This window comes from Flavobacterium sp. N2270 (genome assembly GCF_025947225.1).
GTDB lineage: Bacteria > Bacteroidota > Bacteroidia > Flavobacteriales > Flavobacteriaceae > Flavobacterium.
Genome location: NZ_CP110005.1, coordinates 230,687 through 461,372, shown reverse-complemented (window position 1 = coordinate 461,372; position 230,686 = coordinate 230,687). Strand labels below are relative to the sequence as shown.

Genomic DNA, 230,686 nt, shown 5'->3' with positions numbered 1-230,686 from the left:
GAGCTATTTTTGGTGGAGAAGTATTACAAGTTCAAGTTATTTCTGCTAACAACAAAGCTGTTTATGTTCAGCATGGAGATTTTATTACAGTTTATTTAAACTTAAGTTCTGTAAACGTAAGTAAAGGGGATAAAGTTTCAGTAAAACAAATTTTAGGAAAAATTCATACTGATTCATCTGGTAATGCAGTAATTAAGTTTTTGGTTTTGCAAAACACAACTTATTTAAATCCAGAACAGTGGATGTCTAATATGTAATTTAACAAAAAATACATATTTTCCATAAATACAAATTACTTACTTGGCTTATCTTTACGATGGTTAATAGTAGTAATTTTTTCTAATCAAAAAATTTACACAAAAATCCGGAGTGGGGACTTCGGATTTTTTATTTTAACAAAATATACATAAAAAATATAAACAGTAAATTTATTGTTTAAGTATTTTTATAACGGTTAATAGTGGTAATTTTTTCTAATCAAATAGAAAATGTAAACATCCTAAGTACTTCACTTAGGATGTTTTTTATATTTTATTGAAAAGCTCTAAAGCTTTAGTAATACTTTTTACATTGTCAAATGTGATTAATAAACGTAATCCATTTTTGGTTTGCTTCTCTTTAATTTTGCAAAGATTTCCATTTTGTTGTGCAAATTGCATTACTTTCATGAACTTGTTAGATTGATAATATTTGCTTTGTTGATCGCTTATGAAATAACCAATAAGTTTGCCTTGTTTCATTAATAATTTTTCAATTCCTATAGAAGTTGCTTTCCATTTTATTCGTAAACTATTTAATAATGCAATTGCAGGTTTTGGAAGCGCACCAAATCGATCAATTAATTTTTGTTCGAAAAGCAATAAATCTTCCTCTTTTTTAATTAAGCCTAACTCGTTATATAAACTTAATCGTTCAGTAACACTGTTTATATATTCATCAGGAAACAATAATTCGAAGTCTGTGTCAATTAAAATATCTTTTACGTATTCTTTAGTCTCAATATTATTTTCTTCTTCGTAAAGGTCTTTAAATTCGTTTTCTTTCAATTCGTCAATTGCCTCGTTCATTATTTTTTGGTAGGTATCAAAACCAATTTCATTAATGAAACCACTTTGTTCACCGCCTAATAAATCTCCAGCACCACGAATTTCTAAATCTTTCATGGCAATATTAAATCCGCTTCCCAATTCGCTAAATTGTTCCAATGCATTGATGCGTTTTCGTGCATCTTCAGTCATTACAGTATCTGGTGGAGTAATAAAGTAACAAAATGCTTTTTTATTGCTTCGCCCTACACGACCACGCATTTGATGTAAATCAGATAATCCGAAATTATTGGCATTATTAATAAAAATAGTATTCGCATTTGGAACATCTAATCCACTTTCAATAATCGTTGTTGCTACTAAAACATCAAATTCACCTTCAATAAAAGCAAGCATTAATTCTTCTAGTTTTTTACCGTCCATTTGTCCGTGACCAATTCCCACTTTTGCATCGGGAACTAATCGTTGAATCATTCCAGCAACTTCTTTGATGTTTTCAATGCGATTATTAATAAAAAATACTTGTCCGCCACGTTCAATTTCATATGAAATAGCATCTCTAATTACTTCTTCGTTAAAACGCACCACATTTGTTTCAATAGGATGTCTATTAGGCGGTGGAGTAGTAATTACCGATAAATCTCTAGCTGCCATCAGCGAAAATTGTAACGTTCTTGGAATTGGAGTTGCAGTAAGTGTAAGCGTATCTACATTTGCAGCAATAGTTTTTAATTTATCTTTTACGTTTACTCCAAATTTTTGCTCTTCATCAACAATCAACAACCCTAAATCTTTAAATTGTACATTTTTGTTTACCAATTGATGTGTTCCAATGATAATGTCAACTTTTCCTTCACCAAGTGCTTTTAAAGTTTCTGCTTTTTGCTTGGCTGTTCTAAATCTATTCAAATAATTTATGGTAACCGGCATGTCTTTTAAACGCTCGGAAAATGTTCTGTAATGTTGATAAGCAAGAATGGTGGTGGGAACTAAAACGGCAACTTGCTTTCCATTGTCAACCGCTTTAAATGCTGCACGAATGGCAATTTCTGTTTTTCCAAAACCAACATCTCCGCAAACCAATCGATCCATTGGCCTGTCGTTTTCCATATCCATTTTTACATCATTTGTCGATGTAATTTGATCTGGTGTATCTTCATAAATAAACGAACTTTCTAGTTCTTTTTGCAAATAACTATCGGGCGCGCAAGCAAAACCTTTGTCTAACCTTCTTTTTGCATACAATTGAATTAAATTGAAAGCTATATGCTTAACTCGTGCTTTTGTTTTTTGTTTTAACGCTTTCCAAGCGTTGCTTCCTAATTTGTATATTTTAGGAGGTGCACCATCTTTACCGTTGTATTTTGAAATTTTATGTAACGAATGAATACTTACATAAACAATGTCATTATCAGCATAGGCCAACTTAATGGCTTCTTGTGTTTTTCCTTCGACCTGAATTTTTTGTAAACCTCCAAATTTTCCAATTCCGTGGTCAATATGCGTAACATAATCCCCAACAGATAAAGAGGTAAGCTCTTTTAAGGTGATGGTTTGTTTTTTAGAAGAGCTGTTTTTAATGGTGAATTTATGATAGCGCTCAAAAATTTGATGATCTGTATAACAAGCAATTTGATTTTCTATATCTATAAATCCTTGATATAATGGAAAAACTAATGTTTTGTATTGTTTGCGAATGCTTTCGTGGTTTTCTTCGTCTATGCTTTGAAAAATATCATGAAAACGTTTAGACTGACTTTCGTTTGAACATAAAATATAATTTGAAATACCATTGTCATGGTTCTCACTTAAATTGGCTAGTAATAAATCAAATTGTTTATTGAAAGAAGGTTGAGGTTGAATATGAAATTCAAAACTTTTATCTACTTTAAAAATCGACTTGTTGTTTAATTCCACAATTGGAAAGTCGATTACTTTTTTTAAAAACGTTTTTTCGTTTACAAATAATTCTTCCGGATTGGCTTGTTTTATTTCGCCAGTTAATTTTGAGTAAGCTTCATCTGCTTTACCAAATAAAGTGTTTAATTTTTGACCAATTTGCTCGGTATTTTGAATAAAAACAGCGGTTTTTTCGTTGATGTAGTTTAAAAAGCTTTCGCGATTTTCTTGAAGCATTTTATTTTCTACATTCGGAATAATTGAAATTTTCTTGAGCTTTTCTTTTGAAAGTTGGGTTTCAACATCAAAACTTCTAATGCTGTCTACTTCGTTGCCAAAAAACTCAATTCTATACGGTTCGTCATTTGAAAATGAAAACACATCAATAATTCCACCACGAACAGAAAATTCGCCGGGTTCAACAACAAAGTCAACACGTTTAAAATTGTATTCAAATAGTGTTTCGTTGATAAAATCAATTGATAAGTTATCGTTTACGGCAAGTTTTAAAGTGTTTTTATCTAATTCTTTTCGAGTAACTACTTTTTCAAATAAAGCTTCTGGATATGAAACAATAATAGCTGGTTTTTTACGAGAATTAATTCGGTTTAAAACTTCAGCTCTTAATAAAACATTTGCATTGTCTGTTTCTTCAATTTGATAAGGTCTTCTGTAAGAACCAGGATAAAATAAAACATCTTCACCGTTAAGAAGTTGCTCTAAGTCGTTTAAATAATAAGCAGCTTCTTCTTTATCATTTAAAATCAATAAAAAAGGGATTTCTGCTTTTTTAAAAAGCGATTGAATGATAATTGATAATGATGATCCTATTAAACCAGAAACAGAAGCTTTTTTTCGTTCAATTAGTAATTGACTAATTTGCTCAATTTTAGGATTTTGTTCGTATTTTTTTAAAATATCTGAAACGTTCAAGGTTGTAAATTTAATTTGTTGTAAAATTAAAAAAACCACTACAATTCCAATTGGTTTATAGTGGTTTTATTTTGTGTTTTCGTTAAATTATAAAATAAGTTTTCTTCTTATTTTTTGAAAATTTTCAAGTGTAACTGTAATGAATATGGTTTGATTAGTTTGAAAAACATTTTTTTCAAAAGTTAAGCTATTAATGTTTTTTTCTTCAAAAAGTAATCTTCCTGAAATGTCAAACGCTTCAATAGATTTGATATTTAAATTATTCGAAACAAATTTAGTAGCTTCATCTGTAGAAAAAACTATTAAAGAAGAATCATTAACCAAATTATCATCAGTTGATAATGATAAATCTTGGTAATGTAATTTAAACCTATTATTAAATGTTCCAGTTGTTGTTGTAAAAGTAAAAGTACTGGTTTTTAAATTATGAAATGTTCCGTTACTTGTATCTTCTAGGAAAATGCCCTTGTCATCAAAAAAAGTATCTGTATGATCAATTGCAATATCGTAACTTCCGGCTTGTGTTGTGTTTATTCCTAACGGAATCTGATCTGTTATTGTCCAAGGATATGCCCTTCCTTGTATTCCAAATCCAAGTGTAGATGGAGGAATTAATGAATAGAACTGTATAACTCCAGCTGTTGATGCTAGCGCGTCAGTTCCGAAATCATAGTTGTTTGTCGCATCTTCTTGATATCCTACAGCAATTTGTTTAAATGCTCCAAGTGAATTCGTTAGATTTAAGTGAATATAATAGTTTAGTGTTGTTGATTGGGTTTCTCTATAAAACTGATTATTATTTCCACTAACTCGCATTGCGTTTGTAAAGTTAATTGTTGTTGTTGTTCCAGCTGAAGCAAAAAATCCTTGACCAGCTGCTATGTATTGATCTGGAACTGCTCCACCCGAAATTGCTTGCGTACCTGTAGTTCTTGTTCTTACTGCGTAATCATCTGTAGTAAAAACATTTCCTGAAATGGCAGTATTATGTGTCCAGAAATATAAAGTACCAAGATTTGTATTGTCCATCATAGTTACAACATCAATAGCAGAAGGATAAGGGTTTGAAATGAAATTGTAATTTAATAGCACAGGATTAAATGCTTCAACATTAACAGGAATGTTTCCGTTATTAGGTGTTCCAATAAATTCTCCATTATAGATAGTTGGCGTCACAGTGTAATTATCTGGTGCTTGAATAGCATATCCCTTTCCTGGGACCATTGCATTTGTTCCTGTTTCATTTACCCAATTGTTTACAGCTGAATTAGCATTAAAACTATGAAATCTAGTTGGACTGGTTAGGGGCGAGAATACATTTAAAATTTGCCCAAAAACAGGGGTTCCCCAATAAGTGTATTGATTTTCAATCATTGGAGCAGTATCTCTCCTGTAAGTTATATTTCCAGTATTAACTGCAGCTGCATTAACTTGTAATAAGCTCGCATTATTTTCAAAAATTAAACTTGCAGTAGCATTAATTGTAATGTCATTTTCAACAGTTAATGTGTGAGAAGAATTAAATGTAACAATTGAAGTCCCATTTACCGTTATTGATTTAGTAGTTAAATTTCCTGAAGAAGAATAATTTCCAGTAAAAATTGCATCTGTTGAGCTATTTGGCGTACCGTTATCCCAAGCTGCTCCATCCCAAGTGGTTGTTTGTGAAAATGCTATTTGTGCAAAAAAGCATAATACAATTAGTGTTGATTTGTAAAAGTAATTGTTTTTCATATTCTATTTTTTTTGCATTTTCTCTTTTTCTTTAAGAGTGTTTGACTTTGTTACACTTTCTTCAAAAGCCTTTGAGTTAGCCATTCTTGAAGTGTCTAAGGCTTTAATCATATCATCTTCGCCAATTTCTTTCGGAATAGCTTGTTTAATTATAATTTCATCCATTTGGATGTAGACTCCTCTTATTTCAGAGTTGATTTCGTCAATTAATGTAAATACTTTTTTTTGTGGTATTTCCTGTAAATGTAAAAAAGTATCTAATGAATTTATTTTTGTATTTAAAGTCACTAATCTACTTCTAACTTGAGGATTGTTAAATTTATCAGGTACAGTTAAACTCAAACTATCAGATTTTTGAGCGACATTTTCAATTTTCATTTGAAAAGCAAGTAATGTTGCTTTAGGCTTTTGCTCTAATTCTTTTTTAAACTGAATCCAATCATTCCATTCATTGAGAGTAGTTTGAATTTCTGTTCTAGCATTTGGGAAATTGAATGACCATTTTTTAGAAATTGCTAAAAAAACTTCTGTATTTTTTTGCTGTACTTTTGAAGAATTTGCATTTCGATTACTGTCGTCTGCGCAACTAATAAAAAGTACTGAACTTAAAAATAAAATTAAATATGTTTTCATTAAGTATAAATATAAGCAAAAATACAATTGTTTACCAGATTTTAATATGATTTCTTTAAAGTTAACATATTATAAATTTTGTTTAGTTTTTTTTTAAAATAATAACCCATACAAATTCTTATATTTGTACTTTAAATTTACTGAAAACAATGAATACAAAAATATTAATTATTGGTGCTTGTGGTCAAATAGGGACCGAATTAACAGCAAAGCTTAGATCTACATATGGTGTTGAAAATGTTGTAGCTTCAGATATCCGTAAATTAGAAAATGATGTTGTTAATAATGGTATTTTTGAAGTTATTAATGCGTTAGATTATAATCAAATTGAACATTTAATTGAACAATATGAAATTACGGATGTTTATTTAATGGCAGCACTACTTTCAGCAACTGCAGAGAAAAACCCTGCTTTTGCTTGGGATTTAAATATGAATTCTTTGTTTCATGTTTTAAATTTAGCTAAAGCGGGAAAAATTAAAAAGATTTTTTGGCCATCAAGTATTGCGGTTTTTGGGCCTACAACTCCTAGAGAAAATACTCCGCAATATACTGTTATGGAGCCTTCAACTGTTTATGGGATTTCTAAACAAGCCGGAGAGAGATGGTGCGAATATTATAATAAACAATACGGTGTTGATGTAAGAAGTATTCGTTACCCAGGTTTGATTAGTTGGGCAACAGAACCAGGAGGGGGAACTACAGATTATGCCGTAGATATTTATCATAAAGCAATTACTGAAGGAAGTTTTACTAGTTTTCTTTCTGAAAAAACGGCTTTGCCTATGATGTACATGGATGATGCAATTAAGGCAACTATTGGAATTATGAAAGCTTCTTCTGAGCAAATAAAAATACGCTCTTCATATAACTTGTCAGCAATGAGTTTTACTCCTGAGCAAATTACTGAAGAAATTAAAAAGTATTATCCTGATTTTACAATTGGTTATGCGCCAGACTTTCGTCAGAAAATTGCCGATAGTTGGCCTGCAAGTATTGATGATACTCTTGCAAGAGAAGATTGGAATTGGTCAAATGATTTTGATATTAAATCAATGACAGCAGAAATGTTTAAAAATTTAAAAGAACATATTTACAATTAAAATTATTTTTTTTGTAATTGATTTATAAAAGCATCTTCTATAGGTGCTTTTATTTTTATAATTTCATTTGTGTTTTCATTTGGGATTGTCATTGAAAGAACATAATGTTTTATTTTCCAAATTCCGTTTACTTGAACTAAAACTCCACTTCCTCTGCAAATTTTCATTTGTGTGTTTAATAGCTCGTCAAACCAGGCTGTTTTTTTGTCTTTTGAAAAATAGATATTTCTTTCAATTGCTTTGAAACTCCAAGCTTTTCCTTTATCGAAATATGGTTTAGCATAAATCATGAATTCTTGTTTGTTCCAATTTTCAGTTGCATCTGTTCCTATGAAGACTGATTCATCTGCCATTGCATTAAAGTAATTATCAAAATTTGCTTCAGCAGCAGCTTTGTGCCAATTGTTTAATAGAATTTCAATTTTTTGATATGTATTGTTGTCTTTTTTTTGAGAAAAGCTTTTGAATGATAATATTGTAATAAATAATAGAATTACTTTTTTCATAAATTGATTTTTCATAAATGTAATAAAATGAGTTAAATAAAAAAAGACCTTACATTGCTGTAAAGTCTTTTTGTGTATTAGCTCCCTCTCTTGGGCTCGAACCAAGGACCCTCTGATTAACAGTCAGATGCTCTAACCAACTGAGCTAAGAAGGAATAACCAATATTTTGCATTTTGAGATATAAAAAGCCACTTGAAAAGCGGCTTTTTTTAGCTCCCTCTCTTGGGCTCGAACCAAGGACCCTCTGATTAACAGTCAGATGCTCTAACCAACTGAGCTAAGAAGGAAGGTGTGTTACCTTTAATGCGGTGCAAATATAAGCTGATAATTTATTTTTACAAACAAAAAGTAAAAAAATATTAGAAAAATTTATCTGCAACTAGTTGATAGATGTCTTTTCCGAAAGTTAAAGCCATTAAAGTCAGTAAGATAATCATTCCGAAAGTCTGTACTCTTTCTGCTGCTTTTATGCTTAATGTCTTTCCGGTAATCATTTCAACAATGGTAAATAATGCATGTCCGCCATCTAAACCAGGTATTGGTAATAAATTCATGAAAGCTAAACCAATTGAAAATAAAGCTGTAAAGTTCCAAATAAATTCCCAATTCCACGTGTCTGGTAGACGACGTGCTATTCCAACTGGACTTTGAACTTGCTTGTATGCTTCTGTTTTAGGACTTAAAATTAATTTAAACTGTTTTACGTTATAAGCTAATAATTGCCATGATTCTTTAACTGCTGCAGGAATAGCTTCTCCAATGCTTAGTTTATTGATAACTTGATAATCATCTTTATTGATACTGCCTTGAATAAATCCTAATTTGCCATCTTCTCCAACTAAAGTTTTAATTTCAACAATTGCATTATTTCTGTTTACGTCTAATGAAACAGAATCATTTTTATGCTTAGATAATTCAGTTCCTAATTCATCGAAATATGTAATTTTAGCTCCGTTAATTCCTACGATATTATCTCCTTTTTGTAATCCAGCTTTTTCTGCTAAACTATTTTTAGTTATAGAATCTATAGAAACATTAGTTAATCTTGCATGAACAAAGTCTTTCCCTTCGGTAGAGATAATTTTTCCTTTTTGTTCATCAGTTAATGAAATATTTATTTTTTCTCCGTTTCTTTCTAGCTCAATTTTTTCACTTAAAAGAATATCAATAATCAACCAATTAAATTTTGGTTGAAATTTTCCGTCAACTGAAATGATTTTATCTCCGTCTTTAAAACCTACACTTTTACCAACTTCTCCAAAAGCTAATCCGTTTTTTTGAACTACTTCTGATGAAATATATTTTTGCCCTACTGTTGCAAACATTGTGGTGTAAATAAACCAAGCTAGTAATATATTTACAATAATTCCACCAAGCATAATAATTAAACGTTGCCATGCTGGTTTAGAACGAAATTCCCAAGGCTGAGGTTCTGTGTTCATTTGATCGGTATCCATGCTTTCATCAATCATCCCTGAAAGTTTCACATAACCACCTAAAGGTAACCATCCAATTCCCCATTCTGTTTCTCCTATTTTTTTCTTTATTAATGAAAACCCAGCATCCATAAAAAGATAGAATTTTTCAACTCTAACTTTAAACATTTTTGCGGTAATGTAGTGGCCAAATTCATGAAGAATAACTAATACTGAAAGTATAAATAATATTTGTGCTAATTGAATCATTTTATATGTCTGCTTTTATTTAAAAAGCAAAAGTAAGGTTTTCACCTTACTTTTTACTATTATTTTATATAGGAACTATTTTTTTATAAAATTTTTATGAATTACCCCTTGGTTGGTTGTGATTTTTACGAAATGTACTCCGTTATTTAGTTGGCTAACAGAAAAGTCAGTTGTGTTCTTTGTGAGCGTTAATTGGCCTATTGCGTTGTAGAATTCTACTTCTTTTAATTCAATAGAGTTTGGTAGTTTTATGTGTAATTCGTTATCGCTTGGGTTAGGATAAAGTACTACTGAGTTTTCTAATTCAAATTGTTCGTTTGATAAAGTTGCTGTATTGTTTCTTGAAATAATATCCTTATTTGGGTCAAATTCTACGTTTGTAACTTGAAAAGGAACGTTAACGATAAATTCTTGATTATTTGTTGTGTTGTCTAATATGAAATCTTGTGTTTGACCGCCAGAGCCAGATAAACGAACTGTAATTGGCATTTCAAAATAACTTACAGATGCATGAGATTGTGTTTGATTTACTAAAATTCGTGCTTGGCCCGCACCCCAATTTTGGCCTGTAATTGTATAAGTTGGGTAACCTTCATTATATACCCAATCATTAAAAAATTCTGTAAAATCTAATCCAGAAGCCATTTCTAAATGGTTCTGAAATTGAGGTGTTACAGCATATTGATAGGCTAAAGCTGGATCAGCTAAGTAATTTTTTAAAGCTTGGAAAAAATTAGTATCTCCCATTTTATATCGAATCATGTTCGTTACCATAGACCCTTTGTTATATGTTATTCTACTGCTAAAAATAGTGTTAATGTTTTGTATTTGGGCATCTGTTAGATATAGATTTCCACCAGTTTGAGATGTAATACTGTTTATTTTACTGTTTTTCCAACTTACAAAAGAAGTTGCTCCGTCTAGGTTTTCTACAACTATACCCGCCATGTACTCTGTAATTCCTTCATTTAGCCAAATGTCTTTCCATGTGCCACATGTAATTTGGTCTCCAAACCATTGATGTGCTAGTTCATGAGCAATTAAACTTCTAGACCAGCCTCCCATAAAAGAAACCGTTGTATGTTCCATTCCCCCTCCCCAGCCAAACTGAGCATGGCCATATTTTTCATTTCTAAAAGGATAATCTCCAATTAAACTTTCAAATAGATTCATGATGGTTGGTGTTACCGCTAAACTTGCTTGAGTTGATGTTGCGGTTTCTGGGTAAATATAATTTACAATTGGAAAAAATGGGCTTGCTACGGTTCCAAGGCCAGCTTGTTGATTATATATTTGATAGTTTGTAGATGCAATTGCTATCAAGTAGGCAGGAATTGGATATCCATGATGAAAATGAGTTGTTTTTGTTCCGTCTCCATTATCTACTATGGATTGTTCTATTCCATTTGAAACACTAACATATGCTGATGGAGAAGTAATATAAACATCAATACTTGCTATTTTATCACTCAAGTCTTGTTTGCAAGGCCACCAATCTCTTGCTCCATAAGGTTCCGAAAGTGTCCACATAACGGGTACTCCATTGTGGTATTCGTTTGCAGCAAAAGCGCTAAACCCGCTTTGAGGAGGAGCTCCAGAATATATTATTTTAACTGTTTGACTACTATTGGTTGTTAACGTAGCTGGAAGAGTAATAATAATTTCATTATTAACGCTTCTTGAGTAACTTACTGGGATTGAGTTTATGGTAACACTACTAGCTGTTAGTTCATTAGCCATGTCAAATGTAACAGTATTCATATCTGTTAAGGCAGTAAATGTAGTTGTAACTTCTCCATTTATAAAATATACAGCAGGGTCAACAGTGAATCTTAATTCATGATAAGTCACATCATAATCTTGAGTATTTGTATTTGCTCTAAAGTTAATTGTTGAAGAAGCAGATTTCATTTCGGCTTCAATCATTCTATTGAAATCTTCATTTTCAGTTTGTGAATAACTAAATAAAGTACTGATTAACAATAGGTTTAAGAGTAGGTTTTTCATTGGGTAAATAAATTTTAGCTAATGTAATAAAAATAAATTTATTTTTAAATTTTAGTTTTTCTAATCGTTGGCTGTAATATTATACAAATTGTTTAAATTTGTTCCTTAAATTTTATATCATGTTACAAATAGCTTACATTAGAGAAAACAAGGAAGATGTAATTAAACGTTTAGAAAAAAGAAACATGAACGCTCAAGGACAAGTTGAGTTAGTAATAAACTTAGATGAAAAAAGACGTTCGCTTCAAGCAGAATTAGATAATACACTTGCAGAATCTAATAAGCTGTCCAAAGATATTGGTGCTTTAATGAAAAGTGGAGAGAAAGCTAAAGCTGAAATTTTAAAAGAAAAATCAACTCAATTTAGGGAGAAAGGAAGAGAGTTGACAGATGCTTTAAATGAAGTTGCAGCCGAATTACAAGAGGAGTTGTATAAATTACCAAACTTGCCAGCTGATATTGTTCCTGAAGGAAAAACTCCAGAAGAAAATTTAAATGTTTATGAAGAAGGTGAAGTGCCTAAGTTGCACGAAGGAGCTCTACCTCATTGGGATTTAATTAAAAAATACGACATCATTGATTTTGAATTAGGGACAAAAATTACTGCGCCTGGTTTTCCAGTTTATAAAGGGAAGGGTGCTAAATTGCAACGTGCTTTAATTTCTTATTTTTTGGATAAAAACACAGATGCTGGTTATACAGAAATGCAAGTGCCTCATTTAGTTAATGAAGCTTCAGCATATGGAACAGGACAATTACCAGATAAAGAAGGGCAAATGTATCATGATGCTAAAGATGATTTGTATTTAATCCCAACAGCCGAAGTTCCGGTAACGAATATTTTTAGAGATGTTCTTTTGCAAGAAAATGAATTACCAATAATTTATACAGGTTATACACCATGTTTTAGAAGAGAAGCGGGTTCTTGGGGAGCACATGTTCGTGGTTTAAATCGTTTACACCAATTTGATAAAGTTGAAATTGTACGTGTTGAACATCCAGATAAGTCTTATGATGCTCTAGATGGAATGGTAGGGCATGTAAAGAAAATTTTACAGGAATTAAAGTTGCCATTTAGAATTTTGCGTTTATGTGGAGGAGATATGGGCTTTACGTCTTCATTAACGTATGATTTTGAAGTATATTCTACAGCGCAAGATCGTTGGTTGGAAATCAGTTCGGTTTCAAATTTTGAAACTTTTCAAGCTAATAGATTGAAATTGCGTTTCAAAGATAAAGATGGTAAAAACCAATTGGCTCATACATTAAACGGTAGTTCATTGGCTTTACCAAGAGTTTTAGCTGGAATTTTAGAAAATTATCAAACACCAGATGGAATTGTTATTCCAGAGGTATTACGTAAGTACACTGGTTTTGATATCATAAATTAATCACGCGCAAATAGCAATAATGTACTAAATTGACACAAAATGTGTTACTTTAGTACATTGTTTGTTTTTAATAAGTATGAAATTTAATCTCATTAAAATATTTTTTTTGTTTTCGTTTTTTGCTTTTGCTCAAAACGAACAATTGGCATTAGATTATTTTGAGAAAGGTGAATTTGAAAAGGCGGTTACAATGCTTGAAAGTATTTCTAGTAAGCAACCTGCAAATACCTATTATTTTGAGCGATTAATAACGTGTTACCAACAGTTGCAACAGTATGAAAAAGCTGAAAATGCAATAGGTGATAGAAATAAAAAATACCGTCAGCCGGTTTTATATGTCGAGCTAGGCTATAATTTTCAATTGCAAAAAAACACTTCAAAAGCAGAAAAACAATACAATCTAGCTTTAGACGAAGTTAAAAAAGAGCCTAACTACGCTTATCAAATTGGAAACTCTTTTGAAAAAAAAGTGCTATTAGACTGGGCTTTAAAAGTATATGAAATTGCTCAAAAAGGTAATCCAAACTTAAATTTTGATTACCAAATTGCCTTAATTGAAGGACAAAAAGGAAATGTAGAAGGAATGACTGATAAGTTATTGCAATTTTCATTTGAGAAACCAGACAATACAAGTTTAGTTCAAAATTATTTATCTCGTTTTATATCAGAAGATGCAAACGGAACCTTTACAGCTTATTTAAAAAAAGCATTACTCACAAAAACACAAAAAACTCCAGATAATTATTGGAATCAGTTTTTGAGTTGGTTGTATGTTCAGCAAAAAGAATTTGGAAAAGCATTTATTCAAGAAAGAGCAATATATAAACGTAATCCAGAAAGTTTTTACAATATTGTTGCGCTTGCTCAATTGGCAATTGGTGATAAGCAAAATGAAGATGCAGCTATTATTTTGCAATTTGTTTTAGAAAATACTCAAAATGTTGGTTTGCAAATGCAAGCACATCATTTTTTAATGCAAATGAAAATTGAATCTGTAAATCCTGCTGAATATGAAGTTATTCAAAACGAGTTAAATTTATTACTAAAAAAATATGGCATAAGTCCTTATAGCTTAAACTTGCAAGTTTTAACAGCTCACTTTGATGCTTTTTATAGAAAGCAACCTAAAGAAGCAATTCAACTATTAAACACAGCATTAAAGTTGCCTTTAAATGCTAGAGAAGAAGCTCTTGTTAAAATGGAATTGGCGGATATTATGGTTTTTGACGAGAAATTCAATCAAGCGATACTGTATTATGCTCAAGTGGAAGAAAACTTAAAAAATGATGAGTTAGCGCACGAAGCAAGTATGAAAATGGCTAAAGCAAATTACTATAAAAATGATTTTGATTGGACATTTCAACAAGTTAAAGTCTTGAAACAATCATCAAGTTTATTAATTGCAAATGATGCTATTGCTTTGTTTTTGCTTATTTCTGATAATTCCAAAGACAGTACAAGAACGGCTTTAACCGCTTATGCTAAAGCCGATTTGCTTTTGTATCAAAAGAAAAAGGAGGAAGCCTTAAGCGGATTTTTAAATATATTAGAAAAATTTAAAGGCGATTCTATTGAAGATGAAACGCTTTTGAAAATCGGACAAATTTTTGAAGAGAAGAAAGACTATTTACAAGCATTAAAGTATTATAAAAACATAATTGAGAATCACAAAGAAAGTGTTTTCATAGATGAAGCTTTGTTTTATACTGCAGAAATTTTCAACAAAAAGTTAAACGATACATTACAAGCAAAACCTTTATACGAAAAAGTAATTTTTGAACATCCTGATAGCGTTTTTTATACCGAAGCGCAATTAGAATACCGAAAAATTAGAGGAGATAATGCTTTATAAATTAATTTGATAACAAAAAATAAAAATGATAATATATAACGTTACAATAAATATCGACGAAAGTATTCACGAAAAATGGTTGTTGTGGATGCAACAAAAACATATTAACGATGTTTTAAAAACAGGTTTGTTTACCAAAGCAAAGCTGGTAAAGGTTTTAGTTGAAGAAGAAATGGGCGGTACAACTTACGCGGTTCAATATTTTACAGATTCTAAAGAAAACCTTGAAAATTATTATAAAAATCATGCACCAAGACTTAGAGAAGAAGGACTATCTTTGTTTGGAGATAAAATGTTAGCTTTTAGAACAGAATTGGAAGTTTTTAGCGAACATTTTCATTCAGATAATTAATTTCAAAAAGACAAACAATGTCAGTAAAAGCAAAAAAACACTTAGGCCAACATTTTCTAACAGATGAAAGTATTGCCGAAAAAATTGCCGATTCAATTTCACTTGAAAATTATTCTAAAGTTTTAGAAATTGGACCTGGAATGGGTGTGCTTACTAAATATTTATTAGAAAAACCTACAGATACTTTTGTAATTGAAATTGATACCGAATCTGTTGAATATTTAGAACAAAATTATCCAAAATTAAAGGGTAAAATTATATCTAAAGATTTTTTAAAGTACAATTTAAATGAAGTTTTTAATGGAGAATCATTTGCAATCATTGGAAACTTCCCATATAATATTTCTACACAAATTGTTTTTAAAGCTTTGGAAATGAGAAATCAAGTGCCAGAATTTGCTGGAATGTTTCAAAAAGAAGTAGCGCAACGTATTTGTGAGAAAAAAGGAAGTAAAGTCTACGGAATTTTATCTGTTTTGACACAAGCGTTTTACGAAGCAGAATATTTATTTACGGTTCCACCAGATGTTTTTGATCCACCACCAAAAGTAGATTCGGGAGTTTTACGATTAAAAAGAAAAGAAGATTTTAGTTTGTCTTGCGACGAAAAATTATTTTTTAGGGTGGTAAAAACAGCTTTTCAACAAAGACGAAAAACATTAAGAAATAGTTTAAAAACCTTTGATTTTTCGGATAGTTTAAAAGAAGACATTATCTTTGATCTTCGACCAGAGCAACTTTCTGTTGAAAGTTTTATTGAATTAACACAAAAAATAGAAGCCGATGGAGTTTAAAATCAGCAAAGAATTTATTGCTCAAATAGAGCAACTTATTAGTGAAAATAAAGAACAAGAACTACAAAGTTTACTTCTTGACGTTCACTTTGCTGATATTGCCGAAATTATGGACGAGCTTGATAGTCATGAAGCGAGTTATATTTTCAATGCGTTAGATTCTGAAATAACTGCTGAAATTCTATTAGAATTAGACGAAGATGTTCGTGAAAAAATTCTTAAAAAACTTTCACCAAAAGAAATTGCTGAAGAGCTTGACGAATTAAGTACTGATGATGCTGCCGATATTATTGCCGAACTTCCTCAAGAAAGAAAGCAACAAGTAATTTCTGAATTAGAAGATGTAGAACATGCCAAAGATATTGTTGATCTTCTTCGTTATGATGAAGATTCTGCGGGTGGTTTAATGGCAAAAGAGTTAGTTAGAGTTAATGAAAACTGGAACGTGCTTACTTGTGTTAAAGAAATGCGCGCTCAAGCTGAAAATGTAACCAGAGTTCATTCTATTTATGTGGTTGATGATGAAAATAGACTAAAAGGAAGACTTTCTCTTAAAGATTTATTGACGACTTCTACAAAAACCATGATTAGTGATGTTTATATTCCTAAAGTAGATTATGTAAGAGTTGATACAGAAAATGTTGAAGTTGCCCGAATTATGCAAAAATATGATTTGGAAGCCATTCCTGTTGTAGATGAATTAGGAAGATTAGTAGGTAGAATTACAATTGATGATATTGTTGATGTAATTAAAGAAGAAGCAGACAAAGATTATCAATTAGCCGCTGGTATTTCGCATGATGTTGAAGCAGATGATAGTATTCTCGAATTAACAAAAGCGCGTTTGCCATGGTTAGTTTTGGCTCTTTTTGGAGGCTTTATATCTGTAAAATTACTTGGACTATTTGATGGAGCAATGAAAGAACATGCAGAACTATTCTTTTTTACGCCACTCATTGCTGCAATGGCAGGTAATGTTGGAGTGCAATCTTCTGCAATTATAGTTCAAGGTTTAGCTAATGATACACTTTCGGGTTCTTTATGGGCTCGATTATTAAAAGAGTTTTCATTAAGTTTGTTTAACGGATTAATATTAAGTTTCATTTTGTTTTTAGGATGTTACTTTTTGTTAGACGAAGCTCTTCCATTAGCATTAACCGTTACTGCTGCATTATTGTCGGTAATTGTTACTGCATCTTTTCTAGGTACTTTCATTCCAATAACTTTAAATAAATATGGTATTGACCCTGCACTTGCAACTGGGCCATTTATAACTACAAGTAACGATATTTGCGGAATTCTAATTTATTTTTCAATAGCTAAGGCTATTTTAGGATTTTAAATAAAAAAAACCGAAACATAAGTTCCGGTTTTATATTTTTTCGATTAGAAAAAATTACTGCTATTAACCTAGGTAAAGATACGTTGAACAAGTAGTTTTTAGGTGTATTAAAAATGTAATTTTTGTTAAAGTTAATTTCGTTTTTATTTATCAATAATTGAATAATCACAATTTTTAGGAATTGTAAAATATTTATCAATAGAAATGTGATTTTTCAAAGTCATTTTTGTGGTTATATTGCCTTCAATGTCTTCAAAATATATTATATATGCAACCCCATTGGGTATGTTTTTTTCTTTTTTCCATTCCTCATATGAAGTAGAACTTAACAAGAAAGGTAAGAAATTAGAATTGTCTTTTTCAACAATATAATGGTAGGTTTTTATATTTTTTCTTTTTATATAACTAATACTTTTGTTAGACTTGATTGCATAATGAAAATAAGATTTAGTATTTATAACAGTATCTTTTAAATTTACATAATAATAATTTTCAACTTGCTTTTTATATGGATTAGTAAATGGTCTTACAATATTACAGTCATTATTTATAGTTTCTGCTTTAAAAAAATCTTTAGAGTTTAATTCGCCAATAACAGAATTCCCGTTTTGATCTATAAATAAAAATTTTGTAATTAAACTATCATTATTTACATGTAAAACATAACTATTATTTTTTGAATTAATTAAAAAATAATCAATGGTGTCTTTTTTATTATTAAATGTAAATTGTTTAATATCGTATTCTAAAACAGTATCAAAATGATAATTTTTTTGTGAATAATTTGAAGATGTAATGCATAGAAAAGTAAGAATAAATATGAATCTCATTATAATTAATTAAATTTGAATATAAAATTACAAAAAATTGAAAAAGAATTCTATAAAAATCCTTCACATAGACAGCAATAGTCCATTGTTGTTAGATCAATTGCAAAAACTTGGCTTTCATAACGAAGAAGACTTTACTTCTTCAAAAGAAGAAATTGAAAATAAAATTCATAAGTATAACGGAATAGTTATTCGAAGTCGATTTAAAATAGATAAAACGTTTATTGATAAAGCAATGAAGCTTCAGTTTATTGCTAGAGTAGGAGCTGGTTTAGAAAGTATTGATTGTGAATATGCTGAAAGTAAAAATATTCAACTTATTGCTGCTCCAGAAGGAAACAGAAATGCTGTTGGTGAACATGCTTTAGGAATGATTTTGTCACTATTTAATAATCTAAACAAAGCAAATACCGAAGTTAAAAACGGGCAATGGAATCGAGAAACTAATCGTGGACATGAATTAGATGGTAAAACGGTTGGTATCATCGGTTACGGAAATATGGGAAAAGCTTTTGCGAAAAAACTGCGCGGTTTTGATGTAAATGTTTTGTGTTATGATATTAAAAACGCTGTTGGTGATGCTAATGCAAAGCAAGTTTCTCTAGAAGAATTACAAGAAAAAACAGATGTTTTAAGTTTACATATTCCATGGACGCCTGAAACGGATAAATTAATCAATTCTAATTTTATTTCGGCTTTCAAAAAACCTATTTGGTTGATTAATACTGCAAGAGGTAAAAGTGTTGTCACTTCTGATTTAGTAAAAGCTTTAAAATCAGGTAAAATACTTGGAGCTGGATTAGATGTTTTGGAATATGAAAAACTTTCATTTGAAAATTTATTTGATGAAGAAAGTAAAAACGAAAGTTTTGAATATTTGCGTAAAGCGGAAAATGTTTTGTTAACACCACATATTGGCGGTTGGACATATGAAAGCCATGAAAAATTAGCGCAAACAATTGTAGATAAAATAAAAGCTTTTTATGTAAAAGAGGAAGTTTTAGATGTTGTTGAAAAACGCGTAACTGGCTTAGGAGGATTCTTCTTTAAAACCGAAAATCCAACAGAATTAAGAAATTGGTACAAAAAGCACTTGGGTTTAAATACCGATGATTATGGTTGTACTTTTTGGTGGAAAAATGAAAATGGAGACGATTGTTCTACGCAATGGAGTCCTTTTAAAGAGGATACGAATTACTTCGAACCATCAAAAAAAGAGTTTATGCAAAATTTTAGAGTCGCTGATTTAGAAGGGCTTTTAAAAAAATTATCTGAAGAAAATGTAACAATTATAGGTGAAATGGAGACTTATGATTATGGTAAGTTTGGTTGGATTTTAGATGTAGAAGGAAATAAAATTGAACTTTGGGAACCAATAGACAGTATATTTAAAAACTAAAAATAATATAGTATGGAAATGACAAAACCTAGTGAAGATTGGAACAGGCCTCAAAATAACATTCCTTATTTTAAAGTAGATCCGCTAGTTGTGTTAATACTTGGAATAATTACTTGTGGACTGTATTTAATTTATTGGAACCTTAAAATGGCTGAAGTTTTAAATGCGGTTAATGAGAAAGAAGTTATTTCACCAACTATTGCAATTGTAACAGGTTGTTGTGGTTTAAGTATGTTTTTTTATTGGCTTGTAGGTAGAGACGGACTTCCAAAAGTATATCAATTAACAGGTCAGCCAAATAAGGATGATTCTATGATGCTTTTAATTTTAGGATTCTTTTTTCCTATGATTACAGCTATGATTGTTCAATCGGAAGTTAATAAATTATACAATTAATACGTTTCAAAAAAATAGAATTATAGGAATAATTAGTGCAATTTGCGTGCTGATTATTCCTTTTTTAATTTATTATAATGATTCAAGTAATTTAGAAAACGAACAGTCTTTTTGCCCTTTTAAAATGGCTACTGGCTTTCCTTGTCCTGGTTGTGGAATTACAAAATCTATGGTCTTTTTTTATGATGGTAATATTTATAAAAGTTTATATTATCATTTGTTTGGACCTTTTGTAGTTATAGTTTGTTTTTTTTTATTGGTAAAATTTTCAATCGAATTTTTCAAGAACAAAGAACTTTTTACTATTTCTTATCAAAACAAAAAAAATATGGCTTACATTATTGCAGCCATACTTATTTTATATCATTTTGTTAGATTGATTTATTTTGTTTCAACAAATGAATATGCTGATATTTTAAAAGAATCGATTTGGATGTAACTATCCTTTATCTTTTTTCTCTAATTCAGCCTGAAATTCTTCCATAACAGGTTTCATGGTGCTTTCTGGGATGTCAGATATTTTAATATACATTAATCCATCTACGGCATTATTAAATAAAGGATCTACATTAAAAGCAACAACTCTTGCATTTTGCTTAATATACTTTTTAATTAAAACAGGAAGTCTTAGGTTTCCAGGTTCAACTTCATCAATTATTTTATCAAATTTATTTAAGTCAGATTCAGTTTCATTGAATACGAAATCTTTATCCGCATCTTTTAATTGAACTTTAAACTCTTTTTTAGGATGAACATATTGCGCTATATAAGGGTCGTAATAATGAGATTTCATAAATTCAATCATAAGTGATTTTGAAAACTCAGAAAACTGATTACTAATGCTTACACCGCCAATTAAAAATTTATGTTCTGGGTAACGCAATGTGGTATGAACAATACCTTTCCATAAGAGGAATAATGGCATTGGTTTTTGTTGGTATTCACTAATGATAAAAGCTCTCCCCATTTCAATAGATTTGCTCATCATGTCAAAAAGTTCAGGCTCAAACCTAAACAATTCTTGTAAATAAAACCCGTTAATTCCATGAGATGCATATATATGAGAACCAAGTCCCATTCTATAAGCTCCAGCTATTTGCTGCGCATCTTCATCCCATAAAAACATGTGATGGTAATATTTGTCAAATTTATCTAAGTCTAAAGATTCATTAGTACCTTCTCCAACTTCTCTAAACGTAATTTCGCGTAAACGCCCAATCTCGTGTAAAATATTTGGAATTTTATCTGCAGTAACTAAGTACACTTCATAGTTTTTACTTTGTAATAAGCGACAATCCGTTTCTTTAAGTAATGCAACTTCTTCTAAAATATTTTCATGATTAGCAGATTTTGCAATTTGCTTTGGAGTCTTAGTTGTTTTTAATAACGAAAAAGTTCTAAATTTTGACTCTTCTTCATATGCATTTGAAAGCATGTAGGTTTTTTTACGAAGAAAATCGCCATATTCAGTAATATTTTCTATTTCGTTTTGTTCATTTACCGATATAGGCTTTCCTATTCGAACTTTAATTACTCTGTCTTTTTGTGTGAGTAATTCACTAGGTAATTTAGCTGTTCTTAAAGTTTCATTCAAATTGGATAAAAAGTAAAAAAGTTTACTGTTTTTTGCATGAAAATAAATTGGAACAACTGGTACTTTTGCTTTTTTAATGATTTTAATTGCGCCTTCTTCCCACGGTTTGTCAACTACTAACTTTCCGTCTTTATAGGTAGAAACTTCTCCAGCAGGAAACATTCCTAATGGTTTTCCGTCGCTTAAATGTCTTAGTGTTTCTTTAATTCCTACAACGCTAGATTTTGCGTCCTTATGATTTTCAAAAGGATTTACGGGCATAATGTAGGGCTTCATAGGCTCTATTCTATGTAATAAGAAATTGGCAATGATTTTAAAATCAGGCTCTTGTTCTAACATTAATTTTAAAAGCAAAATACCATCAATACCACCTAGCGGATGATTTGAAACGGTAATGTATGCTCCGTCTTTAGGCAATCTTTTTAAATCCTCTTCTGGAATTTCAAATTTTATTTGAAACTCATCAAGTATAGCATTTAAAAACTCAATGTCTTTTAAATGCTTATTTCTATTGTATATTTTATTAAGAGTAGAAATCTTTAAAACCTTCATCAGTAGCCAACCCGAAAAAGTTCCAAAAATCCCATATTTATCTGTATTTATAGCTTTTGCTACTTCTTTGGCAGTAACTAATCCCATTTAATTTAGTTTAATCAAAACAAAGATAATAATTAAAGTAAAAAAATAGTTTTAAAATTGATATTTAAGAGATAAGAGATAATATTTTGGAACTAAATTTATTGTTTTTTGATAAAAAGTAAAGTTGTCTACAGTTTGAATGATAAAAACATTTTCATCATTTAAATTATTTGCTATAACTTTTAACGTTAAATTAGAATTATTTGGATTAAATGATGCAATTAAGTTTAAAAAGTGATATTTTTCGTTATTAATAACATATAAACTATTCTTTATTTCAAATACAAAATTTTTGATTTCATCATAATTTAAGTTAATAAAATATTCTTTAAAATTATTCTTATTTGAAGTGTTTTGAAATGAAGATTTATTCAACATATAACTAAACCCAAAGTCAAAATTTGGAAATTTTTCAAATATTGTAGAATTACTTATTTTAAAACTTGAAGAATAATTTTTGTAATTAATAGGCGATTCATTGGAAAGTTGTAAAGGAACTGTAGACCAATTATTATAGTTTTCAATTTTTGAAACTAAATTTATTGGTTTGATATATTTAGTTAATATAAAAGATAAATTATATGAATTGTATTTACCCAATATAATATTTTCATTAAATAACAAATCATTATTTATGGTTGTTTTGTAGCTATATAATTTGTTTGTTCTTTTTAGTTCAGTGTTAATGTCTATCGAAAAATTTCTTTTGTCAAGGTCTAAATGATAATTTAGTAAGAGAGTGTTACTTGTTATGGCTTCAATGTTTTTTGAACCTTTGTTAAAACTTCTATAATCTATTAAATTATTTTGTTGATTTATTAAGTAGTTTTCGGGTAATTTTTTATTTATGATATAACTTAAATTAAAACTACCTTTTTTAGGTGTTTTATAATGTAAATTATTCTGAAAACTATACAGGAAAAAATTTGAAGAATTCAAATTTGTAAAATTTGAATTTAAATTTGAATTGAATTTCAAGTTTTTTAATAATTTTATTTTAGTGACTTGATTAAAAGAGATGATTGTTTTATTAAATTCTGCTATATTACTTTGTAAACTTTCATTTTCTAAGGTATTTATTTTAGAATTACTAATTTCTTCTTCAAAATGAAATTGTATAGTAGATGAACTTTCAAATATGGTTTTTTTGTATAAATAGCTAGATTTTATTCCGCTATAAAATAAATTGTTTTTTACTCTTTGAATAATGGTTTTGTTACTATCTACTATGAAATATTCATTAAGTTTTTCTGAAAACACTTTATTTTTCTCATTTAACGAATTTAGACCAATATAGATATAATTTTGAAGCAGTTTGTTAAAGCCAATTTTGTAAGTATTTTCTAAATGATTAACTATGAAATTATCAGTTTGATTAATATTCTCTATGTTTTCATTAGTGTTAAAAGTAACACTGTTTTTTAATTCAGTAGGAGAAAAATTAAATTTTAGATAATTTGTAAAATAACTATTATCACTAGATAAATATTTTACTTCAATTTCTCCAAAGCTGTTTTTGTAATCCTTGTTGAATGAAGATTGCTCGGAGTTTTCAATAGTTTCATTAGGTAAAGTGTAATTTAAAATTTGATTCTGATTTTGCAATTGAGAATCATTAAAATAATTAATACTTGTTCTTATTATAGTTTTATTGCTAATTTTTGAAGTGAAACTTAATGAATTTAATAAACCTTTATTAAAATTAATTTGTGAGGTTTGAAAAAATGAATTTTCAAACAAATTTGTATTCAATACTTTATTAGATTTTAATTCAATTTTTTCATTCATACTAAAATCCATTTGACCAAAATTACCATCTAATAAATCACTAGTATTTGAGCCTAAATTGCTGTAATCTAAAAAATAAAAACCTTTTATTTTCTTTCTTAACAAGCCTATATTGACATTTTCTTTAAATCTCTTTTCAGTTCCATAACCTGCATTGATATTTCCAAACCACACATTTTCCAAACCTTTTTTAAGTTTTAAATTAATGGCTACTTTATTGCTGTTTGATAAAGATTTGAGAATTGGGTTGTCTTCAAAATTGTCTAAAATTTGAACTTCTTCAAGTGTGTTGGCGTCTAAATTTCGAGATAATATTTTATAATTCTGATTAAAAATATCTTCGCCTTCAACTAATAGTTTGTCAATTGTTTTTCCATGCGCTTTTATGGTGCCATCTTTTTGTACTGTAATTCCAGGTAATTTTTTTAGAATATCTTCTACAGTTTGCTCTGTGTTGTTAGAGAACGATTTTACTTTTATAAATGTTGTGTCTTGTTGTATTGTTACTTTTTGATGTTCTTCAACAAGTACTTCTTTTAGAGCTACGAAATCCTCTACCAAAGAATAATTTTTTATAAATGTACTCTTGTCAATTAAAATAGTTTCTTTTTCGGTTTTAAAACCTAAGAATGAAATTTCTAAAATGTATTTATTAGTAGCGTTATTTATTTCAATTAAATAATTTCCGTTTTCATCAGTTAAAGAATAGTTTATGAAATTATCTTCTGTATCTTTTAAAAGAACGGTAGCTCCAATTATGGGGTTGTTAATAGAATCAGTAATTATTCCTTTAAGTTCTTTTTTTTGAGAAAAAACAATAGAAGAAAGTAGAAAACTTAAAATTAGAAATTTGTATTTCATGTATTATTTTATTTCTTCTATAAAAAGTTCCAAAATGGTAGGCATTTCACTTCTTTTTGGTATATAAGTGTTATATTTTTTTGCAGTTAATACACTATCTTCATATACTTTGTCAATATATTTCACCAATTTTTTTCCAAATTCTTCAATAGTTATAAAATGAGTGTATTTATCTTTTAAAGGAACTCTTAAATTATTTACTTTCTGTTTATTGTTTGTAGGGTATTCAATACTTTTAAAATACCAATATAAATTTTTATTTGTATCATAAGCTTCTAAAATTAAACCAGGCAAACCATTTAGTTTCCATGGCCCATAGCTAACAGGAATAGCAAACGTAAACCAAGCTGTATAATCCCTGCCTCTAAAATGCATAGTAGCTTTTGTACAAGTATATTTTCCAATTTTTTTCGTTTCTTTATGAATTTTCCAATTATGTTTTGTGGCATTTTCTTTTACATAATATACCTCGCCATATTCAAAACTTGAGTAAATGAGATTACTTTTTTTATAAAACACAACCTGATCGCCTAAGGGGCTGCTTTTTAGCCCATTATAAATAATGTTTTCATCATTTTTTTCAGTGTTTTTTTGTACATTTAGGTTTTCTGTTTTTTCTAAACTATCTTTTGCAGTAACATAATACGATTGCTCTTTATTAAAAGTCATATAAGCATTGTAGTCTAATCCATTTCCATTACCGGTAGCCATGGCGTCTACAAACCCATAATAAACAATTCCTTTATTTTCTTGTGAAAATAAATAAACAGGAACTAGTAAAAACAAAATAAAATATTTTTTCATAATGATTATTTCTGGTGTTAAAACTTTTTGCTGATTGTTTTATTTATCCGTTACAAACGTTATATGCTATTGAATCAGCAATTTCTTGTGAAGAGGCATAAATTCTTTTCTTCCATACGCCATTACAATATACATCATAAGGTTTCATCGTAAGAACTTCTTTTAATTCAGTTTTTTTATTTGTAAATAATTTGTTGTTGTTCATCGTGTTTGCGTTTAAACTTAAACCAAACATAGTTACACTTAAGAAAGTGAATAAGATTTGTTTTTTCATATGATTTTTTAATTAATTTTTTGTAAAATTTTTTTTAACCAGCAAAAAGTGCGCAAATGAAAAAAAAAAAAAATGAATTATAATGGAATTCTTTTACGTTTAACTTTAGCGATATTTTTTCTGTAATGATTAATAAATTATAATGTTTGTGTCGGCCATTTAAATTACTCATAAACTAGTTTTGTTTTCAATAGTATTTTATTACATTTGAACGAAAACCAAATCTATAAAATGAAGATTATTTCTTATAATGTAAATGGAATTAGAGCTGCAATTTCTAAAGACTTTATTTCATGGTTACAACACGCAAGTCCTGATGTAATTTGCCTTCAAGAAATTAAAGCAATGGAAGAACAAGTCCCTAAACTTGAAATTGAAGCAGCAGGTTATCCTTATCAATATTATTTCTCAGCTCAAAAAAAAGGATACAGTGGTGTAGCTATTTTCTCTAAAATTGAACCAAAAAATGTTGTTTTTGGCACAGGAATTGAGCATATGGACTTTGAGGGACGAAATTTACGTATCGATTTTGATAAGTTTTCTATAATGAGTTTGTATCTTCCTTCTGGAACTAATTCAGAGCGATTAAGTTACAAGTTTCAATACATGGATGAATTTCAGGAATATATTAATGATTTAAAGAAATCGGTTCCAAACTTAGTTATTTGTGGCGATTATAACATTTGTCATGAAGCTATTGATATTCATAATCCTGTTGGAAATAAAAATACTTCTGGATTTTTGCCTGAAGAAAGAGCTTGGTTAGATGCGTTTATGAAAAGTGGATTCATTGATACTTTCAGGCATTTAAACAAAGAGCCACACCATTACAGTTGGTGGAGTTATAGAGCAAATGCTCGAAATAATAATAAAGGTTGGAGAATTGATTATTGTTTAGTTGATAAAGCATTAGAAAGCAATATTGAGCGTGCTTATATTTTGCCCGAAGCCAAACATTCCGATCATTGCCCAGTTGTAGTAGAATTAAAATAACCAATAAATTAAATAATAAAAGATGATAAAAAAAGTTGCCCTTGCTGTTGTAGTTCTAGGATTAACTACTTCTTGTGTTTCTAAAAAAATATATAATGATTTAGAAAACAAATATGCCGATTTAAAGAAAGAGCGTAATGCTTTAGCAGATGAAAACGGAGCTTTGTCTAAAAGCAAAAATCAGTTAGAACAAGAAAAAACAAGTTTACAAACAGAATTAGATAAAGCAAAAGCGGAAAGAGATAAGTTAGCAAATGACTATGCAGCTACAAAGAAAAGTTTAGATAACTTAAAGGCTTCTTATGCGGCTTTAGAAAAAAACAGTAATGATGCTTTAGATAGCAACATGAAGAAAAACAGAGAATTATTAGCTGAATTAGAAGCAAAACAAAGCAAACTGACTGCTGAGCAAGAGCGTTTAGATAAATTAAAAGCCGATTTAGCATCGTCAACTTCTCGATTAGCGGAATTAGAAAAAATGATGGCTGATAAAGAAGCTGGAATGAACAAATTAAAAGAAACGTTATCTAAAGCTTTAAATGCATTTGAAGGAAAAGGGTTAACAGTAGAGCACAGAAATGGAAAAGTTTATGTTTCTATGGAAAATAAATTACTTTTCGAATCAGGAAGTTGGACTGTTGGTTCAGAAGGGAAAAAAGCAGTTACTGCTGTTGGAAAAGTATTAGGTGATAATCCTGAAATTTCTGTACTAATTGAAGGTCACACTGATAACGATAAAATCACAGGAACAATTGGTGGTGGAGTAGAAAACAACTGGGATTTATCTACAAAACGTGCCACTGCAATTGTAAATATTTTATCTGAAAATAAAAAAGTAGATAAAAAGAATTTAACAGCTGCGGGTAGAGGAGAATATGCGCCTTTAATGGCAAATGAAACGGCTGAAGGAAAAGCTAAAAACCGTAGAATTGAAATTATTTTAACGCCAAAATTAGATGAGATTTCTAAATTAATGAGCGAATTATAATATTAAGCATGAAAGATTCTAAAAAAGACTCAAAGTATTTACTTTGAGTCTTTTTTTTTTGAATTTATAAAAATATTTTTTTCAACATCTTACTTTTTAATATGAAAATAATTAACTTTAGTTCAACTATTAATTAAAAGTAAGCATGGCAATTATAAACCCACATATTAATTTTAATGGAAATGCAGAAGAAGCATTTAATTTTTACAAATCTGTATTTGGCGGAGAATTTACAGTCCTTATGCGCTTCAAAGATATTTCTAATTCAGACTTTCAAGTTTCAGATGAAGAAGCGAATAAAATTATGCACATAGCTTTACCTATTGGCAATAATGTTTTAATGGCTAACGATGTTCCAGAAATTTTAGGTAAAGTAGATGAAAATGAGAATAGATCAAAAATTTCTATAAGTGCAGAAAGCCGAGAAGAAGCTGACAAATTGTTTAACAGACTTTCGTCTGGCGGCATTGTGGAAATGCCAATTGGGGATAGTCCTTGGGGTTCTTATTTTGGAATGTTTAGAGATAAATATGGTATCGAATGGATGGTAGATTTTGATTCCAAAAGATAAAAAAATAAGTCTACAGAAACCTGTTAGTAGAAATACGATACAGGTTTTTCTTTTATGTAAGGTTACAACTTTGTAACTTTGCTGTTCAGCAACTTAAAAAAAAATGAACTACACTACTTTACCCAATACTTCTTTAAAAATCAGTAAAATTTGCCTTGGTACCATGACTTTTGGAAATCAAAATTCAGAGGCAGAAGCGCATTCACAATTAGATTACGCTTTAGAAAGAGGAGTTAATTTTATTGATACAGCCGAAATGTATCCAATAGGCGGAAATGCAGAAATTTTCGGGAGTACCGAAAGACATATTGGTTCTTGGATTAAAAAATCGGGGAAGCGAGATGAAATTGTTTTGGCAACAAAAATTGCCGGACCAAATCGTGGAATGACCTACATAAGAAATCCGTTAGATTTTTCTAAAAAAAGCATTACGGAAGCGGTGGAGCTAAGTTTGAAAAACCTGCAAACCGATTATATTGATTTGTACCAAATGCATTGGCCAGAACGTGTAATGAATATGTTTCAAAAGCGTGGTGTGCAAGAATTAGATCCTAATTGGCAAGATAATATTTTTGATGTTTTAACCGTTTATGAAGGTCTGATTAAAGAAGGTAAAATTAAACATATTGGTGTTTCTAATGAAAATCCATATGGAGTGATGAAGTTTCTTAGAGAAAGTGAAAAACATAATTTGCCAAGAATTGCTACAATACAAAATCCGTATTCTTTATTGAATAGATTATATGAAGTTGGGTTGAGCGAAATGTGCATGCGTGAAAATGTTGGCTTATTGGCTTATTCTCCTTTAGGTTTTGGTTTTTTATCAGGTAAATATTTAAATGGTTTTCCTGAAAATTCTAGAATGAAATTGTTTCCAAACTTTAAAAGATACATTAACGAAAATTGTTTTAAAGCAACCAAATTATATAAGGATTTAGCAGAAGCAAACAATCTTACGTTAACCCAAATGGCTTTAGCTTTTGTAAATCAACAACAATGTGTAACTTCAACTATAATTGGAGCTACAACTTTAGGGCAGCTAAAGGAAAATATTGATGCTTTTGATGTTGTTTTATCAAAAGAGGTTTTAGCCGAAATTGAAATTATCCAAGAATTAATTCCAAATCCGGCTCCTTAATTAAAAAATAATTTTCTTAGTAACTTCATTACCATTTTCAAGTTTTATTAGTAGTAATAAAGCTTGATTTTGTTTTGTGAAAGAGTTAAACGTTATTAAAGAACTATTAAAGTCTCGTTCAGCTATTTTCTTTCCAGTAATATCGTATATAGTTACACGATTAATTTTGTTTTCAAAAGCATTAATCTCTAATTGATTATTGCTTGTATAGACAACAACATCATTGTTTAATGAGTAATCATTAGTGTTAACCTTATATAACACTTCAAATCTACTGTTGTAAACTCCTTCTTCTGAATGAAATGAATAAGGATTTTCTTTTATATCAGTAATGTTTCCGTTAAAATTATCTTTCAAATAAATAGTTTGAGTATTGAAAATTCCTTCCGTATTTTCTAATGATATGCTATAGTTTCCACTTTGTAATGCTTTAAACCCTAATGCTACTTTTTCATTTTCATTAAATTCAGGCAAACCATTTATTGCATATTCTTCTTCGTCAATTACAGTATAAATTATCGATTTTGAAGTGTCAAATATTTTTCCATCAATCCCAATATCAAAACCATTTGTCGCTTTTGTATCATGACCAATTAATATTTGGTTGTAACTGTTTTCGGAATCGGTTAAATTTAATCTGTAGATGTCTTTTTCAACAATAGAATTAGAATCTCTAAAAAACTGCGTATTTTTTACATCATAGCGAAGTGCATTGTGAAACAAAACAGTTTCGTCTTCAATAGAATTGACATAAAAACCTTGTCCTGGTTTAATCGTTCCATCTGGAATTTGTCCTCCAGCTGCCGATGCAACTCCTCCTAGAGTAGTGTAAGAAGCAAAGTTATTTTGTGGGTATAAACCGCCAGAAGCCGCAACAGTATGTGTCCAAAAATAAAGTGTTTCAATTGTTCTATTCGTTGCAATAAAATGACTTGCCTCAATTGTTGCAGGATATGGATTTCCAAGCATATTAAATCCTGTTACAACTGGTATGTTAAACTCTCCGTTATTTGGTGTGCCTGTAAATTGACCCGAATATGCTGAAGCTGATGATGCAGACCAATTGTTTGGCGCTCTAATAATGTAAGCTTTCGTTGGTAAAAAGTCATTTACAGTTGGGTCAATACTAGCGTAAGCTGTTGTTGGTGTATTTCCCGAAGGAACATATTCATAAAAACGATTACTTTGCGTAGATGGTGAAAAAGTCAATAAATTTTGACCGCTTACTGGAGAAGACCATGATGTGTAATCTAATCTAATTATTGGAGCGCTTTCTTTTAATACGGTAATGTTGCCTGTATTTGCTATATTATTTATTTGAACCAAATTGGCATTGTTTTGCACCGTAAAATTAGCTGTTGGGGCAACATTTACATCTCTAACTACTGTGAAAGTATGATTGCTTTGTAATGTAACTTGAGCAGTTCCTGTAATTTCTAACGAACAAAATTCTAAATTACCAGTTGAGGTATAGTTGCCATTGATTGTAGCTCTTGTTGTTTTATTAGGTGCTCCATTGTCCCAGGCCAATCCGTTCCAAGTTGTTGTAGTTGGGCATGATAATAAATTCCATGAGTCAGGAGCTTGAGGTCCTCCCCAAATTTGGGTTGCTAAATACGGATTATCTATAAACGGATTTCTATTTCCTTGTAATCCTTCTAAAATATCATTTCTATTTCGTTCATAAAAATTAACCGGGTCTTCTTCGTTCCATTCTAAAAAAATATCCGGCATTTCTGCGCTATATGTTGTTGAACCAGCACCAACAGCTGTTGCCAAACATTGGTTTTGATATCTAACATACATATACATCATCATTCTAGCAATGTCACCTTTCCATTCATCACCAGGGTACCAATAGATTCCCACATTTCCTGCGTCACCCTCACTGTCTGCATATAGTCTATTTCCTCTACTGTTGTTAAATTGAACATCGGATGCTCTTAAATGATGCGCATCTGCCCCTGGACCTGATGTTCCTAAATCAGGATTTCCTAAAGATTTAGGGTAACAATGTTCTCTGTTCCAATCTCCAACATTTCCACCATTATTGTTTTTACCTCTATTCCTGTCGTCAATAACTGAAGCGTTGAAATCATTATATCCATATACCAAAAAAACATTATTAGAATTATTCGGATTTAAATCGGTTAGTTTTAAAGCTTCCCAAACTCCTGGAGTATAGGATAAATTTGTTGTGTGTGTTGTCGTTATTAAATTGGTTAATTGGCTTTTCAAGGTGTTTCCAGTTTGAGTAAAATCTATAGAACTATAGTATGCTGGAATTTGAGCTTGTAAAACACTACATATAAGTAACGAAAAAAGTAATTTTATCTTCATGTTAAAAAATTTGGGGCTCGAATTTAATAATTATTTTTAAAAAAAAGAGTTCAAAAATTTTTTAAATCTTCGAACTCTTTAAGTTTACGTTAATTTTAACAAATGTTTTACAAGTTGTCAATCACTTTATCTTTTGGATAACGAACCTTATAACTGATTCTTATTTTCTTGGTTTCATTTGCACCAAGTTTTAAATCCCAGGTTAAAATTCCGGTTTCTTCATTTACTTTCGCTCTGTCTTTTTCTAAAAGCTCAACTGTAATTTCTTTGTCGGTACTTATAGGATATTGATCTTTCAGCAACAGTTCAACACTTTCTTTTTTGTTGTTACGAATGGTAATATCATAAGTAAACGTTTGCTCTTTATAAGCTGATAAGAATTTAGTTCCCGATTTATCTGCAATTTTTTCACGTTTAATAGAGATTTTCTTATCTCTTCCCATACTTAAATTCAACGTGTCTGCCGTTTGATTTGGATTAATCATTGTTTTACCAACATACATTCCTTCAAAAATAATATTTGCTTCTCCAGGTAATAAATTAAATTTTGAATAATCTGATATTTCAGCCAATAAGAATGCTTCTTTTTCAATTCTTGGAACTGCATAATATCTATAAGTAGCGGGTAATTTTATTTCTTTTAAAGCTACGCTATGCGCTTTTCCATTCGATAAAATATCATAAGGAATATCAATGTCAAATGAAACGTTTAATTGATTTTCATTGATGCTTGTGTAATTTGAAACTGAAGATTCTTCTAATTCATCAGCACTTACTTTAATTCCAGAAACTTTTCCTTGTATAGTATTCATTTTCGCATTAGAATTATCGTATTGTACAAATCCTCTATTATAACCAAAACGTAAAAACCAAGCTTGTAAAATAGGTGCGTTATTGTTTTGGGTTGGGTTTCCACTAGATAAAGTAAGTTTTACTTTTTTCCAGTCAATTCCAGTGTTTTGCGTTACTTGCCCTTTATACATCATATTAATTGGTGTACTGATGCTTTCTGCTCTTAAATCATAGAAAGGTTTCCAAGTTGCTCCACCTGTAAGGTAATTGATATCTAAATTTACTATTCCTGCAGATTCGTTCATCACTTGTAAAATCAGTTTTCCTTTCGAAGATTTTTCTTCATTTTTAGTATTGATTTCCAGTTTAGAATTTAGTTTTTTCAACTTCTCATTCAATTTATTTTCTTTTTCTTGAAAAGAAGTAATTGCATTGCTTAGTTGAGTTCGTTTCGAATTATAATAATCAACTAATTTCATTAATTCGGCTACATTTAAACCTGTATTAGTTCCAGAAACTTGTTGGTTTTTATCCAATAACTCAATAGTTTTAGCATGCGAATTTTTCTCCGTTTGCACTTTTATTATTTCTTTTTGAACCCAATTGATGCTGTCTCTTACTTTTTTAATTGCAGGATTACTTTCGTCAATTTCATATTCTGAAATGTAATTTTGGGTAAACTGAACCGATAAAACCGTTAAGGAGTTTGGCGCGCCAATTTGAACCGTATTTTCGTTTAAATAATCGGCAACGTTTTTAATTACAATTTCGCTTGTTCCTTTGGGTAAGTTTACCGAAGTAGTTTGAATAAGTTCAGCACTGTTGCTGTAAACAGTAGCTCCTTTTACAGTTGCGGTTGTAAAGATTGGCTTTTGTGCAAACAAGGTTGCCGAAACCAATAAAGTGAATAAGAAAATTATTTTTTTCATGTTTATGAATTTTATGTCTTTCTATTATAGAGTGACATTTTCATTAAAAGGTTGGGAAGGGAATTATTTTATTTACTTATTGAGAAAGTGCGTACCAAAAAATTGTATGGTCAAATCGTAAAAATATTTTTTCTTCAAAATAGAAGTATTCTTTTAAAAAGGTTGAGTTAATAGTATCGTTATTAAAAAATTGGAAATTGTAATAAATTAGAATTTCTGTTTTCTCTTCTTTTAAATTTTTAATTTGAAATTGCCATTTACCTAATTCAAAAATAAAATCTTCTTTATCTATTTGAATTTCATAGTTTATAAATCTTTTTTGCAGATTTAAATCAAATTCTGTTTTAGTAAAAGAAATTTTATTAAAATTTTCAAATAGAGTATCGCTTTTTTTTAAATAATCACCATAAAATGTAGGGTTAAAAAAATTGTCCTTAGATAATAAGTAATATTTTTGTTTATAATCTGTTTTTTTATCCGAGTTATTTCCTAAATAGGCTTCCGAACTATCTTTTATATATATTGAATCTGTATCAATATCGATTTTTTTTAACTCACCTTCAAAGATGAAATCTGTATAAATAATTTCTTTAGATACAACATAATCGTTAGAGATGAATACTTCAATGTCTTTTGTTGAGCCAATTGTTCCGTGTTTTATTCCTTTGTTTTGTGAACTTACACTGTTTGAAATTAAAATTAGAATAAATATGATTTTTTTCATTTTTTCATTTTATAATTTACCCAAACAACTCACCTACAACATCTTCAATTTTCGAAACCAAAACCACTTTTATTTTCGTGTTTTTTAAGGAAATTTTATTGTGTTTTGAAACCAAAATAGAAGTAAATCCAAGTTTTTCAGCTTCTTGTATGCGTTGGTCAATTCTGTTAACTGGGCGTATTTCGCCCGAAAGTCCAACTTCACCTGCAAAACAAAATCCGTCTTCAATGGCAATGTCTTCATTAGACGATAAAATAGCAGCTACAACGGCTAAATCAATTGCTGTGTCTTCCACAGAAATTCCACCAGTAATGTTTAAAAATACATCTTTTGTACCTAAACGAAAACCAGCTCTTTTTTCTAAAACGGCCAATATCATGTTTAACCGTTTGGCATTATAACCTGTTGTGCTTCGTTGAGGTGTTCCATAAACTGCAGAGCTTACTAATGCTTGAATTTCGATCATTAACGGACGCATTCCTTCCAATGTACAAGCAATTGCGGTTCCTGATAAAGCTTCTTCTTTGTGGGAAATTAAAATTTCAGAAGGGTTTTCAACTTCGCGTAAACCACTTCCTAGCATTTCATAAATTCCTAGTTCTGCAGTTGAACCAAATCGGTTTTTTAACGAACGTAAAATTCTATACACGTGATTTCTGTCGCCTTCAAACTGTAAAACGGTATCGACCATGTGTTCCAAAATTTTCGGACCTGCAATGGTTCCATCTTTGGTAATGTGACCAATTAATAGAACCGGAGTATTGGTTTCTTTTGCAAATTTTATCAGTTCGGCCGTACATTCTCTAATTTGAGAAATACTTCCAGCTGAAGATTCAATATAATCGGTATGTAGGGTTTGTATAGAATCAATAATGACAATTTCAGGTTGCATTTCCTGAATTTGTTTAAATATGTTTTGCGTTTTGGTTTCGGTAAGAATGTAACAATTGTCGCCATTTGGCGTAATTCTTTCCGCACGCATTTTTATTTGTTTCTGACTTTCTTCGCCCGAAACATATAAGGTTTTATAAGGTAATTTTAGAGAAATTTGAAGTAATAAGGTGCTTTTTCCAATTCCCGGTTCTCCGCCTAATAATATAAGAGAACCAGGCACAATTCCGCCACCAAGAACTCTGTTTAATTCGTTATCATTAGTGTTTAAACGTATTTCTTGAGACGAATCTATTTCTTTAACTAAAAGCGGTTTTGAAGCTCTTGAGGTTGAACCCGAATCACTTTTCCATGCTTTTTTTTCTTCTTTTTGAACTATTTCTTCAACAATGGTGTTCCATTCTTTACAATTATGACATTGTCCTTGCCATTTTGAAAACGGTGTACCACAATTTTGACAAAAAAACGAAGTTTTAACTTTAGCCATAATTATTATTCGCCTTCTTTTTTCTCACCTTCTTCAACAGGTGCTGGTTCTGCATATTCTTCAACTTTAGATTTGTCTTGCTTGTTTTTTAAATCTTCAGAACGAGAAATCATAAAGTCCTTTGTTAATTCGCGTATTTCTTCTTTAGTAAATGCACTTTTATATTCTTTTGTAGCTTTTTTGTATTCACCCATTTTTTCATAGTACAATGCTTGGTGATAAACACTTAATGTTGTTTTTGGGTAATTTTTTTCAGCATATTTTGATAATTCTTGTAATTCTGGGTACGCTTTGTTTTTTAAGATAGCGGCTTCAATTGCTTTAAAGTCAGTTAATCTTGGTTTAATATCAATTCCTAGTTTTTCTTGTAAAGTTGTGTATTTGTCAATTAAATACTGCGCATAACCTTTGTCTAATGTTACAATTTTAGTTTGAAATTCGGTCATAGAAATTGGTGCATAACCATCGAACATAAAATATAGAGCACTAGGAATAGCATTTGCAACTACTGAATAGTGAGTTGTTCCAATAATTTCTTCAGAGGCAAACTTGAATTTTGCATTAGGAATTGCTTTTACATTTTGGGTTAAAGTTAATGCTCTTTCCTTTAATTCGTCTTTATCTCCTTCAGCCATTGCTTGGTAATAAAAAATTGGTTTTGAAATTAAAGCCAATCTTTCTGGAACTCTTTTTTCCATATCGAATGCAAATTCTGGAGAAAGCGAAATGTAACCATTAAAAACAGGATTGTCTTTGTATAAATATGAATTCATAAAACCTGCAGTAGTATCGTGACCTGCGATTACTCTAAAAGGTTGTGTTCTGTATTTTTTTTCAACGTAAGGCAATAATTCAATACCAATAAATTCAAAAAAACTAGCTCCAGTAGCAGTAGGAAAACCTGCTTCATCAAATTCACTGTCTAAATATCTTGTTTCTCCATAATTTTGAGGAATTGAAACGATAATCATTTCAGGTAAATCATCCCAATAATTACCGTATTTAAGAATTCCTTCAAACGGACTTAATAAATATTCACCATCTAATAATACTAATACCGGATATTTTTTATCGGGAGAACTTTCGTAAGTTGTAGGTAGAACGACAGTAAATTCTCTTGTTCCATTTAATTTTTTAGAGTCAATTGATTCTGGAATACGTTGAGCAAAAGTGGTAATAGCACTTAAGAAAAGGATTAAAAACAATTTTGATTTCATAAAAAAGATATATTGAATTATTAGAAGACCAATATACTAATTTATTTCTTTTTTGTTAGTGATGGGAGTATTAAAAAAGCAATTCCACCTAAAAGAATGGTAATTATTAATTGTGAAGTCCAAACAATCCATCCAAAAGCATTTCCCGCTTCTATTGGAATGTTGTATAAAAATAATATTTTAGCAATTAAAACAGGGAAAAAACCAAATCCACCATTGGTAAAGGCTATTGTTAAACTTCCAATTACAAATGCGACTAATACTGCTCCAAATGAAATTACTTGAGTCTCTTCTAATGCAAAAATAATGGAGTAGAACATTAATACATAAGTAAGCCAAATTAATAATGTTATTACAATGAAAGGTAGTTTATTTGGCATTTTAAAAACACTTAACGCACCGTCTGTAAGTCCAGAGATTTTCTGTTTTATCCATAAAACCCATTTCAATTTAGAGTAAATCATTAAATAAATTCCAATTAATGTAGAGATGACTCCGAGAATTAATAAAATGATTAATTTTTTTAATGGAATGTATTCTAATAAAAAACTTTTAAGGGTGTTGAATTCTAAAACTACAGCTGTAAGTATAAAAATAATTAAAACAATGAAATCTATAATTCGTTCAGAAATAATAGTTCCAAAAGCTTTGTCGAAAGGAACTCCATCATATTTTGTTAGTAATGCGGCTCTAGAAAATTCACCAGACCTAGGAATGGTTAAATTTAAAAAATAACCTATACTTACAGCAATTAGGTTTAATTTGAAATTAGACTTATATCCTACGTATTCAAGAGTGTACTTCCATCGATAAGCTCTTAAAACATATCCAGAGAAAGCTAAAAACCCAGAAATTATTACATATTTATAATTTGCACCTAATATTGAGTTTTTAAGTTTTTCTATTTGATCAGGTGTAAACGATTTATAAGTATATATAATTAAAAAAACTCCCAATAACAATGGGAGCGCTATACTCAGAGTATTGTTTATTTTTTTTTTCAAACTAGGTTAAAGAATTGTCTTTCTCGTTAGGAAAAACTAAACAAGGTTTGAATTTTTTTGCTTCTTCAAACTCTAAAGTTGCGTAAGAAATGATAATTATGATATCACCTCTATGAACTTTTCTTGCGGCCGGACCATTAAGTGTTATTTCTCCTGTGTTTCGAGGTCCTTTTATTGCGTAAGTTTCTAATCGTTCACCATTATTTATGTTTACGATTTGTACTTTTTCTCCTTCAATAATGTTGGATGCTTCCAATAACGCTTCGTCAATTGTAATGCTTCCGATGTAATTCAAATCAGCACCGGTAACGGTTACTCTATGAATTTTTGATTTTACTACTTGAATATGCATGGTGCAAAGTTAATTATTTCGAATAAATTAATTATTAATTTTTAATTAAATATAATTTTTTTAAATTGGACTGTTATTCTGTTAGAGATATGTTGTCGATTAGTCTTATTCCTTCAACATAAACTGCTATAAATGCTCTGTATTTTTTTGATTTATTTTTCCTTAAACAAGGTAGTAATTTTTCTTCGTCACTTATTTCAAAGTATTCAAGCTCAAAATAAGGATTTGTTTGGAAAGTTTTCTTAGCTAAGTTTAAAATCTCTTGTGCCGATTTTGTTTTAAATAAAACTTTAGCTTTCTGTAAAAAGCTATAAATTATTGCTGCGTTTTGTCTTGTTTCTTTTGAAAGTCTTTCGTTTCTAGAACTCATTGCTAATCCGTTTGGTTCTCTTAGAATTTCACAACCTATAATTTTCACAGGTAGTTTTTCTTTAGAAACCATTTTTTTAACTATTTGAAGCTGCTGAAAGTCTTTTTCTCCAAAATAAGCCCTTGTTGGTTGTATGATTTCGAATAATTTTTTTACTATTGTTCCAACTCCATCAAAATGTCCTGGTCTATGTTTGCCTTCCATTTGATTTTCTATTCCATCAAAGTTAAAGGCTGTAGATTCAATTTTTTTTTCGTAAATATCTTCTACCGAAGGTGCATATAAAATTATTTTATCGCTTAATGTATTTATTTTTTCAATATCTTTTTCTAAGGTTCTTGGGTATTTCTTTAAGTCTTCACTATTGTTAAATTGTGTTGGGTTTACAAAAATACTTACAACAGTTAATGCGTTGTTTTTTAAGGAGTTTTGTATTAAAGACAGGTGTCCAGAATGCAAAGCTCCCATTGTAGGAACAAAGCCAATTGTTTTAAAATCAGTAATTTGCGAGTTTAAAAAATTTGTTAATTCTGATTTTCTATGGAAAACTTGCATGAAAATTTGAGTTTATTTAAAGTGCAAACTTACTATTTTAGTGGATAAATCCATAAATTTTTGTAATTTTGCGTGTTTTTTGAACTTAATACACAATTCAATATAATTATGGAAGATAAGAGGATATTGTATGTATCATCTGAGGTGGTGCCTTATTTAGCGGAAAATGAAGTTTCTCTACAATCGTATGAATTTCCAAAAATGATTAACGATTTAGGAGGTCAAATTAGAATTTTTATGCCTAGATATGGGAATATTAATGAAAGAAGACATCAATTACATGAAGTAATCCGTTTATCAGGTATGAATCTTGTGGTTAATGATATGGATATGCCTTTAATTATTAAAGTTGCTTCTATACCTAAAGAAAGAATTCAAGTTTACTTTATTGATAATGACGAATATTTTAAACGAAAAGCAACTTTTACAGATGAGGAAGGGAATTTATTTTCTGATAATGACGAAAGAGCAATATTTTTTGCAAAGGGAGTTGTTGAAACAGTGAAAAAATTAAATTGGGTTCCAGATGTAATTCATGTTCACGGATGGATGGCGTCTTTATTACCTTTGTATCTAAAGCATTTCTATAAAAACGAAGGTATATTTGCTGAAACAAAAATTGTTACTTCGGTTTATGGTACTGGTTTTGAGGGGGAGTTAGATGGTGATTTAATAGATAAGGTTTGTTTTGATAATGTGTCAAAAGAAGATGCTAAATTGTTGGAAAGGCCGTCTTACGATAACTTAATGAAGTTAACGGTTGATTATTCAGATGCTGTTATTGTTGGTTCAGAGGAGCTTTCTTCAGATTTAACAAAATATATAGAAAGTTCAGGTAAACCTTTTTTACCTTTCGCCAATAAAGAAGAAGTTCAAGAAAAATATACTAGTTTTTTAAAAAATCAAGTACTATAATTATTTAGTTACGTTATGAAAAAGATTATTTTAGGTTTAACTGTTTTGCTATCAGTTACTTCATTAACATCATGTGATAAGGATTTTAATACAATTGGGTCTGATATTGTTGGTGGAAATCATTTTGATTTAGATAAAATTGATGTGCAGGTTTCTGTAGAAACAAAAATAACCGGCCCTGTCCAGTCAAATAATTTGCCAATTAATCATTTGGGTATTTATAGTGATCCAGCCTTCGGAATTACAAAAGCTCATTTTGTTAGTCAGTTAGAGTTAACTAGTGAAAATCCTATTATTGGAAATGCAGGTACTCAGGTTATTGATTCCGTTTACATTTATATACCTTATTTTGTTGATTCAGATGAAACTGTTACCGACACTGATGGATCAAGTACCTTTGTTTTAGATTCTGTATACGGGTACAATGAAGACGCTAAGTTTAAATTACATGTTTATGAAAACGGTTATTTTATAAGAAATTTTGATCCTACAGACAATTTTTTATCTGCTCAAAAATATTATACAAACGATAAAAATTCTAAAATTGATCCATTTAAAGGGTCTGTTCTTTTAAATAATAGTTCTGATTTGTCTCAAAACGAAGAATTTTTTGTTAGTAATAAAGAAATTGTTATTTATGAAACTGATGGGAATGGTAATTATGTTGATGAAGATGGAGTGTTGGTTGGTCAAAATGATAGAGTTGTAAAAGAAAGAAAGGATCCTGGTATTTGGTTGGATTTGAATAAGAGTTTTTTTGAACAAAAATTGTTTGGAACATCTGCCTCTGGTAAGTTATATAGCAATACAGTATTTAAGGACTTTTTTAGAGGATTACTTTTTGAGGTTGAAGAAATAACTCCTGGCGTTGGAACCCTTGCTACACTTGATTTTTCTAAAGCAGAGTTGAAGGTGTTGTATAAATCTGAGAATACAATTACTAATACAGATGGTTCAACTAGTACTACAACTACAAGTAAAAATTTAACTTTGGGGCTTGGTTATAATGGAACTACTAGAACTGCTAATTGTATTAACTTAATTGATTATGAATTTAGTAGTACGTATAATGCCGGATTAGCCGATACTAGCGGTGAAAATTTATACATAAAAGGTGGTAGTGGATCTGTGGTTTATATTGATATTCCCTTGTCGGATATTAATGCCTTAAGGGACAGAGATTTGTTGATAAATGAAGCTAACTTGGTTTTTTATATTAATACAACACAAATGGGCGCCGCAACTCAATTTGAGCCTGAAAGAATTTATCTTTTTGATGCAACAAATAATACTCCTCTATTGGATTATTATTCAGATACCTCTACAAATTCAGATACTAAAAGAAATAAAAGTTCTTTTGGCGGTATTATAGAGAAAGATGATCAAGTCAATCCAAAAGGAATTAAATATAAAGTAAAAATAACAAATCATATAAATAGAGTTTTAAATGGAGACTCTGATGAAAATGAAAACATAAGAATAGGTCTTGTTGTTACTGAGAATATAAATTTATATTCTAATGCTTTTGTAGCGGCTAATACCACTGATAGGGTGCCTTTTGGGCAAGTTATGAGTCCATTAGGAACTGTTTTATATGGTCCAAATAGTCCTGTTATATATACTGATCCTGATACTGGAGTCGATACTCCTTTAAAATTAAAACTTGAAATTTATTATACAGAACCTACAAACTAAATTTATTATTTATGTGTGGAATTGTTGGATATATTGGACATAGGGATGCTTACCCTGTAATTATTAAAGGGTTGCATAGACTAGAGTATAGGGGTTATGATAGTGCAGGACTCGTTTTGTTTGATGGTGAAAAATTAAAACTATCTAAAACAAAAGGTAAAGTCTCTGACCTGGAGTTGATATGTGAAAAAGAAAACACTAAAATAGGTAAAGTAGGAATGGGGCATACACGTTGGGCTACTCATGGTGTTCCAAATGATGTAAATTCTCACCCTCATTTTTCAAATTCAGGTAAATTGGTAATTATTCATAATGGAATTATTGAAAATTATGAGCCAATAAAAAAGGAATTAATAAAAAGAGGTTATACTTTTAAATCTGATACTGATACTGAAGTCTTAATTAATCTTATTGAAGATGTTAAGAAAAAAGATAATATCGGTCTAGGTAAGGCTGTTCAGATAGCTCTTAATCAGGTAGTTGGCGCTTATGCGATTGCTGTTATAGATGTAGAAAAACCAAATGAAATTATCGCAGCTCGATTAGGTAGTCCATTAGCTATTGGTGTTGGTGAAGATGAATTTTTTGTTGCTTCAGACGCTTCTCCATTTATTGAATATACTTCAAATGCTATTTATTTAGAAGATGAAGAAATGGCAATTATTAGACTTCATAAACCTATGAAGGTTCGAAAAATAAAAGATGATACTTTGGTTGATCCTTATATTCAAGAGCTGCAAATGAATTTGGAGCAAATTGAAAAAGGAGGTTATGACCATTTCATGATGAAAGAAATTTATGAACAACCGAGTGTAATTAAAGATACATATAGAGGTAGGCTTCTTGCAAATAAAGGAATTATTCGTATGGCTGGAGTTGAAGATAATCTTGAAAAATTCCTAAATGCCGATAGAATTATAATAATAGCTTGTGGTACTTCATGGCACGCAGGTTTAGTTGCGGAATATGTAATTGAAGAGTTTGCTAGAATACCTGTTGAAGTTGAATATGCTTCAGAATTTAGGTATAGAAATCCTATTATAAACAAAAATGATGTTGTAATTGCAATTTCTCAATCAGGGGAAACGGCAGATACTTTAGCTGCAATTAAGTTGGCTAAACAAAACGGAGCCTTTGTTTTTGGGGTTTGTAATGTAGTTGGTTCGTCAATTTCAAGAGAAACTCATGCAGGTGCTTATACACATGCTGGTCCTGAAATTGGTGTAGCGTCAACAAAAGCGTTTACAACTCAAATTACAGTATTAACTTTAATAGCATTACGATTAGCAAAAGCAAATGGTAAAATGTCTAATTCAAATTATCAAAGATATTTGTTAGAATTAGAAATGATGCCAGAAAAAGTTACTGAAGCGTTAAAATCAAATGATGTAGCTAAAGAAATTGCGTCTATTTATAAAGATTCGTCGAATTGTTTATATTTAGGAAGAGGATATAACTTTCCTGTTGCATTAGAAGGAGCTTTAAAATTAAAAGAAATTTCTTACATTCATGCTGAAGGTTATCCTGCTGCTGAAATGAAACATGGTCCAATTGCTTTAATTGATGAGTCAATGCCTGTAGTTGTAATTGCTCCTAATCAAGGGCATTATGATAAGGTGGTTAGTAATATTCAGGAAATTAAATCAAGAAGCGGAAAAATTATTGCTGTTGTTACCAAAGGTGATACACAAGTTAGAGCGTTAGCAGATCATGTAATAGAAATTCCTGAAGCAACAGAAGCTTTAACACCGTTGCTTACAACAATTCCATTACAATTATTATCATATCATATAGCAGTAATGCGAGAATGTAATGTAGATCAACCTCGTAATTTAGCTAAATCTGTTACAGTAGAATAAGAATAAAAAAGCGAAATTTAAACATTTCGCTTTTTTATTAGAAAAAATTCAAAGAAATTATTGCAAAATTGTTTTATAAAAAACTATCTTTGCACACGGAAAAATATATGTTTTTTCCAACACTAAATAGCTATTAAATAAATACATAAGCAATGTCTAAAGTTACAGGAAAAGTTGCAAAAATTATTGGACCAGTTGTAGATGTGGTTTTTAACTCTGAAAACACTGAACTTCCAAAAATTTATGATTCATTAGAAATTACTAAAACTGACGGTTCAAAATTAGTATTAGAAGTTCAATCTCACATTGGTGAAGATACAGTTCGTACTATTTCGATGGATTCAACAGATGGTTTGTCTAGAGGTACTGAAGTTGTTTCAACTGGTGCTCCAATCCAAATGCCTATCGGTTCAGAAGTTTTTGGTCGTTTATTTAACGTAATCGGAGATGCAATTGATGGTTTAGGTGATTTACCTAAAGATGGTTCGAATGGTTTGTCTATCCATAGACCTGCGCCAAAATTCGAAGATTTATCAACTGCTACTGAAGTTTTATTTACAGGTATTAAAGTAATTGACTTAATTGAACCTTATGCAAAAGGAGGTAAAATTGGTTTATTCGGTGGTGCTGGGGTAGGTAAAACTGTATTAATTCAAGAATTAATTAATAATATAGCTAAAGGTCACGGTGGACTTTCTGTATTCGCAGGAGTTGGAGAAAGAACACGTGAAGGAAATGACCTTTTAAGAGAAATGTTAGAATCTGGTATTATTAAATACGGTGATGATTTCATGCACTCAATGGAAGATGGAGGATGGGATTTATCTAAAGTAGATAAAAACATCATGAAAGATTCTAAAGCGACTTTCGTATTCGGACAAATGAACGAGCCACCTGGAGCGCGTGCACGTGTTGCTTTGTCTGGTTTAACAATTGCTGAATATTTCCGTGATGGAGCAGGAGATGGGCAAGGAAAAGACGTTCTTTTCTTCGTAGATAATATCTTCCGTTTTACACAAGCTGGTTCTGAGGTTTCAGCTCTTTTAGGTCGTATGCCATCTGCGGTAGGTTATCAACCAACATTAGCAACTGAAATGGGTGTAATGCAAGAACGTATTACTTCTACAAAAACAGGGTCTATTACATCTGTACAAGCGGTTTACGTACCTGCGGATGACTTAACTGATCCGGCGCCAGCAACAACATTTGCTCACTTAGATGCAACAACAGTATTGTCTCGTAAAATTGCTGAGTTAGGGATTTATCCAGCGGTTGATCCTTTAGATTCTACTTCAAGAATCTTAACTCCAGAAATTTTAGGAAAAGATCATTATGCTTGTGCTCAAAGAGTAAAAGAAATATTACAACGTTACAAAGAATTACAAGATATTATTGCAATTTTAGGTATGGAAGAGTTGTCTGAAGATGATAAATTAGTAGTTTCTAGAGCACGTCGTGTACAACGTTTCTTGTCTCAACCATTCCATGTAGCTGAGCAATTTACTGGTATTCCTGGGGTATTAGTAGATATCAAAGAAACTATAAAAGGATTTAATATGATTATGGATGGTGAATTAGATCACTTGCCAGAAGCAGCGTTTAACCTTAAAGGTTCTATTGAAGAAGCTATCGAAGCTGGAGAGAAAATGTTAGCAGAAGCATAATAAATTTGCAATTAACAGTTGATGATTGACAATTAATTATGATTGTCAATTATTAATTATCAATTATATTAATATGATTTTAGAAATAGTATCACCAGAAGCTACATTATTTAAAGGAGAAGTTACTTCGGTAGCGGTTCCTGGAGTAAACGGTGAATTCCAAATGTTAAATAATCACGCATCTATTGTGTCGTTATTGATTAAAGGGAATGTTAAAATAAACGCTCAGAATATTAAAATTCAAAAAGAATTTGTTTCTAAATTCACTAAAATTAACGAGCAAACATTTTGGTTGCCTATTAATTCAGGTACTATTGAAATGAATGAGAATAAAGTAATTGTTTTAGCTGACTAAAATAATGCTTATTTAAATATAAAAAAAGTCCTGCAACTGCAGGACTTTTTTTATATTTGAACATTAACATATTGTAATAAAGAGTTTTATGAAAAAAATTTTACTAGTAATTGTGGTTTTTTTTATGTCGCTTCTTGGTTTTTCACAAAACCAATGGCAAAATAAAATGTCAGATAGAAATGAAAATTTTTATTCAATTGAAAGAGATTTTGAAATATATAAAAGTATAAATATTGGGGAATCAAAAGTAATCCCAAAAGGCTTAGGTATTAAGCAGTTTGAAAGATGGCGTTATTATTGGAAAAATCGTGTTGATGTTAATGGGAATTTTCCTGTTGATGGTAATACATTAAATGAGATTGAGAACTATAAAAGCCGTCAATTGAATGCTAGATATGCTTCTGGAACAGGTAATTGGACTATTTTAGGGCCTACACCAGTCCCTTCAAATGGTACTGGGCAATTAAATGGTAGTGGAAGACTTAATTGTATAGCTTTTCATCCTACCGACCCTAATGTAATTTATGTTGGTGCTCCAGCCGGTGGTTTTTGGAAGTCTTCAGATAATGGAGTAACATGGACTGAATATTCAAATGGTTTAGTTCGTTTGGGAGTTTCAAGTATTGTTGTTAATCCGTCAAACCCTGATATTATTTATATAGGAACAGGTGACAGGGACGCCGGAGATGCACCTGGTTATGGGGTTTGGAGAAGTACTGATGGTGGGGTTACATGGATTTCTCATAATTCAGGAATGGGAAATAGAACGGTCAATGAAATTGTAATGGATCCTTTAGATTCAAATAAAATGTATGCTGCTTGTAGTAATGGTTATATTTACAAAACTACTGATGGAGGGTCTAATTGGACAAATTCTTCTTTTTTAGGCGATAATCCTAAAGATATTGCTTTACATCCTACAAATTCAAATATTATTTATGTTGGTACATATAACGGAGGTGAATTTCATCGTTCTACAGATGGAGGAGTAAACTTTACTCAAATAACAAGTGGTTTAGGCACAACAGGTAACCGCTTGGCTTTAGCTGTATCTCCAAATCAACCTAATTGGGTTTATGCTTTAGTTGGAGGTTCTTCTGGATTGATTGGTATTTATCGTTCAGAAGACAGTGGCCTTAACTTTGCGACCAGAACTACAACTCCTAATGTTTTAGGATATGATACAACAGGAGGAACAGGTAGTCAATCGTTTTATGATTTAGTTATCGCTGCTGACCCTACAAATGCTGATATAATTTATACTGGAGGTGTAAATATATGGAAGTCCATTAATGGAGGGTCTACTATGAGTTGTGTTTCTTATTGGGTTGGAACAAGTGGAAGTATTGATGGTGTACATGCTGATCAACATGCTTTAGAATTTTCTCCATATACAAATGCCGTCTATTCAGGTAATGACGGTGGTTTATATGTTACTTCAGATGGCGCAGTAAATTGGGACGACCTAAGTAGTGGACTTGCAATTGCACAATTATATAAAATTGGAGTATCACAAACAGTTGCTGATTTAGTAATTAATGGACATCAAGATAATGGTACTTCAATAAGTAGAGGTACAAATTTTATAACAGAAATTGGTGGTGACGGTATGGAATGTATAATAGATCCAACAGATGACAACTATATGTATGGTGCTTTGTACTATGGTGATATTCGTAGATCTACAAATGGAGGAACTTCTTTTGGAGGTATGTCATATCCAATTACAGAACAAGGCGGATGGGTAACACCTTATAAATTAGATCCAAATAATGCAAATACAATGTTTGCAGGTTATGATAATGTTTGGAAGAATACAGCAGTGCGTACAGGGACAACTTGGACTCAAATATCAAGTTTTGGTGGCACAAGTAACATAACTGATTTAGCTTTTGCACCTTCAAATAGTAATGTAATGTATGTTTCTAGAGAAGGAACAGATAAGTTTTACAGTACAAATAATGCATTGGCAGGTTCTCCTACATGGACAAACTTAACCGGAAGCCTGCCTGTAGCTTTAACACCTAAGGATATTGAAATTGATCCTGCAGATCCAACTCATTTATTTATTGCTTTAGGTAATGATATTTATGAATCTACAAATAGTGGTAGTAGTTGGACTAATTTTTCTGGAACTTTACCAAACATCTCTTTAAATACAATTGTTATTGATAAAGATAGTTCTGTTAAAGCAATGTATGTAGGTATGGATGTTGGTGTATACTATAGAGATAATACAATGTCAGATTGGTCGCCATATTCAACTGGTTTAGCAAATGTTGAAATTACAGAATTAGAAATTCATTACAATAATGTAGAATGTAAAAGCACAATTTATGCTGGAACATATGGGCAGGGTTTGTGGAAAGGAGATTTAAAAGACCCCGGAAACCTTGCTCCTAAGGCTTGTTTTTATGCTAGTTCTACAAATGGATGTGTTGGAAATACTTTTATATTAATTGATAATTCTGACTTTACGCCGACATCTTGGGCTTGGACAATTACACCAGCTACTTTTGTTTATGTAAATAGTACTTCATCAACTTCTCAAAATCCAGAAATTCAATTTACAGCACCTGGAAACTATACAATTGCATTAACTGCAACAAATGGAATAGGTAATGATGTTAAAACTAATACATCTTATATTCAGGTAGCTGCCGGAAGTGTTGCTACTAGTTTTAATGATGATTTTGAATCAACGGCATTGTGTGGTACAGCTTCTGATTGTGCTACAACTGTTTGTTCTTTAGGTGGGCTTTGGTCAAATTTAACAAATGGATCTCAAGATAATATTGACTGGAGAATAGATGAAAATGGCACGCCTTCTACAGGAACAGGTCCTTCTGTTGATTTTAATCCTGGAACAGCTACTGGCAATTATGCTTATATAGAAGCATCTTCGTGTTCTTCTCAAACTGCAATTTTAGAAAGTCAATGTGTATTATTAGATGACAAATATGATTTTGTTTTTGCATATCACATGTATGGAACTAGTATTGGAAGTTTACATATAGATTTATTTGTTAATGGAGCTTGGGTTGAAGATTTTGTTCCTGCTTTATCAGGAGATAAAGGAAATACATGGTTTGTATCAACAACTGAGTTATATGAATACGAAGGTCAAACAATTAAATTAAGAATTAGAGGAATTACAGGAACTGGTTTTGCCTCTGATATTGCTATTGATGATTTAAAATTTGTACCAAAATGTTCTGAGTCTACAACTTGGAATGGAACAACCTGGTCAAATGGAACTGCATCAGCTACAAAAAGTGTAATTTTTACAGGAAATTATACTTCTTCAACTGATTTAGAAGCATGTTCTATAGTCATAACAAATAATGCTCAAGTTACTTTTAATTCTGGAAACACTTTAATTGTTGATGGAGATGTTACTGTTGATGCTGGTGCAGTTCTAACAATTGAAAACAACTCTGCATTACGTCAAATAGATGATACAGCAATTAATACGGGCGCTGTTATTATAAAAAGAAATGCAACGGCAATGAACAGACAAGATTATACCGCATGGTCATCTCCAGTAAACGGACAACAGTTACAGTCATTTTCACCTAATACAGTTTCAACACGTTTTTATGAGTATTTATATACTGGAACAACAACGCCTACAGCATATCAGTCAGTTAATGCAACAACTAATTTTATGCCTGGAAAAGGATATATGATTCGTGCAGATAATACTTATACCGTTTCTACAGTATTTAACGGAGAGTTTTCGGGTGTGCTATTAAATGGAGTCATTAATCAGTCAATTGGTTCAGGGTATAACCTTATAGGAAATCCATACGCATCACCAATAAGTGCAAATGTTTTTCTTAGTGATAATTCTAATATTGAAACATTATATTTTTGGACCAATACAACTGCAGCAACTGGCGGTGCATATCCTCAAAATAATTTTGCTGCATATAATTCTGGTACTGGTGGAGTTGGGGCTTATGCAAGTGCTAAAATTCCTAATGGTACAATTCAAACAGGGCAAGGTTTTTATATCCAAACTTCTTCTGCTTCAACAGCAGTTTTTAATAATAACCAAAGAGTAAACGCATCTACTAGCACACAATTTTTTAGAAATTCAAATGATATTAGTTCTATAGAACGTAATAGAATTTGGTTAAACCTGAACGATTCTAACGTGTCTTATAATCAAATATTAGTTGGTTATATTGAAGGAGCTACAAATGGAGTAGACTCTCAAATGGATGGAAAAACATTAGATAATTCTAAGTCAATGATTTATAATTTATTAAATAATGAAGCTTATGTTATTCAAGGGAAAATGTTACCATTTGATATTGATGATGTTGTTGTGTTAGGTTTAAAAACTTTAACACAAGGAAATTATTCAATATCATTAGAAGAAGTTGATGGATTATTTACAAGCCAAGATGTATTTTTAAAAGATAACTATACAAATATTATTCACGATATAAAGCAATCTGATTATTCGTTTTTTACGCAAGTAGGAACATTTGAAGATAGATTTGAATTGGTTTATAAAAGCGGAGCTTTAAGTAGTGAAGACTTTGAGTTGAATGGTTCGATACTCGTTTATTCTGATGTAAATAATGTAAATCTAAATGCTTCTGAAGAAATAAAAAGTGTAGAAGTGTTTGATTTATTAGGGAGATTATTGTTCCAAAATAATAATGTTGGCCAAAGACTATTCACGATTTCAAGTTTGCAAACAAACAAACAAGCACTTTTTGTAAAAATAAAATTAATGAGCGGTCAAGAAATGACTAAAAAAATTATTCATTAAAAAGATATTATTAAACAGAAAAGTCCTGCAACTGCAGGACTTTTTTTATTTTTGAAGAATGGATCTAGATAATAATAAGCCTATTGTAATTTTTGATAACACATTAAGTGTTGTACGGTCTATATTTGCTGCAATACTATATACAATCACTTTTGGAATAGCATTTTACTATTTCAACTTTTTATATGTAACTGAGTTGAGCGAAGATTCTTTTAAATCATTTCCTCGTTTTATTTTTATTTTTTGTTTTTCTTTTGCGGCATCTGTTAAATTTTCAAAAGTTAGTATTGTTGAAGTTGATGTGCTAAATAAATTAATATTCATAACAACTAAGATTGTCTTTTATAAAAAAGTAAAAACTATTGATGCTGTCGAATTTGAATATGTTGTTTTAGCAAATAAAAACTTTTCCTATGAAATTACTTTGTGGTATGACGGTAATAGACACTTTGTTATATTAAGTTTTAATAAAAAAAGTAAAGCTGTTTTATATGCAAAAAGCCTTTGTAAGCAATTAAAAATTGATTTACTAGATAGAACTTCAGGAAAACCAGTATGGATAGAAAACGCTGAATTATGAAATTTCCACAATCATTACAAAATAAAATCAGCAATCGTAAAGAAAATAACGCTTTACGAGTACTAAAGCCACAAAGTCAACTTGTTGATTTTGCTTCAAACGATTATTTAGGTTTTTCAAAGTGTGAATCTATTTTTAATAAATCGCACCAATTTTTAGTAGATAAACAAATAATTCAAAATGGCGCAACTGGTTCTCGATTACTTTCGGGTAATCATGAATTATTTGAGCTGACCGAAAACTTTATTGCTAATTTTCATCAAGCGGAAACAGCATTATTGTTTAATTCGGGTTATGATGCTAATGTTGGTTTCTTCAGTACAGTTCCAGAGCGTAATGATATAATTCTTTATGACGAACTTTGTCACGCTTCTATTCGTGATGGAATTCAACTAAGTTTAGCTAAATCATATAAATTTAAGCACAATAACTTAGAAAATTTAGAGGAACTAATTCTCCGTTTTCAGTCTGAAACTATTGAAATTTATATTGTTACCGAATCTGTTTTTTCTATGGATGGTGATTCTCCAGATATTAAAAAAATCGCATTACTTTCAAAAAAACACAAAGCGCTCTTAGTTGTTGACGAAGCGCATGCGTTAGGTGCTTTGGGTGAAAAAGGTGAAGGTTTAGTTCAAAGTCTTGAAGTCCAAGATGACATTTTTGCTAGAATTATGACTTTTGGAAAAGGTTTAGGCTGTCATGGTTCTGCTATTTTAGGAAGCAATCAATTAAGAGAATATTTAATTAATTTTTGCAGAAGTTTTATTTATACAACAGCGCTTTCACCTCATGCTGTGGCTACAATATTAGTTGCTTATCAAGAGTTGAATTTATCCCAAGATAAAATTCAAAAACTAAAGGAAAATTCTCTATATTTTGATAATTTATGTATTAATTGGGATGGATATAAACCTAATAATTCAAGTATAAAGTCAATTGTAATTTCTGGAAATAGTAAAGTAAAAGAGACTGCACATTTTCTTCAAAAAAACGGTTTTGGTGTGAAGCCTATTTTATCACCAACTGTTCCTGAAGGACAAGAAAGATTACGATTTTGTTTGCATTCGTACAATTCTAAAGATGAAATAAAGCAAGTTTTAGATTTGTTAGCTAATTTATAAAAATAAAAAAATGAAATATTTTATTACAGGAATAGGAACAGATGTTGGTAAAACAATTGCATCAGCCATTATAACCGAAGCATTAGAAGCAGATTATTGGAAACCAATACAAGCTGGTGATTTAGATAATTCCGATAGTCATAAGGTTAAAAAATATATTTCCAATGCTAAAACTACTTTTCATAATAATAGTTATGCTTTAAACACGCCTGCAAGTCCGCATTTAGCAGCAAATATAGATAATGTTGTTATTAATGTAGAAAACATTAAAGTTCCTAAAACGAAGAATAAATTGATTATTGAAGGTGCAGGAGGTTTGTTTGTTCCTTTGAACGAAAAAGATACTATTGTAGATTTAATTCAACCTGATTATAAAGTTATTGTTGTTTCTCGTCATTACTTAGGGAGCATAAATCATACTTTATTGACAATTGAAGCTTTAAAAAATAGAAATATTTCTATTGCCGGAATTATATTTAATGGTGACGAAAATTCAGCTACTGAAGAAATTATCTTATCAAAAACCAATTGTAAATTTTTAGGTCGCATTGAAAACGAACCTTATTTCGATCAAAATGTGGTAAAATATTATGCAGATTTGTTTAGAGAAAGTCTTTTAGCAATTAAATAAAAGCTCAAAAATGTAAAGATATAAGTGATTAGACTTTTATCTTTGCATTAAATCTTGAACAAAACAATCTATTTTCTTTATTTTATTTATAAATCATGACGCTTTCAGAAAAAGACAATTTATACAATTGGCATCCTTATACACAACACAAAAATGCATTTAATCATCCTGTTATTGTAAAAGGAAGTGGCGCTTTACTTTGGGATGATTCGGGTAAAGAATATGTTGATGCAATTGCAAGTTGGTGGGTTAATCCATTCGGGCATAGTAATGTATTTATTGCTCAAGCTATTTTTAAGCAGTTAACACAATTAGAACATGTTCTATTTGGTGGCTTTACACATGAACCCGCTATTTTGCTCTCTGAAAAATTAGCTCAAATTTTACCTAACAATCAAAAACGTTTTTTTTATTCCGATAATGGATCGTCTGCTGTTGAAGTAGCTTTAAAAGTTGCATTACAATATTTTTACAACAAAGGTGAAAAACGTACAAAAATTATCGCTTTTGAAGATGCTTTCCATGGCGATACATTCGGGGCTATGGCAACAAGTGGTATCTCTTTTTTTACAGAAGCTTTCAAAGGCTCAATGTTAGAAGTGGTTCGTATTCCGGTTCCAACCAAAGGGAATGAAGTAAAAAGTGCAAATGCTTTAAAAAAATTAGTTGCTACAAATGACTATGCTGCTTTTATTTTCGAACCATTAGTTCAAGGAGCGGCAGGAATGGTTATGTATTCGTCTTCGGCTTTAGACGAATTAATTTCCATTGCAAAAAAAGGTAATGTTTTTACTATTGCCGATGAAGTAATGACAGGTTTTGGTAAAACAGGTAAAAACTTTGCTTGCGATTATTTAATTGAAAAACCTGACATGATGTGTCTTTCTAAAGCACTTACTGGCGGTACAATTCCTATGGCTGTAACCAGTTTTACGCAAGAAATATTTGATGGTTTTTATGATGATGATGTAAATAAAGCTTTGTTTCATGGTCACACTTTTACGGCTAATCCAACAGGTTGTGCTGCAGCTTTAGCAAGTATTGAATTATTAGAAACAAAAGAAATTCAAAATAACATTCAACTAGTAAATCAAAGTCATTTAGCTTTTGAGCAACATATTAAAAACCATCCTAAAGTTTCCTCTACGCGAGTTTTAGGAGTCATTTTTGCATTGGAAATTAAAGTCAATGGTAAGCAAGATTATTACGGAGAAATGCGAAATAAATTATATTCTTTCTTCATTGAAAAAGGTGTTATACTTCGTCCTGTTGGAAATATTATTTACGTTTTGCCTCCATATATAATTTCAAAAGAACATTTAAAAAAAATATACCAAACCATTGAAGAAGCATTAGATTATATCTAATTTTGTTTGGAGCGTATCTCTTGGTATCTTTGCAATCCATTTTCCTGCTGTTTGTTACAATCTTTTTAATTTTAAAAAAAAATAAAAAGGATTTTCACTTCCATCAGGGCTAATTTTTAATCTTATTACCTTTTTGAAAACATCAATTTCTATAATTTCACAATCCAGTATTTCTGCATTAGGTTCTCAATTTAATGAAATATGGGATTCTTATTTAAATGATTCAAGTTGTATTTCGAAAGAAATTATCAATAATGAGCTTGTTAATGTAGCGAGCTTATCTAAAGAAATTAAAAATGAAATTGAAGATTTAAGAGTTTCAGATTCAAAATATAAATCTTTAGACAATTCTGTGCTCTTTGCAATTTTAGTCGCTAGAAATGCGGTTAAAAACGCTGGTTGGGACAAAAATGATGTATTTGGAATAAACATTGGTTCTTCTCGTGGAGCAACGGCTTTATTTGAAGAATATCACGAAGAATTTTTAAAAACAAAAAGAGTCTCTTTATTAGCTTCTCCAACCACAACCCTCGGTAACATTTCGAGTTGGGTGGCCAATGATTTAAGAAGTCAAGGTCCAGATATTTCTCATTCAATTACATGTTCTACTGCTTTTCACGCTATTTTAAATGGAATTGCATGGATTAATGCTGGTTTTGTAAATAAGTTTTTAGTTGGAGGTAGTGAAGCGCCAATTACGCCGTTTACTATTGCCCAAATGAAAGCGCTTAAAATTTATTCTCGAATAACGGATTCTAATTACCCTTGTTTGGCTTTAGATTTAAATAAAAGGGAAAACACAATGGTTATTGGTGAAGCAGCTAGTGTCGTTTGTTTAGAAAACGGAATTAAAGAAAATGCAATTGCTGTTATCGAAGGAATAGGTTATGCTACCGAAATTCTAGAACATAATATTTCAATTTCTACTGAGGCAGATTGCTTTCAAAAATCAATGAAAATGGCATTAGAGAATGTTTCGCTTAATGATGTTGATGTAATTGTTATGCATGCGCCAGGAACTATAAAAGGAGATTTGTCTGAGTTTAAAGCTATCCAAAAAGTTTTCGGTTCAAAAACTCCATTATTAACTTCTAATAAGTGGAAAGTTGGTCACACATTTGCAACATCTGGAATGTTGAGTTTAGAGTTGGCCATTCTTATGCTTCAAAAACAAGAATTTATTGGAATACCTTATGTTAATAGTATATCTAAAAAAACTAAAATAAATAAAGTTTTAATTAATGCCGTAGGTTTTGGAGGAAATGCAGTAAGCATTTTAATTTCTAAGTAATAAAAAAGCCTTACTAATTAGTAAGGCTTTTTTATTATGTTAGAGTTTTATTTAAAATTTTGCTCTATTATCTTTAATGTCTGCTTTTTCTTTTATTGCTTGATAAGCTCTTGTTTGTGCAGAATTTAATTGTTGTGTTTTTTCTTGCGAAATAAATGAGTTGTAATTTGTTACAGCTGGAGCATTTGCAACAGTTTTTAATTTAACCATATAAACACCTGAATTTCCGACAATTAATTTTGAAGTTGCATTTGGTTTTAAGCTAAAAGCAGTACCTACAACTTTTGGTTCAGAACCAATATTTGGTAAAACCGGACTTCCAACTGAAACTCCAGTTGCATTTGAAATAGTTGCTTTAGAACTTTGTGCAACAGCTTCTAAAGTGCTACCAGACATTTTTTTCTTAATTAATTCAGCTTTCTTTTCATTTTTTAAAATTGGAAGCACAACTTCTTTAGCAGTTGCAATGCTCATTAAACCAGTTTCATTTTTTGATTTAATTTTAGCGATTACATATCCTTGTGGAATATCAAATCTACTAATTGTGCCTACTGAGTTATCGCTATTAAAAGCCCATCTGATAATTTCTCTTTGTGCACCTAATCCTTGAATGTACTCATCAAATGCTCTAATGTTGTTAGATGGTGTTACTGTAGATTTATTAGTAGTTGCTACAGTTTCAAAACCTTTTTCGTTTGCATCTGCTTCAAATTTACTAGCTTTTGTGTAAATTTCATCAATTGTTGCTTCAGAAGGTTCTATTTTTTGAGCAATAGTTCCTAATAATACCGCGTTATATTTGTCAGAAATTTTAATAACGTGGAATCCAAAGTCAGTTTCTACAACTCCAATTGATCCTATTGGATTATTGAATACGAAATCGTTAAAAGTTGGAACCATTTGTCCTGGTGTAATGTTGTCATATTCTCCACCATTTCCTTTTGATCCTGGATCGTCAGAATTTGCAGTTGCTAATGCAGCAAAATTTGCAGGGTTAGCTTTTGCTTGAGCTAATAAGTCATTCGCTAATGCTTGAGCTTCTTCTTTAGTTCTTGTTGATGTAGATTGAGAAGCGCCTGCAAATGAAATTAAAATATGACTTGCTTTTGCGCTTGCATTTGGCTTGCGACCAATCATTCTTGATAAACACTGATGTCCATTGAAAACATATGGTCCAAAAACCTCACCATTATTTAAATTAAATAATTGTTCTTGAAAATCTAACGGTAAGTCTTTTTTAGCTAAATAAGTTGAGTCGAATTTAATATCAGAATTTGCATTTACATATTCACCTATATTTGCAACAGTTTTTAATCCTGGTAATGTGTCATTTTTTCCAGTTGCTTCATTGTAAGCGATTTTTCCATATAAGGCATCGTTTATTGAAACAATCATTGCATCTTCGTCTTGTTTTGAAGGTTTGTTCTCAAATAAAACATAATCAATATCAACTGTGTTGTCTGATTTATATTTTTTTGGATATTTTTTAATGTAAGCCATGATTTCATCATCAGAAACTTTAACTTCATCATCATTGATGTTTGAAAAAGGAAGAGTTACAAAATCGAAATCAACTTTTTTATTGTCTATCTCATATTTAAATTGTCCTTCAACTTTAGTTACATACATACCGCCTTTAAGCATATTGTTGTACATTAATTCTTTAGCATACTTTTCAACACTATTTTCATAGCTTTTCCATTGATTCCATGTTTCTGGATTTGGATCATTTCTTTTCGACTTAACAAATTCTTTGAATTTATTTTCGTCAAATTGACCTGCTTCGTTTAAAAATTGTGGATTCTGAGCAATATTTGGATCAGTTTTAATAATGTTTATTAATTGATCATTACCAATTCTTATTCCAAGTTTTTCAAACTCATCATTAAGTAAAAGACCTCTAACTTCTTGTTCCCAAACACTATTGACAGCTTGAGTATTTGTTGTGCCTTGTCCTTGTTTTTCAGCTTGTGCAACTTTTTGCATAAAATCTTGTACTGCTATTTCTTGACCATTTACAGATCCAACATCATTTGATCCACCGCCAAATCCACCGCCTTTAATAACATCTGCTAATACAAATGAAAACAATGCTAACGCAATGATTACAATTAGAAAGAATGAACGTTGTCTAATTTTAGATAATACTGCCATTTTTATTTAATTTATTTTATATAGAGGGCGAAAATACAATTATCTATTCAATTATAAAATAGTAATTTTATATTTTCAGTTATTTTTTTAAAGTTTTTTACTGTTTCTCATCCAAGATTGAAAGTCGGACTAATTCTATCTTTTTATTTGAAGCGGAATGAATCGTTATTTCGAAATTGTCGATTTTGATTTTTTCTTTGTTTTGTGGTATTTCTTTCGTGTTATTAACTATAAAGCCTCCAAGAGTAATGTATGAATCAGATTCAGGTATGTTTAAGTTGTATTTTTGATTAATAAATTCAACATCTAACCTTCCTGAAAATAAATAAGTATTTTCTTCGATAATTTCATCTATTAACTCTTCTTCTAAATCATGTTCGTCTTCAATTTCGCCAAAAAGTTCTTCAATAATATCTTCAACTGTTATAATTCCGGATGTTCCACCATACTCATCTAAAATAACAGCAACACTTTTCCTTTTCTTTGTTAAAATATCTAATAAATCTTTAATTAGAATTGTCTCAGGAACAAATTCAATAGAAATCATTACTGATTTAATTGTTTTTGGTTTTTTGAATAACTCAAATGAATGAACGTAACCCAAAATATCATCAACTGAATTTTGATACACTAAAATTTTTGAATAACCTGTTTTTACAAATAATTCTTTTAATTCTTCAACAGAGTCTAGAACATCTACTGCTGATATTTCAGTTCTAGGCGTCATAATGTCTCTTGCTTTCAATTCTGAAAATTCAAGTGCATTTTGAAACATTTGTATTTCCGAATCTATTTCATCATCATCAGAAACGCTACTCATTTGCTCGTTTATATAATTGCCTAGTTCTACTTTACTAAAGTAATCCTGTATTTGATCGCCTTCTGTTTTAAAAAATTTCTTTAGAATAAAATCTGAAATCCATAAAACAAACTTTGTGATCCAAAAAAATAAAATGTAAAATAAGTAAGCTGGTACTGCAAATAATTTAATGAAAGAGTTGGCGTAAATTTGAAAAAATACTTTAGGTAAAAACTCTGCAGTCATTAAAATAATGATTGTAGATAATATGGTTTGAAGTAAGAGACTTATGAAAGGTGAAAATGTATAACTTAAAGACTCAATCCAATTCATAAGTAAATCTCCCGAATAAATACCATAAATTACCAAAACAACATTGTTGCCAATAAGCATGGAGGTTATGAATTGTGATGGTTTTTCGGTAAGTTTTGAAAGAATTTTTGAGTTAAAATTATTTTGTTTTTTTTCAATTGATAAAAATACTTTGTTTGAAGAAACATAAGCAATTTCCATTCCTGAAAAAAAAGCAGAAAGTAATAAGCAAATAACAATAATAGCTATCTCCATTATTTGTTGTTTCTGTTTTGGTATTTATTATGGAAGTTCCTTCTAAAGAAAAACATTCCAATAGCTGCTGCTCCAAATGCTAAATAAAGAATTGGATTTTTTTCATTTGTGTATTCTTCATATGCTTTATAAAGAAATAAGAAGCCACATACCAAATATGCGTATTGAATGAATTTAAGATACTTCATGATTTATTGTTTTAGCAAAAGTAATGAAAATATAAATATAAGGAATAAGACAATTAATTTAAGTTGTTTACTTCTCCACTGCTTTTTTGCATGTTAAACACTTTAAAGTCTTTGCTAAAGTCTACACCAGGGCCTTGAAGAAATCCTCCAGCTTCATCGGTGTATTTAAATATTTTTTCGGTAAAAAACCATTCGTTTTTTTGGTCAAAGTAAAGTTGACTCGTTTCTAGTTTTTTGCCATCGTGCGAGTTGATGACCACATTACCTTGAAGATCTATTATGTCTGTTTTTTTATATGATATTGCGTAATCTGCAACAATTGTAGTTGTTTTACCATTGTCATCAAACATGGTAACAGTTATTCCATTTGGAAATTCAGTAAAAGCGTTTTTAATGTTACTGTAATCTAACATTTTTTTACTGACTAAAATAGACTTTATTTTTCCTGAATCGGTGTACTTTGCGACAAAATCTTCTGCTTCACCTGCAGGTATAAAAGAAGATTGATTAAATTTTTGTACGTCTTTTAAACTGGTTTCACATGAAAAACACATAGTCGCGATAGGTATCGTGACTATGGTTTTAAATATATTTTTAAATGATTTTTTCATTTATAGTTTTGGTACAGTTATGCTTCCGCCAACCCAGCAATTAAATGCTATTCTTTGCCCTGCTTTACCAGATTCGAAAATCTCAGTTCTTGATGGTGCAGCAGCTCTATAACTAGCAGCTAATTTTGATGCAGTTCCTTTTAAAGAACTGTCTGCTTTTCCGGCTTTGTCTGCTTCATCAGCCGCTAGCCAGTACATTGCTCTTTTTTCAAAAGGATTGCTTCCGCAGTCGTTAATGCTGCTTCCATATAATTGAGCAATTAATAAATATGCTTTACCATAAGAAGGTTTTACAGCTAAAGCTTTTCTAGCATAAGCTCTTGATTGAGATTTGTTAGATTTGCTATACATTGTTGCCATACGATAATAAACAAATGCTTTTTTAGAATTGTCAGTAAACATTTCTGCAGCTTTGTTAAAATAGTCAACAGCTTTTGAAGTGTTTTTTCTTTGTAATTCAACAATTCCTAACTTATACGCAGCGTCTGCACTTGGGTTTAGTTTGTAAAGTGCTTCAGATATTTTAGAGAAAAGTGGATCTCCATCGCACTCTTTAGCTTCTAATCTGTCGGCAGCTCTCTTTAGCCAAAGTTCGTTGTTTTTATTTTCCTCAAAACCTTTTTGGTAGAAAGGAATAAGTTTTTCACAAGTAGATAATTCAACAATTTTAGAATCCATACTTCCCATAACAGTTGAAAAAGCTTCTAAATTAATTTCATATTTATTTTTAGCTCTTTCTTCTCTACTGTCTAATACTTCTCCAGCTTCTTCTTTAGCTAATAAAATATCTTTAGCGTCAGATAGCTCTTTTTCTTCTTCCGTTAACTTTTCAGAAATATCATCGTATTTATCAAAAACTTGTTGTAAAGTAATTCCTTTAGTATTTGCTTCATAGTCGTTTACAAATAATTCAAAATAAGTATATAAAGCTTTAGGTGAATCAAAATTTGCAATATCTGTTTTAAAGGCATTATCTAATAACTTGTATGCTTCATCTTTTGTTCCAATATTGTTTTCGAACAAAGCCATTGCTTTTTTCATTCCATTTCCTGCGCCATTATTTGGAAAATTTTTGTCGTGTTCATCATATAATTTAATTAAATCACGAACATATTTTTCCTTGTCAGCAGGAGTTGCTGCTTTATCTATAGCTTGGTTAATAACAAATTCACCATAAGTATATATTCCATTATGAAAAGAAGGGCAGTCTTTTCTTAAAGTGTTTAAGTATTCGTAAGCAGATGGATCTTTAGCTTTTGCAGAAGAAGCCATTAAGCTTAAAGTTTCTGTACAAACTTCTGGGCTTTGAGCTTGTGCAAAAAAACCAGTTGCTATAGCAAATAATAATGTTAATTTCGTTTTCATCTTTAATCTGTTCAAAATTTATTAATCTATTTTTCTTTTTCTAAACCACTTATCACTTAATGACAAACCAATACTTAAGTTAAAGTAATTTTCTTCTATTAAGCCGTTTGAAGTAGTTCCTTTTTTACCAAATTCAACACCTATGTTGATTTTTGAATAACCTATAGGTAGTCCTAGTCCAAAATTCATGCCATAATCGTTTATACTTTCATTTTGTATTATTAATCCTGTTTTTTCATATCTAAAACCAGCCCTATATACTATTTTGTTAAAATAGTTTGAGTAAGAGTCGAATTTTGGGATATAATATCCACCAATGATATATTTTTGAGAATTTTCGTAGCTAGACGATACAGATGTAGATGTGAAATCAGTAAATCTATTGTTTTGATTACTACTGTTTTGGAAGGTAATTTCTGTTCCAATAAGCCATTTGTTTGTCTCACCTATACCGGCTCCGATCGAAAGTTTAGAAGGGATTACTAATTTAGAATCAGGAACTTCAATGTCTCTAGGATTGATTACATATTCGGTTCCTGTAATTGAACTGTAAGTTACTGTGGCAATATTTCTTTCGTTGGCAGAATTTAGTTTTACTTCAGGATTATAAGTTATACTTGAATATAATTTTAACTTTTCAGTTATTTTTTTATTATATAAAGCTCCAAAACTTACTGATATTCCACTTATTGTTGAAGTGTTTTTTTCTCTTGTTCCATATTGTACATTACTTATTGATTCTATAGCAATGTTTTCAATACTTCCAAAATTATAATGTATGTCTGCTCCAACACTAATGTTCTCGTTAAACGAATAAGCTGTTCCTATGAATAATCTGTTGATGTTTCCAATTCCTTTAAAGGTGTTGTTTCTTTCGGCATCGTCTGATTCAGTTATACTGCTACTTATTTTGTAACCAATTGAACTATATGGCATAAGCCCAAAAGCTGCTCCAAATTTTCCCATAGGTACACCTACAGATATATAGTCTAAAGTTGTTCTTTTAGCATTTTCTTCAGATTCAGTATTACTTAATTTACTAAATGTTGATGTTCCTCCAACTCCAAAAGTTGTAAGTCTTAAGTTAGAATATGATGCAGGGTTTAATAAGTTAAGACTTATACTGTCTCCAGCGAAACTTAAGCCACCCATTGCTTTAGCGTCTTCAGTACCTCTAAATTTAACATCTCCAAGACCATAAAATGAATAAGGTGAAGAAGTGTTTTCTTGCGCGAAGCCTATAAACGATGTTAATAAGCCGATAATAACGATTATTTTTTTAGTCATTTTTATTGTTACAATAGGTGTATAAATTGTTCAAACTTTCCAATAAGAAATTTGAATTCGCAAATATGGTGTTTTTTAAACTTTTAGCCAAAAAAACTGCGTCTCCACCTGTTAAAATTATTGTTAAATCTTTATTTAGTTCTTTATATTGAGTTATAAAGCCATCAATTTCATTTATAACACCATTAATTACTCCAGAATAAATAGATTCTGAAGTGCTTTTTCCAATTAAAAAATCAATTTCTTTATTTTCTAATAACGGTAATTTTGCTGTATAAGTATTCAAACTATTATATCTAAGCGATAAACCTGGTGAAATTGCCCCTCCTTGATACACATTATTTGAATCTACATAATCATATGTAATGCATGTTCCGGCATCAATTATAAGTCGGTTTTGATTTTTAAAGCTTAAAACGGCTCCGGCACTTAAAACTAGTCTGTCAATGCCTAAAGTTTCTTTTGTTTTGTAATTGTTTGAAAACGGGAAAGGAGTTTTATTTGAGATTTCAAGTAAATTGATATTTTTTTTTAGATAAGAAATAGTGTTTTCATCTAGGTTAGCCACAGAAGAAATGACTCCATTTGAAACTTTCTCATATTTTTTTAAAATTTTTTTAAAATTTTTTTGTGCTTCATCTTGTTTAAAAATAAACTTGTTTAAAAGTGTATTTTGTTCAAAAACAGCACATTTAATATATGAATTTCCAATATCTATTGCTAATAACATTATCTTGTAATTTGAAAAGCAAATATACAAATTGATTTTTTTTAAAAATTGTTTTGGATAATATAAAAATGGTTCTATATTTGCACTCGCAATAAGGAAGGTACCTTAGCTCAGATGGTAGAGCAACGGACTGAAAATCCGTGTGTCCCTGGTTCGATCCCTGGAGGTACCACTTTATAAACCCGAATAGAAATATTCGGGTTTTTTGTTTTTAACACTTATAACATGTGTACATTAGAACACCATATCATCATAAGTTAAAATCGTAGTGTAGCCTTTTGTTCTAAAATAATCAGTAGGGTCGTTTTTAGAAAGCACCATTACAAAATCGCCGCCCCAAGCGCCAAGACTTTTTACAACTCCTTTAAAATCGTGAAAAAGCTGTTCTTTTACGGTTAACATTTCAAGTACATCGTTCATTATAGCTTGGTGTTTTTCCATAAGAAGAGCAAAATCTCTTCCTTCATTAACCAGTAAAGTTTCTTCGGTTATAGTGTTTATTTTAGTAATTATTTTGTCAACTTTATGTTGTTTGCTTATATAATTGCTAATGGCGTTGCTGCTGCTTTGTTTTTTGTTCAGGTAAACAAAATGTATGTTTTCTTTGAATGTTGGGTTGAAATTAACCGTTTCAAAATGAGGTTTGCCGTTCTCTAAAGTATAAATTATAGGTTCGTTGGTTTGCGCGCAAGCAATATCATAACCGCTTCCGCCAAAGCTTTTTTGCAATAATTCAAAAGCATCAATATTTAACCATTGTGCAATGTTGTTTAATAGTGTAGAAGATGTTCCTAAGCCCCAAAGGCGAGGAAAGGTAAGTTTGGTTTCTATGATATATCCTTTAGCTTTTGAAATGAATGTAGGATTTTGAATATAAGCTTGATGTAAAATAGCAATTAGTTTTGTTTTTACATCGGAAAAAGCATCTGATTTTGTTTTCGAAATAATTTCATCAAAACGAATTGTGTCTTCGAACCAAATGGTGTGGTCTGAATCAAAGCTTTTCCATTGGATAAGATTGTTGCTTCCTTTTTCGATAGTTAAACTTTGCCCAAACTTTGTAGGAACTGCTAATGCTTTCGCACCATTAAGGACTACATATTCGCCAGTGAGTAATAATTTTCCGTTGCTGTAATAGGTTTGTTTCAATTTTTGTGTTTTTAGCCCCGATTGTAGCGGCATCCTGTCATTGTGTGGTTTTGATGAGATTGCTTCGTGCCTCGCAATGACAGATATAGCGAAAAGCGGGAATAGCTTCTTATTACTTTCTTAATTGTTCTAAATAATCAACCACTAAACTATGAGAAATGGTGTTGTTTTTAAAATAATCTAACACTTTTGCTTTTTCTTCTTTTGTTGCTTGGTGTTGATTTAAAATATTCATGATGTGCATTTTCATGTGTCCTTGTTGAATTCCTGTTGTAGTTAAAGAACGAACAGCAGCGAAGTTTTGTGCTAAACCTGTAACGGCAACAATTTTCATTAACTCTTCTGCGCTTGGTTTGCCTAACATTTCTAAAGAAAATTTAACTAATGGATGCAAAGTGGTTAACCCGCCAATGGTTCCAATAGCAAGTGGAATATCTATCCAAAAGGTGAAAACGTCATTTTCTATTTTTGCATGTGATAAGCTTGAATAACTTCCGTTTCTGCTTGCGTAAGCGTGAACTCCGGCTGCAACTGCTCTAAAATCGTTTCCGGTTGCTACAATAACAGCGTCAATTCCGTTCATAATTCCTTTGTTGTGCGTTACGGCTCTATACGGTTCAATTTCGGCAATTTTAATAGCGTTAACGAACTTTTCGGCAAACTCTTTTGAGTCGATTGAAGGATCATCACTTAATTGGTCTATTGGGCAAGAAACTTCGGCTCTTACAATGCAATTTGGCACATAATTACTCAAGATGCTCATGATAACTTGAATGTTTTTTTCTTCTTCATTAAAGTTATTATATTCTCTTGCTTCGTTTTCTAATGTTTTGGCGAATTGCTCCAAACAGGTATTGATGAAGTTAGCTCCCATGCTGTCTTTTGTGTTAAAAGTAGCGTGAAGTTGGAAATAATTTTCAATATCAGATGTTTTGTCTCTTAATTCAATATCTAAAATTCCACCGCCACGTTTTTGCATGTTTTTGGTGAAATTTTCAGTATCAGAAAAGAATTTTGGTTTTATAACTGAAAAGAAATTCTGCAGTTTTTCAAATGAACCTTTGAATAAAAAATGCACTTGACCAATTTTTTCGGTATTGATTACGGTTGCTTTAAATCCGCCTCTTTGTTCCCAAAATTTAGCTGCTTTTGAAGCTGCTGCTACCACTGAACTTTCTTCGATTGCCATAGGAATAGTGTAATTTTTTCCGTTGATGACAAAATTTGGCGCAACTCCGTATGGTAAATAAAAGTTGGTTAAAGTATTTTCGATAAATTCATCATGAAGTTTTTGTAAATCTTCATTTGAATTCCAATATTGTTTAACAGTTTCAGTTGCTTTGGCAGGATTACTAAAATAAGTGTTTGAAATCCATTCGATTTTTTCTTGTTTGGAAAGCTTAGAAAAGCCTTTTATATTTTGATTCATGTTTATTGATAATTGATATGCAAAGATATAAAACGGATTATTTTTTAATGGTATTTATCCATTTTAATAAAGTGTTCTCAAATTGTACTTTGTCTATCGGTTTTATAATAAAATCATTCATACCAATGTCCATACATTTTTCTTTTTCTCCAGTAATAATTCCTGCAGTTAAAGCTATTATTATAGTAGAAGTTTTTTCTTTTTTATTTTTTTAGTAGCTTCATAGCCATTCATAACCGGCATTTGTATGTCCATTAAGATTACTTCGTGTTTTAGTTTACTAAACATTTCTAAAGCTTCGAGTCCGTTTGTCGCTTCTGTTATATGAATATTTGGGAACTTTTTAGAAATAAGCGTTTTAGTAAGCAACATGTTTATTTTGTTGTCTTCGACAATTAATAAATTAATTTTAGATTTGTTTGCTGTTTGCTGTTCTGTAATTACTTTTTCCACGTTTTGATTTGGATTATTTATTTTGTTTAAAATATTTTGTAAGACATTTGCTTTTAAAGGTTTAATAAGCGAAAATATGTTTTTTGAGATATTAAAGTTGTTAAAATCGGAAGTTGAATTTTGCATAATTAAATAGGTTGCCTTTGGGTTAGATTTTGCGGCATCTAGAACTTCATTGAAATTTTCTTTAGATAAAAATTCATAATCTATTAATATTAAATCAAATTCTGAATTTGAGTTAATTAATTTTTTAGAGAAATTGACTTCATGTACATTGTTTATGCTAAAGCCATTTAACATATTTGAAATAATTTTCCCTAAAAGTTTATTATTATCAATTATGACTGCCTTTTTAAAGTTGTTATTGAGTAGATTGAAATGTTTTTTACAAGATTCGCTTTTTAATACAACTTCAAAGCTAAAAACACTTCCTTTTTTAACCTCACTTTCTATTATAAGTTTACTATTCATCATTTTAAGTAAACTATTAGTTATGGAAAGTCCTAAGCCTGTTCCTCCAAAATTTCTTGTTGTAGAAGTATCTTCTTGGGAGAATGCTTCTAAAATTAATTCTTTATTTTCATTTTTAATTCCAATTCCGGTATCTCTTACACTAAAGAAGTATTTTGAAGTTGTATCGGTAATTTTTTTGGAAGTTACTTTTATTTCTATTTCGCCATTAAGTGTAAATTTTATGGCGTTACTTATTAGGTTTTGGAGGATTTGTTTTAATCTTATTTCATCTGTCCAAATTGCGCAATCTACATCTTTGTCTATGTTTACAATTAGAGCTAAATTTTTTTGATGAGCTGCGTATTTCATCATGTCTATAGAATCATTAACGATAAAATTTAAATTGGTTTTTGAATTTTCGAGTGTTAGTTTACCAGCTTCTATTTTTGAGATATCTAAAATATCATTTACTACATTTAAAAGTGTTTCTGCAGATTGGTTAACAGTTGCTAAATATTGTTTTTGAATGTCATCTACATTAGTGTTTTGTAATAATTTGCTAAAGCCAATAATTCCATTTAAAGGAGTTCTAATTTCATGACTCATATTGGCTAAAAACTCTGTTTTTGCTTTATTTGAAGTTATTGCTAATTCTTTTTCAAGAATTGCTTTTTCTGTTTCTTTTCTTTCGGTAATATCAAGAATAACCCCTTCAATATATTCAACATTTCCATCAATTAAAATTGCTTCACCGTGTTCTTCTACCCAAACAATACTTTTGTCTTTTCGTATCAATCGACAAGTAATTACAAATGATTCTTTGTTTTTTACAGCATTTGAAATTTCTACTAAAGCTTTTTGTTTGTCTTCAGGGTGATATAAATCGAAAAGTTTAATTTTATTTTCAAAAAAGTCAGATTTACTATAGCCTGTTAGTTTCTCAATTTCATCGTTTAAATATACTTTTGATCGTTCTTCGTCAAATTTTACTAAATAAACACCAGCCGGAATATTATTTGCTAGTAATTTAAACTTCTCTTCACTTTCTTCTATTGCTTTTTCGTTTTTTATTCTAATTATTGTAGTTGAGATATTATGAGCTAAGGTTTCTAAAATATTTATTTCTTCATCTCTCCAGTTTCTTTCATTCTCACAATCATCAAAGCCTATAAAGCCTAGAAAAATATTTTGATAGAAAAGTGGAATAATCAAAATTGATTTAATTTTTTGTTCTTGTAATACTTCTTTTAATTTTTCTTCTTTAATTTCATGAACAATCTTTTTATATACTTTCTTGTTTAGCAATTTGCTCATAAAATGTGGGTAGGTTTCATGAGATATGTCTATAAGTTTTTGATTGTTAAAGTTATATAAATCAGGGTTTGAAGTCCAAACGAATCTTTGGTTCATTAGATTTGTATTGGTGTTGTTTTCAAAAAAGTAAAGTCTATTTGCATTAACCGCTTTTGCAATTAAACTTAATGATTGGTCAAAAATTTGATTTGGATCTTTTTTGCGAATTAAATTTGAAGTTACTTTTGCAATCGCAGTTAAAATTTGGTTTTTATAAATAATTTGATCTTCAGCTTCTTTTCTTTTTATGGTTTCTATTGCTAGTGCAATTATCTCTGTAACTGTTTTGGCGAAGTTAATATCTTCGTGCGACCATTCTTTTATGTTATCCGTGGCTTCAAAGCAACATATTCCAATTAATTTACCTGAACTATGAATAGGTACATTAATAATTGATTTTATATTTTGACTTATAAAATAATCAGAATTAAATTCATTATATAGTTTGTTTTTTTTAACATTTGAAGCAACTATTATAGGTTCATTCTCTACACTTTTTAAAAAAAACGGGTAATCTTTCTTGTTTAAAATAATCCCAGAATGATTTTCGTTATTATTGAGAGAATAACAGTTGTATAACAACATTTGGTTGTTTTTGTTTTCCCATAAACAAACCCTATTAATGTTTAAGCCTATTGCTGCTTCTTTAGTAATATGTTGAATTAGCGATTCTAGGTTTTTAAAAGTAAGGAAGTTTAATGTTGAAAGCTTGTTTGAAATTGAATTTAGGTATGTTGCGCGTTCTGTTTTTTCATGTTCTTCTTGTTCAATTTTTTTAGTTTGAGTGATATCTCTAACAATAGATGAATATCCAACGATTTTATTTTTTTCATCTCTTTTAATAGTTACTTTTTGAGAAACCCAAATTTCGCTTCCATCTTTCTTTAAAATAGGAAACTCTAGTACATCAAAGTCAATTGAATTAGGACTAATTTCTTTATAAAAATCGACAACAGTTGTTAAGTATTCTTTTTTTATCAAAAATGTAAAATGATTTCCTAAAATTTCTTCAAATGTATATCCTAAATGCTCAATAGTAAAATTGTTTGCATAAGTTACATACCCTTTATCATCAATTTCATAAATTATATCTCTAGCACTTTGAATTAATGAGCTATATTTCTTTTCTAAATTTAGTAAATGAGTAATGTCTTGGCCATTAGATACAAACAAGTTGTTCGTGTATTTAAAATCACTCCATTGAATGGTTTTGTAATCTCCTTTTTTTGTTTTTAAAACACGGGTATAAACCGTATTAGGTTTGAAAATGGTATTGTAATCTACTTGTTTAAATTCAATGTCTTCGGTTAATTTCCAAAACTCCATTCCTAAAACTTCTTTAGAAGTATAGCCTAATATCTTTTCAATAGAATCATTACAATAGACAAGTTTTCCTGTTTTATCAGCAGCTATAATTATTGAATTTGTGTTGTTTATAATTTCATTGGTAAAAAGTAGTTTTTCATTTGATTTTATAATATTTATTCGCCTTGCAAAGTTTATTATTAATATTATAAAACAAGCATTTATAAGAGCGAGGATTATTTCCTTGTCTGAAGATTTGTATGATAAAAGATAAAAGAGAAGTAAAAAAGTAGCTATTATAAATGAAAGGTAAATAGCAAAACGTTTAAAGATATTAAATGAAAAGAATAATAATAACAGAAATTCAGAAAATAAAATAAACGTTATTTCATAAAAAACAATTTGATATAATGTACAACAAAAATAAGTTACATAGCTTAATAAAAAAATGGTAGAGGTATGTTTTTGTATGCTTTTTAAAGATGTAACAGAATAGGCTAAAAGACAATATAGACCTATGAATAAGCTATTTTTTAAATCCGATAATTGATGAGAATCAACAATAATATAAAATATCTCTGTGACAGGAAAAATTATTCCTAGATATAAAAAATAGTATCTGTGCTCACTTTCGGTATGATATTCAAATAAGTTCTTTAATGTATTAACATTAAATTTTGACGATTTTTTTTGAAACAAATAAAACAATAAAAAAAGTGCTGCAATTAATCCAATATAAATGAAGACATAACTATTTAAAAAACCATTATCGGTAACGAGCTTAACTCTTTGATTTAAATAGTTTTGAAAAATAATGTGTAATGAGCTATTATAATATATTGTAATTTCATTCATGTATTTACATAAGATATAAGAACTTTAAAGTTAAATAAAAAAAGGACTACTTTAATATTTTAAGAATAAAAATTGTGCTAAATTCATAAATTTTCACTAAAATTGGGGGTTAAAAACTATAAAATGAAAAAACTTAGTATTGTTGCAATTGTTGTTTTCTTAAATGTATTTTCAATAAATGCTCAGCAAAAAATTTCACTTGAAGAAATTTGGACAGGAAAATTTAGAACAGAAGGAATGGATGAGCTTCATTCTATGACGAATACAAATCAGTATACGGTTTTAAATTACGATAGAACTTCAAGATCAATGCAAATTGATTTGTATGATTTTGCAACTTTAAATAAAGTTTCTACTTTAATTGATACAAAAAATCATTCAGAACTTAACGGAATTGATTCTTATACTTTCAATAAGGCAGAAAATAAATTGTTAATTGCTTCAAATTCATCTCCAATATTTAGACATTCTTTTACGGCAACCTATCATATTTACGATATAAATTCTAAAAAATTGAGTTTAGTGACCGATAAAGCAATTCAAGAACCTTCTTTTTCTACAGATGGAACCAAAATTGCTTATGCTTATGAAAACAATTTATATGTATTGGATTTAATTTCAAATGTTACCGTTCAAATTACTTCTGACGGTAAGAAAAATGAAGTTATTAATGGTATTACAGACTGGGTTTACGAAGAAGAATTTGCTTTTGTAAAAGCTTATGAATGGAACTCAACTGGTGATAAAATTGCTTTTATTCGTTTCAACGAAAAGGATGTTCCAGAATTCTCTATGGATATGTACAACCAAGGTTTGTATCCTACACAAGAAGTTTTTAAATATCCTAAAGCTGGTGAAAAAAACGCATTAGTTTCTTTGCATATTTATGATTTAAAAACAAATAAAAAAGCAGATATCAATCTAGGAAATTATACTGATTTTTATATTCCAAGAATTAAATGGACAAACGATAGTAATACATTAAGTGCTCAAATTTTAAATAGACATCAAAATTTATTGAATTTGCATTTTATAAATGCAACAAATGGTGTTTCAAATATTGTTTTAAAAGAACAAGATGCGGCTTATGTTGATGTTACAGATAACCTTACTTTTCTAGCTGATAATAGTTTTATTTGGACATCTGAAAAAGACGGATTTAATCATATTTATCACTACGATAAAAATGGAAAATTAAAAAATCAAATTACTAAAGGTGATTGGGAAGTAACTGCTTATTATGGTTACGATGCAAAATCTAATAAAGTTTTTTATCAATCTGTTGAAAATGGTTCGATTAATAGAGATGTTTATTCAATTGACTTAAAAGGGAAAAATAAAAAACGATTAACAAAACAAACAGGAACTAATGACGCTACTTTTAGTCCTAATTTTGATTATTTTATTAACTCATTTTCAAGTGTTACAAAAGCACCAACTTATACATTAAATGAGTCAATTTTAGGAAATGAAGTAAAAAAGATTGTTTCAAACGAAAGTTTAGAAAACAAACTAGCAGCATACAATATTACACCAAAAGAGTTTTTCCCTTTAATTACAGAAAAAGGAAATAAATTAAATGCTTGGATCATTAAACCAACTGATTTTGATACTAAGAAAAAATATCCGGTTTTAATGTATCAATATTCAGGACCGGGTTCGCAGTCGGTTGCAAATCAATGGAATAGTTCAAACGACTATTGGTATTATATGTTAGCACAAAAAGACTATATTGTAATTTGTGTTGACGGAAGAGGAACTGGTTTTAAAGGTGCCGACTTTAAAAAATGTACGTATAAAGAATTAGGTAAATATGAAGTTGAAGATCAAATTGATGCGGCAAAAGTTATTGCGGGTTATGAGTTTGTAGATGCTTCTAGAATTGGTATTTGGGGTTGGTCTTACGGAGGCTTTATGTCGAGTAACTGTATCTTAAAAGGAAACGATGTCTTTAAAACTGCCATTGCTGTAGCGCCAGTAACAAGCTGGAGATATTATGACAGCATTTATACCGAAAGATACATGCGTACGCCACAAGAAAACGCTAGCGGTTACGATGAAAATTCGCCAATTAATCATGTAGATAAGTTAAAAGGGAACTATCTTTTAATTCACGGTACAGCCGATGACAATGTACATGTTCAAAATACAATGAAAATGATTGAAGCTTTGGTGCAAGCAAATAAACAATTTGATTGGGCTATTTATCCGGATAAAAACCACGGAATTTATGGCGGTAAAACACGCCTTCAATTATATACAAAAATGACTAATTTCATCATAGAAAAATTATAATATGAGCAATATGAATATTGAAGAGAAAACGTTTTTCGGACATCCAAGAGCATTATTTATATTGTTCTTTACAGAAATGTGGGAGCGATTTTCATTCTACGGAATGAAAGCTTTATTAATATTTTATCTTACAAAATATCATTTGTTTTCAGATGATTCAGGGAACTTATTAATTGGTAGTTATGCAGCATTAGTATATGCTGTTCCGGTTATTGGTGGATTTATTGCCGATAAATATTTAGGATTTAGAAAAGCAATTGTTTTTGGAGGAATTATGCTGGTTTTAGGGCATTTAGGAATGGCTTATGAAGGTAATGCAGCTACAGAATCTATAACTGGAGAGATTACCCGAGATAATTTGGCTTTACAAGTTTTTTATTTTTCACTTTCATTAATTATAGTAGGTGTTGGATTTTTAAAAGCCAATATTTCGTCATTAGTAGGAGAATTGTATGAAGTAGGTGATAAGCGTCGTGATTCTGGATTCACATTATTCTATATGGGAATTAATCTTGGATCGTTCTTAGCAACACTTATTTGTGTTTGGTTAGGAGAAACGTATGGTTGGAGCTACGGTTTTGGAGCTGCAGGTGTTGGAATGTTTTTTGGATTGTTGACATTTATTTCTGGAAAAAAATTGTTAATGGGTAAAGGAGAATCTAATGCTCCTGAATTTTTAGAGAAAAAATCATTTGGTCTTAAAAATGAATGGTTGATTTATATTGGTAGTACACTTTCAGCATTATTGTTTTGGCAAATGGTACAAAACCACGATGCGGTTTCATTGGCATTACAAGTTGCAGGTGGCGTTTCATTCTTATATATAGTTTACTATGCAATGACACAGTTAGATGGTAAAGCACGTGAGCAATTAATTGCTTTAACAATATTAATTGTTTTCACAATTGTATTTTGGGCTTTATTTGAACAAGCGTATACTTCTATGAATTTATTTGCAGATAGAATTTTAGATAGACATATTTTTGGAATTGAATTATCAGCAGGACAATTTTTAAGTTTCAATGCTTTATTCATTATTTTATTAGCTCCAGTTTTTGCTTGGTTATGGGTAAAATTAGGAAAATACAATCCAAATACCGCTGTTAAGTTTGCTTTAGCACTTGCTTTAGTTGGGTTAGGTTTTGGAGCGTTAGTAATGGGAATAAATGTTTCTGGAGCTGGAAAAGTTGCGGCTATTTGGTTAATATTAGCTTATTTTTTACACACTTGTGGTGAATTAAGTTTATCACCAGTTGGTCTTTCAGCAGTAACTAAATTATCGCCAGTTAAAATTGTCGGGTTTATGATGGGAGTTTGGTTCTTAGCAACTGCAAGTTCAGAATTTATTGCTTCTGTATTGGCTAATATTGCCTCGGTAGATACTTCAAACGGATTAGCGCCAGATTTAAACATTGCAAAACAGAGTTATTTAAAATTATTTGAGTATTTATTCTATACAGGAATTGGGTTTGGAGCACTACTTTTAGTACTTTCGCCTATCATTAAAAAATTAATGCACGGAGTAGATAAAGAGTTAAACAACTAAAAAAACCAATATAAAACTATAATAATTAACTTATGAGTCAAAATTCAACTGATCAATTTTTTAAAAGCACAGTTCTAGGACATCCTTCTGGGTTATTTGTGTTGTTCTTTACAGAAATGTGGGAACGTTTTTCATTCTACGGAATGCGTTCATTATTAATATTATTTTTAACTTCTTCTTTTGTAGACGGTGGTTGGGAATGGACTAGAGAAAATGCATCTGCACTTTTTGGTTCGTATGTTGGTTTAGTATATTTATCTACAATGTTAGGTGGATACTTTGCCGATAAAATCATCGGTTTTAGATGGGCGGTTGTGGTAGGAGCCGTATTAATGACATTAGGGCACGCTTCTATGGCTATCGAAACTGAATTTTCAATTTATTTAGGACTTATATTATTAGTTTTTGGAAATGGATTTTTCAAACCTAATATGACTTCTATTATTTCTGAAATGTATAAAGACAGGCCAGAGAAAAAAGATGGTGCGTATACATTATTTTACATGGGTGTAAATGCTGGTGCTTTCTTCGGAATATTACTTTGTGGTTATTTAGGTGAAAAAGTGGGATGGAGTTACGGATTTGGATTAGCTGGAATTTTTATGTTCTTCGGAATGCTACAGTTTTGGTTATCACAAAATATTTTTGGTGATATTGGTTTAAAACCAACTGCTGAAAGTAAAGCAAAATCAGAAGCAGCTGATACAGATACTAGAAATCCGTTTACTAAACTAGAGTTAGGTATTATTGCTGTTTGTTCAACTTTAGGTTTATTATGGATTATTAATGATCCAGCATCTAAAATTTCAGGTGGAAAAGTTAATATTTTTGGTTTCTTAGGGGAAAACGGAAATACAATTGCAATTTCTACAGCTTTAATTTTATTCATTTATTTGTTAGTGACTCGTTTAATGAAGTATTCTCAAATAACAAGAGAGAAATTAATCGCTGTAACTTTTTTCGCATTCTTAACGATTTTCTTTTGGGCTATTTTCGAGCAATCGCCTAACTCGTTAACTATTTTTGCAAGTGATTATACTGATAGAGTTTTAGAAGGAAATTGGAGTACTTTTTTCTTAATTATGAATTCATTAATTACAATTGTTCCTTTAGCAATTATTACTTGGGTATTGTATTTATTATTTAAACAAACATTTAAAAATTACGCTGTTGCAAATATTATTTTATCAATGAGTTTTGTAATTATTTGGGGTATTGCAATTTGGATGCTTATGAAAGATTTTTATACTGCAGGATATTTATCTTTATCTGATAGTACTTTAGAAATGTTGAAAATCGAAAAGGTTACAACTGCAATTACTGAGGTTCCTGCAACATGGTTCTCTACATTAAACTCTTTATTTATTATATCATTAGCGCCATTGTTTTCTAAATGGTGGGAAAGTAAATACAATCCTTCTGCAAATATGAAATATGGAATCGGAATGGGATTGTTAGCTCTTGGTATGGCTTGTGTAGCTATTGGAGCAACAGGTATTGAGCCAGGTGCAAAAACAGCTTCTGTAAGTATGATTTGGTTAATTTTAGTCTATCTTTTCCATACAATGGGAGAATTATGTATCTCACCAGTTGGATTGTCTTATGTAAGTAAATTAGTTCCAGCTCGAATGATTGCATTTATGTTTGGTGTTTGGTACTTAGCAGTTGCAATTGGTATGAAAGGAGCAGGTATGTTTGGAGAAAAAATTGATGCAATTGCAAACGAATCAGGTTTAAGTTCATTCTTCTGGATGCTTACAATTGTTTCTCTTGTTATGGCTGCTTTCTCAATATTAATGACACCAGTTATCAAAAAATTAATGCACGGTGTTAGATAACAAACAAAGTTTGGCACCTTTATTGCCTAATTTTGTTTAATAAATTATATAAATTATGAAAAAGATATTTTTTACACTTTTATTTGTAGTTAGTTCATTTGTAGTAAATGCTCAAGAAAATTTAACTTGGCATACCGATATGGCTAAAGCTTCAGAATTATCAATAAAAGAAAAAAAACCATTATTATTGTTTTTTACAGGTTCTGACTGGTGCGGATGGTGCATTCGTTTACAAAAAGAAGTTTTAAAAACAGATGATTTTGCTAAATGGGCTAAGGATAATGTAATTCTTGTTGAATTAGATTTCCCAAGAAGAACTCCACAAGATGAAGCGATTAAGAAGCAAAATTTTGAATTGCAAAACATGTTTCAAGTAAGAGGATATCCTACAATTTGGTTTGTGAACCCAGAGAAAAAAGATGGGAAGATAAACCTTGTTGGTCAAGGAAGTACTGGTTATGTTGCTGGTGGTCCTGAAAAATGGTTAGTAGAAGCAAATAAAATTATTTTTAAATAATTTACTTTCTAATAATATAAAGTCCCTTTTCATACGTGCTATGAAAAGGGATTTTTTCTTTTAAACAAGTTGCTCTCCAGTTTTCAACTTTATATTTTGAATTGCTATTGTCTGCAATAATAATTTTTGGAGTATTAATTTTAATAAGTCTCTCAAGATTAACTCTTGTACCTTGTGTAAGCACAATAACATCTGGTTTTTGAGATATTTTATACGTAGCTAAACTATCTACTATTAATACTTTAGTGTTTTTAAATAAGAGAACATTTTCTAACGGAAGAACAGAAACATCTTCAGAAAAAGTATTTCTTTTGTATTGCGATATACTTTCAGTATTTTCTTCGGGACTATTAGTAAAAGCCGAGATTTTATCTTTTTGTTTAATCGTAATTAAACTGTTTTTACTTCCAAAAACAATCAATTCTTCAGTGTTATTTTCATTATATTTTGTTAATATAAAAGCAATTTGAAATATAAATAATGTTAGTAATGTGTATTTCAAATTTTTTGCTTTTGGATGATAAGCCAAATAAATGAAAGTGAAAATCAATAAATAAGAAATAATGCAAAGTGATAATGAAAAAGATATATTTTTAATTACAAATGATTCAAATTGCGAAATCCAAGCAATATATTGATTCATAACTTCAATTGTTTTTGAAAGTATAACTCCAAAAAACGAAGCTATTGTAGCTGAAATAAAATTAAAAAACAACGTCACTATTCCTAATGATAATATGGCAAATGTTAACGGAATAACGATAATATTGGCGAATAAAAATAAAACTGGAAACTGATTAAAATAATAAATACTTAAAGGTGAAACACCAATTTGTGCTGCTAATGATACTAATATAATTCCTGTAAAATAGTTTAAAATTTTATTTTTTGAAAAATAGAAAAAATTAAAAAAAGGATTTAAAAGCACAATAGAAATTACTGCAGCATAACTCATTTGAAATCCAACATCAAAAATGTAATTTGGGTTGTAACAAAGTAAAATTAATGCAGAAACCGCTATTGTATTTAAGGTTGATGCTTGTTGGTTAAAATGTTTTCCAATAGCAAGTATTGAAAACATTAAAACGGCTCTAGTTACAGATGGAGATAATCCAGATAAAAACGCAAAAAACCAAAGTGCTCCAAGAACTAAAATTAAGTTGATGATTCTTCCGTTTTTAAGGCGATTTAGCGGCTTAAATAAAAAACCAAGAATCAAGTATATAATTCCTACATGTAGTCCGGAAATAGCTAAAATATGAATTACACCAGCATTTGAGTAGGATTGAATGGTTTCTTGATCGAGTAAAATGCGTTGTCCAAATAATAACGCGTTAATTATGCCTTCCGTTTTTTGATTAAATTGATGAGTTTTAAAACTATTTATCAGATTTTCTCTAATTTCAAACACATAGTAATCAAAACTTTTTTCTTGATTACCAGTTTTTATATCGTTTGCAGAAGTATAAATTTGATGAAATATATTTTGCTTTTCAATATACTTTGCATAATTAAATTGATACGGATTTAAGTTGTCTTTTATAGGGTATAAATTGGTTACAACCGAAATTTGAGTTCCAGGTTTTAATTTAATCTTATCTTCTTTTGGAATGTAAATAAGCGTTTTTCCGCTTACTAAGTTGTTGTTTATTTTGTTTATTTCAACAATGTATTTGTTTTTTGTTTTAGACGGTTTGGTACTATTTTTAATTGTTCCTTCTAAGAAAACTTTTTCGTTGTTTGTAATGAATTTGGTGTAGTGATTTTTATGATTTTTTTCATGATGAAAATACTGAAGTGCAATTCCAATTTGAAAAGCCAATAAATAAGTAATTAAACCAAAATAAAAAACAGTGCCTTTTTTGTTTTTTTTGAAAAATAAAAGGCTAAAGACTAAAAATAAAATTGAAGTAGTAATTGATATAATTGAAAATTTGAACTTAAAAAAAGAACCAAAAACAATTCCTAATGCTAAAAATATAACGATAGGAATTATAGGAAATTTTATCGGCTTCAAGTTTTATATTTAAAAATTATTCAATTATTCTTTTAATTTTTGCAAATGCTTTTTCGTAATAAGATTCTAATAACGAAGAAATTACAACTCCACTACTTGTTGATGCATGAATAAATTTAATTTCACCGTCAGTATTTTCAGTAATAATTCCAACGTGATTAATGACGTTTCTTCTGCTGGTTTTAAAGAAAATCAAATCGCCAGGTTTTGCTTTTGCTTTTTTAACTTTTCTTCCTTCCTCAGATTGTGCTATTGATGTTCTTGGTAATTCTATTTCAATTTCTTTGTAAGAAATACAAGTTAATCCAGAACAATCAAATCCGTTTGTAGTGGTTCCACCATATCTATAAGGAGTCCCTAAAAATTCTTTGGCGCTTTCAACAACACTTGCTCTTTGCGGATTTCTTTCTTTTTGTTCTTCTTTTTTTACCAAAGCATCTTTTTTCTTTTTTTCAGCTTTAATAATTATTGCATTTTGTTTGTCTTTTTCTTTTTGTTCTTTTTTAGCTTTTTTTTCAGCTGCCTTTTTAGCAATAACGATACTTTTATCTTTGTCGTATTCGTAAATTCCCTTTTCTAAGGCTACTTTTTTTGAAGTAACAATATTAGATTTGGATTTACAACTAACAAAAAAGAGCGCTAATAAAAAAAGTAATAATGTTTTTTTCATAATTTATTTATCCGATGATGCGTTTTATTTTAGCAAATTTTTTCTTGAAATACGTTTCATTATCTAGTGATGAAATAGTTACGCCTCTGCTTGAAGATGCGTGTATGAATTTAATAGATCCATTTTTATTTTCAACAACAATTCCTACATGAGAAATTACATTTCTTCTTGAAGTTTTAAAGAAAATTAAATCGCCTATTTCAGCCTTATTCTTCTTTATTTTTTTACCTAATTTACTTTGAGCAGAAGAAGTTCGTGGTAATTCATGATTGTTTTTTTGAAATGCTCTAAAAATTAGAGCAGAACAATCGATACCATTTAAGCTCATTCCGCCATATTTATAAGGTGTTCCAATATATATTTTTGCAGAATCTATAATTTTGTTTCTAACTAAGAACATGTCAACATCTTCAACAAAATTTTCAAACTCAATTTTTTTGAGTTGTTTTTTCTTTTTTTTAAAAAAAGCTGAAACACTAGTTCGATTTTTTTGTAAGCTGTCTTTGAAGTTTTTATTAAGAATAAATTCCATTTCACCATCATAAATATCGGTGATTTCAAAGTTGTTTATGCTATTTTGTGCTTGTAAAATAGTTGTAAACAAAAATAAAATGTAAATGAAATAATTATTTTTCATAATACTATTTTTTTAGTGAACTAACAATTAAGTGTGCTGTTTTAGCACTTGCGCCAGAACCACCAAGTTTAGTTTCTAATAATTGATAATTTTCAATCATTTGTTCTCTTTCTTTACCTTCAATTATTTTGTTTAATTCAAGTTTTAAGTTCTTAGTGTTCAATTCATCTTGAATTAATTCTTTAACTACTTCCTTGTCCATAATTAAGTTGACTAAAGAAATATACTTTAAAGTAATTATTCGTTTTGCAATTTGATATGAAACCCAACTTCCTTTATAGCAAACTACTTCTGGCACTTTAAATAAAGCAGTTTCTAAGGTTGCCGTTCCTGACGTAACTAACGCAGCATGCGAAACACTTAATAAGTCGTAGGTTTTGTTCGATATAAATTTAATATTTTTTTTGTTTAAAAAAGGTTTGTAAAATTCAAAATCCTGACTTGGAGCTCCAGCGATTACAAATTGATATTCGGGGAAATCTGAAACTACAGATAACATGATAGAAAGCATTTTTGCAATTTCTTGTTTTCTGCTTCCTGGCAACAATGCTACAATTGGTTTTTCGCTTAAGTTATGTTCTTTTCTGAATGCTTCAATAGATATGTCTTTTCTATCTTCAATGGCATCAATTAAAGGATGGCCAACAAATGTAACTGGGAAGTTGTGTTTTCCTTCATAAAAATCTTTTTCAAAAGGAAGAATAACATACATAAAATCGACATCGCGTTTTATGGCTTTAATTCTATTTTCTTTCCAAGCCCAAATTTGTGGCGAAATATAATAATGTGTTGGGATTTTTCTTTCTTTGGCCCAAGTAGCAATTCGCATGTTAAAACCAGGATAGTCAATAAAAATAATACAATCAGGATTGAATTCTTCAATGTCTTTTTTGCAAAATTTTATGTTGTTTAAAATGGTTTTTAAGTTCAAAATAACTTCAAGAAAACCCATAAATGCAAGATCACGATAGTGTTTTACCAAAGTGCCGCCAACATTTTGCATTAAATCGCCGCCCCAAAAGTGTATTTCAGCATTTGGATCTTCTTCATACAATTTTTTCATTAAGTTGGCGCCATGTAAATCGCCCGATGCTTCTCCTGCTATGATGTAGTATTTCATTACATTACCAAAGTTACAATTGTGATTATAAACATAGCCAAAACAACCCCTTTTGCCATAACATCTTTATTTTTTTGCAATAAAATAAAAAAGATGATAAGGTTTAAAATGGCACCAAGTGTGATTACTTTATTCAATATTCCTCGTTTTTTCATTTCAGTTACTCCATCTATAAAGCCAAAATTTGTAAAAAACTCTAGAAATATAAAACAACCTACAATTGCTCCTATAATTCCTAATAAAATTCCAATGATTAAATCTTTCTTATTCTTCATAATTATAAATCCCAATTATTAATAGTTTGTATCGCGTGATATGCTGTTAAATCAAATTGAACCGGTACTATCGAAACGTAGCCATTTTCAAGTGCCCATTCGTCAGTATCTTGACCTTTGTCATGATTTACAAATTCTCCGCTTAGCCAATAATATTCTTTTCCTTGCGGATTGGTTCTTTTATCAAATTTTTCTTCCCAGTTCGCTTTCGCTTGTCGGCAAACCTTAGCTCCTTTTATTGTTCCTGTTTTTTCTTTAGGAAAGTTAACATTTAAAACAACACCTTCTGGTAATCCTTTTTCAAGAACTTCAAGTGTAATTTTTTTAACCCATTTTTTAATAGGTTCTAAGTTGGTTTCCCAACTGTAATCTAAATGTGAAAAACCAATTGCAGGAATTCCTTCAATACCAGCTTCAACGGCAGCACTCATTGTTCCTGAGTAAATTACATTTATTGAAGAATTTGAACCATGATTAATTCCAGAAACACATAAGTCGGGTTTCCTTTTTAACAGTTCTCTCACCGCCATTTTTACACAATCTACTGGTGTTCCTGAACAGCTGTATTCATGGATTAAGTCTTTGTCAAGATTTACTTTATCAATATGTAAGGTGTTATTTAATGTTATCGCATGACCCATTGCACTTTGCGGACTATCTGGCGCTACAACAACAACATCTCCAATAGTTTTCATTATTTCTATTAAAGTTCTTATTCCTGGCGAAACAATACTATCGTCATTAGTAACTAAAATAAGTGGCTTATTCATTAAAACATATTTTTGGCTAATTTAATTAAATTAAACGTAAAAAACGAGACTATGTGTTAATGTCATTGGGAATCTTTAACAAAAAATTATCGTATATTGCATTTTTATGGCATGGTTTTTTATGTACCTTAGTTGAAAATTTTATTAATGAATCGAATTGTTGATTTTATGAAAAGAAATTATAAAATAATTTTACTTATTACGGCTCTTTCTGCTGTTTTGTGGAGTTTTGTTCCGTCTTCGAAAAATGAAGATCCTGAGAAAGACAAAGTGCTTCTTGAGCTTTTAACACTTGTATTGGAAAAAGGTCATTACAGTCCTATTGCAATGGATGATGAGTTTTCCAAAAATGTATATTCAAAATATTTAACAGCAATTGATCCTACAAAACGTTTCTTTTTGCAATCTGATATGGATGAATTTTCAAAGTATGAAACTTCAATTGATGATATGATTAAAAATAAAGATCTAACATTTTTTGATTTAACTAACGCTAGATTACTTAAGAGAATTGATGAATCTAAAGATATTTATAAAAGTATTTTAAGTAAACCATTAGATTTTTCTACTAATCAAATGATTAATGTTGATTATGAAAAACAATCGTATGCTAAATCTAAAGCTGAACTTACAGATAGATGGGTAAAACAATTAAAACTTTCAGTTTTACCTAGTATAATTGATAAGGAAAAAATTGAGGCAAGTAAAAAAGAAAAAGATTCAATTTATGTAGTTAAAACTTTTAAAGAAATTGAAATTGAATCTCGAGAGAATTCTTTAAAATCATTAAATGAATATTTCGATTTTATAGAAAAAGAATTAGATAGAAACGATTGGTTTTCAATTTTCATTAATTCAATTGTAGAACGTTTTGATCCTCATACTTTTTATTTTTCGCCAGATGACAAAGATAAGTTTGACATCAGTATGAGTGGAAAATTTGAAGGAATTGGGGCAAGACTTCAAAAGAAAAATGATGCAGTTGAAGTTTCAGAACTAATTTCTGGCGGACCAGCTTGGAGAGGGAAAAAACTAGAAGCGGGAGACCTAATTATTAAAGTTGCCCAAGGTAAAGAAGAACCATTAGATATTGCAGGAATGCGTTTAGATGATGTAGTGAAAAAAATTAAAGGCCCAAAAGGAACGGAAGTTCGTTTAACAGTTAAAAAAGTTGATGGAACTTTAGAAGTAATTTCAATTATTCGTGATGAAGTTGAAACTGAAGAAACTTTCGCAAAATCATCTATTATTGATAAAAACGGAGAAAAGTATGGAATTATTTATTTACCAAAATTCTATATTAGCTTTGATAATAAAGATGAAAGAGATGCATTTAAAGATGTAGCTATTGAAATTGAAAAGCTAAAAAAACAAAATATTAAAGGTTTAATAGTTGATCTTAGAGGAAACGGGGGAGGTTCTTTAGAAACAGTTGTGAATATGACTGGATTGTTTATTGAGCAAGGTCCGGTTGTACAAGTAAAATCGCCAAATAGAAGACCAGAAATCCTTTCTGATAAAGATTCAAAAGTACAATGGACAGGTCCTTTAGTTGTAATGGTTGACAACTTTTCAGCTTCAGCTTCAGAAATTTTTGCAGCCGCTATACAAGATTATAAAAGAGGAATTGTAATAGGGAGCAAACATACATATGGTAAAGGAACGGTTCAAAATGTGATTGATTTAAATCAATTCGTTAGAGGGAGTTCTTACGGAGATTTAGGGGCTTTAAAAACAACAACGCAAAAATTCTACAGAATTAATGGAGGTTCTACTCAAAGAGAAGGAGTTTTAAGTGATGTTGTTTTGCCAGACAGATATGCTTTTATTGATATGGGGGAGCGCGATGAAAAAGAAGCTTTGCCTTGGGATAAAATTGAGCAAGCAAGTTACAAACCTGTGTTTTCTGGTTTTGAACCAATCATTGCAAAAAGTAAATCAAGAATTGATGCAAATGAACAATTTAAATTAATTACAGAAAATGCTAAGTGGATTTTCGAAAGAAAAGATATTAATGAGTATAGTTTGAATATTGACAATTTTAAAAAGGAAATTGAATCTTCAGAAGAACAGCTTAAAAAATTCAAAGCTATTTCTAAATTTCATAATAAATTACTTTTTACATCATTGCCAGAAGAAACAGTTGTTTTAGATAAGGATGATCTTTTAAAAGAGAAAAGACAAAGATGGCATGAAGATATGGAGAAAGATGTATATATTGATGAAGGTGTAAATATATTATCTGATTTAAAAGTATATAACGAAGTTAAGCCTGTTGTTCAAAATAAGAAAAAGAAACTTGTAAGAGTTGATTAAATTAATAAAAAAAGCCTCGAAATTCTCGAGGCTTTTTTATGTTTTTTTCTTTCTTTTAATGAGCTTAATTTTCTAACTACAGGAAATATTTAAGAATCTATAAGTGTTATAATTATGTTTTTAAATTAGTATAGAAGTAGTATTTGTGTAAAATTGACTTTAATGAGTAATAAAAAAAGCCCTGTAGAAATACAGGGCTTTACTTTTTATGAATGTTGAATTATAAACCTAATTCAGCAATTTTAGCTTCAACTTCTAAGTCGTCACCTTCAAAAACTTTTTCTTCAACAACTTCTTTTCCGTTAACCAGTGTTTTTAGGGTAACTTTAGCAGTAACTTTTCCATCATCTGATTTTGTTTTTTCAATTTTAACGTCTTTAATTTCTGCTTTTTCATGATTGCAGTTTGGACCATGAACATGAGTTTCAGTTCCAATGTATTTTCCGTTCTCATCATATTGAGACATGCATTTTTCTTTACATGCATCAGAACAACCATTACTTTCACACATAGCAGCACATTCATCTTTAGTCATTGTAGCACATTTAGACAAATCACATTTACCTTCATTACAAACAACTTCCGTTTTTGCACAACATGCTCCTTTTTCTGTACTTGCTCCATGACCACCTAAAATAGGGGCAATTACTAAACCAATTAAACAAGTTAACTTAATTAAGATGTTCATAGATGGTCCAGAAGTATCTTTAAATGGATCCCCAACTGTATCTCCAGTTACTGCTGCTTTATGTGCATCTGAACCTTTAAAAGTCATTTCTCCATTAATTTCCACACCTGCTTCAAAAGATTTTTTAGCATTGTCCCAAGCTCCACCAGCGTTGTTTTGGAAAACTGCCCAAAGAACACCTGAAACCGTTACACCAGCCATATAACCACCTAGCATTTCAGCAACTAATTGGTTGTTGTCTGAATACACTAACTTTCCTAATAATACAATTAGAATAGGGAAACCAATTGTTAAAATTCCTGGCAACATCATTTCTCTTAATGCAGCTTTTGTAGAAATTTCAACACATTTGCCATATTCTGGTTTTCCAGTTCCTTCCATAATCCCTGGAATTTCTTTGAACTGACGACGAACTTCGTAAACCATGTCCATAGCTGCTTTTCCAACAGAATTCATTGCTAATGCAGAAAATACAACCGGAATCATTCCTCCTACAAATAGCATCGCTAATACTGGAGCTTTAAAGATGTTAATACCGTCAATTCCTGTAAAAGTTACATATGCAGCAAATAATGCTAACGAAGTTAATGCAGCAGAAGCAATTGCAAAACCTTTTCCTGTTGCAGCAGTTGTGTTACCAACTGAGTCTAAAATATCTGTTCTTGTTCTTACTTCTTTTGGTAATTCACTCATTTCGGCAATTCCACCTGCATTATCTGCAATAGGTCCGAATGCGTCAATTGCTAATTGCATAGCAGTAGTTGCCATCATTGCAGAAGCGGCTAAAGCTACTCCGTAAAACCCTGCTAAAGCATAAGTAGACCAAATTGCAGCGGCAAATAAAATAATTGTTGGAAAAGTTGAAATCATTCCTGTAGCTAAACCTGCAATTACATTTGTTCCTGCTCCTGTTGAAGATTTTTGAACGATTGCTAATACTGGTTTTGTGCCTAATCCTGTATAATATTCAGTAACTGATGAAATAGCTCCACCAACAAATAATCCAATTAATGAAGCATAGAATACTCTCATTGAAGAAATTTCCATTAATCCTTCACCAAAGAAATTCATGTTCATGGTTTCGGGTAACATATATTTTACCAAAACATAGCAAGAAATTGCTGTTAAAGCAATAGAAACCCAGTTTCCATAATTTAATGCTTTTTGAACTTCTGCTTCTTTTGCATCATCATTTTTAATTTTAACAATTAATGTACCAATGATTGAAAATAAAATTCCGAAACCAGCAATTGTCATTGGTAATAAAATTGGTCCAATTCCACCAAAAGCATCATCTATAGAGCCTCCCATGTCTTTGATTACATAATTTCCAAGAACCATTGCGGCTAAAACAGTTGCTACATAAGAACCAAATAAATCGGCACCCATTCCTGCAACGTCACCTACATTATCACCTACATTATCTGCAATTGTAGCGGGATTACGAGGGTCATCTTCTGGAATACCAGCTTCAACTTTTCCTACTAAATCTGCACCTACATCGGCAGCTTTTGTGTATATACCACCACCAACTCTAGCAAACAATGCAATAGATTCAGCACCTAGTGAAAAACCTGCTAATGTTTCTAATACAATTGTCATTTGGTCTGTAGAAGTCCAAACGCCATCCATAAAATATTGAAAAAAGATAATAAAGAATGCGGTTAAACCTAAAACAGCTAAACCAGCAACTCCTAGTCCCATAACAGTACCACCACCAAAAGATACTTTTAATGCTTGTGGTAAACTTGTGCGGGCTGCTTGAGTTGTACGCACATTTGTTTTTGTCGCAATTTTCATCCCCATATTTCCTGCTAATGCTGAGAAAATAGCTCCTACAATAAATGCAATTATAATAAGGTAACTAGTTGTTGGTACAAAATATGCAATAACTGCTAAAGCAACACTTGCTCCAATTACAAAATAAGTTAATAATTTATATTCTGCTTTTAAGAAGGCTAATGCGCCTTCGTATATGTAATCTGAAATTTCTTTCATTTTACCATCTCCAGCATCTTGTTTTAAAACCCACGCTTTCTTTGCCCACATAAAAAGTAGACCAATTATTGCCATAACTATTGGCAAATAAATCATTACTGAATTCATAAAATTTTATTGTTTTAGTTGTAAAATATAGTTCAAAGTCAAACAAAAATAAACAAAAAAGGCAATATTGCTAATGAATATTGCCTTTTTTAATAATTTTAATGAAGATTATTTAATGCTAAATAAACCTTCTGGTTTATTTTCTATTGCATTGAAACGTTCTGTGCATTTTATAAAAATTTCTTTTGCTTCGATTACATCTCCCCATCCTTCAACATCAACTTGTTTGTTTTCTAAATCTTTGTAAACTTGGAAAAAATGCTCAATTTCTTTTATTAAGTGAGTGTTTACATCACTTAAGTCGTTTAGTTTGTTCCAAATAGGGTCTGATACAGGTACACAAATTACCTTTTCATCAGGTCCTTTGTCATCAGCCATGTGGAATACTCCAATTGGTTTTACTTCCATAACGCAACCAGGAAAAGTTGGTTCTGTTACTAAAACTAAAACATCCAATGGATCACCATCTAATGCTAGTGTTTCAGGAATAAATCCATAATCTGCAGGATACATCATCGACGAAAATAGCATTCTGTCAAATCTCATTCTTTTTAAATCGAAATCATATTCATACTTGTTTCTACTTCCTCTAGGAATTTCGATTAATACGTCAAACGTAGTTACTTTATCTACTGTCATTTTAATTATTTCTTTTTTTTAAGGATTGCAAAGTTACAAATTCTTTGTAGTATTCAGAAAAAAGTAGTTTTAAATTATTAGTAAATAATTGGTTTTCTGTTTCTTTTTGTGAGGTAATAGTGCCAAAGTATATACGCGGCCATACTTCTGTGAGGTTTCCAATTTTCGGAAACCAGTTTTATTTCTTCAGAAGTTTTACAATTGTAGAGCTCTTTAATAGTATTTACAATTGCAATATCACCAAGAGGAATGATGTCTTTTGATTGTAAACAAAACATTAAATAAATATCTATAGTCCAATTACCTATTCCTTTTACTTTGATTAATTGATTTCTTATTTCATTATCGGTTAATTCAGATAATTTTTCAATTTCTAATGTTTTTTCGACAACTGCATTTGAAAGTGCAATTAAATAAGATGCTTTTTGCTTACTAATCGAAAATGTTCTGAGTTGATCTGGAGAATATTTTAAAATGTTCTTAGGGATTATTTCTCCAATATTTGCTTCTAAATTCTTAAAACATGCTTTTGCAGATTCTAGAGAAACTTGTTGTTCTATAATAAGTTTACAAAGTGTTTCAAAACCTTCGGGTCTATTTGGAATATAAGGATTGCCTATATCGGTATAAATTTGATTTAAGGTTTTATCTTTTTCAACTAAATATTTGAGGGAATTGATCATTAAAAATAAAAACCGAATGAAGCTTTTACGGTAAATTTATTCGCATTTGGCATGTCTAAATAACTTCCACGCCAAGCAAAATCAATTCTTAAAATCTTAAAAATATTTCCTATACCAGCATGGTATTCCCAGTATAAGTCATCTGGAGCAACATAAGTTAATCCTGAGGCATTGATTAATCTATTTTCGTTTGAAACTCTACCATATACTCCTTTTACTCCAATAATTTCTCTCCAGTTTAATTTACGTAATAATGGTATTCTAGAGAATAGTCTTCCATTAAAATGGTGCTCAAAATGTAATGAAGCATACTCATCAGCAACAAAATCATAATAATCTAAAAGATTATACGTGTTTTCAATAATAAAATAAGATTGGTTTCCTGGAACAACACCCATTAAACCTAATGGAACAGTCCCAAATATTTTTCCGGTTTCAAAAGTTGTAAATAATCTTCCAAAACCTCCAATTAAAACAGGTTGTCTGTAGAAAAATTGTAATTTTTGATAATCAAAATCACTGTCAAGAACACCTTTAAATCCTTGGCTATAGCTTAAGAATAGGCGAGCATAATTATTATCGACCTCTAATCTTTCTACTCCATAACCAACTGTTTTTCTTCCCGGCGTATATTCTAATTGGAAGTTAACTTCTGACTGTTTTACATCGCTTTTTGTTGTTGTAAAAGTGTTGTCGGTGTAATAGTCTAAACTAAATGTGTTCGATGCAGATTCTAATGTTCTATAGGATAGATTTGTTTGAAAGGTAAAGTTTTTTACAAATTCAATTTCTGCTCCTACATTTGTTAAATTAACAGATGTAAGTTTATTATTAGTTCCGCTTGAAAAGAATGAAGAGGAAGCAAAGCTTCTTCCTAAAACATCATTTGATGTAGTTAAACTAACACCAATTTGTTCTACATCTCTTCGGTTTCCTGCAGAAATAATTAACCTGTTTTTAGTGTTAACCATCCATTTTCCTGAAATACCATATTTGAATTTATCGTCTTTAAAACCATATGCTGTATAACCTTGAACTCTCCATTTGTCATTTGGTCCAAAATAAGTTCTTCCTCCAATTCGTATTCTTTGCCCTTCAACATCATTGTAACCAAATGTTGAAAATATTGGTCCAAAATCAAAGTTTCCATATTGAATATAACCGCTTCCTAATATTGTTGCAAGGTTGTAAATTCTTTTAAATCGAGGGACGGTTTCAAGTGTGTCGAGCATTTTGTATATACCAGCTTCATTTTCATTTAGCTTTTCAAATCTGTTTTCTTCCCAGTATTTGTCAGTTTTGTTGAAAACACTATTGTCGTAAAAGTTAACTTCTTCTTTGTAAAATTTATCTTCTTTTTGAATGTCAAATTTATGGTTTTTTAAAACTGTAGTCCTTTTTCCATAAACACCTTTAGAATCTTCTTTTTTGGAAAAACTAAAATCACTCATCATGTGATCTCTTTTTAATAAGAATACAGAATCATTAAGAACATCAAACTCTTGTTCAATATAAATTTCTTTTACCCAGTTTATATTTGCGCTTTTACTGGCTTCTAAGTTTATTTTTTTAATTGCAAATGTGGAATCGTTTACCCAAAATGAACCTTTAAACGTTAGTTCGTTTTTCCTTCTGGGATAATATACAATATGGTAACACCATTTGTTGTCAATATAAGAGCTATCGCTAAGAACATAGTTGTAAACATTAATTCCGGTTCTGGACAATGGGCTGACAAAATCTTTATCAAAAAATTTCAAATAATTGTCATAAATGTCGTAATTCGCATATAGATCTTTTATGAAAGTGTTTACTCCATCTCCGTTTCCAAAACCTGAATTTTTAGTTGCTTTTAAAATTTCTTTTTCTTTTTTGATAACATTGTCTCCATGAATTTCACTTACACTTTCATTTATAAAAATGGGTAAATAAGTTTTTCCGGTAATTCTAGAAGTATCAATATTATCGAAAATAAACTCCATTCCTTTAAAAACTTTACTGTTAATAAAAGCGCTGTCTAATGTATTCATGTCAAACTCTACCTTTTCATATTTATCGTATTGGTATTGTTTAAACATGTGAAGACCGTTTTTACGTTTTCGTTCCCATATTTTTCTTAAAATATCTATTGCTGGGTTATTTTTTTTTGAAGTTTTTCCTGTGTAAACTATAACTTCTTTTAAGGTTGTTCCTTCTGCTAGTTTTACAAGTAAATTTTTGTTTAACCCTGGTTTTAAATTTAGCTCTTTTGTTTCAAATCCAACAAATGATATAACTAGGGTTTCATAGTTTTTTTTGCCTTCAAAATAAAAATCACCATTTTCATCTGTAATAACACCTTCTATGGAATTTTTGAAAAACACATTAGCGAAAGCAATTGGCTCGTCAAATTCATCAACAACCTTTCCTCCAACTTTTGTTTGAGCAAAAAAGCTAGTAGTAAATAGTAATAAAAGAAATTGTATGTTCTTCATGGTGTTTTTTCCTATTCATTTAAACAAAAAACTTCATCAGCTAACTGATGAAGTTTCAAATATAATAAGTTATTTTTTATTTATATGTAACTTTTTTTACTGCTTTTATAACATCATCAGCATTTGGTAACCATTCTTTTAATAAAACTGGTGAATATGGCGCTGGTGTGTCGGCAGTTGTGATTCTTTGAATTGGTGCATCTAAAAAGTCAAAAGCACGTTCTTGAACCATATATGTTATTTCTGAAGCTACACTTGCAAAAGGCCAGGCTTCTTCTAAAACCACTAAACGATTTGTTTTTTTAACAGAATTAATGATGGTTTCATAGTCCATTGGGCGAACGGTTCTTAAATCAATTATCTCACAAGAAATTCCTTCTTTAGCTAATTCATCAGCCGCAAGAAAAGCCTCTTTTATAATTTTACCAAATGAAACAATTGTTACATCTGTTCCTTCTCTTTTTATATCAGCTACGCCTAAAGGTAATACGTAATCTCCTTCAGGAACTTCTCCTTTGTCTCCATACATTTGTTCAGACTCCATGAAAATAACAGGGTCATTATCTCTAATGGCTGCTTTTAATAAGCCTTTAGCATCATAAACATTAGACGGTACAACAACTTTTAAACCTGGAGTGTTTGCAAACCAGTTTTCAAATGCTTGTGAATGAGTAGCTCCAAGTTGACCTGCAGAAGCAGTAGGGCCACGAAAAACAATAGGCATGTTGAATTGACCGCCAGACATTTGACGCATTTTTGCTGCATTGTTAATAATTTGATCAATACCAACTAATGAAAAGTTAAAAGTCATGAACTCTACAATAGGACGATTTCCGTTCATTGCAGATCCAACCGCAATTCCTGCAAACCCTAATTCAGCAATTGGAGTGTCTATAACTCTTTTTGGTCCAAATTCATCAAGCATTCCTTTCGATGCTTTATAAGCGCCATTGTATTCAGCAACCTCTTCACCCATTAAATAAATAGATTCATCACGACGCATTTCTTCACTCATCGCTTCACAAACAGCTTCTCTAAATTGTATAGTTCTCATTAAGTGTAACTTCTTTAATTTGTATTGAAAGGCAAAAATAGTAAAAATTATATTATTTATATCTCAAAAAAAACGCTTTAAAGTACTTATTTTATTATTTAAGGTTGTAAAAATTACTTTTAGGTAAAAATTTATTATGCATGCATAGTATTATTTTGAATTTATTTTGTAATTTCGTAGCATTATTATTCACTTATAAACATAGAAAATGAAAATATTAGTTTGCATCAGTCATGTGCCTGATACTACCTCAAAAATCAATTTCACTAATGGTGATACAGAGTTCGATACAAATGGAGTTCAGTTTGTTATTAATCCTAATGATGAGTTTGGTTTAACTAAGGCTGTTATGTTAAAAGAGCAAAAAGGGGCAACTGTCACTGTTGTTAATGTAGGTGGTGCTGACGCCGAAGCTACATTAAGAAAAGCATTAGCTATTGGTGCTGATGAAGCAATTAGAGTTAATGTAAATCCTTTGGACGGAATGTTTGTTGCAAAACAATTAGCTGAGGTTGCAAAACAAGGTAATTATGATTTAATTATAGCTGGAAAAGAATCGTTAGATTATAATGGAGGAATGGTACCTGGAATGTTAGCTTCATTTTTAGGATATAATTTTGTTAATTCATGTACTGGTTTAGAAATAGATGGAACTAACGCAAAAGTTATGAGAGAGATAGATGGAGGAAAAGAAATTTTATCTGCTTCATTACCTTTAATTGTTGGAGGTCAGAAAGGACTAGTTGAAGAAAAAGACTTAAGAATTCCAAATATGAGAGGAATTATGATGGCACGTTCTAAAGCGTTAACTATTGTTGAACCAACTTCTGATGTATCGGCAACAAAAGTAGTTAAGTTTGAAAAACCTGCTCCAAAATCTGCAGTAAAATTAGTTGCTGCTGATAATTTAGATGAGTTGGTTAATTTATTACATAATGAAGCAAAAGTAATCTAATAATAAGTTTTTGATTTATAACGTTCAATGAATACTTGGACTTTAAACTCTTGAACTATTTTTTAACTTATAAACTTAAAAAAATGTCTATATTAATATATGCTGAATCAGCAGAAGGAAAATTTAAAAAAGTAGCGTTTGAATTAGCTTCTTACGCAAAAAAAGTTGCAGAATCTATGGGAACTACTGTAACTGCATTAACTGTAAATACTTCAGATGTTTCTGAATTATCAAAATTTGGTGTTGATAAAGTAATAAAAGTTTCAAACGATAAATTAACAGCGTTTAATGCAAAAGCTTACGCAGATGTTATTAAACAAGCTGCAGAAAAAGAAGCAACAAAATTAGTAGTTTTGTCTTCAACTACAGATAGTTTATATCTTGCTCCACTTGTAGCAGTTGGTTTAAATGCAGGTTATGCTTCAAATGTTGTTGAATTGCCAGTAAGTACTTCGCCGTTTCAGGTAAAAAGAACTGCTTTTTCAAACAAAGCATTCAATATAACTGAAGTTGAAACTGAAGTAAAAGTAATTGGAATTGCTAAAAATTCATTTGGATTGATTGAAACTTCGTCAACTTTAACTGAAGAAGATTTTAATCCTACTTTAACTGATAATGACTTTGGAGTAAAAGTAGAAAGTGTTGAAAAAGTGTCTGGAAAAGTTACTATTGCAGATGCAGATATTGTTGTTTCTGCAGGTCGTGGAATGAAAGGCCCAGAAAACTGGGGAATGATTGAAGAGTTAGCTTCTGTACTTGGTGCTGCAACTGCTTGTTCAAAACCAGTTTCTGATATTGGATGGAGACCTCATAGCGAACACGTTGGGCAAACAGGAAAACCAGTTGCAGCAAATTTATATATTGCAGTAGGAATTTCTGGAGCAATCCAACACATTGCGGGAATTAACTCTTCTAAAGTAAAAGTGGTTATCAATACAGATGCAGATGCGCCTTTCTTCAAAGTTGCAGATTACGGTATTGTTGGTGATGCTTTTGAAGTAGTACCAGCATTAATTGAAAAATTAAAAGCATTTAAAGCGAATAACGCTTAACAATCATATACTTATTTAAAGAGTCATTTAACTTTGATACATGTTATCTTTGTTTAAATGGCTCTTTTTTTTATTTTTGACCTCTTATCATTAAAAAGCATTTTGGGTTTATTATATTTGTATTTGATTATAATGTAAATATGTGCCTTTTTTTGAAAGAAAAACATAAAAGGTATTGAATTAATATACTATGAGTTTAGTAAAACTAACTATAAAAGGAATTTCCTACAGTCAAACTCAAAATGGGGCATACGCTTTAATTTTAAATGAAGTTGATGGTGAACGAAAATTACCTATTGTCATTGGTGCATTTGAAGCACAGTCTATAGCTATAGCTTTAGAAAAAGAGATTAAACCACCAAGACCATTAACCCACGATTTGTTTAAGAATTTTGCAGATAGATTTGATATTGTTGTTAAACAAGTTATTATTCATAAGTTAGTCGATGGTGTTTTCTTTTCGAGTATTATTTGTGAAAGAGATAAAATTGAAGAAATAATAGATGCACGAACTTCAGATGCAATTGCGTTAGCCTTAAGGTTTAGCGCGCCAATATTTACTTATAAAAATATTTTAGACAAAGCAGGAATATATCTTCAAATGAATTCTTTGGAAGAAGAAAAAACAGATACTGAAAAAGAAGGTTCTCTTTCTGATTTAGAAATTTTTGGAGATTTAGAAGACCCAGTTTCAAATGTTGAAGAATATGCTTCAAACTCTTTAGAGGAACTTTACAGTAAATTAGACGAAGCTGTTCAAAATGAAGACTATGAGAAAGCAGCAAAAATTAGAGATGAAATCTCAAAAAAAGAATCTTAAAAAATAATCAATACTTAATATGATCAAAAAAATAATTTTAACATTAGTGCTTTGTCTGGGTTTTGTTTCAATGAACGCTCAAGAGATTGAAAAAAAATGGCAATTAGGCGCTAACGATTATTTAGAGCTAAATGAAGGTAGTTATCAACTGAAATTATCGTCTGATAGTTTATTTCAAAAAGGAGATTACTTAGTTCAAGATAAATATTTGTTCTTGTTTGAAAATAATTCAGATTCCCCGACAAAAAGATTTGTAATTGAAGCTAAAACAGACTCAACTTTAACATTAAAAACAAAAGGGAAAGCCTATTCTTTCTTTGCTTCAAATAAAGTAAAGGAAGTTAAAAGTGAGGCTGTTCTAATTCCAAGTGGAGGAATGACAGCTACAGGAATTGGCCGAGGTGTTTTAGGAATGATTGCTCTTTTTGGAGTTGCATTTTTGTTTAGTGCTAACAGAAAAGCGATTAACTGGAAAACAGTTGGAATTGGATTATTTGCTCAATTAGTATTAGCATTTGGAATTTTAAAAGTAGGCTTTGTGCAAATGTTTTTTGATATTGTGGGTAAAATGTTTACCAAAGTATTAGAATTTACAAGAGCAGGAAGTGAATTTCTACTCGGTGGAATGATGGATATAAAAAGTTTTGGATTTATTTTTCTGTTTCAAGTACTTCCTACAATTATATTTTTCTCAGCATTAACTTCTTTATTATTTTATTTAGGTGTTATCCAAATTGTTGTAAAATTTATGGCAAAAGGATTGACAAAATTACTGAAAATTTCAGGAGCAGAAAGTTTATCTGTCGCAGGAAATATTTTCTTGGGTCAAACGGAAGCACCTTTGTTGATTAAGGCTTATTTAGATAAAATGAATAAAAGTGAAATTCTATTAGTAATGGTTGGTGGAATGGCAACCGTTGCGGGTGGAGTTCTGGCTGCTTATATTGGATTCTTAGGAGGCGGAGATAAAGTGCTTGAGGCCGAATTTGCCCGACATTTATTAGCTGCATCAGTAATGGCAGCACCTGGAGCAATTGTAATTTCAAAGATTTTATATCCGCAAACAGAAAATATAAATACAGATGTTGAGGTAACAAAAGATAAAATAGGTTCAAATGTTTTAGATGCTATTGCAACTGGTACAACTGAAGGATTGAAATTAGCAGCGAATGTTGCCGCAATGTTATTAGTTTTTATTGCATTTATTGCCTTAATTAATTTTACTTTAGGAAAAGTTGGAGCACTAACAGGTTTAAATGCTTTAATTTCTGAATATACGCCATATACAGCATTTTCATTAGAAACAATTTTAGGGATTATTTTCTCGCCCTTAATGTGGTTAATTGGCGTTGCAAAAGAAGATATGATGTTAATGGGGCAATTATTAGGAATTAAATTAGCTGCTTCAGAGTTTGTTGGTTATATACAACTTGCCGAATTGAAAAATGTGGCAAATGATATTCATTTTACGTTTGAAAAATCAGTAATTATGGCAACATATATGTTATGTGGTTTTGCCAACTTTGCCTCTATTGGAATTCAAATTGGCGGAATTGGTTCTTTAGCGCCAAATCAACGTAAAACATTATCTGAATTTGGATTAAAAGCTGTTATTGGTGGAAGTTTAGCGTCTCTTTTATCAGCTACAATTGCTGGAATGATTATTGGATAAGGATGAATTATGAATTATAAGTTGAAACTTTTTACTTTCGACTTTTTACTTTAGGCTTAAAAAAAATGAAAGAGTATCACGATTTAGTAAAGCACGTTTTAGAGAATGGTAACCAAAAAGGAGATAGAACAGGAACAGGAACATTAAGTGTTTTTGGGTACCAAATGCGTTTTGATTTAAGTGAAGGTTTTCCAATGGTTACTACCAAAAAGCTTCATTTAAAATCAATAATTCATGAATTACTTTGGTTTTTAAAAGGTGATACAAATATTAAATATCTTCAAGAAAATGGTGTTAAAATTTGGGACGCTTGGGCTGATGAAAACGGTGATTTAGGTCCGGTTTACGGACATCAATGGCGCAATTGGAACAGCGAAGAAATTGACCAAATAAAAGAATTAATTGAAACATTGAAATCTAACCCAAACAGTAGAAGAATGTTGGTTTCAGCTTGGAACCCTAGTGTACTGCCTGATACTTCTGTTTCTTTTGCTGAAAATGTAGCGAATAATAAAGCAGCTTTACCACCTTGTCATGCTTTTTTTCAATTTTATGTTGCTGATGGTAAGTTGAGTTGTCAATTGTATCAAAGAAGTGCCGATATTTTTCTAGGAGTTCCTTTTAATATTGCTTCTTACGCATTGTTTACGATGATGATTGCTCAAGTTTGTGATTTACAAGTGGGAGAGTTTATCCACACTTTTGGCGATGCTCATATTTATAACAATCATATTGAACAATTAGAGCTACAACTTACAAGAGAATGTAGAGCACTTCCAATGATGAAAATTAATCCAGAAGTGAAAGATATTTTGAAATTTACTTTTGACGATTTTACTTTAGAAGGTTACGATCCTCATCCTCATATTAAAGGTGCTGTTGCAGTTTAGTATTATGAAAAAAATATTTTTTTTACTATTGTCTTTTCTTACAATTACATGTTTTTCTCAAGAAGAGACTGTAATAGGAATCGTTGATTCTAATTCTTTAGAGTTGCCTTTTGCTGAAGTTGAGCAAATGCCAATTTTTCAAGGCTGTGAAGGTGTTAAAGAAGAGGAAATTTTAAAATGTTTTAAAACAAAAATAAATCAACACATAGTTAAGCATTTTAAATACCCAGAAGATGCTAGAACACAAAATATAGAAGGAAAAGTAATGGTTCATTTTACAATTAATACAGAAGGTGAAGTTGATAACATTCAAATTTTAGGAGCTCATAGCATATTGCGACAAGCTGCTAGACATATTTTTGAAGCTTTGCCTAAAATGGAACCAGGAATTCATGAAGGTGAACCAGTTAATGTAAGGTTTACAATACCGTTAAATTTTAAATTAACTTAAATGAAAAAAATAATACTTACAACCTTACTTATTTTTCCTGTTTTTCTGTTTTGTCAAACTGATGTCCCAGTTCCAGAATTAGAAGAAGAAGAAAATACAACATTAGCTTTTGAGGTAATTGAACAAATCCCTATTTTTCCTGGTTGTGAAAATGCAGAAAGAAATATTGCATTAGATTGTTTTAATAAACAAATGCGAAATCATATATTAAAAAGGTTTAGTTATCCTGCTGAAGCTCAAAAGAATAATATTGAAGGGAAGGTTTACGTTTCATTCCTTATAAATAAGGAAGGAGATGTTGTAGATATTGCTGCAAGAGGAGCTGATCCTATTTTGCAAACTGCAGCCAAAAATATATTTTTAACATTACCCAAAATGAAACCAGGTATTCAAAGAGGAAAACCGGTTAACGTTAGATATGTTATGCCAATAAATTTTAAATTACATTAATATGAAAAAATCATTTTTTACTTTTCTATTTCTTGTAAGTTTGAATTCCTTTTCTCAAGAAAGAAATGAGTTAAAAGAAGTAACGATAACGACAAATGATTCATTAAAAGGAAAGTCATTAGATAATGTGCCTTTTGCTGTTATAGAAGAGATTCCCATTTTTCCTGGTTGCGAAGATGTCGTAAAAAAAGAAAGATTAGATTGTTTTAATGATAAAATGAGTGAGCATATTAAAACAAATTTTAAATACCCAAGTAAGGCACAAAAGCGCAACATTCAAGGAAGAGTTTCAGTTCAGTTTGTTATTAATAAAGAAGGAAATGTTGTAGATGTACAAACACGAGGAGCAGACCCTATTTTACAAACAGAAGCAAGAAGAATATTTTCTTTATTACCGAAAATGAAACCTGGTATACAAAGAGGAAAACCAGTTAATGTAAGATACGGTATGCCTCTTAATTTTAAATTGCAATAAATGAAAAATTTAGCATTCTTATTAGTCACTTTTTTTTCTATTTCATGTTTTGCTCAAGAAGAAACGGGCTTGGTTGATGAAAACTCAGATACTCTTACTCTAGAAATTGTTGATGTACCACCAACATCTTCAAATTGTAAAGGTGAAAGTAAAAAAGATAAAAGTTATTGTTTTGATCAAAAAATGGCGGAGCATCTTCGTAAGCATTTTAAATATCCAAATAAAGCTGCTGAAGATAATATTCAAGGAAAAGTAGTTGTTAGTTTTGTTATTAACAAATTAGGTAAGGTTGTCGATATTCAAACAACTGGAGGTCATAAGATATTACAAAAAGAAGCGAAAAGGATAATTTCTCTATTACCAAAATTTACACCAGCTGTTAAAAATGGTAGGCCAGTTAATATAATGTATTCAATTCCTATTAATTTTAAATTGCAATAGAATGTTAACAATAATTGCAGCAGCTTCAGAAAACAATGCTCTTGGAAAAGACAATGATTTGGTTTGGCACTTGCCAGATGATTTCAAGCGTTTCAAAACATTAACAACAGGACATTTTATTATAATGGGTAGAAAAACATTTGAAAGTTTTCCTAAGCCATTACCAAATAGAACTCATGTTATTATTACTCGTCAAAAAAATTACGATGTTCCTGAAGGTTGTGTTGTTGTAAGTAGTTTGAAAAAAGCTATTGAAATTTGTCCTAAAAATGAAGAAAACTTTATTATTGGCGGTGGACAAATTTATAAACAATCAATTGATTTTGCTGATAAAATTGAATTAACGAGAGTGCATGCTACTATTGATGCAGATACTTTTTTTCCAGAAATTGATTTGAAAATGTGGAAATTAGTAAAAGAAGAATTTCATCCAAAAGACGAAAAACATCAATACGACTTTACTTATTTAACTTATGTTAAGGTCTAATATATTTAACAGTTTCATTAATAATTGTATTTTTGCATTTCAAAACAAATAACATGTCAAAAAACGTTACACCATATAAAAATTCTGATTTAGGCAAAAAAGAGCAAGTAGCTCAAATGTTTGATACTATTTCTGGTAATTATGATGGTTTAAACCGAGTAATTTCTTTTGGAACTGATGCAAAGTGGAAGCAAAAAATTTTAAAAATGGTAGCTTCTAAACATCCAAAATCTATTTTAGATATAGCTACTGGAACAGGTGATTTGGCTATTTTATTTGCTAATACAACAGCAACCGAGATTATTGGTTTAGATATTTCGCAAGGAATGTTAGATATTGGGAAGAAAAAAATTGAAGCTCAAAAATTATCATCAAAAATACAAATGGTTTTAGGTGATGGTGAAAATATTCCTTATCCCGACAATTATTTTGATGTAATTACTGTAGCCTATGGTGTTCGTAATTTTGAAAACCTTGAAAAAGGATTAACTGACATTTTAAGAACACTAAAGCCAGGCGGACAATTTATTATTTTAGAAACCTCGGTACCTACAAAATTCCCTTTTAAACAAGGATATGCTTTTCATTCGAAATTTATTTTGCCTTTAGTTGGAAAATTGTTTTCAAAAGACAAAGCGGCTTATAGTTATTTGTCAGATTCAGCAAATAAATTCCCTTTTGGGGAAGTTTTAAACAATATTTTAAGAAAAATTGGGTTTATAGATGTAGAACATATGCCACAAACATTTGGGGTGGCAACTATTTACCATGCTTCTAAAAAATAACATGAAAAAGTATATTTTATTATTTTTATTCTCTTCAACCTTGTATTCGCAAGGAGGTATGTTTGGAAAAGATCCTATTATTAATAAGGAAAATTTTGACAAGCAAAGAATGCACTATGGATACTATTTAGGATTTAATAGTTTGGGTTTTAAAACCGACTATTTATCCGTTACTCAAGATATTGAGGTTCAAAATACTATTGGATTTAATGTTGGGTTAGTTGGTAATCTTAGGTTAACAAACTTTATGGATTTTAGGTTTGAACCAGGACTAATTATAACACAAAGAAACTTAACTTATCCTAATATTACAGATCCAGTAGACAGAGTAAGAGAGGTAAAGTCTACATATATTTATTTTCCTTTTTTGTTAAAATTTTCCTCTCAAAGAACAGGAAACATTAGGCCTTATTTAACTGCAGGATTGTCTACAGCTTTAAATTTAGGCAGTAATGCAGATTCTCCAGATGATAATTCAAATGATAGGTTTAGAATGACCAAATGGACTAGTTTTTATGAACTTGGTTTTGGTATTGATTTATATTTTGAATATTTTAAATTCTCTCCAACTATAAAAGGAGTGTTTAGTATGAATGATGAATTAATTAGAGATAATGACCCTAATAGTCAATGGACAGGAAATGTTCAAGAAATGAAAACTAGAGGTATTTTTATTAATTTCATGTTTCATTAAAATTAAACAGGCCGTTTAAATTCATTTAAAATTATTGCTGTTGCAGTAGCAACATTTAAGCTTTCTGTAAGTTGTAAGTTGCCAAACCTTGGAATAGAAATTCTTTCGGAAACAATTTTTTCAATAGATGAAGAAATGCCATTTGCTTCATTTCCCATAACTATGATTCCTTCTTTTGGTAAGTTTTCGCTATAGACTGATTTACCGTCCATAAAAGTTCCAAAAACAGGAATTTTGGCTTTTTTTAGTTCGGTTTCTAAATTACAATATACTACTTTAACTCTACTTATTGAGCCCATAGTTGCTTGTACCACTTTTGGGTTGTAAACATCTACAGTTTCTTCAGAACATAAAAGAGTTTCAATTCCAAACCAATCACAAAGTCTTATTATGGTTCCTAAATTTCCAGGATCTCTTATAGAATCTAATGCTAAAATAAGGCCTTCTAGTTTTGGATTTTTAGTTTCAGGAATTGAAAAAGTAGCTAAACAAGTATTTGGAGTTGTTAAAGCACTTATTTTTTTTAAATCTAAAATTGTTATGGCATGTGTTTTGCCTGATTTTAAACTAGAAAAATCATCTTGAGTTGTAAACAGATCATTCAATATATAATTGGCGTCAATTAATTCTTGTATTACCTTTACACCTTCGGCAATAAATATTTTATGTTGTTTACGATATTTTTTTTGTTGTAAACTCGTTATAAGTTTAATTTGGTTTTTACTAACCATAAAAATTGTATTTTTGACTAACTTTTGAATCAATTGAAAAAATATTTACCAAAAATAGCATTATTATTTCTAACAGGAAGCATATTCTTTTCATGCTCTATTGTTAAAAATGTACCTGAAGGAAATCAGTTGTTAACTAAAAACGAAATTTTAGTTAATGATAAGGTTGTTAATACAGAAGTTACCGATGGAATTTTGCTTCAAAAACCAAACAGTAAATTTTTTGGTTTTCCGTTAAGGCTTTCGCTTTATAACTTGGCTAAAAAAAATGCGGATTCTTCTTATAATAATTGGTTAAATAAAAAACCAAATAGAAAAGAAAATTTGGTTAAATTACTTTCAGAAAAACAAGTTGAACGATTAGGGAAATCTTTTTTAGTTTCAGGATTTAGTAATTTTTTAAAGAAAACGGGAGAAAAACCTGTTGTAATTGATTCAAAAAAAACAGAAAAAACAAAAGAGAGGTTTAAAACATACTACTTTAACGAAGGATATTTTAATTCTAAAATAGAAACCACAATTGATTCCTTAGGTAATAAAAAAGCTAAAATTGTTTATAAAATTGAAACTGGTAAGGCTACTCATATAGATTCTATTTCTCGATTTATTGAAACGCCAGAATTAGATGCGTTATTCGCTCAAACAGAACAACAATCTAAAATAAAAAAAGGAAATAGATTTAAGCAAACTGATTTTGAAGACGAAAGAAACAGAATTACTAAAGAATTCAGGAATAATGGTGTATATCACTTTCAGGTTAATCATGTAAAATATGATATCGTAACTTTTGACACAGTTAATAAAATAAATGCCGAATTAATTATTGAAGACCGAGATGTTAAAAAAGGAGATTCGCTAATTAAAACACCGTTTAAGATTTATTCCATAAGTAATGTAAATATCTTTACAGTTAATAACAGTAAAAACATAAACAATAAATTTAAAGATAGCGTATCATATAGAAATTATAATATATATAGTAACGGTAAGTTAAATTATAGACCTAAAGCTTTAACCGATGCTATTTTTATAGAAAAAGGAAATTTGTTTAGTGATTCTGATAGAACGTTAACATCTAGATCTATTAGTAATTTAAAAACATTTAATTTTCCAAATATTGAATACGTTGAAGATCCAAATGATGAAAATGGATTAATTGCTAATATTTACCTAATTCCAAGAAAGAAGTATAGTTGGACACCATCTATAGATCTTACTTATTCAAATGTTATCAATTTTGGTATTTCTGGAAGTATGTCTGTAACATGGAGAAATCTCTTTAGAGGTGCTGAAATATTAGAATTGTCTACTAGAGGTCAAATTGGCTCATCTAAAGATTTTGCAAATCCAAACGATACATTTTTTAATATTTCAGAAATTGGTGCCGATGCTAAAATTACTTTTCCAAGAATATTTTTTCCTTTAAATACTAAAAGGTTTATAAAAAAAGAAATGCTTCCTACTACGCAAATGAGTGTAGGTCTAACAAGACAAAGAAATATTGGACTAGACAAAAGTAATTTTAATGGAGTAATTGGTTATAGTTGGACGCCAAAAGAAAATGTTTCTGTTCGTTATGATTTATTAAATATCCAATATGTTCAAAATTTAAATGTAGGTAATTATTTTAATGTATATTCTTCATCTTACGATAGATTAAATGATTTAGCTCAAATTTATAATACTAATCCTGATAATGTTGATGGTACAGATTTAACATCTTCTGGTGCAGTTAATTTTATTGAAGAGGTAATTTCTGGTGCTACTTCTTTAGTTTCAACAGATGATGATTATCAGTCCATCAGAAGTATTGGAGAAAGAAGAAAAAGATTAATTGAAAATAATTTAATTATTTCTTCTAGTTACACATATAATAAAACTACAAAAAAAGGACTTAATGACAATAATTTTTACGCTTTTAAAGGAAAACTTGAAACAGCAGGGAATTTAGCATCATTACTTGCAAAAGAGGTAAATGAGCCATTAAGTGATAATAATAAAGAAACATTATTAGGTGTAGAATATGCGCAGTATTTCAAAACAGAATTAGAATATATTAAACATTGGAACGCTGGAAAACAAAGAGTAATAGCTACAAGAGTTTTTGCCGGTATTGCTATTCCATATGGTAATGCAAATTCAATTCCGTTTTCTAGAAGTTACTTTGGGGGAGGAACAAATGACAATAGAGGTTGGCAAGCGTATACTCTGGGCCCAGGTAAAAGTGGCGCAGTAAATGATTTTAATGAAGCTAATTTTAAAATTGCTTTTAGTGCAGAATATAGAGCCAAGTTATTTGGTAATTTACATGGAGCACTTTTTGTAGATTTAGGAAATATTTGGAATGTATCAGATAACGTAGTAGATGAAAATTATACTTTTAACGGTTTAAAATCATTAGAAGATATTGCTGTTGGCTCAGGATTTGGATTTAGATACGATTTTAATTATTTTGTTTTTAGATTAGACTTTGGTTACAAAACCTATAATCCTGCGAAAGAACAAAGTGAAAGATGGTTTAGAGATTTAAATTTTAGTAGAACAGTTTTAAATTTCGGAATTAATTATCCATTCTAATTTTTTAAATTATTATTTTTGTCAAATAAACAAATTAAACAACTATGAACCATTCAATAAAACCAGGTGTTGCAACTGGAGATGAAGTACAAGAAATTTTTAGATATGCTAAAGAAAAAGGCTTTGCTTTACCAGCTGTAAATGTTACTGGTTCAAGTACTATAAATGGTGTTTTGGAAACAGCTGCAAAACTAAATGCTCCGGTTATAATTCAGTTTTCTAACGGTGGAGCTTCATTTAATGCGGGTAAAGGTTTGTCAAATGAAAATCAAAAATCTGCAATTCTAGGTGCTGTAGCCGGCGCAAAACATATACACACATTGGCTGAAGCTTATGGAGCTACAGTTATTTTACATACAGATCATTGCGCTAAAAATTTGTTGCCTTGGATAGACGGTTTATTAGATGCTTCTGAAGTTCACTTTAAAGAAACAGGAAAGCCTTTATATAGTTCTCACATGATAGATTTATCTGAAGAGCCTATCGAAGAAAATATTGAAATATCTAAAAGATATTTGGAGCGCATGAGCAAAATGGGAATGACGCTTGAAATTGAATTAGGTATTACAGGAGGAGAAGAAGACGGTGTTGATAATTCAGATGTAGATAGCTCTAAATTATATACTCAACCTGAAGAAGTTGCTTATGCTTATGAGGAATTAATGAAAGTAAGTCCAAGATTTACAATTGCAGCAGCTTTTGGTAATGTTCATGGGGTTTATAAGCCTGGAAATGTAAAATTAACTCCAAAAATTTTAAAAAATTCGCAAGAGTTTATAGAAAAAAATTATAATACTGGGACAAACCCAATTGATTTTGTTTTTCATGGGGGAAGTGGTTCTACATTAGAAGAAATTAGAGAAGCAATTTCTTATGGAGTAATTAAAATGAATATTGATACCGATTTGCAATTTGCATTTACTGAAGGTATTCGTGATTATATGGCTTCTAAAATGGATTACTTGAAAACACAAATAGGTAGTCCAGATGGAGCAGATGCTCCAAATAAAAAACATTACGATCCAAGAAAGTGGATTCGCGAAGGAGAATTAACATTTAACGCAAGGTTAGAGCAAGCGTTTGCTGATTTAAATAATATAAACACATTATAAAAGATGAGTTGGTTTAAAAGAAAAGAAAAAGGTATCCAAACGGCTACCGAAGATAAAAAAGATGTCCCAAAAGGCTTGTGGTATAAAACTCCAACAGGTAAAGTAATTGATACTGATGAGCTAGCTAGAAATCTTTGGGTAAGTCCAGAAGACGATTTTCATGTTAGAATTGGAAGTGCAGAATATTTTCAAATATTATTTGATGACAATAAGTTTAAAGAGCTAAATCCTAAAATGACATCAAAAGATCCTTTAAAGTTTGAGGATACTAAAAAATATGATGAGCGTTTAAAAGACGCAATGGCTAAAACCAAATTAAAAGATGCCGTTAGAACGGCTGTAGGAAAATCAAAAGGTAACGATATTGTTGTTGCTTGTATGGATTTTGCTTTTATTGGAGGTTCAATGGGAGCTGTTGTTGGAGAAAAAATAGCTCGAGGAATCGATTATTCTATTCAACATAAAATCCCATTTGTAATGATTTCTAAGTCTGGAGGAGCTCGTATGATGGAAGCTGCTTATTCTTTAATGCAATTGGCAAAAACTTCAGCAAAATTGGCTCAATTAGCAGAAGAGAAAATTCCTTACATATCGCTTTGCACTGATCCTACAACAGGAGGTACAACAGCTTCTTATGCTATGCTAGGAGATATTAATATTGGAGAACCAGGTGCTTTAATTGGATTTGCAGGACCAAGAATTGTAAAAGACACAACGGGTAAGGATTTACCTGAAGGGTTTCAGTCTTCGGAGTTTTTATTAGAACATGGATTTTTAGATTTTATTACACATAGAAAAGAGCTAAAAGATAAAATTAACTTGTATTTAGATTTAATTTTAAATCAAGAAATTAGATAAAAAAAATCCCATTCTTAACTGAATGGGATTTTTTTTATCTAATTTTATTTTTAAAAACTACATTCCGGTTCTAATGGCTTCAACAGGATCTAATTTTGATGCTGATATAGCAGGAATAATTCCAGAAATTAAACCGATAAAAGCAGCTAAACCAGTACCAAGTAACATGTTTTGAAAACTCAATACAAATTCAAAATCTAATGCAGCACTTAAACCTACTGCACAAAGCCATACTAAGAACATTCCTATTAAGCCTCCAATTACAGAAAGTATTACTGCTTCAAAAAGAAACTGAAACAAAATAAATCTATTTTTAGCACCTAGTGCTTTTTGTATTCCAATAAGATTAGTTCTTTCTTTTACAGATACAAACATAATGTTAGCAATTCCAAATCCACCTACTAATAAAGAGAAAGCGCTTATAACCCAGCCAATCATATTCATTTGACCAACAATGTTGTCAATAAAATCGGTAAAACCAGATAAAACGTTCATAAAAAAATTGTTAATTTCTCCAGGTTTTACTCCTCTATGGGTTCTGAGTTTTTGAGCTAATTCTGCTTTAAATTCGTCAATGTCAACAGATTTTTGAGGTTTAATTAAAATAGCAGGAGTTAACATGTCATTATTGTCTCCATACATTCTCCTTAAAAAGTTTACGGGAAAAAATACAGCAATATCACTACTGTCTCCAAACATACCTTGACCTTGCTTTTTAAGGACGCCAATTACGGTTAGTTTTTGACCATACAAACGAACTTTTTTTCCTAAAGGATCGGTTTCTCCAAAAAGGCCAATTGCAACTTCACTCCCAATAACAATAACAGGGCTGCCTGAATTTGATTCAGATTCATTAAATAATCTTCCTTTATCTATTTTTATTGGTTCAATCTCAAAAAAATCACTTGTAGATGGTTTTACTCTAATTGAATTTACCGTTTTTGACTCATATTTAATATTTTCATTTCTAGTAAATAAATTAAATGAAATTTTATCAATTCCATTTAACGATTTTTTTAGAAATTCAAATTCTTCATATGTTACATCTGGAAATTGTTCTCTTTTCCATTTTTCAACTTCTGAAGGGCCAAATGAAAAACGCATTAAGTAGACTGTGTTCATGTCCATATCACTTAAATCTTCTTTGATTTTTTTGTCCATAGAATCAACAGCAGCTAAAACCGCAATAATCGAAAATATACCAATTGTTACTCCTAATAATGATAAAAGAGTTCTTAATTTGTTATTTCGAAGGGCGCTAAGTGCAAAACTCAAACTTTCCTTTAGTAATCTAAAATATAAAACCATAATTTGATGTGAATATGTATTAGTAGATTGAAGTAAAGATATGTTACATTTTTATTGTTAAAAAAAGTAAAAACTTCTTCTTAATCTTTTGAATGTTAAGTTTTCAATAACTACTTTTGCAACTCAAAACAACACTACAAAAATGAATACTACAAAAACAATTCAATCGGCATTAATTTCGGTTTTTGATAAAACAGGTCTAGAGCCAATTGTTAAAGCCCTTCACAGTAAAAACGTTACTATTTATTCAACTGGCGGAACAGAATCTTTTATAAAAGAATTAGGTATTCCGGTTGTTGCTGTAGAAGATGTAACTTCTTATCCATCTATCTTGGGTGGAAGAGTGAAAACTTTACATCCAAAAGTGTTTGGTGGAATTTTAAACCGTCAAGACAATCCTAGCGATGTTGCTCAAATGAAAGAATTTGATATTCCTCAATTGGATTTAGTTATTGTAGATTTATATCCATTCGAAAAAACAGTTGCTTCTGGTGCTGAAGAAGCGGATATCATTGAGAAAATTGATATTGGTGGAATTTCTTTAATTAGAGCTGCCGCAAAAAACTTTAAAGACACAGTAATTGTTGCTTCGGTTGAAGATTATACAAGATTTTTAGATTTTTATACGCAAGAAAACGGAAATACAACTTTAGAGCAAAGAAGGTTGTTAGCAACAAAAGCATTTCATGTTTCTTCAAATTATGATACGGCCATATTTAATTATTTTAATACCGATGATACTTTTTATAAAGCAAGTATTGCTAACGGACAAGTTTTAAGATATGGCGAAAATCCTCATCAAAAAGGTTTTTTCTTTGGGGATTTTGATAAAATGTTCAAAAAATTAAATGGTAAAGAATTGTCGTACAATAATTTATTAGATGTTGATGCGGCTGTAAATTTAATGTCAGAATTTAAAAACGACATTCCTACTTTTGCTATCTTAAAGCATAATAATGCATGCGGAATTGCTTCAAGAAATACAATGAAAGAAGCTTATGTTGATGCTTTAGCGGGTGATCCAACTTCAGCATTTGGTGGTGTCCTTATTGCAAATGGGAATATTGATTTGGATACAGCAAAAGAAATTCACAATCTTTTTTGTGAAGTGGTTATTGCTCCTTCATTTGATAATGATGCAATTGAATTGTTAGAAGAAAAGAAAAACAGAATTTTATTAATTCAAAATGAAGTTGAATTACCTTCAAAACAAGTACGAACTTGTTTGAATGGTTTATTAATTCAAGATAAAAATAATATCACCGATAGTGCTGAAAATTTAAAAACAGTAACTAAGATTGCCCCTACAATTGAGGAAATTGAAGATTTATTGTTTGCTTCTAAAATTTGTAAACATACAAAGTCCAATACAATTGTATTAGCAAAAAACAAGCAGCTTTGTGCTTCAGGAACCGGACAAACATCGAGAGTTGATGCTTTGAGACAAGCAATAGAAAAAGCAACTTCGTTTGAATTTGATTTAACAGGGAGTGTTATGGCTAGTGATGCGTTTTTCCCATTTCCTGATTGTGTAGAGATTGCGAACAAGGCTGGGGTAACTGCAGTTATTCAACCAGGAGGTTCAATTAAAGATGAGTTGAGTATAAATTATTGTGATGAAAATAACTTGTCAATGGTATTTACAGGAACACGTCATTTTAAACATTAATTTTACTACATTTGTAACATAGTAGCTATTTTAAATATTTAACACCCGATAAAAGCTTATGGGATTTTTTGATTTCATGACTGAGGACATCGCAATTGACCTTGGTACCGCAAATACCTTAATAATTCATAATGATAAAGTTGTAATTGACAGTCCGTCAATTGTTGCTCGAGATAGAATTACAGGAAAAATAATCGCTGTTGGTAAAGAAGCCAACATGATGCAAGGTAAAACGCATGAAAACATTAAAACTATTAGGCCGTTAAAAGATGGTGTTATTGCAGATTTTGATGCGTCAGAAAAAATGATTAGCCTTTTTATTAAAAGTATTCCTGCTTTAAAGAAAAGACTTTTTACACCAGCACTTAGAATGGTTGTATGTATTCCTTCAGGAATTACTGAGGTTGAAATGCGTGCGGTAAAAGAATCTTGTGAACGTGTTAATGGTAAAGAAGTATATTTAATTCACGAACCAATGGCTGCTGCTATTGGAATTGGAGTTGATATTATGCAACCAAAAGGGAATATGATTGTAGACATAGGTGGAGGAACTACAGAAATTGCAGTTATTGCTCTTGGTGGTATTGTTTGTGATAAATCCGTTAAAATTGCGGGTGATGTCTTTACAAATGATATTATTTACTACATGAGAACGCAACATAATTTATTTGTTGGGGAAACTTCTGCAGAAAAAATTAAAATTCAAATAGGAGCAGCAACTGAAGATTTAGAAAATGCTCCCGAAGAAATGTCTGTTCAAGGTAGAGATTTGTTAACAGGTAAGCCTAAACAAGTTGATGTTTCTTATAGAGAAATTGCTAAAGCGCTGGATAAATCAATTCAAAGAATTGAAGATGCTGTAATGGAAACTCTTTCTCAAACACCTCCAGAACTAGCTGCAGATATTTACAACACAGGGATTTATCTTGCAGGAGGAGGTTCTATGTTAAGAGGATTAGATAAGCGAATATCCTTAAAAACCGATCTTCCGGTTTACATTGCAGAAGATCCTTTAAGAGCAGTAGTTAGGGGGACCGGAATTGCTCTTAAGAACATTAATAAATACAAAAGTATCCTTATAAAATAAAAAAAGTAAATGCAGCAAATAATAAACTTTATATTTAAAAACAGCTATAGATTGCTGTTTTTGCTGCTTTTGGGTATTTCATTAACGTTAACTATAAAATCACACTCATACCATAGAAGTGAGTATATAAATACTGCAAATAGTGTTTCTGGTGCTGTATATCAAAAAATTGATAACGCAAATGAGTACTTAAGTTTGAGAGAAAAGAATTTAAGACTTGCCGAGGAAAATGCATTATTAAAAGAAATTTTATTTAATAAAAAAGACACTACTTTACCAAACAAAAATCTTCATATAGAACAGTTTTTAGATTTTAACGTAAGAATGTCTAAAGTGGTTAAAAATGTTTTTAATACTAGAGAGAATTATTTGACTTTAAACTCTGGAAGTTTAGATAGTATTAAAACAGATATGGGTGTTGTAAATGAAAAAGGAGTAATTGGAATTATTGAAAAAACTTCTAAAAATTACTCAACTGTTTTAAGTGTATTAAATACAAAGTCAAGAATTAATGCCAAAATTAAAAATTCAAATCACTTTGGTTCTTTAATTTGGGACGGTAAAAATGTTGGTTATGTTCAGTTAATTGATGTCCCTAGGTTGGCATCCTTAAAAAAAGGAGATTCAATAGTTACAGGTGCTGAATCTGAAATTTTTCCTGAAAACATTCCAATTGGTAAAATTGATAAAGTTTTTATTGATACTAAAACAAATTATTATACTATTAATGTTAGATTATTTAATGATATGACCTCATTGGGTTATGTCTACATTATTGAAAATAAAAAGAAAAAAGAAAAACTAAATCTTGAACAAGAAACTATTAAAAAATAAGTGAATAATAATTTATTAAATATATTCCGATTTATAATTTTACTAACCATCCAAATTTTAATATTCAATAATATTAATTTATTTGGATATATAAATCCATATCCTTATTTGTTATTTATTCTTTTATATCCTGTAAATGGGAATAAATCTGTTTTATTACTAAGTAGCTTTGCAATTGGTTTGTTGCTTGATGTGTTTTTAAATTCAGGTGGAGTTCATGCAGCTGCTTCTTTAATTCTTGCTTTTGTAAGACCAAGTTTGTTTAAATTTTCATTTGGATTAAGTTATGAATATCAAACCGTTAAAATTGCAGATAAACTATCTCCTGAAAGAGTAACTTTTCTTTTTTTAGCAGTAATAATTCATCACTTAGTTCTTTTTTCATTAGAATATTATCGACTTAGTCTAGTTGTTGATGTTATTCTAAGAACCTTGTCAACATCTTTATTTACTTTGCTTTTTTGTATATTAATTATCTTTTTAATTAAACCTTCTAAACGATGAGAAAAATTGTTTTACCATCGGTTATTATTGTTACAACAATAGTATTAATCGCTCGTATATTTTATTTACAAGTGATTGATGATACATTAAAGCTGAAGTCTGAAAACAACGCAATAAAAAAAGTGTTTGAATTTCCAGAGAGAGGGTATATCTATGACAGAAATGGAAAACTTTTAGTCGCAAACCAGCCATCTTATGATATTATGGTTGTTCCAAGAGAAATAAAAGATATTGATACTTTAGAATTTTGTCAACTTTTAGGAATAACTAAAGAGTTTTTTATTAAAAAAATAGAAAAAGCAATTGTTTATAGCCCAAGACTTCCTTCGGTATTCTTAGCGCAGTTAAATAAAAAGGAATATGCAGCTTTTCAAGAAAAAGAAAGAAAATTTGAAGGGTTTTATACTCAAAAACGTGCTTTAAGAGATTATCAAGTTGACTATGGAGCCAATATTTTTGGCTTTATTACACAGGTTAATGAAGGAATAATTAAGAAGCAGCCTTATTATAATAGTGGAGATTTAATTGGAAGACAAGGTGTTGAGCAAGAATATGAAGAACAATTAAGAGGTGTAAAAGGAGTAAAGTATTTACTTAGAGATAAGCACAATAAAATTATTGGCCCTTATAAAGAAGGACAATTTGATACTATTGCAAAACAAGGAAGCGACTTAACGTTAACTATTGATGCCGAATTACAAAAATATGGTACTGAGTTAATGATAAATAAACGAGGAGGAATTGTTGCTATTGAGCCAAAAACTGGCGAAATTTTAGCTTTAGTTTCAGCACCAACATATGACCCTGCATTATTAGTTGGTAGACAAAGATCCAAAAATTACACCGCTTTATATTACGACTCCATTGCAAAACCTTTGTATGATAGAGGGTTGCAAGCAGAATACCCGCCGGGCTCTCCTTTTAAAATTGTTACAGGTTTAATTGGATTGCAAGAGGAAGTTATAGACGAGAATACTACTTTTTATTGTAATCATGGTTATAACTTTGGGAGGTTTATGGGATGTCACTGTGGTTTGCATACGCTACAGTTAAATAACGGAATTTATAAGTCTTGTAATAGTTATTTTGGAAATGTTTATAAACGAACAATAGAAAAATATAAAGATTCATATTTTAGTGTTGATAATTGGAATAAACATGTAAAAAGTTTTGGATTAGGTCAGTTTTTAGGAACAGACATGCCTACTGGAAGAAAAGGTTTGGTTCCAGATTCTAAATTATATAAAAGAGTTTATAACGGTGCGGTAATTAGAAGTTCGTATATTATTTCTAACTCTATTGGTCAAGGAGAAGTTTTAACAACGCCTATTCAATTGGCAAATATGATGGCTGTTGTTGCAAATAAGGGTTATTATTACACACCTCATATTGTTAAGAGCATTAAGGGGCAAAAGTTAGACGAAAAATTTACTACAAAACATCAAAGTACAATTGATAAAAAACATTTTGATCCTGTAATTAAAGGACTTGAAGATGTTTATAATTTTGGAACAGCTTCTGGATTAAGAGTTGAAGGGTTAAGGATTTGTGGAAAAACGGGTACTGCCGAAAATAAAATTAGAGTATCTGGGAAAACTTATCAATTAAAAGATCATTCTATTTTTGTTGCTTTTGCCCCGGCAGAAAATCCTACAATTGCTCTTGCAGTTTTTATTGAAAATGGATATTGGGGTAGTAGATGGGCTGGACCTATCGCTACTTTGATGATTGAAAAATATGTAAATGGAGAAATATCTAGAACTGACTTAGAGACTAGAATGTTAAACGGAAGTATTCAAGATGAATATCAAAAAATAGAGAATATAATTTATCAACGAAACGAACCAATTACCCAAATTAAAGATGCTAATGCAGAAGTAATTTCTTTAAAATTAGAAGCAAAAAAAGAAGAAGAAGAGAATTAAATGAAAAATCAAAGTATAGGAAATAATATTGATTGGTTAACCTTGTTGCTATACATTTTATTGGTAATTGGAGGTTGGATGACCATTTATTCTGCTTCTTTACCATTAGAAGAAACGTCTTTATTTGATGTCTCTCAAACCTATGGAAGACAAATGCTTTTTATTGGTTTAAGCATTCCGTTAATTTTAGCGTTGTTGTTTACTGATGCTAAAGTTTTTGAGAAGTTGTGTTTTGTGTTTTATGGTTTAGGAATTATTTTGTTGCTTGGTTTGTTTGTTTTTGGAAAAACAATTAAAGGCCAAACTAATTGGTATCAATTCGGCGGTTTTGGATTTCAGCCTTCTGAATTTGTTAAAACAGGTACAGCGTTATTATTAGCAAAATACTTAAGTTATTCTCAAATTAATTTAGCAAAAACCAAGCATCAATTGATAGGTTTTACAATTATAGGTTTGCCAATTTTATTAATTTTAATGCAGCCAGATGCTGGAAGTGCAATGATTTTTTTGTCTCTAGTTTTTGTTTTAAATAGAGAAGGATTGCCTTCATGGTATTTAATTTCGGGTGTAATTGCAATCGTTTTGTTTTTCTCGGCATTAGTTATTTCGCCTTTGTATATTATAATTGCAGCCTCTGTTATTATGTTGTTGCATTATATTACAAATAGAAAAATTTCTAGAAACCCTATTGTATATTTACTTGTTTTTGCTGTTATAAGTGCATTTTCGTACTCTGTAAACTATGTATATAATGAAGTTTTAGAGCCACATCAAAAAGATAGGATTGATGTTTTAATAAGTGATAATGTAGATTTAAAAAATGAAGGATATAATCTAAATCAATCTATGATCGCAATTGGTTCTGGTGGATTATTTGGTAAAGGATATTTAGAAGGAACGCAAACAAAAGGCGGATTTGTGCCTGAACAGCATACTGATTATATTTTTACAACAGTTGGTGAAGAATGGGGCTTTGTTGGTAGTGTGGTAGTTATACTCTTATTTATGTCGTTGTTTTTACGAATTTTGTATTTAGCAGAACATCAAAAGACTAAGTTTAGTAGAGTTTATGGTTACTGTGTAGCCACATATTTATTTACACATTTCTTTGTAAATATAGCAATGTTAATTAAATTATTCCCTACAATTGGTGTTCCTTTACCTTTTTTCTCATACGGTGGTTCTAGTTTATGGGCTTTCACAATAATGCTGTTTATCTTCATAAAGCTAGATGCAAATAAAGTTAATGAATGGTAATTAAAAACTCCACTTTTTATAATTAACGTTCTTTTCTAGTTCGTTTTCTATAACATCATCAAGTTCAGGGAAAAAATCAATACCAGTTAAGTTTTCTATTTCATCTACAGAAACTATATATTCATATAATGCTTTTTTAGACTCATAATGCGGTACTAAAAAACCAATCATTTTTTTTCTATCTTTCGTTAAAAGAATCTTGTAAAAATAATTTGGCACAGATACATTTTCATCACCAATAGTTTTTAATTTTTCTTTTAAAACACCGCCTGTGATTACATATATTCCATTGTTTTTAGTTGCCCAATATCTTGTTTTTTGTTCAAGTCTATTCCAGATACCAGCATTAAAATCATAAAGTTGAGGCGATGCATTTGAAGTAAGAAAAGTTTCTTTATATAGATCGTATGTTTTTTTTCTGTCTCCAGCCGGACAAAGATGTCCCTTATTATAACCAGAATTTTTATAATTTCTCCAATCAGCTGATTTTGTATCTACTACTGGATCTTGATTAAAATAGGGTCTGTCAAAATTGTTCCTATTTGAAAAATCACTGTCATTAAGTTCATAAGCTACCCATTCAGATTGCTCGTGTTCCTCAACATAAGAAAAGCTATATGCATCATGAGTGTATATTTTTCCAGATGTAGAAGTAGGTAAAAAATTAAAAGTTTGAGGGTTTTTAAAACTACTTTCTGTAGTGTCTGGATTTTCAATATCTATTTGTTTACAGCTAATAAAAAAAGTGATGAATAGAAGAGAAAGAAAGACACTTGATTTAAACATTTTAGATGAAGTTTTTGTTAACTTTGTAAATATAATTTTAAATGACTAGATATGAAAACAAAATATTTTTTTATTGTATTGTTTATAGGGTTTCAATTTTGTTTTGCACAAGAGCCGGTTTCAGATAGTATTGCTATAAATACTGCAAATGCAAAAATTGAAAAGGCAGAAAAAGAAAGAGCAAACCTAGAAAAAGAAAAAGCAGCTAAGAAAGCTGAACAAGAGAGAGAGAAAGAATTAGCTAAAGCAGAAAAAGCAGCTAAGAAAGCTGAGAAAGAGCAAAAGAAGGCTGAAAAAGAATTAAAAAAACTAGAAAAAGAGCGTAAAAGACTTGATAAAGCAAGAGCTAATGTAGCAAAAGACAAGAAGAAAATTTCAAAGCAAAGTAAAGATATAGTTAAGAGTACTGAAAAGTATGAAAAACTAAAAAAGAAAGGAAAGCTTTCTCCAGAAGATGAAATTAAATGGCTTGATAAATTAAAAAAGAAACAAGAAAAACTTAAAGATTTAGAAGAAGATTTAAAAAAATCTGAAAAGAAGCTAGATAAATTAGATTAATTAAAAAAGCCTTGAAATACATTCAAGGCTTTTTTTGTTTTATTTGTGTTTTCCAACTTCCCATCCTGTTTTTCCTAAATATTGGTTTCCGCTTTCAATAGCGTCACTTTCAAGTATTGTACCCATAGAGTCATTCCAGCGATTTAAGTATCCAAATAAAGAAATAACACCAAGCATCTCTACAATTTCACCTTCATTCCAGTGTTTGTACAAAGCTTTTTTAATATCTTCATTTACTGCATTAGGAATTACTGAAGCGGCTAATGAAAAATCTAGAGCAACTCTTTCAGCTTCTGTAAAAGCAGCATGTGTTTTGTAATCCCAAATATTGTCTAATTTCTCTTGATCTGCACCATATCGTTCTGCAGCTCTAATAGCATGTGCTTGACAATATCTACAACCTGTTGCGTTGCTACTTACCCAGGCTATCATCCTTTTTAAACAAGAAGTCACTCTTCCTTGATTATCCATCACAGCTTTGTTTAAATTAATAAAAGCTTTTGATATTAAAGGGCGATGTTGCATTGTTAAGACTGAGTTAGGGCAAAAACCTAAAGTTTCGTTGAAAAAAGCAGCTAATTCTCTTGTTTCTGAGTCATGATCTGGTGATAATGGGGTAACTAGTGGCATAAAGTTTTTTTTTGGTTATTGCTAAAATAATAAATGCCACATTAGTGGCATTATAAAAACGGATAAAATTATTTTAGAATAAACCGTTTATTTCAGCGTCAATTCTATTAATAATATTTCCTAAATCTTCTGGGTTGTCAACAAAATTAATGTTGTCAACGTCTATAATTAAAAGTTTTCCCTTGTCATAGGTTTGTACCCAAGCTTCGTAGCGTTCATTTAATCTACTTAAATATTCAATTGAAATGGTGTTTTCGTAATCTCTACCTCTTTTATGAATCTGATCTACTAAGTTAGGTATAGAGCTTCTCAAGTAAATTAGTAAATCTGGTGAACCCACAAGGTCTTCCATTAAGTCAAATAAAGATTTATAGTTATTATAATCTCTATTTGTCATTAACCCCATTGCATGTAAGTTAGGTGCAAAAATATAAGCATCTTCATAAATGGTTCTGTCTTGAATAGTTGTTCTACCAGTTTCTTTTATTTCTCTAACTTGTCTAAAACGACTGTTTAAGAAGTATATTTGAAGGTTAAAACTCCATCTTTCCATTTGATGATAAAAGTCATCTAAATAAGGATTGTCTACAACATCTTCAAAATGAGCATCCCATTTAAAATGTTTTGCCAGTAACTTTGTTAAGGTTGTTTTTCCAGCACCAATATTTCCAGCTATTGCAATATGCATTAAAAATTTATTTGGTAGTTAATAATTTTATTCTGGGTAAAAATAGATAAAATTCCATCTTTAAAGAAGAATTTTAGGAATGATTTTTCACTAATATCTAATTTATAAATTGTTTTATAATTAAAATCATAAATGTAGAATAAACCTTTATTTACAAAAATAATTTTTTTTTCGTCAAAAAAACAAAATTCTTCGTTTGTTGGTAATTGCCCTAAGGTTTCTATTTTTCCAAAAATGGAAATCGATTGATATTCATTATTATTATTTAAAAAATAAAATAAATTATAAGTAGCCATTTTTTTTGAAATACTTCCTTTAAAAGGAGTCGATAAAAATTTAACTGATGAAGTAATTAAATCATAAAGACCAATTTTTTGAGAATTGCTATCAAAAAACCAAAGTTTGTTTTGACCTCCAAATCCAATAGAAGTTATGTTTAAAAATGGGTCAATTGTGTTAAAGTCTATTTTTTGCACTTCATTTAATTGATTGTCTAGTAAAATAACAGTATTGAAATTTTTATAGAGTAATAAAATTTGTAAAGGATTTTCTATGTCAACTTCGTGTATTTCGCCAAGTGCTAAATTTTTATAGTTATACGTCTTGTTGTTTCTTTGCTTAAATAATTGATTGTTTATTGTATAGTAGTAATTTTTGAAATTATCTTTACCAATGTATTTATCTACATTCCTTAAAAATAAAGAATCTAATTTGTTGCAAGTATAATTTGTTTGTGAAAACAAGCTAAATGATGCTAAAAAAAATAAATACTTAAAAATATTTTTCATTGTTTATAATTAACTAATTAAACCTTTTCGATTTTTTAATGTCTAAAAATAACATTTATTGTCAAATGTTGTAACAAATTTAAGAGTTAATAGTCTTAATTAGTATAATTAAACAAACAAAGCATAATGAAAAAAGTACTTATCGCATCATTAATATTGTTTTCTGGGTTTTTAAACGCTCAAGATTTTCAAGGTATGGCCGTTTATGAATCTAAAACAAGCACTGCTGATTTTATGAAAGGCATGGGAGGAAACAGAGAAATAACTCCAGAAATGCAAAAAAACATGGAAGAAAGAATGAAAAAAATGTTTGAAAAGACATTTGTTTTAAACTTCGATAAATCAGCTTCAATCTATAAAGAAGAAGAGAAGCTAGAAGCTCCAGGTCAGCAAGGTGGTGGAAGAATGATGTCTTCTATGATGGGCGGTGGCGGAACACATTACAAAAATGTTAAAACTGAAAAAGTAATTATTGATAAAGAGTTTTTTGGAAAAGAGTTTTTGATAAGTGATTCTTTGCCTAAACTTGCATGGAAGCTTGAAGGAGAATCAAAAAAAATTGGTCAATATAATTGTTTTAAAGCTACGGCAGTTCGTCCTTCAAGTGATTCAGATTTTAGAAATTTTCGTTTTAGAGGAAAAGATGATGAAAAAAAGGAAGGTGAAACAAAAAAAGATTCTTCAAATTCTAAGACTAATTTAATGGATCAATGGGAAAAACCAGAAGAAATTATTATTACTGCATGGTATTCTCCTGAAATTCCTGTAAATCAAGGTCCAGAAAATTATTGGGGTTTACCAGGTTTAATTTTAGAAGTTAACGACGGTAAAACTAGTATTTTATGTTCTAAAATTGTAATGAATACAAAAGATAAAGTTGAAATTAAACCAGCAACTAAAGGTAAACAAGTTACTCAAGCAGAATACGATGAAATTGTTAAAAAGAAAATGGAAGAAATGAAAGAGATGTACGGTGGTAAAAGAGGTCCAGGTGGTGGAGGTAGATTTCATTAATATTTTGAGTTATTAAACAATGAAAAAAATAATATTTATTATTGTAATGGTGTTTTCTTTAAATGCCATTTCGCAAAATATTCGTGTTGAAGGTTTTGTAAAAGACAGTACTGGCTTGGGTTTAGAAATGGCTAATGTAATGGCTATTAATAAAGAAACCAAAGCAATGGATGCTTATGCTATTACTAATGAAAAAGGAAGGTATTTCCTTAACTTAAGTGCAAATGCTTCTTACGATATAAAGGCAAGTTATATAGGTTACGATTCTTTTGATGCGGTTTTGAAAACGGCTGAAACAAATATGAATTATAACATTATAATGAGTGAAGGTGTTCAGTTAAATGATGTTGAGGTTGTTTATGAAATGCCGGTTACTATATCTGGCGATACAATTATTTATAACTCTGATTCATTTACTAATGGAACTGAACGTAAATTAGAAGATGTTTTAAAAAAATTACCTGGTGTAGAAGTTAATGCCGATGGTGAGATTGAAATTGAAGGTAAAAAAGTGCAAAAAGTAATGGTCGAAGGTAAAGATTTTTTCGATGGAGATACTAAAATTGCAACCAAAAATATTCCGGCAAACGCTTTAGATAAAATACAAGTTTTAAGAAATTATAATGAAGTATCAAACTTAAAAGGACTTGAAAATAATGAAGAAAGTATTGCCTTAAACATTAAGTTAAAAGAAGGGAAAAAGAATTTTTGGTTTGGAGATATAACTGCTGGAGGTGGATTTAGAGACGATGTTGCTGATGGTTATTTAGTTAATCCAAAATTGTTCTATTACAGTCCAAAATACAGTATTAATGTAATTGGAAATATTAATAATATTGGTGAATTACCTTTAACTGCGAGAGATTATTTTAAATTTACGGGTGGGTTTAAGAATATGATGAGCAAAGGCGGTTCTTCATTCAATGTAACTTCAAACGATTTGGGTATTTTAGGATTAAGAAATAACCAAGCAGCTAGTATTGATACTAAATTTGGTGCGGCTAACTTTAGTTATAATCCAACAAAATCATGGACAATTAGTGGTTTTGGAATATTTTTGAACAATAGAACCAATATTGAGACTAATTCTGTAACAGAAAGAACAGATAATTTGCCTGATGGTTCTACTCAAGATATAACAGAAACAAGAACTGAAAATACATTACAAAAAAGTCAACAAGCTTTGTTGAAACTAAGTTCAAGTTATGTGCCTTCTGATAAATTGCATTTAGATTATGACGCTTTAATTAAATTGTCTGATCAAAAAGAAAGTCAAGGATTGTATTCTTCTTTATTGTCAGATATTTATACTGAAAAAAAACAAAATCCATTTTCTGTTAATCAAAATTTAAATTATTATTACACATTAAATACTAAAAATGTTTTTGCAGTAGAAATGCAACATTTGTATCAAGATGAAGATCCTTTTTATAATGCAAATTTAGCAATTCAGCCTTTTGATTTAGGAACGAGTTATCAAACAGGAGAAACTAGAAATGACGTAAACCAAGATCGTTTTGTAAAGACTAATAAAACAGATGTTAAGTTTGATTATTACTATATGCTTACGCCAAAAAGTAATATTAATTTTACAGTAGGTAACACTTATTCATATCAAAATTTTAATTCACATATTTTCCAAGTTTTAGACAATGGAACTACTAATGATTTAAATGAAGACGAGTATAATAATGACGTGAAATATGCATTTAATGATGTTTTTTTAGGACTACATTATAAATTTATCACTGGTAAATTTACGTTTAATCCAGGTTTCAGTGTTCATCAATTTAATACTAAAGACACACAATTAAATTCAATTAATAAAAATAGTTTCACACGATTATTACCTGATTTTTACGCGCTATTCCAAATAAAAAAATCAGAAACACTAACGTATAACTATAAAATGAGTAATTCATTTACCGATGTTAATAAATTAGCTGAAGGTTATGTTTTTTCAAATTATAATAGTTTGTTTAGTGGAAATAGAAACTTAGAAAATTCAATTTCTCATGTTCATAGTTTAAGATATTTTAAATACAATATGTTTAATTTTGAAAATATTTTCGCTAACTTGACCTATACAAAACAAGTAGAAGGAATAAAAAACAGAGTTTTGTTTACAGGAGTAAATCAAGTTTCGTCTGCGGTTAATATGAATTCAAGTTTTGCTGATGAAACTTTTAGCGGAAATTTTAATTATGGGCGATCGTTTTCTAAATATTATAAAGCTTCGGTTGGTGTAAACATTAATTGGAGTAAATTTAATAATATTCGAGTATATCCAGATATGGATTCAGATCCAAATAATAATCCAACAGAGATTCAGGCTACTGAATCGTTTACGCAAAATTATAATGTTAAGTTTTCAACTAATTTTAAAACATTACCAAATCTTGGATTATCTTATGGCTTAACTATCAATGATAATTTTAGCGATGTATATTATATAGATAGTCCGGCAATTACATTAGAATATTATTTCTTAGATTCTTTTTCTTTTACGTCTGATTATAATTTTTATCACAATAGAAATAAATCAAAAACAGTTGAAACAGAATATGATTTCTTAAATGCTTCATTAATTTACCAAAAGAAAGATAGTAAGTGGGAATACAAGTTGGCAGCAACTAATTTGTTAGATACTAGGTCTCTTAATGATAATAGTTTTAGCCAATTAGGAGGTTCAAGTACTTTTTCTAGCTATGTTGTTCAACCGCGATATGTTATATTGAGTTTTAAGTATAATTTATAGTCAGTAATTACATAAAAATAAAAAAAAACCTGATTCAAATTCATGAATCAGGTTTTTGTTTTTAATTTATTTCGAGATCTAAAATTATAATCCAAAGGCAGTTTTAACTTTGTCAACAAAGTCTAGTTTTTCCCATGTAAACAATTCAACCGTAACTGTTTTTGGTTCACCATTAGGAAGACTAAAAGTTTTAGTAACTGTTTCTGGAGTTCTTCCCATATGACCATAAGCGGCAGTTTCACTATAAATTGGGTTTCTTAATTTTAAACGTTGCTCTATAAAGTATGGGCGCATATCAAAAATACCTTCAACAATTTTACTTATCTCACCATCTGTTAAATTTAACTCACAAGTTCCATAAGTATTAACGTTAATAGAAGTTGGCTGAGCCACACCAATTGCATAAGAAACTTGTACTAAAGCTTCTTTACATAATCCTGCAGCAACTAAGTTTTTTGCAATGTGACGAGTAGCATAAGCCGCAGAGCGGTCTACTTTACTTGGGTCTTTTCCAGAAAAAGCACCGCCACCATGTGCTCCTTTTCCTCCATAAGTATCAACTATGATTTTTCTGCCTGTTAAGCCAGTGTCTCCATGAGGGCCACCAATTACAAAAACACCAGTTGGATTAATATGATAAGTAATGTCGTCATTAAATAAATGAGCATATTGAGGATATTGAGCTTTTATTCTTGGAATCAAAATTGAAACTAAATCGTTTTTAATTTTAACTAACATTTCATCATTTGCTGCATCTTTATCTGCTCTAGAATTAGACTTTGGTTTAACAAAATCATCATGTTGTGTAGAGATCACAATAGCATCAATTCTAATAGGTTCGTTGTTGTCAGAATATTCTAATGTAACTTGAGATTTAGCATCCGGACGCAAATAAGTAATTGTATCGTTTTCTCGTCTTAAATTTGCTAATTCTTTTAATAAAGCATGAGATAAATCTAAAGCCAAAGGCATGTAGTTTTCTGTTTCATCAGTTGCATAGCCAAACATCATTCCTTGGTCTCCTGCACCTTGCTCTTCTTTATTTGCTTTGTCAACACCTTGGTTGATGTCTGCAGATTGCTCATGTATAGCAGAAAGTACTCCACATGAATCAGCTTCAAACATGTATGCGCTTTTAGTGTAGCCAATTTTACGAATTACTTCTCTAGCAATTTGTTGAACATCAAGGTAAGTAGTAGATTTTACTTCACCAGCTAAAATAACCTGTCCAGTTGTTACTAGTGTTTCACAAGCAACTTTAGATTCAGGATCAAATGCTAAAAAATTATCAATTAACGCATCGCTAATTTGATCTGCAACTTTATCAGGATGTCCTTCACTCACAGATTCTGACGTAAATAAATAAGCCATAATATAAATTTGTTTTTAAATTAATAGTTATGAAGAAAAAAGATTGCGCGAAAGACTAAAGGAGGGATTTATTTCTGCTTTAGCATTTTTTTTACGAGGTTGCAATCAGTCAAATTTTTCCTCTTTATTTCTTTTGCAAATTTATAAAATCAAATTGAATTTCAAGTACATATTCTTTTTTTTATTTTTATGTGATTTTTTTACCAAACTTTCTATTTGTTGGTTTGTTTTTCGGCTATAAGCAATATTTTAGGAAAATAAAACCAAAATTTATTGCTTTAGTGATAAAAAATAGAAAATACAACTATTAATTTTTATTTCACAGAAAATTAATCTAATTTTGCTTCATAATAAAAATAAAGTTATAATAATGAAATTAACAATGTGTAATATGTGTTGTATGATGTGGAAATTTCCGCAGAGTATTTCTATTGCATAATTTTAAATTCTTAAAATATATTCAAATGAAACCTCTGCTAATAGTAGAGGTTTTTTTTATTCTGAATTTGCTTGTGCTGATTTTATATCAGTATTTCAGAATCTTTTCAATAACAACAATAATTAAAAAATGAACGTGGTAACAAAAAATAATAATATGATGTGTTGTATGATGTGCATGTGCGCAACACCAAGCTATTACCATAAACGAACAACATAAAAAGAAGCTATTTCTATTATAAAGTCCCTTTGGTAATTAACTAAAGGGGCTTTTTTATGCACAAAAATCTAATATTAAATATCTAAAATCAATTATCATGAGTACACAAAAATTTGCAACAAATGCATTACACGCAGGGCACGACGTAACAAAGAACGCAGGAACAAGAGCGGTTCCAATTTATCAAACTTCTTCTTATGTATTTAACAATTCAGATCATGCAGCTAATTTGTTTGGTTTAACAGAATCAGGATTTATTTACACAAGATTAAACAATCCAACAAATGACATTCTAGAACAACGATTAGCTAAATTAGAAGGAGGAATTGGAGCAGTAGTAACCGCTTCTGGAACAGCTGCAATTGCAACAACTTTGTTAGTACTATTAAAAGCGGGAGACCATATTGTAGCTTCAAGCAGTTTATATGGAGGAACTTATAATTTATTAAAAGTCACTTTACCAAGACTGGGAATCACAACCACTTTTGTGGATCCATCTAATCCAGAAAATTTTAAAAATGCAACACAAGAAAATACAAGGGCATTCTTTGCAGAAAGTTTAGGGAATCCAAAATTAGATGTACTAGATTTAAAAGCAATTTCAAAAGAAGCTAAAACTAGCAAAGTTCCTTTTATTGTTGATAACACAGTTGCTACTCCTTATTTATTAAATCCTATCGAACATGGTGCAGATATTGTAATTCATTCGCTTACCAAATATATTACAGGAAACGGAACTTCTCTTGGAGGTGTAATTATAGATGCTGGAAATTTTGATTGGAGTAACGGAAATTTTCCGGAATTTACAGAACCATCTGCGGGTTATCACGGATTAAAATATTATGAAGTTCTTGGAGCAGCATCATTCATTGCGAAAGTTAGAATTGAAGGTTTAAGGGATTTTGGAGCAGCATTAAGTCCGTTTAACGCTTTTCAAACGATTCAAGGATTAGAAACTTTAGAAATCCGAATCAAAAAACATTCAGAAAATGCTTTGGCTTTGGCACAATGGTTAGAAGATCAAGAAGAAGTAGTTTGGGTAAATTATCCTGGTTTAGAATCTTCAAAATATAAAACTCTTGCTGATAAATATCTACCTGAAGGAAAAAGTGGAGTAGTGACTTTTGGACTAAAAGGTGGATTTGAAGCTGCTAAAAAAGTAGCCGATGAAACTAAAATATTTTCATTATTAGCAAATATTGGAGATACAAAATCACTTATCATTCATCCAGCAAGTACAACGCATCAACAATTATCAAATGCTGAACAAGAATCAACAGGTGTCACAAAAGATTTAATTCGTTTGTCTGTTGGTTTAGAGGATATTGAAGACTTAAAAGCCGATTTAAAAGCAGTTTTTGATACTTTTTCTATTTAAAAACCAGATTGAATCTTGTTGAAAAGAGGGTTTTAATTTTTATAAAACAAATTTCATAAATAAGTAAAATGTTAGAAAAAATAGATATTGTAGATTTTACCTTAGAAAACGGAAAGCTTCAAAAAAAGATTTCGCTGTTCTACCAAGTATTTGGACAGCCAATTGGAACTGCTCCAGTGGTTGTAGTGAATCATGCACTGACAGGAAATTCAAATGTTACAGGAAAAAAAGGTTGGTGGAATGAACTAATTGGTGAAAATAAAACAATTGACACTAATGCTTATACTGTCATTGCCTTCAATATTCCTGGAAATGGTTTTGATGGAAATGATGATAATTTAATTGAAAATTATAAAGATTATTCAATTACTGATGTTGCAAAATTTTTCTGGAAAGGCCTTTTTTATTTGAAAGTTGATACTGTTTATGCGCTAATTGGAGGAAGTCTTGGCGGAGCAATAGCTTGGGAAATGACAAAATTAGAACCTAATAAAGTTGAAAACTTAATTCCTATTGCTACAGGTTGGAAAGCTTCCGATTGGTTAATTGGTAATGTGTTGATTCAGGATTTGATTTTGAATAATTCAAAAAACCCAATTCACGATGCTCGTATTCATGCCATGTTGTTGTATAGAACACCAGATTCGTTACAGAGTAAATTTGGCAATAGCCTTCAAAGCGAGACAGACAAAACATTTTTTAAAGTCGAAAGTTGGTTATTACATCATGGTGAAAAACTGCAAAGTAGATTCCAACTTTCCAGTTATAAATTAATGAATCATTTACTTAAGACAACTGATGTTCTAAAAGAAAATACATTAGAGGAATTTGCTAAAAAAATTCAATCCAATATTCATTTAGTCTCAGTTGATACAGACTATTTTTTTACAGCAAATGAAATCAGAACGTGCTTTACAAATTTAAAAAAGCACAAACAAAATGTATTCTATAGTCAAATCCAATCCATTCATGGCCATGATGCTTTTTTAATAGAATTTGAACAGTTAAATGCTATTCTGAATCCAATTTTTAACAAATAAAAAAAATATAATATGTCAAAAATAAAAATAAATGTGGTGCTTTTCGGAATTGGAAATGTCGGAAGTACTTTAGTTAAACAAGTTTTAGAAAGTCAGAAATTCTTTCTTGAAAAACGAAATATAGAGTTGAGGTTTCCAATTATTACCAATTCAACTGTAGCTTTTTTTGAAAAAGAGGGTTTAACAAATGAATGGGAAGCTAATTTTGAACAATCTGCAATTCCTTTCAAAGTAGAAGACATTATTGAATATGTTCAAGAACAACAATTGGAAAATTTAATCGCTGTTGATGCTACGGCAAGTTTAGAAATTATTAAAAACTATATTCCTTTAGTCCAAAACGGATTTCACATCGTTGCGGCCAATAAAAAAGCCAATACTTTAGCCTTTGATTTTTATAAAGAGTTAAGGGAAAATCTAACTATTTTTGATAAAACATTTTTATATGAAACTAATGTTGGTGCAGGTTTGCCTGTGGTTCAAACGGTAAGTGATTTATATTTTTCGGGTGAAGAAATAACTAAAATTAGAGGGGTTTTTTCAGGTTCATTAAGTTATATTTTTAATAGATTTTCAGCAGAAGAAATCTCTTTTTCCAAAGTTTTAGCGGAAGCAGAAAAGAACGGCTACACAGAACCAGATTCAAGAGAAGACTTATCTGGAAATGATGTAGCAAGAAAATTATTGGTTTTAGCCAGAGAAATAGGATATGATTTTGAATTTTCTGATATTCAAATTTCATCATTATTATTGCCTAATTTAAATGAGAAACATTCAAAAGGAGATTACGCTATCAATAAATCATTCTTTGATAAACCTTTTGAAGTAGCTAAAAAAGCCCAAGCCAAAAATCATGTACTTCGTTATGTTGGTGAATTTGATGTAAAATCAAAAAAGTTAGAAGTAAAATTAGTCTCTGTTCCTGAAAGTTCAGCTTTAGGACAATTAAAAGGTGCAGATAATTTAATTGAAATTTACACTAAATCTTATGGTGAAATTCCAATCGTCATTCAAGGAGCAGGTGCAGGAAAAGAAGTAACAGCAAGAGGTGTTTTGAATGATGTATTAAAAATTGCTGAAAAAATAAAAAGTAAAGAATTTATTTTGAACTAAAAGAATCTTGCTTCTGCTATTTTTGGTTTATAATAATCTAATTTCAATCAATTAAATAGAATTTTTATCTAAATTTTAATTATTAAAAAGGTTAATTTAGAAAATATTTCATAAGTTGAATTTTAGTTATATCTTTGCCTTGTTCATAAATATAATGATTGTTATCACGAAAGCTGGAGAGATTAGACTCAATGAAAGCTTAGCAACCCTATTCTTGTAGAAGGTGCTACATTCTATTCTTTATGCTGAACTTGTTTCGGTATTTAGAAAAAGATAACCCAACGAAATCCTCTCCAATTTCTTGATAACATATTACTAATTAAGCATTGCGAACTTTGCAAAAACCTTGCGAACTTTGCGGTTAAATAAAAAATATGTCAAAAATACAAGAAGCTATAAAAGAAAGAATCCTAGTCCTAGATGGAGCAATGGGAACGATGTTACAACGCAATAATTTTTCAGAAGAAGATTTTCGCGGCACACGTTTCAAAGACTTTCCACATCCTTTAAAAGGAAACAACGATTTACTTTCCATAACACAACCCGAAGCTGTAAAGCAAGTCCACCGTTTGTATTATCAAGCAGGTGCTGATATTGTTGAAACCAATACATTTTCTGGGACAACTATCGGAATGGCTGATTATCATTTAGAAGACATAGTTTATGAATTAAATTATGAATCAGCTAAAATTGCAAGAGAAGTTGCAGATGAATTTACAGATAGACCAAGATTTGTTGCAGGTTCAATTGGACCAACAAACAGAACAGCATCAATGTCTCCAGATGTAAATGATCCAGGCTTTAGAGCTGTGACTTTTGATGATTTAAGAGTTGCGTACAAACAACAAGTTGAAGCTTTAATTGATGGTGGTTGTGATGTTTTATTAGTTGAAACCATTTTTGACACCTTAAATGCAAAAGCAGCACTTTTTGCTATCGAAGAAGTCAAAGAAGAAAGAAATATCGATATTCCAGTTATGGTTTCAGGAACAATTACAGATGCTTCTGGAAGAACATTATCTGGTCAAACGGTTGAAGCTTTCTTGATTTCAATTTCACACATTCCATTATTAAGTATCGGATTTAATTGCGCTTTAGGTGCAGATCAATTAAAGCCTTATTTAAAACGTTTAGCACATAATACACAATTAAATATTTCAGCTCATCCAAATGCTGGTTTGCCGAATGCTTTCGGACAATACGATCAAACTCCAGAAGAAATGCAGGCTTTAATTCGGGAATATTTACAAGATAATTTAGTAAATATTATTGGTGGTTGTTGTGGTACAACTCCAGAACACATCAAACGAATTGCCGAAGTCGCAAATGAATTTAAACCTAGAGGAATAACCGTAGAAGTCTGATTACAATGAAAAATAAAATAATAAACACAAAAAAAGGATTACAAAATAAATGGCAAAATTATAAAACAGATTTTAAATTGTTTTATAAAGAAGTCAACAAGCATTACAAGAGAATAAACGATGAGCTATAAAACCAATAAATACCTTCAATTATCAGGATTAGAACCTTTAATCATTACTCCAGAAACCAATTTTGTAAATGTTGGAGAACGTACTAATGTTACAGGCTCGCGTAAATTTCTTCGATTAATTAAAGAAGAAAAGTATGAGGAAGCTTTGGAAATTGCAAGAGCACAAGTAGAAGGAGGAGCACAAATCATCGATGTAAATATGGATGAAGGAATGTTAGACGGAGTTTATGCGATGACAAAATTCCTAAATCTTATTGCAGCCGAACCAGATATTGCTCGCGTTCCAATAATGATTGATAGCTCTAAATGGGAAATTATTGAAGCTGGGTTAAAAGTAGTTCAAGGGAAAAGTGTGGTGAATTCTATTTCTTTAAAAGAAGGAGAAGAAACGTTTATTCATCATGCCAAATTGATAAAAAAATATGGAGCTGCCGTAATTGTAATGGCTTTTGATGAAAATGGTCAAGCCGATAATTACGAGAGAAGAATCGAGATTTGTAAAAGAAGTTATGATATTTTAGTAGATAAAGTTGGTTTTCCAGCCGAAGATATTATTTTCGATCCTAATATTTTTCCAGTTGCTACTGGAATGGATGAACATAAATTAAACGCACTAGATTTTTTCAGAGCCACAAAATGGATACGTGAAAATTTGCCTTATGCAAATGTTTCTGGTGGTATAAGTAACGTTTCATTCTCTTTCAGAGGAAATGACAAAGTGCGTGAAGCGATGCATTCTGCTTTTCTATATCATGCCATTCAAAACGGAATGACCATGGGAATTGTGAATCCTGAAATGTTAGAAATTTATGATGAAATTGATAAGAATTTATTAGAACACGTAGAAGATGTTTTGTTAAATAGGAGAGAAGATGCCACTGAACGATTGTTAGATTTAGCCGAGAGTTACAAAGGAGATTATAAAGTAAATGAAAAAGCTATTGCAGACTCGAGTGAAGCGAACAGGCGTAAGCAATGGAGAAGTGGTTCCATTCAAGAACGATTAACTCATTCGTTAGTAAAAGGAATTGATGAATTCATTGAAATTGATACAGAAGAAGCACGTGCGAATTCAGCAAAAGCCATAGAAGTTATAGAAGTAAACCTAATGGCAGGAATGAATGTCGTTGGAGATTTATTTGGAAGCGGAAAAATGTTTTTACCACAAGTTGTAAAATCAGCTCGTGTAATGAAGAAAGCTGTTGCTTACTTATTACCATTTATAGAAGCTGAAAAAACAGGAAAATCTTCAAGTGCAGGAAAAGTTTTAATGGCAACCGTAAAAGGTGATGTTCACGATATTGGAAAAAACATTGTTGCTGTAGTTTTAGGGTGTAATAATTTCGAAATCATTGATTTAGGAGTTATGGTTCCACCTGAAAAAATAATTCAAGCTGCTGTTCGTGAAAATGTAGATATAATTGGACTAAGTGGATTAATCACACCATCATTAGACGAAATGGTTTATTTAGCCAAAGAAATGGATAAACTAAACATCAAAATTCCAATTATGATTGGTGGTGCAACAACTTCTCGTGCTCACACAGCTGTAAAAATTGCACCAGAATATAAAGAAACTGTAGTTCATGTGAATGATGCATCAAGAGCTGTAACAGTTGCCAGTTACTTATTGCAAAAAGAAACCAAAGAAAATTACGTAAAAGCAATCCGTGATGAATATGATAATCTTCGTGAAGGATATTTGAATAGAAGTCGTGATAAAAATTATTTAACTATTGAACAAGCACGAAAAAATAAATTGCAATTAGATTGGAAAAATTATAATCCAACTAAACCCAATTTTATCGGAACAAAAACTTTTGATGTTGAGCTTTCAGAATTAATCCCGTTTATCGATTGGACACCATTTTTTCAGTCATGGCAGTTGTTTGGAAAGTTTCCAAAAATATTAGTTGATGAAGTTGTCGGAACTGATGCAACCAATTTATATAATGATGCTTTATTCATGTTAGATAAAATCGTTGCAGAAAAATGGTTTACAGCCAAAGGAATTCTCGGAATTTTTCCAGCCAATCAAATAAACGACGACGACATAGAACTTTCGACTTTTGACTTTCGACTTTTGACTTTGCGTCAACAATCTCAAAAAACAGCAGGAGCACCAAACATTGCTTTAGCAGATTTTATAGCACCGAAAGATTCAGGAATTCAAGATTATATAGGATGTTTTTGTGTTACAACCGGATTTGGAGTAGAAGAAAAAGCGGCAGCATACGAAAAAGATTTAGACGATTACAATTCAATCATGGTAAAAGCATTAGCTGATAGATTAGCCGAAGCTTTTGCAGAATATTTACATCTAAAAGTTAGAAAAGAAATTTGGGGGTATGCATCCGATGAAAATTTAAATAATCTCCAATTAATCAAAGAAGAATATAAGGGAATTCGTCCAGCACCAGGTTATCCGGCTTGTCCAGACCATTTAGAAAAACCAACCATTTGGAAATTATTAAATGTAGCAGAAGAAATCGGAGTAACCTTAACGGAAAGTATGGCCATGTGGCCAGCTTCATCGGTTTCGGGATATTATTTTGCAAATCCACAAAGTAAGTATTTCGGACTAGGAAAAATTAAAGAAGATCAAGTAATCGATTATACCAAACGAAGAGGAATTTCAACAGAAGTTGCCACAAAATGGCTCGCACCAAATATAGCAGATTAAGAAATGAAAGTAACCCAACATATAGAAAAAGCCAACGGAAAACCTTTGTTCTCCTTCGAAATATTACCACCTTTAAAAGGACAAAATATCCAATCTATTTTTGACAGTATTGATCCTTTAATGGAATTCAAACCACCTTTTATCGATGTAACGTATCATCGTGAAGAATACGAGTTCAAGGAATTGCCAAGTGGTTTATTGCAAAAGAAAATTGTAAAAAAACGACCTGGAACGGTTGGAATTTGTGCTGGAATTCAGAATAAATACGATGTAGATGCCATTCCTCATGTTTTGTGTGGTGGTTTTACTAAAGAAGATACAGAAAACCTTTTAATTGATTTAGATTTTCTTGGAATTGATAATGTGGTTGCTCTTCGTGGTGATGCTTTAAAAAATGAAACGTATTTCAAACCTGAAAAAGAAGGAAATGAATATGCTTCAGATTTAGTAAAACAAATTTCAAATTTAAATAACGGAATTTATTTAGATGAAGATTTGCAAAACTCCTGTTGTACTAACTTTTGTATTGGAATTGCAGGTTATCCAGAAAAACACATGGAAGCACCAAGTATGGACAGTGATATTCATTTCTTAAAGCAAAAAATTAAAAATGGTGCAGATTATATTGTAACTCAAATGTTTTTTGACAATAAAAAGTTCTTTGAATTTGTTAAAAAATGCAGAAAATCAGGAATCACTGTGCCAATTATTCCAGGATTGAAGCCTATTGCTACTAAGAAACAATTAAATTTAATTCCACACAGATTTAAAGTAGATTTACCAGACGATTTAATCATGGCAGTTGTAAAAGCAAAAGACAATGAAGCTGTAAAACAAATCGGAATCGAATGGTGTCTGCAGCAAAGTAAAGAATTAATTGAAGCTGGAACTCCATGTTTGCATTATTATTCCATGGGAAAGGCTGAAAATATAAAAGCTATTGCGAAAAAAATATTTTAAAGTGTTATTTTTAATTAAGGATATACATGTCTTTTTTACAAATTAACGATTTATATTGCTGTTTATCAGATACTTTGTTTTTTAGTTAGCGAAAAAATTACTTTTAACGAACTAACTATTAAAAATATAAATATGAAAAGTTTATCATTCATTTTAGTTCTGTTATTTACAATTAGTTTTTCGTTTGCTAATGAGACAGATGATTTTAAAAATAAAGCAAGAGAATTAAAAACAAATAATGAGTTTAAAGATGCGATTAAATTTTATATTAAAGCTATAAAGCTAACTGAAGAAGAAAAACAATTGGCTGAACTTTATTTTGAAGTATCTGATTGTTATTTTCAAATAGGTAATAAAAAAATGGCTATTCGTGTAATTGAAGAAGCAATTATAAAGTTTGGGGTAACAAAAATGGATATTATTTCTAATGACTTTACATGTTGTACTACAAATTATTTTTTAGTTGATAATATAAAAAATTATAATAGTTTGCGTCAAAAGTATATTTCAAAATTAAAAGACATTGATGCTTTTTTAATATATGACGATTATTTAGTAAAAAAATAATTTTACGAATATGTTAACATATTAAAAAATAATTGAATCAAATTAAATATTTTTTACTAAAAACACCTTATTGGTCAATTATATTTAGATTTTGTGTTAAAATGGTATTTAAAAACATTGTAATGATGATTTTTAAATAAGGATTTTATTTTTTTTTCTTTAAAAAAAGTGGTAAGTTTATAATGTTGAACCATTTAATACTTATGCCCTATGAAAAAAATTATCCTAACTTTAGTTTTTATTTTCGTTGCGCAATTTAATTATGCAAATGAAAACGACTCCTTAATACTTGATCATGCAAGAGCTGCTAGTGTTGAGAAGAATTATGATTTGGCAATAAAGGAGTATAAGAAATATATTAAATCAGCAAATGCAGAAGATTTAAAAAATGTTTATATAGAAATAGCTAATTGTTATTTTTATAAAAATGATAAAAATCAGGCAGTTAAATATATAAAAGAAGCAATTACTGATTACGGATTAACTGAAAATGTGTTTGTTTACAATCAAGTTATAGATCCTGAGCTATCAAAATATGCTTTGTCGATTCTTTATTATGATTTAGAAAAGATGCAAAATAAATATTTAGCAACTTTAGAGTAAAAATTAAAATAAATAAAGTTGCAGCAAATAAATCCATTATATCACTATGATATAATGGATTTATTTTTTTGCAGTCATTTCTCTAAATACAGCTTCAACGTTTTTGTCTTTAGAGCTTAGTTGTAGCGTTTTTAACCCATTTTCTTGAGCGAAATCAAAAACTACAGAACGCATATCTTGGTTACTTTTAAAAGTAAGTTCCCAAATCATATCGTGTGTATTTTTATAAGAAGTTAGGTTTGGTAATTTTTGAATAAACTGTTCTTCAATTTTTAAATCAAATTCAACAACAATTGTTTGTTCTGTGCTTTCAGATATTTGATTTAATTTTTTATCGGTTACAATTTTACCATTATTAATAATAATAATTCTGTCACAAATAGCTTCAACTTCTTGCATGATGTGAGTAGAAAGAAAAACAGTTTTGTTTTTTCCAATGCTTTTTATCAATTCTCTTATTTCAACTAATTGATTTGGGTCTAAACCAGTTGTAGGTTCATCTAAAATTAAAACTTCAGGATCATGTAAAAGCGCACATGCAAGTCCAACTCTTTGGCGATATCCTTTAGATAACTCGCCTATTTTTTTATTGCTTTCCGGAGTTAACCCTGTTAGAGTAATTACTTCTTCAATTCTTGCTTTTGGGGTTTTATAAACATCAGCATTAAAAGCTAAATATTCTCTAATGTATAAGTCTAAATATAAAGGATTGTGTTCAGGTAAATAACCAACTGCTTTTTGAACTGCTTTTGCATTTTCAATAACATCGTTGTTGTTTACTAATGCATTGCCTTCATCTGCAGAAATGTATGTCGTTAAAATTTTCATTAATGTAGATTTTCCAGCTCCATTTGGGCCTAAAAAACCAACAATCTCTCCTTTTGAAATTGAAAAACTTACATTATCTAATGCTTTTTGTTCTCCGTAACTTTTGGAAATATTTACAACTTCTATCGACATATTTATAAAATTAAGTTGTAAAAGTAATTAAAAAAGAAAAAACTTAGTACATTTGTACCCTCAATAAACAAAAAAGATTTTGAACAATTCTAAATTTTATAACAATTCATATTATTTCTTCTGGAAAGGAGGAAGGGATTGTTGTGGTGTTAATTGATTGAAAAATCGTATTTAATATAAAACTATACAATCCCGATGCAAATCGGGATTTTTTTTTGCTCAAAAATGAAATAAAAATTATGAATTTAAAAATAGCAATACAAGGAATACAAGGCTCGTTTCATCATCAAGTGGCACATCAATATTTTGATAAAAATGTGCAATTGCATGAATGCTCTTCTTTTAGAGAAGTAGTTACGAGTTTGAAAACGAACCAATCGGATAAAGCAGTAATGGCAATTGAAAATTCTATAGCTGGAGCTATTTTACCAAATTACTCATTAATCGATAAAAACGAATTACATATAATAGGCGAATTTTACTTGGACATAGATATGAATTTAATGGTTTTTCCAAATCAAAAAATAGAAGATATTACTGAAGTTCATTCGCATCCAATTGCGCTATTGCAATGCGCTGATTTTTTCAGTCAGTATCCACATATAAAATTGGTTGAAAGTTCAGATACTGCAATTACTGCTAAACGAATAGAAGAAGGTTTAATTAAAAATATGGGCGCATTAGCTAGTTCAGTTGCTGCAAAAACGTATAATTTGGAGATTATTGCCAAAAGTGTACACACTGTTAAAAGTAATAAAACTCGATTTGTGATTCTGAAAAATTCAAATCAAGAAATTCCAAAAGAGTTAATTAATAAGGCTTCTATAAAATTTGAATTAGAAGATAATCCAGGAGCATTAGCCACAGTTTTGAATGTTTTGAATAATAGTAAATTGAATTTAACAAAAATACAATCTTTACCCGTTATTGAAACGCCTTTTACCTATGCTTTTTTTGTAGATGTTGTTTTTGAAAAACACAAACATTTTGAAAAAGCAATCAAAATTTTAGAATTAATGACCAAGCATTTTAAAGTTTTAGGAGAATACCAAAGTGCTAATTAATAAATAAGTTATAATTTTACAATATCAATAATGTTATGGAGAATAATAAACAAATGAGAACATGGTTAGATGATTTTAAATTAGATCATCCACTAGTAATTGCTGGACCATGTAGTGCAGAAACAGAAGAACAAGTTTTAAATATTGCAAATGAATTAAAAAATTCAGATGTATCCATTTTTAGAGCTGGTATTTGGAAACCACGAACAAGGCCAGGTGGTTTTGAAGGAGTTGGGGCAATAGGACTAAAATGGTTGCAAAAAGCAAAAGAAGAAACAGGTTTGTTAATGTCTACCGAAGTCGCAACAGCAGCTCATGTTCAATTGGCATTAGAGCACGATATTGATGTTTTATGGATTGGCGCTCGTACTGCGGCAAACCCATTTGCAGTGCAAGAAATTGCTGATGCTTTAAAAAATACAGACAAAATCGTTTTGTTGAAAAATCCAGTAAATCCAGATTTGTCTTTATGGATTGGAGGTTTAGAACGTTTGTACAATGCAAATATTAAGAAATTGGGCGTTATTCACAGAGGTTTTTCTACTTATGAGAAAACAAAATACCGTAATAACCCAGAATGGCAAGTTGCAATTGATTTTCAAAACCGTTTTCCAGATGTGCCTTTAATTTGCGATCCATCACATATTACAGGGAAGCGAGATATGATTCATGAAGTTTGTCAGCAAGCCTTAGATTTAAATTACGACGGATTAATTATTGAAACTCATATCGATCCAGATAATGCATGGAGTGATGCGGCGCAACAAGTAACACCAAATACTTTAAAACAAATGTTTGTAGATTTAAAAGTGCGTAAAGAAACAGACGAAGCAGATGATTATAATATTAAACTTGCGAAATTTAGAGCGCAAATTGATGTGTATGATGATAAAATTCTTGAAATCACTGGCAATAGAATGAAAATTGCTGATGAAATTGGCTTGTTGAAAAAAGAAAAAAACGTAGCTATTTTACAAAATAAAAGATGGAATGAAATTTTAGGAAAAATGATTTTGGAAGGTGAAAATAAAGGATTGAGTGAAGAATTTGTATTGAAATTATTCAAAGCTATTCACCAAGAAAGTATCAATCACCAGGAAAAAATTGTGAATAAATAATATATATTTGTTGAATGAAAGGAATTGTATATAAATCTACTGGAAGTTGGTATACTGTAAAAGCAGAAAGTGGTACTTTTTATGAATGTAGAATTAAAGGTAAATTTAGGTTACAAGGAATTAAAAGTACAAATCCTATTGCTGTTGGAGATGAGGTAGATTTTGAATTAGACACTACATCTGATGTTGAAAATGGTTTGATTCATGCAATTCACGACCGAAAAAATTATATTGTAAGAAAATCCGTAAACCTTTCAAAGCAAACACATATTATTGCTTCTAATATTGATATTGTTTTCTTATTAGTAACCATTAATAATCCACCTACAACAACAAGCTTTATTGACCGTTTTTTGGTTACTGCCGAAGCTTATGGAATTGAAGCGGTTTTGATTTTTAATAAAATTGATACTTTCAGTGAAGATACTTCAGACGAACAAATGTATTTGCAATATATTTATTCTCAAATAGGTTATAAATGTTTACGTGTTTCTGCATTAGAAAACAAAGGAATCGACGAACTTAAAGCTTTAATGACTAATAAAACATCAATGTTCTCTGGTCATTCTGGAGTTGGAAAGTCTACTTTAGTAAATGCATTAGAACCCGGTTTAAATTTAAAAACCAAGAAAATTTCCGACTCTCATTCACAAGGACAACATACTACAACATTTGCAGAAATGTATGATTTGTCTTTTGGAAGTGCTAAAATTATCGATACACCAGGAATTAGAGGTTTTGGAGTTGTAGATATGGATAAACAAGAAATTGGTGATTATTTTCCCGAATTTTTTGCCTTAAAAGAACAATGTAAATTCAATAATTGTTTACATAAAGATGAACCAAAATGTGCAGTTAAAGATGCTTTAGAAAAAGATGAAATTGCATGGTCTCGTTATAAAAGTTATATCCAAATTTTAGAAGGTGATGACGAACATTATAGAAACGATATTTATGGTGATGAACGAAAAGCAAGTGATGAAACGAGAAAATAGTTCCATACTAAAGTTTTTTTAAAAAATGAGGAAAACCACATTTTTTATACTGTTGAAAAATATATTTTTACAATCTAATAAGTAAATTGATAAAGTTAGAAATGAAGGTAGTAATTCAAAGGGTTTCTTCTGCATCTGTAAATGTTAAAAATGAATTCATTTCTAAAATTGGTCTTGGCCTTTTGGTTTTACTTGGAATTGAAGATGCTGACTCTAAAGAGGATATAGAATGGTTAACATCTAAAATAGTGAACCTTCGCATTTTTGAAGATGAAAATGAAGTAATGAATCTTTCTTTAAAAGATATAAATGGCGAAATAATAATTGTTTCTCAATTTACATTACATGCTGCCACAAAAAAAGGAAATCGACCTAGCTATATTAAAGCCGCTAAGCCTGATGTTGCAATTCCGTTATATGAAACTTTTGTAAGACAAATGGAATTAGAATTAGGTAAAAAAGTACAAACAGGTCAATTTGGCGCAGATATGAAAGTATCACTTGTTAACGATGGGCCTGTTACTATCATAATTGATTCAAAAAATAAAGAGTAAATAAATGAAAAAAATAATTCTAATATTTATCGTATTCTCTTGTTCTAATTATATTTTTTCACAAACTGAATATAAAGCTGTTTTTCCAGATAGTTTAAAGAAAAATGCTAATGCAATAATCCAAGAAGATTTTACCGATATTGAAATTGAGTCTATTGATAAAATGACAATTAAAAAAAGAAGAGTTATAACGGTTTTAAATGAACAAGGATTAAGAAATGTTGATGCTGTTGAATATTTTAGTAAATCAAATAATATTAAGAAAATTGAAGTTACTATTTTTAATTTATTTGGAAAGGAAATAAAAAAAATCAAAAAGAAGGATTTTGTTGAAAGCGCAGTTGGCGATGGTTTTATTTCAGACAACAGAGTTCTTTATTTAAACTATACGCCAATACAATATCCATTTACTATTTTATTTGAAAGTGAAAGAGTTACTTCTAATACTTCATATATTCCTTCTTGGCAAGCCACAGATGATTATTTTGTACATACTTTGAAGTCTTCAGTTCATTTGAAGTATAGCGAAAACATTAAATTTAAGTATAAAGAAGTTAATTTCACTAATCAAGTAAAAAAGGAATTTAAGCAAAATGAATTGTATTATGAAATAGAAAACTATAAGCCATTTAAAAAAGAAGAACTAGCTCCTTCATTAAAAAAAATGGTTCCATATGTACTTTTCGGTCTTGATGAATTTAGTTATGAAGGTATAAAAGGTTATGCTACAAATTGGCAAGTTTTTGGAGATTGGGTAAACCAAGAAATGTTAAAAAACACCGATGTAATTGAGCCAGAAACAATTTTAAAGCTAAAAAATCTAATTGGTGAAGAAAAAGATAATTTAAAAATTGCAGAAATTATCTATAAGTATGTCCAAGATAAAACGCGTTATGTAAGTATTCAGTTAGGTGTTGGTGGTTGGAAACCTATGTTGGCTAGAGATGTAGATCGTTTAGGCTATGGAGATTGTAAAGCACTTACAAATTACACAAGATCATTGCTTAAAGCTTTTAATATTGATTCTTATTATACAATTGTTTATTCGGGTAGTAATAAAATGGACTTGCAAGAAGATTTTGTTTCTATGCAAGGAGATCATGCTATTTTAGGAATACCAAATAACAATACAAATGTTTGGTTAGAATGCACAAGTCAAACCCAACCTTTTGGTTTTCAAGGAGATTTTACTGACGATAGAAAAGTATTAATAATTTCTCCTGAAGCATCTAAAATTGTAAAAACAAGTTCTTACAATAATGAAAAAAACTCCCAAAAAACAGAAACAATAATTAACTTTTTAGAAGAAGGTAAAATTAACTGTAATGTGTCTATTTTGTCAAAAGGAATTATTTACGACAGCAAACTTAATTTAGAACTTAAAAGTAAAGCAGAATTAAATAAATTTTATAATTCATATTTAGATAAAATTAATAACAAAAATTTTGATCAAATTGAAGTTGTTAATAATAGAAAAAGTTTAGAGTTTACTGAAAATTTAAAATTTTCTGCAACTGAATTTGTTCAAAAAAGTGGAAATAGATATATAATTCCAATTAATGTTATCAATCCTATTTCTTATATTCCCTATAATTATGAAGAAAGAAATAACCCTTTTGAAATTGACCGTGGATATTTTCTAGATGACGAAGTTGTGTTTAATTATCCAGCTAATTCTTCATTAGAATCAATTCCTAAAAATATAACTATTGAAAGTGAATTTGGAAAATATGAAGTTCAAATTAATAGAAAAGAAAACAATTCATTAGTTTTAAGAAGAAAACTATTGCTTAAAAAAGGATTTTATACAAGTGAAAAGTATAATTCTTATAGAAAATTTAGAGAAACTATTGCTAAAACCGAAAACCTAAAAATCGTCATTTTAACAAACTAACAAATGAAAAACAAACTAATTTTATTTTTATTAATTGCAGGATTACAATTTATAAATGCTCAAAAATATGAACTTGGAGAAGTAACAAAAGCAGAATTAGAAGAAAAAGCACATCCTATAGACCCTACGGCAGAAGCGGCCTTTTTATTTAATATAGGAAAATCATCTGTAGAATATTCTTCAACTTCTGGTTTTATGGTTATTACAGAGGTTGAAGTGAAAATTAAAATTTACACAAAAGAAGGTTTAAGCTGGGCAAATAAAGAAGTTTCAATTTATACAGGTGCAAATGAAAAAGAATTTGTCGATTTTTCAAATGCAGTTACCTATAATTTAGTAAATGGTTCTATTGAAAAAACAAAACTTAGAAGAGAAGGTGAGTTTAAAGAAGAAACCAATAAATATTGGACAAAACAAAAAATAGTAATGCCAAACGTAAAAGAAGGCTCTATTGTAGAATATAAATATATTATTAAATCGCCTTTTATTAGCTCATTACCCGATTGGTATTTTCAAAAAGCAATCCCAGTTAATTATTCAGAGTTTACAACCAAAATTCCAGAATATTACATCTATAATGCTTACAGAAAAGGAAGCTTATTTCCTAAAGAAGAAGTAAGTAAAAAAGAGAAAACTATTACTTTTAGAGACAATGAGAGAAAAATAACTGGAGGTGTTCTTTTGACGGATTTTTCTTCACAAAATATAAATTATACAGAAACACAAACAAAGTTTGTGTTAAATAATGCTCCCGCAATTAAAGACGAAAATTATGTTACTAACATAAATAATTATGCAGCTGGAGTACAACATGAGTTGGCTGGTTCTAATATGCCAGGCGCAATGTTTAAATCATTTTCTATAACTTGGGAAGATGTTGTGAAAAATATATATGATAATGAAAATTTTGGAGGAGAACTTAACAAAACAAGTTATTTTGAAGATGATTTAAAAACAATAGTCGACAACTCAAAATCAAGCGATGAAAAGCTTATTTCAATATTCGAGTTTGTAAAATCAAATCTAAAATGGGATGGTTTTCATAGTGTATACTGCGATAAAGGGGTGAAAAAAGCCTTTAAAGAAAAAACAGGAAATGTTGCAGAAATTAATTTAATTTTAGTTTCAATGCTTAGAAATGCAGGTTTTAAAGCCGATCCTGTTTTAGTAAGTACTCAATCTAACGGAATTGCATTTTTCCCATCAAGAACAGCTTTTAATTATGTTATTGCAGCTGTAGAAATTAACAATCAATATTATTTATTAGATGCAACTTCTAAAAATTCAATTCCAAATAAATTACCTATTAGAGCATTAAACTGGACAGGTAGAATAATTAAAACGGGTGGTTCTTCAGAAGTAATTAATTTAACCAATTCATCACCATCTAATGACCAATTAACGTTAATGTGTACTTTAAGCGAAGACGGTTCTGTTAATGGAAAAATAAGAGAAATTTATTCAGATTATAATGCAATGCTTTATAGAGATAATAACGCAGGACTTACAGATGAATCTCGTTTAGAAAAAATAGGAAAAAGATATAATGGAGTTCAAATAACAGATTTAGATGTTAAGAATTTACAAGATATTTATAAGCCAATTACCGAATCTTTTTCTTTTTCAAGCTCAAGTTTAGTTGATAAATTAGACGATAGAATGTACTTTAACCCAATGCTTTTCTTTCAAGTTGAAGAAAATCCATTCAAATTAGAAGAAAGAACTTATCCTGTAGAATTTGATTATCCATTTAATGAAACATATAATATAATTATTAAAATACCAGAAGGATACGAAGTAGAATCAATGCCAGAACCTATTAATTTATTAATGGAAAACAATTATGGAGGCTTTAAATATAATATTTCTCAAAATTTAGACAATATTCAACTAATTGCGAGTCTTAATATCAATGCCACATTAATACCTTCTCAAAATTATAATGCTATAAAATTATTTTATAAAGAAATGATTAAAAAGCACTCAGAGAAAATTGTTTTAAAAAAGAAATAACATGAATATAAAAAATGCACAATTAGAAGTTGATAATTGGATAAAAGAGCACGGAGTTCGTTATTTTAATGAGTTAACTAATATGGCACAACTTACTGAAGAAGTTGGTGAAGTCGCCCGAATTATTGCGCGCCGTTATGGCGAACAATCAGAAAAAGAAAGTGATAAAAACAAAGATTTAGGCGAAGAACTTGCCGATGTTGTTTTTGTAGTAATGTGTTTGGCAAATCAAACCGGAATTGACTTACAAGCAGCTTTCGATAAAAAAATGGATGTAAAAACAAATCGCGATCACGACCGTCATCATAATAACGAAAAATTAAAATAAATTGAATTGGATTTTATTAATAATAGCTGGTCTTTTTGAAGTAGGTTTTGCAACTTGCTTAGGCAAAGCAAAAGAAACTTCAGGAAACATATCTTATTATTGGTATGCTGGTTTTTTAATTTGCCTAACCATAAGCATGGTTTTATTAGTAAGAGTAACCAAGGAATTACCAATCGGAACAGCTTATGCCGTTTGGACAGGAATTGGAGCTGTAGGAAGTGTTTTAGTTGGAATATTTATTTTTAAAGAACCAGCAACTTTTTGGCGTGTATTTTTTTTAACCACATTAATTCTATCTTTAGTAGGATTAAAATTCGTTTCTAATTAAATGAATTTAGTACTTCAACATTCAAATATAGATAAGTCGAAATCATCAATAAAAATTACAGGTTCAAAGTCTGAAACCAATAGATTGTTATTGTTACAAGCTTTATATCCAAATATTGAATTAAAGAATATTTCTCAATCAGATGATTCAAACGTGATGGAAGAAGCATTGCGAAATTCACAACTCACAGCTCACAATTCACAATTAATTGACGTTCATCATGCAGGAACAGCTATGCGTTTTCTAACCGCTTTTTTTGCCATTCAAGAAAATAGAGAAATCGTTTTAACAGGCTCTTCAAGAATGAAAGAACGTCCAATAAAAATATTAGTTGAAGCTTTAAAACAACTTGGAGCCGAAATTACTTATGATGAAAATGAAGGTTTTCCGCCTATAAGAATTAAAGGTCAAAAAATCACAAATAATAAAGTGACTTTAAAAGCAGATGTTAGTAGTCAATACATTTCTGCATTATTGTTAATTGCTCCAAAATTGGAAAACGGTTTAGAATTAACTTTGGAAGGAGAAATCACATCCATTCCCTACATAAAAATGACATTAGCATTGCTAAACGAAATTGGTGTTGAAACCAGTTTTAAAAATAATGTCATCAAAGTAAATCCACAATTCACAATTCACAATTCACAATTCACCATTGAATCAGATTGGTCTTCAGCTTCTTATTTCTATTCCATAGTTGCATTATCCGAAATTGGAACACAAATCACATTATCAAGCTACAAACAAAATAGCATACAAGGAGATTCAGCTTTAGCAGAAATATACAAAGACTTTGGAGTAGAAACGGTTTTCAATAGCAATAAATCAATTACAATTTCAAAAAACAATAATTGTCAATTACCAATTATCAATTGTCAATTAAACAACTCACCAGATATTGCTCAAACCATTGCAGTAACCTGTTTCGGATTAGGAATTGCATGTCATCTAACAGGATTACATACTTTAAAAATCAAAGAAACCGACAGATTAGAAGCGCTAAAAACTGAATTATCAAAATTAGGAGCAATTATTTCTGTTACTAACGATACTCTAACAATCGAACAATCGAACAATCTAATAATCGAATCAAGTATAGATACATATCAAGACCACAGAATGGCAATGGCATTTGCACCATTAGCTTTAAAAACTGCATTAGTTATTAATGAAGCTGAGGTGGTTTCAAAATCATTTCCAACTTTTTGGGAAGATTTAAAATCTATTGGTTTTAAAATGGAATAATTTTATCGTTTAATGAGTTGAATTTTGTCTAAAATCAAAGTAATTTTATCTGACGAAATTGGAATTTGTTTTTTGTTTTCAAGTTCTAAAAAACCACCGTCAGATTTATTGTATGCAACTACAAAATTAAAATTTACAATATAAGATTTGTGTACTCTAAGAAATGGAGAATTATTACATAAAGTGTCTTCAAAATTCTTAAGGTTTCGGCTTACCATATGTTTTATGTCATTAACACAAAATACTTCTGAGTAAGCACCTTCTCCTTTAATATAGGAAATTTTAGAAGTATCGATAAAAATTAAACTATTTCCAGATGGAACAGCAATTTTGGTTGAACAAGTATTAGAAATGTTTTCTTTTAATAATTTAAAATTTAATTTTTTTTGTTTCTGTATTTCTAATCGATTTATAGCTTCAGTAAGTTGTTCTGGATTAATTGGTTTTAATAAATAGTCAATTGCCGAAAGTTTGAATGCTTGTATTGCATATTCGTTGTAAGCTGTAGTAAATATGATCGAAAAATTAATGTCACTTTCATCAAAAAAATCCAATAATTCTAAGCCGCTATGACCAGGCATTTCAATATCTAATAAAATTAAATCGGGATTATGTTTGCGAATTGCTTTTACACCTTCGGGTAAATTTTCACATTGAGCAATAATTTCAATTTGTGGGCAATATTCTGCTAAAAGTAATTGTAGAGTTACTCTTGCACGTTTTTCATCATCAATTATAATTGCTTTCATTTAATAAGATATTGGAATTTTAAATGTTACCGTTGTACCAATAGATTGTTTTAAAAAGTTAGTTTTATCGGTTATAACTATTGAAATGTTATTATGATTGTATTGGTTTAACAAGTCAATTCTGTTTTGCATAGCTTCTGTAGCAAACGAATTATGGTTTTTGTTTTTTATAGTATTTAATTCGCCACTTTTTTGTCGGCCAATTCCGTTGTCGTCAATTGTAATTTTTAAAATATCATTGTTTTTTTCAAAACTAATTTTTAACTCTTTATTATCTTTTTTATGCAATAAACCATGTTTAATGGCATTTTCAACATAAGGCTGTAGCATCATTGATGGAATTTTTATGTGCTCATTGTCTAAATCACTATTTGTATTAATTTCATACTTAAAATCATCTTCAAAACGTGCTTTTTCTATATCTAAATAGAGTTTTAAGGTTTTTATTTCTTCGTTAACTGAAATATAATCTTTTTCGGTTAGCTCTAAAATGGTTCTTGTAAGATTAGAAAATTTAGAAAGATATTCTATTGCTTGTTTTTTTTCGTTTGATAAAATATAAGATTGCAATGTATTTAGTGCATTGTAGAAAAAATGCGGGTTCATTTGCGATTTTATTGCTTTTAATTTTGACTGATTTAGATTTTTTTCAAGATTTACTTTTTCAATTAGTAATTCGTTTTTACGTTTTAATTTGCGAATTTGCCATTTGTAAAAGCTGTAAATTAAGACTAAAAAAAGTATGCCAATTCCAATTAAAAAGAAGGTGTTTAACCAAAATGGTTTTTTGATTTTAAAATGTATAGTCTTTATTTCGGTGCTATTTTTTGTATCAATTTTTAATTTTATTTCATAGTCATCAGGCGACAAAGAAGACAAAATTAAATTTCTATTTTCAGCATCTAAAGTATTCCATTTTGAATTGTTAATGCTGTATAATACTTTAAATTTTTCATTCGGAATAAACGATAAAACAGTGAAATTAATTTTTATATTATTTTCGGTATAATTAAGTTCAGTATTATTTGGGGAAATTATTTTTTCATCATTAATTAGTATTTTATTAATGAATAGTTTTGGAATGGAAATTATTTTTTCTTCTTCTCTTTTTTTAATAATTATTCCTTTTGAAGAGGCAAAGTAATAGTTGTTGTTTAAGAATTTTACATCTGAAATGGTTGTTTCTTTATTTAATGTTATGATTTTTTTATACGTGTTGTTATTGAGATTGATTTCGTAGATAGCGTCAGGTGTATAGGCAAATAATAAATTATTTTCGATTGAAATTTTCTCAATAGTAACAGCAGTGAAATTAGCAGGACATACAAAAGGTTTAATTTGATTTTTTATAGAAATTGTATATAATTTTTCATTACTAGTTAAACCATAAGTAATTCCATTATAGTATTCAATTTTTGTAAAAAAAAATAGTTTTATTATTGTATTTTATTTCTTTTTTTTCATTTTTTGAAAAAGCGATTAAACCGTTGTTTGTTGCAAAATAAATAGTTTCGTTTTTTGGATTATAAGTTGTTGGTTTCCATTAACATTATAAACTAAATTTATTTTTGATGAAGAGTTAGTATTCAAAGCGGCATACTTTTTAAAAACAGAATCCCAATTACTTTTCAAATTTAAATTATTAGTAAAAATTCCTGAAGCATTACTAGCTGCAAATGAAAAATATTTATCGTCAATTTTTGCTATCGATTTTACGGCTCCAAGTAAAAATTCTTCTACTTTATTATGAGAAATTATTTTAAATTTTGAAGATGTTAAAAAAGTAGTATTTGATTTTTTATCATGAAATAATTGGTTGACGCCATGATTTAGATTACCCTGGTATATTGTTTGGTATGTATTATTTTGAGGATTTAATTTAATTACAATATCGTTTTCTAAACCTGCTAATAAACCATAATTTGAGTGAGTTAAAATATTGGGTTTAGAGTTGGTTTCAATTATTTTAGTGTCAAAATTTTCAATAAAGAGTACACCTTCATTAATTGTTGAGATCCAATGGTTTTGTAGGCTATCTATATAAATAAATGAAATATTTTTATCAGAAAAGTATTTTGTCTCCTTTAGTGTTTTTGTGTTAAAGTGTATTATTCCTTTAGTAGTGCAAAGCCAAAGATTATTGTCATTTGTTGATGCTAAATTTTGAATAAATTCTGTAGGAAAATTAAATTTTCCTTCTTTAAATTTTCCATTTTCAAAAAAACAATAATCATTGGTGTATTTTGATATAATAACAATTCCATTGGTTGTTTTTTGGACAATTGGAGCGTTAAATTCTTTAATAAAGTTGTTAGGATAAGAGTATGATTTTATATTTCCAGTTGCATCAATTTCATTTAACTTTTCGTCAAATATGTAAAGCGTATTATGAGTATAAAATGCAAATTGTAAATGATTTAATTTTAGATTTATTTTCTTTGAAGGTTTAAGCGTTTTTAAATCATAGAATTGAATACCGTTTTCTTCTAACACCTGTATATGGTCATCATTAATTCCGTATCTAAAATAACCTATTGGTTTATTTTGTTTTAATGCTTTTAGCTCATTATTTTCAATATAGTTTAAAAACCCATCAAAATTTTCATACCAAATGCGTCCGTATTTATCTTCTTGAATACAAGAACCCGATTTAGAAGTTTGAAAATCGGCAGTAAATAATGTAAATTCATTTCCATCATATCGGCACAATCCTTTTCCAGTAGCAAACCACATAAAACCTTTGCTATCCTGAAAAATATCATACACACTGTTAGAAGGCAATCCAGAAGTTTTGTCAATAGTAATGTGATACGGATTTTGACTAATGCCTAAATTCGTAAGTAAAAGAAATAGTAAAAATAATATAATTCGCAATTGGTTTTGATTTTAAACAAATGTATAAAATACACTTTATAATATTACAAATGAGTATACGAAACCTAGTTATGGATTAACGAAATTATATTTGGTAAACTGAAAATAGTGTTTGGTAAACTCATTAAATTACACAGGCACGTGATAAAATACATTTGTCCTAAATTTAAAAGAAATAATTATGAAAAAAGTAGTACTTTTTATTTAATTTGCAGTGTGTGCGTTTATTCACAAGAAACAGGATTAATTGCAAATTTTACTTTTAACAATACCGCAACAAGTTATATTAATGGAGAAACTTTTATTGGAGCGAGTTCTTATGTTGCAGACAGAAACGCAAATAGTAACAGCGCATTGTCTAGAAGTACAGGTATTGCTTTTACAGGAATTAATAACATTCCTATTGGTGGTGTAGCAAGATCAATTTCTATATGGTTGCTTGTTAATGTGTCAGTTGGAGAAATAGTGCCTTTAGAGTATGGAGATGGATCAACTAATTCTAGGTTCTTAATTTCTTATAGTAATTTTCCGACTAATAATTTTGCTTTTGGAGCACCACCTTTTTATCAAACAACAAACTATACTATCACAAACGGGGTTTGGTATCATTATGTAGTTACAACAAATATATCTGGAACAGTGAAACAATATGTCAATGGGGTGCTAATAGGCACTTACGCAGGTACAATTAATACATCAAGTACTAATACTTGTTTTATGCAAGGAGGTTATAATGGGGCTGTGGATGATTTGAAAATTTATAATAGAGAAATTTCAGCTACTGAAGTGGTAAGCTTATTTAATAACAATACAACACTATCATCCCAAAACTTCAACCAAAACAACCTAGAAGTTGCCTTATACCCAAACCCAGTAAACGATGTTTTAAATATTGAAACAGCATTAGAATTACAATCAGTAGAAATTTATAACATTCAAGGGCAAAAAGTACTTTCATATAATCAAAAACAAATTAATGTTTCCAATTTAGCTGCAGGAATGTACATGGTTCGTATTCAAGATTCAGACAATAACATTGCAACTAAGAAAATAGTAATTAAATAGTAAATTATGAAACATTTAAAATCAAAATTAGAAGAATATAGGTTAGAATTGTTGTTGTTAGTTTTATATTCTTTTCTTTTTATAATAATTTTTAATTTGTTTTTATAATGATTAAGAGTGCTCTTACGGAGTGCTCTTTCTTTTTTTATGTTTTTAGTAAACTGAAAATAGGGTTTGGTAAACTCACTATTATAAAGATGATTTTACCAAAGTATTTTTGAACCAAACTTTAAAACTAAATATTATGAAAACAAAATTACTTTTACTTTTTGCATTATTAAATAGTGCATTATCATTCTCTCAAATTGGTTTTTTCAACATTACAACAAGTTCGATAACCAACGCAACTGCTACAATCAGTGTTAATGTAAATACTTATAACTGTACAAATTCTACTTTTTATCTGCAATATTCCACATCTTCTACTTTTGCATCAAATGTAACAACAATAACAAATTCTAACACTCAAACTCAAACGTACACATTCAATATAGCATCGTTAAATGCTAGTACAACTTATTATTATAGATTTTATAGTGGTTATTTACAAGCTTGTAATTCTACAACTATTACTTCTGGAACTACTAGTTTTACAACTGCTGCTCCACCAGTAGTAACACTTGCAACAATTTCAAATGTTTCAAGTGTAGTGTCACCCACTTCAGCAATAATTACCTATTCTTTGAACGCAAATAATGGTTCAACAATATCTGATATTTTATACGGACTAACTTCAACTTTAGGGACAGTCATTGTTGGATTCCCTTCAAGCGGTAATACTACAATCACTGGTAACGTTTCAATTACCGGATTAACGCCTAACACTTTATATTACTATAAGATAGTAGGAAATAATGCAGCAGGAAATTCATATAGTGCTACTTATACTTTTACAACAAGTCCGTCATTACCAGCAATTGCTGAATTCAATTTTAATAATACGTTATATGATGTTAATGGAAACACGACTTTTTCAAATCCAAATTCAAATATGTTTGTTGAAGATAGAAATGGTAATGCAAATTCTGCTATAAATATGGTAAATGGTTCTATGGGAGTTTCAATAACTGGTTTGCCAATTTCAAATAGCACTAGATCAGTGTCTTTTTGGATAAAACCAATAACTATTTCAACAATTGACAATAATGTATTTATGTATGGATCACAAGTAACCAATGGTGCATATGGTTTCTCATTTAAACCAACAACTATCAATAATTATGGCTGGGCAAACGATTTAACCGGATCAGTAATTATTCCAAACAACACTTGGAAACATGTGGTGTGTACATACAATGCAGTTGGTTTTATAAGAATTTATATTGATGGTGTTTCAGTTTTAACTGGTTCTAGACCAACATGGAATACAAGTAGTGGTTCTCTTTTTAATCTCATTGGTTTTGACGGCTATGTTGATGACTTAAAAATCTATAATTATGCAATAACACCAGCCGATGTAGCCAGCTTATACACAAACAACACTTTAGCTTCTCAAAACTTCATACAAAACAACCTAGAAGTATCCATTTACCCAAACCCAGTTAACGATATTTTAAACATTGAAACAGCAATAGAATTACAATCAGTAGAAATTTACAACATTCAAGGGCAAAAAGTACTATCGTCTAATCAAAAAGAAATTAATGTTTCTGATTTAGCTTCTGGAATGTACATGGTTCGTATTCAAGATACAGATAATAATATTGCAACTAAAAAAATAGTAATAAAATAATGAAAAAAGTAATCATCATTGCTGTTTTGTCTTTAGGGTTATTATCCATGAACATCATATCAATAAAGCAAACTAACGAAATTTTTAAAGAAGATGCAGTTTCTGAAAAATTTGACATCAAAATCAAAAATGATACGGATAATGAAGTAAAAGTGATCAACGCTGGAAGTGGTGGTAGTTATTCGTTAACTAAAGGGGCGACCACAACTATAAAAATGGAAGAAGGCGATAAGTTGCATTATTACGAAAAAGGAAAAAAAGGAGCATTAATCTTAACCGCTTCTAAAGATATGCACAATAAAGTAAAACTATTGAGTAAGTTATAAGAAGTAGTTTTTTTAGTTTTTGCATAGGCGTTGTTCAGTAAACAGTAGGATTTTTAAAATAAACCGCTTTTTACTTGACAACGCCTATTTCATAATCGTATATTTGCAGGCGTTTTATTTATATGAGTAACTGGCTCATAACTTATAACTTATAACTTATAACTTTCTTACATGAAATTATCTCATTTCCAATTTAATTTGCCAGAAGAATTATTGGCAGAATTTCCAGCAGAAAATCGTGACGAATCAAGATTAATGGTGGTACACAGAAAAACAGGTTTAATTGAGCACAAAATGTTTAAAGACTTGATAGATTATTTTGATGACGGTGATGTTATGGTTTTAAATAATACAAAGGTTTTTCCAGCAAGATTATACGGTAATAAAGAAAAAACAGGTGCTAGAATCGAAGTTTTCTTATTAAGAGAATTAAATGCGGAGCAACGTTTATGGGATGTTTTAGTAGATCCTGCACGTAAAATTAGAATTGGAAATAAATTATATTTTGGAGATGATGAAACTTTAGTTGCTGAGGTTATCGATAACACAACATCAAGAGGTAGAACTTTGCGTTTTTTATATGATGGTTCTTACGAAGAGTTTAGAGCTAAATTATTAGAACTTGGTGAAACACCAATACCAAAACATATTGAAAGAGAGGTTACTCCTGAAGATGCAGAACGTTATCAAACAATTTATGCTAAAAATGAAGGTGCAGTTGCAGCTCCAACAGCAGGTTTACACTTTTCAAAGCACTTATTGAAAAGATTAGAAATTAAAGGAATCAATTTTGCAGAAGTAACTTTACATGTTGGCCTTGGTACATTTAACCCAGTTGAGGTTGAAGACTTATCAAAACATAAAATGGATTCTGAAGAAATGGATATTTCTCAAGAAACTTGTGATATTATAAATGGAGCTAGAGCCAAAAAACATAAAGTATGTTGCGTAGGAACTACATCCATGCGTGCGCTTGAAAGCTCAGTTTCTTCTCAAAGAACTTTAAACCCATACACAGGTTGGACAAATAAATTTATTTTCCCGCCTTATGATTTTAGTTTAGCAGATGCTATGGTAACAAATTTTCATATGCCTAAGTCTACTTTGTTAATGCAGGTTTCTGCTTTTTGTGGTCATGATTTAATGAAAAAAGCTTACGCTGAAGCAATTGAGCAAAAATATAAATTCTACACTTATGGTGATGCAATGTTAATCTTATAACATAAAGTAAACTGTATATTAAAAATCGCATCTATTTGATGCGATTTTTTTATTTATAACTATTCTTTTTTACCTTTCTTAATTTATACTTATTTTTACCCTTTAAATAAACAACCTCTCAAATGAAATTTGAAAATAATTTAGAATTTGCAAAACAACTTGATGCTCATGATGAGTTAAATAAATACAGAAACGAATTTATTTTCCCACAAATAAATAATAAAGATGTAATCTATTTTACAGGAAACTCACTTGGCTTACAACCTAAAACCGCAAAAAAATATGTAGATGAGGTAATGAATGACTGGGCCAACTTAGCAGTTGAAGGACATTTTTATGCAGATAAACCTTGGTGGGATTATCACGAAAGATTTTGCCAACCGTTGAGTGAAATTGTTGGAGCAAAACCTACTGAAGTTGGTGTAATGAATACTTTAACGGTAAACTTACATTTACTAATGGTTTCGTTTTACAACCCAACTCCAAATAAATTTAAAATTATTTGCGAAGAAAAAGCTTTTCCTTCAGATCAATACATGTTTCAAAGTCAGGTTAAAAGTAGAGGTTTTGAACCAAAAGATGCAATAGTTGAAATAAAGCGAAGAGAAGGGGAACATAATATTCGTATTGAAGATATTTTAAGTAAAATAGAAGAGATTGGAGATGAACTAGCTCTTGTTTTAATTGGTGGAGTAAATTACTACACAGGTCAAGTTTTTGATATGAAAACGATTACCGAAGCAGGTCATAAAGTAGGAGCATATGTAGGTTGGGATTTAGCGCACGCTGCAGGAAATATCGAATTAGAACTAAACAAATGGGGGGTAGATTTTGCCGCTTGGTGTAGTTATAAATATATGAACTCTGGACCAGGAAATGTTTCTGGGTATTTTGTTCATGAAAAGCACCATGAAGATAAAGATTTAAATAGATTTGCCGGTTGGTACGGTCATAATAAGGAAAGAAGATTTTTAATGGAGCCAAATTTTGACGCAGTTCACGGTGCGAATGGTTGGCAAGTAAGTAATTTGCCCATTTTATCAATGGCACCTTATTTAGCATCTGTAGATATGTTTGCTGAAATTGGAATGAAAAAAATAGTTAAAAAAAGAAATTTGATTACTTCTTATTTAGAATTCATTCTACATGAAATTGACGCAGAACTAGAAGAAGCAGAATTTGAAATTTTAACTCCAGCAAATCAAGAAGAAAGAGGTTGTCAATTATCTGTTTATTTACACGGACAAGGAAAAGAATTGTTTCATTATTTAATGAAAAACGGAGTGGTAACCGATTGGCGAGAGCCAAATGTAATTCGTTTAGCTCCAGTTCCTTTATATACTTCTTTTGAAGATATGTATAATTTTGGCCAAATTTTAAAAAAAGGTATTTTATCAAAATAATATATTAATAGCATGACAAAGCAACAAATTATAGATACATTCGATCCTAGTAAACCAGGATTAGCAGATGCAACTGTTTTTGGATTACCATTTTCTGCAGAACAAAGCGAAATTATAGTAATTCCTGTTCCATGGGAAGTTACGGTGAGTTATGGAGCTGGCGCTTCAGAAGGTCCAGATGCAATTTTAGAGGCTTCTTTTCAAGTAGATTTAAACCATCAAGAATTTCCTGAATTATGGAAATTAGGAATTTTTATGGATGATGCTCCATCACATTGGGCAACTAATTCTGAAAAATATAAAAGCTTAGCACAGCCTATTATTGAAGCACAAGAAAATGGAGAAGATATTTCAACTTTTCCAGCATTACAAAACGATTTAGATAAAATCAATAAAATTTGTAGAGAATTGCATACTGAAGTAAAAGAAAGAACTCAGTATTGGATGAATAAAGGCAAAAAAGTAGTTTTATTAGGTGGAGATCATTCAACACCACTTGGATATTATGAAGCTTTAGCATCTCAACATGAATCTTTTGGAATTTTACATTTAGATGCACATATGGATTTAAGAATTGCCTATGAGCAATTTACTTATTCGCATGCTTCAATTATGTATAATGCTTTGAAACTTCCTCAAATTTCAAAAATTGTACAAGTAGGAATTAGAGATTTCTGTGAGGAGGAAGTTGGAGTTGTGAAAAGCGAAAACGGAAGAGTTTTAGTTCATACAGATACTGATTTAAAAAAGCAATTGTTTGAAGGGAATACTTGGCAACATTTATGCGACAATATTATTAATTCCTTACCTAAAAAAGTTTGTGTTTCTTTTGACATTGACGGAATGGATGCTTTATATTGCCCAAATACAGGAACACCAGTTCCTGGTGGATTTACGTATGAAATGGCAACTTATTTATTCAGTAGGTTGGCAGAAACAAATAAAGAAATTATTGGGTTTGATTTAGTTGAAGTTGCTCCGGGTGAAAACGGAGATTGGGATGGAAATGTTGGAGCTCGTATGTTATTTCATATGTGTGGAATGCTTGCGAAATCTCAAAAAATGAATGTAGGAGAAAAAATTAATTTTTTAAAGTAGGTATTTATTTGTAAATTAGACTAATACTGATGATTTCCCCAAATCTATTAACCAAACCACAAGTAATGAGTCATTTTATAACAGAACAATGGAAAGAATATGAACTTGAAGTTCCAGGAAAAGTAAGATATGCTGTTTCTAATTTAGGTCGTTTAAAGAGTTTTACTTCTAATATTAAAGAAGGTCGATTATTAAAACCTGCAAATAATGATGGATTTCCTTACTTTAGATACGTTAGGCAAACCAATAATAAAAAGACAGTTTATGCGCATGCAATTCATAAAATGATAGGTGAATTGTTTATGGCTAAAGAATCTGAAGAGCAAACGCATGTAATTCATTTAGATTATGATAAAACAAATAATGTTATAACTAATTTAAAATGGGTTACTTACCAAGAAATGAGAGAGCACGGTTATAAAAGTCCGCATGTTGCAGCAGGAAGAAAAAGAGCTTTTGAAAAATTTGGACCAAAAAACACTAAATTAAGAGAAATTGATGTTATTCGTTTGAAGAGGAAACTACTCGATCCAAATAGAAAAACTCGTTTGCGCTTAATTGCTAAAGAATTTGGAATTACAGAAATGCAATTGCATAGAATTAAAACAGGAGAAAACTGGGGACATATTAAAGTTTAATAGAAAAGAGTTGTAGGTTTTACAACTCTTTTTTATTAATAGGAATCTAAGTTTTCCATGATATATTGTGCTTTCTCTTTTATACGTATTAATTCATCTGGTTTTATTTTATTGAGTAGTGCCATCATCATATTCATACGTTGATTATTTTTAAAATGTTCTCGTTTATCATCTAAAAAATTCCAATACAAACTGTTAAAAGGGCAAGCGTTTTCGCCAAATTTGTTTTTTACTTTATAATGGCAGCTAGAACAATAATTACTCATTTTATTAATGTAACTTCCAGAAGATACATATGGTTTTGTAGCAATAATTCCACCATCTGCATATTGACTCATGCCACGCGTATTTGGCATTTCTACCCATTCAATAGCGTCAATATAAACTCCTAAATACCATGCATCAACTTCATCAGGATGTATTTGAGTTAATAAAGAAAAGTTTCCAATAATCATCAAACGTTGAATATGATGCGTATAGGCTTCGGTTAAACTTTGCGAAATTGCATGTTGCATGCATTTCATTTTTGTTTCTCCTGTCCAGAAAAAGTCAGGTAATTTATTTTGGTTATCCAACGCATTCATTTTGGCGTAATTTGGCATTTCTTTCCAATAAATACCTCGTATATATTCTCTCCAACCTAAAATTTGCCTAACAAAACCTTCGACTTGAGAAATTTCAATCGTATCTTGATTATTGTTAAAATAGGTAATTACAGTATCAATAACTTCTTTTGGACTTATCATTTTTGAATTCATTGCAAATGACAAACGAGAATGGAATAAATACGCATGTTCGCTATACAGAGCATCTTGATATTCTCCAAAATATGCCAATAAATTAGTGCAGAAATAATCTAAAAGTTCAATACTTTCTTTACGAGTTGTTGGCCAAGGAAAATTTTCAGCATCAATTTCTCCGAATGTTTTCACATCTGCCATTTGAATATCATTTACTATACTTAAAACATCTTTACTAAAAGAAAGAGGTTTTGGTATTGCTATTTCTCCTTTATATTTATTTCTATTGCTATGATCATAATTCCATTTACCGCCAATTGGTTGTTCATTGATTACTAAAATGTGATGTCTTTTACGCATCATTCGATAAAAATTTTCCATCAACAGTATTTTTTTACCATGAAAGAAATTAGTTAAATCATTTCGAGAAGTATAAAAATGTTCGGTGTCATAAACTTTACTTTCTATTTTCAAGTTTTTACAAATACTTTTCAGTTGTTCGTCTAAACGGTATTCGTCAGGTAATTGGTATTCAAATTTTTCAATTTTTTTATCAGAAATAACTCTTGTAATAATTTTTTCTAAATCATGTTGGTTCTCATTATCCGAAATTTTAAAATAGATTACTTGGTGTCCTACTTTATTTAAAGCTTCAGCAAAATTACGCATCGACAAGAAAAAAGCCACCACTTTTTGAATATGATGTTTTACATAATCAGTTTCCTGGCGCATTTCGGCCATTAAGTAGATTGTGTTTTTATTTTTTTGTTTGAACCAAGAATGCTTAGCATTTAGTTGGTCTCCTAATATAAGTCGTAGCTTTCTCATCGTTTATTTTTCAACCAAATTTTTTGATATTCTCCCTTTCCATCGTATAGTTCTGCTTGTCTTTTAATATTGAATTTTCGATTTCTTGGGTCATTTCCCACACCAGAATTGTACATCCAGTTACCATAATTTGAATGTACATCATAATCAATAAGTAAGCTCTCAAAATAGCTGGCAGCAATCCTCCAATCTTGCTCCCATTCTTTGGCCCAAAAGCTTGCTACATTTTGTCGTCCACGATTGCTCATAAAACCAGTTTCAGCTAGTTCTCTCATGTTTGCATTTACAAAAGGTTCTTTGGTGTTGCCAGAAACCCAATCATTAAATGCCTTTTGACTAAATTTCCAATCGTATTTATTATTCAAAATTCCATCTAGTTGGAAAATTTTGTTTCCGTGTTTTAAGGAAATATATTTAAAATAATCTCTCCAAATTAATTCAAAAATTAACCAATAGGTATCTTCATTTTTACAAATTTCTCTTTCATAATTTTGAACTTCCCAATAAATTGTTCGTGCTGAAATACTTCCGTTTGCCAACCAAGCAGAAAGCTTAGAACTGTAACTATCACCAATTAATCCGTTTCTTGTTTTTTTGTATTCGGATAAATTTTCGGTTTCAAAAAAATAATTTTCTATTCTTTTTAAAGCATTTGTTTCGCCGCCAGGAAAAGGAAAAGCAGTATTTTTATGTAATTTGAAACTTTCTAATCCTAAATCTTCTAGACTCGGAATAATATTAGAAGTTTCAAAGAAATTTTCTTTTGGCATTGTAGTTATGGAAACACAAGGGCGAATTTTACTTTCTTTTTCACATTTTTTTCGAAATTCGGTGAAAACTTCTGGAATTTTATCAAAATTAGCATAAGGAATATCGCTAGGATGAAACAAGAATTGATCGTAGGTTTCTGTCCATTTAATTGTAGAAAGATTTATTTTATTTTTAACATTCGTATTAATTAACACTTCATCAGGTGTCCATTCTTTTTGTAAAAAGATTGATGTTATTGCATGTTGTTCAATTAATTTTGGCATAACATTTTCAGGAATGTCATGAAAAATATATAATGGAATATTTAATTCTGTCAGATTATTTTTTAAATCCCGTAAGGTTTCCAATAAAAATTTAGCTCTAAATTTTTCTGTTTTTTTAAATCCGTGTTTGTTCGTTTCAAACTGTCTTGGATCTAAACAATAAACGCCAATTACGTTGTTTTTGTTTTTAGACGCTTCAAAAAGAGAATTATTATCCTGAACACGTAAATCATTTCTAAACCAAACTAGATTGTTCATTTTAATTGGAATCTGGAATTTTATCATTGGAATTTCTATTTAATCTACATTTATCACTACAGTATTTTATTTCGTCCCAATTTTTTTTCCATTTTTTTCTCCAAGTAAAAGGTAAGCCACAAGTTTTACATATTTTTTCAGGAAGATTTAGTTTTTTATGAGCCATTTTTTAACATTGATTTTACCGTTGAATTTGGTCTTGCATATTCAAAACGGTCGATTAATTTTGGAAGACAATATCCATCTAATCCATTAATTGTAACTATCTCTCCTTTTTCAAGCTGAAGCCACTTGTCGTTTTGTAAAAGATTTTCTTCGACTATTATTTCTTCAATTGATGCAATGATATGAATACAACCGTTTTCTTCAATTGAATATTCATTTACATATTTACAAAGTATTCGAACAGGACTTTCCTTAACAAAGGGTTGTTTTGTGTCATTTAAATATTCAGACTCAATTTCTGTAGCTTCAAATTCAGATACTTCTTCTATATAGTTAGCCGAAGTTTGATGCGCCCTTTGTATTAGATTTTTTGTTATATGATTAACTGTGAAATATTCTGTCTCCTTTATGTTTTTATAAGTATTTCTTGCAACTGTTGCAGGTCTCATTATAAAACCTATTAATGCAGGATTACTTCCTAAGTGGGTTACACTACTAAAAACTGCTAAATTTTCAATTCCATCTTTTGAAACACTTCCTATTAAGTTAGCAGACTTATATCCTGTAGCTGAGTTTACAAGATTTAAACGATCAATCTTACTCATTTTATCAATTTCAGTTCTATTGATTTTTATCATAGCTTTATTTGTTTAACAAAAATATAAAAATATTAAACAAAATTATTTCTTTTTCGTAAAAAAGATGATTTTGGGACAGGTCTCATTTAATTATTACTTATTTTTGTAGTAAGAAATTTTTTAAAATGCAAACACCTAAAAAAATTGCTGTAGTTGGAGCTGGATTAGTAGGTTCTTTATTAGCAATATACTTAAAAAAAGCAGGCCACATTGTTCATGTTTACGATAGAAGTCCAGATATTAGAAAGATTAAATTCTCTGGTCGTTCAATTAATTTGGCGATGTCTAATAGAGGATGGAAAGCACTTGAAAAGATTGGTATTGCAGATGAAATAAAAAAAATAGGATTGCCAATGGAAAAAAGGGCAATTCACATGATGGATCAATCGCTTAATTATCAAAAATATGGCAAAGAAGGTGAAGCTATTTATTCTCTTTCTCGCGGCGTATTGAATAGAAAGATGATTGATTTAGCAGAAGAAGTTGGTGTTGAGTTTTTCTTTGAGCATAAAGTTTGGGATGTTTCGCTTGGAGAAGCTATTTTACACATAGGGGAAGAGGAAAGAGGAGAATGGAAAGCTTATAAATATGATAAAGTTTTTGGTTCAGATGGAGCTTTTTCAAGAGTGAGACATAGAATGCAACGTCAAAGCATGTTTAATTATTCTCAAGAATTTTTAGAAGTTGGATATAAAGAATTAAATATTCCTGCCAATGAAAACGGTTCACATAAATTAGATAACAGTTCACTACATATTTGGCCACGTGGAAACTTTATGCTAATTGCTTTGCCAAATTTAGACGGTAGTTTTACATGTACTTTATTTATGCCTTTTAAAGGAGAAAACTCCTTCGAAGAATTGGATACAAAAGAAAAATTAGTAAACTTCTTTGCCAAATATTTTCCATCTACTGAAAATGTTATTCCTAATTTAGTTGAGGATTTCTTTAAAAACCCAAAAAGTTATCTGGTAACAATGAAATGTTTTCCATGGACATTTAATGATAAAGTTGCTTTAATTGGCGATGCTTGTCATGCAATTGTTCCTTTTTACGGTCATGGGATGAATGCAGGATTTGAAGACATTACTGTTTTAAGCGAATTGATGGAGCAATACGGAGACGATTGGCAAACTATTTTTACTGAATATGAAAGTTCGCGTAAGCCTAATGCAGATGCAATTGCTGAGTTGTCGTATCGTAATTTTATGGAAATGAGTTCTAAAACAGCCGATGATAAATTTCATTTGCAAAAGCAAATTGAAAAATGGTTTTCAGAAAAATATCCAGATAAATGGACACCTTTGTATAGTAGGGTTACATTCAGTCACCAACCTTATGCAGAAGCATTGGCTGAAGGTGATAGACAAAACGAAATCATGAAAGAAATTCTTGAAATTGATAATATTGAACAAATTTGGGAAACAGAACCAGTTGAACAACGTATTCTTCAATTACTTAGAGAATAGAAAACTGGTTTTTTGCCACTTTTTTATTCTCTATGTACTTTATTAAAATCAAATGCAGGTTTGCAAATGGCAATATATTCACAAGGTTCATCAAAAGGATTTGAATATTGAACTCTAGTATTTGCTTCAATTTTTATAGATTGGCCAGCTTCTAAAACAATAATTGTGTCTTCAATAATAAATTGCTTTTTACCAGAAATAATATACGTATATTCTTCAAATTCTGGAGTTTGAAAAGGTTCACTCCATTTTGGTGGGGCAATCATGTGAGCAATAGAAATGTTTTTATTTTCAGTAGATGCTAATCCATGATGCTCTTCAATTAACTTTCCATCGGTCGTAGGAACCACAAAAGGATTTTTCTGTATTAAGTATTTTTTCATGATTTTTCAAATTAGTATTTATTTCAAAAATAGCATAAATCCACTAATTACTATTCGCTAATTACTATTTACTAATCACTAATCCTTATCTTTGACAACTATTTTAAGTACAATGTTGAAGAAAGAAACACAAATTGCGGTTGATAAAGGCGAAATGTTGCCTTTAATGGAGGAGTTTTATACCATTCAAGGAGAAGGTTATCATACAGGTACAGCTGCTTATTTTATTAGAATTGGCGGTTGCGATGTGGGTTGCCATTGGTGTGATGTTAAAGAAAGTTGGAATGCAGAGTTGCACCCACCAACACATGTTGATGTTTTTGTGGCTAATGCAAAAAAATATGCCAAAACGGTTGTGGTTACAGGTGGAGAGCCTTTAACATGGGATATGAGTTTCTTAACAGCCCAATTAAAAGCACAAGATTTAAAAGTACATATTGAAACTTCTGGAGCATATCCAGTAACTGGAACTTGGGATTGGTTTTGTTTATCACCAAAGAAAATGAAATTACCGGTTCAAGGCGCTTATGATATTGCAAACGAACTAAAAGTAATCATTTTCAATAAGCATGATTTTCAATTTGCTGAAGAACAAGCTGCAAAAACAAATCCAAATGCTATTCTTTTTTTACAACCAGAGTGGAGTAAAAAAGAAGAAATGACTCCGCTAATAGTTGATTATGTAATGAATAATCCAAAATGGAGAGTTTCTTTGCAAACACATAAATATTTGAATATTCCTTAAGTCAATGAAAAAGATAGTTTTTACTTTATTAATTAGTTTGTTTTTTGTCAATTTTTCAAATGCACAACTTGGTGGTGGTGGAGGCGAAGTATATTTAAATGGAGATTTAATAGATGCTAAATTTCAAGGTGGAGATATTGAAAAGTTTTATGATTTTATAATTGAAAACTTTGATGTTTCATCTGTCGAAAGAAAAGGTCAAATTATTTTTACTTTTAACGTAAATGAGCTTGGAGAAGTTAAGAACATTAGAATATTACGCGATTTAGGAACTAATTCTGCAATAGAATTAATACGTGTTTTAAAAAAAGCGCCTAAATGGGAACCAGCAAGAAGAGGAGGGAAACCAATTAGTGTTCAATTTAAAATGCCACTAACGTTTAATTAGTTAATCGAGCCAAATAATCAAAATGTTCGCCTTCTAAAATCAGTTCACATTCTAAACCATTTGCGTGTGCTGCATTTTGTAAAGTGTTGTAATCAAGATAGAGCCAATCAAATTCATCTTCTTTTTCTCCTTTATATTCTAAAGAAAAAGTCAATTCACCATAATAACCATTTGCATTAATTTCATAGGCACCATCTTCATCTTGGTCAAACATATAGATAATATCTGACGAATCAATCAAAATTTGTCCGCCTTCATTTAAAAGAATTTTTAATTTTTGAAGATAAGTTGAAATTTGATTTAGTTTACCGAAAATACCGGTTCCATTCATTAATAATAAAATGGTGTCAAATTTTTCAGAAGCATCTAAATCTAACACATTCACAATTTCAGCATTTTTCAAACCACGCAGTTTACAAGCTTCAATTGCGTTTTCCGAAATGTCAATTGCAGTTACTTCAAATTTTCTTTCATTTTGAAGATATAAAGCATGGCTTCCAGCGCCACATCCAACATCTAAAACTTTTCCTTTAGTCAATTGTAATGCTTTTTGTTCCAGTTTTGGCATCTCTTTAAAATCACGAAACAAATACGCAACACTCATTTCATCTGCTTCAGAAATAGAAGTTTCCGTAATGATATCTTCCGGATTATTATTAGTTTGATAATCTAAAATGGCTTTTCCAAAAAGGTCTTTCATAATAAAAGTTAATGAGTTTAGAAGTTTATGAGTTTAAAAGTCTAAATTTGTTTTAGCTTTAATGAATTAATTCAAATAATGTTAAAACCAAATCTAAACGAACTCGGAAAACTTGCCAAAGATACGCATATCGAAAACAAAAAGTATTTTGATAAGCTGAAAAAACGCACGCCAAAAAATTTGGATAAAGTGATGCAGGATTTGCACGATGCCGAATTTAAAAAAACCGACTGTTTAGATTGTGCTAATTGCTGTAAAACTACGGGACCATTATTTACCATTACCGATATTGAACGTATTTCTAAAAATTTCAAACAAAAACCACAACAATTCATTGATCAATATTTGCGAATAGATGAAGACAACGATTATGTGTTGCAAAGTGTGCCTTGTACTTTTTTAGATAATGAAAATAAATGCTTCATTTATGACATTCGTCCGAAAGCGTGTCGCGAATTTCCACATACCAATAGAAAGAAATTCCAACAAATAACTGATTTAACTTTAAAAAACGTAGAAGTTTGTCCTGCAGCTTACAATATTGTAGAGAAAATGAAAGAAAAAATGCCTTTGTGATTTAGTTTAAATTTTAGTTTTAATCATTTCTAAAAACATTCTTTGGAATTTCTTTTTCAAATAAAGTCTGATATTTTTTTAAATCAGTACTATCTTTTATTGAGTAATTCAAAAGAATATAACTATTTATTGGTTTTGATTTTTGATAAATTACCAGATAACTTAATTCTAAATTTGGTTTCTTATTTGGAAGATTTGTATAAGGATTTGAATTGTTGTTTCCATAAAATACTTTTCCTTTTTTCTCAAATGTAAAATCGCATTTATTTGATATATTTAGGCCTTTTGTAACTATATATTTATCAATCTTACCAATTGCTATTTCGTAATCTGCTTTTAAATCTGTTATTTTTTGGTCTTTATTGATGTACATAAAACCTGCTGCTGTAAAAACAATAAGTATGACAAAATATATAGGAATAGAATATCTATTATAAGATTTAGAGTTTTTAAAAAAATAAACTAAAGCAATAATGAAAACTATAGCTACAATTATTGTCAATAATATACTTAACGACGTAAATCCTTGAAAATTATTTAAATCTGTTAAATCTGTGTTCCAAAGATTACTCATAAATCAAATACTTACTTCTCATTTCTTTAAATTCAACCAAACTTTTTTGCCAAGAAGCTCTAATTTCATTTTCAGAAATACCTTTTTCAATTTGTTCTTGTAGTTTTTTCGTTCCGGCTAATTTGGTAAAAAACGAATTAAAAAACTTCGATTTGTCAGTAGTTTCAGCATAAGCTTTCATCAACCATTTTAATTCCAATTGTTTTACAGGTTCAATTTTAGTTAAATCTTCACCATAACAAAGCTTTCCATTATAAGTTGGGTCTTTTGCGCCTTCGTTAGGCTGTGGCGTAAAACTAAATGCGCCTTTGTTAAGATATGGTGAACCGTAAATTTGAAATTGTTTATCTGTTCCGCGACCAACGCTTACATTCGTTCCTTCAAAAAAGCACAAACTTGCATATAAATTTATCGATTGTGCATTTGGTAAATTTGGCGAAGGTTTTACCAATAAATCATAAAACATAGTTCTTTTATAATTCTCACAAGGAATTACACTCAGATCACATTGTGTTTCGTTTTGTAACCATTTTTCACCATTAATCATTTTAGCATATTCGCCAATTGTCATTCCATGTAAAACCGGAATTGGGTGCATTCCTACAAAACTTGTAAACTCTTTTTCTAAAATCGGTCCGTCTACAATTCCACCATTCGGATTTGGTCGGTCTAAAACTATCAGCGGAATATTATTTTCAGCACAAGCTTCCATTACATAATGCAAAGAAGATATATAGGTGTAAAAACGAGCGCCAACATCTTGCAAATCAAAAACCATAATATCAATTCCTTCTAATTGCTCTGGTTTTGGTTTTTTATTATTTCCGTAAAGAGAAATTATAGGTAAGCCTGTTTTAGTATCTTTCCCATCTTTAATCACTTCGCCAGCATCAGCAGTTCCTCTAAAACCGTGTTCAGGAGCATATATTTTTTGAACGTTAATTTTTTTAGTCAACAAGAAATCAACTAAATGCGTTTTATTGGTCAAAATCCCGCTTTGATTCGTTACAATTCCTACTTTCTTATTTTCTAAAAGCGGAATGTATTTTTCAAAATTATCAGCACCAGTTTTAAAATCTAATTTGGTTTCAATATTTTCAACTTTCAACTTTTGACTTTCAACTTTAGGCTTTGCCGAATTTCCACATGAAAAAAGAAGTATAAACGAGAATAAAAATGTATTTTTGAGCATCAATTTAGAGACCATAATAATTTTGAATTTAGAATATTTTATAGCAAAACGATTAATTACTGCTAAAAGTTATAAAAGTAGTATTTCTTCTCCAATAATTAAAATTGCAATAACAGCAATTGCAATTGGAATTATCATGATGATCGTTTCTGTTGCAACAGGAATTGGTTTGCAAAATAAAATTCGCGAAAAAGTAGCTGCTTTTAACGGACATATCGTAATTGCAAATTTCGACGACAATCAATCTCAAGTCCATACCCAGCCTATATCTATTAATCAGGATTTTTATCCAAAGTTCAAAACGGTTGAAGGAATAAATCATATTCAAGCAGTCGCAAATAAAGCCGGAATTATCAGAACAGAAAGTTCGGTTGAAGGAATTATATTAAAAGGTGTTGGTAAAGATTACGTTTGGACCAATATAAAAGAATATATTATTGAAGGGCGTTTGCCTAATTATAAAGACGAACTTAACGAAGAGGTTTTAATTTCTCAATATTTAGCAAATCGATTGCATTTAAAGTTGGGCGATAAGTTCAATACGTTTTTCATGAAGGAAAGTGGTAAAATGCCTAACCTTCGTAATTTCAAAATTGTTGGAATATATAATTCGGGTTTTCAAGAATTTGATGCGTCATATGTTATAGGTGATATTCGTCACGTTCAGAGAATCAATAAGTGGAAAAAAAATGAAATTGGAGCATTCGAAGTTTTTATAAACGACTTCACTCAAATTAAAGAAATTGGAGATAAAGTCTATAAAGAAATTCCACCTACATATAATAGTGTAACCATCGAGGAAAAATTCTTTAGTATTTTCGAATTCCTTAAGCTATTCGATTTTAATATTGTTGTTATATTAATAGTAATGATTGTTGTGGCAACCATTAATATGATTGTAGCCTTGTTGGTTCTTATTTTAGAGCGTACTCAAATGATTGGAATCTTAAAAGCATTGGGAGCAAACAACTGGAATATTCGAAAAATATTTTTGTATAACGCAGCTTATTTAATTTCAAGAGGCTTATTATTTGGTAATCTAATCGCACTCGCTTTATTGTTTCTTCAAAAAACATTCGGAATAATTAAGTTGAATCCACAAAATTATTACGTAAGCGAAGTTCAGGTCGATATTAATCTTCTACACATTTTACTTTTAAATCTAGGAACAATAATAATTTGTTTACTGGTTTTATTAATTCCTTCTTATATAATTACTAAGATTTCTCCGGTAAAAGCCATCCGATTCGATTAATTTTTTTTAGTAGCTTATTCCCGCTTTCCGCTGTATCTTTTATTATTTTCAGGGAAAATTAATAAAAGGATGCCGCTACACTCGGGGCTATGGCGGGTTTGTTTGAGTTGTAAATTGTTTATTTGTATACTATATATAAAGTATTAAAGTTGTTTTTTAAAACAATTTCATTTAATTTTTGTGTTTGAAACATGAATTTTCTTCTTGAATCTGTTTCTTGAACTTGTATTTAAAACTAGAGATTAGCATTTAAAACTTGTATTTGTTCTTGCACTTAAAATTTAAAATTGATTTTTTTTGATTTGTAAGTATCTTGTAATCAAAGGATAGAAAAATACTTTAAAAAATAGATTAAAAAAGGTTTGCGGGAATGAGAAAAGGTGCTACTTTTGCACCCGCATTCAAAGGCAAGTTCATTACATTTATTGATAAGTTAACTTAGGGTTAACGGCTGGTAAAAAAGAAAATTTTTTTTCAAAAAAAGTTTGCCAGAGTCAAAAAAGGTTTTACCTTTGCAGCCCGCAATTGTGGCGACGTTCTGAGAATTATTGAGTAAGTGGATAAGAAATAAAAAATTTAATTTTTTTTTCAAAAACACTTGTGAGATTAAAAAGAAGTTGTACTTTTGCACCCGCTTTGAGAAACAAGCGATAATAAAAAGAATGACACGTTCATAGACATATTGGATTGACAGCACGATTTAGATCTTCGGATTTAGATTGTAAAAAATAAGAGAGTAAGACTTAAGAGATTAAGAAATAAACCTAGCCTTTATCGTACAATATTAAAAACACTACGATGAAGAGTTTGATCCTGGCTCAGGATGAACGCTAGCGGCAGGCCTAACACATGCAAGTCGAGGGGTAGAGTTAGCTTGCTAACTTGAGACCGGCGCACGGGTGCGTAACGCGTATGCAATCTACCTTATACAGGGGAATAGCCCAGAGAAATTTGGATTAATGCCCCATAGTATTATTGAATGGCATCATTTGATAATTAAAGTTCCAACGGTATAAGATGAGCATGCGTCCCATTAGTTAGTTGGTAAGGTAACGGCTTACCAAGACTATGATGGGTAGGGGTCCTGAGAGGGAGATCCCCCACACTGGTACTGAGACACGGACCAGACTCCTACGGGAGGCAGCAGTGAGGAATATTGGACAATGGGCGCAAGCCTGATCCAGCCATGCCGCGTGCAGGAAGACGGTCCTATGGATTGTAAACTGCTTTTATACAGGAAGAAACACCTCTACGTGTAGAGGCTTGACGGTACTGTAAGAATAAGGATCGGCTAACTCCGTGCCAGCAGCCGCGGTAATACGGAGGATCCAAGCGTTATCCGGAATCATTGGGTTTAAAGGGTCCGTAGGCGGCCTTATAAGTCAGTGGTGAAATCTCCTAGCTCAACTAGGAAACTGCCATTGATACTGTAGGGCTTGAATTATTAGGAAGTAACTAGAATATGTAGTGTAGCGGTGAAATGCTTAGATATTACATGGAATACCAATTGCGAAGGCAGGTTACTACTAATTGATTGACGCTGATGGACGAAAGCGTGGGTAGCGAACAGGATTAGATACCCTGGTAGTCCACGCCGTAAACGATGGATACTAGCTGTTCGGAGCAATCTGAGTGGCTAAGCGAAAGTGATAAGTATCCCACCTGGGGAGTACGAACGCAAGTTTGAAACTCAAAGGAATTGACGGGGGCCCGCACAAGCGGTGGAGCATGTGGTTTAATTCGATGATACGCGAGGAACCTTACCAAGGCTTAAATGGGAAACGACAGATTTGGAAACAGATTTTTCTTCGGACGTTTTTCAAGGTGCTGCATGGTTGTCGTCAGCTCGTGCCGTGAGGTGTCAGGTTAAGTCCTATAACGAGCGCAACCCCTGTCGTTAGTTGCCAGCGAGTCATGTCGGGAACTCTAACGAGACTGCCAGTGTAAACTGTGAGGAAGGTGGGGATGACGTCAAATCATCACGGCCCTTACGCCTTGGGCCACACACGTGCTACAATGGACGGTACAGAGAGCAGCTACTGGGTGACCAGATGCGAATCTTCAAAACCGTTCTCAGTTCGGATCGAAGTCTGCAACTCGACTTCGTGAAGCTGGAATCGCTAGTAATCGGATATCAGCCATGATCCGGTGAATACGTTCCCGGGCCTTGTACACACCGCCCGTCAAGCCATGGAAGCTGGGGGTACCTGAAGTCGGTGACCGCAAGGAGCTGCCTAGGGTAAAACTGGTAACTAGGGCTAAGTCGTAACAAGGTAGCCGTACCGGAAGGTGCGGCTGGAACACCTCCTTTCTAGAGAAAGATAAAGAATAGGTTCTTTATTGATTGGGGATTACTCTCGCTGTTAGTTCAAATAATACAATATAAGTAAAAAACAGAGTCTCGTAGCTCAGCTGGTTAGAGTACTACACTGATAATGTAGGGGTCGGCAGTTCGAGTCTGCCCGGGACTACTTTTTTAACTTATAAGGAAATTCTAGAAGTTGGGATTCACAATTCATAATTCTGAATTCATAATTTTGGATTTAAAATTGGGGGATTAGCTCAGCTGGCTAGAGCGCTTGCCTTGCACGCAAGAGGTCATCGGTTCGACTCCGATATTCTCCACAACGGCTATACGTTAAAACTGGCATTATTGTCAGTGGCGACGCGCCACAAGTTCATTGACATATTGAGAAAAGAAAATATATTAAATATATAGAAAGCACAAATTTTTGGGTATTCTACTTATGTAGGATATTTAATAAAACAAGTACAATAAGCAAAATAAGGGCGTATGGGGAATGCCTAGGCTCTCAGAGGCGATGAAGGACGTGATAAGCTGCGAAAAGCTACGGGGATCGGCACACACGAATTGATCCGTAGATATCCGAATGGGGCAACCCGGCATGTTGAAGACATGTCACTCCGATAGGAGAGTAAACCCGCTGAACTGAAACATCTAAGTAGGCGGAGGAGAAGAAAACAAAAGTGATTCCGTAAGTAGTGGCGAGCGAACGCGGATTAGCCCAAACCAATGTTGTTACGGCAATATTGGGGTTGTAGGACCACGACATTTCATGCGGATTGAATTAGAATAACCTGGAAAGGTTAACCATAGAGGGTGATAGTCCCGTATAAGTAAGAGAAGATATGAATAGTGGTATCCTGAGTAGTGCGGGGCACGTGAAACCCTGTATGAATCTGGCGGGACCATCCGCTAAGGCTAAATACTCCTGAGAGACCGATAGTGAACCAGTACCGTGAGGGAAAGGTGAAAAGAACCGTGAATAACGGAGTGAAATAGATCCTGAAACCATACGCTTACAAGCGGTCGGAGCCCTTAAGTGGGGTGACGGCGTGCCTTTTGCATAATGAGCCTACGAGTTAACGTTGCTGGCAAGGATAAGTGGTTAAGCCATGGATCCGTAGCGAAAGCGAGTCTGAATAGGGCGCTTTAGTCAGTAGTGTTAGACGCGAAACCGTGTGATCTACCCATGGGCAGGTTGAAGCTTTGTTAACCCAAAGTGGAGGACCGAACCCGTTGACGTTGAAAAGTCTTGGGATGACCTGTGGGTAGGGGTGAAAGGCCAATCAAACTCGGAAATAGCTCGTACTCCCCGAAATGCATTTAGGTGCAGCGATGAAATATAGTTATATAGAGGTAGAGCTACTGATTGGATGCGGGGGTTTCACCACCTACCAATTCCTGACAAACTCCGAATGCTATATAATGGTCCTCATCAGTGAGGGCATGGGTGCTAAGGTCCATGTCCGAGAGGGAAAGAACCCAGACCATCAGCTAAGGTCCCCAAATGTATGCTAAGTTGAAATAACGCGGTTTGTCTGCTTAGACAGCTAGGATGTTGGCTTGGAAGCAGCCATTCATTTAAAGAGTGCGTAACAGCTCACTAGTCGAGCGGACGAGCATGGATAATAATCGGGCATAAGTATACTACCGAAGCTATGGATTTGTAATTTATTACAAGTGGTAGGGGAGCATTCTAAACTGGGTCGAAGGTGTGATGTGAGTCATGCTGGACTGTTTAGAAAAGAAAATGTAGGCATAAGTAACGATAATGCGGGCGAGAAACCCGCACACCGAAAAACTAAGGTTTCCACAGCTATGCTAATCAGCTGTGGGTTAGTCTGGTCCTAACGCGAACCCGAAAGGGGTAGTGGATGGCCAACGGGTTAATATTCCCGTACTACTTATAATTGTGATGGAATGACGGAGTGATGAAAGCACCGCGAACTGACGGAATAGTTCGTTGAAGATTGTAGCTATAGAGACTGTAGGCAAATCCGCAGATTCTGGCAAAGATCGATAGTACTCGGAGTCTTCGGACAAAGGGATAGTGTGCCTAAGGGCTTCCAAGAAAAGTTTCTAAACTTAGATTATAAGTACCAGTACCGTAAACCGACACAGGTAGTTGGGGAGAGAATCCTAAGGTGCTCGAGAGATTCATGGCTAAGGAATTAGGCAAAATAGACCCGTAACTTCGGGAGAAGGGTCGCCACGCAAATGCGTGGCCGCAGTGAAAAGATCCAGGCGACTGTTTATCAAAAACACAGGGCTCTGCAAAATCGTAAGATGAAGTATAGGGCCTGACACCTGCCCGGTGCTTGAAGGTTAAGTGGAGATGTTATCTTCGGAGAAGCATTGAAATGAAGCCCAAGTAAACGGCGGCCGTAACTATAACGGTCCTAAGGTAGCGAAATTCCTTGTCGGGTAAGTTCCGACCTGCACGAATGGTGTAACGATCTGGATACTGTCTCAGCCATGAGCTCGGTGAAATTGTAGTAGCGGTGAAGATGCCGCTTACCCGCAGTGGGACGAAAAGACCCTGTGCACCTTTACTATAGCTTAGTATTGACCTTGGATAAGTGATGTGTAGGATAGGTTGGAGACTGTGAAGTGGCGTCGCTAGGCGTTGTGGAGTCATTGTTGAAATACAACCCTTTGCTTATCTAGGGCCTAACCCCGTTTTTCGGGGGACATTGCTTGGTGGGTAGTTTGACTGGGGTGGTCGCCTCCAAAAGAGTAACGGAGGCTTCTAAAGGTTCCCTCAGCACGCTTGGTAACCGTGCGTAGAGTGCAATGGTATAAGGGAGCTTGACTGAGAGACATACAGGTCGATCAGGTACGAAAGTAGAGCATAGTGATCCGGTGGTTCCGCATGGAAGGGCCATCGCTCAAAGGATAAAAGGTACGCCGGGGATAACAGGCTGATCTCCCCCAAGAGCTCATATCGACGGGGGGTTTGGCACCTCGATGTCGGCTCGTCACATCCTGGGGCTGGAGAAGGTCCCAAGGGTTGGGCTGTTCGCCCATTAAAGTGGCACGCGAGCTGGGTTCAGAACGTCGTGAGACAGTTCGGTCTCTATCTACTGTGGGCGCAAGAAATTTGAGTGGATCTGATTCTAGTACGAGAGGACCGAATTGGACAAACCGCTGGTGTATCTGTTGTTCCGCCAGGAGCACTGCAGAGTAGCTACGTTTGGAAGGGATAAGCGCTGAAAGCATATAAGCGCGAAACCCACCACAAGATGAGATTTCTTTTAAGGGTCCTAGAAGATGACTAGGTTGATAGGCTATAGATGTAAAGGCAGTAATGTCATAGTCAAGTAGTACTAATAACCCGTAAGCTTATGTACATTTTCCTCCCACTTCGGTGGGAGGGAGAAACTTTCTATACAAACATGATTTTCTTGTCTCAGTATGTTAAGATATTATTCAATGGATAATTAACAATTAATAATTGATAATTAAACTTGAAAAAATTGCCTAAAGCAATTTAACCTCTTAAGGTGGTTATTGCAGCGGGGCTCACCTCTTCCCATTCCGAACAGAGAAGTTAAGCCCGCTTGCGCAGATGGTACTGCAATCCTGTGGGAGAGTATGACACCGCCTTTCTTTTAAAAACCCTGTTCTAACGAACGGGGTTTTTTGTTTTATGTGGGTTTTTAGAAATGAGGAATCTCATTAAATTACTTGAATTTATACTGTTTAGCTACTGGTGTGACCCTTCCTTGCGTCAGGGTGACAAAGAAATACATTAATTATTATACCAAACGAAATAGATATTGCGTTCTAAGAAGCTTTAAATTGTGTTGTGGTTTGGTGTTATGAATTAAGAATTGGATTTAGTATTTGTTTTGTAGGATTGAAAAAGGCGAACCGTTTTAATTGCTCGCCTATGTTTCTTTAATTACTTTGTAGGCACGGACTACAAATCCGAGCTATCAGACTATGGTTTAATTAAAAATCTCTTTAATTAATTCTATAATATTTATTTTGTTTATAACTCCCATAAATCCTAAATAAATAAATCCTACTCCTGCAATCACACCGCTCGTATTTGTACCTGGATTTGACGATAGCTTCTTATATATACCATACAAAATATAAATTCCAGCGCAAAGTAAAACTAAACTTAAAACTAAATTTACTAAACTCATATCTTTTTAATTATTTATGTCCTTTTACAGTATTTTCCTCCATTTTATCAATATCAGTTCTTGTTCCATGGTTTAATATTCTGTTAGTTACTTTATCAGTATTTGCAATGTTTTGTCGATTCCTTTACCAGCTCTGTTTTTTAATATTGTAATGTTTTATATAATTATTACTGTCTAGGTTTGTTTATTCCTCTATCGTAAAGTACAATACTGCCAGCAACGGAAACATTTAAACTTTTTTCGGACTTAAATTTTACCAAATAATGACATTTTTCTATCGCTTTTTTTGATAGTCCATGATCTTCTGCCCCTAATAAATAGACACAACGTCTTGGGTGTTCAAAGGTTTCTAAATCAGTTGCGTTTTCATCTAGTTCTACGCCAACTAATCGTGCACCTTTTGGTAAGTTTTTGTAAAAATCTTCAAAGGATTCATAATGAAAATAAGGTAATGATTTTACTGCATTATGGGTATCACAAGCTTGTTTGGCATATCTATTTCCTATGGTGAAAATGTAACTAGCACCTAAATTTTGTGCAGAACGCCATAAAACACCTAAATTTTCTGGAGTTTTACCGTTTTGTATGCCAATACCGAAGTACTCGGTTATAAAATTATCATTCATGAGGTAAAGTACAAAGTGTTTTTATTGTTTTCAATTAATTGTGTCTTTAACATAAATTATTTTTTCAAAATATGTTCGTCTTGTTTCTCCTCTAACACTGTCATTAGGAGTTGCTTTTCTTTTATAATGTTCTACCATATACCCTCTCAAATACTTTTTACCAGGTGTATCAAACCATCTACCAAAGACTACAGTATGTTTTTTATTTACATTTGGTAAAATTCCTTGATTGAATTTATCTTTTTCAAGACAAATAAATGTATCTAGTTTAACTGTATTTTCATTTGAAAAATCACTATTGAAATTGTTTTTTTCTTTTGCTAAAACAATATAGCTTTCTGAATTAGCTTTTTCCCACATTGGAAATCCATCTTCTGCAATTGAACTAAAAGGTTCTGAAATACTTATTGTGTCACTAATGTTATTTTTATGAAACCTTACAAAAAAAGAAGTTTTTTCACCTTCTGATTCTTTCTTGAATTCTTCTTGGTCATAAATGTTAAATTTATTATTTCCATAATACATTGTATCACCTTTCTTATTAAGATAGACACTTTGGTTTAGCCAATTGCCTTTGCTCCAGCTATTATTAATTAATAAAAATTCTTTCGAATTACTCAAATAACCTTCTCTTGTGTAATAATTCCAAATTCCAAAATGTAATCCTTCTTTGTTTTTCTTTCCTTTTTTAAAAACATTCCCGTTATCATAATAATATACTAAACTATCATATTTTGATTTATAAAATAGCTCTTTATATTTTATTTCATTATTATCATAATAAAAAGTAGATTTTAATAATTTATTGCCTTTATATTCATGTAAGGTTTTTATATTTCCTGACGAGTAAAATTCATTTTCTCTTGATAACTCATTACAAGAGATTATAATTAAGAAAACTACAAAGTATTTTAAATCTTTTATTTTCATAATGCTAATTTATAATAAATTTTTGTCTCTTGTACGATTTTCTGTGAGGGATAGCAGCGGCATCCTTTTATGAAATGCAAATGGAGTAAAAGATATAGCGTATAGCCCGACCGTAACGAAGTGGAGGGCACAGCATAAAAAAAGTCCGACTTAAAAATCGGACTTTATAATATTTATTAGCGTTAGCTTATTTTACTAATCCTCTTGAAATTACAATACGTTGAATTTCTGAAGTTCCTTCGTAAATTTGTGTGATTTTAGAATCACGCATCATTCTTTCTACGTGGTATTCGCTTACATATCCATTTCCGCCGTGAATTTGTACTGCATCATTAGCTACTTCTAAGGCAATTTCAGAAGCGTATAATTTTGCCATTGCACCAGAATGAGCAATATCTTCACCAGCATCTTTTTCGGCAGCAGCTTTGTGAATTAATAATCTAGCAGCAGTTATTTTAACATGCATATCTGCTAATTTGAAAGCGATTGCTTGGTGTTGGAAAATTGGTTTTCCGAAAGTTACACGCTCTTGAGCATATTTTAAAGCTAATTCGTAAGCACCTTGAGCGATTCCTAAAGCTTGAGAAGCAATTCCTATTCTTCCTCCGTTTAGTGTTGACATTGCGAATGCAAATCCGAATCCGTCTGCACCAATTCTATTTTCTTTAGGAACTTTTACATCATTAAATAATAAAGTATGTGTATCAGAACCACGAATTCCCATTTTCTTTTCTTTAGGTCCTACTTCAAAACCTGGCATTCCTTTTTCTACAATAAGAACGTTAATTCCTTTGTGACCTTTTGCAGCATCCGTTTGAGCAATTACTAAATAAGTAGATGCTGTTCCACCATTTGTAATCCAGTTTTTTGTACCGTTTAATAAATAATGGTCGCCTTTATCAATTGCAGTTGTTCTTTGAGAAGTTGCATCAGAACCTGCTTCTGGCTCTGATAAACAAAATGCTCCAATAACTTCTCCTTTAGCAAGTGGTGTTAAATATTTAACTTTTTGTTCTTCCGAGCCGTATTTTTCTAATCCAGCACACACTAGTGAATTATTAACCGACATGATTACTGCTGCAGATGCATCCACTTTTGCAATTTCTTCCATTGCTAAAACATAAGAAACACTGTCTAAACCAGCTCCACCATATTTTGGGTCAACCATCATTCCCATGAAACCTAAATCAGCCATCATTTTAACTTGTTCAGTAGGAAATTTTGAGTGTTCGTCTCTTTCTATTACTCCAGGTAATAATTCTGTTTGAGCAAAATCTCTAGCAGCTTGCTGAATCATTAATTGCTCTTCGGTTAATTTAAAATCCATAGTATATTAATAAAGTTGGTGTATTTTATAAAAGTTTTCAAATGTACTTATTAATTAGCAATTTTTCAATAGTAATTTGTAATTTTAACCCATGTTTAAAGATAGTTATCAGGTTGTTGGCGTAATGTCGGGCACATCGTTAGATGGTGTAGATTTGGTTTATGTAACCTTAACATATTCTGATAAGTGGGATTTTGATATTCATTTTTCGGAAACTATTCCTTATTCAGACTATTGGTTTAATCTGTTGTCAAGTGCTGTAAATTCTTCAAAACAAGAGCTGTTAGATTTAAATGAATCTTACACGGAAGAATTGGCTAGAATAATAAATTCTTTTATTTTGAAGTATTCTATTGTTGAAATTGATGCAGTTGCTTCTCATGGACACACAGTTTTACATCAACCACAAAATGGATTTACACTTCAAATAGGTAATCTTGAGAAACTATATACTTTGCTTAAGCAAAATGTAGTTTGTGATTTTAGAGTTCAAGATGTTGAATTTGGTGGTCAAGGAGCGCCATTAGTGCCTATTGGCGATCGTTTGTTGTTTTCTCAATATGAATATTGTTTGAATTTAGGTGGATTTTCGAATATTTCATTTGAAGAAAATTCACGTAGAATTGCATTTGATATTTCACCTGTTAATACTGTGATGAATTTGTATGCAAATAAATTAGGTTTTGCTTATGACGATAGAGGTAGTTTAGCAAGAAGTGGAAATTTAAATACTAAGTTATTAGCCGAATTGAATGGCTTACCTTTTTATAAATTGCCTTATCCAAAATCACTAGGAATTGAATTTGTCAATGAAATCATATTACCGTTAATTTCTAAATATAAGATTTCTGAAATTGATTTGTTGCGAACATTTGTAGAACATGTTGCTTTTCAAATAAGTAGCTCAATATCTCGAGGAGATACATCACTTTTAGTAACTGGAGGAGGAGCTTATAACGATTTTTTAATTGAACGAATGCAAAGTTATTTGCCTGAAATTAATATTGTTATTCCTGATAAAGTTACGTTAGAGTTTAAAGAAGCACTTGTTTTTGCATTACTAGGAGTTTTAAAATTGCGTAATGAAATTAATGTATTATCGTCAGTTACTGGAGCAAATAAGGATCATTGTTCAGGAAAAGTTTTTCACTATAATTTATAATACACTGAAAATCAGTTATCAGTTGTTTTTTTGAAATGCCAACTTGTTAATTTAGAGTTACAGAATATACATAATTCATAAGAATATGTATATTTGTAAAACTCAAAAGAACGAACATAAATGAAAGATTTATTAAAGAAATTTGAAAATAAAGAACCAGAAATAGTATTCAATTGGAAAGATCCTGAAACAGAAGCAGAAGGATGGACGGTAATTAATTCTTTAAGAGGTGGTGCTGCAGGTGGCGGAACCAGAATGCGTAAAGGGTTAGATATGAATGAAGTACTTTCTTTAGCTAAGACTATGGAAGTTAAATTTTCTGTTTCTGGACCAGCAATTGGTGGTGCAAAGTCAGGAATTAATTTTGATCCAAATGATCCTCGTAAAAAAGGTGTTTTAGAAAGATGGTATAAAGCAGTTTCTCCTTTGCTTAAAAACTACTATGGAACTGGTGGAGATTTAAATGTGGATGAAATTCATGAAGTTATTCCTATGACAGAAGCTTGTGGTGTTTGGCATCCGCAAGAAGGAGTTTTTAATGGACATTTTCAACCAACAGAAGCAGATAAAATTAATAGAATTGGACAATTGCGTCAAGGAGTAATCAAAGTAATAGAAAATCCAAATTTTTCTCCAGATGTAAACAGAAAGTATACAATTGCTGATATGATTACCGGTTATGGAGTTGCTGAAGCTGTTCGTCATTTTTATGATATTTATGGTGGTAATGTAAAAGGGAAAAAAGCTATTGTTCAGGGTTTTGGAAACGTAGGTTCTGCAGCAGCTTTTTATTTAGCTGAAATGGGAGCTAAAGTAGTTGGAATTATTGATAGAGATGGTGGTTTAATTAATGAAAATGGTTTTTCATTTCAAGAAATTACAGAACTATTCTTAAATAAAGATGGAAATAAATTAGTTGCGCCTAATATGATTCCTTTTGATGAAATAAATGAGAAAATTTGGACTTTAGGTGCAGATATTTTCGCACCGTGCGCAGCTTCAAGATTAGTTCAAAAAACACAAGTAGACGCAATGATTGAATCTGGTTTAGAAGTAATTTCATGTGGTGCTAATGTTCCTTTTGCTGATAAAGAAATTTTCTTTGGGTCAATTATGGAAGAAACAGACTCTAAAGTAAGTTTAATTCCAGACTTTATTTCGAACTGTGGAATGGCAAGAGTTTTTGCATATTTTATGGAGAAAAAAGTACAAATGACTGATGAATCAATTTTTTCTGACACTTCAAATATTATAAAATCAGCAATTCAAAAAACATTCGATGCAAATTCAGATAAAAAGAATATTAGTGCTCGCGCATTTGAAATTGCTTTAAAACAACTTATTAAATAATTAAAAAATGGAAATTCTATTAATTACAATATTTGTTCTTGGTTATGTTGCAATAGCTATGGAACACACTTTTAAAATTGACAAATTAATTCCTGCTTTAGGAATGATGGCAATTTTATGGGCATTAATAGCTGTAAATCATTTGGAAGTTTTTGAGATTCTTCCTGGTGTTGGAAAAGAAAGCCATCATGTAGAAGGTGTTTTGTTACATCATTTAGGAAAAACAGCCGAGATTTTATTTTTCCTTATGGGAGCTATGACTATTGTTGAAATTGTTGATTATTTTGATGGTTTTTCTACTATTAAATCATTTATTAAAACTAAAAGTAAAGGAAAGTTACTTTGGTTGTTTACTATTTTGGCATTTGTACTTTCAGCAATTATCGACAATTTAACAGCAACAATTGTATTAATTACAATTTTACAAAAAATCATAAAAGACAGAGAAGTGCGTCTGTGGTTTGCTGGATTAATTGTAATTGCAGCTAATGCAGGTGGTGCTTGGTCTCCAATCGGAGATGTTACTACAACAATGCTTTGGATTGCAAATAAAGTTTCTGCAGCGCAATTAATTGAGCACGTATTGTTGCCTTCTATTTTATGTTTTGCAGTTCCTACATTTATTGCTTCTCGAATGAAGATATTTAAAGGTTTTATTGAGCCAGAAGTTGAAGAAGAGAAATCTACTGATAAATATAGTGCAATAATGTTCTACTTAGGTTTGGGCTCAATTCTATTTGTACCTGTATTTAAAACAATAACACATTTACCACCTTATGTAGGAATGATGTTGTCTTTAGCGGTAGTAGCTGCTGTAGCAGAGTTTTTAAGTAATAGAAAATTTACATTAGGTGAAGCTACTTCAGAAGGCGGACATCATTCGCCTGTTCATAAGTCGCTATCAAAAATTGAAATGCCAAGTATTTTGTTCTTTTTAGGAATTTTAATGGCTGTTGCAGCTTTAGAATCTCTGGGAATGTTATTTGACTTTGCAGGAACTTTAGAAGCTAATGTTCCTTACCTTGGTACTGAACATTCTTCTACAAAAATTTCTGATTTAGTAGTTTTATTGTTAGGAGTAGGTTCAGCAGTAATCGATAATGTACCATTAGTTGCAGCAAGTATTGGAATGTTTCAAATTGGAATGGATGAACCAGCATGGCATTTTATTGCTTATTCAGCTGGTACTGGAGGTAGTATCTTAATTATAGGTTCTGCTGCAGGTGTTGTTGCAATGGGAATGGAAAAAATTGACTTCATGTGGTATTTAAAAAATATTGGATGGTTAGCGTTAGTTGGTTTCTTGGCAGGCTCTGCAGGTTTTATCATTTTAAGAGATTTTTTACTAAACGCTGCTCATTAAAAAAACAATTTTTTTTTAAATTATTCGTTATATAATAAATTTTAAACATGAATATATTTCTTCAAGCAGATAGTTTAGCTGTAGCAAGTCAAATTTTACCAGAAGACACACAACCAGTTGAACAAACTTTATCAATTTGGTCCTTACTTACAAGTGGTGGAGCAGGTGGTATAGCAATAATGATTGTTTTGTTCTTGTTGTTATTTATGGCTTTATTTCTTTATTTTGAGAGAATTATGGCAATCAATAAAGCAAGTAAAATTGACTCTAGCTTTATGAATAATATTAAGTTACATATTTCTTCAGGAAAAATAGATGCAGCAAAAATGTTATGTGCTCAAACAAATTCACCAGTCGCTCGTTTAATTGAAAAAGGAATTTCTCGCATTGGAAAACCTTTAGAAGATATTAATACTGCAATTGAAAACGCAGGTAATCTTGAATTGTATAAGTTAGAAAAAAACACAAGTATGTTGGCTACTATTTCTGGAGCCGGACCTATGATTGGTTTCTTAGGAACAGTACTTGGTATGATTCTTGCTTTTCATAAAATGGCTAGCGGAGGTGGGCAAATTGAAGTTGGTGCTCTTGCCGAAGGTATTTATACTGCAATGACTACAACAGTAGTTGGTCTTGTCGTTGGTATCATTGCTTATATGGGTTATAATCACTTAGTTGTTAAAACAAATAAGATTGTTAACCAAATGGAAGCTAATGCAGTTGAGTTTTTAGATTTATTAAACGAACCAGTATAATATGAAGTTAGGTAAAAATAAAAATAAAGTATCTACTGAATTCAACATGTCTTCTATGACGGATATTGTTTTCTTGTTACTAATTTTTTTCATGATAACTTCAACGATGGTTACTACTAATGCTTTAGATTTAGTTTTACCTAAAGGAAAAGGTAAAACCGATAGTAATAAAAATTTAGCGGTTAGTATAGATAAAGATTTACAATTTTTTATAGATAAAGATAAAGTTGATGAGGCTCAGTTAGAGTCTCAGCTTTTGTCTTTAATGGAAAATCAAGAACAAAAAGCTATTATTTTGAGAGCAGAAAAATCTGTTCCACATGAAAAAGTGGTTTATGTAATGGATATTGCTTACAGAAATGGTATGAAAATGGTTGTAGCTGTAAATCCAAAATAATTTACATCTTAGTTTTTCAATAATTTAACAATAGAAAAAATGAGCTTTTTAGAAACACCAGAAGAAAAAAAATCATTTACTATTACAAGTATATTATTTGTAATACTCTTTCTATTGTTTACTTTTTTAGGGTTAACTTATATGGATCCGCCACCTGAAAACGGTATCGCTGTTAATTTTGGAACAAGTGATGTAGGTCAAGGGGAAATACAACCTACAGAACCTATTAAAACTGCACCAACGCTATCAGTAAGTGAACCTGTAACTTCTAGTGAAGAAAATACGCTGACTCAAGATAACGAATCACCTGTTGTAGTTACACCTAAAAATAACACAAAACCTAAAACCAATACTCCTAAAGAGCAACCTAAAACAAAAGCAGAAACACCAAAGATTCCATCTAAGTCTACCAGTAATGCTCTTGATGCGTTAATTAATGGAGAGCCAAAAGATGGAAAAGATAATGGTGGGCATGGTGACGATGGTTTACCTGGTGATAAAGGTAATCCAAACGGAAGTATTTATGCGAATAGTTTTTATGGAAGTGGATCAGGTTCTGGGAATGGTTCTGGAAATGGGACAGGCTGGGGTTTAGCCGGTAGAAAGTTATCAGGAAATACCAAAAAAGTACAAGATTGCAATGAATCGGGTACTGTTGTTGTAAAAATATGGGTTAACAGAAATGGAAATGTTATAAAAGCAGAACGTACGCAAGGGACTACAAATACAAATCCTTGTTTGGTTAATCCGGCTTTAGAAACGGCTAGAACATTTAAATGGCAAGCAGATTCAAATGCACCAGAAACTCAAATAGGTTTTGTTGTGGTTAATTTTAAGCTTGGCGAATAAGTTTCCAAATATTCAATTCGTTTTTCCATTAGCCCCGATTATAGCTAACTGCCTCGCAGTGCGAAAAGCGGGTATTGCCTTTACAAAAGAACTAAAGTTTCGCTTCAAAAAAATATTCAAATGAATTATAAAGAAACTACTGAATGGCTTTTTAGTCAGCTTCCAATGTTTCAAAATCAAGGCGCTTCTGCTTATAAAAATGATTTATCTAATATTTTTTTATTAGATAATTACCTTAATCATCCACACAAGCAATTTAAAACTATTCATGTTGCAGGAACAAATGGAAAAGGTTCTACTTCTTCATTGTTGGCTTCTGTGTTGCAAGAAGCAGGTTATAAGGTCGGTTTGTATACGTCTCCACATTTAAAAGATTACAGAGAAAGAATTCGCATTAATGGAAATCTAATTTCCGAGGATTATGTTGTTGATTTTGTGCAAAATCATAAATCATTTTTTGAAGAGTATCAATTGAGTTTTTTTGAGATGACTGTGGGTTTAGCTTTTGATTATTTTGCACATGAAAAAGTAGATGTTGCAATTATTGAGGTTGGTCTTGGGGGTCGATTAGATGCCACAAATATAATTACCCCATTACTTTCTGTCATAACAAATATTGGTTTAGATCACACACAGTTTTTAGGTACTACTTTAAGAGAAATTGCTTTTGAAAAAGGCGGAATCATTAAAAAAAATGTTCCAGTTGTTGTTGGTGAATATGATTTAGAAACGAAACCTGTTTTTGATAAATTAGCTGATTACAATAATTCTAAAATTTTTTATGCTCAAGATGAAAATATTCGAGAAATTCCTTGCGCTTTACTTGGAGATTATCAAATAGCTAATAAGAAAACAGTTTTATGTGCTTTACAATTACTTTCAGATGAGTTTGTTTATTCACAAAATCATGTTGAAAGTGGCTTTTTGAATGTTATATACAATACTGGTTTATTAGGAAGGTGGCAAGTATTAAATGCTTCTCCTAAAGTAGTTTGTGATACCGCACACAACAGTCATGGTTTAAAAGTTGTTTTAAATCAGATTAAAAAAGAACAATTTGATAATTTACATATTGTTTTAGGTGTGGTTAATGATAAAGAATTAGATTCTATTTTACCATTATTTCCAAAAAATGCTAAATATTATTTTTGTTCTCCAAATGTTTCACGTGCTCTCAATTCATCTATTTTAATGGAGCAAGGTATGAAAATTGGGCTTAAAGGGAAATTATATTCTTCTGTTTCAGATGCTTATGAAAGTGCTTTAAATTCATCAAAAAAAGCAGACTTTATTTACATAGGAGGAAGTACTTTTGTAGTTGCAGAAATAATTTAAAAAAAATCAAATAATGTTTGCAATTACAAATAATGAATGTATATTTGCACTCGCAATACGGTAATAGTAAAGCGTTTTATTGGGGCGATTAGCTCAGCTGGTTCAGAGCACCTCGTTTACACCGAGGGGGTCGGGGGTTCGAACCCCTCATCGCCCACAAAAAAAGCACTTCATTTGAAGTGCTTTTTTTTATTTTATATAAATTCTAAAACTCGTTCTAGAGCCATTCCTCTAGATCCTTTAATTAAAATAAAACTATTCTTTAGTTCATTTTTCTTTAAGTAATTTGAGAATTCTCCAAAGTTTTGATAAAAATGTAAATGAGAACTATTTTCTTTATTTAAATAAAAATCTTTTCCAACTAAATGTGAGGTTATAGTAGTTTCATTTTTCAATAAATTGATAACGTTTTTGTGTTCTGTTAAACTTTCCTCTCCTAATTCAAACATATCTCCTAAGATAACAACTTTTGAAGCTTTTTCAATTTGTATGAAGTTGCTAATTGCTGCAGTCATGCTGCTTGGATTTGCATTATAGGCGTCTAATATTATTTCATTGCTGTTTTTCTCAATAAGTTGAGATCTATTATTTGTAGGAATATAATTTTCTATAGCTTCTTTGATAACAGAATCCTCAATTTTAAAATACTTTCCAATAGTTATGGCCGCGTTAATGTTGTTTGCGTTATATGCGCCTATTAAATGTGAAGTTACATTTGTACTGTTAAAATGAATTTTAACCATTGGATTTGCTTCAATTGATGTAATTTTTACATCTGCATTTTCGGTAGTTTTAGAAAAAGAATAATTTTTTATGTCTCTTGTTTTTTCTTGTTGTAAAGCATCATCTAGATTTACAAATGCAATCTGATTGTTTGTTCTTAAATAATCATACAACTCGCTTTTTCCTTTGATTATGCCTTGAACTCCTCCAAAACCCTCTAGGTGTGCTTTCCCAAAATTGGTAATATATCCAAAATTAGGTTCAGTTATTTGGCAAAGTAATTCAATTTCTTTTTGATGATTTGCGCCCATTTCAACAATTCCTATTTCAGTTTCTTTATTGAAATTTAATAGGGTTAGGGGTACGCCAATATGGTTGTTTAGGTTGCCAATAGTGGCAATCGTGTTGAATTTGGCAGAAAGTACTGCTTTTATTAATTCTTTAGTTGTAGTTTTTCCGTTACTACCAGTAAGTGCTATAATTGGTGTTTTTAATTTTTTTCTATGATAGTTTGCTAATTTTTGTAATGTGGATAAAACATCATCAACAAGAATTGTTTTACCTTCAATTTGATAATTAGGATTGTCTATTACAATGTATTTAGCACCTTTTTTTATTGCTTCTTCAGTAAATGTATTCGCATCAAAGTTTTCTCCTTTAAGTGCAAAGAACATACTGTTTTTTTCTATTTTTCTTGTGTCAGTTGAAACTTCTGAGCATTCAAGAAACTTTACATATAAGATTTCTATTTTCATAAAGCGAATATACTAAAAAAGCCCTTTCAATTGAAAGGGCTTTTTATAAAAGTATGATTGTATTTATTGTTTTGGATTTCCTCTAGGAGTCTTCTTGTTAGATTTTGGTCCAACTTTAGACATTGCATTTCTAAATCCAATATAGTCAGTAGCCATATCTTGTGGGAAATATCTACGAGATGCTGGATCTAACCAGTAAGCTCTATCTCTCCAAGAACCACCTTTATAAACTCTAACGTTGTCGTTAACTAAAGTTGTTCTGTCATTCGACTTGTCATATTTTTTAGTCATCTCACCTAAACTATCTACAGATATTGTATGTTTAGGAGATTCATACATTCTAAATTGATCTTCTTTACCTTCATCTTCTTCTTCAGATGAACCAAAGTCAAAACGTCTAGTTGAAGCTCTATCACCATCTCTATAGTTTCTGTTGTCAGAAGTAGAGAATTGAGTTCTTAAGTAGGTTTCATTGTCATCAACTGGAACCTGAGCAATTTGACCAGGGAAGTTTCTGGCTACAATCTTACCATTGCTTAATGTATCATAAGTAATGTTATCAGTTGTTACGATTTCAGTTGTACCGTCTTCTCCAATTTTATTTTTCATATAAACGTTACCTCTAAAGTAGTTGAAGTCATTTGCTTCGTCATCAACCATTGGTCTGTAAACATCGGCAACCCATTCAGCTACGTTACCTGCCATGTCATATAATCCAAAGTCGTTTGGAGGGTAACTTTTAACTTTATTAGTAATATCTGCACCATCATCAGACCAACCTGCGATTCCGCCATAATCTCCTTTACCTTGTTTGAAGTTAGCTAATTGGTCTCCTCTGTATTGTCTTTTTCCTGATCGTGTGTATTGTCCGTTCCAAGGGTATTTCTTTTGCCCTTTGTAGATATTGTATTCTCTGTTTCCTACTAAAGCTAATGCTGCATATTCCCATTCCGCTTCAGTTGGTAATCTGTACTCAGGTAATATTAAACCAGAATTTCTTTGTGCATAAACATTTTTTGCAGTATCTGCTACTTCTTGTCTTCCGCTTTTATTTAACTCTTTTTTAAGTACTACGTCTTCTTTACCACCAAAAGTTTGTGTAGGTGCTGCTAAGTAAGTTTCAGTGCTGAATGAGGTTTCGGCTGTAACGTCTTTAACTTTTGCGTTCTTTTTTAAATATCCTTCTCTTTCAAGAATATTTTCATTAACACGGTCAGTTCTCCACTTGCTAAATTCAGTTGCTTGAATCCAATTTACACCAACTACTGGGTATTCTGCATATGCAGGATGTCTTAGGTAGTTATTTGTCATTGTTTCGTTATAACCTAAACGATTTCTCCAAACTAAAGTATCTGGAATCGCACCGGTATATATGTTTTTGTAATTTTCATCTTCTGGAGGAAAAACTGTTTTTAACCAAAACAAGTATTCAGTATACATGATATTAGTTACTTCTGTTTCATCCATAAAAAATGATTGTACATGCTGTTGATTTGGAGTGTTGTTCCAATCATGCATAGGATCATCTTGTACTTTACCCATTGTAAAAGTTCCACCTTCAACTGGAATCATTCCTGGAGGAGTTTCTTGTTGTTTGAACTTAGAGTTGAATTGAAAGCCGCCTTCTTTGTCGTTGATTTTCCAACCCGTAGCTTTTGAACCACCTTTTGTTCCTGAGCTCTTACTACAACTAGTAAAACCTATTGCTACTGACAATGCCAATATCAATTTTAAAGTCATAATTTTCTTAATTTTCATACTTTAGTAGGTAATAATTTTAGAGTCGCAAGATAATAATTATCAATTAATTTGCAACATGTTTTTAAAAAAATATTAAATATTTGTTAATCTAACTCTTTTATAACGTTTTAGCCTTTTTTTTATTGTATAAATTTAGATATATTGATTTATTTTTTTCTCTTTGTAATATATATACTAAAACTACGTTTTGTTAAGAATGAAAAAGATTTTTATTTACTTTATGTTTTTTCTTTTTGGGGTTATCTATTCTCAAAATCAGACTAATATTTCTTTAACTTGGAGTAATTCTGTTCAATATCTCGGAGATGATGTTTATTTTGAGTTCCCGCGATTTGACAATAATTATTTTGAGTTAAATATCCCTAATAAAACAATTGGTTTAAGTTATTTATTTAAAAGTAACGGTTTTATTGATTCTTCTTCATTGGATATTAATTCTATTAAATATGAGATAATCCCATCTACTTATCTTAAAAATCTCGATATTTCTAAACTGCCTAATCAGTTGAAATATTCTATTGAGTCTGTAAAAGCAAGAGAAGATATTTATTCTGTTTTAAAATTGTCTCCTATTATTAATGAAAATGGTGTTTTAAAGAAAATTATTTCTTTTAGTTTTAATTTTACTTATAATAATAATTTAAGAAATAATTCATTAGTTGTTAATTCAATTACTAATTCTGTTTTAAGTTCTGGAACATGGCATAGGTTTTATGTTGAGAAATCAGGGGTATATAAGTTATCAAAAAGTTTTTTACAGTCTTTAGGTGTTAATGTTTCGGGAGATCCAAGAAATATCAAAATATATGGCAATGGTGGTAGAATGTTACCGTTGTTAAATAGTACTTCTTACCCTAGTGATTTGGAAGAAAATGCTATTAAATTTGTAGGTGAAGATGACGGCGTTTTTAACGATTCTGATTTTATTCTTTTTTATGCTGAGGGCGTAGATACTTGGAACACAGAAAGTTTAACTAGTGTCAATTTATTTTCTGATAAATCTTATTTTTATGTTACGACGTCATCTGGTTCTGGTAAAAGAATAGCTTCCGCTATAGAGCCAACGGCAGCTCCAAGTTTTAGTTTTACAAATTATAATGATGTTATAACATACGAGAAGGACTTAGTTAATGCAGGTAAAGTTGGTCGAAGATGGTTTGGAGAACAGTTCAATATTAATAATGAGCAAATTTTTGAGTTTTTAATTCCGAATTTAGATCTTTCATCTCCTGTTGGGTTGAAGATAAACTTTGCTTCAAAGTCCTACGGAGTATCTTCTTTTGATGTAGAGGCTAATAATCAAACAATTGGAAGTTTAACTTTTCCTACTTTGGTTGCGTTTAGCGGTGTTGAGGGTTACGAAAGTGCTTTAAATGCTAGTTTTACTTCGTCGTCATCAACAATAAGTTTAAATCTAACTTATAACAATGGTGGAGTTCCATCATCAAATGGTTATTTAGATTTTATTAGATTGACGACTGTAAGGAATTTGTCTGGATTTGGAGAGCAGTTTCCATTTTTTAATAATCAACAGTTATCAAATATTGGTGTTGGACAATATAATTTTACTAATGCAAGTAATATTAATGAGGTTTGGGATGTAACAGATCGTTTTAATGTTCAAAATTATATTAATTCGTCAGGTTCTAATTTCAGTTTTAAAGTAAATTTAGGTACTGAAAAAAAATATATTGCAGTTGATTTTTCAGATACTTACTCGCCTTTAAAAGAAACGAATACGTTAGTTTCTAATCAAAACCTTAAAGGGACTATTTTTCTTAATAATTCAGGTGTCTTTGAGGATATTGATTATTTAATTATTACACCAAATAATTTATTTACACCTGCAGAAAGATTGGCCGATTTTCATAGGTTGAATTCCGGAATGAAGGTTAAAGTGGTAAGCATTGAAAGTATTTATCAGGAATTTAGTTCAGGAAAACAAGATGTTGCAGCAATAAGAAACTTTATAAAGTATGTTTATCAAAATGCTTCGAATGTTTCAAATAGAGTTAAGTATGTCAATTTATTTGGCGACGCATCTTACGATTATAAAAATAGATTATCAAGTAATACTAACATTGTTCCTGTTTTTCACGGTTTTAACCCATTGGCAAGCGAAACTAATAATATTTCTAATTTTTCTTTGTACTTGTCTTTTATGTCTGATGATTTTTACGGGCTTATGGATGATTCAGAAGGTACAATGTTAAGTGGTGCAGACGGTATTGATATTGCAGTAGGTAGAATGTTAGTTTCGTCAGTGCAACAAGCAAATGAAATGGTTGACAAAGTGATTGAATATCATGATGAAGAATCGTATGGAAGATGGAGAAATAATTATGTCATTTATTCTGATGATGCAGATGATGCTACAGATGCAACACTTCAGTTTGGCTTAGATGATTTAGCAAATACTTTAGTGGATCAAAAACCATTTGTAAATGTAAAAAAAATACATACAGACGCTTATATTCAGCAAGTTGCCGCTGGAGGTGAAAGATATCCAGAAGCAAAAGCAGATTTTTTAGATAATTTAGAGCTTGGAGCTTTAGTTTTTAATTATTTCGGACATGGAAATGAAGAGTCTTTGGGCAGAGAGCGTTTATTTGAAAAAATTGATGCTCAAAATTTAACAAATAAATACAGGTATCCTTTATTTGTTACAATAACATGTGAATTTACTCGTTTTGATGATCCAAACAGGTTTACTGGAGGTGAATATATGTATTGGAATACAAGCGGCGGTGCGATTAGTTTAATTGCAACCACAAGGCAAATTGGTGTTACTACTGGTTTTACAATGAATAATATACTTAGTGAAGAGTTGTATGCATTTGGGTCAACTAATTATCCTACTATTGCAGAGGCTTTGCGTTTAACTAAGTTAAGAACAGGTTCAGATAATAGGCGAGTTGTCTTTTACATAGGTGACCCTGCATTAAAGTTAGCAATTCCTAAGTCTAAAGTAGTTTTAACCAAAGTTAATGATGTAGACGTGAGTTTGCCAAATGATGTGTTTAGTGCCTTAAGTTTAATGAAAGTTTCGGGCGAAGTTGTAGATGAATCTGATAATTTGATTTCTGATTATAACGGAGATTTGGCAGTTCAAATTTTCGATAAAGAAATCAATAGAAGTACATTAGGAAATAATGGTACAACTAATAGTTCTGGTCAATTAATAATTATGGATTTCACAACACTTGGAGAAACTATTTTTAGGGGAAATGCTTCTGTTGTTAATGGTAAATTCGATTTAAGTTTTGTCGTTCCTCAGGATATTAGAATTCCTATTGGGAACGGAAAAATTAGTTTTTATTCTAAAAGAAGTAATACTGTTTTAGAAGATCAGACGGGTTATAATACAGATATTCAAATTGGTGGCGTTAATACAAGTGCTCCTGCGGATAATACTCCGCCAACTGTAAGGTTGTACATGAATGACGAAAGTTTTGCTTCAGGAGGAATTACTAATTGCTCACCTTACTTACTTGCTTTTTTAGAAGATGAAAACGGAATCAATACAGCAAGTGGTATTGGTCATGATATAGTTGCTATTTTAGATGGTGATGAGTCAAATCCTTACGTTTTAAATGATTATTATGAAACAGAAAATAACGATTACACCAAAGGTAAAGTTCGTTTCCCGTTTAGGGATTTAGAATCGGGCATGCATACTATTCTTTTTAAAGCTTGGGATGTATATAATAACTTAATAACACAAGAAATTCAGTTTAATGCCGTTTGTAATGAAGATGGTTTAAGAATAGAAAAAGTTTTAAATTATCCAAACCCATTTGTTAGTTATACTGAATTTTGGTTTTCTCACAATATGCCATTTGAGCCATTAGACGTACAGGTGCAAATTTTAACTATTTCAGGAAAACTAGTAAAAACAATAAATCAACAAGTGGTTACTGATGGTTTTTTGTGTAGAGAAATAACATGGGACGGAAAGGATGACTTTGGAGATAAAATAGGAAAAGGGGTTTATATTTACAAGCTAACTGTTCGCTCAACTACAACGGGTAAAAAAACAGAAAAATACGAGAAACTTGTAATCCTATAATAAAATATTATATTTGTTCAATTAAATTAAAATACTAAATGAAAAAGATTGCGTTTTTTTTAACCTTAATTTTAACTTTCCAGAACATTTCTGCTCAGGATGAAAATAGAGTAATTACTACTGGGGTGCCTTTCCTGCTTATTGCTGCAGATGCTCGTTCTGCGGGTATGGGAGATATGGGAGTTGCAACATCAGCAGATGTTTTTTCGCAGCAACATAATCCGGCTAAATATGCTTTTTCGTTAGATAAACAAGGTTTTTCTATAAGTTATACTCCATATTTAACAAGTATTGCAAATGATATTTCGTTAGGTCAAATAACATATTATAATAGAATAAATGAAAGAAGTGCTTTTGCAACCTCTTTCCGTTATTTTGGTTTAGGAGATATTCAATTAACTAATAACTTAGGGCAGGAAACTACTACCGTGAACCCAAATGAGTTGGCTTTGGACGGTTCATACTCTCTGAAGTTGAGTGATCAATTCGCTATGGGTATTGGAGCTCGTTTTGTGCGTTCAAATTTACAAATTGCTACAGATAATAGTGATGCTAAAGCGGCAACAAGTTTTGCCGTAGATATTGCGGCATTTTATCAATCAGAAGAGGTTGCTTATAATGATTTTAATGGTCGATGGAGAGCAGGTATTAATTTACAAAACATGGGTCCAAAAATTAATTATAACAATGATGGAAACGATGAGTTTGGAAATTTTATGCCAGCTAATTTAAGATTAGGGCTTGGTTTTGATTTTATTTTTGATGAGTATAATAAAATTACACTTACAGGTGAAACGACTAAGTTAATGGTGCCAACGCCTCCAAAAGTTGGAGATGAAGACGAAAGTGGAACAATTGATAACACAGATTATACCATTGCTAATAATGAGTATAGAAAAACAAGTTGGGTTAGTGGAATGTTTAGTTCGTTTGGTGATGCACCAGACGGTTTAAGTGAAGAATTTAAAGAGTTTACTTATGCATTAGGTGCAGAGTATTGGTATCAAGATTCATTTGCTTTAAGAACTGGTTATTTTCACGAAAGTGAGGTTAAAGGAGCTAGAAAATTCTTTACATTAGGAGCTGGATTTAAATATAATATTGTAAAAATTGATGTATCATATTTATTCTCTGCTTCTAAAGTAAGAAATCCATTAGAAAATACATTGCGTTTTTCTCTAACATTTAATTTTGGAGATAAATACGACGAATATTAATTATTAGATAACTAAAAAATACAATCCAAATTCTTAATTAGAATTTGGATTTTTTTTCCCTAAACATGAAAGAAATTACAATAACAACTTCATTCGTGGAGTATGAAAATTTAAATGAGTTGGATGCTTCTTCTCAAAAAATGATGCAATTAGCTATACTGGCTAGAAAAAAAGCCTATGCGCCATATTCAAAATTTACAGTAGGTTGCGCAATTCTTTTAGATAATGGCAAAGTTGTGGAAGGTTCAAACCAAGAAAATGCAGCTTATCCATCTGGATTGTGTGCAGAAAGAGTAGCTATATTTTATGCAGGAGCTAATTATCCAGATGCTAAAATTTTAAAGTTGTTTATATCAGCATCACCTGTCGATAGAGATTTAGAACAGCCAATTCCTCCATGTGGCTCTTGTAGGCAGTCAATAGCCGAGTATGAAATTAAGCAAGATCAGGATATAGAAATATATTTTATGGGAGGAAAAGGAAAAATATATAAATCAAATTCTTTAAAGAACATACTTCCGTTTATGTTTGATAAAAAATATTTGTAGTTAATTGTTGTAAAAAAAACAAAATTTATTTTTTCAATAAGCTTGTAAGTAGTATTTTTGCTTTTTGTACCTTTTTGTAACATCTGAATAGCGATGAGTGCAAAATTCAATTTAATTAAAAAATAATGAAACCAATAACAAAAGAGGTTTACCTTAAGTGGTATGAGGATATGCAATTGTGGAGAAAGTTTGAAGACAAGCTGGCTGCGCTATATATTCAACAAAAAGTAAGAGGATTTCTTCATTTATATAATGGTCAAGAAGCGGTTTTAGCAGGAGCACTTCATGCTATGGACTTGTCAAAAGATAAAATGATTACAGCTTACCGTAATCACGTTCAGCCTATTGGTATGGGTGTAGACCCAAGAAATGTTATGGCTGAATTATTAGGAAAAGTTACTGGTACTTCAAAAGGAATGGGTGGATCAATGCATATCTTTTCAAAAGAGCATGGCTTTTATGGAGGGCATGGAATTGTTGGAGCTCAAATTCCAGTTGGGGCAGGAATTGCTTTTGCAGATAAATATTTTGAAACAGGAGGGGTAACATTAACTTATTTTGGAGATGGAGCTGCTCGTCAAGGATCTTTACATGAAGCTTTTAATATGGCCATGTTATGGAAACTACCAGTTGTATTTATTGTTGAAAACAATGGATATGCAATGGGAACTTCTGTTGAAAGAACAGCAAATCATACCGATATTTGGAAATTAGGTTTAGGTTACGAAATGCCTTGTGGTCCTGTAGATGCTATGAACCCTGTAAAGGTTGCAGAAGCTATGCACGAAGCTATGGAAAGAGCACGTCGTGGTGATGGACCAACATTCTTAGAAATGAAAACATACCGTTATAGAGGTCACTCTATGTCTGATGCTCAACTTTATAGAACTAAAGATGAAGTAGAAGAATATAAAAAAATCGACCCTATTACGCAGATATTAGATATTATCAAAGAAAACAATTATGCTTCTGAAAGTGAAATTGAAGAAATTGATCAAAGAGTAAAGGATTTAGTTGAAGAATGTGCAACATTTGCTGAAGAATCTGATTATCCAGATGTTCAGCAACTGTATGATGTTGTTTACGAACAAGAAAATTACCCATTCATTCCTCATAAATTATAAGCTATGGCAGAAATTATTACAATGCCGCGTTTGAGCGATACAATGACTGAAGGAGTTGTAGCAACTTGGCTTAAAAAAGTTGGTGATAAAATTTCAGAAGGAGATATGCTTGCTGAAATTGAAACAGATAAAGCAACAATGGAGTTTGAATCTTTTAATTCAGGTACTTTATTGTATATTGGAATTCAAGAAGGTGAATCTGCACCTGTTGATTCTTTATTGGCTATTATTGGAAAAGAAGGAGAAGATATTTCTGCATTATTAAGTAAGGCTTCTACATCTAAACCAGCTAATGAAGAAGAAATAAAACAAGATGTTGTTTCAGAAAATCTAGATATAAAAGTACCTGAGGGAGTTATTGTAGTTACTATGCCAAGGCTAAGTGATACAATGACTGATGGAACTGTTGCAACTTGGTTGAAAAAAATTGGAGACTTAGTTTCAGAAGGAGATATTCTTGCAGAAATTGAAACTGACAAAGCTACAATGGAGTTTGAATCTTTTAATGCAGGCACATTATTGTATATTGGTGTTGAAGAAGGAAAAACTGCTCCTGTAGATTCTATTTTAGCAATTTTAGGCCCTGCTGGAACTGATGTTTCTGCTATCGCAGCTAACTATAAAGTTGGTGGTGCATCATCTGAAGCGCCAAAAAAGGCTGTTTCAGAAACTCCTATTATAAACTCAAATACGCCTTCAAATGTTGCGGTTGTAGTAAATGATGGAGGAAGAATTTTAGCTTCACCGTTAGCAAAAAAAATAGCACAAGAAAAAGGAATTAATTTAGCGCAAGTTTCGGGCTCTGGAGAAAATGGAAGAATTGTGAAAAGTGATGTTGAAAACTTTACTCCTTCACAACAAGTTTATCCAACCTCTGCTCAAGCGGTAAACCAAGCTACAAATGCTGTTGCTGCAGTGCAACCATTTGTACCAGCTGGAGAAATGTTTCAAGAGGAAATTAAAAATTCTCAAATGCGTAAAACTATTGCGCGTCGTTTAGCTGAATCTAAATTTACTGCACCTCATTATTATTTAACAATTGAGTTAGATATGGACAATGCAATTGCATCAAGAGGAGTAATCAATACTTTGCCAGATACAAAAGTGTCTTTTAATGATATGGTAGTTAAAGCGTCAGCAATGGCGTTGAAAAAACATCCACAAGTAAATTCTCAATGGAGAGAAGACGCAATGGTAATCAATCACCATGTGAATATTGGTGTTGCCGTAGCTGTTGAAGATGGTTTAATGGTTCCTGTTTTGAAATTTACAGACCAAATGAGTTTGTCTCAAATTGGTGCTTCTGTGAAAGATTTAGCAGGGAAAGCAAAATCTAAAAAAATTCAGCCTTCAGAAATGGAAGGAAGTACGTTTACAATTTCTAATTTAGGAATGTTTGGTATACAATCATTTACTTCAATCATCAATCAACCCAATTCAGCAATTTTATCAGTTGGTGCAATTGTTGAAAAACCAGTGGTTAAAAACGGACAAATTGTTGTAGGTAATACAATGGTTGTTACTTTAGCTTGCGACCACAGAACGGTAGATGGTGCAACAGGAGCTCAATTCTTACAAACGTTTAAAGCGTTTATGGAAAATCCTGTTACTATGTTAGCATAAATTATAGTTAATATTTATATTTAAAATCCCAACATTTGTTGGGATTTTTTTATTTTTACAAAAATAGATTTTATGAAGAATTTCTTATTTCTTGCTGCGCTTTTAGTGCTTTCTTGTAAAACCAATCAAGTAGTTAATGATTCGAAAGAAACAAATGCTGTTTCAATAATCAATTTTTCAAAGCCAGAAAATGTTGCCAAAACATTATCTTTTTTAGCTTCAGATGATTTAGAAGGAAGAGATTCTGGTAGTGAAGGAATTGAAAAAGCGAGTGTTTTTTTAGAAAATATGCTAAAAGAAAACGGAGTAAAACCTTATTTCAAAACCTATCGCGATACGCTTTCAAACTTTAGTAAAACTTCTTATAATATTGTAGGTTATATAGAAGGAACTGATTTAAAACTAAAAGATGAGTTTGTAATTATTGGTGCACATTATGATCATATAGGTAAAATAGCAGCAGTTAACGGTGATGATATTGGGAATGGCGCAAATGATAATGCTTCAGGTACAACGGCTGTAACTGAGGTAATGAAGTATTTTGCTAAAAGTAAAACGAATAAAAGAAGTGTATTGTTTGTGTTTTTCTCTGCAGAAGAAAAAGGATTGTTAGGTTCGAAACATTTAGCAAAGAAATTAAATGATCAAAATATAGATTTGTATTTTATGTTCAATTATGAAATGATTGGCGTTAAAATGAATAGAGATGATATGCTCTTGTATTTAACTGGTTTTGGGAGAAGTAATATGGCGCAAATTATGAATGAATATGCAAGTGAAAAATTAATAGGATATATTCCTGCTGAAACACAATATCAATTGTTCAGGGCTTCAGATAATTATCCGTTTTATACCGAATTTGATGTGCCAGCTCAAACGGTTTCAACTTTCGACTTTGAAAACTTCGATTTTTATCACCAACCAGATGATGAATTTGAGTTAATGGATACGGCTCATATTACAAATGTGATAAATAAAACGATTCCTGTTTTAGAAAAAATGATGAACGCAGATACTAAAGAAATTCAATTAAAAAAATAATGAAAAACATAATTATAACAGGAACTTCTAGAGGAATTGGCTACGAACTGGCTTTGCAATTTGCTAATGAAGGTCATCAGGTTTTGGCTATTTCTAGAAAAACACCTCCAGAATTTATTAAGCACCAAAACATCACTTGTCTTTCAATTGATATGTCAGATAAAGAGCAATTTGTTCAAGTGGATAATTTTCTAAAGTCAACATGGAAAAAAGTCGATATAGTTATTAACAATGCAGGAAGTTTATTGAATAAACCATTTGAAGAAATTTCTTTTACCGATTTTGAAAATGTGTATAAAGTAAATGTTTTTGCTGTGGCCGAATTAACACGTGTTTGTATTCCATTTATGCAAAAAGGGAGTCATGTTGTTACAATTAGTTCTATGGGCGGAATTCAAGGAAGCATGAAGTTTCCAGGTTTAGCAGCTTACTCTTCTAGTAAAGGTGCGGTAATTACATTGTCTGAATTATTAGCTGAAGAATATAAAGAACAAGGTTTTGCTTTTAATGTTTTAGCTCTTGGAGCTGTAAATACCGAAATGCTACAAGAAGCTTTTCCAGGATATGAAGCGCCAATTTCAGCAAAAGAAATGGCAAACTATATTCACGACTTTTCGTTAGCCGGAAATAAATTTTATAACGGAAAAGTTTTACAGGTTTCATCAACAACTCCATAGAATAGCTTGAGTAACGTTTTACAAAAATATCTTCCTGAACACGCTGTTCAATCCTGTTTTGAATTGATCAAAGCAAATCACGTACATTTAAAAATTGTAAATGAACGCGTTACTCGTCATGGTGATTATAGAAAAGACGCACAGGGTTATCATTTAATTACGGTTAATGCTAATTTGAATAAATATCGTTTTTTAATGACATTGATTCATGAAATTGCACATTTAGTTGCTTTTGAAAAATATGGACGATATATAAAACCTCATGGAAATGAATGGAAACTCACTTTTCAAAAATTAATGGTTCCTTTTATACGGCCAGAAATATTTCCTAATCAATTGTTGCCTTTGTTGGCACGTCATTTTAGAAACCCAAAAGCTAGTAGTGATACTGATGCAACTTTATCTTTAGCATTAAAGCAGTTTGATGCAGAAGAAAACGATAAAAATTATATATTTGAATTACCATACGGAAGTCACTTTAGAATTCATAATGGTAGAATTTTTAAAAAAATAGCACTTAGAGTTAAGCGATATGAGTGTGTGGAATTAAGTACAGGAAGGATTTTTTTGTTTCAGCCTAATGCTGAGGTAGAACTTTTACCAAGTTAGTCGCTTTAAAAACTTTGAAATTTAAAAAATGAATAAAAATTATTACGCAATATTAATGGCTGGAGGAGTTGGTTCTCGTTTTTGGCCAGTAAGTACAACCGATTTTCCTAAACAATTTCACGATATGTTAGGAACTGGCGATACGTTAATTCAAAAAACATTCAGCAGATTATCTCAAATAATTCCCAAAGAAAATATTCTAATTCTTACGAATGAACGCTATAATAGTTTAGTTTTAGAGCAATTGCCAATGGTAAAACAAGAGCAAATTGTTTTAGAGCCAGCCATGCGAAATACGGCTCCTTGTATTTTGTATGCTTCGTTAAAAATTAAAAAACAAAATCCAAATGCAGTTGTAGTTGTTGCTCCTAGTGATCATTGGATTGAAGATGAAATGCAGTTTGTGGCTAATATTCAACGTTCGTTTGATTTTTGTGAAATGCAAGAATCATTAATGACATTAGGAATTGTTCCAACTTTTCCAAATACGGGTTATGGTTATATTGAATTTGATAAATTAGATAGTAGACCTATAAAAAAAGTAGTTCAGTTTAGAGAAAAACCAGATTATCATACAGCAAAGCAATTTATTCAAAGTCGTAATTATTTGTGGAATGCAGGAATTTTTATTTGGAGTATTAAAACAGTTTTAGAAGCTTTTGAAATATTTCAACCTAAAATGTATGCTCATTTTATGAATGGTTATGAAGTCTATAATTCAGATAAAGAAAAAGCGTTTATTGATGAACAATATCCTTTAGCGGAGAATATTTCTATAGATTATGCTATTCTTGAGAAAGCCGAAAATGTATTTGTTTTACCAGCAACTTTTGATTGGAATGATTTAGGAACTTGGGGTTCATTATATGATAAGTTGCCAAAAGATAAAAATGAGAATGCTATTGTTAATGCTAAAGTATTATTAGAAAATGCGACTAATAATATCATTAGAACTGATGGTAAGAAAACTGTTGTAATTGACGGATTGAATGATTATATTGTTGTAGATAGAGATAATGTGTTAATGATTTATCCAAAGAGTAAAGAACAAGATATTAAAAAAATAGTTACAAAACTTAATTAATTAAAAATGGAAAATAATCAAGATTCTAACATTAATATTTTAGCAGTTATTAAAAAGTATTTATTAGAGATTTTCGACATTTCTTCAGATACTGATAAAGAAGCAACTATTGAAGATGTTAAAAACGGAATATACGTAAAAGGTCAAACTGCTTGGGTTTTGATTTTTTCTATTTTAATTGCCTCTGCAGGATTGAATACTAGTTCAACAGCTGTAGTAATTGGTGCCATGTTAATTTCGCCTTTAATGGGGCCTATTTTAGGAATGGGACTTTCATTAGGAATTAATGATATTGACTTTTTAAGAAAAGCACTAAAGAATTTTGGTGTTATGGTAATTCTTAGTTTGCTAACTTCTTTTTTGTTTTTTAGTATTCCAATGTTTCAAGACGAAACGCCTGAACTTGTTGCTCGTACTTTTCCAGATGTTCGTGATGTTATTATTGCACTGTCAGGTGGTTTAGCTTTAATTGTTGCACTCAGCAGAAGAAATAAATCTTTAAACACAATTGCAGGTGTTGCTATTGCAACTGCCTTAATGCCGCCACTTTGTACTGCTGGCTACGGCTTAGCAACGGGTAAATGGAATTTCTTTGGAGGTGCCCTATTTTTATTCTCAATTAATACTGTTTTTATTGCATCAGCTACTTTTGTTGTAGTTCGGTTTTTAAAGTTTCCTTACGAAGCGTATGCAAATTCTCAAAGAAGAAAAAGAATTTCTCAAATAATTACAATTTTTGCAATTGCTATTTTGATTCCAAGTGTTTATATGTTTTATAATTTGTATAAAAAATCAGATTTTAATCAAAAAGTAGCCAATTTAATTGAAAGCGTAAAAACAGAGCAAGGAATTTTAATTTTAGATGTAAACACTGACTATTCAGCTAAAAAAATTGAATTTGCAGTGATAGGAAAAAGCCTTTCGAATGAGGATATTGCTCAGTTTAAAGAAGAAATGAAGCAAATGGGCTATGAGAATTGTGACTTTAAAGTACTACAAAACGCAGGAAATATTGAAACAATAAATAAAATTAACGAAATAGAATCCTCTTTTTTATCTAACCAACAATTATTGGTTAAGAAAGACGCCATTTTATTAGAAAAAGACAGGGAAATTTTCGATTTAAAGAATCAATTAATTGTAAAAAAAGAAGAAACATTTCCTTTTAATGAAATTGCCAATGAAATTAAGTCTTTGCAAAATGAAATTACTGAAGTCGCTTTTGCAAACTCAATAACAACAAACTTTACAACGACTGATACAATTCCTGTTTTTCACATAAAATTCAATAAAAATGTAAAGAGTAAGGAAAAATTAGAAAGCACTAAATCGCTTCAAAATTGGTTGCGTACAAAAATGAAAAATGAAAAAATTACAGTAGAAGAGAATGATTAATTAGTATCGTCTTCTAAATACATTTTTCGAACTCTTTTAAATAATTCAGATGAATAAACAAAATCGGTAACCGCTTCATTATCTGTTTTAAAAATTTCTTTGTTAGAACCTTCCCATTCTAATAAGCCGTTTTTAAGAAACGTAATTTTTTCGCCAATTTCCATAACAGAATTCATATCATGCGTATTAATAACAGTTGTAATGTTATATTCTTTTGTAATTTCCTGAATTAAATTATCAATTACAATGGCAGTTTTTGGGTCTAAACCAGAGTTGGGTTCGTCGCAAAAAAGATATTTCGGATTATTTACAATTGCTCTTCCTATAGCAACACGTTTTTGCATTCCGCCAGAAATTTCAGAAGGCTTTTTAGTATGTGCATTGATTAGGTTTACTCTTTCAATAACAAAGTCTACACGTTCTTTAATTTCTTTTGGTGTTTTATTTGAAAACATTTTCAATGGAAAGCCAATATTTTCTTCAACAGTCATGCTGTCAAATAATGCGCTTCCTTGAAAAACCATCCCTATTTCCGTTCTTAAAGCACGTTTTTCATCGTTTGTTAATTCGCTATAAATTCTTCCGTCAAAAGAAATAGTTCCGGCTTCAGGTATGTGAATTCCTAAAAGTGATTTTAAGAAAACTGTTTTTCCAGAACCACTTTGACCAATAATTAAATTAGTTTGTCCGGCTTCAAAACGAGTGCTAATTCCTTTTAATACTTTTTGATCACCAAAAGTTTTTTCTAAATTCTTAACTTCTATCATGAGCTTAAAAGTATTTGTGTTAAAATATAATTCATTAAAATGATCACTACCGATGTCCAAACAAATGAAACTGTACTTGCTTTTCCTACTTCAAGTGCTCCACCTTTCATGTAAAAACCATGAAAAGATGGTATTGTTGCTAAAATTATAGCAAAAACTATCGTTTTAATAAAAGCATAAACAATATGAAAAGGAATAAAGTCTACTTGAATACCGTTTATAAACTCTCCACTAGAAGAAAAACCGCCATAAACGGCAGCAATCCAACCGCCAAAAACACCTAAAAACATACTAATTCCAATTACAAATGGATATAATAGAAGTGCAATTATTTTTGGAAAAACTAAGTAATTTAATGAATTTACACCCATAACTTCAAGAGCATCTATTTGCTCCGTTACACGCATAGTTCCAATGCTAGATGTAATGAATGAACCCATTTTACCAGCCATAATAATAGAAATAAAAGTAGGAGCAAACTCTAAAACAATCGATTGTCTGGTTGCAAAACCAATTAAATATTTAGGAATTAACGGATTAGTTAAGTTTAAGGCAGTTTGTATAGAAACAACACCACCAACGAAAAAAGAAATAAAAGCAACGATTCCAAGCGAATCAATAATTAGATCATCAATTTCTTTTAAAATTAGTTGTTTCATTACGCTCCATTTGGTAGGTTTATTAAAAACCTCTTTTAGCATAATGAAATATTTTCCTATTTGCGATAAATATCGAACGAGCATCATAGTGTATGAAATATCTTCAAAAATAGTAATTTAAGATGAGTTTTAAAGGAAGTGTAGTAAGTTTTTTGGGCGTAACCCTAAAGGGCCGTGTCATTCGCTATATCTTTTATTTCGTAAACTACATAAAAGGATGCCGCTACTACCACTTACGCAATTCGTTGCATTTAAAACAACTTCTCTTTTATTTTTTTCCAACGATATTTTCTAATAAATTTCGCTTGTTCTTCAGAAACTAATAATTCTATATTAGAAGATTTTGCCTTCCAAAAACCATTCATATAATCTATAAACAGTAAAGGTTTATTTTTTCGTAACGCTAGTTTTAAAGAAGCAATAAAAGTAATAGTGAATCCATAGCCTAGCCTGTAAAAAGCTTCGCCTTGTTTGTAACGTGCTGTTTTATTATAATTCGCTCCTGTTGGTTTTAAATGTTTTACTTGCAAAGATTCATCGGTTACAACTTTCCAATTGTAAAATTTACATAGCAATTCATCAACAGTGTCCCAGCCCATAGCTGGTTTTAGTCCGCCAATTTGCTCAAAACACGCCTTTCTATACGCTTTAAATGCCCCGCGAATATGATCTTTATCGGTTAAATTTTCTAAAAACCATTCTCCGTTTTTTTCAATGTAAGCAAAACCGCCAACCATTCCAATTGTAGAATCAGATTGAAAATGTTTGATTATGGTTTCAAAATAATTGTTTGGAAATATTAAATCGGCATCTGCTTTTACAATAATATCATAATTATCATCAATGTGTTTTTCTCCTTCTTGAAAAGCTTGAATGACTTTGCTTCCTGGTAAATGTATTGCGTCTGATTTTTTTTCAATTAACGAAATAAACGTATTTTTTTCGGCAAAAGCCAAAACTATTTCAGCTGTTTTATCCATGGAATTATCGTTTACAACAATAATTTTATTTGGTAAAACGGTTTGATTCAAAAGGGAATCTAATGTTAAACTAATAAATTGTTCTTCGTTATGTGCTGGAATTATGATGTAAAAATTCATGAATTATTTCGGTAAAATAGGATTCCTCCTTACAAAAGTAAACAAATAGTTAATTACAGAATAAATATCAGTATTTTTGTTTGGTAAAATGAATTTTGTGGAAAAAAAAATAGTTGTAATAATTGTCACTTATAATGGAGCTAAATGGTTGAAAAAATGTTTTCAGTCATTAGAAGAATCTTCTTATAAAGTAAATACGATTGTGGTAGATAACAATTCTACTGATAATTCTACTGAAATTATCCAATCTTTTCCTAAGATTCAATTGATTCAATCTGCTGAAAACTTAGGTTTTGGTAAAGCCAATAATCTTGGAATTCAAAAAGCATTAGAACTTGGTGCTGATTATGTTTTTTTATTAAATCAAGACACATGGGTTTTTCCGGAAACAATTTCAAACTTAGTCGTGGTTGCAGAAACTAATGAAAAATACGGAATTGTAAGTCCGCTTCATTATTCTGGGGATGAAGTTCATCTTGATGAAAGCTTTGAAACGTATTGCAAAAGAAAAACAAAGTCAATTTCAGATAATATTGATGAAGTTCCGTTTGTAAATGCAGCAGCTTGGTTGCTTTCAAAAAAGACAATTGAAAGAGTCGGCTATTTTGAGCCTATGTTTCAACATTATGGAGAAGACAGGAATTATACCGATAGGATTTTGTTTCACAAATGCAAAACGGTTGTTGTTAAAAATTCAAGAATTTGCCACGATAGAATTATTACACGTAACTTTAAAAAAGATTGTACGCAAGCAAAATTTAGAATCTTAGCTGAGGTTTTAAACCCAAGTAACAATATTATAATTAGTTATTTAAAAGGATTCAAGTCGGTTTTTGGATTGCCTAAATATTTTTTAAAGTTTTATTCATTTTCGAAAGTGCTTACTATGTTTTTACAATTATTAGGATATTATGCGCTTTTGAAATTTCATTTTATCACCATTATTAAAGCACGAAGAAGTTATAAATAATGCAAGAAAACAATACACATAAGCAAGCTTTTTGGTTTACCATAATTAATTATGTGGGAATCATTATTGGTGTTGTTTCAACGATATTTGTGTATCCAAATGACAAAGAGTTTTTAGGAATTGTGCGTTATGTAGACAGTATTGCGCAAATTCTATTTCCAATAATGGTTTTTGGTGGAGCACAAGCTTTAATTCATTTTTATCCTGATTTATCTGAATCAAATAGAATGCAACTTTTTAAGTATGGAATTAGAACCATCTTGCTTGTAAGTTGTATTCTTTTTTTGGTTTTATTTTTAGGAAATCAATTTGTTGATTGGAACAATTATCAGTACGTTTTTTATGCTTTTCCTATTGCTTTTTCATTAGCATTTGTAGAGCTTTTTAAACGTCAGGCAACTAATTTACAAAAGCTGTCGATACCAACATTTTATGAAAAAATCATCCCTAAGTTAGCTTTGCCATTTGTTTTTATTTTATTGCTTTCGGGATATTTTGATGTTATAAGTAGTTTGGTCGCTTTTATAATTTCTTATTTTATTTTATTGGTTTTACTCTCGGTTTATTTGTTTGGACAATATAAAATCAATATGAATTTTGACTTTAGTTCTTTGTTTAGCCAAATTTCCAAAAGAGATTATTATAAATACAGTTTTTATTCTTTTGTAGGCAGCTTTGGTTCTTTCTTTGCCTTTAGAGTAGATTCGTTTATGATTCCTGAATTTCTTTCATTTGAAGCAAATGGAACTTATTCAATAGGAGTAATGTTAGCTTCTGCATTAGCAATTCCCGCAACAGGAATGTATGCTATTTATGCGCCACAAGTTTCTTCACTTATAAAAAGTGGCAACATTAAAGTATTAGGAGAAAAATATATTGAAACTTCTAAATTACTGTTTTTTATTGGTGCAGTTTTATTTGGTTGTATAATTTTAGGAATTGATTCTTTGTTTCAAATGCTTCCTACTTACGATAAATTAGTAGATTCTATTCCAATAATTGTTATTTTAGGCGCTAATGTGCTTTTCAATATGGCAACTGGTTTTAATTCTGAAATTATTTCCTATTCGAAGTATTTCCGATTTAATATAATATCTGTACTGGTTTTAGTGGTTTTAAACATTAGTCTAAATGTTTATTTCTTAACACAAACAAATCTTGGAATTATCGGAGTAGCTTTTGCATCTTTAATTGCAATGACTTTATTTAATAGTTTTAAATTGTATTTTATTTACTCAAAATTTGGAATACTTCCATTCGATAAAAAATACGCTCAGCTATTTTTTGTTATACTAGTTATAACATCGGCAATTTACTTTTTACCTGAGTTTTCAAATCACTTTGTAAATTTATTCTTTAAAACTGGATTGAATATTGCTTTAATAGTATGGCTAACGTATAAATTAAAGCTTGTTTTTAGTTTAAATTTTTGGATAGATAAATTAATTAATATTGGTAAACAAAAGCATTAATATTCATTCCTGCACCAACCGAAGCAAAAATTAAATAATCGCCTTTTTGAATTGATTGATTTTCTATTTCACCATTTGTAAGTAAATCAAAAAGCGTTGGAACAGTCGCAACACTTGAGTTTCCAAGTTTATGAATACTCATTGGCATAATGTTTTCTGGCATCTCTTGATCATATAATTTGTAGAAACGACTTACAATTGCCTCATCCATTTTTTCATTTGCTTGGTGAATCAATATTTTTTTAATTTGATTTATACTTACTCCACTTTTATCTAAACAGTCTTTCATTGCTAAAGGAACATTTGTAAGTGCAAATTCATAAATTTTACGTCCGTACATTTTTATATACCTTACATGAGGATCAAGGTTTTTATTGAATGACTCTCCAAAATATAAATAATTAGCTTCATCAATTGCAAATGTTGCAGATTCGGTTGCTAAAATTCCTCCATTATCTAAAGTTGCTTCGATAATTGTAGCCCCAGCTCCATCTGAATAAATCATAGAATCTCTATCGTGAATATCAACAACTCTTGACAAGGTTTCTGATCCAATTACTAAGCATTTTTTTGCCATCCCTGCTTTTATAAACGCGGTTGCTTGGATTGTTGCTTCAATCCAACCTGGGCACCCAAAAAGTATGTCGTAAGCCACGCATTTAGGATTTTTTATCGCTAATTTTTGCTTTACTCTAGAAGCTAAACTTGGAACAGTATCAGACTGAATTGTATTGTGTTTTATATCACCGTAGTTGTGAGCAAATATGATGTAATCTAAAGTTTCAGGGTCAATTTTTGCATTTTTAATAGCTTTTTTTGAAGCAATAAAAGCCATGTCAGAATTGTTCATATCTGCTGTAGCATATCTTCTTTCTTGAATACCTGTAATTTCTACAAATTTTCTTGCGATTACTTCGTTAGAAGCTTTAAAATTTGTTCCGTCTTCATTTAAGAATTCATGCTTAGAGAAATCTTCATTTGTTACTCTTAAAGATGGAATATAACTTCCTGAACCTGTGATTTTAATTTGCATTAGTGAGAGTTTAATTTGCTAAAATACTGATTAATATTTTAATACTACGTTTAAAAGTACTATGCATGCATATTATTGTGAAATTGATAGAATAATGTTTTTAAATTATTAATAACGCAATCTTTAATGCTTTTATTGAAATTTAATTTGCATTACCGTTGCCATGCTTAAAGCATTGGTTTTCATTTGTTCAGCATATTTACCTTCAAAGTGCGAATTGATTGTAGTATAAAGGTGTTCCAGCCAAGTGTCAAAATGTTCTTTTTTTAAAGCTTGTTTTTCATGTAAATCTTTATGAATTTGAAACATATTATTGCTATAACCACCTTTCATAAATAAAGATTGTTCCCAAAAAGTAGCCAAAATTTCAAAATGATGTTCTAAATTTTTATCAGTATCAGTAATTTTTGTAAAGTAAAAACTAATTGTGTCGTCTTTTAGAAGTTTCTCGTAAAATTCTTTCATGATTAAAAGAATGTCATCTCTAGTTTCAATATCATTCATTTTTTTAATTTTAGACAAAGTTAGTATTCTTGCACTTCTATTGTCTGACATTTATCATAAAAAAGAAAAAGGTTTCAAAAATAAATTTGAAACCTTTTCTATATTCTAATCACGGATGATTATTTTATTTTACATATATGCTTCAATAGGAGCGCAACTACAAACTAAGTTTCTATCTCCATAAGTTTCATCTATTCGACGAACACTTGGCCAAAATTTATTGTCAGCTACATATTCTAACGGATAAGCGGCTTTTTCTCTTGAATATGGCAATGTCCAAGTATCTGCAGTCAACATATTTAATGTATGAGGAGCATTTTTTAATACGTTATTTGGTTCTTCAATAGTTGCATCTTCAATTTCTTTACGAATAGAAATCATAGCGTCACAAAATCTGTCTAATTCAGAAACATCTTCAGACTCAGTTGGTTCAACCATTAAAGTTCCAGCTACTGGGAAAGAAACTGTTGGAGCATGGAACCCATAATCCATTAAACGTTTTGCGATATCAGTAACTTCGATTCCTTTCGCTTTGAAAGCTCTACAGTCTAAAATCATTTCGTGAGCAGCTCTTCCTTTTTCACCAGAATATAAAATTGGATAATGCTCTTCTAAACGTGCTTTCATATAGTTTGCATTTAGAATTGCATATTTAGTTGCATTTGTAATTCCTTCTGCACCTAACATACATATATAGCCATAAGAAATTAAGCAAACTAAAGCCGAACCGTATGGAGCTCCAGAAATTGCAGTAATTGCTTGTTCTCCACCAACATTTACTAATGGATTACTTGGTAAGAATGGAACTAATTTTTCGTTCACACAAATTGGCCCAACACCTGGCCCGCCACCTCCGTGAGGAATGGCAAATGTTTTGTGTAGATTTAAGTGACAAACATCAGCACCAATTGTAGCAGGATTTGTTAATCCAACTTGTGCATTCATATTTGCACCATCCATATAAACTAAACCACCATTATCGTGAATAATTTGAGTGATTTCCCTAATAGCACTTTCAAAAACACCATGAGTAGAAGGATAAGTTACCATTAAACATGATAATTCATCTTTATATTGTATTGCTTTTTCTCTCACATCTTCTACATCGATATTACCATTTTCCATAGTTTTGGTAACGATGATTTTCATTCCTGCCATTGCTGCAGATGCTGGATTGGTTCCGTGAGCTGAAGCAGGAATTAAACAAACCGTTCTTTGGTCATCTCCTCTTGATTGGTGATAAGCTCGAATAGCCATTAAACCAGCATATTCACCTTGAGCACCAGAATTTGGTTGTAATGTTGTACCTGCAAAACCTGTAATTACATTTAATTGGTGTTCTAATTTCTTAAGCATTTTTGTGTAACCTTGCACTTGGTCTAATGGAGCAAATGGGTGAATGGTGTTCCAATAAGGCATGCTTAAAGGTAACATTTCAGCAGCTGCATTTAATTTCATAGTACAAGAACCTAAAGCAATCATCGAATGATTTAACGATAAATCTTTACGTTCTAATTTTTTGATATAACGCATCAAACTGGTTTCAGAATGATACTTGTTGAATACTTCATGCGTTAAGAATTCCGATTTTCTGTTTAAGTGCATCGGATAATTGTTTTCCAATACATATTCAGAAACTTCAAAAGCTTCTTTTCCAACTGCTTCAGCGAAAATGGCAATTACTTCATTAACATCACTAAATAAAATAGTTTCGTTTAAAGAAATTGAAATTGTTTCATCATCAATGTAGAAGAAATTTACTTCTTTACTTTCGGCAATAGCTTTTACTTTTTTAGCATCCGCTTTTACAACTATTGTATCGAAAAAGGAAGTGTTGGTTTGATAAACGCCTAATTTGTTTAAAGCATCAGCTAAAGTGGAAGCCATTCCGTGAACTTTATCTGCGATGTATCGTAAACCATTTGGTCCGTGATAAACCGCAAACATTCCAGCCATAACTGACAATAAAACTTGCGCTGTACAGATGTTAGATGTCGCTTTTTCACGTTTTATATGTTGTTCACGTGTTTGTAATGCCATACGTAAGGCACGATTACCATCAGCATCTTGCGAAACTCCTATAATTCTTCCTGGCATCGAGCGTTTGTATTCTTCTTTTGTAGCAAAATAAGCTGCGTGTGGTCCGCCGTAGCCCATTGGGATTCCGAAACGTTGAGTTGTTCCTACTACTACATCAGCTCCCATTTCACCTGGAGGCGTTAATTTTACTAAAGATAAAATATCAGCAGCAACCGCTACTTTTATTTCGTTTTCATTGGCTTTTTTTATGAAATCAGCATAATCATAAACTTGACCATATTTTCCTGGGTATTGTAAAATTGCACCAAAAAAGTCACTAGAAAAATCAAATTCTTGGTGGTTTCCAATAACTAATTCCACTCCAATTGGAGTAGAACGCGTTTGCAATACAGATAAAGTTTGAGGCAAAATTTCTTCAGAAACGAAGAATTTACACACATTATTTTTCTTTTGGTCACGTGAGCGAACATCAAATAATAAAGCCATTGCTTCAGCAGCAGCAGTACTTTCGTCTAATAAAGATGCATTTGCGATTTCCATTCCAGTCAATTCGATAACTGTAGTTTGGAAATTTAAGATAGCTTCTAAACGACCTTGAGCAATTTCTGCCTGATAAGGTGTATAAGCTGTATACCATCCTGGATTTTCAAAAATATTTCTTTGAATTGCAGGAGGAACAATGGTTGGGTGATATCCTAGACCAATATATGATTTAAAAACTTTATTTGTTCTTCCTAATAAACGAATATGATTTGCATATTCATATTCAGTCATGATATGTTCTAATTCCAATGGTTCTTTTAGGCGAATGTCCGATGGAATTGTTTCAAATATTAATTGATCTAATGTTTCAACACCAATAGTGTCTAACATTTTTGGCAAATCGTTTTCTCTTGGTCCTAAGTGTCTTAAGGCAAATGAATCTGTTTTCATAATCAAATAGCTGTAGGTTTATTCAGTTGTGTATTTGTTTGGCAAAAGTAATTATTAATCTCGTAATAATTTTGATTTAGAAAGCTATTTTTTGTGATTTTATGAACTAAATAGCATTCTTATTAACACATTGCTTATTTTTGTTTCATGCGAATTTTTAAAAACATTCTTGATTTTTATATTGAAAGTAGTCTCCATGTTGCTTTGGCGGTTTATGCATTAATTCGTGTAACTTTTTTTAAGTTAAACATTCCTTATGATGAACCGGTTGCTTATTTTGGTTTTTACGGAACAGTGGTGGGTTATAATTTTATAAAATATGATGAACTAGCAAGAATTAAAAAAGTAGAATTGACAACCAAATTTAAGTTAATCATTGCTTTAAGTGTCGTGTCATTTTTTGCCTCTGTATTTTATTTTTTAAAACTTACTTTTTTTACACAATCAATTGGCATACTGGTGCTTTTAATTACAATTTTATATACTCTTCCCTTATTTCCTAAAAGAGAAAATATGAGAAATTGGGGTGGAATTAAAATTTATTTGGTAGCAATTGCATGGGTTGGTGTTACAGTTGTGTTGCCTGTTGTGAATAAAGAATTAGACTTTTCTTTTCAAATTGCTTTTAAATGTTTTCAGCGATTTTTGTTTGTTTTTATTCTGATGTTACTGTTTGAAATAATTGATTTACAGTTTGATGCAATTCCTTTGAAGACAATTCCTCAACGAATTGGAATTCAAAAGACTAAACTTATTAACTATTTGTTAATTGTGTTTTTTTTGTTACTTGAGTTTTTTACACCTAATTTTAATGGTAATCAATTTGTAGTTTCACTATTCGTTTCTTTTATTTTATTTGTTTTTACTTTTTTTGCAAATTCAAATAGAAATAAATACTATACTTCGTTTTGGGTTGAAAGTGTGCCTTTCTTTTGGTTGGTTTTATTGTTGGTTTTCGGACAGCATTTTTAAACTTTGATTTCTTTCTAAAAGGAAGTTTGTTAAGTATTTATTCAAGGCTAATTTGTCAAATAGTTTTCCGAAAATTCCAAAAGGTGTTTCGTACATTAATTTGTCTTCCATTATAGTAATTCCGTTTTCGTGTGTAAAAGTGTGTTCGTGTTTAAATGTTTTGAAACAACCTTCTACCATCTCATCTGTAAAATAATATGGGAATTTCATTTCAGTAATTTTACTTTGATGGTGTAAGATTAATCCAAAATGCTTTCCTTCCCACGTTTCTGTTTCGTTCAATTCAATTAAACCAGAAGTAATTCCTGCTATTGCCTTTTCATTTGTTTTACTTGCGGTTTCAATATGAACACTAATGTCTCTAGCGTTATTAAAAACAGTTTCGATGGGTGCATTTATTTTAGTGATGAGATGGATAGTTGTCATGATAATAAATTTTTAAGTGTTTTTTCAATTGTTCCAAGATTAAATTCAAAACCGTTATCCAATAATCTTTTGGGAATTACATTTCTGCTTTTCAAAACCAATTCGGGTTCTGTTTTTATGATTTTAGCCCCAAATTTTAATAAAGTTTTTGATAATGGAATGCCGAACGGAATACCAATTTCTTTTCTCAATTGTTTCATGAAATCTTTATTTCTAACCGGATTTGGAGCAATTACATTTACAGTTCCAATCATTTCTTTCTCTACGATAAACTCAATTGCTCTTGCAAAGTCATCTTCATGGATGAAACTGACAAATTGATTTCCGCTTCCATTTTTTCCGCCAAATCCAATTTGTGTCAGTCTTTTTAAAGGGATAAATGCACCTCCTTTTTTACCCAATACTATTGAAGTTCGCAATGCAGTTTTTAAAGTGTTTTTGGTTGGAACTTCAAAGAAAGTTTGTTCCCAAGCTTTGGCAACATTCATCGAAAAATCATCGCCAATTTCACCGTTTTCTTCTGTCATTTGTTTGTCTTCTGAATGTCTGTAAATTGTTGCTGTGGATGAATTTAGCCAATGTTTTGGTGGATTCGTACAGCTTAGTACAGCTAGGTTAAGAATTGCGGTGCTGTCTATTCGAGAAGCTAAAATGGCCGCCTTGTTTTCATCAGTATAACGACAATCAACCGATTTTCCTGCAAGATTTATTAAAACATCAGCTTTTTCTAATTCGGTTTCCCAACCAGTTAATGTTTTTGCATCCCAATGCACATATTTAATATTGTTTCTGGTCTCTGACTTTCCTCTGGTAAGAATTACAATTTCTTCAAATTTATTTTTGAAATGGTTTACTAAAACCTGTCCTAAAAATCCTGTTCCAGCAGCTATGATTAATTTATTTTGTTTCATTCTGTTTTGCTATTTTATTTAAAGTAATTGTGAAATATGTTGCAATACTCATAGGTAATATTATAATTGTAATTATTAAAAGTAAATTATTGTCATTAAAGTCAATCCAATCATTAAAAAAAGCTGTTACTAAAGCTGAATAAAGAGCTACATAAATCCAATAATTAATTATTTGATATTTCATTTTCTTTGTTAGGAATTTCATATTAAAACTAATATATAAAGCAATTAGTATTTGTATTGCGCCTAAAGCAATCTGTGCATATAAACCAAAAATTACTGTTAGGTAAAGAAAAAGAGTTGCTATGTAACTAATTTTGTTTATTTTTTGTGCTATTTTCATATATTTTATTTTTGAACTTTCAGAAAAAAATGAAAGTTTAGGTTAAATTTTTTTAGTTTATTTCTTCATAATCTTTACAACCAGTTTGGCTAACCAATTGTCTTTGTATTCTGTAATTTTGTCTAAAACATTATCTGCCTTTAAAACAAAATCATAAAGTTTAGAAGTTTGTTCTACAAAATGTCTTTCTTCTTCTGTTTTATTAGCTTCAATTGACGAAACTTCTTTTAAAACTTTCAAAGCTGGTTTAATTTCTCTTTTGCTTCTTTCTTTTGAAATTTTTACGGCTAATTCATCTAAATCTTTTTCAGCAGTAAAAAATTCTCTTCGTTCTCCTGCTTTGTATTCTTTATAAACAATTCCCCAATCCATTAATGCGCGAATATTCATAGAAGCATTTCCACGAGAAATTTGTAATTCTTCCATTATGTCTTCCATAGAAATAGCTTCGTTGCTAATCATTAATAAAGCATGAATTTGCGCCATGGTTTTATTAATTCCCCACTGGCTACCCAATGCTCCCCATGTTTGAACGAATTTATTTTTTGCTTCTTTAAATTCCATACCACAAAGATATATAAAAGTTTTTAAAGTTTCAAAAAAAAATGAAAGTTTGTTTTGTAAAGAAACCGAAGTAGTAATTCTTCGGTTTCTAAAATCTATATGATTTTACAATATTCTTCAAAAATAAGTTGTAAATACTTAGATAAAGTTTTATTCCTTTTTGATGAAACTGTATTTCTAAATGAAGATATAGTTCTGTCTTTTGTTAATATTATTTCCTTACTAGTGTTTAAATCATTCCATATTTTATTCCAACTAGTTTTAGTTTTTGTGTCCAAATCATTTGAGTTTGATGCTAGATACACTGTATGAATTAAATCTTCATTTTCTATTAACTTTTCTCTCGCATCTTTTCCATTAATAAATAACTTTTCAATTAATTTTATTAATTTTTGATTGTAATATATCTGACTCATTTTTATTTAAATCAACCCAGCTCTTTTCAACAAAGCCTCTGGTTTTGGTTCTTGACCTCTAAATTTTTTGTACAATTCCATTGGTAATTCAGTTCCACCTTTTGAAAGTACATTTTCTTTGAACTTAGTAGCCACTTCTTTATTGAAAATTCCTTTTTCTTGAAAATAAGCAAAAGCATCTGCATCTAAAACTTCAGCCCATTTATAACTGTAATATCCAGAAGAATATCCGCCTTGAAAAATATGCGAAAACGAAACGCTCATACAGTTTTCAGCAACATCTGGATACAATTTTGTGTTTTCAAAAGCAGCTTCTTCAAATTCTTTTACAGAAGTTATATCTTTTGGGTCATTACTATGGTAAGCCATGTCCAATAAACCAAAACTAATTTGACGCATAGTTGCAATTCCTTCTAAAAAGCTAGCACTTTCTTTTATTTTTTCTACATATTCTTGTGGAATAATTTCTCCTGTCTGATAATGTTTTGCAAATAATGCTAAAGCTTCGGGTTCATAACACCAGTTTTCCATAACCTGACTTGGTAATTCTACAAAGTCCCAATATACTGAAGTTCCTGATAAACTTGGATAAGTTGTATTGGCTAACATTCCGTGTAAACCATGGCCAAATTCGTGAAATAAAGTAGTAACTTCATTAAAGGTTAGGAGTGAAGGTTTGCTTTCTGTTGGCGGTGTAAAATTACAGACGTTAGAAATATGTGGTCTTTCGTTTACTCCATTTTTGATAAATTGAGGTTTAAAGGAAGTCATCCAAGCTCCGTTTCGTTTTCCTTTTCTAGGGAAAAAGTCGGTATAGAATAATGCAACAAGATTTCCTTCAAAATCTAAAACTTCAAAAGTTTGAACATCATCGTGGTATTTGTCAATGTCAAAAACTTCTTTAAATGTAATTCCGTATAATTTTTCAGCAATTGTAAAAGCGCCGTTTAAAACATTTTCTAGTTTGAAATAAGGTTTTAATTTTTCATCATCTAAACTAAATAATTTTTGTTTTAGTTTTTCTGAATAATAAGCGCCATCCCATTTTTCTAAAACTTCAATTCCGTCTAATTGTTTTGCAAAATCAGTTAATTCTGAAAATTCTCTTTCAGCTGCAGGTTTAGCTTTTTCTAATAAATCATTTAAGAACGACTTTACTTTCTCTGGATTTTGCGCCATTCGTTCTTCTAAAACAAAATGAGAATGTGTTGCATAACCTAATAAATTTGCTCTTTCATGACGCAATTTGGCAATTTTTAAAACATTTTCTTGATTATCAAATTCATTATTTTGAAAGGCTTTTTTTCCAGCAGCTATGGCTAATTCTTTACGTAATTCGCGTTTATCTGCATAGGTCATAAAAGGAATATAACTAGGATAATCTAAAGTAAAAATCCAACCTTCTAGTTCTTTACTTTTTGCTAAGGTTCTTGCTGCTTCAATAGTTCCTTCGGGTAAACCACTTAAATCTGATTCATTGGTTAAGTGAAGTTGATAGTTATTTGTTTCAGCGAGTACATTTTCGCCAAAAGTAAGTTTTAATTTAGCTAAATCTTTATCAATTTCACGAAGACGCATTTTTTTATCTTCAGAAAGTAAAGCGCCATTTCTTGCAAAACCTTTGTATTTTTTATCCAATAAAGTAGCCTGTTCTGTTGTTAAAGTCAAACTATCTTTTTGATCGTAAACGGCTTTTACTTTTTTAAACAAATCTTCATTTAATGTAATATCATTACTAAAAGCAGTTAATAGAGGAGAAACTTCTTGTGCAATTTTTTGCATTTCTTCAGAAGTTTCTGCTGAATTAAGATTAAAGAAAATACTTGATAAACGGTCTAGATTTTCACCTGCAAAATCAAGTGCTTCTATAGTGTTCTCAAAAGTTGGATTTTCAGTATTTTGAATGACTGCATCTATTTCTGCTTTTGCTTTTTCGATACATTCTTCAAAAGCAGGTTTATAATCTGAAAGATTAATCTTGTTAAAAGGTGCAGAATTGTGTTTTGTGTTGAATTTTTCTAAAAAAATTGTCATAATATTTTGTAATTATCGATAAAGTGTATATTTTTGTCGACGAAATGATGATGAAAGAGACCTTTTTGTCCCAAACAAGAATTTTTTTTATAGTTGTCACTTAAATGTGAATAGATTTTCAGAAGCTCCAGGGATGGAGCTTCATTTTTTTATAAACTTTCCGAAGCTTTTATAACTGCTTCTTTTAATCCTTGTTTGTAAAGAACAATTTTATCCAACACACATTTGTCGTGACTTCCAATGATTTGAGCGGCTAAAATTCCTGCGTTTTTAGCTCCGTTTAATGCAACAGTTGCAACAGGAACTCCACCTGGCATTTGTAAGATTGATAAAACAGAATCCCAACCATCAATAGAATTACTTGATTTTACCGGAACACCAATTACGGGTAACGGGCTCATCGATGCTACCATTCCTGGTAAATGTGCTGCACCACCTGCTCCAGCAATTACTACTGAAATTCCTCTTGTGTGTGCATTTTGACTAAAGTCAAATAATTTTTCAGGCGTTCTGTGAGCAGATACAATATCTACTTCTACCTCAATGTCAAATCCTTTTAATATGTCTATGGCGTCTTTCATAACTGGCATGTCTGAAATACTTCCCATTATTACGGCTACTTTCATTTTTTGTTGTTTAATCGTTTATTTAAATTGAAAATATAAAAAACTATAATCTTAATTTATGAGATTCTTCCTTCGTCAGAAAGACAAGTTTGTGTTTATAAGCAAAACTTTCTTCTGTTTTCTGAAAACTATTTACTGAACACTAATTACTTTGATTGTATTCTTCACTACTTCAGCAACTTTTCTTGCTTGTTCCATATCAGGGTTTACAATAGTAACATGTCCCATTTTTCTAAACGGTCGCGTTTCTCTTTTTCCATAAATATGTGGAGTGACACCGTCAATAGCAATTATTTTTTCTATGTTTTCGTAAACTACTTGCCCTGTAAAACCTTCTTCGCCAACTAAATTTACCATAATACCCGCAACTTTACTACTTGTATTTCCTAAAGGTAAACCTAAAATTGCACGAATATGATTTTCAAATTGAGAAGTATAACTGGCTTCAATTGAATAATGTCCAGAATTATGTGGTCTTGGAGCCACTTCGTTTACCAAAATTTCATCATTCTCAGTTTGAAACATTTCTACAGCTAATAAACCTACATGGTTAAACGCTTCTGAAACTTTTAATGCAATTTCTTGCGCCTTCAATGCAACTGAATCTTCAATTCGTGCTGGACAAATTACGTATTCCACTTGATTGGCTTCTGGATGAAACTCCATTTCTACAACAGGATATGTTTTTATTTCTCCATTTGTAGAACGAGAAACAATAACAGCTAACTCATTTTTAAAAGGTATCAATTCTTCAGCAATACATTCAACATCTGGAAGTTTGACTAAATCTAAAGCAGAACGGCAAATTTTTACGCCGTTCCCATCATAACCAAATTGTGCGCTTTTCCATACAAAAGGGAAATCTAATTTATCCTTTGCTAAACTTTCTCTTAAATCATCTAAGCCTACAAAACGTAAATGTTTAGAAGTTGGAATTCCATTGGCTACATAATAATCTTTTTGCTTTCCTTTGTTTTGTATTAAACGCAACGTTTTTGGTGATGGAAAAACAGGTAGTCCTTCTTCTTCAAGTTTGTCTAATGCGTCTAAATTAACGTTTTCAATTTCAATTGTAAGTACGTTTACCATTTTTCCAAATTGATAAACAGTATCATAATCCATTAAACTTCCTTTGTAAAAAGCGTTACAACCAAAACGAGATGGTGCTTCTTCACTTGGGTCTAATACTAAAGTTTGAACGTCAAATTTTCTAGTTTCGGTTAAAAGCATTTTGCCTAATTGGCCTCCGCCTAAAATTCCTAATTTAAAATCAGAAGAAAAGTAATTCATTTCGTTGTAGTTGTGTTTAGGCAAAGATAAACATTTTGAAAATTAATTTATCTTTTTCAAAATATTTCGAGCACAAGATTGATAAGCAGCTGTATGTTGATAAGCATCTTGAGTAATTATAGGTTTTAATTCGTCATAAATCCAGTTATGTTTTATTCCAAAAACAAATAATGCTTTCATTGCATATACTTTTGCTGCTACTTTTTCATCTTGAATCAATCGGTCAATTAAATTCTCTATAATAATGTGTTCTTGGTCTTTTGATAAATAAATTCCGTTTTTTTTATTGCTTTTAGCTAAAAACCAACAAATTTTAGTTGCTGGCCTAACAGCAGAGTCGTCTTTTATTTTTGATAAAACTGTACAAAATTCGTCAATATAAGGAGTAAATAATTTAAGTTTTTTTTCACAAACTAGTTCTAAGGACCAAAAAGCTTTCACATGGTTTTTATTCGAAATATCAAAAGCAGTAGTAGTTAATTCAACTAAATTTTCATCGCTTTTCATTGCAAAATTACTCACCATAATTCGGCATTTTTTACTGGCATTACTTTGATCAATTTTGGTAAACATTTCTGTTGTCATTTTGTAAATATACCAAATTTGCAAAAAAAATAAAATACTTTATTTGAAATCCTTACGAGTTTAGTAAATTTGTTGTTTATTCCTAAAAACTACTGAAAATTGATACAACTACACAACAAAAAATTTGAAGCTTTTATACAAGCAAAAGAGTTAGATTTTGCTATTCAAAATATGGCAAAGTTAATTGCAGCTGATTTTAGTGAAGAAATCCCTGTTTTTATAGGTGTTTTAAACGGTTCATTCATGGTGATGGCTGATTTAATGAAACATTATGAACATCCTTGTGAAGTGAACTTTGTAAAATTAGCTTCATATGAAGGAACACAATCTACTAATAATGTAAAACAACTTATCGGATTAAATGAAAGTTTAGAAGGAAGATCTGTAATAGTTGTTGAGGACATTGTAGATACTGGGAATACAGTTGAAGAATTAAAAAACATATTTAAAGAACAAAAAGTAAAACATTTTAAAATTGCAACTTTATTTTTTAAACCTGAAGCCTATAAAAAAGACATTAAATTAGACTATGTTGGTATAAGAATTCCAAATAAATTTATTGTTGGATATGGATTGGATTATGACGGATTAGGTAGAAATTTAAAAAACGTTTATCAATTAGCTAACACAAATATACACAACAACATGATTAATATCGTTTTATTTGGAAAGCCAGGTGCTGGAAAAGGAACTCAAGCAGAATTCTTAAAACAAAAATACAGTTTAACACATCTTTCAACAGGTGATATCTTTAGATATAACATGAAAAATGATACCAATTTAGGAAAGTTAGCTAAATCATATATTGAAAAAGGAGATCTAGTGCCTGATGAAGTAACAATTAAAATGTTACAAGATGAAGTTGAAAAGAATCTTGATTCGAAAGGATTTTTATTTGACGGTTTTCCTAGAACAATTGCTCAAGCTGATGCTTTAGATGCTTTTTTGAAAACGAAAGAATGGAATGTAACAGCAACAGTTGCATTAGAAGCAGATGATGAAATTTTAGTTCAGCGTTTGCTAGAAAGAGGAAAAACTTCAGGTAGGGCAGACGACCAAGATGTTGAAAAAATTAGAAATAGATATCAAGAGTACAACGAAAAAACGGCTCCATTAATGGATTATTATAAAGATCAAAATAAATTTTATGCTGTTAACGGTATAGGTTCTATTGAAGAAATTACAGAAAGATTAAGTAAAGTAATAGACAATTTATAAGAAGCTAATCCTTCTATTCGTTGCAAGTTTTTTGTCTAAAAAACATTTGCTAAACATAAAAAAAGAGCTTCTTTAGTCGCTCTTTTTTTATGAGCAAAATTTGTCTTTTACCACAAAAAAGCTTTCCACTACTATAAGGGCTAAAAAAAAACTATCTTTGCAAAAATATTTTTAGAGTAGTAGTTAGCTAATCACTAATTACTAATCGCTAATTACTAATTAAGTTATGACAGAAGGGAATTTTGTAGACTACGTAAAAATATATGTTGCTTCTGGTAAAGGAGGTAAAGGATCTACGCATTTGCATAGAGAAAAATTTATTGAAAAAGGTGGGCCAGATGGTGGTGATGGAGGACGTGGAGGACATGTTTATGTAAAAGGAAACAAAAACCTTTGGACATTATTTCACTTAAAATTTGTTAGACATTTAAAAGGTAGTCATGGTGGTGATGGGGGAAGCTCTAGGAGTACTGGTCATGATGGTGAAGACAAATATTTAGAGGTTCCATTAGGAACTGTAATAAAAGATAAAGAAACTGGAGAGGTTCTGTTTGAAATTACAGAACATGATGAAACTAAAATTTTAGCAAGAGGAGGTAAAGGAGGTTTAGGGAACTGGCATTTTAGAACGGCTACAAATCAAACACCTCGTTATTCTCAACCAGGAATGCCATCTGAAGAACTAGATGTTATCTTAGAGTTAAAAGTCTTAGCTGATGTTGGTTTAGTAGGTTTTCCAAATGCAGGAAAATCAACTTTATTATCTGTTTTAACTTCGGCTAAGCCAAAAATTGCTGATTATCCTTTTACAACATTAAAACCTAATTTAGGAATTGTTGCTTATAGAGATTTTCAATCATTTGTAATTGCAGATATTCCTGGAATTATTGAAGGTGCAGCAGAAGGAAAAGGTTTAGGACATTATTTCTTACGCCATATTGAACGTAATTCAACACTGTTGTTTTTAGTTCCAGCAGATGCAGATGATATTAAGAAAGAATATGAGATTTTATTAGATGAACTTCGTCGATATAATCCAGAAATGTTAGATAAAGACAGACTTTTAGTAATTTCTAAATCGGACATGTTAGATGAAGAACTTCAAACAGAAATGAAACAAGTTTTAGACAAAGAACTAAAAGGTGTTCCATATATGTTTATTTCTTCAGTAGCTCAACAAGGTTTAGTAGAATTAAAAGATAAACTTTGGCAAATGCTAAATGTATAGTTTTAAAAATATTTATAAAAAAACCGACTAGGATTTGCTAGTCGGTTTTTTTATATGATTTAGTTAAATTTATTCAGCAGCTTCTGTTTCAAGAACGCTTTCTTCTGTTTCAGGAGTTTCTAAAAGATTTTCAGCGGCTTTATTTTTTTCAGCTCTTTTCTCGCATCTATCACAAAGATCGGTAATGTTTTTCAATTCTCTAGCCTGAGCAACAGTTCCTTGGAAAATCTCTGTTGTTCTGTCAGAGTTTATATACCCACAATCTTGAAACAAATGAAAGCTTTTTCCAGATTTTGTCCAAAATACATGATTAACCCCGTTATTTAACCCTTCAACTTGCTCTGTTTGCTCTGTATATTGTTCAACTGAAGGCGGATTGAAATCTGTTCCTGCAATTCCTGCAATAACTAATGCAACTGCTGCAATTCCTCCAATAATTCCTTTTTGTTTTCCATCAAGATTCTTGCTCGTAAACACAAAAATTACTAATGGTAAAAATGCAATTATAGCTACTACTAATCCTAATTGACTTTGCATAAAAAACATAAACTTGTTTTTTTCAGAGGCAGGATCTAATCTATTCGATTTTTTCCATAAGTAAGAACCTAAAATAGCTAATGCTAAATCAACCACAATTAAAGCTATGATCCAAGTCATGTTTACAGGTTGTTTAAATAAAAGCATGATTGCTCCTATTTGCGCACCAATAGCACCAAGCCATGATAATGCTGCAAACATTCTTAATTGAGTAGCTTTTCCTTTGCTTTCTTCTGTAGGAACAAAACCTCTTGATGCAGTAGATTGTTCGTCAGCTCCTTCTATTTTTGTAATTTTTTTATTACTCTTTCCTGATTCCATTTTTTATAGTTTAGTTAAATACAATTTCAAAACGGGATAAAAATAATTAAAAAAATGAGTATATCTTAAATTCATCTATTATTTTTAAGAAATGATAGTTCTTCTTATTGAAACTAAAAGTATATTATTATAATTAAATTAGTTAAAATCAAACTCAACTAAAAATCATTTTCTTATTTTTGAATCAAATTTTACATTTTGAAATATTTCATTTTTTTGTTTTTAATTTCTGCTAACCTATTTTCTCAATCTAATTTTGAAAAAGGGGAGAAATTGTTTGCTCAAAAAAAATATAATGAAGCAAAAATTCATTTCGATAATTATTTAAGTCAATTTCCATTAAACTTAAAAACAATTGAGTATTTAGGTGATATTGCAGGTCATAATAAAGATTGGGCTGAAGCTATTAAATGCTACGAAAAGATCAAACAGCAAAACCCTCAAAATGCAAACTATCATTATAAGTATGGTGGAGCATTAGGAATGAAAGCGAAAGAAAGTAATAAGTTTGCCGCATTAGGGATGATTGATGATGTCGAGGATGCTTTTTTAATAGCGACAAAATTAGATAAAAAGCATATTGAATCTCGTTGGGCTTTAGTAATTTTTTATATTGAAATTCCTGCAATAATAGGAGGAAGTGAAACAAAAGCGCAAGTATATGCTAATGAATTAATGCAACTTTCAAAAGTAGACGGATATTTAGCAAAAGGATATATCGATGTTTATTTTAAACGATATAAAAATGCTGAAATTAATTATAAAAATGCGCATATCATTGGGAATTCAAAAACTACTTTTGAAAAACTATATGATTTGTATTTGAATAAATTAAAGGAAAAAGCAAAAGCAAATAAGTTAAAAGAATTGTTTGAAAAATAAGTTTTTGTTGAATAGTTATATCGGTTAATCGAATAATCAAATTCACAAATCAACTTTTAAAATAAAAAAATGAGAACACATTTCATAGCCATCGGCGGAGCAGCAATGCACAATTTAGCATTGGCATTACATGATAAAGGATATAAAGTTACAGGTAGTGACGACGCTATTTTTGAACCTTCAAAATCACGTTTAGAGAAAAAAGGATTGTTGCCAAATGAAATGGGTTGGTTTACAGAGAAAATCACTACCGATATTGATGCAATTATTCTAGGAATGCACGCAAAAGCAGATAATCCAGAATTATTAAAAGCACAAGAATTAGGCTTGAAAATTTATTCGTATCCAGAGTTTTTATACGAACAATCGAAAGATAAAACCAGAGTGGTAATTGGTGGTTCTCACGGAAAAACAACAATTACTTCAATGATTTTACACGTAATGCATTATCATAATGTTGAGGTCGATTATATGGTTGGCGCACAACTTGAAGGTTTTGATACGATGGTTCACCTTACAGAAGATAACGATTTTATTGTTTTAGAAGGTGATGAATATTTGTCTTCACCAATGGATTTACGACCGAAATTTCACTTATATCAACCAAATATTGCCTTGCTATCAGGAATTGCTTGGGATCATATAAATGTGTTTCCAACATTTGAAAATTATGTAGAACAATTTCGAATTTTTACCAATCAAATTACAAAAGGTGGAATTTTAGTTTATAATGAAGAAGATGTAACTGTAAAACAAGTAGCCGAAGAAACCGAAAACCAAATTAGAAGAATTCCATATTTAACTCCAGAATATTCGGTAGAAAATGGAATTACATTATTAGAAACTCCAGACGGACCAATGCCTATTGAAGTTTTTGGAGCGCATAATTTAAATAATTTAGCTGGTGCCAAATGGATTTGCCAAAATATGGGAATTGACGAAGCTGATTTCTATGAAGCAATTGCAACTTTTAAAGGTGCAAGCAAACGTTTAGAAAAAATTGCAGAAGGAAATAGTAAAGTTGCTTACAAAGATTTTGCACATTCGCCAAGTAAAGTTGCAGCCACTACAAAAGCGGTTAAAAATCAATATCCAGACAGAAAATTAATCGCTTGTTTAGAATTACACACGTATTCTAGTTTAAATGCTGAATTTTTAAAAGAATACGAAGGCGCTTTAGAATCGGCAGACGTCGCCGTTGTTTTTTATTCGCCAGATGCTGTGAAAATTAAACAATTAGAAGAAGTAACCTACGACCAAATTGCACAGTCTTTTAAACGAGACGATTTAATTATTTACACCAATCCAACAGAATTTAAAGATTTCTTATTTGCTCAAAACTTTGATAATTCAGCTTTGCTTTTAATGAGTTCTGGAAATTATGGCGGGTTGAATTTTGATGAGGTAAAAACGTTGATTGAGTAATCAGCGTCATTGCGAGGAACGAAGCAATCTAAAAAATGAAGCCAGGTTTTGTTTATATTATTACAAATCATTCCAATACAACATTGTATATTGGTGTAACTTCTAATTTACCAAATAGAATTATAGAACACAGAGAGAAAAGATTTCAAAACTCATTTTCTGCTAGATATAATTTAAATAAACTAGTTTATTATGAGCAATTCCAAATGATTGGTGATGCCATTTCTAGGGAAAAACAATTAAAAGGTGGTTCAAGAAAAGCTAAAATAGAATTAATTGAAAAAATGAACCCCAATTGGGATGATTTGTTTGAAGATATTAAAGATGTTATGATTATTTAGATTGCTTCGTGCCTCGCAATGACTGTGTCTAGATTATTCACCATACCTAAAATGCCCCACAATTTTCCAATTCAGTAAACAATCTTCTAAAACTTGTCCGCTACCTATATTGTGAACAATCATTGGTCTTTTTCCGTCTTTAGATTTTAAATTCGTAATAATTCCAATATGAGGAATTGCATCACCTGTTAAAAGCCAAGAAACAATCTCACCTGTTTTGTAATCATCTGGATTGTCTGTTATAGGCAATTTCTCTCCTTTTCGTTCGAAAAAAACTTCCAAATTTGGGACTCTTCTGTGATCAATATTTTTATCAGTAGTTTTTAATCCCCATTTTTTTAAGTTATGATATTTTGAAAAATTTGCCTTCATATCTTCATGCACTTCTTTTTGTAAATCAATATCAAGTTTTCTATATGCACGAATAATAACATCAGTGCAAACCCCTGTTTTTGGAGGAACGTCTCCATTTGGATATTTTATGACAACATAAGCTGGCGTGTAAACTATTTCAGGGTCAATAATAGATATTGCTGCATTAGAAAGTTTTTGATAAAAGTCAATTGGATTTTCAATTGGTTTAATTCTTTGCTCTGTTCCTGTAATATTGTTAATTGTTACATTATTTATATCAGTAGGTAGTGATTGCTCTTTTTGGCAACAAAATAAAATCGGAATAAAAAGAAAGGCAAAATGCATTTTCATATAGTGTTTCTTTTCTAAACGTATTTTTCAATGCATTTATTTTGAACGTATTAAAAAAAGAATTTACTTTGTTCTTATAAACGCCAAAATAAATTTTTATGTATACGCCAATTAATCAGTGGGCCGAGGATGATCGACCACGTGAGAAATTCCTTCTAAAAGGAAGAGCTTCTTTATCTGATTCAGAATTACTTGCTATTCTTATAGGTTCTGGGTCAAGAAACGAAAGTGCCGTGCAACTTTGCCAACGCATTTTAGCTTCTACAAATAACAACCTAAATCTTCTTGGTAAACTTACGGTTCAACAATTAATTCAGTTCAAAGGAATTGGAGAAGCAAAAGCTATTTCTATTGCTGCAGCTTTAGAGTTAGGAAGAAGACGAAGAGTTGAAGAAACGGTTGAGTTATCTAAAATTACTTCAAGTAAAGCAGTTTTTGAAATTATGCAACCTATTATTGGTGAATTGCCTCACGAAGAGTTTTGGGTCTTGTACCTTAATAATTCCAACAAAGTAATTTACAAATCGCAAATAAGTAAAGGTGGTTTGACTGGAACGCTTGTCGATACTCGAATTGTATTCAAAATGGCTTTAGAGCATAATGCAACTTCTATTATTTTATCGCATAATCATCCTTCTGGAAAATTACAAGCTAGTGGTGCAGATATTCAAATTACTAAGAAATTAAAAGAAGCAGGTAGGAGTTTGGACATTCAAATTTTAGACCATGTAATAATTACCGAACACAGTTATTTTAGTTTTGCAGATGAAGGAATTTTTTAGAAAAGTTTAAGAAATAATCTCTTTTCAATTCCTTATATTGCAACTTATTATAAATTAGCTTATCAAATGATTATAAGTGCCGAAAATATTACTTTTTCATACAATAAAGAGCAATCTTTTATTTTGCCTAATTTGTATTGTTCTGAAGGAAGTACCATCTTAATTACTGGCGATTCTGGTAAAGGTAAAACAACCTATTTACATATTCTAGCAGGTTTATTGAAACCAACAACAGGTAAAATCTTAATTGATGGAACGGATATTGTTTCCTTGAATGAAAGAGAAAACGATAAATTTAGAGGTCAGAATATTGGTTTGGTTTTCCAAAAGTCTTATTTTATTTCTTCTTTAACGGTTTTAGAGAATTTAGAAATGGCTAGTTGGTTGGCTAATGGGAATAAAAATACTACAAGGGCTAAAAAACTTTTAGTTGAATTAGATATTGAAAAGCAAGCACATAAATTACCAAGTCAATTGAGTATTGGTCAGCAACAACGTGTTTCTATTGCAAGAGCCTTAATGAATGAACCAAAAGTGCTTTTAGCAGATGAGCCTACATCGAGTTTAGATGATAAAAACGCTGAAAAAGTAATTGAATTGCTGACAAGTTTATCTAAAGAATATAAAGCTGCGCTTATTATTGTAACGCATGATAGTAGAATTAAAGAGAAATTTATTAACCAATTAACGTTAGTGTAAGATGATTACAAAATTAGCATGGCGAAATATTTGGTTTAAACCATTGAATACTATTTTAAGTATAATATTACTAACTTCAAGTGTAGCAATTATTACTGTTTTGGTTTTATTGGAAAAACAATTTGAAGAAAAATTTACCAATAATATTGATGGGGTTGATTTAGTTCTCGGAGCACAAGGAAGTCCGTTGCAATTAATTCTTTCTTCAGTTTACCAAGTAGATGCGCCTACAGGAAACATAAGTTACGATTCTGCAAAAGTTTGGATGCAACATCCATTTGTAAAAAAGGCAATTCCACTTGCTTTTGGAGACAATTATCGAGGTTATAAAATATTAGGAACAACTTCAGATTATTTAGAGAAATATGATGCGAAAATTACTCAAGGAAAAATATTCGAAAATAATTTTGAAGTAGTTGTTGGTTCTGAAATTGCTCAAAAATTAAATTTAAAGTTGGGAGATGAATTTTTTGGTTCGCATGGTGATGCTGCTGAAGGAGAAGTTCATGATCAATATGCGTATAAAATTGTTGGAATAGCAGAACAAACGGGTAAAGTTGTTGATAATTTAATCTTATGTACTATTCCAAGTGTTTGGCAAATGCACGGTGGACATGAAGAAGCAAATCCAGCACATGGAGAAGAAGGGCATGTTCATGAAGAGGGAGAAGAGCATCATTCAGAAGAATTTACTTTAGATAAAAAAGGAATGGATATAACTGCTGTTTTGTTGCAGATTAGAAATCCTATGGCAAAATTAACTTGGCAACGTCTTATTCCTCAAAACACAAAAATGCAAGCTGCTTCACCGGCATTAGAAGTAAACCGATTGGTTAGTTTGTTTGGTGTTGGAATAAACGGACTTCGTTATTTAGCTTACGGAATTATGTTAATTTCTGGAATATCAATCTTTATTGCATTATTCAATACTTTAAAAGAAAGAAAAGATGAATTTGCGCTTTTACGTGTAAACGGGGCAAAAAGATTACAACTTTTAAAACTAATAATGATTGAAAGTTTGTTGCTTTGTACTGTTGGATTTATCTTTGGTACGATTTTGGGAAGAGTAGCATTGATATTTATTTCAAACTCATCTGAAGAAGATTTTAAACTGAGTTTTAATCCTTACGAATTCATTTGGGAGAAAGAAGGAATATTATTTTTACTAACAATATCTGTAGGTATAATTGCGGCGTTAATTCCTGCAATAAAAGCTTATAATTTAAACATATCAAAAACATTAGCAAATGCGTAATACATTAAAATTTTCACTTGCCTTATTAATTGCAATTACATTATTTAGTTTTAATTCGAAAGAAGAAAAACAAAATTTTCAAAAAGCAACAACTTCTGTTTATGCAGATACATTAACTTGGACATTATTAGGAAAAATAGATTATCTAAAAAAACCAGATAAGTTATATGGTGAAGTTATGTTTCCTGTAATAAACCCAAAACTAAAGTCTATGCAAGGGAAGTCGGTAGTAATTAGCGGTTTTATAATTCCTATTGATAATAAGAATTATGCTATTAGTAAAAATGTTTTTGCTGCATGTTTTTTCTGTGGAAAATCAGGGCCAGAAACAATAATGGGTATTAAATTTAAAGGAGAACTACCTAAGTTAAAAACCGATCAATATGTTACCTTAAAAGGAACATTTCGTTATAATGATAGCGATGTTGAAGATTGGATTTATCACATAGAAAACACTGTAATTACTGCAGGTAAATAATTGTATCAATTGAAAACCTTCTCTAATAAGAAACATATATTTTTTGATTTAGATCACACACTTTGGGATTTTGATAAAAATTCGGCTTTTGCATTTGAAATTATTTTTAAGAAACATAATTTAGAGGTTTCAGTTGTAGAATTTCTAGAATATTATATTCCTCGAAATCATCATTATTGGAAATTGTATCAAGTCAATCAAATTTCTATTGAGCATCTACGCTTTTATCGTTTAAAAGATGTGTTTGAAGCTTTAGACTTTTCAATAACTGATGAAATGATTCATCAGCTTTCAGAAGATTATATTATACATTTACCTGACAATAACTTGTTGTTTGACGGAGCAATTGAGGTGCTTAATTATCTGAAAGAAAATTATCATTTACATATTATTACTAACGGATTTGGTGAAGTTCAAGGCAGAAAATTAAGGAATTCTAAAATTGATCATTTTTTTCAGACTATTACTAATTCTGAAATGGTTGGAGTTAAAAAACCACACCCCACTATATTTGAATTTGCACTATCTTTGGCAAAAGCTTCTAAAGAAGAAAGTATAATGATAGGCGATAGTTTAGAAGCAGACATTGATGGAGCATTAAGCTTTGGAATAGATGCTATTTATTTTAATGAACAAAATTTCAGTACATCAAAATCAATTTATCAAGTAAATCATTTATTAGAATTAAAAAACATATTATAACATGCAAAAGTTAATATTCATTATTACAATTTTATTTACAATTAGTATTTCGGCACAATCTAAATACGAAATAATTATTCTTCCTAAAAAGTTTTCTTTTTTAAAGGAAGAAAATAAGTATAATTTGAATTCACTAACAAAATCTTTTTTTGAAACCGAAGGGTTTAAAGTATATTATGCTGAAGATATTTTACCAAAAGAAATTGCTAATAATAGGTGCACTGTTTTATTTGCAGATGTTACTGAAAATAATGGACTTTTTGCGAGCAGATTGACGGTAGTCTTAACTGATTGTCAAAATAATATTCTTCTAACAAGTGCAGAAGGCTCTAGTAGAGATAAAGATTATAATGTAGCATATAATGAAGCTTTAAGGTTTGCTCTAACTTCTTTAAGAGGAAGTTTGAAAATCAAAAATTTAAATGCTCCTGAAAATGAAATTAAAGAACCTGTAGTTCAAACTATAGAAAAAGTTGAAGTTAAAGAAATTAAACCTATCGTTGCGGAAGTTGTGAAGCCTCTAAAAGGCGAGCTATATGCACTTCCTATTTCAAACGGTTATAAAATTGTTGATAGTGCTCCAACAGTAGTTTATCTTATTCAAAAAACATCAAACGAATCGGTTTTTATTGCTTCAAAAGGAGAAATAAATGGTGTTTTTATGAAGAAAATAAACGGTTGGTTTTTTGAGTATTACCAAAACGAAGTATTAGTTTCTGAAAAAGTTGAGGTTAAGTTTTAGTAAAAAGTAAAAAGTAAAAAGTAAAAAGTAAAAAGTAATTTTGCTAATACCTAATACCTAATACCTAATACCTAATACCTAATACCTAATACCCATATTTATCTTTCCATCTATTTTTCAAGAAAGTGCGTAATTCTCTTTCACGAGCGTTATCACCAGGTTCAAAAAATTTAGTTTCTGAAACTTCATTTGGCAAGAATTCTTGCTCAGCAAAATTATTGGCATAATCGTGCGAATATTTATATTCATCGCCATAGCCTAATTCTTTCATTAATTTGGTTGGAGCATTTCGCAAATGTAACGGAACTGGCAAGTCGCCTGTTTGTTTTACCAATTGTTGTGCTTTTCCAATGGCCATATAACTCGCGTTACTTTTTGCTGAACTCGCTAAATATATAGCACACTGACTCAAGATAATTCTACTTTCAGGGTAACCAATTGTTGTAACTGCTTGAAACGTGTTATTTGCCATAATTAATGCGGTTGGATTGGCATTTCCAATATCTTCACTAGCTAAAATTAATAATCTTCTAGCTATAAATTTCACGTCTTCTCCGCCTTCAATCATTCGAGCTAACCAATAAACTGCACCATTTGGATCACTTCCTCGTATCGATTTTATAAATGCTGAAACAATATCATAATGTTGTTCGCCGGTTTTGTCGTATAAAACGGTGTTTTTTTGAGCCAATTGCATTACTTTTTCATTGGTAATTACAATCGTGTCTTCTTCGGTTGCATTAATTACTAATTCAAAAACGTTTAATAATTTTCTTCCATCACCGCCCGATAATCGCAGTAAAGCTTCGGTTTCTTTTAATTCAATTTTTTTAGTTTGTAAATAACGATCTGTAGCAATTGCTCGATTTAATAATGCTTCTAAATCATCTTTCGAAAACGGATTCAACACATAAACCTGACATCTTGACAATAAAGCAGGAATTACTTCAAAACTCGGATTTTCAGTCGTGGCTCCTATTAAGGTTACCCAACCTTTTTCAACTGCTGCTAATAAAGAATCTTGTTGCGATTTACTAAAACGATGAATCTCATCTATAAATAAAATGGGGTTTTTAGCCGTAAAAATTCCGCCACTTTGTTTGGCTTTCTCTAAAACTTCACGAATATCTTTTACACCACTATTAATAGCGCTTAAAATATAAAATGGTCGCTTACTTTCTTCAGCCATTATTTGCGCTAAAGTCGTTTTTCCGGTTCCAGGCGGTCCCCATAAAATTAAACTTGGAATTATTCCTTTTGCAATTTGATGTGTTAACGAACCTTGTTCGCCTACTAAATGCAACTGACTAATATATTCCGATAAGTTTTTGGGTCTAATTCTTTCTGCTAACGGTGCTTCCATAGCACAAATTTAATCATATCCTTTTTATGAAACAATCTTTATTTTGAAGCGAAAGTTTTTGATGTTTTTGCAATCCATATTCCTGCTTTCACCTTTAGTTTTCCGCTTCGCTACAAAGCTATCGGCTCTATCAGGGCTATCTTATATTCTTTTGGACTTGTATTTTTTCTTTTTTCTGACAAAATAGCACAACAAATTATTTGGTCTTATCTTTGAGATTACAATTATATGAAAAAACCAAGTTTAGAAAATCCATTTGTTTTTACGCCATCGGTAGTACTGTTACCATTACTCTTTGTATTGTCGCTTTGGACAGTATTTTGGGTAGAAAAACACTTTCATATCAGCTTATCACATTATGGTGTGTATCCAAGAGAAGCATTTGGTGCAAAAGGAATTTTCTTCAGTGCTTTTTTGCATGGCGATTTAAAACATTTAATAAATAATTCACTAGCCTTATTAGTTTTGTTAGCGGCACTACGATTTTTTTATAGAGAACAGTCTTTTGTAGTTCTTATTTTCGGAATTATATTTTCAGGTTTAGGAACTTGGTTGTTAGGAAGACCGAGTTATCATATTGGTGCAAGCGGATTAATTTATGCTTTGGTAAGTTTTATGTTTTTTAAAGGAATTTTTACCAAATATTATCGTTTAGTTGCCTTGTCTTTGCTAATCGTTGTGTTTTA

The 230,686-nt window shown here is 30.7% G+C and carries 197 protein-coding genes, 6 tRNA genes, 3 rRNA genes, 1 pseudogene and 1 riboswitch (2 of these 208 cut by a window edge); of the genes and pseudogenes, 122 read left to right on the top strand and 85 right to left on the bottom strand.

The annotated features are described in order from the left end of the window. Positions 1–257, top strand: partial view of a murein hydrolase activator EnvC family protein gene (locus OLM55_RS02225; protein ID WP_264559790.1) — the end only. The gene continues 970 nt to the left of window position 1, outside the view; the window shows 257 of its 1,227 coding nt (coding positions 971–1,227); its start codon lies off the left edge, out of view; its stop codon occupies positions 255–257. A gap of 267 nt (positions 258–524) precedes the next feature. Here OLM55_RS02225 and mfd read toward each other — a convergent pair whose 3' ends face one another. The 3 genes from mfd to OLM55_RS02210 all read right to left on the bottom strand — a co-directional run bounded on the left by mfd (position 525) and on the right by OLM55_RS02210 (position 6,245). Continuing rightward, positions 525–3,833 carry a transcription-repair coupling factor gene (gene mfd, locus OLM55_RS02220; protein ID WP_413614316.1) on the bottom strand — a complete coding sequence of 1,103 codons (3,309 nt, stop codon included), beginning with the start codon at positions 3,831–3,833 and terminating at the stop codon, positions 525–527. Positions 3,834–3,965: 132 nt separating this feature from the next. Next, entirely contained in the window at positions 3,966–5,612 is a 1,647-nt protein-coding gene (locus OLM55_RS02215; RefSeq protein ID WP_264559788.1) for a hypothetical protein, read from the bottom strand. 3 nt (positions 5,613–5,615) lie between these two features. Next, entirely contained in the window at positions 5,616–6,245 is a 630-nt protein-coding gene (locus tag OLM55_RS02210) for a hypothetical protein (protein ID WP_264559787.1), read from the bottom strand. A gap of 149 nt (positions 6,246–6,394) precedes the next feature. Between OLM55_RS02210 and OLM55_RS02205 the strand changes: the two genes are divergently transcribed. After that, positions 6,395–7,348 carry an NAD-dependent epimerase/dehydratase family protein gene (locus OLM55_RS02205; RefSeq protein ID WP_264559786.1) on the top strand — a complete coding sequence of 318 codons (954 nt, stop codon included), beginning with the start codon at positions 6,395–6,397 and terminating at the stop codon, positions 7,346–7,348. A gap of 2 nt (positions 7,349–7,350) precedes the next feature. Here the strand turns inward: OLM55_RS02205 and OLM55_RS02200 are convergent, their stop codons facing one another. From OLM55_RS02200 to OLM55_RS02180, 5 genes are all read right to left on the bottom strand, one after another. Next, positions 7,351–7,854, bottom strand: a complete 504-nt coding sequence (locus OLM55_RS02200; protein WP_264559785.1) for a nuclear transport factor 2 family protein — start codon at positions 7,852–7,854, stop codon at positions 7,351–7,353. An 81-nt stretch (positions 7,855–7,935) separates the two neighbouring features. Continuing rightward, positions 7,936–8,009: transfer RNA gene (locus OLM55_RS02195), tRNA-Asn, on the bottom strand. A 59-nt stretch (positions 8,010–8,068) separates the two neighbouring features. Next, positions 8,069–8,142, bottom strand: a tRNA-Asn gene (locus OLM55_RS02190). A gap of 72 nt (positions 8,143–8,214) precedes the next feature. Continuing rightward, positions 8,215–9,540, bottom strand: coding sequence for an RIP metalloprotease RseP (rseP, locus tag OLM55_RS02185; RefSeq protein ID WP_264559784.1), 1,326 nt, complete (start codon positions 9,538–9,540; stop codon positions 8,215–8,217). A gap of 75 nt (positions 9,541–9,615) precedes the next feature. Beyond that, complete coding sequence (locus tag OLM55_RS02180; protein ID WP_264559783.1) at positions 9,616–11,547, bottom strand: M1 family aminopeptidase; 1,932 nt, start codon at positions 11,545–11,547, stop codon at positions 9,616–9,618. Between the two features lie 119 nt (positions 11,548–11,666). Between OLM55_RS02180 and serS the strand changes: the two genes are divergently transcribed. The 5 genes from serS to mgtE all read left to right on the top strand — a co-directional run bounded on the left by serS (position 11,667) and on the right by mgtE (position 17,278). Further along, positions 11,667–12,938, top strand: coding sequence for a serine--tRNA ligase (gene serS / locus OLM55_RS02175; RefSeq protein ID WP_264559782.1), 1,272 nt, complete (start codon positions 11,667–11,669; stop codon positions 12,936–12,938). Positions 12,939–13,014: 76 nt separating this feature from the next. After that, the gene (locus tag OLM55_RS02170) at positions 13,015–14,790 is read left to right on the top strand and encodes a tetratricopeptide repeat protein (RefSeq protein ID WP_264559781.1); all 1,776 of its coding nucleotides are present in this window, start codon (positions 13,015–13,017) and stop codon (positions 14,788–14,790) included. A 25-nt stretch (positions 14,791–14,815) separates the two neighbouring features. Further along, positions 14,816–15,142 carry a DUF4286 family protein gene (locus OLM55_RS02165; protein WP_264559780.1) on the top strand — a complete coding sequence of 109 codons (327 nt, stop codon included), beginning with the start codon at positions 14,816–14,818 and terminating at the stop codon, positions 15,140–15,142. 17 nt (positions 15,143–15,159) lie between these two features. Further along, positions 15,160–15,936, top strand: coding sequence for a 16S rRNA (adenine(1518)-N(6)/adenine(1519)-N(6))-dimethyltransferase RsmA (gene rsmA / locus OLM55_RS02160; protein ID WP_264559779.1), 777 nt, complete (start codon positions 15,160–15,162; stop codon positions 15,934–15,936). Then, the gene (gene mgtE, locus OLM55_RS02155) at positions 15,926–17,278 is read left to right on the top strand and encodes a magnesium transporter (protein ID WP_264559778.1); all 1,353 of its coding nucleotides are present in this window, start codon (positions 15,926–15,928) and stop codon (positions 17,276–17,278) included. Before rsmA ends, mgtE begins: the two co-directional genes overlap by 11 nt. Positions 17,279–17,421: 143 nt before the next feature. Here the strand turns inward: mgtE and OLM55_RS02150 are convergent, their stop codons facing one another. Continuing rightward, entirely contained in the window at positions 17,422–18,108 is a 687-nt protein-coding gene (locus OLM55_RS02150; protein ID WP_264559777.1) for a hypothetical protein, read from the bottom strand. Between the two features lie 37 nt (positions 18,109–18,145). Between OLM55_RS02150 and OLM55_RS02145 the strand changes: the two are divergent. The 3 genes and pseudogenes from OLM55_RS02145 to OLM55_RS02135 form a co-directional block, all read left to right on the top strand. Further along, a pseudogene (locus OLM55_RS02145) lies at positions 18,146–19,126 on the top strand (2-hydroxyacid dehydrogenase); the annotation flags it as partial. A 393-nt stretch (positions 19,127–19,519) separates the two neighbouring features. Then, positions 19,520–19,903, top strand: a complete 384-nt coding sequence (locus OLM55_RS02140) for a DUF4234 domain-containing protein (protein WP_264559775.1) — start codon at positions 19,520–19,522, stop codon at positions 19,901–19,903. Between the two features lie 46 nt (positions 19,904–19,949). Further along, a complete protein-coding gene (locus tag OLM55_RS02135) occupies positions 19,950–20,342 on the top strand; it encodes a DUF2752 domain-containing protein (RefSeq protein ID WP_264559774.1) in 393 nt (130 codons plus the stop codon). On the opposite strand, the gene OLM55_RS02130 is transcribed toward OLM55_RS02135, so the two are convergent. From OLM55_RS02130 to OLM55_RS02115, 4 genes are read right to left on the bottom strand one after another with little or no spacing between them, the layout of a single operon-like run. Continuing rightward, positions 20,343–22,136, bottom strand: a complete 1,794-nt coding sequence (locus OLM55_RS02130; protein ID WP_264559773.1) for a lysophospholipid acyltransferase family protein — start codon at positions 22,134–22,136, stop codon at positions 20,343–20,345. It abuts the gene before it with no gap. A gap of 51 nt (positions 22,137–22,187) precedes the next feature. Next, complete coding sequence (locus OLM55_RS02125) at positions 22,188–24,785, bottom strand: carboxypeptidase-like regulatory domain-containing protein (protein WP_264559772.1); 2,598 nt, start codon at positions 24,783–24,785, stop codon at positions 22,188–22,190. A 3-nt stretch (positions 24,786–24,788) separates the two neighbouring features. After that, complete coding sequence (locus OLM55_RS02120) at positions 24,789–25,589, bottom strand: GLPGLI family protein (protein WP_264559771.1); 801 nt, start codon at positions 25,587–25,589, stop codon at positions 24,789–24,791. A 43-nt stretch (positions 25,590–25,632) separates the two neighbouring features. Beyond that, a complete protein-coding gene (locus tag OLM55_RS02115) occupies positions 25,633–25,863 on the bottom strand; it encodes a hypothetical protein (RefSeq protein WP_264559770.1) in 231 nt (76 codons plus the stop codon). A 231-nt stretch (positions 25,864–26,094) separates the two neighbouring features. Between OLM55_RS02115 and OLM55_RS02110 the strand changes: the two genes are divergently transcribed. The 4 genes from OLM55_RS02110 to OLM55_RS02095 all read left to right on the top strand — a co-directional run bounded on the left by OLM55_RS02110 (position 26,095) and on the right by OLM55_RS02095 (position 29,553). After that, the gene (locus OLM55_RS02110; protein WP_264559769.1) at positions 26,095–26,856 is read left to right on the top strand and encodes an exodeoxyribonuclease III; all 762 of its coding nucleotides are present in this window, start codon (positions 26,095–26,097) and stop codon (positions 26,854–26,856) included. Between the two features lie 22 nt (positions 26,857–26,878). Then, complete coding sequence (locus OLM55_RS02105) at positions 26,879–27,844, top strand: flagellar motor protein MotB (protein ID WP_264559768.1); 966 nt, start codon at positions 26,879–26,881, stop codon at positions 27,842–27,844. Positions 27,845–27,989: 145 nt separating this feature from the next. Then, positions 27,990–28,415, top strand: a complete 426-nt coding sequence (locus OLM55_RS02100; protein WP_264559767.1) for a VOC family protein — start codon at positions 27,990–27,992, stop codon at positions 28,413–28,415. 103 nt (positions 28,416–28,518) lie between these two features. After that, entirely contained in the window at positions 28,519–29,553 is a 1,035-nt protein-coding gene (locus tag OLM55_RS02095) for an aldo/keto reductase (RefSeq protein ID WP_264559766.1), read from the top strand. Here the strand turns inward: OLM55_RS02095 and OLM55_RS02090 are convergent, their stop codons facing one another. The 8 genes from OLM55_RS02090 to panC form a co-directional block, all read right to left on the bottom strand. Continuing rightward, a complete protein-coding gene (locus OLM55_RS02090; protein WP_264559765.1) occupies positions 29,554–31,893 on the bottom strand; it encodes an endonuclease in 2,340 nt (779 codons plus the stop codon). Positions 31,894–32,000: 107 nt separating this feature from the next. After that, a complete protein-coding gene (locus tag OLM55_RS02085) occupies positions 32,001–33,614 on the bottom strand; it encodes a DUF4139 domain-containing protein (protein WP_264559764.1) in 1,614 nt (537 codons plus the stop codon). 76 nt (positions 33,615–33,690) lie between these two features. After that, on the bottom strand, positions 33,691–34,338 hold the full coding sequence (locus tag OLM55_RS02080) for a hypothetical protein (RefSeq protein WP_264559763.1): 648 nt from the start codon (positions 34,336–34,338) through the stop codon (positions 33,691–33,693). Positions 34,339–34,354: 16 nt separating this feature from the next. Next, entirely contained in the window at positions 34,355–35,716 is a 1,362-nt protein-coding gene (gene radA, locus OLM55_RS02075) for a DNA repair protein RadA (RefSeq protein WP_264559762.1), read from the bottom strand. A gap of 5 nt (positions 35,717–35,721) precedes the next feature. Continuing rightward, on the bottom strand, positions 35,722–36,933 hold the full coding sequence (locus OLM55_RS02070) for an alpha/beta hydrolase (RefSeq protein ID WP_264559761.1): 1,212 nt from the start codon (positions 36,931–36,933) through the stop codon (positions 35,722–35,724). Positions 36,934–36,974: 41 nt separating this feature from the next. After that, positions 36,975–37,937 carry a lysylphosphatidylglycerol synthase transmembrane domain-containing protein gene (locus OLM55_RS02065; protein WP_264559760.1) on the bottom strand — a complete coding sequence of 321 codons (963 nt, stop codon included), beginning with the start codon at positions 37,935–37,937 and terminating at the stop codon, positions 36,975–36,977. Between the two features lies 1 nt (position 37,938). After that, the gene (panD, locus tag OLM55_RS02060; protein ID WP_264559759.1) at positions 37,939–38,289 is read right to left on the bottom strand and encodes an aspartate 1-decarboxylase; all 351 of its coding nucleotides are present in this window, start codon (positions 38,287–38,289) and stop codon (positions 37,939–37,941) included. Positions 38,290–38,362: 73 nt separating this feature from the next. Next, positions 38,363–39,214, bottom strand: coding sequence for a pantoate--beta-alanine ligase (panC, locus tag OLM55_RS02055; RefSeq protein WP_264559758.1), 852 nt, complete (start codon positions 39,212–39,214; stop codon positions 38,363–38,365). A 108-nt stretch (positions 39,215–39,322) separates the two neighbouring features. Here panC and OLM55_RS02050 point away from each other — a divergent pair, with 108 nt between their 5' ends. The 11 genes from OLM55_RS02050 to OLM55_RS02000 all read left to right on the top strand — a co-directional run bounded on the left by OLM55_RS02050 (position 39,323) and on the right by OLM55_RS02000 (position 55,481). Further along, positions 39,323–40,129, top strand: coding sequence for a glycogen/starch synthase (locus OLM55_RS02050; RefSeq protein ID WP_264559757.1), 807 nt, complete (start codon positions 39,323–39,325; stop codon positions 40,127–40,129). 15 nt (positions 40,130–40,144) lie between these two features. After that, positions 40,145–41,824 (top strand): DUF4270 domain-containing protein, encoded by a 1,680-nt coding sequence (locus OLM55_RS02045; RefSeq protein WP_264559756.1) that lies wholly within the window; start codon positions 40,145–40,147, stop codon positions 41,822–41,824. Positions 41,825–41,835: 11 nt separating this feature from the next. Further along, on the top strand, positions 41,836–43,683 hold the full coding sequence (gene glmS / locus OLM55_RS02040; RefSeq protein ID WP_264559755.1) for a glutamine--fructose-6-phosphate transaminase (isomerizing): 1,848 nt from the start codon (positions 41,836–41,838) through the stop codon (positions 43,681–43,683). Positions 43,684–43,835: 152 nt separating this feature from the next. After that, positions 43,836–45,347, top strand: coding sequence for a F0F1 ATP synthase subunit beta (gene atpD, locus OLM55_RS02035; RefSeq protein WP_264559754.1), 1,512 nt, complete (start codon positions 43,836–43,838; stop codon positions 45,345–45,347). 73 nt (positions 45,348–45,420) lie between these two features. Further along, positions 45,421–45,702 (top strand): F0F1 ATP synthase subunit epsilon, encoded by a 282-nt coding sequence (locus OLM55_RS02030; protein ID WP_264560579.1) that lies wholly within the window; start codon positions 45,421–45,423, stop codon positions 45,700–45,702. Between the two features lie 88 nt (positions 45,703–45,790). Beyond that, a complete protein-coding gene (locus OLM55_RS02025; protein WP_264559753.1) occupies positions 45,791–50,488 on the top strand; it encodes a VPS10 domain-containing protein in 4,698 nt (1,565 codons plus the stop codon). A gap of 58 nt (positions 50,489–50,546) precedes the next feature. After that, positions 50,547–51,068 (top strand): hypothetical protein, encoded by a 522-nt coding sequence (locus OLM55_RS02020; protein WP_264559752.1) that lies wholly within the window; start codon positions 50,547–50,549, stop codon positions 51,066–51,068. After that, positions 51,065–52,192 (top strand): aminotransferase class I/II-fold pyridoxal phosphate-dependent enzyme, encoded by a 1,128-nt coding sequence (locus OLM55_RS02015; RefSeq protein WP_264559751.1) that lies wholly within the window; start codon positions 51,065–51,067, stop codon positions 52,190–52,192. Before OLM55_RS02020 ends, OLM55_RS02015 begins: the two co-directional genes overlap by 4 nt. A gap of 10 nt (positions 52,193–52,202) precedes the next feature. Then, positions 52,203–52,823, top strand: coding sequence for a dethiobiotin synthase (gene bioD / locus OLM55_RS02010; protein ID WP_264559750.1), 621 nt, complete (start codon positions 52,203–52,205; stop codon positions 52,821–52,823). Positions 52,824–52,918: 95 nt separating this feature from the next. Continuing rightward, entirely contained in the window at positions 52,919–54,190 is a 1,272-nt protein-coding gene (gene bioA, locus OLM55_RS02005; RefSeq protein ID WP_264559749.1) for an adenosylmethionine--8-amino-7-oxononanoate transaminase, read from the top strand. A 133-nt stretch (positions 54,191–54,323) separates the two neighbouring features. Further along, on the top strand, positions 54,324–55,481 hold the full coding sequence (locus tag OLM55_RS02000) for a beta-ketoacyl synthase N-terminal-like domain-containing protein (RefSeq protein ID WP_264559748.1): 1,158 nt from the start codon (positions 54,324–54,326) through the stop codon (positions 55,479–55,481). Between the two features lie 51 nt (positions 55,482–55,532). On the opposite strand, the gene OLM55_RS01995 is transcribed toward OLM55_RS02000, so the two are convergent. The 7 genes from OLM55_RS01995 to OLM55_RS01965 all read right to left on the bottom strand — a co-directional run bounded on the left by OLM55_RS01995 (position 55,533) and on the right by OLM55_RS01965 (position 63,182). Then, entirely contained in the window at positions 55,533–57,635 is a 2,103-nt protein-coding gene (locus OLM55_RS01995) for a peptidylprolyl isomerase (RefSeq protein ID WP_264559747.1), read from the bottom strand. Between the two features lie 97 nt (positions 57,636–57,732). Then, positions 57,733–59,001: a hemolysin family protein gene (locus OLM55_RS01990; protein WP_264559746.1), complete on the bottom strand. Its 1,269-nt coding sequence runs from the start codon at positions 58,999–59,001 to the stop codon at positions 57,733–57,735. Further along, the gene (locus OLM55_RS01985; protein ID WP_264559745.1) at positions 59,001–59,189 is read right to left on the bottom strand and encodes a hypothetical protein; all 189 of its coding nucleotides are present in this window, start codon (positions 59,187–59,189) and stop codon (positions 59,001–59,003) included. Before OLM55_RS01985 ends, OLM55_RS01990 begins: the two co-directional genes overlap by 1 nt. Positions 59,190–59,242: 53 nt before the next feature. Then, positions 59,243–59,800 (bottom strand): LPS export ABC transporter periplasmic protein LptC, encoded by a 558-nt coding sequence (gene lptC, locus OLM55_RS01980; RefSeq protein WP_264559744.1) that lies wholly within the window; start codon positions 59,798–59,800, stop codon positions 59,243–59,245. After that, positions 59,801–61,165, bottom strand: a complete 1,365-nt coding sequence (locus OLM55_RS01975; protein WP_264559743.1) for a tetratricopeptide repeat protein — start codon at positions 61,163–61,165, stop codon at positions 59,801–59,803. A 21-nt stretch (positions 61,166–61,186) separates the two neighbouring features. Further along, a complete protein-coding gene (locus OLM55_RS01970; RefSeq protein ID WP_264559742.1) occupies positions 61,187–62,452 on the bottom strand; it encodes a hypothetical protein in 1,266 nt (421 codons plus the stop codon). Beyond that, entirely contained in the window at positions 62,445–63,182 is a 738-nt protein-coding gene (locus tag OLM55_RS01965; protein WP_264559741.1) for a type III pantothenate kinase, read from the bottom strand. The genes OLM55_RS01970 and OLM55_RS01965 overlap by 8 nt, the downstream gene beginning before the upstream one ends. A 99-nt stretch (positions 63,183–63,281) precedes the next feature. Between OLM55_RS01965 and OLM55_RS01960 the strand changes: the two genes are divergently transcribed. Further along, positions 63,282–63,354, top strand: a tRNA-Phe gene (locus OLM55_RS01960). 62 nt (positions 63,355–63,416) lie between these two features. Here the strand turns inward: OLM55_RS01960 and OLM55_RS01955 are convergent. From OLM55_RS01955 to OLM55_RS01945, 3 genes are all read right to left on the bottom strand, one after another. Beyond that, a complete protein-coding gene (locus OLM55_RS01955; RefSeq protein WP_264559740.1) occupies positions 63,417–64,331 on the bottom strand; it encodes a GYDIA family GHMP kinase in 915 nt (304 codons plus the stop codon). Between the two features lie 112 nt (positions 64,332–64,443). Continuing rightward, entirely contained in the window at positions 64,444–65,760 is a 1,317-nt protein-coding gene (locus OLM55_RS01950; RefSeq protein ID WP_264559739.1) for a hydroxymethylglutaryl-CoA reductase, degradative, read from the bottom strand. Positions 65,761–65,940: 180 nt separating this feature from the next. Beyond that, positions 65,941–70,179: a PAS domain S-box protein gene (locus OLM55_RS01945; protein ID WP_264559738.1), complete on the bottom strand. Its 4,239-nt coding sequence runs from the start codon at positions 70,177–70,179 to the stop codon at positions 65,941–65,943. 123 nt (positions 70,180–70,302) lie between these two features. On the opposite strand from OLM55_RS01945, the gene OLM55_RS01940 reads away from it, so the two are divergent. From OLM55_RS01940 to OLM55_RS01925, 4 genes are read left to right on the top strand one after another with little or no spacing between them, the layout of a single operon-like run. After that, positions 70,303–72,474, top strand: coding sequence for a S9 family peptidase (locus OLM55_RS01940; protein ID WP_264559737.1), 2,172 nt, complete (start codon positions 70,303–70,305; stop codon positions 72,472–72,474). Between the two features lies 1 nt (position 72,475). Then, complete coding sequence (locus OLM55_RS01935; RefSeq protein ID WP_264559736.1) at positions 72,476–74,020, top strand: peptide MFS transporter; 1,545 nt, start codon at positions 72,476–72,478, stop codon at positions 74,018–74,020. Positions 74,021–74,052: 32 nt separating this feature from the next. Beyond that, complete coding sequence (locus tag OLM55_RS01930) at positions 74,053–75,858, top strand: peptide MFS transporter (protein WP_264559735.1); 1,806 nt, start codon at positions 74,053–74,055, stop codon at positions 75,856–75,858. Positions 75,859–75,913: 55 nt separating this feature from the next. Continuing rightward, positions 75,914–76,375, top strand: coding sequence for a thioredoxin family protein (locus OLM55_RS01925; RefSeq protein WP_264559734.1), 462 nt, complete (start codon positions 75,914–75,916; stop codon positions 76,373–76,375). Position 76,376: 1 nt separating this feature from the next. Here the strand turns inward: OLM55_RS01925 and OLM55_RS01920 are convergent, their stop codons facing one another. Genes OLM55_RS01920 through surE form a run of 6 tightly spaced genes read right to left on the bottom strand, consistent with a single transcriptional unit; the run spans position 76,377 to position 81,864 of the window. Further along, positions 76,377–78,392, bottom strand: coding sequence for a ComEC/Rec2 family competence protein (locus OLM55_RS01920; RefSeq protein ID WP_264559733.1), 2,016 nt, complete (start codon positions 78,390–78,392; stop codon positions 76,377–76,379). Between the two features lie 16 nt (positions 78,393–78,408). Continuing rightward, complete coding sequence (locus tag OLM55_RS01915) at positions 78,409–79,062, bottom strand: C40 family peptidase (RefSeq protein WP_264559732.1); 654 nt, start codon at positions 79,060–79,062, stop codon at positions 78,409–78,411. A 7-nt stretch (positions 79,063–79,069) separates the two neighbouring features. After that, positions 79,070–79,699, bottom strand: a complete 630-nt coding sequence (locus tag OLM55_RS01910) for a C40 family peptidase (protein ID WP_264559731.1) — start codon at positions 79,697–79,699, stop codon at positions 79,070–79,072. 4 nt (positions 79,700–79,703) lie between these two features. After that, positions 79,704–80,819: a lipid-A-disaccharide synthase gene (lpxB, locus tag OLM55_RS01905; RefSeq protein WP_264559730.1), complete on the bottom strand. Its 1,116-nt coding sequence runs from the start codon at positions 80,817–80,819 to the stop codon at positions 79,704–79,706. Further along, a complete protein-coding gene (locus tag OLM55_RS01900; protein ID WP_264559729.1) occupies positions 80,819–81,094 on the bottom strand; it encodes a hypothetical protein in 276 nt (91 codons plus the stop codon). The genes lpxB and OLM55_RS01900 overlap by 1 nt, the downstream gene beginning before the upstream one ends. Before the next feature lie 2 nt (positions 81,095–81,096). Next, complete coding sequence (gene surE, locus OLM55_RS01895) at positions 81,097–81,864, bottom strand: 5'/3'-nucleotidase SurE (protein ID WP_264559728.1); 768 nt, start codon at positions 81,862–81,864, stop codon at positions 81,097–81,099. A gap of 147 nt (positions 81,865–82,011) precedes the next feature. Here surE and OLM55_RS01890 point away from each other — a divergent pair, with 147 nt between their 5' ends. Continuing rightward, the gene (locus OLM55_RS01890) at positions 82,012–84,180 is read left to right on the top strand and encodes a carboxy terminal-processing peptidase (RefSeq protein ID WP_264559727.1); all 2,169 of its coding nucleotides are present in this window, start codon (positions 82,012–82,014) and stop codon (positions 84,178–84,180) included. A gap of 220 nt (positions 84,181–84,400) precedes the next feature. Here the strand turns inward: OLM55_RS01890 and OLM55_RS01885 are convergent, their stop codons facing one another. The 5 genes from OLM55_RS01885 to OLM55_RS01865 form a co-directional block, all read right to left on the bottom strand. Continuing rightward, positions 84,401–86,974, bottom strand: coding sequence for a sodium-translocating pyrophosphatase (locus OLM55_RS01885; protein ID WP_264559726.1), 2,574 nt, complete (start codon positions 86,972–86,974; stop codon positions 84,401–84,403). Between the two features lie 108 nt (positions 86,975–87,082). After that, entirely contained in the window at positions 87,083–87,613 is a 531-nt protein-coding gene (locus OLM55_RS01880) for an inorganic diphosphatase (protein ID WP_264559725.1), read from the bottom strand. A gap of 77 nt (positions 87,614–87,690) precedes the next feature. Next, positions 87,691–88,296, bottom strand: coding sequence for a DNA-3-methyladenine glycosylase family protein (locus tag OLM55_RS01875; RefSeq protein ID WP_264559724.1), 606 nt, complete (start codon positions 88,294–88,296; stop codon positions 87,691–87,693). Further along, entirely contained in the window at positions 88,296–90,770 is a 2,475-nt protein-coding gene (locus OLM55_RS01870) for a DUF5686 and carboxypeptidase-like regulatory domain-containing protein (protein ID WP_264559723.1), read from the bottom strand. Before OLM55_RS01870 ends, OLM55_RS01875 begins: the two co-directional genes overlap by 1 nt. A 76-nt stretch (positions 90,771–90,846) precedes the next feature. Next, complete coding sequence (locus tag OLM55_RS01865; protein ID WP_264560578.1) at positions 90,847–91,863, bottom strand: pyruvate dehydrogenase complex E1 component subunit beta; 1,017 nt, start codon at positions 91,861–91,863, stop codon at positions 90,847–90,849. Positions 91,864–92,032: 169 nt separating this feature from the next. On the opposite strand from OLM55_RS01865, the gene OLM55_RS01860 reads away from it, so the two are divergent. The 12 genes from OLM55_RS01860 (at position 92,033) to OLM55_RS01805 (ending at position 100,996) form a co-directional block, all read left to right on the top strand. Beyond that, positions 92,033–92,779, top strand: a complete 747-nt coding sequence (locus tag OLM55_RS01860) for an electron transfer flavoprotein subunit beta/FixA family protein (protein ID WP_264559722.1) — start codon at positions 92,033–92,035, stop codon at positions 92,777–92,779. A gap of 83 nt (positions 92,780–92,862) precedes the next feature. Then, positions 92,863–93,831 carry an electron transfer flavoprotein subunit alpha/FixB family protein gene (locus OLM55_RS01855; protein ID WP_264559721.1) on the top strand — a complete coding sequence of 323 codons (969 nt, stop codon included), beginning with the start codon at positions 92,863–92,865 and terminating at the stop codon, positions 93,829–93,831. 190 nt (positions 93,832–94,021) lie between these two features. Next, a complete protein-coding gene (locus OLM55_RS01850) occupies positions 94,022–94,651 on the top strand; it encodes a bifunctional nuclease family protein (protein ID WP_264559720.1) in 630 nt (209 codons plus the stop codon). A 19-nt stretch (positions 94,652–94,670) separates the two neighbouring features. Then, positions 94,671–96,323, top strand: a complete 1,653-nt coding sequence (locus OLM55_RS01845; RefSeq protein ID WP_264559719.1) for a NupC/NupG family nucleoside CNT transporter — start codon at positions 94,671–94,673, stop codon at positions 96,321–96,323. 65 nt (positions 96,324–96,388) lie between these two features. Next, a complete protein-coding gene (locus OLM55_RS01840; RefSeq protein ID WP_264559718.1) occupies positions 96,389–97,213 on the top strand; it encodes a thymidylate synthase in 825 nt (274 codons plus the stop codon). Between the two features lie 4 nt (positions 97,214–97,217). Further along, positions 97,218–97,664 carry an energy transducer TonB gene (locus OLM55_RS01835; protein ID WP_264559717.1) on the top strand — a complete coding sequence of 149 codons (447 nt, stop codon included), beginning with the start codon at positions 97,218–97,220 and terminating at the stop codon, positions 97,662–97,664. After that, positions 97,665–98,114, top strand: coding sequence for an energy transducer TonB (locus tag OLM55_RS01830; RefSeq protein WP_264559716.1), 450 nt, complete (start codon positions 97,665–97,667; stop codon positions 98,112–98,114). It begins immediately after the preceding gene. A gap of 1 nt (position 98,115) precedes the next feature. Continuing rightward, positions 98,116–98,589 (top strand): energy transducer TonB, encoded by a 474-nt coding sequence (locus OLM55_RS01825; protein ID WP_264559715.1) that lies wholly within the window; start codon positions 98,116–98,118, stop codon positions 98,587–98,589. Then, positions 98,590–99,030 (top strand): energy transducer TonB, encoded by a 441-nt coding sequence (locus OLM55_RS01820; RefSeq protein WP_264559714.1) that lies wholly within the window; start codon positions 98,590–98,592, stop codon positions 99,028–99,030. A 1-nt stretch (position 99,031) separates the two neighbouring features. Next, a complete protein-coding gene (locus OLM55_RS01815) occupies positions 99,032–99,517 on the top strand; it encodes a dihydrofolate reductase (protein WP_264559713.1) in 486 nt (161 codons plus the stop codon). A 53-nt stretch (positions 99,518–99,570) separates the two neighbouring features. Further along, the gene (gene ubiE, locus OLM55_RS01810) at positions 99,571–100,302 is read left to right on the top strand and encodes a bifunctional demethylmenaquinone methyltransferase/2-methoxy-6-polyprenyl-1,4-benzoquinol methylase UbiE (protein WP_264559712.1); all 732 of its coding nucleotides are present in this window, start codon (positions 99,571–99,573) and stop codon (positions 100,300–100,302) included. A 1-nt stretch (position 100,303) separates the two neighbouring features. Then, on the top strand, positions 100,304–100,996 hold the full coding sequence (locus OLM55_RS01805; protein ID WP_264559711.1) for a porin family protein: 693 nt from the start codon (positions 100,304–100,306) through the stop codon (positions 100,994–100,996). A 2-nt stretch (positions 100,997–100,998) separates the two neighbouring features. Here the strand turns inward: OLM55_RS01805 and OLM55_RS01800 are convergent, their stop codons facing one another. After that, positions 100,999–101,727 carry a TrmH family RNA methyltransferase gene (locus OLM55_RS01800; protein WP_264559710.1) on the bottom strand — a complete coding sequence of 243 codons (729 nt, stop codon included), beginning with the start codon at positions 101,725–101,727 and terminating at the stop codon, positions 100,999–101,001. Between the two features lie 33 nt (positions 101,728–101,760). On the opposite strand from OLM55_RS01800, the gene OLM55_RS01795 reads away from it, so the two are divergent. The 3 genes from OLM55_RS01795 to accD are packed head-to-tail and all read left to right on the top strand — an operon-like array spanning position 101,761 to position 106,274. After that, the gene (locus tag OLM55_RS01795) at positions 101,761–104,304 is read left to right on the top strand and encodes a BamA/TamA family outer membrane protein (protein WP_264559709.1); all 2,544 of its coding nucleotides are present in this window, start codon (positions 101,761–101,763) and stop codon (positions 104,302–104,304) included. A gap of 44 nt (positions 104,305–104,348) precedes the next feature. Beyond that, entirely contained in the window at positions 104,349–105,416 is a 1,068-nt protein-coding gene (gene fbaA, locus OLM55_RS01790; protein WP_264559708.1) for a class II fructose-bisphosphate aldolase, read from the top strand. Between the two features lie 3 nt (positions 105,417–105,419). After that, positions 105,420–106,274: an acetyl-CoA carboxylase, carboxyltransferase subunit beta gene (gene accD / locus OLM55_RS01785; protein ID WP_264559707.1), complete on the top strand. Its 855-nt coding sequence runs from the start codon at positions 105,420–105,422 to the stop codon at positions 106,272–106,274. Positions 106,275–106,331: 57 nt separating this feature from the next. Here the strand turns inward: accD and OLM55_RS01780 are convergent, their stop codons facing one another. Then, complete coding sequence (locus OLM55_RS01780; RefSeq protein WP_264559706.1) at positions 106,332–107,582, bottom strand: ABC transporter permease; 1,251 nt, start codon at positions 107,580–107,582, stop codon at positions 106,332–106,334. A gap of 142 nt (positions 107,583–107,724) precedes the next feature. On the opposite strand from OLM55_RS01780, the gene purH reads away from it, so the two are divergent. The 6 genes from purH to rodA are packed head-to-tail and all read left to right on the top strand — an operon-like array spanning position 107,725 to position 114,858. Further along, positions 107,725–109,251 (top strand): bifunctional phosphoribosylaminoimidazolecarboxamide formyltransferase/IMP cyclohydrolase, encoded by a 1,527-nt coding sequence (gene purH, locus OLM55_RS01775; RefSeq protein WP_264559705.1) that lies wholly within the window; start codon positions 107,725–107,727, stop codon positions 109,249–109,251. A 58-nt stretch (positions 109,252–109,309) separates the two neighbouring features. Continuing rightward, the gene (locus OLM55_RS01770; protein WP_264559704.1) at positions 109,310–110,338 is read left to right on the top strand and encodes a rod shape-determining protein; all 1,029 of its coding nucleotides are present in this window, start codon (positions 109,310–109,312) and stop codon (positions 110,336–110,338) included. Positions 110,339–110,347: 9 nt separating this feature from the next. Then, entirely contained in the window at positions 110,348–111,172 is an 825-nt protein-coding gene (gene mreC, locus OLM55_RS01765) for a rod shape-determining protein MreC (protein ID WP_264559703.1), read from the top strand. Beyond that, positions 111,173–111,676, top strand: a complete 504-nt coding sequence (locus OLM55_RS01760; RefSeq protein ID WP_264559702.1) for a rod shape-determining protein MreD — start codon at positions 111,173–111,175, stop codon at positions 111,674–111,676. After that, the gene (gene mrdA, locus OLM55_RS01755) at positions 111,673–113,601 is read left to right on the top strand and encodes a penicillin-binding protein 2 (protein ID WP_264559701.1); all 1,929 of its coding nucleotides are present in this window, start codon (positions 111,673–111,675) and stop codon (positions 113,599–113,601) included. The genes OLM55_RS01760 and mrdA overlap by 4 nt, the downstream gene beginning before the upstream one ends. Next, positions 113,602–114,858, top strand: coding sequence for a rod shape-determining protein RodA (gene rodA / locus OLM55_RS01750; protein WP_264559700.1), 1,257 nt, complete (start codon positions 113,602–113,604; stop codon positions 114,856–114,858). It abuts the gene before it with no gap. Here the strand turns inward: rodA and OLM55_RS01745 are convergent, their stop codons facing one another. After that, a complete protein-coding gene (locus OLM55_RS01745) occupies positions 114,859–115,644 on the bottom strand; it encodes a DNA/RNA non-specific endonuclease (RefSeq protein ID WP_264559699.1) in 786 nt (261 codons plus the stop codon). A 51-nt stretch (positions 115,645–115,695) separates the two neighbouring features. Here OLM55_RS01745 and OLM55_RS01740 point away from each other — a divergent pair, with 51 nt between their 5' ends. Then, positions 115,696–116,202 carry a hypothetical protein gene (locus OLM55_RS01740; protein WP_264559698.1) on the top strand — a complete coding sequence of 169 codons (507 nt, stop codon included), beginning with the start codon at positions 115,696–115,698 and terminating at the stop codon, positions 116,200–116,202. 39 nt (positions 116,203–116,241) lie between these two features. Here OLM55_RS01740 and OLM55_RS01735 read toward each other — a convergent pair whose 3' ends face one another. The 3 genes from OLM55_RS01735 to OLM55_RS01725 form a co-directional block, all read right to left on the bottom strand. Beyond that, positions 116,242–116,832: a carboxymuconolactone decarboxylase family protein gene (locus tag OLM55_RS01735; protein ID WP_264559697.1), complete on the bottom strand. Its 591-nt coding sequence runs from the start codon at positions 116,830–116,832 to the stop codon at positions 116,242–116,244. A 73-nt stretch (positions 116,833–116,905) separates the two neighbouring features. Next, positions 116,906–117,520: a deoxynucleoside kinase gene (locus OLM55_RS01730; RefSeq protein WP_264559696.1), complete on the bottom strand. Its 615-nt coding sequence runs from the start codon at positions 117,518–117,520 to the stop codon at positions 116,906–116,908. Then, positions 117,520–118,308, bottom strand: coding sequence for a hypothetical protein (locus OLM55_RS01725; protein ID WP_264559695.1), 789 nt, complete (start codon positions 118,306–118,308; stop codon positions 117,520–117,522). Before OLM55_RS01725 ends, OLM55_RS01730 begins: the two co-directional genes overlap by 1 nt. Before the next feature lie 126 nt (positions 118,309–118,434). On the opposite strand from OLM55_RS01725, the gene OLM55_RS01720 reads away from it, so the two are divergent. Then, positions 118,435–119,322, top strand: coding sequence for a GLPGLI family protein (locus tag OLM55_RS01720; RefSeq protein ID WP_264559694.1), 888 nt, complete (start codon positions 118,435–118,437; stop codon positions 119,320–119,322). A gap of 19 nt (positions 119,323–119,341) precedes the next feature. Continuing rightward, positions 119,342–122,080, top strand: a complete 2,739-nt coding sequence (locus tag OLM55_RS01715) for a TonB-dependent receptor (RefSeq protein ID WP_264559693.1) — start codon at positions 119,342–119,344, stop codon at positions 122,078–122,080. 84 nt (positions 122,081–122,164) lie between these two features. Here the strand turns inward: OLM55_RS01715 and metK are convergent, their stop codons facing one another. Next, a complete protein-coding gene (gene metK, locus OLM55_RS01710) occupies positions 122,165–123,451 on the bottom strand; it encodes a methionine adenosyltransferase (protein WP_264559692.1) in 1,287 nt (428 codons plus the stop codon). 755 nt (positions 123,452–124,206) lie between these two features. Between metK and OLM55_RS01705 the strand changes: the two genes are divergently transcribed. From OLM55_RS01705 to OLM55_RS01670, 8 genes are all read left to right on the top strand, one after another. Continuing rightward, positions 124,207–125,487 (top strand): O-acetylhomoserine aminocarboxypropyltransferase/cysteine synthase family protein, encoded by a 1,281-nt coding sequence (locus OLM55_RS01705; protein ID WP_264559691.1) that lies wholly within the window; start codon positions 124,207–124,209, stop codon positions 125,485–125,487. A gap of 68 nt (positions 125,488–125,555) precedes the next feature. Then, entirely contained in the window at positions 125,556–126,527 is a 972-nt protein-coding gene (locus tag OLM55_RS01700; RefSeq protein WP_264559690.1) for an alpha/beta fold hydrolase, read from the top strand. A gap of 12 nt (positions 126,528–126,539) precedes the next feature. Next, positions 126,540–127,640, top strand: coding sequence for an aspartate kinase (locus OLM55_RS01695; RefSeq protein WP_264559689.1), 1,101 nt, complete (start codon positions 126,540–126,542; stop codon positions 127,638–127,640). A 158-nt stretch (positions 127,641–127,798) separates the two neighbouring features. Then, positions 127,799–127,920: riboswitch (SAM riboswitch) on the top strand. Between the two features lie 94 nt (positions 127,921–128,014). Beyond that, the gene (locus OLM55_RS01690) at positions 128,015–129,004 is read left to right on the top strand and encodes a homocysteine S-methyltransferase family protein (RefSeq protein WP_264559688.1); all 990 of its coding nucleotides are present in this window, start codon (positions 128,015–128,017) and stop codon (positions 129,002–129,004) included. Between the two features lie 120 nt (positions 129,005–129,124). Next, a complete protein-coding gene (gene metH, locus OLM55_RS01685; protein WP_264559687.1) occupies positions 129,125–131,818 on the top strand; it encodes a methionine synthase in 2,694 nt (897 codons plus the stop codon). Positions 131,819–131,821: 3 nt separating this feature from the next. Next, on the top strand, positions 131,822–132,778 hold the full coding sequence (metF, locus tag OLM55_RS01680) for a methylenetetrahydrofolate reductase [NAD(P)H] (protein ID WP_264559686.1): 957 nt from the start codon (positions 131,822–131,824) through the stop codon (positions 132,776–132,778). A 132-nt stretch (positions 132,779–132,910) separates the two neighbouring features. Then, the gene (locus OLM55_RS01675) at positions 132,911–133,345 is read left to right on the top strand and encodes a tetratricopeptide repeat protein (protein ID WP_264559685.1); all 435 of its coding nucleotides are present in this window, start codon (positions 132,911–132,913) and stop codon (positions 133,343–133,345) included. Positions 133,346–133,555: 210 nt separating this feature from the next. Continuing rightward, a complete protein-coding gene (locus OLM55_RS01670) occupies positions 133,556–133,948 on the top strand; it encodes a hypothetical protein (RefSeq protein ID WP_264559684.1) in 393 nt (130 codons plus the stop codon). A 60-nt stretch (positions 133,949–134,008) separates the two neighbouring features. Here the strand turns inward: OLM55_RS01670 and gldA are convergent, their stop codons facing one another. After that, on the bottom strand, positions 134,009–134,908 hold the full coding sequence (gldA, locus tag OLM55_RS01665) for a gliding motility-associated ABC transporter ATP-binding subunit GldA (RefSeq protein WP_264559683.1): 900 nt from the start codon (positions 134,906–134,908) through the stop codon (positions 134,009–134,011). Between the two features lie 239 nt (positions 134,909–135,147). Here gldA and OLM55_RS01660 point away from each other — a divergent pair, with 239 nt between their 5' ends. The 9 genes from OLM55_RS01660 to aroA all read left to right on the top strand — a co-directional run bounded on the left by OLM55_RS01660 (position 135,148) and on the right by aroA (position 144,447). After that, positions 135,148–135,972, top strand: coding sequence for a prephenate dehydratase (locus OLM55_RS01660; protein ID WP_264559682.1), 825 nt, complete (start codon positions 135,148–135,150; stop codon positions 135,970–135,972). 35 nt (positions 135,973–136,007) lie between these two features. Beyond that, positions 136,008–137,090 (top strand): bifunctional 3-deoxy-7-phosphoheptulonate synthase/chorismate mutase type II, encoded by a 1,083-nt coding sequence (locus OLM55_RS01655; protein WP_264559681.1) that lies wholly within the window; start codon positions 136,008–136,010, stop codon positions 137,088–137,090. Positions 137,091–137,104: 14 nt separating this feature from the next. Beyond that, positions 137,105–138,085 (top strand): ribosome small subunit-dependent GTPase A, encoded by a 981-nt coding sequence (gene rsgA / locus OLM55_RS01650; protein WP_264559680.1) that lies wholly within the window; start codon positions 137,105–137,107, stop codon positions 138,083–138,085. A 101-nt stretch (positions 138,086–138,186) separates the two neighbouring features. Continuing rightward, complete coding sequence (gene dtd / locus OLM55_RS01645) at positions 138,187–138,639, top strand: D-aminoacyl-tRNA deacylase (protein WP_264559679.1); 453 nt, start codon at positions 138,187–138,189, stop codon at positions 138,637–138,639. A gap of 4 nt (positions 138,640–138,643) precedes the next feature. Next, a complete protein-coding gene (locus tag OLM55_RS01640) occupies positions 138,644–140,533 on the top strand; it encodes a DUF3857 domain-containing protein (RefSeq protein ID WP_264559678.1) in 1,890 nt (629 codons plus the stop codon). Positions 140,534–140,536: 3 nt separating this feature from the next. Beyond that, entirely contained in the window at positions 140,537–142,546 is a 2,010-nt protein-coding gene (locus OLM55_RS01635) for a DUF3858 domain-containing protein (RefSeq protein WP_264559677.1), read from the top strand. Position 142,547: 1 nt separating this feature from the next. Next, positions 142,548–142,874 (top strand): nucleotide pyrophosphohydrolase, encoded by a 327-nt coding sequence (locus OLM55_RS01630; protein ID WP_264559676.1) that lies wholly within the window; start codon positions 142,548–142,550, stop codon positions 142,872–142,874. A 1-nt stretch (position 142,875) separates the two neighbouring features. Next, positions 142,876–143,202, top strand: coding sequence for a DMT family transporter (locus OLM55_RS01625; protein ID WP_264559675.1), 327 nt, complete (start codon positions 142,876–142,878; stop codon positions 143,200–143,202). After that, complete coding sequence (gene aroA, locus OLM55_RS01620; RefSeq protein ID WP_264559674.1) at positions 143,203–144,447, top strand: 3-phosphoshikimate 1-carboxyvinyltransferase; 1,245 nt, start codon at positions 143,203–143,205, stop codon at positions 144,445–144,447. A gap of 2 nt (positions 144,448–144,449) precedes the next feature. Here the strand turns inward: aroA and OLM55_RS01615 are convergent, their stop codons facing one another. From OLM55_RS01615 to OLM55_RS01605, 3 genes are all read right to left on the bottom strand, one after another. Then, positions 144,450–145,196, bottom strand: coding sequence for a LytR/AlgR family response regulator transcription factor (locus OLM55_RS01615; protein ID WP_264559673.1), 747 nt, complete (start codon positions 145,194–145,196; stop codon positions 144,450–144,452). Beyond that, a complete protein-coding gene (locus OLM55_RS01610; protein ID WP_264559672.1) occupies positions 145,197–146,075 on the bottom strand; it encodes a sensor histidine kinase in 879 nt (292 codons plus the stop codon). Positions 146,076–146,675: 600 nt separating this feature from the next. Then, a complete protein-coding gene (locus tag OLM55_RS01605) occupies positions 146,676–148,070 on the bottom strand; it encodes a two-component regulator propeller domain-containing protein (protein ID WP_264559671.1) in 1,395 nt (464 codons plus the stop codon). A gap of 216 nt (positions 148,071–148,286) precedes the next feature. Between OLM55_RS01605 and OLM55_RS01600 the strand changes: the two genes are divergently transcribed. The 7 genes from OLM55_RS01600 to OLM55_RS01570 all read left to right on the top strand — a co-directional run bounded on the left by OLM55_RS01600 (position 148,287) and on the right by OLM55_RS01570 (position 155,553). Further along, the gene (locus OLM55_RS01600) at positions 148,287–149,135 is read left to right on the top strand and encodes a T9SS type A sorting domain-containing protein (protein WP_264559670.1); all 849 of its coding nucleotides are present in this window, start codon (positions 148,287–148,289) and stop codon (positions 149,133–149,135) included. A gap of 244 nt (positions 149,136–149,379) precedes the next feature. After that, complete coding sequence (locus OLM55_RS01595) at positions 149,380–150,867, top strand: LamG-like jellyroll fold domain-containing protein (protein ID WP_264559669.1); 1,488 nt, start codon at positions 149,380–149,382, stop codon at positions 150,865–150,867. Further along, positions 150,867–151,193 (top strand): hypothetical protein, encoded by a 327-nt coding sequence (locus tag OLM55_RS01590; RefSeq protein WP_264559668.1) that lies wholly within the window; start codon positions 150,867–150,869, stop codon positions 151,191–151,193. Before OLM55_RS01595 ends, OLM55_RS01590 begins: the two co-directional genes overlap by 1 nt. A 171-nt stretch (positions 151,194–151,364) precedes the next feature. After that, on the top strand, positions 151,365–152,414 hold the full coding sequence (gene queA, locus OLM55_RS01585; protein ID WP_264559667.1) for a tRNA preQ1(34) S-adenosylmethionine ribosyltransferase-isomerase QueA: 1,050 nt from the start codon (positions 151,365–151,367) through the stop codon (positions 152,412–152,414). Positions 152,415–152,536: 122 nt separating this feature from the next. Then, positions 152,537–153,817 (top strand): kynureninase, encoded by a 1,281-nt coding sequence (gene kynU / locus OLM55_RS01580; RefSeq protein ID WP_264559666.1) that lies wholly within the window; start codon positions 152,537–152,539, stop codon positions 153,815–153,817. Positions 153,818–153,829: 12 nt separating this feature from the next. Further along, complete coding sequence (locus OLM55_RS01575; protein WP_264559665.1) at positions 153,830–154,915, top strand: agmatinase family protein; 1,086 nt, start codon at positions 153,830–153,832, stop codon at positions 154,913–154,915. Between the two features lie 65 nt (positions 154,916–154,980). Then, entirely contained in the window at positions 154,981–155,553 is a 573-nt protein-coding gene (locus OLM55_RS01570) for an NUMOD4 motif-containing HNH endonuclease (RefSeq protein ID WP_264559664.1), read from the top strand. Between the two features lie 35 nt (positions 155,554–155,588). On the opposite strand, the gene OLM55_RS01565 is transcribed toward OLM55_RS01570, so the two are convergent. From OLM55_RS01565 to OLM55_RS01550, 4 genes are read right to left on the bottom strand one after another with little or no spacing between them, the layout of a single operon-like run. Continuing rightward, positions 155,589–157,121 carry a cryptochrome/photolyase family protein gene (locus OLM55_RS01565; RefSeq protein ID WP_264559663.1) on the bottom strand — a complete coding sequence of 511 codons (1,533 nt, stop codon included), beginning with the start codon at positions 157,119–157,121 and terminating at the stop codon, positions 155,589–155,591. Then, on the bottom strand, positions 157,118–158,440 hold the full coding sequence (locus OLM55_RS01560; RefSeq protein WP_264559662.1) for a DASH family cryptochrome: 1,323 nt from the start codon (positions 158,438–158,440) through the stop codon (positions 157,118–157,120). The genes OLM55_RS01565 and OLM55_RS01560 overlap by 4 nt, the downstream gene beginning before the upstream one ends. Beyond that, complete coding sequence (locus tag OLM55_RS01555) at positions 158,415–158,579, bottom strand: DUF2256 domain-containing protein (RefSeq protein WP_264559661.1); 165 nt, start codon at positions 158,577–158,579, stop codon at positions 158,415–158,417. The genes OLM55_RS01560 and OLM55_RS01555 overlap by 26 nt, the downstream gene beginning before the upstream one ends. Beyond that, a complete protein-coding gene (locus OLM55_RS01550) occupies positions 158,569–159,216 on the bottom strand; it encodes a flavin reductase family protein (RefSeq protein WP_264559660.1) in 648 nt (215 codons plus the stop codon). The genes OLM55_RS01555 and OLM55_RS01550 overlap by 11 nt, the downstream gene beginning before the upstream one ends. A gap of 125 nt (positions 159,217–159,341) precedes the next feature. Here OLM55_RS01550 and OLM55_RS01545 point away from each other — a divergent pair, with 125 nt between their 5' ends. After that, on the top strand, positions 159,342–160,685 hold the full coding sequence (locus OLM55_RS01545; RefSeq protein WP_264559659.1) for an FAD-dependent oxidoreductase: 1,344 nt from the start codon (positions 159,342–159,344) through the stop codon (positions 160,683–160,685). 23 nt (positions 160,686–160,708) lie between these two features. Here the strand turns inward: OLM55_RS01545 and OLM55_RS01540 are convergent, their stop codons facing one another. Beyond that, positions 160,709–161,068: a cupin domain-containing protein gene (locus OLM55_RS01540; RefSeq protein WP_264559658.1), complete on the bottom strand. Its 360-nt coding sequence runs from the start codon at positions 161,066–161,068 to the stop codon at positions 160,709–160,711. 112 nt (positions 161,069–161,180) lie between these two features. On the opposite strand from OLM55_RS01540, the gene OLM55_RS01535 reads away from it, so the two are divergent. Both OLM55_RS01535 and OLM55_RS01530 read left to right on the top strand, forming a co-directional pair. Beyond that, complete coding sequence (locus OLM55_RS01535) at positions 161,181–161,813, top strand: 7-carboxy-7-deazaguanine synthase QueE (protein WP_264560577.1); 633 nt, start codon at positions 161,181–161,183, stop codon at positions 161,811–161,813. A gap of 4 nt (positions 161,814–161,817) precedes the next feature. After that, complete coding sequence (locus OLM55_RS01530; protein ID WP_264559657.1) at positions 161,818–162,201, top strand: energy transducer TonB; 384 nt, start codon at positions 161,818–161,820, stop codon at positions 162,199–162,201. Here OLM55_RS01530 and OLM55_RS01525 read toward each other — a convergent pair. Then, entirely contained in the window at positions 162,194–162,901 is a 708-nt protein-coding gene (locus tag OLM55_RS01525; RefSeq protein WP_264559656.1) for a class I SAM-dependent methyltransferase, read from the bottom strand. The genes OLM55_RS01530 and OLM55_RS01525 overlap by 8 nt on opposite strands. A gap of 78 nt (positions 162,902–162,979) precedes the next feature. On the opposite strand from OLM55_RS01525, the gene OLM55_RS01520 reads away from it, so the two are divergent. Further along, the gene (locus tag OLM55_RS01520) at positions 162,980–163,477 is read left to right on the top strand and encodes a YkgJ family cysteine cluster protein (RefSeq protein WP_264559655.1); all 498 of its coding nucleotides are present in this window, start codon (positions 162,980–162,982) and stop codon (positions 163,475–163,477) included. Between the two features lie 19 nt (positions 163,478–163,496). Here the strand turns inward: OLM55_RS01520 and OLM55_RS01515 are convergent, their stop codons facing one another. Both OLM55_RS01515 and OLM55_RS01510 read right to left on the bottom strand, forming a co-directional pair. Further along, positions 163,497–164,051, bottom strand: a complete 555-nt coding sequence (locus OLM55_RS01515) for a hypothetical protein (protein WP_264559654.1) — start codon at positions 164,049–164,051, stop codon at positions 163,497–163,499. Then, the gene (locus tag OLM55_RS01510; protein ID WP_264559653.1) at positions 164,044–165,258 is read right to left on the bottom strand and encodes a DUF1343 domain-containing protein; all 1,215 of its coding nucleotides are present in this window, start codon (positions 165,256–165,258) and stop codon (positions 164,044–164,046) included. Before OLM55_RS01510 ends, OLM55_RS01515 begins: the two co-directional genes overlap by 8 nt. A gap of 7 nt (positions 165,259–165,265) precedes the next feature. On the opposite strand from OLM55_RS01510, the gene OLM55_RS01505 reads away from it, so the two are divergent. The 6 genes from OLM55_RS01505 (at position 165,266) to rrf (ending at position 172,412) form a co-directional block, all read left to right on the top strand. Beyond that, positions 165,266–166,498, top strand: coding sequence for an ABC transporter permease (locus OLM55_RS01505; RefSeq protein ID WP_264560576.1), 1,233 nt, complete (start codon positions 165,266–165,268; stop codon positions 166,496–166,498). A 795-nt stretch (positions 166,499–167,293) separates the two neighbouring features. Continuing rightward, positions 167,294–168,809 (top strand): 16S ribosomal RNA (locus OLM55_RS01500). Positions 168,810–168,895: 86 nt separating this feature from the next. Further along, positions 168,896–168,969 (top strand) — tRNA-Ile (locus tag OLM55_RS01495). 80 nt (positions 168,970–169,049) lie between these two features. Continuing rightward, positions 169,050–169,123: transfer RNA gene (locus OLM55_RS01490), tRNA-Ala, on the top strand. A gap of 148 nt (positions 169,124–169,271) precedes the next feature. Beyond that, positions 169,272–172,153: ribosomal RNA gene (locus OLM55_RS01485) — 23S ribosomal RNA — on the top strand. 149 nt (positions 172,154–172,302) lie between these two features. After that, positions 172,303–172,412: ribosomal RNA gene (rrf, locus tag OLM55_RS01480) — 5S ribosomal RNA — on the top strand. The 16S, 23S and 5S rRNA genes sit together here with 2 tRNA genes alongside, the layout of an rRNA operon. Before the next feature lie 341 nt (positions 172,413–172,753). Here the strand turns inward: rrf and OLM55_RS01475 are convergent. The 4 genes from OLM55_RS01475 to OLM55_RS01460 all read right to left on the bottom strand — a co-directional run bounded on the left by OLM55_RS01475 (position 172,754) and on the right by OLM55_RS01460 (position 175,840). Continuing rightward, a complete protein-coding gene (locus tag OLM55_RS01475; protein WP_264559652.1) occupies positions 172,754–172,957 on the bottom strand; it encodes a hypothetical protein in 204 nt (67 codons plus the stop codon). A gap of 167 nt (positions 172,958–173,124) precedes the next feature. After that, positions 173,125–173,583, bottom strand: a complete 459-nt coding sequence (locus tag OLM55_RS01470; protein WP_264559651.1) for an RNA methyltransferase — start codon at positions 173,581–173,583, stop codon at positions 173,125–173,127. Positions 173,584–173,613: 30 nt separating this feature from the next. After that, positions 173,614–174,513, bottom strand: coding sequence for a hypothetical protein (locus OLM55_RS01465; RefSeq protein WP_264559650.1), 900 nt, complete (start codon positions 174,511–174,513; stop codon positions 173,614–173,616). Positions 174,514–174,700: 187 nt separating this feature from the next. Next, on the bottom strand, positions 174,701–175,840 hold the full coding sequence (locus OLM55_RS01460; RefSeq protein ID WP_264559649.1) for an acyl-CoA dehydrogenase: 1,140 nt from the start codon (positions 175,838–175,840) through the stop codon (positions 174,701–174,703). Between the two features lie 91 nt (positions 175,841–175,931). On the opposite strand from OLM55_RS01460, the gene OLM55_RS01455 reads away from it, so the two are divergent. From OLM55_RS01455 to OLM55_RS01420, 8 genes are all read left to right on the top strand, one after another. Next, entirely contained in the window at positions 175,932–177,002 is a 1,071-nt protein-coding gene (locus OLM55_RS01455; RefSeq protein ID WP_264559648.1) for an anhydro-N-acetylmuramic acid kinase, read from the top strand. 120 nt (positions 177,003–177,122) lie between these two features. Continuing rightward, positions 177,123–178,352: a Glu/Leu/Phe/Val dehydrogenase dimerization domain-containing protein gene (locus OLM55_RS01450; RefSeq protein WP_264559647.1), complete on the top strand. Its 1,230-nt coding sequence runs from the start codon at positions 177,123–177,125 to the stop codon at positions 178,350–178,352. Positions 178,353–178,359: 7 nt separating this feature from the next. Continuing rightward, the gene (gene nhaD, locus OLM55_RS01445) at positions 178,360–179,715 is read left to right on the top strand and encodes a sodium:proton antiporter NhaD (RefSeq protein WP_264559646.1); all 1,356 of its coding nucleotides are present in this window, start codon (positions 178,360–178,362) and stop codon (positions 179,713–179,715) included. A 47-nt stretch (positions 179,716–179,762) separates the two neighbouring features. Further along, positions 179,763–180,470, top strand: a complete 708-nt coding sequence (locus OLM55_RS01440; RefSeq protein WP_264559645.1) for a MotA/TolQ/ExbB proton channel family protein — start codon at positions 179,763–179,765, stop codon at positions 180,468–180,470. Between the two features lies 1 nt (position 180,471). Further along, positions 180,472–180,867: an ExbD/TolR family protein gene (locus OLM55_RS01435; protein WP_264559644.1), complete on the top strand. Its 396-nt coding sequence runs from the start codon at positions 180,472–180,474 to the stop codon at positions 180,865–180,867. A 39-nt stretch (positions 180,868–180,906) separates the two neighbouring features. Then, entirely contained in the window at positions 180,907–181,716 is an 810-nt protein-coding gene (locus tag OLM55_RS01430) for an energy transducer TonB (RefSeq protein ID WP_264559643.1), read from the top strand. A 120-nt stretch (positions 181,717–181,836) separates the two neighbouring features. Continuing rightward, complete coding sequence (locus OLM55_RS01425; protein WP_264559642.1) at positions 181,837–183,051, top strand: bifunctional folylpolyglutamate synthase/dihydrofolate synthase; 1,215 nt, start codon at positions 181,837–181,839, stop codon at positions 183,049–183,051. Between the two features lie 82 nt (positions 183,052–183,133). Further along, positions 183,134–183,208, top strand: a tRNA-Val gene (locus OLM55_RS01420). A gap of 37 nt (positions 183,209–183,245) precedes the next feature. On the opposite strand, the gene OLM55_RS01415 is transcribed toward OLM55_RS01420, so the two are convergent. After that, the gene (locus tag OLM55_RS01415; protein ID WP_264559641.1) at positions 183,246–184,529 is read right to left on the bottom strand and encodes a UDP-N-acetylmuramoyl-tripeptide--D-alanyl-D-alanine ligase; all 1,284 of its coding nucleotides are present in this window, start codon (positions 184,527–184,529) and stop codon (positions 183,246–183,248) included. A 63-nt stretch (positions 184,530–184,592) separates the two neighbouring features. Next, positions 184,593–186,287, bottom strand: coding sequence for a gliding motility lipoprotein GldJ (gldJ, locus tag OLM55_RS01410; protein ID WP_264559640.1), 1,695 nt, complete (start codon positions 186,285–186,287; stop codon positions 184,593–184,595). 199 nt (positions 186,288–186,486) lie between these two features. Here gldJ and porU point away from each other — a divergent pair, with 199 nt between their 5' ends. The 10 genes from porU (at position 186,487) to OLM55_RS01360 (ending at position 199,677) form a co-directional block, all read left to right on the top strand. After that, complete coding sequence (gene porU, locus OLM55_RS01405; protein WP_264559639.1) at positions 186,487–190,359, top strand: type IX secretion system sortase PorU; 3,873 nt, start codon at positions 186,487–186,489, stop codon at positions 190,357–190,359. A 38-nt stretch (positions 190,360–190,397) separates the two neighbouring features. Further along, positions 190,398–191,576, top strand: a complete 1,179-nt coding sequence (gene porV / locus OLM55_RS01400; protein ID WP_264559638.1) for a type IX secretion system outer membrane channel protein PorV — start codon at positions 190,398–190,400, stop codon at positions 191,574–191,576. 65 nt (positions 191,577–191,641) lie between these two features. Beyond that, on the top strand, positions 191,642–192,124 hold the full coding sequence (gene cdd / locus OLM55_RS01395) for a cytidine deaminase (protein WP_264559637.1): 483 nt from the start codon (positions 191,642–191,644) through the stop codon (positions 192,122–192,124). A gap of 125 nt (positions 192,125–192,249) precedes the next feature. After that, positions 192,250–193,248, top strand: a complete 999-nt coding sequence (gene pdhA, locus OLM55_RS01390) for a pyruvate dehydrogenase (acetyl-transferring) E1 component subunit alpha (protein WP_264559636.1) — start codon at positions 192,250–192,252, stop codon at positions 193,246–193,248. A 3-nt stretch (positions 193,249–193,251) separates the two neighbouring features. Next, positions 193,252–194,871, top strand: a complete 1,620-nt coding sequence (locus OLM55_RS01385; RefSeq protein WP_264559635.1) for a pyruvate dehydrogenase complex dihydrolipoamide acetyltransferase — start codon at positions 193,252–193,254, stop codon at positions 194,869–194,871. 72 nt (positions 194,872–194,943) lie between these two features. Continuing rightward, positions 194,944–195,912, top strand: coding sequence for a M28 family metallopeptidase (locus OLM55_RS01380; protein WP_264559634.1), 969 nt, complete (start codon positions 194,944–194,946; stop codon positions 195,910–195,912). Continuing rightward, positions 195,912–196,589, top strand: coding sequence for an SDR family NAD(P)-dependent oxidoreductase (locus tag OLM55_RS01375; protein WP_264559633.1), 678 nt, complete (start codon positions 195,912–195,914; stop codon positions 196,587–196,589). Before OLM55_RS01380 ends, OLM55_RS01375 begins: the two co-directional genes overlap by 1 nt. Before the next feature lie 6 nt (positions 196,590–196,595). Then, positions 196,596–197,198, top strand: coding sequence for a SprT-like domain-containing protein (locus OLM55_RS01370; protein ID WP_264559632.1), 603 nt, complete (start codon positions 196,596–196,598; stop codon positions 197,196–197,198). 28 nt (positions 197,199–197,226) lie between these two features. After that, positions 197,227–198,282 (top strand): mannose-1-phosphate guanylyltransferase, encoded by a 1,056-nt coding sequence (locus OLM55_RS01365; RefSeq protein WP_264559631.1) that lies wholly within the window; start codon positions 197,227–197,229, stop codon positions 198,280–198,282. A gap of 6 nt (positions 198,283–198,288) precedes the next feature. Then, positions 198,289–199,677 carry a DUF389 domain-containing protein gene (locus OLM55_RS01360; RefSeq protein ID WP_264559630.1) on the top strand — a complete coding sequence of 463 codons (1,389 nt, stop codon included), beginning with the start codon at positions 198,289–198,291 and terminating at the stop codon, positions 199,675–199,677. Here the strand turns inward: OLM55_RS01360 and OLM55_RS01355 are convergent. The 3 genes from OLM55_RS01355 to OLM55_RS01345 form a co-directional block, all read right to left on the bottom strand. Beyond that, entirely contained in the window at positions 199,674–200,444 is a 771-nt protein-coding gene (locus OLM55_RS01355; RefSeq protein ID WP_264559629.1) for an ABC transporter ATP-binding protein, read from the bottom strand. The two genes, OLM55_RS01360 and OLM55_RS01355, sit on opposite strands and share 4 nt — an antisense overlap. Next, positions 200,441–201,190 carry an MlaE family ABC transporter permease gene (locus OLM55_RS01350; protein WP_264559628.1) on the bottom strand — a complete coding sequence of 250 codons (750 nt, stop codon included), beginning with the start codon at positions 201,188–201,190 and terminating at the stop codon, positions 200,441–200,443. The genes OLM55_RS01355 and OLM55_RS01350 overlap by 4 nt, the downstream gene beginning before the upstream one ends. A 164-nt stretch (positions 201,191–201,354) precedes the next feature. Next, on the bottom strand, positions 201,355–202,203 hold the full coding sequence (locus OLM55_RS01345; RefSeq protein ID WP_264559627.1) for a glycosyltransferase: 849 nt from the start codon (positions 202,201–202,203) through the stop codon (positions 201,355–201,357). A gap of 97 nt (positions 202,204–202,300) precedes the next feature. On the opposite strand from OLM55_RS01345, the gene OLM55_RS01340 reads away from it, so the two are divergent. Continuing rightward, entirely contained in the window at positions 202,301–203,173 is an 873-nt protein-coding gene (locus tag OLM55_RS01340) for a glycosyltransferase family 2 protein (RefSeq protein ID WP_264559626.1), read from the top strand. Then, a complete protein-coding gene (locus OLM55_RS01335; RefSeq protein ID WP_264559625.1) occupies positions 203,173–204,645 on the top strand; it encodes a lipopolysaccharide biosynthesis protein in 1,473 nt (490 codons plus the stop codon). Before OLM55_RS01340 ends, OLM55_RS01335 begins: the two co-directional genes overlap by 1 nt. On the opposite strand, the gene OLM55_RS01330 is transcribed toward OLM55_RS01335, so the two are convergent. From OLM55_RS01330 to gcvP, 3 genes are all read right to left on the bottom strand, one after another. Beyond that, positions 204,620–205,678: a 3-oxoacyl-ACP synthase III family protein gene (locus tag OLM55_RS01330; protein WP_264559624.1), complete on the bottom strand. Its 1,059-nt coding sequence runs from the start codon at positions 205,676–205,678 to the stop codon at positions 204,620–204,622. The two genes, OLM55_RS01335 and OLM55_RS01330, sit on opposite strands and share 26 nt — an antisense overlap. 132 nt (positions 205,679–205,810) lie before the next feature. After that, positions 205,811–206,233, bottom strand: a complete 423-nt coding sequence (locus OLM55_RS01325) for a group III truncated hemoglobin (protein WP_264559623.1) — start codon at positions 206,231–206,233, stop codon at positions 205,811–205,813. 78 nt (positions 206,234–206,311) lie between these two features. Further along, positions 206,312–209,155 carry an aminomethyl-transferring glycine dehydrogenase gene (gene gcvP / locus OLM55_RS01320; protein WP_264559622.1) on the bottom strand — a complete coding sequence of 948 codons (2,844 nt, stop codon included), beginning with the start codon at positions 209,153–209,155 and terminating at the stop codon, positions 206,312–206,314. 147 nt (positions 209,156–209,302) lie between these two features. Between gcvP and OLM55_RS01315 the strand changes: the two genes are divergently transcribed. Next, entirely contained in the window at positions 209,303–210,127 is an 825-nt protein-coding gene (locus OLM55_RS01315) for a hypothetical protein (RefSeq protein WP_264559621.1), read from the top strand. Here the strand turns inward: OLM55_RS01315 and OLM55_RS01310 are convergent. From OLM55_RS01310 to OLM55_RS01270, 9 genes are all read right to left on the bottom strand, one after another. Then, entirely contained in the window at positions 210,098–210,553 is a 456-nt protein-coding gene (locus tag OLM55_RS01310; protein ID WP_264559620.1) for an SRPBCC family protein, read from the bottom strand. The genes OLM55_RS01315 and OLM55_RS01310 overlap by 30 nt on opposite strands. Then, the gene (locus OLM55_RS01305; RefSeq protein ID WP_264559619.1) at positions 210,550–211,464 is read right to left on the bottom strand and encodes a TIGR01777 family oxidoreductase; all 915 of its coding nucleotides are present in this window, start codon (positions 211,462–211,464) and stop codon (positions 210,550–210,552) included. The genes OLM55_RS01310 and OLM55_RS01305 overlap by 4 nt, the downstream gene beginning before the upstream one ends. Further along, complete coding sequence (locus OLM55_RS01300) at positions 211,451–211,807, bottom strand: hypothetical protein (RefSeq protein WP_264559618.1); 357 nt, start codon at positions 211,805–211,807, stop codon at positions 211,451–211,453. The genes OLM55_RS01305 and OLM55_RS01300 overlap by 14 nt, the downstream gene beginning before the upstream one ends. Positions 211,808–211,864: 57 nt before the next feature. Beyond that, positions 211,865–212,371 carry a GbsR/MarR family transcriptional regulator gene (locus tag OLM55_RS01295; RefSeq protein ID WP_264559617.1) on the bottom strand — a complete coding sequence of 169 codons (507 nt, stop codon included), beginning with the start codon at positions 212,369–212,371 and terminating at the stop codon, positions 211,865–211,867. Positions 212,372–212,466: 95 nt separating this feature from the next. Next, positions 212,467–212,787 (bottom strand): hypothetical protein, encoded by a 321-nt coding sequence (locus OLM55_RS01290; RefSeq protein WP_264559616.1) that lies wholly within the window; start codon positions 212,785–212,787, stop codon positions 212,467–212,469. Positions 212,788–212,793: 6 nt separating this feature from the next. Further along, positions 212,794–214,821 (bottom strand): M3 family metallopeptidase, encoded by a 2,028-nt coding sequence (locus tag OLM55_RS01285; RefSeq protein WP_264559615.1) that lies wholly within the window; start codon positions 214,819–214,821, stop codon positions 212,794–212,796. Between the two features lie 149 nt (positions 214,822–214,970). Beyond that, positions 214,971–215,447, bottom strand: coding sequence for a 5-(carboxyamino)imidazole ribonucleotide mutase (purE, locus tag OLM55_RS01280; protein ID WP_264559614.1), 477 nt, complete (start codon positions 215,445–215,447; stop codon positions 214,971–214,973). Positions 215,448–215,579: 132 nt separating this feature from the next. After that, on the bottom strand, positions 215,580–216,737 hold the full coding sequence (locus OLM55_RS01275; RefSeq protein WP_264560643.1) for a 5-(carboxyamino)imidazole ribonucleotide synthase: 1,158 nt from the start codon (positions 216,735–216,737) through the stop codon (positions 215,580–215,582). A gap of 42 nt (positions 216,738–216,779) precedes the next feature. Next, complete coding sequence (locus tag OLM55_RS01270; protein WP_264559613.1) at positions 216,780–217,322, bottom strand: hypothetical protein; 543 nt, start codon at positions 217,320–217,322, stop codon at positions 216,780–216,782. Between the two features lie 99 nt (positions 217,323–217,421). Here OLM55_RS01270 and OLM55_RS01265 point away from each other — a divergent pair, with 99 nt between their 5' ends. Both OLM55_RS01265 and obgE read left to right on the top strand, forming a co-directional pair. Continuing rightward, on the top strand, positions 217,422–218,540 hold the full coding sequence (locus OLM55_RS01265; RefSeq protein ID WP_264559612.1) for an adenylate kinase: 1,119 nt from the start codon (positions 217,422–217,424) through the stop codon (positions 218,538–218,540). A 226-nt stretch (positions 218,541–218,766) separates the two neighbouring features. Continuing rightward, a complete protein-coding gene (gene obgE, locus OLM55_RS01260; protein WP_264559611.1) occupies positions 218,767–219,768 on the top strand; it encodes a GTPase ObgE in 1,002 nt (333 codons plus the stop codon). A 69-nt stretch (positions 219,769–219,837) separates the two neighbouring features. Here the strand turns inward: obgE and OLM55_RS01255 are convergent, their stop codons facing one another. Further along, positions 219,838–220,626, bottom strand: a complete 789-nt coding sequence (locus OLM55_RS01255) for a hypothetical protein (RefSeq protein ID WP_264559610.1) — start codon at positions 220,624–220,626, stop codon at positions 219,838–219,840. 198 nt (positions 220,627–220,824) lie between these two features. On the opposite strand from OLM55_RS01255, the gene OLM55_RS01250 reads away from it, so the two are divergent. From OLM55_RS01250 to OLM55_RS01240, 3 genes are all read left to right on the top strand, one after another. Beyond that, entirely contained in the window at positions 220,825–221,508 is a 684-nt protein-coding gene (locus OLM55_RS01250) for a tetratricopeptide repeat protein (protein ID WP_264559609.1), read from the top strand. 69 nt (positions 221,509–221,577) lie between these two features. Continuing rightward, positions 221,578–222,933, top strand: coding sequence for a UDP-N-acetylmuramate--L-alanine ligase (locus OLM55_RS01245; protein ID WP_264559608.1), 1,356 nt, complete (start codon positions 221,578–221,580; stop codon positions 222,931–222,933). Positions 222,934–222,968: 35 nt separating this feature from the next. Next, entirely contained in the window at positions 222,969–223,274 is a 306-nt protein-coding gene (locus tag OLM55_RS01240) for a GIY-YIG nuclease family protein (protein WP_264559607.1), read from the top strand. A 33-nt stretch (positions 223,275–223,307) separates the two neighbouring features. Here the strand turns inward: OLM55_RS01240 and OLM55_RS01235 are convergent, their stop codons facing one another. After that, complete coding sequence (locus OLM55_RS01235) at positions 223,308–223,979, bottom strand: DUF1287 domain-containing protein (protein ID WP_264559606.1); 672 nt, start codon at positions 223,977–223,979, stop codon at positions 223,308–223,310. A 98-nt stretch (positions 223,980–224,077) separates the two neighbouring features. On the opposite strand from OLM55_RS01235, the gene radC reads away from it, so the two are divergent. From radC to OLM55_RS01205, 6 genes are all read left to right on the top strand, one after another. Next, complete coding sequence (radC, locus tag OLM55_RS01230; protein ID WP_264559605.1) at positions 224,078–224,761, top strand: RadC family protein; 684 nt, start codon at positions 224,078–224,080, stop codon at positions 224,759–224,761. Between the two features lie 66 nt (positions 224,762–224,827). Then, positions 224,828–225,460, top strand: a complete 633-nt coding sequence (locus OLM55_RS01225; RefSeq protein ID WP_264559604.1) for an ABC transporter ATP-binding protein — start codon at positions 224,828–224,830, stop codon at positions 225,458–225,460. A 1-nt stretch (position 225,461) separates the two neighbouring features. Then, complete coding sequence (locus tag OLM55_RS01220) at positions 225,462–226,715, top strand: ABC transporter permease (protein WP_264559603.1); 1,254 nt, start codon at positions 225,462–225,464, stop codon at positions 226,713–226,715. After that, positions 226,708–227,193 (top strand): hypothetical protein, encoded by a 486-nt coding sequence (locus tag OLM55_RS01215; RefSeq protein WP_264559602.1) that lies wholly within the window; start codon positions 226,708–226,710, stop codon positions 227,191–227,193. Before OLM55_RS01220 ends, OLM55_RS01215 begins: the two co-directional genes overlap by 8 nt. Positions 227,194–227,202: 9 nt before the next feature. Continuing rightward, positions 227,203–227,895: a YjjG family noncanonical pyrimidine nucleotidase gene (locus OLM55_RS01210; RefSeq protein ID WP_264559601.1), complete on the top strand. Its 693-nt coding sequence runs from the start codon at positions 227,203–227,205 to the stop codon at positions 227,893–227,895. Between the two features lies 1 nt (position 227,896). Next, on the top strand, positions 227,897–228,637 hold the full coding sequence (locus tag OLM55_RS01205) for a hypothetical protein (protein WP_264559600.1): 741 nt from the start codon (positions 227,897–227,899) through the stop codon (positions 228,635–228,637). Positions 228,638–228,722: 85 nt separating this feature from the next. Here the strand turns inward: OLM55_RS01205 and OLM55_RS01200 are convergent, their stop codons facing one another. Further along, positions 228,723–230,000 (bottom strand): replication-associated recombination protein A, encoded by a 1,278-nt coding sequence (locus tag OLM55_RS01200; protein ID WP_264559599.1) that lies wholly within the window; start codon positions 229,998–230,000, stop codon positions 228,723–228,725. A 228-nt stretch (positions 230,001–230,228) separates the two neighbouring features. Here OLM55_RS01200 and OLM55_RS01195 point away from each other — a divergent pair, with 228 nt between their 5' ends. Further along, positions 230,229–230,686, top strand: the 5' portion of a protein-coding gene (locus OLM55_RS01195) for a rhomboid family intramembrane serine protease (RefSeq protein WP_264559598.1). The gene runs 301 nt beyond the window's last position; only the first 458 of its 759 coding nucleotides appear in the window; the start codon lies at positions 230,229–230,231; the stop codon falls past the right edge of the window.

Coding starts and splice junctions, on each gene's coding strand:
- OLM55_RS02140 (WP_264559775.1), top strand. CDS start 19,520: ATGGAAATGACAAAACCTAGTGAAGATTGGAACAGGCCTCAAAATAAC.
- OLM55_RS01715 (WP_264559693.1), top strand. CDS start 119,342: ATGAAAAAAATAATATTTATTATTGTAATGGTGTTTTCTTTAAATGCC.
- OLM55_RS01435 (WP_264559644.1), top strand. CDS start 180,472: ATGAAGTTAGGTAAAAATAAAAATAAAGTATCTACTGAATTCAACATG.
- OLM55_RS01360 (WP_264559630.1), top strand. CDS start 198,289: ATGGAAAATAATCAAGATTCTAACATTAATATTTTAGCAGTTATTAAA.
- OLM55_RS02205 (WP_264559786.1), top strand. CDS start 6,395: ATGAATACAAAAATATTAATTATTGGTGCTTGTGGTCAAATAGGGACC.
- OLM55_RS01855 (WP_264559721.1), top strand. CDS start 92,863: ATGTCTATATTAATATATGCTGAATCAGCAGAAGGAAAATTTAAAAAA.
- OLM55_RS01455 (WP_264559648.1), top strand. CDS start 175,932: ATGTTTAAAGATAGTTATCAGGTTGTTGGCGTAATGTCGGGCACATCG.
- nhaD (WP_264559646.1), top strand. CDS start 178,360: ATGGAAATTCTATTAATTACAATATTTGTTCTTGGTTATGTTGCAATA.
- OLM55_RS01525 (WP_264559656.1), bottom strand. CDS start 162,901: ATGAAAGACCTTTTTGGAAAAGCCATTTTAGATTATCAAACTAATAAT.
- OLM55_RS02105 (WP_264559768.1), top strand. CDS start 26,879: ATGATAAAAAAAGTTGCCCTTGCTGTTGTAGTTCTAGGATTAACTACT.
- OLM55_RS01560 (WP_264559662.1), bottom strand. CDS start 158,440: ATGATAAAATTCCAGATTCCAATTAAAATGAACAATCTAGTTTGGTTT.
- OLM55_RS01630 (WP_264559676.1), top strand. CDS start 142,548: ATGAATATAAAAAATGCACAATTAGAAGTTGATAATTGGATAAAAGAG.
- OLM55_RS01975 (WP_264559743.1), bottom strand. CDS start 61,165: ATGAAAACGAAATTAACATTATTATTTGCTATAGCAACTGGTTTTTTT.
- porV (WP_264559638.1), top strand. CDS start 190,398: ATGAAAAAGATTGCGTTTTTTTTAACCTTAATTTTAACTTTCCAGAAC.
- OLM55_RS01935 (WP_264559736.1), top strand. CDS start 72,476: ATGAGCAATATGAATATTGAAGAGAAAACGTTTTTCGGACATCCAAGA.
- cdd (WP_264559637.1), top strand. CDS start 191,642: ATGAAAGAAATTACAATAACAACTTCATTCGTGGAGTATGAAAATTTA.
- OLM55_RS02045 (WP_264559756.1), top strand. CDS start 40,145: ATGAAAAAGATTATTTTAGGTTTAACTGTTTTGCTATCAGTTACTTCA.
- OLM55_RS02025 (WP_264559753.1), top strand. CDS start 45,791: ATGAAAAAAATTTTACTAGTAATTGTGGTTTTTTTTATGTCGCTTCTT.
- OLM55_RS01670 (WP_264559684.1), top strand. CDS start 133,556: ATGAAAAAAATTATCCTAACTTTAGTTTTTATTTTCGTTGCGCAATTT.
- OLM55_RS01300 (WP_264559618.1), bottom strand. CDS start 211,807: ATGAAAATAGCACAAAAAATAAACAAAATTAGTTACATAGCAACTCTT.
- OLM55_RS01380 (WP_264559634.1), top strand. CDS start 194,944: ATGAAGAATTTCTTATTTCTTGCTGCGCTTTTAGTGCTTTCTTGTAAA.
- OLM55_RS01900 (WP_264559729.1), bottom strand. CDS start 81,094: ATGAAGAATAAGAAAGATTTAATCATTGGAATTTTATTAGGAATTATA.
- OLM55_RS01285 (WP_264559615.1), bottom strand. CDS start 214,821: ATGACAATTTTTTTAGAAAAATTCAACACAAAACACAATTCTGCACCT.
- panD (WP_264559759.1), bottom strand. CDS start 38,289: ATGCATATTCAAGTAGTAAAATCAAAAATTCATAGAGTAACCGTTACC.
- OLM55_RS01745 (WP_264559699.1), bottom strand. CDS start 115,644: ATGTTTAAATCAAGTGTCTTTCTTTCTCTTCTATTCATCACTTTTTTT.
- OLM55_RS02120 (WP_264559771.1), bottom strand. CDS start 25,589: ATGAAAAAATATTTTATTTTGTTTTTACTAGTTCCTGTTTATTTATTT.
- OLM55_RS01845 (WP_264559719.1), top strand. CDS start 94,671: ATGATCAAAAAAATAATTTTAACATTAGTGCTTTGTCTGGGTTTTGTT.
- mreC (WP_264559703.1), top strand. CDS start 110,348: ATGCAGCAAATAATAAACTTTATATTTAAAAACAGCTATAGATTGCTG.
- OLM55_RS01995 (WP_264559747.1), bottom strand. CDS start 57,635: ATGGCAGTATTATCTAAAATTAGACAACGTTCATTCTTTCTAATTGTA.
- OLM55_RS01800 (WP_264559710.1), bottom strand. CDS start 101,727: ATGGTTAGTAAAAACCAAATTAAACTTATAACGAGTTTACAACAAAAA.
- OLM55_RS01545 (WP_264559659.1), top strand. CDS start 159,342: ATGCAAACACCTAAAAAAATTGCTGTAGTTGGAGCTGGATTAGTAGGT.
- OLM55_RS01965 (WP_264559741.1), bottom strand. CDS start 63,182: ATGTTATTAGCAATAGATATTGGAAATTCATATATTAAATGTGCTGTT.
- OLM55_RS01275 (WP_264560643.1), bottom strand. CDS start 216,737: ATGAATTACTTTTCTTCTGATTTTAAATTAGGAATTTTAGGCGGAGGC.
- OLM55_RS01870 (WP_264559723.1), bottom strand. CDS start 90,770: ATGAAGAACATACAATTTCTTTTATTACTATTTACTACTAGCTTTTTT.
- gcvP (WP_264559622.1), bottom strand. CDS start 209,155: ATGAAAACAGATTCATTTGCCTTAAGACACTTAGGACCAAGAGAAAAC.
- OLM55_RS01910 (WP_264559731.1), bottom strand. CDS start 79,699: ATGAAAAATAATTATTTCATTTACATTTTATTTTTGTTTACAACTATT.
- OLM55_RS01330 (WP_264559624.1), bottom strand. CDS start 205,678: ATGCAAATTAAAATCACAGGTTCAGGAAGTTATATTCCATCTTTAAGA.
- OLM55_RS01635 (WP_264559677.1), top strand. CDS start 140,537: ATGAAAAACAAACTAATTTTATTTTTATTAATTGCAGGATTACAATTT.
- mgtE (WP_264559778.1), top strand. CDS start 15,926: ATGGAGTTTAAAATCAGCAAAGAATTTATTGCTCAAATAGAGCAACTT.
- OLM55_RS02085 (WP_264559764.1), bottom strand. CDS start 33,614: ATGAAAAAAATAATTTTCTTATTCACTTTATTGGTTTCGGCAACCTTG.
- OLM55_RS01315 (WP_264559621.1), top strand. CDS start 209,303: ATGCGAATTTTTAAAAACATTCTTGATTTTTATATTGAAAGTAGTCTC.
- OLM55_RS02090 (WP_264559765.1), bottom strand. CDS start 31,893: ATGAAGATAAAATTACTTTTTTCGTTACTTATATGTAGTGTTTTACAA.
- OLM55_RS01430 (WP_264559643.1), top strand. CDS start 180,907: ATGAGCTTTTTAGAAACACCAGAAGAAAAAAAATCATTTACTATTACA.
- OLM55_RS01875 (WP_264559724.1), bottom strand. CDS start 88,296: ATGATCAATTCCCTCAAATATTTAGTTGAAAAAGATAAAACCTTAAAT.
- porU (WP_264559639.1), top strand. CDS start 186,487: ATGAAAAAGATTTTTATTTACTTTATGTTTTTTCTTTTTGGGGTTATC.
- OLM55_RS01770 (WP_264559704.1), top strand. CDS start 109,310: ATGGGATTTTTTGATTTCATGACTGAGGACATCGCAATTGACCTTGGT.
- radC (WP_264559605.1), top strand. CDS start 224,078: ATGTATACGCCAATTAATCAGTGGGCCGAGGATGATCGACCACGTGAG.
- metF (WP_264559686.1), top strand. CDS start 131,822: ATGAAAGTAACCCAACATATAGAAAAAGCCAACGGAAAACCTTTGTTC.
- OLM55_RS01950 (WP_264559739.1), bottom strand. CDS start 65,760: ATGAATCAAAATATAAAAGGCTTTTCTAAGCTTTCCAAACAAGAAAAA.
- OLM55_RS01675 (WP_264559685.1), top strand. CDS start 132,911: ATGAAAAGTTTATCATTCATTTTAGTTCTGTTATTTACAATTAGTTTT.
- OLM55_RS02180 (WP_264559783.1), bottom strand. CDS start 11,547: ATGAAAAACCTACTCTTAAACCTATTGTTAATCAGTACTTTATTTAGT.
- aroA (WP_264559674.1), top strand. CDS start 143,203: ATGAATTTAGTACTTCAACATTCAAATATAGATAAGTCGAAATCATCA.
- OLM55_RS02200 (WP_264559785.1), bottom strand. CDS start 7,854: ATGAAAAAAGTAATTCTATTATTTATTACAATATTATCATTCAAAAGC.
- OLM55_RS02080 (WP_264559763.1), bottom strand. CDS start 34,338: ATGAAAAAAATCATATTTATTCTAATTTTAATTTCAAACAGTGTAAGT.
- OLM55_RS02015 (WP_264559751.1), top strand. CDS start 51,065: ATGAAATTTCCACAATCATTACAAAATAAAATCAGCAATCGTAAAGAA.
- panC (WP_264559758.1), bottom strand. CDS start 39,214: ATGCAAGTTTTCCATAGAAAATCAGAATTAACAAATTTTTTAAACTCG.
- kynU (WP_264559666.1), top strand. CDS start 152,537: ATGAAATTTGAAAATAATTTAGAATTTGCAAAACAACTTGATGCTCAT.
- OLM55_RS01270 (WP_264559613.1), bottom strand. CDS start 217,322: ATGACAACAGAAATGTTTACCAAAATTGATCAAAGTAATGCCAGTAAA.
- dtd (WP_264559679.1), top strand. CDS start 138,187: ATGAAGGTAGTAATTCAAAGGGTTTCTTCTGCATCTGTAAATGTTAAA.
- OLM55_RS01850 (WP_264559720.1), top strand. CDS start 94,022: ATGAGTTTAGTAAAACTAACTATAAAAGGAATTTCCTACAGTCAAACT.
- OLM55_RS01740 (WP_264559698.1), top strand. CDS start 115,696: ATGAAAACAAAATATTTTTTTATTGTATTGTTTATAGGGTTTCAATTT.
- metH (WP_264559687.1), top strand. CDS start 129,125: ATGAGCTATAAAACCAATAAATACCTTCAATTATCAGGATTAGAACCT.
- OLM55_RS01385 (WP_264559635.1), top strand. CDS start 193,252: ATGGCAGAAATTATTACAATGCCGCGTTTGAGCGATACAATGACTGAA.
- OLM55_RS02070 (WP_264559761.1), bottom strand. CDS start 36,933: ATGAAATCAAAATTGTTTTTAATCCTTTTCTTAAGTGCTATTACCACT.
- OLM55_RS01295 (WP_264559617.1), bottom strand. CDS start 212,371: ATGGAATTTAAAGAAGCAAAAAATAAATTCGTTCAAACATGGGGAGCA.
- OLM55_RS02095 (WP_264559766.1), top strand. CDS start 28,519: ATGAACTACACTACTTTACCCAATACTTCTTTAAAAATCAGTAAAATT.
- surE (WP_264559728.1), bottom strand. CDS start 81,864: ATGAATAAGCCACTTATTTTAGTTACTAATGACGATAGTATTGTTTCG.
- lpxB (WP_264559730.1), bottom strand. CDS start 80,819: ATGAAATACTACATCATAGCAGGAGAAGCATCGGGCGATTTACATGGC.
- OLM55_RS01880 (WP_264559725.1), bottom strand. CDS start 87,613: ATGACAGTAGATAAAGTAACTACGTTTGACGTATTAATCGAAATTCCT.
- OLM55_RS01355 (WP_264559629.1), bottom strand. CDS start 200,444: ATGATAGAAGTTAAGAATTTAGAAAAAACTTTTGGTGATCAAAAAGTA.
- OLM55_RS01725 (WP_264559695.1), bottom strand. CDS start 118,308: ATGAAAAATATTTTTAAGTATTTATTTTTTTTAGCATCATTTAGCTTG.
- OLM55_RS01575 (WP_264559665.1), top strand. CDS start 153,830: ATGACAAAGCAACAAATTATAGATACATTCGATCCTAGTAAACCAGGA.
- OLM55_RS01325 (WP_264559623.1), bottom strand. CDS start 206,233: ATGTCAGACAATAGAAGTGCAAGAATACTAACTTTGTCTAAAATTAAA.
- OLM55_RS01345 (WP_264559627.1), bottom strand. CDS start 202,203: ATGAATTTTTACATCATAATTCCAGCACATAACGAAGAACAATTTATT.
- OLM55_RS02110 (WP_264559769.1), top strand. CDS start 26,095: ATGAAGATTATTTCTTATAATGTAAATGGAATTAGAGCTGCAATTTCT.
- OLM55_RS01215 (WP_264559602.1), top strand. CDS start 226,708: ATGCGTAATACATTAAAATTTTCACTTGCCTTATTAATTGCAATTACA.
- OLM55_RS01310 (WP_264559620.1), bottom strand. CDS start 210,553: ATGACAACTATCCATCTCATCACTAAAATAAATGCACCCATCGAAACT.
- OLM55_RS01535 (WP_264560577.1), top strand. CDS start 161,181: ATGTTGAAGAAAGAAACACAAATTGCGGTTGATAAAGGCGAAATGTTG.
- OLM55_RS01375 (WP_264559633.1), top strand. CDS start 195,912: ATGAAAAACATAATTATAACAGGAACTTCTAGAGGAATTGGCTACGAA.
- OLM55_RS02210 (WP_264559787.1), bottom strand. CDS start 6,245: ATGAAAACATATTTAATTTTATTTTTAAGTTCAGTACTTTTTATTAGT.
- rseP (WP_264559784.1), bottom strand. CDS start 9,540: ATGATTCAATTAGCACAAATATTATTTATACTTTCAGTATTAGTTATT.
- OLM55_RS01805 (WP_264559711.1), top strand. CDS start 100,304: ATGAAAAAGTATATTTTATTATTTTTATTCTCTTCAACCTTGTATTCG.
- OLM55_RS01820 (WP_264559714.1), top strand. CDS start 98,590: ATGAAAAATTTAGCATTCTTATTAGTCACTTTTTTTTCTATTTCATGT.
- OLM55_RS02130 (WP_264559773.1), bottom strand. CDS start 22,136: ATGGGATTAGTTACTGCCAAAGAAGTAGCAAAAGCTATAAATACAGAT.
- OLM55_RS02165 (WP_264559780.1), top strand. CDS start 14,816: ATGATAATATATAACGTTACAATAAATATCGACGAAAGTATTCACGAA.
- OLM55_RS01365 (WP_264559631.1), top strand. CDS start 197,227: ATGAATAAAAATTATTACGCAATATTAATGGCTGGAGGAGTTGGTTCT.
- OLM55_RS01830 (WP_264559716.1), top strand. CDS start 97,665: ATGAAAAAAATAATACTTACAACCTTACTTATTTTTCCTGTTTTTCTG.
- OLM55_RS01815 (WP_264559713.1), top strand. CDS start 99,032: ATGTTAACAATAATTGCAGCAGCTTCAGAAAACAATGCTCTTGGAAAA.
- queA (WP_264559667.1), top strand. CDS start 151,365: ATGAAATTATCTCATTTCCAATTTAATTTGCCAGAAGAATTATTGGCA.
- OLM55_RS01240 (WP_264559607.1), top strand. CDS start 222,969: ATGAAGCCAGGTTTTGTTTATATTATTACAAATCATTCCAATACAACA.
- OLM55_RS01440 (WP_264559645.1), top strand. CDS start 179,763: ATGAATATATTTCTTCAAGCAGATAGTTTAGCTGTAGCAAGTCAAATT.
- OLM55_RS01570 (WP_264559664.1), top strand. CDS start 154,981: ATGAGTCATTTTATAACAGAACAATGGAAAGAATATGAACTTGAAGTT.
- OLM55_RS01520 (WP_264559655.1), top strand. CDS start 162,980: ATGTTAAAACCAAATCTAAACGAACTCGGAAAACTTGCCAAAGATACG.
- rsmA (WP_264559779.1), top strand. CDS start 15,160: ATGTCAGTAAAAGCAAAAAAACACTTAGGCCAACATTTTCTAACAGAT.
- OLM55_RS01290 (WP_264559616.1), bottom strand. CDS start 212,787: ATGAGTCAGATATATTACAATCAAAAATTAATAAAATTAATTGAAAAG.
- OLM55_RS01595 (WP_264559669.1), top strand. CDS start 149,380: ATGAAAACAAAATTACTTTTACTTTTTGCATTATTAAATAGTGCATTA.
- OLM55_RS01555 (WP_264559661.1), bottom strand. CDS start 158,579: ATGGCTCATAAAAAACTAAATCTTCCTGAAAAAATATGTAAAACTTGT.
- gldA (WP_264559683.1), bottom strand. CDS start 134,908: ATGTCGATAGAAGTTGTAAATATTTCCAAAAGTTACGGAGAACAAAAA.
- OLM55_RS01945 (WP_264559738.1), bottom strand. CDS start 70,179: ATGAATGAAATTACAATATATTATAATAGCTCATTACACATTATTTTT.
- OLM55_RS01335 (WP_264559625.1), top strand. CDS start 203,173: ATGCAAGAAAACAATACACATAAGCAAGCTTTTTGGTTTACCATAATT.
- rsgA (WP_264559680.1), top strand. CDS start 137,105: ATGAAAGGAATTGTATATAAATCTACTGGAAGTTGGTATACTGTAAAA.
- OLM55_RS01890 (WP_264559727.1), top strand. CDS start 82,012: ATGAATCGAATTGTTGATTTTATGAAAAGAAATTATAAAATAATTTTA.
- OLM55_RS01540 (WP_264559658.1), bottom strand. CDS start 161,068: ATGAAAAAATACTTAATACAGAAAAATCCTTTTGTGGTTCCTACGACC.
- OLM55_RS01475 (WP_264559652.1), bottom strand. CDS start 172,957: ATGAGTTTAGTAAATTTAGTTTTAAGTTTAGTTTTACTTTGCGCTGGA.
- OLM55_RS01510 (WP_264559653.1), bottom strand. CDS start 165,258: ATGGTCTCTAAATTGATGCTCAAAAATACATTTTTATTCTCGTTTATA.
- OLM55_RS01885 (WP_264559726.1), bottom strand. CDS start 86,974: ATGAATTCAGTAATGATTTATTTGCCAATAGTTATGGCAATAATTGGT.
- OLM55_RS02050 (WP_264559757.1), top strand. CDS start 39,323: ATGGAAGATAAGAGGATATTGTATGTATCATCTGAGGTGGTGCCTTAT.
- OLM55_RS01860 (WP_264559722.1), top strand. CDS start 92,033: ATGAAAATATTAGTTTGCATCAGTCATGTGCCTGATACTACCTCAAAA.
- glmS (WP_264559755.1), top strand. CDS start 41,836: ATGTGTGGAATTGTTGGATATATTGGACATAGGGATGCTTACCCTGTA.
- OLM55_RS01245 (WP_264559608.1), top strand. CDS start 221,578: ATGAGAACACATTTCATAGCCATCGGCGGAGCAGCAATGCACAATTTA.
- OLM55_RS01470 (WP_264559651.1), bottom strand. CDS start 173,583: ATGAATGATAATTTTATAACCGAGTACTTCGGTATTGGCATACAAAAC.
- OLM55_RS01235 (WP_264559606.1), bottom strand. CDS start 223,979: ATGAAAATGCATTTTGCCTTTCTTTTTATTCCGATTTTATTTTGTTGC.
- OLM55_RS02020 (WP_264559752.1), top strand. CDS start 50,547: ATGGATCTAGATAATAATAAGCCTATTGTAATTTTTGATAACACATTA.
- OLM55_RS01930 (WP_264559735.1), top strand. CDS start 74,053: ATGAGTCAAAATTCAACTGATCAATTTTTTAAAAGCACAGTTCTAGGA.
- OLM55_RS02100 (WP_264559767.1), top strand. CDS start 27,990: ATGGCAATTATAAACCCACATATTAATTTTAATGGAAATGCAGAAGAA.
- accD (WP_264559707.1), top strand. CDS start 105,420: ATGAGTTGGTTTAAAAGAAAAGAAAAAGGTATCCAAACGGCTACCGAA.
- OLM55_RS01735 (WP_264559697.1), bottom strand. CDS start 116,832: ATGCCACTAGTTACCCCATTATCACCAGATCATGACTCAGAAACAAGA.
- OLM55_RS01970 (WP_264559742.1), bottom strand. CDS start 62,452: ATGACTAAAAAAATAATCGTTATTATCGGCTTATTAACATCGTTTATA.
- OLM55_RS02030 (WP_264560579.1), top strand. CDS start 45,421: ATGATTTTAGAAATAGTATCACCAGAAGCTACATTATTTAAAGGAGAA.
- OLM55_RS01840 (WP_264559718.1), top strand. CDS start 96,389: ATGAAAGAGTATCACGATTTAGTAAAGCACGTTTTAGAGAATGGTAAC.
- gldJ (WP_264559640.1), bottom strand. CDS start 186,287: ATGAAAATTAAGAAAATTATGACTTTAAAATTGATATTGGCATTGTCA.
- OLM55_RS01925 (WP_264559734.1), top strand. CDS start 75,914: ATGAAAAAGATATTTTTTACACTTTTATTTGTAGTTAGTTCATTTGTA.
- OLM55_RS01835 (WP_264559717.1), top strand. CDS start 97,218: ATGAAAAAAATATTTTTTTTACTATTGTCTTTTCTTACAATTACATGT.
- OLM55_RS01255 (WP_264559610.1), bottom strand. CDS start 220,626: ATGGAATCAGGAAAGAGTAATAAAAAAATTACAAAAATAGAAGGAGCT.
- metK (WP_264559692.1), bottom strand. CDS start 123,451: ATGGCTTATTTATTTACGTCAGAATCTGTGAGTGAAGGACATCCTGAT.
- OLM55_RS01615 (WP_264559673.1), bottom strand. CDS start 145,196: ATGAAAGCAATTATAATTGATGATGAAAAACGTGCAAGAGTAACTCTA.
- OLM55_RS01700 (WP_264559690.1), top strand. CDS start 125,556: ATGTTAGAAAAAATAGATATTGTAGATTTTACCTTAGAAAACGGAAAG.
- OLM55_RS01705 (WP_264559691.1), top strand. CDS start 124,207: ATGAGTACACAAAAATTTGCAACAAATGCATTACACGCAGGGCACGAC.
- OLM55_RS01225 (WP_264559604.1), top strand. CDS start 224,828: ATGATTATAAGTGCCGAAAATATTACTTTTTCATACAATAAAGAGCAA.
- OLM55_RS01985 (WP_264559745.1), bottom strand. CDS start 59,189: ATGAAGTATCTTAAATTCATTCAATACGCATATTTGGTATGTGGCTTC.
- purH (WP_264559705.1), top strand. CDS start 107,725: ATGAATACTACAAAAACAATTCAATCGGCATTAATTTCGGTTTTTGAT.
- OLM55_RS02215 (WP_264559788.1), bottom strand. CDS start 5,612: ATGAAAAACAATTACTTTTACAAATCAACACTAATTGTATTATGCTTT.
- OLM55_RS01425 (WP_264559642.1), top strand. CDS start 181,837: ATGAATTATAAAGAAACTACTGAATGGCTTTTTAGTCAGCTTCCAATG.
- ubiE (WP_264559712.1), top strand. CDS start 99,571: ATGTCAAAAAACGTTACACCATATAAAAATTCTGATTTAGGCAAAAAA.
- radA (WP_264559762.1), bottom strand. CDS start 35,716: ATGGCTAAAGTTAAAACTTCGTTTTTTTGTCAAAATTGTGGTACACCG.
- OLM55_RS01590 (WP_264559668.1), top strand. CDS start 150,867: ATGAAAAAAGTAATCATCATTGCTGTTTTGTCTTTAGGGTTATTATCC.
- OLM55_RS01450 (WP_264559647.1), top strand. CDS start 177,123: ATGAAAGATTTATTAAAGAAATTTGAAAATAAAGAACCAGAAATAGTA.
- OLM55_RS01465 (WP_264559650.1), bottom strand. CDS start 174,513: ATGAAAATAAAAGATTTAAAATACTTTGTAGTTTTCTTAATTATAATC.
- mrdA (WP_264559701.1), top strand. CDS start 111,673: ATGAGAAAAATTGTTTTACCATCGGTTATTATTGTTACAACAATAGTA.
- lptC (WP_264559744.1), bottom strand. CDS start 59,800: ATGAAAAAATCATTTAAAAATATATTTAAAACCATAGTCACGATACCT.
- OLM55_RS01220 (WP_264559603.1), top strand. CDS start 225,462: ATGATTACAAAATTAGCATGGCGAAATATTTGGTTTAAACCATTGAAT.
- OLM55_RS01205 (WP_264559600.1), top strand. CDS start 227,897: ATGCAAAAGTTAATATTCATTATTACAATTTTATTTACAATTAGTATT.
- OLM55_RS01825 (WP_264559715.1), top strand. CDS start 98,116: ATGAAAAAATCATTTTTTACTTTTCTATTTCTTGTAAGTTTGAATTCC.
- OLM55_RS01550 (WP_264559660.1), bottom strand. CDS start 159,216: ATGATAAAAATCAATAGAACTGAAATTGATAAAATGAGTAAGATTGAT.
- OLM55_RS01720 (WP_264559694.1), top strand. CDS start 118,435: ATGAAAAAAGTACTTATCGCATCATTAATATTGTTTTCTGGGTTTTTA.
- serS (WP_264559782.1), top strand. CDS start 11,667: ATGTTACAAATAGCTTACATTAGAGAAAACAAGGAAGATGTAATTAAA.
- OLM55_RS01695 (WP_264559689.1), top strand. CDS start 126,540: ATGTCAAAAATAAAAATAAATGTGGTGCTTTTCGGAATTGGAAATGTC.
- OLM55_RS01990 (WP_264559746.1), bottom strand. CDS start 59,001: ATGGAGATAGCTATTATTGTTATTTGCTTATTACTTTCTGCTTTTTTT.
- OLM55_RS01350 (WP_264559628.1), bottom strand. CDS start 201,190: ATGATGCTCGTTCGATATTTATCGCAAATAGGAAAATATTTCATTATG.
- OLM55_RS01940 (WP_264559737.1), top strand. CDS start 70,303: ATGAAAAAACTTAGTATTGTTGCAATTGTTGTTTTCTTAAATGTATTT.
- bioA (WP_264559749.1), top strand. CDS start 52,919: ATGACGCTTTCAGAAAAAGACAATTTATACAATTGGCATCCTTATACA.
- OLM55_RS01655 (WP_264559681.1), top strand. CDS start 136,008: ATGGAGAATAATAAACAAATGAGAACATGGTTAGATGATTTTAAATTA.
- pdhA (WP_264559636.1), top strand. CDS start 192,250: ATGAAACCAATAACAAAAGAGGTTTACCTTAAGTGGTATGAGGATATG.
- purE (WP_264559614.1), bottom strand. CDS start 215,447: ATGAAAGTAGCCGTAATAATGGGAAGTATTTCAGACATGCCAGTTATG.
- OLM55_RS01200 (WP_264559599.1), bottom strand. CDS start 230,000: ATGGAAGCACCGTTAGCAGAAAGAATTAGACCCAAAAACTTATCGGAA.
- OLM55_RS01640 (WP_264559678.1), top strand. CDS start 138,644: ATGAAAAAAATAATTCTAATATTTATCGTATTCTCTTGTTCTAATTAT.
- OLM55_RS01690 (WP_264559688.1), top strand. CDS start 128,015: ATGTCAAAAATACAAGAAGCTATAAAAGAAAGAATCCTAGTCCTAGAT.
- rodA (WP_264559700.1), top strand. CDS start 113,602: ATGAAAAATCAAAGTATAGGAAATAATATTGATTGGTTAACCTTGTTG.
- bioD (WP_264559750.1), top strand. CDS start 52,203: ATGAAATATTTTATTACAGGAATAGGAACAGATGTTGGTAAAACAATT.
- OLM55_RS01660 (WP_264559682.1), top strand. CDS start 135,148: ATGAATTTAAAAATAGCAATACAAGGAATACAAGGCTCGTTTCATCAT.
- OLM55_RS01305 (WP_264559619.1), bottom strand. CDS start 211,464: ATGAAACAAAATAAATTAATCATAGCTGCTGGAACAGGATTTTTAGGA.
- OLM55_RS01515 (WP_264559654.1), bottom strand. CDS start 164,051: ATGAGTAATCTTTGGAACACAGATTTAACAGATTTAAATAATTTTCAA.
- OLM55_RS02170 (WP_264559781.1), top strand. CDS start 13,015: ATGAAATTTAATCTCATTAAAATATTTTTTTTGTTTTCGTTTTTTGCT.
- OLM55_RS01460 (WP_264559649.1), bottom strand. CDS start 175,840: ATGGATTTTAAATTAACCGAAGAGCAATTAATGATTCAGCAAGCTGCT.
- OLM55_RS01415 (WP_264559641.1), bottom strand. CDS start 184,529: ATGAAAATAGAAATCTTATATGTAAAGTTTCTTGAATGCTCAGAAGTT.
- OLM55_RS02125 (WP_264559772.1), bottom strand. CDS start 24,785: ATGAAATACAAATTTCTAATTTTAAGTTTTCTACTTTCTTCTATTGTT.
- OLM55_RS01530 (WP_264559657.1), top strand. CDS start 161,818: ATGAAAAAGATAGTTTTTACTTTATTAATTAGTTTGTTTTTTGTCAAT.
- OLM55_RS01780 (WP_264559706.1), bottom strand. CDS start 107,582: ATGGTTTTATATTTTAGATTACTAAAGGAAAGTTTGAGTTTTGCACTT.
- OLM55_RS02115 (WP_264559770.1), bottom strand. CDS start 25,863: ATGAAAAAACAAATCTTATTCACTTTCTTAAGTGTAACTATGTTTGGT.
- atpD (WP_264559754.1), top strand. CDS start 43,836: ATGTCTAAAGTTACAGGAAAAGTTGCAAAAATTATTGGACCAGTTGTA.
- OLM55_RS01565 (WP_264559663.1), bottom strand. CDS start 157,121: ATGAGAAAGCTACGACTTATATTAGGAGACCAACTAAATGCTAAGCAT.
- fbaA (WP_264559708.1), top strand. CDS start 104,349: ATGAACCATTCAATAAAACCAGGTGTTGCAACTGGAGATGAAGTACAA.
- OLM55_RS01915 (WP_264559732.1), bottom strand. CDS start 79,062: ATGAAAAAAACATTATTACTTTTTTTATTAGCGCTCTTTTTTGTTAGT.
- OLM55_RS02150 (WP_264559777.1), bottom strand. CDS start 18,108: ATGAGATTCATATTTATTCTTACTTTTCTATGCATTACATCTTCAAAT.
- OLM55_RS01730 (WP_264559696.1), bottom strand. CDS start 117,520: ATGCATATTGCAATAGCTGGAAATATTGGTGCTGGAAAAACAACCTTA.
- obgE (WP_264559611.1), top strand. CDS start 218,767: ATGACAGAAGGGAATTTTGTAGACTACGTAAAAATATATGTTGCTTCT.